Source organism: Microbacterium allomyrinae (genome assembly GCF_020682705.1).
Taxonomy (GTDB): domain Bacteria; phylum Actinomycetota; class Actinomycetes; order Actinomycetales; family Microbacteriaceae; genus Microbacterium; species Microbacterium allomyrinae.
Genome location: NZ_JAGTTN010000003.1, coordinates 228,277 through 453,620, shown reverse-complemented (window position 1 = coordinate 453,620; position 225,344 = coordinate 228,277). Strand labels below are relative to the sequence as shown.

Annotated in this window: 219 protein-coding genes, 3 tRNA genes, 2 pseudogenes and 1 riboswitch (2 of these 225 only partly in view); of the genes and pseudogenes, 134 read left to right on the top strand and 90 right to left on the bottom strand. The window is 68.3% G+C overall.

The genetic code is table 11. From position 1 onward, the window contains the following. The 3 genes and pseudogenes from KEC57_RS11895 to KEC57_RS11885 form a co-directional block, all read left to right on the top strand. Nucleotides 1–1,349 (top strand): annotated as a pseudogene (locus KEC57_RS11895) (sensor histidine kinase); its annotated part reaches 142 nt to the left of the window's first position; the annotation flags it as partial. After that, entirely contained in the window at nt 1,346–2,023 is a 678-nt protein-coding gene (locus KEC57_RS11890; protein ID WP_229384826.1) for a response regulator, read from the top strand. The pseudogene KEC57_RS11895 and the gene KEC57_RS11890, both read left to right, overlap by 4 nt. A 373-nt stretch (nt 2,024–2,396) precedes the next feature. Continuing rightward, on the top strand, nt 2,397–3,356 hold the full coding sequence (locus KEC57_RS11885) for a hypothetical protein (RefSeq protein ID WP_229384825.1): 960 nt from the start codon (nt 2,397–2,399) through the stop codon (nt 3,354–3,356). A gap of 139 nt (nt 3,357–3,495) precedes the next feature. Here KEC57_RS11885 and KEC57_RS11880 read toward each other — a convergent pair whose 3' ends face one another. Then, nucleotides 3,496–4,401 carry a TerC family protein gene (locus KEC57_RS11880; protein WP_229384824.1) on the bottom strand — a complete coding sequence of 302 codons (906 nt, stop codon included), beginning with the start codon at nt 4,399–4,401 and terminating at the stop codon, nt 3,496–3,498. 197 nt (nt 4,402–4,598) lie between these two features. Between KEC57_RS11880 and KEC57_RS11875 the strand changes: the two genes are divergently transcribed. Then, nucleotides 4,599–5,717 (top strand): fatty acid desaturase family protein, encoded by a 1,119-nt coding sequence (locus KEC57_RS11875; RefSeq protein WP_372457042.1) that lies wholly within the window; start codon nt 4,599–4,601, stop codon nt 5,715–5,717. 62 nt (nt 5,718–5,779) lie between these two features. Here the strand turns inward: KEC57_RS11875 and KEC57_RS11870 are convergent, their stop codons facing one another. Further along, the gene (locus KEC57_RS11870) at nt 5,780–6,760 is read right to left on the bottom strand and encodes an SRPBCC family protein (RefSeq protein WP_229384823.1); all 981 of its coding nucleotides are present in this window, start codon (nt 6,758–6,760) and stop codon (nt 5,780–5,782) included. Between the two features lies 1 nt (nt 6,761). Then, nucleotides 6,762–7,178 carry an ArsR/SmtB family transcription factor gene (locus tag KEC57_RS11865; RefSeq protein ID WP_229384822.1) on the bottom strand — a complete coding sequence of 139 codons (417 nt, stop codon included), beginning with the start codon at nt 7,176–7,178 and terminating at the stop codon, nt 6,762–6,764. A 146-nt stretch (nt 7,179–7,324) separates the two neighbouring features. On the opposite strand from KEC57_RS11865, the gene purL reads away from it, so the two are divergent. From purL to KEC57_RS11840, 5 genes are all read left to right on the top strand, one after another. Further along, nucleotides 7,325–9,658, top strand: a complete 2,334-nt coding sequence (purL, locus tag KEC57_RS11860) for a phosphoribosylformylglycinamidine synthase subunit PurL (protein ID WP_229384821.1) — start codon at nt 7,325–7,327, stop codon at nt 9,656–9,658. A 10-nt stretch (nt 9,659–9,668) separates the two neighbouring features. Continuing rightward, nucleotides 9,669–9,806: a hypothetical protein gene (locus KEC57_RS11855; protein ID WP_229384820.1), complete on the top strand. Its 138-nt coding sequence runs from the start codon at nt 9,669–9,671 to the stop codon at nt 9,804–9,806. A gap of 37 nt (nt 9,807–9,843) precedes the next feature. Beyond that, entirely contained in the window at nt 9,844–10,020 is a 177-nt protein-coding gene (locus tag KEC57_RS11850; RefSeq protein WP_229384819.1) for a hypothetical protein, read from the top strand. An 83-nt stretch (nt 10,021–10,103) separates the two neighbouring features. Beyond that, nucleotides 10,104–10,913: a hypothetical protein gene (locus tag KEC57_RS11845; protein ID WP_229384818.1), complete on the top strand. Its 810-nt coding sequence runs from the start codon at nt 10,104–10,106 to the stop codon at nt 10,911–10,913. Between the two features lie 40 nt (nt 10,914–10,953). Continuing rightward, nucleotides 10,954–11,982: a hypothetical protein gene (locus KEC57_RS11840; protein WP_229384817.1), complete on the top strand. Its 1,029-nt coding sequence runs from the start codon at nt 10,954–10,956 to the stop codon at nt 11,980–11,982. Between the two features lie 77 nt (nt 11,983–12,059). Here KEC57_RS11840 and KEC57_RS11835 read toward each other — a convergent pair whose 3' ends face one another. The 5 genes from KEC57_RS11835 to KEC57_RS11815 form a co-directional block, all read right to left on the bottom strand. Further along, nucleotides 12,060–13,130, bottom strand: a complete 1,071-nt coding sequence (locus KEC57_RS11835) for a 1-acyl-sn-glycerol-3-phosphate acyltransferase (protein WP_229384816.1) — start codon at nt 13,128–13,130, stop codon at nt 12,060–12,062. Continuing rightward, nucleotides 13,130–14,083 carry a patatin-like phospholipase family protein gene (locus KEC57_RS11830; RefSeq protein ID WP_229384815.1) on the bottom strand — a complete coding sequence of 318 codons (954 nt, stop codon included), beginning with the start codon at nt 14,081–14,083 and terminating at the stop codon, nt 13,130–13,132. The genes KEC57_RS11835 and KEC57_RS11830 overlap by 1 nt, the downstream gene beginning before the upstream one ends. 55 nt (nt 14,084–14,138) lie before the next feature. Beyond that, complete coding sequence (locus KEC57_RS11825; RefSeq protein WP_229384814.1) at nt 14,139–15,032, bottom strand: glycine betaine ABC transporter substrate-binding protein; 894 nt, start codon at nt 15,030–15,032, stop codon at nt 14,139–14,141. A 152-nt stretch (nt 15,033–15,184) separates the two neighbouring features. Next, entirely contained in the window at nt 15,185–16,099 is a 915-nt protein-coding gene (locus KEC57_RS11820; RefSeq protein WP_229384813.1) for an ABC transporter permease, read from the bottom strand. Further along, nucleotides 16,096–17,502 carry a quaternary amine ABC transporter ATP-binding protein gene (locus KEC57_RS11815; protein ID WP_229384812.1) on the bottom strand — a complete coding sequence of 469 codons (1,407 nt, stop codon included), beginning with the start codon at nt 17,500–17,502 and terminating at the stop codon, nt 16,096–16,098. Before KEC57_RS11815 ends, KEC57_RS11820 begins: the two co-directional genes overlap by 4 nt. 383 nt (nt 17,503–17,885) lie before the next feature. On the opposite strand from KEC57_RS11815, the gene KEC57_RS11810 reads away from it, so the two are divergent. Genes KEC57_RS11810 through KEC57_RS11800 form a run of 3 tightly spaced genes read left to right on the top strand, consistent with a single transcriptional unit; the run spans nt 17,886 to nt 19,899 of the window. Next, the gene (locus KEC57_RS11810; protein ID WP_229384811.1) at nt 17,886–18,278 is read left to right on the top strand and encodes a GntR family transcriptional regulator; all 393 of its coding nucleotides are present in this window, start codon (nt 17,886–17,888) and stop codon (nt 18,276–18,278) included. Continuing rightward, nucleotides 18,275–19,207 (top strand): ABC transporter ATP-binding protein, encoded by a 933-nt coding sequence (locus KEC57_RS11805; RefSeq protein WP_229384810.1) that lies wholly within the window; start codon nt 18,275–18,277, stop codon nt 19,205–19,207. The genes KEC57_RS11810 and KEC57_RS11805 overlap by 4 nt, the downstream gene beginning before the upstream one ends. Next, the gene (locus tag KEC57_RS11800; protein ID WP_229384809.1) at nt 19,204–19,899 is read left to right on the top strand and encodes a hypothetical protein; all 696 of its coding nucleotides are present in this window, start codon (nt 19,204–19,206) and stop codon (nt 19,897–19,899) included. Before KEC57_RS11805 ends, KEC57_RS11800 begins: the two co-directional genes overlap by 4 nt. Before the next feature lie 93 nt (nt 19,900–19,992). Here KEC57_RS11800 and KEC57_RS11795 read toward each other — a convergent pair whose 3' ends face one another. Further along, nucleotides 19,993–20,286, bottom strand: a complete 294-nt coding sequence (locus KEC57_RS11795) for a chorismate mutase (protein ID WP_229384808.1) — start codon at nt 20,284–20,286, stop codon at nt 19,993–19,995. A gap of 104 nt (nt 20,287–20,390) precedes the next feature. Here KEC57_RS11795 and KEC57_RS11790 point away from each other — a divergent pair, with 104 nt between their 5' ends. Continuing rightward, nucleotides 20,391–21,572 carry an AI-2E family transporter gene (locus tag KEC57_RS11790; RefSeq protein ID WP_229384807.1) on the top strand — a complete coding sequence of 394 codons (1,182 nt, stop codon included), beginning with the start codon at nt 20,391–20,393 and terminating at the stop codon, nt 21,570–21,572. A 27-nt stretch (nt 21,573–21,599) separates the two neighbouring features. Here the strand turns inward: KEC57_RS11790 and KEC57_RS11785 are convergent, their stop codons facing one another. After that, nucleotides 21,600–22,799 carry a lactonase family protein gene (locus KEC57_RS11785; RefSeq protein WP_229384806.1) on the bottom strand — a complete coding sequence of 400 codons (1,200 nt, stop codon included), beginning with the start codon at nt 22,797–22,799 and terminating at the stop codon, nt 21,600–21,602. A gap of 92 nt (nt 22,800–22,891) precedes the next feature. Next, the gene (locus KEC57_RS11780) at nt 22,892–24,178 is read right to left on the bottom strand and encodes an adenylosuccinate synthase (protein WP_229384805.1); all 1,287 of its coding nucleotides are present in this window, start codon (nt 24,176–24,178) and stop codon (nt 22,892–22,894) included. 77 nt (nt 24,179–24,255) lie between these two features. On the opposite strand from KEC57_RS11780, the gene KEC57_RS11775 reads away from it, so the two are divergent. From KEC57_RS11775 to KEC57_RS11750, 6 genes are all read left to right on the top strand, one after another. Continuing rightward, entirely contained in the window at nt 24,256–25,050 is a 795-nt protein-coding gene (locus tag KEC57_RS11775) for a Pr6Pr family membrane protein (protein ID WP_308187598.1), read from the top strand. A 127-nt stretch (nt 25,051–25,177) separates the two neighbouring features. Further along, nucleotides 25,178–26,620, top strand: a complete 1,443-nt coding sequence (gene argG / locus KEC57_RS11770; protein ID WP_229384804.1) for an argininosuccinate synthase — start codon at nt 25,178–25,180, stop codon at nt 26,618–26,620. A gap of 123 nt (nt 26,621–26,743) precedes the next feature. Continuing rightward, complete coding sequence (locus KEC57_RS11765) at nt 26,744–27,421, top strand: TetR/AcrR family transcriptional regulator (RefSeq protein WP_229384803.1); 678 nt, start codon at nt 26,744–26,746, stop codon at nt 27,419–27,421. Beyond that, on the top strand, nt 27,418–28,161 hold the full coding sequence (locus KEC57_RS11760) for a hypothetical protein (RefSeq protein ID WP_229384802.1): 744 nt from the start codon (nt 27,418–27,420) through the stop codon (nt 28,159–28,161). Before KEC57_RS11765 ends, KEC57_RS11760 begins: the two co-directional genes overlap by 4 nt. Then, nucleotides 28,158–30,011, top strand: coding sequence for a YhgE/Pip domain-containing protein (locus KEC57_RS11755; protein WP_229384801.1), 1,854 nt, complete (start codon nt 28,158–28,160; stop codon nt 30,009–30,011). Before KEC57_RS11760 ends, KEC57_RS11755 begins: the two co-directional genes overlap by 4 nt. 175 nt (nt 30,012–30,186) lie before the next feature. Then, a complete protein-coding gene (locus KEC57_RS11750) occupies nt 30,187–32,811 on the top strand; it encodes a penicillin acylase family protein (RefSeq protein ID WP_229384800.1) in 2,625 nt (874 codons plus the stop codon). Between the two features lie 672 nt (nt 32,812–33,483). On the opposite strand, the gene KEC57_RS11745 is transcribed toward KEC57_RS11750, so the two are convergent. The 7 genes from KEC57_RS11745 to KEC57_RS11715 all read right to left on the bottom strand — a co-directional run bounded on the left by KEC57_RS11745 (nt 33,484) and on the right by KEC57_RS11715 (nt 40,939). After that, nucleotides 33,484–34,416: a putative endonuclease domain-containing protein gene (locus tag KEC57_RS11745; protein WP_229384799.1), complete on the bottom strand. Its 933-nt coding sequence runs from the start codon at nt 34,414–34,416 to the stop codon at nt 33,484–33,486. 180 nt (nt 34,417–34,596) lie between these two features. Then, a complete protein-coding gene (gene mnhG, locus KEC57_RS11740; protein ID WP_229384798.1) occupies nt 34,597–35,016 on the bottom strand; it encodes a monovalent cation/H(+) antiporter subunit G in 420 nt (139 codons plus the stop codon). Next, nucleotides 35,013–35,282, bottom strand: a complete 270-nt coding sequence (locus KEC57_RS11735) for an MrpF/PhaF family protein (protein WP_229384797.1) — start codon at nt 35,280–35,282, stop codon at nt 35,013–35,015. Before KEC57_RS11735 ends, mnhG begins: the two co-directional genes overlap by 4 nt. Then, the gene (locus KEC57_RS11730; RefSeq protein WP_229384796.1) at nt 35,279–35,884 is read right to left on the bottom strand and encodes a Na+/H+ antiporter subunit E; all 606 of its coding nucleotides are present in this window, start codon (nt 35,882–35,884) and stop codon (nt 35,279–35,281) included. Before KEC57_RS11730 ends, KEC57_RS11735 begins: the two co-directional genes overlap by 4 nt. Further along, nucleotides 35,881–37,443, bottom strand: a complete 1,563-nt coding sequence (locus KEC57_RS11725; protein ID WP_229384795.1) for a Na+/H+ antiporter subunit D — start codon at nt 37,441–37,443, stop codon at nt 35,881–35,883. The genes KEC57_RS11730 and KEC57_RS11725 overlap by 4 nt, the downstream gene beginning before the upstream one ends. Then, nucleotides 37,440–37,994 carry a Na(+)/H(+) antiporter subunit C gene (locus tag KEC57_RS11720; protein ID WP_229384794.1) on the bottom strand — a complete coding sequence of 185 codons (555 nt, stop codon included), beginning with the start codon at nt 37,992–37,994 and terminating at the stop codon, nt 37,440–37,442. Before KEC57_RS11720 ends, KEC57_RS11725 begins: the two co-directional genes overlap by 4 nt. Then, on the bottom strand, nt 37,991–40,939 hold the full coding sequence (locus KEC57_RS11715) for a Na+/H+ antiporter subunit A (RefSeq protein WP_229384793.1): 2,949 nt from the start codon (nt 40,937–40,939) through the stop codon (nt 37,991–37,993). Before KEC57_RS11715 ends, KEC57_RS11720 begins: the two co-directional genes overlap by 4 nt. 124 nt (nt 40,940–41,063) lie before the next feature. Here KEC57_RS11715 and KEC57_RS11710 point away from each other — a divergent pair, with 124 nt between their 5' ends. Next, nucleotides 41,064–42,755 (top strand): hypothetical protein, encoded by a 1,692-nt coding sequence (locus KEC57_RS11710; protein ID WP_229384792.1) that lies wholly within the window; start codon nt 41,064–41,066, stop codon nt 42,753–42,755. Here KEC57_RS11710 and KEC57_RS11705 read toward each other — a convergent pair. Then, a complete protein-coding gene (locus tag KEC57_RS11705) occupies nt 42,752–43,825 on the bottom strand; it encodes a LacI family DNA-binding transcriptional regulator (RefSeq protein ID WP_229384791.1) in 1,074 nt (357 codons plus the stop codon). The two genes, KEC57_RS11710 and KEC57_RS11705, sit on opposite strands and share 4 nt — an antisense overlap. A gap of 63 nt (nt 43,826–43,888) precedes the next feature. On the opposite strand from KEC57_RS11705, the gene KEC57_RS11700 reads away from it, so the two are divergent. The 5 genes from KEC57_RS11700 (at nt 43,889) to KEC57_RS11680 (ending at nt 50,104) form a co-directional block, all read left to right on the top strand. Next, nucleotides 43,889–45,124, top strand: coding sequence for an MFS transporter (locus KEC57_RS11700; RefSeq protein WP_229384790.1), 1,236 nt, complete (start codon nt 43,889–43,891; stop codon nt 45,122–45,124). Nucleotides 45,125–45,170: 46 nt separating this feature from the next. Next, nucleotides 45,171–45,866, top strand: a complete 696-nt coding sequence (gene nucS, locus KEC57_RS11695; RefSeq protein WP_229384789.1) for an endonuclease NucS — start codon at nt 45,171–45,173, stop codon at nt 45,864–45,866. A 141-nt stretch (nt 45,867–46,007) separates the two neighbouring features. Continuing rightward, the gene (locus KEC57_RS11690) at nt 46,008–46,721 is read left to right on the top strand and encodes an HAD hydrolase-like protein (protein WP_229384788.1); all 714 of its coding nucleotides are present in this window, start codon (nt 46,008–46,010) and stop codon (nt 46,719–46,721) included. Then, nucleotides 46,714–47,985, top strand: a complete 1,272-nt coding sequence (locus KEC57_RS11685; protein ID WP_229384787.1) for a coiled-coil domain-containing protein — start codon at nt 46,714–46,716, stop codon at nt 47,983–47,985. Before KEC57_RS11690 ends, KEC57_RS11685 begins: the two co-directional genes overlap by 8 nt. A gap of 43 nt (nt 47,986–48,028) precedes the next feature. Next, nucleotides 48,029–50,104, top strand: a complete 2,076-nt coding sequence (locus tag KEC57_RS11680) for a bifunctional lysylphosphatidylglycerol flippase/synthetase MprF (protein ID WP_229384786.1) — start codon at nt 48,029–48,031, stop codon at nt 50,102–50,104. A gap of 201 nt (nt 50,105–50,305) precedes the next feature. On the opposite strand, the gene KEC57_RS11675 is transcribed toward KEC57_RS11680, so the two are convergent. After that, complete coding sequence (locus KEC57_RS11675) at nt 50,306–50,512, bottom strand: cold-shock protein (protein WP_229384785.1); 207 nt, start codon at nt 50,510–50,512, stop codon at nt 50,306–50,308. A 371-nt stretch (nt 50,513–50,883) separates the two neighbouring features. Here KEC57_RS11675 and KEC57_RS11670 point away from each other — a divergent pair, with 371 nt between their 5' ends. Together KEC57_RS11670 and KEC57_RS11665 are read left to right on the top strand one after the other, a co-directional pair. Next, a complete protein-coding gene (locus KEC57_RS11670) occupies nt 50,884–51,522 on the top strand; it encodes a GntR family transcriptional regulator (protein ID WP_229384784.1) in 639 nt (212 codons plus the stop codon). A gap of 39 nt (nt 51,523–51,561) precedes the next feature. Then, nucleotides 51,562–52,053 carry a GNAT family N-acetyltransferase gene (locus tag KEC57_RS11665; RefSeq protein ID WP_229384783.1) on the top strand — a complete coding sequence of 164 codons (492 nt, stop codon included), beginning with the start codon at nt 51,562–51,564 and terminating at the stop codon, nt 52,051–52,053. Nucleotides 52,054–52,098: 45 nt separating this feature from the next. On the opposite strand, the gene moeB is transcribed toward KEC57_RS11665, so the two are convergent. The 5 genes from moeB to KEC57_RS11640 all read right to left on the bottom strand — a co-directional run bounded on the left by moeB (nt 52,099) and on the right by KEC57_RS11640 (nt 55,795). Further along, nucleotides 52,099–53,271: a molybdopterin-synthase adenylyltransferase MoeB gene (moeB, locus tag KEC57_RS11660; protein WP_229384782.1), complete on the bottom strand. Its 1,173-nt coding sequence runs from the start codon at nt 53,269–53,271 to the stop codon at nt 52,099–52,101. Continuing rightward, a complete protein-coding gene (locus KEC57_RS11655; protein ID WP_229384781.1) occupies nt 53,268–54,041 on the bottom strand; it encodes a thiazole synthase in 774 nt (257 codons plus the stop codon). Before KEC57_RS11655 ends, moeB begins: the two co-directional genes overlap by 4 nt. A 2-nt stretch (nt 54,042–54,043) precedes the next feature. Next, on the bottom strand, nt 54,044–54,283 hold the full coding sequence (gene thiS / locus KEC57_RS11650; protein WP_229384780.1) for a sulfur carrier protein ThiS: 240 nt from the start codon (nt 54,281–54,283) through the stop codon (nt 54,044–54,046). After that, a complete protein-coding gene (gene thiO, locus KEC57_RS11645; protein WP_229384779.1) occupies nt 54,280–55,512 on the bottom strand; it encodes a glycine oxidase ThiO in 1,233 nt (410 codons plus the stop codon). The genes thiS and thiO overlap by 4 nt, the downstream gene beginning before the upstream one ends. Further along, nucleotides 55,510–55,618: riboswitch (TPP riboswitch) on the bottom strand. It overlaps the preceding gene by 3 nt. Before the next feature lie 93 nt (nt 55,619–55,711). Then, nucleotides 55,712–55,795 (bottom strand) — tRNA-Leu (locus KEC57_RS11640). Nucleotides 55,796–55,953: 158 nt separating this feature from the next. Between KEC57_RS11640 and KEC57_RS11635 the strand changes: the two genes are divergently transcribed. The 7 genes from KEC57_RS11635 to pknB all read left to right on the top strand — a co-directional run bounded on the left by KEC57_RS11635 (nt 55,954) and on the right by pknB (nt 64,877). Further along, nucleotides 55,954–56,697, top strand: a complete 744-nt coding sequence (locus KEC57_RS11635; protein ID WP_229384778.1) for an FHA domain-containing protein — start codon at nt 55,954–55,956, stop codon at nt 56,695–56,697. Next, nucleotides 56,694–57,266 (top strand): FHA domain-containing protein FhaB/FipA, encoded by a 573-nt coding sequence (locus tag KEC57_RS11630; protein ID WP_229384777.1) that lies wholly within the window; start codon nt 56,694–56,696, stop codon nt 57,264–57,266. Before KEC57_RS11635 ends, KEC57_RS11630 begins: the two co-directional genes overlap by 4 nt. Before the next feature lie 18 nt (nt 57,267–57,284). Then, nucleotides 57,285–58,523, top strand: a complete 1,239-nt coding sequence (locus KEC57_RS11625) for a PP2C family protein-serine/threonine phosphatase (RefSeq protein WP_229384776.1) — start codon at nt 57,285–57,287, stop codon at nt 58,521–58,523. Continuing rightward, nucleotides 58,520–59,935 carry an FtsW/RodA/SpoVE family cell cycle protein gene (locus KEC57_RS11620; protein WP_229384775.1) on the top strand — a complete coding sequence of 472 codons (1,416 nt, stop codon included), beginning with the start codon at nt 58,520–58,522 and terminating at the stop codon, nt 59,933–59,935. Before KEC57_RS11625 ends, KEC57_RS11620 begins: the two co-directional genes overlap by 4 nt. A gap of 2 nt (nt 59,936–59,937) precedes the next feature. Beyond that, nucleotides 59,938–61,395 (top strand): peptidoglycan D,D-transpeptidase FtsI family protein, encoded by a 1,458-nt coding sequence (locus tag KEC57_RS11615; RefSeq protein ID WP_229384774.1) that lies wholly within the window; start codon nt 59,938–59,940, stop codon nt 61,393–61,395. Then, complete coding sequence (locus tag KEC57_RS11610) at nt 61,392–63,104, top strand: serine/threonine protein kinase (protein ID WP_229384773.1); 1,713 nt, start codon at nt 61,392–61,394, stop codon at nt 63,102–63,104. The genes KEC57_RS11615 and KEC57_RS11610 overlap by 4 nt, the downstream gene beginning before the upstream one ends. A 78-nt stretch (nt 63,105–63,182) precedes the next feature. After that, the gene (gene pknB, locus KEC57_RS11605) at nt 63,183–64,877 is read left to right on the top strand and encodes a Stk1 family PASTA domain-containing Ser/Thr kinase (RefSeq protein WP_308187597.1); all 1,695 of its coding nucleotides are present in this window, start codon (nt 63,183–63,185) and stop codon (nt 64,875–64,877) included. Between the two features lie 8 nt (nt 64,878–64,885). Here pknB and KEC57_RS11600 read toward each other — a convergent pair whose 3' ends face one another. Genes KEC57_RS11600 through KEC57_RS11590 form a run of 3 tightly spaced genes read right to left on the bottom strand, consistent with a single transcriptional unit; the run spans nt 64,886 to nt 66,456 of the window. Then, nucleotides 64,886–65,515, bottom strand: a complete 630-nt coding sequence (locus KEC57_RS11600) for an anthranilate synthase component II (RefSeq protein ID WP_229384772.1) — start codon at nt 65,513–65,515, stop codon at nt 64,886–64,888. Between the two features lie 27 nt (nt 65,516–65,542). Next, nucleotides 65,543–65,698 (bottom strand): hypothetical protein, encoded by a 156-nt coding sequence (locus KEC57_RS11595; RefSeq protein WP_229384771.1) that lies wholly within the window; start codon nt 65,696–65,698, stop codon nt 65,543–65,545. Next, nucleotides 65,698–66,456, bottom strand: coding sequence for a class E sortase (locus KEC57_RS11590; RefSeq protein ID WP_229384770.1), 759 nt, complete (start codon nt 66,454–66,456; stop codon nt 65,698–65,700). The genes KEC57_RS11595 and KEC57_RS11590 overlap by 1 nt, the downstream gene beginning before the upstream one ends. A gap of 54 nt (nt 66,457–66,510) precedes the next feature. On the opposite strand from KEC57_RS11590, the gene KEC57_RS11585 reads away from it, so the two are divergent. Beyond that, nucleotides 66,511–66,750, top strand: a complete 240-nt coding sequence (locus tag KEC57_RS11585; protein WP_229384769.1) for a cell division protein CrgA — start codon at nt 66,511–66,513, stop codon at nt 66,748–66,750. A 177-nt stretch (nt 66,751–66,927) separates the two neighbouring features. On the opposite strand, the gene KEC57_RS11580 is transcribed toward KEC57_RS11585, so the two are convergent. Next, nucleotides 66,928–67,821, bottom strand: a complete 894-nt coding sequence (locus KEC57_RS11580; protein ID WP_229384768.1) for a rhomboid family intramembrane serine protease — start codon at nt 67,819–67,821, stop codon at nt 66,928–66,930. A 27-nt stretch (nt 67,822–67,848) separates the two neighbouring features. Further along, nucleotides 67,849–68,421, bottom strand: coding sequence for a peptidylprolyl isomerase (locus KEC57_RS11575; protein ID WP_229384767.1), 573 nt, complete (start codon nt 68,419–68,421; stop codon nt 67,849–67,851). Nucleotides 68,422–68,518: 97 nt separating this feature from the next. Between KEC57_RS11575 and KEC57_RS11570 the strand changes: the two genes are divergently transcribed. Both KEC57_RS11570 and KEC57_RS11565 read left to right on the top strand, forming a co-directional pair. Further along, a complete protein-coding gene (locus KEC57_RS11570; protein WP_229384766.1) occupies nt 68,519–69,049 on the top strand; it encodes a DNA helicase in 531 nt (176 codons plus the stop codon). After that, nucleotides 69,049–69,537, top strand: a complete 489-nt coding sequence (locus KEC57_RS11565) for an aminoacyl-tRNA deacylase (protein ID WP_229384765.1) — start codon at nt 69,049–69,051, stop codon at nt 69,535–69,537. Before KEC57_RS11570 ends, KEC57_RS11565 begins: the two co-directional genes overlap by 1 nt. Nucleotides 69,538–69,568: 31 nt before the next feature. On the opposite strand, the gene KEC57_RS11560 is transcribed toward KEC57_RS11565, so the two are convergent. The 3 genes from KEC57_RS11560 to KEC57_RS11550 form a co-directional block, all read right to left on the bottom strand. After that, complete coding sequence (locus tag KEC57_RS11560) at nt 69,569–69,994, bottom strand: NUDIX hydrolase (protein WP_229384764.1); 426 nt, start codon at nt 69,992–69,994, stop codon at nt 69,569–69,571. A gap of 82 nt (nt 69,995–70,076) precedes the next feature. Continuing rightward, nucleotides 70,077–70,149 (bottom strand) — tRNA-Ala (locus KEC57_RS11555). A 13-nt stretch (nt 70,150–70,162) separates the two neighbouring features. Then, nucleotides 70,163–70,236: transfer RNA gene (locus KEC57_RS11550), tRNA-Ile, on the bottom strand. A 152-nt stretch (nt 70,237–70,388) separates the two neighbouring features. Here KEC57_RS11550 and KEC57_RS11545 point away from each other — a divergent pair. Then, nucleotides 70,389–71,102, top strand: coding sequence for a VIT1/CCC1 transporter family protein (locus KEC57_RS11545; RefSeq protein ID WP_229384763.1), 714 nt, complete (start codon nt 70,389–70,391; stop codon nt 71,100–71,102). Between the two features lie 61 nt (nt 71,103–71,163). Here the strand turns inward: KEC57_RS11545 and KEC57_RS11540 are convergent, their stop codons facing one another. The 7 genes from KEC57_RS11540 to dnaA all read right to left on the bottom strand — a co-directional run bounded on the left by KEC57_RS11540 (nt 71,164) and on the right by dnaA (nt 81,308). Then, nucleotides 71,164–71,568 (bottom strand): DUF3566 domain-containing protein, encoded by a 405-nt coding sequence (locus KEC57_RS11540; RefSeq protein ID WP_229384762.1) that lies wholly within the window; start codon nt 71,566–71,568, stop codon nt 71,164–71,166. Next, the gene (gene gyrA, locus KEC57_RS11535) at nt 71,565–74,180 is read right to left on the bottom strand and encodes a DNA gyrase subunit A (protein ID WP_229384761.1); all 2,616 of its coding nucleotides are present in this window, start codon (nt 74,178–74,180) and stop codon (nt 71,565–71,567) included. Before gyrA ends, KEC57_RS11540 begins: the two co-directional genes overlap by 4 nt. Nucleotides 74,181–74,270: 90 nt before the next feature. After that, nucleotides 74,271–76,313, bottom strand: coding sequence for a DNA topoisomerase (ATP-hydrolyzing) subunit B (gyrB, locus tag KEC57_RS11530; RefSeq protein ID WP_229384760.1), 2,043 nt, complete (start codon nt 76,311–76,313; stop codon nt 74,271–74,273). 123 nt (nt 76,314–76,436) lie between these two features. Further along, the gene (locus KEC57_RS11525; protein WP_229384759.1) at nt 76,437–76,988 is read right to left on the bottom strand and encodes a DciA family protein; all 552 of its coding nucleotides are present in this window, start codon (nt 76,986–76,988) and stop codon (nt 76,437–76,439) included. Next, nucleotides 76,981–78,138 carry a DNA replication/repair protein RecF gene (gene recF, locus KEC57_RS11520; protein ID WP_229384758.1) on the bottom strand — a complete coding sequence of 386 codons (1,158 nt, stop codon included), beginning with the start codon at nt 78,136–78,138 and terminating at the stop codon, nt 76,981–76,983. Before recF ends, KEC57_RS11525 begins: the two co-directional genes overlap by 8 nt. Nucleotides 78,139–78,209: 71 nt before the next feature. Continuing rightward, nucleotides 78,210–79,361: a DNA polymerase III subunit beta gene (gene dnaN / locus KEC57_RS11515; protein WP_229384757.1), complete on the bottom strand. Its 1,152-nt coding sequence runs from the start codon at nt 79,359–79,361 to the stop codon at nt 78,210–78,212. 477 nt (nt 79,362–79,838) lie between these two features. Continuing rightward, on the bottom strand, nt 79,839–81,308 hold the full coding sequence (gene dnaA / locus KEC57_RS11510; RefSeq protein WP_229384756.1) for a chromosomal replication initiator protein DnaA: 1,470 nt from the start codon (nt 81,306–81,308) through the stop codon (nt 79,839–79,841). Between the two features lie 312 nt (nt 81,309–81,620). On the opposite strand from dnaA, the gene rpmH reads away from it, so the two are divergent. From rpmH to rsmG, 6 genes are read left to right on the top strand one after another with little or no spacing between them, the layout of a single operon-like run. Then, on the top strand, nt 81,621–81,758 hold the full coding sequence (gene rpmH, locus KEC57_RS11505; RefSeq protein WP_056223155.1) for a 50S ribosomal protein L34: 138 nt from the start codon (nt 81,621–81,623) through the stop codon (nt 81,756–81,758). A gap of 9 nt (nt 81,759–81,767) precedes the next feature. Continuing rightward, the gene (gene rnpA, locus KEC57_RS11500) at nt 81,768–82,103 is read left to right on the top strand and encodes a ribonuclease P protein component (protein ID WP_229384755.1); all 336 of its coding nucleotides are present in this window, start codon (nt 81,768–81,770) and stop codon (nt 82,101–82,103) included. Next, on the top strand, nt 82,100–82,456 hold the full coding sequence (gene yidD / locus KEC57_RS11495; protein WP_229384754.1) for a membrane protein insertion efficiency factor YidD: 357 nt from the start codon (nt 82,100–82,102) through the stop codon (nt 82,454–82,456). Before rnpA ends, yidD begins: the two co-directional genes overlap by 4 nt. Before the next feature lie 8 nt (nt 82,457–82,464). Beyond that, nucleotides 82,465–83,598 carry a membrane protein insertase YidC gene (gene yidC, locus KEC57_RS11490; RefSeq protein WP_229384753.1) on the top strand — a complete coding sequence of 378 codons (1,134 nt, stop codon included), beginning with the start codon at nt 82,465–82,467 and terminating at the stop codon, nt 83,596–83,598. A 44-nt stretch (nt 83,599–83,642) separates the two neighbouring features. Then, complete coding sequence (locus KEC57_RS11485; RefSeq protein ID WP_229384752.1) at nt 83,643–84,161, top strand: Jag family protein; 519 nt, start codon at nt 83,643–83,645, stop codon at nt 84,159–84,161. Between the two features lie 23 nt (nt 84,162–84,184). Continuing rightward, nucleotides 84,185–84,808: a 16S rRNA (guanine(527)-N(7))-methyltransferase RsmG gene (gene rsmG, locus KEC57_RS11480; protein ID WP_229384751.1), complete on the top strand. Its 624-nt coding sequence runs from the start codon at nt 84,185–84,187 to the stop codon at nt 84,806–84,808. Between the two features lie 814 nt (nt 84,809–85,622). Here rsmG and KEC57_RS19255 read toward each other — a convergent pair. Continuing rightward, a complete protein-coding gene (locus KEC57_RS19255) occupies nt 85,623–86,012 on the bottom strand; it encodes a hypothetical protein (protein WP_443677005.1) in 390 nt (129 codons plus the stop codon). Between the two features lie 234 nt (nt 86,013–86,246). Between KEC57_RS19255 and KEC57_RS11470 the strand changes: the two genes are divergently transcribed. Both KEC57_RS11470 and KEC57_RS11465 read left to right on the top strand, forming a co-directional pair. Continuing rightward, nucleotides 86,247–87,176, top strand: a complete 930-nt coding sequence (locus tag KEC57_RS11470) for a ParA family protein (protein ID WP_372457031.1) — start codon at nt 86,247–86,249, stop codon at nt 87,174–87,176. After that, on the top strand, nt 87,176–88,120 hold the full coding sequence (locus KEC57_RS11465; protein WP_229384749.1) for a ParB/RepB/Spo0J family partition protein: 945 nt from the start codon (nt 87,176–87,178) through the stop codon (nt 88,118–88,120). Before KEC57_RS11470 ends, KEC57_RS11465 begins: the two co-directional genes overlap by 1 nt. A 2,267-nt stretch (nt 88,121–90,387) precedes the next feature. Here KEC57_RS11465 and KEC57_RS11460 read toward each other — a convergent pair. Then, a pseudogene (locus KEC57_RS11460) lies at nt 90,388–91,673 on the bottom strand (RNA polymerase sigma factor). 57 nt (nt 91,674–91,730) lie between these two features. Here KEC57_RS11460 and KEC57_RS11455 point away from each other — a divergent pair. Further along, entirely contained in the window at nt 91,731–92,081 is a 351-nt protein-coding gene (locus KEC57_RS11455; RefSeq protein WP_229384748.1) for a tryptophan synthase subunit alpha, read from the top strand. Nucleotides 92,082–92,267: 186 nt separating this feature from the next. Here KEC57_RS11455 and KEC57_RS11450 read toward each other — a convergent pair whose 3' ends face one another. From KEC57_RS11450 to KEC57_RS11430, 5 genes are all read right to left on the bottom strand, one after another. Further along, nucleotides 92,268–92,699 (bottom strand): YciI family protein, encoded by a 432-nt coding sequence (locus tag KEC57_RS11450; protein WP_267492361.1) that lies wholly within the window; start codon nt 92,697–92,699, stop codon nt 92,268–92,270. 207 nt (nt 92,700–92,906) lie between these two features. Then, on the bottom strand, nt 92,907–93,230 hold the full coding sequence (gene trxA / locus KEC57_RS11445) for a thioredoxin (protein ID WP_229384747.1): 324 nt from the start codon (nt 93,228–93,230) through the stop codon (nt 92,907–92,909). Between the two features lie 118 nt (nt 93,231–93,348). Continuing rightward, on the bottom strand, nt 93,349–94,335 hold the full coding sequence (trxB, locus tag KEC57_RS11440) for a thioredoxin-disulfide reductase (protein WP_229384746.1): 987 nt from the start codon (nt 94,333–94,335) through the stop codon (nt 93,349–93,351). Between the two features lie 152 nt (nt 94,336–94,487). Then, the gene (gene murJ, locus KEC57_RS11435) at nt 94,488–96,107 is read right to left on the bottom strand and encodes a murein biosynthesis integral membrane protein MurJ (RefSeq protein ID WP_229384745.1); all 1,620 of its coding nucleotides are present in this window, start codon (nt 96,105–96,107) and stop codon (nt 94,488–94,490) included. Then, entirely contained in the window at nt 96,104–98,461 is a 2,358-nt protein-coding gene (locus KEC57_RS11430; protein ID WP_229384744.1) for a DUF6049 family protein, read from the bottom strand. The genes murJ and KEC57_RS11430 overlap by 4 nt, the downstream gene beginning before the upstream one ends. A gap of 132 nt (nt 98,462–98,593) precedes the next feature. On the opposite strand from KEC57_RS11430, the gene KEC57_RS11425 reads away from it, so the two are divergent. The 5 genes from KEC57_RS11425 to KEC57_RS11405 all read left to right on the top strand — a co-directional run bounded on the left by KEC57_RS11425 (nt 98,594) and on the right by KEC57_RS11405 (nt 105,418). Beyond that, nucleotides 98,594–100,114, top strand: coding sequence for a DUF7059 domain-containing protein (locus KEC57_RS11425; RefSeq protein WP_229384743.1), 1,521 nt, complete (start codon nt 98,594–98,596; stop codon nt 100,112–100,114). A 37-nt stretch (nt 100,115–100,151) separates the two neighbouring features. Beyond that, nucleotides 100,152–101,579, top strand: a complete 1,428-nt coding sequence (locus tag KEC57_RS11420) for a CCA tRNA nucleotidyltransferase (protein WP_229384742.1) — start codon at nt 100,152–100,154, stop codon at nt 101,577–101,579. 167 nt (nt 101,580–101,746) lie between these two features. Then, nucleotides 101,747–103,084: a helix-turn-helix domain-containing protein gene (locus KEC57_RS11415; RefSeq protein WP_229384741.1), complete on the top strand. Its 1,338-nt coding sequence runs from the start codon at nt 101,747–101,749 to the stop codon at nt 103,082–103,084. Nucleotides 103,085–103,264: 180 nt separating this feature from the next. After that, complete coding sequence (gene exaC / locus KEC57_RS11410; RefSeq protein ID WP_229384740.1) at nt 103,265–104,812, top strand: acetaldehyde dehydrogenase ExaC; 1,548 nt, start codon at nt 103,265–103,267, stop codon at nt 104,810–104,812. 210 nt (nt 104,813–105,022) lie between these two features. After that, on the top strand, nt 105,023–105,418 hold the full coding sequence (locus KEC57_RS11405) for a DUF779 domain-containing protein (RefSeq protein WP_229384739.1): 396 nt from the start codon (nt 105,023–105,025) through the stop codon (nt 105,416–105,418). Nucleotides 105,419–105,442: 24 nt separating this feature from the next. Here KEC57_RS11405 and KEC57_RS11400 read toward each other — a convergent pair whose 3' ends face one another. After that, the gene (locus KEC57_RS11400; protein WP_229384738.1) at nt 105,443–105,931 is read right to left on the bottom strand and encodes an FBP domain-containing protein; all 489 of its coding nucleotides are present in this window, start codon (nt 105,929–105,931) and stop codon (nt 105,443–105,445) included. Between the two features lie 253 nt (nt 105,932–106,184). On the opposite strand from KEC57_RS11400, the gene KEC57_RS11395 reads away from it, so the two are divergent. Further along, a complete protein-coding gene (locus KEC57_RS11395) occupies nt 106,185–106,835 on the top strand; it encodes a hypothetical protein (RefSeq protein WP_229384737.1) in 651 nt (216 codons plus the stop codon). An 11-nt stretch (nt 106,836–106,846) separates the two neighbouring features. Here KEC57_RS11395 and KEC57_RS11390 read toward each other — a convergent pair whose 3' ends face one another. Next, complete coding sequence (locus KEC57_RS11390) at nt 106,847–107,479, bottom strand: TetR/AcrR family transcriptional regulator (protein WP_229384736.1); 633 nt, start codon at nt 107,477–107,479, stop codon at nt 106,847–106,849. A gap of 85 nt (nt 107,480–107,564) precedes the next feature. Here KEC57_RS11390 and KEC57_RS11385 point away from each other — a divergent pair, with 85 nt between their 5' ends. The 5 genes from KEC57_RS11385 (at nt 107,565) to rplI (ending at nt 110,719) form a co-directional block, all read left to right on the top strand. After that, on the top strand, nt 107,565–108,866 hold the full coding sequence (locus KEC57_RS11385) for a glycosyltransferase (RefSeq protein WP_229384735.1): 1,302 nt from the start codon (nt 107,565–107,567) through the stop codon (nt 108,864–108,866). Between the two features lie 158 nt (nt 108,867–109,024). Next, nucleotides 109,025–109,393 carry a 30S ribosomal protein S6 gene (gene rpsF / locus KEC57_RS11380; protein WP_229384734.1) on the top strand — a complete coding sequence of 123 codons (369 nt, stop codon included), beginning with the start codon at nt 109,025–109,027 and terminating at the stop codon, nt 109,391–109,393. Nucleotides 109,394–109,398: 5 nt separating this feature from the next. Next, a complete protein-coding gene (locus tag KEC57_RS11375) occupies nt 109,399–109,932 on the top strand; it encodes a single-stranded DNA-binding protein (RefSeq protein ID WP_229384733.1) in 534 nt (177 codons plus the stop codon). A 68-nt stretch (nt 109,933–110,000) separates the two neighbouring features. Beyond that, the gene (gene rpsR / locus KEC57_RS11370) at nt 110,001–110,255 is read left to right on the top strand and encodes a 30S ribosomal protein S18 (protein WP_229384732.1); all 255 of its coding nucleotides are present in this window, start codon (nt 110,001–110,003) and stop codon (nt 110,253–110,255) included. Between the two features lie 11 nt (nt 110,256–110,266). Further along, a complete protein-coding gene (rplI, locus tag KEC57_RS11365; RefSeq protein WP_229384731.1) occupies nt 110,267–110,719 on the top strand; it encodes a 50S ribosomal protein L9 in 453 nt (150 codons plus the stop codon). A gap of 145 nt (nt 110,720–110,864) precedes the next feature. On the opposite strand, the gene KEC57_RS11360 is transcribed toward rplI, so the two are convergent. Both KEC57_RS11360 and KEC57_RS11355 read right to left on the bottom strand, forming a co-directional pair. Next, a complete protein-coding gene (locus KEC57_RS11360; RefSeq protein WP_229384730.1) occupies nt 110,865–112,199 on the bottom strand; it encodes a chaplin family protein in 1,335 nt (444 codons plus the stop codon). A 118-nt stretch (nt 112,200–112,317) separates the two neighbouring features. Then, complete coding sequence (locus KEC57_RS11355) at nt 112,318–113,307, bottom strand: hypothetical protein (RefSeq protein WP_229384729.1); 990 nt, start codon at nt 113,305–113,307, stop codon at nt 112,318–112,320. Nucleotides 113,308–113,900: 593 nt separating this feature from the next. Here KEC57_RS11355 and dnaB point away from each other — a divergent pair. Then, entirely contained in the window at nt 113,901–115,277 is a 1,377-nt protein-coding gene (gene dnaB / locus KEC57_RS11350; RefSeq protein WP_229384728.1) for a replicative DNA helicase, read from the top strand. A 287-nt stretch (nt 115,278–115,564) separates the two neighbouring features. Then, entirely contained in the window at nt 115,565–117,541 is a 1,977-nt protein-coding gene (locus KEC57_RS11345; RefSeq protein ID WP_229384727.1) for an amidase, read from the top strand. A 57-nt stretch (nt 117,542–117,598) separates the two neighbouring features. Here the strand turns inward: KEC57_RS11345 and KEC57_RS11340 are convergent, their stop codons facing one another. The 3 genes from KEC57_RS11340 to KEC57_RS11330 all read right to left on the bottom strand — a co-directional run bounded on the left by KEC57_RS11340 (nt 117,599) and on the right by KEC57_RS11330 (nt 120,479). After that, nucleotides 117,599–118,504, bottom strand: coding sequence for a helix-turn-helix domain-containing protein (locus tag KEC57_RS11340; RefSeq protein ID WP_229384726.1), 906 nt, complete (start codon nt 118,502–118,504; stop codon nt 117,599–117,601). A 162-nt stretch (nt 118,505–118,666) separates the two neighbouring features. Beyond that, nucleotides 118,667–119,236 carry a dihydrofolate reductase family protein gene (locus KEC57_RS11335; protein ID WP_229384725.1) on the bottom strand — a complete coding sequence of 190 codons (570 nt, stop codon included), beginning with the start codon at nt 119,234–119,236 and terminating at the stop codon, nt 118,667–118,669. A 376-nt stretch (nt 119,237–119,612) separates the two neighbouring features. Further along, the gene (locus KEC57_RS11330; protein ID WP_229384724.1) at nt 119,613–120,479 is read right to left on the bottom strand and encodes a helix-turn-helix domain-containing protein; all 867 of its coding nucleotides are present in this window, start codon (nt 120,477–120,479) and stop codon (nt 119,613–119,615) included. A gap of 179 nt (nt 120,480–120,658) precedes the next feature. On the opposite strand from KEC57_RS11330, the gene KEC57_RS11325 reads away from it, so the two are divergent. Then, nucleotides 120,659–121,678, top strand: coding sequence for a zinc-dependent alcohol dehydrogenase family protein (locus KEC57_RS11325; protein WP_229384723.1), 1,020 nt, complete (start codon nt 120,659–120,661; stop codon nt 121,676–121,678). Nucleotides 121,679–121,691: 13 nt separating this feature from the next. Here KEC57_RS11325 and KEC57_RS11320 read toward each other — a convergent pair whose 3' ends face one another. After that, the gene (locus tag KEC57_RS11320; protein ID WP_229384722.1) at nt 121,692–123,161 is read right to left on the bottom strand and encodes a DUF1254 domain-containing protein; all 1,470 of its coding nucleotides are present in this window, start codon (nt 123,159–123,161) and stop codon (nt 121,692–121,694) included. A 127-nt stretch (nt 123,162–123,288) separates the two neighbouring features. Between KEC57_RS11320 and KEC57_RS11315 the strand changes: the two genes are divergently transcribed. Then, nucleotides 123,289–124,536: an alpha/beta fold hydrolase gene (locus KEC57_RS11315; protein ID WP_229384721.1), complete on the top strand. Its 1,248-nt coding sequence runs from the start codon at nt 123,289–123,291 to the stop codon at nt 124,534–124,536. A 104-nt stretch (nt 124,537–124,640) separates the two neighbouring features. Here the strand turns inward: KEC57_RS11315 and KEC57_RS11310 are convergent, their stop codons facing one another. Both KEC57_RS11310 and KEC57_RS11305 read right to left on the bottom strand, forming a co-directional pair. Continuing rightward, the gene (locus tag KEC57_RS11310; protein WP_229384720.1) at nt 124,641–128,033 is read right to left on the bottom strand and encodes a glycoside hydrolase family 31 family protein; all 3,393 of its coding nucleotides are present in this window, start codon (nt 128,031–128,033) and stop codon (nt 124,641–124,643) included. 271 nt (nt 128,034–128,304) lie between these two features. Then, nucleotides 128,305–129,084 carry an IclR family transcriptional regulator gene (locus KEC57_RS11305; RefSeq protein ID WP_229384719.1) on the bottom strand — a complete coding sequence of 260 codons (780 nt, stop codon included), beginning with the start codon at nt 129,082–129,084 and terminating at the stop codon, nt 128,305–128,307. Nucleotides 129,085–129,249: 165 nt separating this feature from the next. Between KEC57_RS11305 and KEC57_RS11300 the strand changes: the two genes are divergently transcribed. The 5 genes from KEC57_RS11300 to tatA all read left to right on the top strand — a co-directional run bounded on the left by KEC57_RS11300 (nt 129,250) and on the right by tatA (nt 135,101). Further along, the gene (locus KEC57_RS11300; protein WP_229384718.1) at nt 129,250–130,194 is read left to right on the top strand and encodes a carbohydrate ABC transporter permease; all 945 of its coding nucleotides are present in this window, start codon (nt 129,250–129,252) and stop codon (nt 130,192–130,194) included. Nucleotides 130,195–130,196: 2 nt separating this feature from the next. Then, entirely contained in the window at nt 130,197–131,120 is a 924-nt protein-coding gene (locus KEC57_RS11295; protein WP_229384717.1) for a carbohydrate ABC transporter permease, read from the top strand. A 91-nt stretch (nt 131,121–131,211) separates the two neighbouring features. Further along, on the top strand, nt 131,212–132,516 hold the full coding sequence (locus KEC57_RS11290; protein WP_229384716.1) for an extracellular solute-binding protein: 1,305 nt from the start codon (nt 131,212–131,214) through the stop codon (nt 132,514–132,516). 46 nt (nt 132,517–132,562) lie between these two features. Further along, nucleotides 132,563–134,854 carry an FAD-dependent oxidoreductase gene (locus KEC57_RS11285; RefSeq protein WP_229384715.1) on the top strand — a complete coding sequence of 764 codons (2,292 nt, stop codon included), beginning with the start codon at nt 132,563–132,565 and terminating at the stop codon, nt 134,852–134,854. Nucleotides 134,855–134,876: 22 nt separating this feature from the next. Further along, nucleotides 134,877–135,101, top strand: a complete 225-nt coding sequence (gene tatA / locus KEC57_RS11280; RefSeq protein WP_229384714.1) for a twin-arginine translocase TatA/TatE family subunit — start codon at nt 134,877–134,879, stop codon at nt 135,099–135,101. Between the two features lie 18 nt (nt 135,102–135,119). On the opposite strand, the gene KEC57_RS11275 is transcribed toward tatA, so the two are convergent. The 4 genes from KEC57_RS11275 to KEC57_RS11265 form a co-directional block, all read right to left on the bottom strand. Next, on the bottom strand, nt 135,120–136,586 hold the full coding sequence (locus tag KEC57_RS11275) for an MFS transporter (protein WP_229384713.1): 1,467 nt from the start codon (nt 136,584–136,586) through the stop codon (nt 135,120–135,122). A 76-nt stretch (nt 136,587–136,662) separates the two neighbouring features. After that, nucleotides 136,663–136,812, bottom strand: coding sequence for a hypothetical protein (locus KEC57_RS11270; protein WP_229384712.1), 150 nt, complete (start codon nt 136,810–136,812; stop codon nt 136,663–136,665). A 48-nt stretch (nt 136,813–136,860) separates the two neighbouring features. Continuing rightward, the gene (locus KEC57_RS18945) at nt 136,861–136,983 is read right to left on the bottom strand and encodes a hypothetical protein (RefSeq protein WP_267492359.1); all 123 of its coding nucleotides are present in this window, start codon (nt 136,981–136,983) and stop codon (nt 136,861–136,863) included. 41 nt (nt 136,984–137,024) lie between these two features. Continuing rightward, complete coding sequence (locus KEC57_RS11265) at nt 137,025–137,588, bottom strand: TetR/AcrR family transcriptional regulator (protein WP_229384711.1); 564 nt, start codon at nt 137,586–137,588, stop codon at nt 137,025–137,027. A gap of 184 nt (nt 137,589–137,772) precedes the next feature. Between KEC57_RS11265 and KEC57_RS11260 the strand changes: the two genes are divergently transcribed. The 6 genes from KEC57_RS11260 to KEC57_RS11235 all read left to right on the top strand — a co-directional run bounded on the left by KEC57_RS11260 (nt 137,773) and on the right by KEC57_RS11235 (nt 145,573). Then, the gene (locus tag KEC57_RS11260; RefSeq protein ID WP_229384710.1) at nt 137,773–139,677 is read left to right on the top strand and encodes a glycoside hydrolase family 13 protein; all 1,905 of its coding nucleotides are present in this window, start codon (nt 137,773–137,775) and stop codon (nt 139,675–139,677) included. Nucleotide 139,678: 1 nt separating this feature from the next. Then, complete coding sequence (locus KEC57_RS11255) at nt 139,679–140,503, top strand: AAC(3) family N-acetyltransferase (RefSeq protein ID WP_229384709.1); 825 nt, start codon at nt 139,679–139,681, stop codon at nt 140,501–140,503. Between the two features lie 126 nt (nt 140,504–140,629). After that, nucleotides 140,630–141,880, top strand: coding sequence for a sugar ABC transporter substrate-binding protein (locus tag KEC57_RS11250; protein ID WP_229384708.1), 1,251 nt, complete (start codon nt 140,630–140,632; stop codon nt 141,878–141,880). An 86-nt stretch (nt 141,881–141,966) separates the two neighbouring features. Beyond that, nucleotides 141,967–143,589 (top strand): ABC transporter permease subunit, encoded by a 1,623-nt coding sequence (locus tag KEC57_RS11245; protein WP_229384707.1) that lies wholly within the window; start codon nt 141,967–141,969, stop codon nt 143,587–143,589. Then, nucleotides 143,589–144,527: a sugar ABC transporter permease gene (locus KEC57_RS11240; protein ID WP_229384706.1), complete on the top strand. Its 939-nt coding sequence runs from the start codon at nt 143,589–143,591 to the stop codon at nt 144,525–144,527. Before KEC57_RS11245 ends, KEC57_RS11240 begins: the two co-directional genes overlap by 1 nt. Nucleotides 144,528–144,559: 32 nt before the next feature. Next, nucleotides 144,560–145,573: a LacI family DNA-binding transcriptional regulator gene (locus KEC57_RS11235; RefSeq protein ID WP_229384705.1), complete on the top strand. Its 1,014-nt coding sequence runs from the start codon at nt 144,560–144,562 to the stop codon at nt 145,571–145,573. A gap of 68 nt (nt 145,574–145,641) precedes the next feature. Here KEC57_RS11235 and KEC57_RS11230 read toward each other — a convergent pair whose 3' ends face one another. Together KEC57_RS11230 and KEC57_RS11225 are read right to left on the bottom strand one after the other, a co-directional pair. Then, nucleotides 145,642–146,454, bottom strand: coding sequence for a shikimate 5-dehydrogenase (locus KEC57_RS11230; RefSeq protein ID WP_229384704.1), 813 nt, complete (start codon nt 146,452–146,454; stop codon nt 145,642–145,644). A 103-nt stretch (nt 146,455–146,557) separates the two neighbouring features. Then, nucleotides 146,558–147,244 (bottom strand): type 1 glutamine amidotransferase domain-containing protein, encoded by a 687-nt coding sequence (locus KEC57_RS11225; RefSeq protein ID WP_229384703.1) that lies wholly within the window; start codon nt 147,242–147,244, stop codon nt 146,558–146,560. A 129-nt stretch (nt 147,245–147,373) separates the two neighbouring features. Here KEC57_RS11225 and KEC57_RS11220 point away from each other — a divergent pair, with 129 nt between their 5' ends. The 3 genes from KEC57_RS11220 to KEC57_RS11210 are packed head-to-tail and all read left to right on the top strand — an operon-like array spanning nt 147,374 to nt 149,455. After that, nucleotides 147,374–148,270 carry a LysR family transcriptional regulator gene (locus KEC57_RS11220; protein ID WP_229384702.1) on the top strand — a complete coding sequence of 299 codons (897 nt, stop codon included), beginning with the start codon at nt 147,374–147,376 and terminating at the stop codon, nt 148,268–148,270. Between the two features lie 58 nt (nt 148,271–148,328). Then, nucleotides 148,329–149,156 carry an alpha/beta fold hydrolase gene (locus KEC57_RS11215; RefSeq protein WP_229384701.1) on the top strand — a complete coding sequence of 276 codons (828 nt, stop codon included), beginning with the start codon at nt 148,329–148,331 and terminating at the stop codon, nt 149,154–149,156. Then, nucleotides 149,153–149,455: an Rdx family protein gene (locus tag KEC57_RS11210; RefSeq protein WP_267492357.1), complete on the top strand. Its 303-nt coding sequence runs from the start codon at nt 149,153–149,155 to the stop codon at nt 149,453–149,455. The genes KEC57_RS11215 and KEC57_RS11210 overlap by 4 nt, the downstream gene beginning before the upstream one ends. A gap of 17 nt (nt 149,456–149,472) precedes the next feature. On the opposite strand, the gene KEC57_RS11205 is transcribed toward KEC57_RS11210, so the two are convergent. Both KEC57_RS11205 and adhP read right to left on the bottom strand, forming a co-directional pair. Beyond that, on the bottom strand, nt 149,473–149,910 hold the full coding sequence (locus tag KEC57_RS11205; RefSeq protein ID WP_229384699.1) for an iron chaperone: 438 nt from the start codon (nt 149,908–149,910) through the stop codon (nt 149,473–149,475). 164 nt (nt 149,911–150,074) lie between these two features. Next, on the bottom strand, nt 150,075–151,088 hold the full coding sequence (gene adhP, locus KEC57_RS11200; RefSeq protein WP_229384936.1) for an alcohol dehydrogenase AdhP: 1,014 nt from the start codon (nt 151,086–151,088) through the stop codon (nt 150,075–150,077). A 254-nt stretch (nt 151,089–151,342) separates the two neighbouring features. Between adhP and KEC57_RS11195 the strand changes: the two genes are divergently transcribed. The 3 genes from KEC57_RS11195 to KEC57_RS11185 all read left to right on the top strand — a co-directional run bounded on the left by KEC57_RS11195 (nt 151,343) and on the right by KEC57_RS11185 (nt 153,917). Continuing rightward, nucleotides 151,343–152,728 (top strand): pyridoxal phosphate-dependent decarboxylase family protein, encoded by a 1,386-nt coding sequence (locus tag KEC57_RS11195; protein ID WP_229384698.1) that lies wholly within the window; start codon nt 151,343–151,345, stop codon nt 152,726–152,728. 110 nt (nt 152,729–152,838) lie between these two features. Further along, on the top strand, nt 152,839–153,591 hold the full coding sequence (locus KEC57_RS11190) for an acyl-CoA synthetase (RefSeq protein ID WP_229384697.1): 753 nt from the start codon (nt 152,839–152,841) through the stop codon (nt 153,589–153,591). Beyond that, the gene (locus KEC57_RS11185; protein ID WP_229384696.1) at nt 153,588–153,917 is read left to right on the top strand and encodes an amino acid transporter; all 330 of its coding nucleotides are present in this window, start codon (nt 153,588–153,590) and stop codon (nt 153,915–153,917) included. The genes KEC57_RS11190 and KEC57_RS11185 overlap by 4 nt, the downstream gene beginning before the upstream one ends. Before the next feature lie 39 nt (nt 153,918–153,956). Here KEC57_RS11185 and purB read toward each other — a convergent pair whose 3' ends face one another. Continuing rightward, nucleotides 153,957–155,336 (bottom strand): adenylosuccinate lyase, encoded by a 1,380-nt coding sequence (gene purB / locus KEC57_RS11180; RefSeq protein ID WP_229384695.1) that lies wholly within the window; start codon nt 155,334–155,336, stop codon nt 153,957–153,959. Between the two features lie 46 nt (nt 155,337–155,382). After that, nucleotides 155,383–155,886 carry a low molecular weight protein-tyrosine-phosphatase gene (locus KEC57_RS11175; protein WP_229384694.1) on the bottom strand — a complete coding sequence of 168 codons (504 nt, stop codon included), beginning with the start codon at nt 155,884–155,886 and terminating at the stop codon, nt 155,383–155,385. 206 nt (nt 155,887–156,092) lie between these two features. Here KEC57_RS11175 and KEC57_RS11170 point away from each other — a divergent pair, with 206 nt between their 5' ends. From KEC57_RS11170 to KEC57_RS11135, 8 genes are all read left to right on the top strand, one after another. Further along, on the top strand, nt 156,093–158,756 hold the full coding sequence (locus tag KEC57_RS11170; RefSeq protein WP_229384693.1) for an ExeM/NucH family extracellular endonuclease: 2,664 nt from the start codon (nt 156,093–156,095) through the stop codon (nt 158,754–158,756). A 209-nt stretch (nt 158,757–158,965) separates the two neighbouring features. Further along, nucleotides 158,966–160,012, top strand: a complete 1,047-nt coding sequence (locus KEC57_RS11165) for a LacI family DNA-binding transcriptional regulator (protein ID WP_229384692.1) — start codon at nt 158,966–158,968, stop codon at nt 160,010–160,012. Beyond that, nucleotides 160,009–161,322 (top strand): ABC transporter substrate-binding protein, encoded by a 1,314-nt coding sequence (locus KEC57_RS11160; RefSeq protein ID WP_229384691.1) that lies wholly within the window; start codon nt 160,009–160,011, stop codon nt 161,320–161,322. The genes KEC57_RS11165 and KEC57_RS11160 overlap by 4 nt, the downstream gene beginning before the upstream one ends. 199 nt (nt 161,323–161,521) lie before the next feature. Continuing rightward, nucleotides 161,522–162,421 (top strand): carbohydrate ABC transporter permease, encoded by a 900-nt coding sequence (locus tag KEC57_RS11155; RefSeq protein WP_229384690.1) that lies wholly within the window; start codon nt 161,522–161,524, stop codon nt 162,419–162,421. Next, nucleotides 162,418–163,344: a carbohydrate ABC transporter permease gene (locus KEC57_RS11150; protein WP_229384689.1), complete on the top strand. Its 927-nt coding sequence runs from the start codon at nt 162,418–162,420 to the stop codon at nt 163,342–163,344. Before KEC57_RS11155 ends, KEC57_RS11150 begins: the two co-directional genes overlap by 4 nt. Continuing rightward, nucleotides 163,341–164,921 (top strand): alpha-amylase family glycosyl hydrolase, encoded by a 1,581-nt coding sequence (locus KEC57_RS11145; RefSeq protein ID WP_229384688.1) that lies wholly within the window; start codon nt 163,341–163,343, stop codon nt 164,919–164,921. Before KEC57_RS11150 ends, KEC57_RS11145 begins: the two co-directional genes overlap by 4 nt. Nucleotides 164,922–165,041: 120 nt before the next feature. Beyond that, entirely contained in the window at nt 165,042–165,350 is a 309-nt protein-coding gene (locus tag KEC57_RS11140; protein WP_229384687.1) for a hypothetical protein, read from the top strand. Beyond that, nucleotides 165,347–166,810, top strand: a complete 1,464-nt coding sequence (locus tag KEC57_RS11135; protein WP_229384686.1) for a hypothetical protein — start codon at nt 165,347–165,349, stop codon at nt 166,808–166,810. Before KEC57_RS11140 ends, KEC57_RS11135 begins: the two co-directional genes overlap by 4 nt. Here the strand turns inward: KEC57_RS11135 and KEC57_RS11130 are convergent. Next, entirely contained in the window at nt 166,782–167,174 is a 393-nt protein-coding gene (locus KEC57_RS11130; protein ID WP_229384685.1) for a phage holin family protein, read from the bottom strand. The genes KEC57_RS11135 and KEC57_RS11130 overlap by 29 nt on opposite strands. A gap of 82 nt (nt 167,175–167,256) precedes the next feature. On the opposite strand from KEC57_RS11130, the gene KEC57_RS11125 reads away from it, so the two are divergent. The 11 genes from KEC57_RS11125 (at nt 167,257) to KEC57_RS11075 (ending at nt 178,805) form a co-directional block, all read left to right on the top strand. Further along, the gene (locus tag KEC57_RS11125; protein WP_229384684.1) at nt 167,257–168,369 is read left to right on the top strand and encodes a histidinol-phosphate transaminase; all 1,113 of its coding nucleotides are present in this window, start codon (nt 167,257–167,259) and stop codon (nt 168,367–168,369) included. Nucleotides 168,370–168,394: 25 nt separating this feature from the next. Continuing rightward, a complete protein-coding gene (locus KEC57_RS11120; RefSeq protein WP_372457041.1) occupies nt 168,395–169,540 on the top strand; it encodes a thiamine pyrophosphate-dependent enzyme in 1,146 nt (381 codons plus the stop codon). A gap of 56 nt (nt 169,541–169,596) precedes the next feature. Then, nucleotides 169,597–170,562, top strand: coding sequence for an alpha-ketoacid dehydrogenase subunit beta (locus tag KEC57_RS11115; RefSeq protein WP_229384934.1), 966 nt, complete (start codon nt 169,597–169,599; stop codon nt 170,560–170,562). 114 nt (nt 170,563–170,676) lie between these two features. Continuing rightward, the gene (locus KEC57_RS11110) at nt 170,677–172,074 is read left to right on the top strand and encodes a dihydrolipoamide acetyltransferase family protein (RefSeq protein WP_229384683.1); all 1,398 of its coding nucleotides are present in this window, start codon (nt 170,677–170,679) and stop codon (nt 172,072–172,074) included. A 65-nt stretch (nt 172,075–172,139) separates the two neighbouring features. Next, the gene (locus KEC57_RS11105) at nt 172,140–173,144 is read left to right on the top strand and encodes a metal ABC transporter solute-binding protein, Zn/Mn family (protein ID WP_229384682.1); all 1,005 of its coding nucleotides are present in this window, start codon (nt 172,140–172,142) and stop codon (nt 173,142–173,144) included. Nucleotides 173,145–173,245: 101 nt separating this feature from the next. After that, nucleotides 173,246–174,034: a metal ABC transporter ATP-binding protein gene (locus KEC57_RS11100; RefSeq protein WP_229384933.1), complete on the top strand. Its 789-nt coding sequence runs from the start codon at nt 173,246–173,248 to the stop codon at nt 174,032–174,034. Then, complete coding sequence (locus KEC57_RS11095; protein WP_229384681.1) at nt 174,031–174,897, top strand: metal ABC transporter permease; 867 nt, start codon at nt 174,031–174,033, stop codon at nt 174,895–174,897. The genes KEC57_RS11100 and KEC57_RS11095 overlap by 4 nt, the downstream gene beginning before the upstream one ends. Before the next feature lie 128 nt (nt 174,898–175,025). After that, a complete protein-coding gene (locus KEC57_RS11090; protein ID WP_229384680.1) occupies nt 175,026–175,439 on the top strand; it encodes a Fur family transcriptional regulator in 414 nt (137 codons plus the stop codon). 79 nt (nt 175,440–175,518) lie between these two features. After that, nucleotides 175,519–176,523: a permease gene (locus KEC57_RS11085; protein WP_229384679.1), complete on the top strand. Its 1,005-nt coding sequence runs from the start codon at nt 175,519–175,521 to the stop codon at nt 176,521–176,523. Nucleotides 176,524–176,533: 10 nt separating this feature from the next. After that, on the top strand, nt 176,534–177,403 hold the full coding sequence (locus KEC57_RS11080) for a TIGR03943 family putative permease subunit (protein ID WP_229384678.1): 870 nt from the start codon (nt 176,534–176,536) through the stop codon (nt 177,401–177,403). Then, nucleotides 177,393–178,805, top strand: coding sequence for a hypothetical protein (locus tag KEC57_RS11075; RefSeq protein WP_229384677.1), 1,413 nt, complete (start codon nt 177,393–177,395; stop codon nt 178,803–178,805). The genes KEC57_RS11080 and KEC57_RS11075 overlap by 11 nt, the downstream gene beginning before the upstream one ends. Here the strand turns inward: KEC57_RS11075 and KEC57_RS11070 are convergent. Continuing rightward, on the bottom strand, nt 178,787–180,433 hold the full coding sequence (locus tag KEC57_RS11070) for an MFS transporter (RefSeq protein ID WP_229384676.1): 1,647 nt from the start codon (nt 180,431–180,433) through the stop codon (nt 178,787–178,789). The two genes, KEC57_RS11075 and KEC57_RS11070, sit on opposite strands and share 19 nt — an antisense overlap. 75 nt (nt 180,434–180,508) lie before the next feature. On the opposite strand from KEC57_RS11070, the gene KEC57_RS11065 reads away from it, so the two are divergent. The 5 genes from KEC57_RS11065 (at nt 180,509) to KEC57_RS11045 (ending at nt 183,817) form a co-directional block, all read left to right on the top strand. After that, entirely contained in the window at nt 180,509–181,249 is a 741-nt protein-coding gene (locus KEC57_RS11065; RefSeq protein ID WP_229384675.1) for a DNA-3-methyladenine glycosylase, read from the top strand. A gap of 152 nt (nt 181,250–181,401) precedes the next feature. After that, the gene (rpmB, locus tag KEC57_RS11060) at nt 181,402–181,638 is read left to right on the top strand and encodes a 50S ribosomal protein L28 (protein WP_229384674.1); all 237 of its coding nucleotides are present in this window, start codon (nt 181,402–181,404) and stop codon (nt 181,636–181,638) included. Further along, nucleotides 181,638–181,808 carry a 50S ribosomal protein L33 gene (rpmG, locus tag KEC57_RS11055; protein WP_005051772.1) on the top strand — a complete coding sequence of 57 codons (171 nt, stop codon included), beginning with the start codon at nt 181,638–181,640 and terminating at the stop codon, nt 181,806–181,808. Before rpmB ends, rpmG begins: the two co-directional genes overlap by 1 nt. A gap of 3 nt (nt 181,809–181,811) precedes the next feature. Continuing rightward, nucleotides 181,812–182,117, top strand: a complete 306-nt coding sequence (rpsN, locus tag KEC57_RS11050; RefSeq protein WP_229384673.1) for a 30S ribosomal protein S14 — start codon at nt 181,812–181,814, stop codon at nt 182,115–182,117. Nucleotides 182,118–182,365: 248 nt separating this feature from the next. After that, nucleotides 182,366–183,817, top strand: a complete 1,452-nt coding sequence (locus KEC57_RS11045) for an alpha/beta hydrolase fold domain-containing protein (RefSeq protein ID WP_229384672.1) — start codon at nt 182,366–182,368, stop codon at nt 183,815–183,817. A 270-nt stretch (nt 183,818–184,087) separates the two neighbouring features. Here the strand turns inward: KEC57_RS11045 and KEC57_RS11040 are convergent, their stop codons facing one another. Continuing rightward, nucleotides 184,088–184,918, bottom strand: a complete 831-nt coding sequence (locus KEC57_RS11040) for an alpha/beta hydrolase (RefSeq protein ID WP_229384671.1) — start codon at nt 184,916–184,918, stop codon at nt 184,088–184,090. A gap of 154 nt (nt 184,919–185,072) precedes the next feature. On the opposite strand from KEC57_RS11040, the gene KEC57_RS11035 reads away from it, so the two are divergent. From KEC57_RS11035 to KEC57_RS11025, 3 genes are all read left to right on the top strand, one after another. Then, complete coding sequence (locus KEC57_RS11035) at nt 185,073–185,681, top strand: TetR/AcrR family transcriptional regulator (RefSeq protein ID WP_229384670.1); 609 nt, start codon at nt 185,073–185,075, stop codon at nt 185,679–185,681. Between the two features lie 208 nt (nt 185,682–185,889). After that, nucleotides 185,890–186,177 (top strand): HU family DNA-binding protein, encoded by a 288-nt coding sequence (locus tag KEC57_RS11030; protein ID WP_229384669.1) that lies wholly within the window; start codon nt 185,890–185,892, stop codon nt 186,175–186,177. 230 nt (nt 186,178–186,407) lie between these two features. Beyond that, a complete protein-coding gene (locus KEC57_RS11025; RefSeq protein ID WP_229384932.1) occupies nt 186,408–188,351 on the top strand; it encodes a bifunctional copper resistance protein CopD/cytochrome c oxidase assembly protein in 1,944 nt (647 codons plus the stop codon). 4 nt (nt 188,352–188,355) lie between these two features. Here KEC57_RS11025 and KEC57_RS11020 read toward each other — a convergent pair whose 3' ends face one another. Further along, complete coding sequence (locus tag KEC57_RS11020) at nt 188,356–189,507, bottom strand: hypothetical protein (RefSeq protein ID WP_372457024.1); 1,152 nt, start codon at nt 189,505–189,507, stop codon at nt 188,356–188,358. Between the two features lie 141 nt (nt 189,508–189,648). On the opposite strand from KEC57_RS11020, the gene KEC57_RS11015 reads away from it, so the two are divergent. Next, nucleotides 189,649–191,040, top strand: a complete 1,392-nt coding sequence (locus KEC57_RS11015; protein WP_229384930.1) for an ATP-dependent DNA helicase — start codon at nt 189,649–189,651, stop codon at nt 191,038–191,040. 41 nt (nt 191,041–191,081) lie between these two features. Here the strand turns inward: KEC57_RS11015 and KEC57_RS11010 are convergent, their stop codons facing one another. Next, nucleotides 191,082–191,735, bottom strand: coding sequence for a biliverdin-producing heme oxygenase (locus KEC57_RS11010; RefSeq protein ID WP_229384668.1), 654 nt, complete (start codon nt 191,733–191,735; stop codon nt 191,082–191,084). 51 nt (nt 191,736–191,786) lie between these two features. Beyond that, nucleotides 191,787–192,113 carry a DUF2470 domain-containing protein gene (locus tag KEC57_RS11005; RefSeq protein WP_229384667.1) on the bottom strand — a complete coding sequence of 109 codons (327 nt, stop codon included), beginning with the start codon at nt 192,111–192,113 and terminating at the stop codon, nt 191,787–191,789. Between the two features lie 79 nt (nt 192,114–192,192). On the opposite strand from KEC57_RS11005, the gene KEC57_RS11000 reads away from it, so the two are divergent. From KEC57_RS11000 to KEC57_RS10990, 3 genes are all read left to right on the top strand, one after another. After that, nucleotides 192,193–193,461: a serine hydrolase domain-containing protein gene (locus KEC57_RS11000; protein ID WP_229384929.1), complete on the top strand. Its 1,269-nt coding sequence runs from the start codon at nt 192,193–192,195 to the stop codon at nt 193,459–193,461. Nucleotides 193,462–193,600: 139 nt separating this feature from the next. Then, nucleotides 193,601–194,479: an EamA family transporter gene (locus KEC57_RS10995; RefSeq protein WP_267492437.1), complete on the top strand. Its 879-nt coding sequence runs from the start codon at nt 193,601–193,603 to the stop codon at nt 194,477–194,479. A gap of 92 nt (nt 194,480–194,571) precedes the next feature. Next, nucleotides 194,572–195,555 carry a Gfo/Idh/MocA family protein gene (locus KEC57_RS10990; protein ID WP_229384665.1) on the top strand — a complete coding sequence of 328 codons (984 nt, stop codon included), beginning with the start codon at nt 194,572–194,574 and terminating at the stop codon, nt 195,553–195,555. Between the two features lie 115 nt (nt 195,556–195,670). Here the strand turns inward: KEC57_RS10990 and KEC57_RS10985 are convergent, their stop codons facing one another. Then, the gene (locus KEC57_RS10985) at nt 195,671–196,093 is read right to left on the bottom strand and encodes a VOC family protein (protein ID WP_229384664.1); all 423 of its coding nucleotides are present in this window, start codon (nt 196,091–196,093) and stop codon (nt 195,671–195,673) included. Nucleotides 196,094–196,199: 106 nt separating this feature from the next. On the opposite strand from KEC57_RS10985, the gene KEC57_RS10980 reads away from it, so the two are divergent. Together KEC57_RS10980 and KEC57_RS10975 are read left to right on the top strand one after the other, a co-directional pair. Then, nucleotides 196,200–197,201 (top strand): helix-turn-helix transcriptional regulator, encoded by a 1,002-nt coding sequence (locus tag KEC57_RS10980; RefSeq protein WP_229384663.1) that lies wholly within the window; start codon nt 196,200–196,202, stop codon nt 197,199–197,201. Then, the gene (locus KEC57_RS10975) at nt 197,198–197,770 is read left to right on the top strand and encodes a VanZ family protein (RefSeq protein WP_229384662.1); all 573 of its coding nucleotides are present in this window, start codon (nt 197,198–197,200) and stop codon (nt 197,768–197,770) included. The genes KEC57_RS10980 and KEC57_RS10975 overlap by 4 nt, the downstream gene beginning before the upstream one ends. 23 nt (nt 197,771–197,793) lie before the next feature. Here KEC57_RS10975 and KEC57_RS10970 read toward each other — a convergent pair whose 3' ends face one another. Further along, nucleotides 197,794–198,339, bottom strand: a complete 546-nt coding sequence (locus tag KEC57_RS10970; RefSeq protein ID WP_229384661.1) for a TetR/AcrR family transcriptional regulator — start codon at nt 198,337–198,339, stop codon at nt 197,794–197,796. A gap of 92 nt (nt 198,340–198,431) precedes the next feature. On the opposite strand from KEC57_RS10970, the gene KEC57_RS10965 reads away from it, so the two are divergent. Further along, nucleotides 198,432–199,367, top strand: coding sequence for an SDR family NAD(P)-dependent oxidoreductase (locus KEC57_RS10965; protein ID WP_229384660.1), 936 nt, complete (start codon nt 198,432–198,434; stop codon nt 199,365–199,367). A gap of 56 nt (nt 199,368–199,423) precedes the next feature. Here KEC57_RS10965 and KEC57_RS10960 read toward each other — a convergent pair whose 3' ends face one another. Both KEC57_RS10960 and KEC57_RS10955 read right to left on the bottom strand, forming a co-directional pair. Continuing rightward, entirely contained in the window at nt 199,424–201,205 is a 1,782-nt protein-coding gene (locus KEC57_RS10960) for a DUF4082 domain-containing protein (RefSeq protein WP_229384659.1), read from the bottom strand. Between the two features lie 319 nt (nt 201,206–201,524). Beyond that, nucleotides 201,525–201,695 (bottom strand): CsbD family protein, encoded by a 171-nt coding sequence (locus KEC57_RS10955; protein ID WP_229384658.1) that lies wholly within the window; start codon nt 201,693–201,695, stop codon nt 201,525–201,527. A 129-nt stretch (nt 201,696–201,824) separates the two neighbouring features. Between KEC57_RS10955 and arfB the strand changes: the two genes are divergently transcribed. Further along, a complete protein-coding gene (arfB, locus tag KEC57_RS10950) occupies nt 201,825–202,262 on the top strand; it encodes an alternative ribosome rescue aminoacyl-tRNA hydrolase ArfB (protein ID WP_229384657.1) in 438 nt (145 codons plus the stop codon). 76 nt (nt 202,263–202,338) lie between these two features. Next, complete coding sequence (locus KEC57_RS10945) at nt 202,339–203,193, top strand: PhzF family phenazine biosynthesis protein (RefSeq protein WP_229384656.1); 855 nt, start codon at nt 202,339–202,341, stop codon at nt 203,191–203,193. A 66-nt stretch (nt 203,194–203,259) separates the two neighbouring features. Here KEC57_RS10945 and KEC57_RS10940 read toward each other — a convergent pair whose 3' ends face one another. The 3 genes from KEC57_RS10940 to KEC57_RS10930 all read right to left on the bottom strand — a co-directional run bounded on the left by KEC57_RS10940 (nt 203,260) and on the right by KEC57_RS10930 (nt 205,086). Then, entirely contained in the window at nt 203,260–204,132 is an 873-nt protein-coding gene (locus KEC57_RS10940) for a hypothetical protein (protein WP_229384655.1), read from the bottom strand. Between the two features lie 109 nt (nt 204,133–204,241). Continuing rightward, nucleotides 204,242–204,724 carry a hypothetical protein gene (locus KEC57_RS10935; RefSeq protein ID WP_229384654.1) on the bottom strand — a complete coding sequence of 161 codons (483 nt, stop codon included), beginning with the start codon at nt 204,722–204,724 and terminating at the stop codon, nt 204,242–204,244. A 113-nt stretch (nt 204,725–204,837) separates the two neighbouring features. Next, the gene (locus tag KEC57_RS10930; RefSeq protein WP_229384653.1) at nt 204,838–205,086 is read right to left on the bottom strand and encodes a hypothetical protein; all 249 of its coding nucleotides are present in this window, start codon (nt 205,084–205,086) and stop codon (nt 204,838–204,840) included. A 674-nt stretch (nt 205,087–205,760) separates the two neighbouring features. On the opposite strand from KEC57_RS10930, the gene KEC57_RS10925 reads away from it, so the two are divergent. Continuing rightward, a complete protein-coding gene (locus KEC57_RS10925) occupies nt 205,761–205,934 on the top strand; it encodes a hypothetical protein (RefSeq protein ID WP_229384652.1) in 174 nt (57 codons plus the stop codon). Nucleotides 205,935–205,969: 35 nt separating this feature from the next. Here KEC57_RS10925 and KEC57_RS10920 read toward each other — a convergent pair whose 3' ends face one another. Beyond that, a complete protein-coding gene (locus KEC57_RS10920; protein ID WP_229384651.1) occupies nt 205,970–206,656 on the bottom strand; it encodes a hypothetical protein in 687 nt (228 codons plus the stop codon). 483 nt (nt 206,657–207,139) lie between these two features. Here KEC57_RS10920 and KEC57_RS10915 point away from each other — a divergent pair, with 483 nt between their 5' ends. The 5 genes from KEC57_RS10915 (at nt 207,140) to KEC57_RS10895 (ending at nt 209,840) form a co-directional block, all read left to right on the top strand. Next, nucleotides 207,140–207,793, top strand: coding sequence for a hypothetical protein (locus KEC57_RS10915; protein WP_229384650.1), 654 nt, complete (start codon nt 207,140–207,142; stop codon nt 207,791–207,793). A 19-nt stretch (nt 207,794–207,812) separates the two neighbouring features. Further along, nucleotides 207,813–208,304 (top strand): RNA polymerase sigma factor, encoded by a 492-nt coding sequence (locus KEC57_RS10910; RefSeq protein ID WP_229384649.1) that lies wholly within the window; start codon nt 207,813–207,815, stop codon nt 208,302–208,304. A gap of 296 nt (nt 208,305–208,600) precedes the next feature. Then, the gene (locus tag KEC57_RS10905; RefSeq protein WP_229384648.1) at nt 208,601–208,981 is read left to right on the top strand and encodes a hypothetical protein; all 381 of its coding nucleotides are present in this window, start codon (nt 208,601–208,603) and stop codon (nt 208,979–208,981) included. 80 nt (nt 208,982–209,061) lie between these two features. Continuing rightward, complete coding sequence (locus tag KEC57_RS10900; RefSeq protein ID WP_308187593.1) at nt 209,062–209,595, top strand: GNAT family N-acetyltransferase; 534 nt, start codon at nt 209,062–209,064, stop codon at nt 209,593–209,595. Between the two features lie 74 nt (nt 209,596–209,669). Next, entirely contained in the window at nt 209,670–209,840 is a 171-nt protein-coding gene (locus KEC57_RS10895; protein WP_229384647.1) for a hypothetical protein, read from the top strand. Nucleotides 209,841–209,861: 21 nt separating this feature from the next. On the opposite strand, the gene KEC57_RS10890 is transcribed toward KEC57_RS10895, so the two are convergent. Continuing rightward, on the bottom strand, nt 209,862–210,305 hold the full coding sequence (locus KEC57_RS10890) for an SRPBCC family protein (RefSeq protein ID WP_229384646.1): 444 nt from the start codon (nt 210,303–210,305) through the stop codon (nt 209,862–209,864). Nucleotides 210,306–210,462: 157 nt separating this feature from the next. Here KEC57_RS10890 and KEC57_RS10885 point away from each other — a divergent pair, with 157 nt between their 5' ends. The 4 genes from KEC57_RS10885 (at nt 210,463) to KEC57_RS10870 (ending at nt 213,530) form a co-directional block, all read left to right on the top strand. Next, complete coding sequence (locus KEC57_RS10885) at nt 210,463–210,828, top strand: spore germination protein GerW family protein (RefSeq protein WP_229384645.1); 366 nt, start codon at nt 210,463–210,465, stop codon at nt 210,826–210,828. Between the two features lie 191 nt (nt 210,829–211,019). Next, complete coding sequence (locus tag KEC57_RS10880) at nt 211,020–211,748, top strand: alpha/beta fold hydrolase (protein ID WP_229384644.1); 729 nt, start codon at nt 211,020–211,022, stop codon at nt 211,746–211,748. Nucleotides 211,749–211,856: 108 nt separating this feature from the next. Continuing rightward, the gene (locus KEC57_RS10875) at nt 211,857–212,456 is read left to right on the top strand and encodes a TM2 domain-containing protein (RefSeq protein WP_229384643.1); all 600 of its coding nucleotides are present in this window, start codon (nt 211,857–211,859) and stop codon (nt 212,454–212,456) included. Between the two features lie 465 nt (nt 212,457–212,921). Next, complete coding sequence (locus KEC57_RS10870; protein ID WP_229384642.1) at nt 212,922–213,530, top strand: hypothetical protein; 609 nt, start codon at nt 212,922–212,924, stop codon at nt 213,528–213,530. A gap of 51 nt (nt 213,531–213,581) precedes the next feature. Here KEC57_RS10870 and KEC57_RS10865 read toward each other — a convergent pair whose 3' ends face one another. Both KEC57_RS10865 and KEC57_RS10860 read right to left on the bottom strand, forming a co-directional pair. Continuing rightward, entirely contained in the window at nt 213,582–213,932 is a 351-nt protein-coding gene (locus tag KEC57_RS10865; RefSeq protein ID WP_229384641.1) for a hypothetical protein, read from the bottom strand. A gap of 272 nt (nt 213,933–214,204) precedes the next feature. Continuing rightward, nucleotides 214,205–215,005 (bottom strand): AAA family ATPase, encoded by an 801-nt coding sequence (locus tag KEC57_RS10860; protein ID WP_229384640.1) that lies wholly within the window; start codon nt 215,003–215,005, stop codon nt 214,205–214,207. Nucleotides 215,006–215,297: 292 nt separating this feature from the next. Here KEC57_RS10860 and KEC57_RS10855 point away from each other — a divergent pair, with 292 nt between their 5' ends. Beyond that, nucleotides 215,298–216,098, top strand: coding sequence for a hypothetical protein (locus tag KEC57_RS10855; RefSeq protein WP_191766582.1), 801 nt, complete (start codon nt 215,298–215,300; stop codon nt 216,096–216,098). A 43-nt stretch (nt 216,099–216,141) separates the two neighbouring features. Here KEC57_RS10855 and KEC57_RS10850 read toward each other — a convergent pair whose 3' ends face one another. Next, nucleotides 216,142–216,588 (bottom strand): GNAT family N-acetyltransferase, encoded by a 447-nt coding sequence (locus tag KEC57_RS10850; protein WP_229384639.1) that lies wholly within the window; start codon nt 216,586–216,588, stop codon nt 216,142–216,144. 197 nt (nt 216,589–216,785) lie between these two features. Between KEC57_RS10850 and KEC57_RS10845 the strand changes: the two genes are divergently transcribed. The 3 genes from KEC57_RS10845 to KEC57_RS10835 all read left to right on the top strand — a co-directional run bounded on the left by KEC57_RS10845 (nt 216,786) and on the right by KEC57_RS10835 (nt 218,542). Beyond that, a complete protein-coding gene (locus tag KEC57_RS10845; protein ID WP_229384638.1) occupies nt 216,786–217,439 on the top strand; it encodes a hypothetical protein in 654 nt (217 codons plus the stop codon). A gap of 303 nt (nt 217,440–217,742) precedes the next feature. After that, entirely contained in the window at nt 217,743–218,066 is a 324-nt protein-coding gene (locus KEC57_RS10840) for a transposase (RefSeq protein WP_229384637.1), read from the top strand. Between the two features lie 89 nt (nt 218,067–218,155). Continuing rightward, a complete protein-coding gene (locus KEC57_RS10835; protein ID WP_229384636.1) occupies nt 218,156–218,542 on the top strand; it encodes an IS3 family transposase in 387 nt (128 codons plus the stop codon). A gap of 1 nt (nt 218,543) precedes the next feature. Here KEC57_RS10835 and KEC57_RS19250 read toward each other — a convergent pair whose 3' ends face one another. The 3 genes from KEC57_RS19250 to KEC57_RS10820 all read right to left on the bottom strand — a co-directional run bounded on the left by KEC57_RS19250 (nt 218,544) and on the right by KEC57_RS10820 (nt 220,879). Then, a complete protein-coding gene (locus KEC57_RS19250) occupies nt 218,544–218,966 on the bottom strand; it encodes a hypothetical protein (protein WP_443677017.1) in 423 nt (140 codons plus the stop codon). Nucleotides 218,967–219,127: 161 nt separating this feature from the next. Next, on the bottom strand, nt 219,128–219,583 hold the full coding sequence (locus KEC57_RS10825) for a hypothetical protein (protein WP_229384635.1): 456 nt from the start codon (nt 219,581–219,583) through the stop codon (nt 219,128–219,130). A gap of 63 nt (nt 219,584–219,646) precedes the next feature. Further along, nucleotides 219,647–220,879, bottom strand: coding sequence for an exonuclease domain-containing protein (locus KEC57_RS10820; protein ID WP_229384634.1), 1,233 nt, complete (start codon nt 220,877–220,879; stop codon nt 219,647–219,649). A gap of 296 nt (nt 220,880–221,175) precedes the next feature. On the opposite strand from KEC57_RS10820, the gene KEC57_RS10815 reads away from it, so the two are divergent. Beyond that, nucleotides 221,176–221,748, top strand: a complete 573-nt coding sequence (locus KEC57_RS10815; protein WP_229384633.1) for a YdeI/OmpD-associated family protein — start codon at nt 221,176–221,178, stop codon at nt 221,746–221,748. A gap of 176 nt (nt 221,749–221,924) precedes the next feature. Here the strand turns inward: KEC57_RS10815 and budA are convergent, their stop codons facing one another. Next, the gene (gene budA, locus KEC57_RS10810; protein WP_229384632.1) at nt 221,925–222,662 is read right to left on the bottom strand and encodes an acetolactate decarboxylase; all 738 of its coding nucleotides are present in this window, start codon (nt 222,660–222,662) and stop codon (nt 221,925–221,927) included. A gap of 438 nt (nt 222,663–223,100) precedes the next feature. Here budA and KEC57_RS10805 point away from each other — a divergent pair, with 438 nt between their 5' ends. Both KEC57_RS10805 and KEC57_RS10800 read left to right on the top strand, forming a co-directional pair. Continuing rightward, on the top strand, nt 223,101–223,712 hold the full coding sequence (locus KEC57_RS10805; protein WP_229384631.1) for a hypothetical protein: 612 nt from the start codon (nt 223,101–223,103) through the stop codon (nt 223,710–223,712). A 189-nt stretch (nt 223,713–223,901) separates the two neighbouring features. Next, a complete protein-coding gene (locus KEC57_RS10800) occupies nt 223,902–224,360 on the top strand; it encodes a P-loop nucleotide/nucleoside kinase family protein (RefSeq protein WP_229384927.1) in 459 nt (152 codons plus the stop codon). 94 nt (nt 224,361–224,454) lie between these two features. On the opposite strand, the gene KEC57_RS10795 is transcribed toward KEC57_RS10800, so the two are convergent. Continuing rightward, nucleotides 224,455–225,063, bottom strand: a complete 609-nt coding sequence (locus KEC57_RS10795; protein ID WP_229384630.1) for an N-acetyltransferase — start codon at nt 225,061–225,063, stop codon at nt 224,455–224,457. A 40-nt stretch (nt 225,064–225,103) separates the two neighbouring features. On the opposite strand from KEC57_RS10795, the gene KEC57_RS10790 reads away from it, so the two are divergent. Both KEC57_RS10790 and KEC57_RS10785 read left to right on the top strand, forming a co-directional pair. Beyond that, complete coding sequence (locus KEC57_RS10790) at nt 225,104–225,244, top strand: hypothetical protein (RefSeq protein WP_229384629.1); 141 nt, start codon at nt 225,104–225,106, stop codon at nt 225,242–225,244. A gap of 38 nt (nt 225,245–225,282) precedes the next feature. After that, nucleotides 225,283–225,344 carry the start of a carbohydrate kinase family protein gene (locus KEC57_RS10785; RefSeq protein WP_372457023.1) on the top strand. It continues 820 nt past the right edge of the window, so only the first 62 of its 882 coding nucleotides appear in the window; the start codon lies at nt 225,283–225,285; the stop codon falls past the right edge of the window.

Genomic DNA, 225,344 nt, shown 5'->3' with positions numbered 1-225,344 from the left:
TGCTGTACTCGGTGCGCACCCCCGAGTCGATCACGTCCGAAGTGCTGGCCTTCCAGCTGCTGGTCGTGATCGTTGCGCTCATCGGCGGCATCTGGCCGGCCGTGTTCGCCGCGGTGCTCTCGGGCCTCACGCTCGACTACCTGTTCGTGGCGCCGCAGTTCCAGGTCGCGATCGCCGACCCCCTGCACCTCTGGGCGCTGTTCCTCTACGTCGTGATCGCGATGCTGGTGAGCTACATCGTCGATCAGGCGGCCCGGCGCGAGCGGGCCGCGTCGCGCGCCGCCGCCGAGGCGGAGCTGCTCACCGCTGTCGCCGGAAGCGTCCTACGCGGCGAGAGTGCGGCTCCCACCCTGGTCTCGAAGGCCCGCGAGGCGTTCGGCATGACCGGCGTGCGCCTGGTCGCCGCCGACGGCACGGTGCTCGCGACCGACGGCGAACCCGTCCCCGACGGGCGCGTGATCACGGTGCCGATCGGGCACGGCACCGCCCGCACACCGGTCGCGAATCTCGAATTGCACGGCGGGAATCTGGATGCCTCGGAGCGGCGCCTGCTGGAGGTCGTGGTCGCCCAGCTCGGAGCGGCGCTGGAGCGCTCCGAACTCGCCGAGAGCGCCCGCGCGGCCGATGTGCTCGCCGAGACGGATCGCGTCCGTGCCGCCCTGCTGTCGGCGGTGAGCCACGACCTGCGACGCCCTCTCGCTGCCGCAGTGGCCGCGGTCGGCGGTCTGCGCGCGGCCGGTGCGGGACTCTCGCCCGATGACACCGCCGAGCTGCTCGAGACCGCCGACGAGTCGCTGACGACGCTGTCGACGCTGGTCACCGACCTGCTCGATGTCAGCCGCGTGCAGGCCGGCGTCCTCGCGGTATCGCTGTCCCCCGTCGACGTCGCGGATGTCGTGCTGGCCGCAGTGGACGAGCTGGGCGCCGGCCCCGACGGCGTCGAGCTCGACCTCGACCCCGACCTCGGACCGATGCTCGCCGACGCCGTGCTGCTGCAGCGTGTCGTGGTCAACGTGCTCGCGAACGCCGTGCGCCACGCTCCCTCGGACTCGCGGGTCAGAGTGTCGGCGGCATCCGTCCGCGAGGCGATCCAGCTGCGCGTCATCGACCACGGTCCCGGAATCGCACCCGAGCGCCACGATGACATGTTCGCGCCGTTCCAGCGTCTCGGCGACACCGACAACGGCACGGGCCTGGGGCTCGGACTCGCCCTGTCGAAGGGATTCACCGAAGGCATGGGCGGCACCCTCACCCCCGAGACCACCCCCGGGGGCGGACTCACCATGGTCATCGCGCTGCCGCGGGCGGCGGCATCCGGCACTATCGCGCCGAAGGGCGACCCGTCGTGAAGGTGCTCATCGCCGACGACGATCCGCAGCTGGTGCGCGCCCTGCGCATCACCCTCGCCGCGCACGGATACGAGGTCATCGCGGCGCCCGACGGCGCCGCCGCCATCACTCTCGCGGCGAGCCGCCGCCCCGACATCGTGGTGCTCGATCTCGGGATGCCGCGGCTCGACGGCGTGCAGGTCATCCACGCACTCCGCGGCTGGACGAGTATCCCGATCATCGTCGTGTCTGGTCGCACCGGGTCCGCCGACAAGGTGGAGGCGCTGGATGCCGGAGCCGACGACTTCGTCACGAAGCCGTTCCAGATCGACGAGCTGCTCGCGCGACTTCGGGCGCTGTCGCGACGTGCGGTCTCGGCATCCGATGATCCCGTCGTGACCTTCGGCGACGTGACGGTCGACCTCGCGGCGACCTCGGTCACGCGAAGCGGCGAGCGCGTGCACCTGACGCCCACCGAGTGGCGCATCCTCGAGGCGCTCGTGCGCAATCCCGGGTCGCTCGTGACGCGCCAGGCACTGCTCAAGGACATCTGGGGCACGGAGCAGGTGACCGATACCGGGTACCTGCGGCTCTACCTCTCGCAGCTGCGCAAGAAGCTCGAGCGCGACCCGGCGCGCCCCGCGCACCTGCTCACCGAGGCCGGCATGGGCTACCGCCTCGTGCTCGGCGCCTGACACCCGGCTGCTGGCCCCTGGTGCCGGGCCGTTCTGCCGGCCCGGCCCCCGGCCCTGATGCGGGCCCCTGGTGCGGGCCCGTGGTGCGGGCCGGTGTGTGCCAGGCCCGTGCTCCGGCGCCCTATGCCTCCCTGCGAGTGCGGCAGTTCCTGCGAATGCTGCGTCGCTCGACGGTCGGATGCTTGTGCGGCGGAAGCTTGTGCGGGCGTGGTCGGATGCTTGTGCGGCACTTTCCTGCGAGCGCTGCGTCGCGCGACGGCGCACTCGCAGGAAACTGCCGCACGAGTCCTCCACAAGACCACCCCGGGTGGACCTGTCCACCGAGCGCCGAACCGGCCGCGAGTCTGCGCCATCGAGGCCGCAGGCTCGACCCATGTGGCTCCTCGATTCCCCGCTGACGACCGTGTTCCGCCGACGCGAGAACGACGGCGAACCCGTGAACGACCGGCGTCTGCGCGCGCGGATCACGCGCGGCGACATCACCCGCATCGCGCCTGGCGTCTACACCGACCGCCGCGAGTGGGAGCGGCTCACGCCGATGGCCCGCCATGCACAGCTCGTCTGGGAGTCCGGAGCGCGGGCGAGGTCCGAACAGGTCTACTCGCACTGGGCGGCGGCAGCGCTGCACGGCATCGACATCCTGGGGCGCTGGCCGGCGGCGATCGACCTGAGCATCGCGGATGCCTCGGGCGGGCGCTCGAGCGGAGGCATCCGCCGCCACACCCGCATCGACGACGTCGAGACCTGGTCGTGGGGCCGACACCGCGTGGCGACGCCGCTGCAGACCGCCGTCGACCTGGCGGCGGCGCTGCGCTTCGTCGAGGCGGTCGCGGTGGTGGATCAGGCTCTCTGGAACCGCCGCACGGGCGGAGCGCTCGTGGCGAGCGGCGCACTGGTCGAGGCTGCTCACTCCCGCACCGGCCGCGGAGCCGGGCGTGCCGTGCGGGCGGCTGATTTCGCATCCTCTCTGGCCGACAGCGTGCGCGAGTCGGAGAGCAGGGTGCTCATCTCGGCGATGGGCTTTCCGGCACCCGAGCTTCAGGCGCGCTTCGTCTTGAGCAACGGACGTGACGCGTTCACGGACTTCTTCTGGCGGGAGCATCGGCACATCGGCGAGTTCGACGGCGCCGGAAAGTACCGCGATCCCGCCCTGCGAAAGGGGCGCGCTCCCGAGCAGGTGCTGCTCGACGAGAAGGACCGAGAGGACGATCTGCGTCGTCAGGTGTCAGCCTTCTCCCGCTGGCGCGTGCCGGCGCTCAAGGCACCGCGGCAGCTCTATGACATCCTCCACGGCGCCGGCCTGCCGACTTCGATGCCGCGTCCCGGACGCTGAGCCGAGCATCCGTCAGCGCGGTCTGTGCGGGCTGTGCGGCAGTTTCCTGCGAGTGCGGCGTCGCGCGACGCCGCACTCGCAGGAAATTGGCGCACGTACCAGAAGCGACGACGAAGGGGACGGATGCTGCAGCCCGGGCTCAGCCGAGCCCGTGGCGCTCCTCGTCGGCGCCGGGCGCGGCATCCCCCGCCACGGGCTTGCTCGACAGGCCGACCGAGCCGCCGCTCGCCCCACCCGACAGCGCCGCGGCGACGGCCACCGACTCGTCGACGTCGGGGTACTGCGGGCGCAGCTGCACTGCCTGCTGACGGATGTTCTCGCGCTTGGCCTTGCGGGCGGCGTACGCGAGGTTCAGCGCCTCGACGATGATCGCGAACGCCATCGGCGCGTAGATGAGGGCCTTGTCGATGTGGACTCCGAAGCCCTCGGCGACGAGGAACACGCCGATGAGGAGGAGGAACGACAGTGCGAGCATCTTGACCGTCGGATGCTTGTTCACGAACGTGAAGATGAACCGCGACGCGAAGAGCATGATGCCGAACGACAGCACGACGACCGTGATGATGACGACCAGGTTCTCGGTCATGCCGACGGCGGTGATGACGGAATCGAGCGAGAACACGATGTCGAGCAGCAGGATCTGCGTGATCACCGAGGCGAAGGTCACCTGCGCGATCTTCTTGCCCGACCCGTGCTCCTCCTCGGCGCCCTCGAGCTTGTGGTGGATCTCGGTGACGGCCTTGTAGACGAGGAACAGACCGCCCGCGATGAGGATGAGGTCCTTCCACGAGAACCCGAAGCCCCACAGGACGAAGATGTCCTCCTTGAGCGTGATGATCCAACCCGCGAAAAGCACGAGCACCACACGGATGAGCATCGCGAGCGTGAGGCCGAGGTTGCGCGCCCTCGCCTGCTGCTCCTTCGGGAGCTTCGAGGCGAGGATCGAGATGAAGATCACGTTGTCGACCCCCAGCACCACTTCCAGCACGAACAGCGTCAGGAACACGGCGATCAGATCGGGCGTGAAGGCGAAGGAGAAGTCCACGAAGTCATCGTAGGCGGGGCGGCGGCCGGACCGGGGATCGGGAACTGCCGTACGGCGGCTGGCAGAGCCCTCCGAAAGCCCTGATCCATGCCGGCAGCGCCATATGGGCATGCGTAGTGTAGGCCGTAGCGATCGGCACCCGCCTGTGGCTCCGCGTCGGCCAGGCGGCCGGCATCCGACCCAGAGTAGGTGCGATCATCGCCACCGTCACCGCAGTCGCATCGCAGGCCCGCCTGGGCCCCATCCGCCAGACCTACGCGAGTGCCGAGACCTTCCCGCCGGTCGCCCGTGCGTACACCGAGGTGTCGCAGGTCGTTCGCGAGACCGGTCTGCTGCGCCGCGCGGAGTGGTTCTACGCCCTCGTCGGCGTCGCGATCCTCCTGGCGTTCGGCGGGGTGATCACCGGATTCATCCTGCTCGGCGACACCTGGTACCAGCTGCTCATGGCGGGCGCCCTGGGCATTCTGTTCACCCAGGTCGCGTTCCTCGCCCATGAGGCGGCCCACCGCCAGATCCTCGCCTCGGGGCCCGCGAACGACCGCCTCGGACGAATCCTCGCCGCCGGGATCGTAGGCATCAGCCTCTCCTGGTGGAATGCCAAGCACAACCGCCACCACGCGAACCCCAACCGCGTCGGCAAGGATCCCGACATCGAGGTCGACACGATCCGCTTCCTCGAAGAGGACGCCGCGAAGGTGAACCGCCTCGGCGCGCTGATCACCCGCAAGCAGGGCTGGCTGTTCTTCCCGCTGCTCACTCTCGAGGGACTCAACCTGCACTTCCAGGGGCTGAAGCACCTCCTCTCCCGCGACGACGAGGTCAAGGGCCGCTGGGTCGAGCTGAGCCTGATCGCGCTTCGGTTCGCGCTGTACCTCACGCCGATCTTCCTGCTGCTGCCGATCGGCATGGCCTTCGCGTTCATCGGTGTGCAGCTGGCCGTCTTCGGCGTGTACATGGGAGCCTCGTTCGCGCCGAACCACAAGGGCATGCCGATCATCGCGCCCGACGCGAAGCTCGACTTCTTCTCCAAGCAGGTGCGCACCTCGCGCAACATCCGTGGCGGCTGGTGGGCCACCGCGCTCATGGGCGGCCTGAACTACCAGGTCGAGCACCACCTGTTCCCGAGCATGGCCCGCCCGTACCTCTCGCAGGCGCGCAGCATCGTGATGGAGCAGTGCCGCACGCGCGGCGTGCCCTACACCGAGACCGGCCTGCTGCAGTCGTACGGCATCGTCATCGCCTACCTCAACCGGGTCGGCCTCGCCGCCCGCGACCCGTTCGACTGCCCGATGGTCAACAGGTTCCGCAGCGTCTGAATGCGTGAAGGGGGACGGATGCCGCCGGCATCCGTCCCCCTTTCTGCACGCGTCCCGGCCTCTCACACCGCGGCGAGCACACCCTCCAGGCGCGCATAGCTGGTCTCCATGCCCTCGGTCATGCCGGTGGCGAGGACCATGTCGCGCGTGTCCTTGTCGGGGTACTCGATCAGCAACGTGATGAGCGTCGCGCCGTCCTCTTCGTACAGGGTGAGGTCGTTGAGCGTGGACGGATACTCGGTGCCGGTCATGTGCTCGGTCGTGACGGCACGGCGCGGCGCCTCCGACAGCAGGGTCTCGCCCTCGAACCCGAATCCCTCGCCGTGCGCCGGGTCGGTGGGCTCCCACACATAGCGGTAGCGACCGCCGACGGCGGGGTCGACCTCGCAGACCGCCAGGCGCCAGCCGTCGGGGCCGAGCATCCATTTCTCGAGCAGCTCGGGCTCCTGGTGGGCGCGCCACACGAGGTCGATCGGTCCGTCGATGAGGCGGGTGATCCGCACGTGGGTGTCGTCGAGGATCTCGGTCTGGGTCCCCTTGCCGCCCGCGTATTCGCGCAGGCCCTGCAGCACCCGGTCGAGCTGGTTCATGGCCATCGTCGCGCCCTCCACCATGCCCATCCCGACGACCTGCTCGAGCGCCTCGGCGGAGGAGAAGTGCGTGACATTGCTCAGCTGGGAGCCGCCGGGGGCGGCGTCGAAGCTGAACACCATGCGCGACACCGGCAGATCGGCGTTCGGCGTGCCGTGTTCGTCCGCGAACGCGTCGAGAACCTCGAAGCCGGTGGGCGCCGTCACGGAGAGGAACTCCCACGACCCGTACGACTTCTCACCCTGCGGGCTGGTCATGTGGTAGATCGCGCGGCCGCCCGGCTCGAGGTCGAAGGTCGTGAACGTGGCAGGCCACCCGGGAGGGCCCCAGAATCGCTCCAACTGGCGCGGGTCGGTGAAGGCGTCCCACAGCCGCTCGACGGGTGCGGCGAACTCCGCCGTGAGCGTCATGGTGAGCGCTTCGGGATCGGTGGTGACATCGGTGACGGGCATCTCATACTCCTTCTGTGTCGGTGCTGTCGGGTCGTTCGGTTGTCGCGGGGGTGGTTCCGGATGCCTCGGCGGGGCCGGGTGCGGCCGGCTCGGCGAGCAGCGCGTCGAGCCGGTCGATGCGGGAGCGCCAGAGCTCCTCGTACCGCGCGAGCAGCGCGCGGGCCCGGGCGATCATCGCCGGGTCCGCTCGGACGAGTCGCTCGCGGCCTTCGGCGCGCTTGACGATGAGGTGCGCGGCCTCCAGGACCGCGACGTGCTTCTGCACGGCAGCGAACGACATGTCGTACTCGCGGGCCAGCGACGAGACGGACTGCTCGTGCTCGATCGTGCGGCGCAGGATGTCTCGCCGCGTCGCCGTGGCGAGCGCGTGGAACACGCGATCGATCTCGTCATCTGTGAGCCCAATTTCTACAACCATTTGGTTGTAGATTACGGATGCCGCGCCCCGATGTCAACCGTCTCGTCGACCTCGCCGGAGTCCCGTTCCGAGGCGCCCGACCGGAACCGATCGGGCCAAGTAGGATTGAGCGGTCCGGCATCCCTCGTTCTCTGGAGTTCAGCCGCGTGACCACCCCCGCTTCGCACAGCCTCGCCGACACCGTCTCGAACGCCGAGGCCACCCCTGAGAAGGAGCAGCCGTACGCGGCGCTCGGACTCAAGCCCGACGAGTACGACAAGATCCGCGAGATCCTCGGCCGCCGCCCCACCTCGGGCGAGCTGGCGATGTACTCGGTGATGTGGAGCGAGCACTGCTCCTACAAGTCGAGCAAGATCTACCTCCGCAAGTTCGGCGAGAAGGTCTCCGACGAGATGAAGACCCGCCTCATGGTGGGCATGGGCCAGAACGCCGGCGTCGTCGACATCGGCGAGGGCTGGGCGGTCACCTTCAAGGTCGAGTCGCACAACCACCCGAGCTACATCGAGCCGTTCCAGGGCGCCGCGACGGGCGTGGGCGGCATCGTCCGCGACATCATCTCGATGGGCGCACGCCCGGTCGCGATCATGGACCAGCTCCGCTTCGGCGCGATCGACCACCCCGACACCGCCCGCGTCGTGCACGGCGTGACGAGCGGCATCTCGTTCTACGGCAACTGCCTGGGCCTGCCCAACATCGGCGGCGAGACCGTGTTCGACTCGGTGTACCAGGGCAACCCGCTCGTCAATGCCCTCGCGGTCGGGGTCCTCCGCCACGAGGACCTCAAGCTCGCCAACGCGACCGGTGCCGGCAACAAGGTCGTGCTGTTCGGCGCGCGCACCGGCGGCGACGGCATCGGCGGGGCATCCATCCTCGCCTCCGACACGTTCGCCGACGGCGGCCCGACCAAGCGCCCCGCGGTGCAGGTCGGCGACCCGTTCGCCGAGAAGGTGCTCATCGAGTGCTGCCTGGAGCTCTACCAGGGCGAGCTCGTCGAGGCCATCCAGGACCTCGGTGCCGCCGGAATCTCGTGCGCGACATCCGAGCTCGCGGCCAACGGCGGCTCGGGCATGCGCGTCGACCTCGAGAACGTGCTGCTGCGCGACCCCACGCTCACGCCCGAAGAGATCCTGATGAGCGAGAGCCAGGAGCGCATGATGGCGATCGTGGCTCCCGAGAAGCTCGATGCCTTCCTCGCCGTGGTCGGCAAGTGGGATGTCGAGACGAGCGTCCTCGGCGAGGTCACCGGCGATGGGCGCCTCCAGATCTTCTGGCACGGCGAAGAGATCGTGAACGTCGACCCGTCGACGGTCGCGGTCGACGGCCCGGTCTATGAGCGCCCCGTGGCGTACCCGACCTGGATCGACGCTCTCCGCGAGGACTCGGCATCCGCTCTTCCCCGCGATCTCGACCCCGATACGCTCCGCCGCCAGTTCACGCAGCTGGTCGCGAGCCCGAACCTCGCCGACACGGCGTGGGTGACCAACCAGTACGACTACTACGTCATGGGCAACACGGCGCTGTCCTTCCCCGACGACGCCGGCATGATCCGCGTCGACGAGCACTCCGGCCTCGGTTTCGCGATCGCGACCGACTGCAACAGCCGCTACTGCCAGCTCGACCCGTACCAGGGTGCGAAGCTCGCCCTCGCCGAGGCGTACCGCAACGTCGCCGTCACGGGCGCGGTGCCGACCGCGGTCACCGACTGCCTCAACTTCGGCTCGCCCGAGAACCCCGAGGTCATGTGGCAGTTCTCGCAGGCCGTCGACGGCCTGTCGGACGGATGCCTCGAGCTGGGCGTGCCCGTCACGGGCGGCAATGTCTCGTTCTACAACCAGACCGGCGACCAGCCGATCTTCCCGACCCCCGTGGTCGGCGTTCTGGGCATCATCGACGACGTCGCGCACCGCATCCCGTCCGGCTGGCAGGATCCCGGCGAGAACATCTACCTGCTGGGTGTGACGTCGACCGAGCTGTCGGGCTCGCAGTGGGCGGGCACGATCCACGGCCACCTCGGCGGTCGCCCTCCGGCCGTCGACCTCGGCCAGGAGAAGAAGCTCGCCGACCTCATCCACGCCGGTTCCCAGCAGTCGCTCATCTCGTCGGCGCACGACCTCTCGTCCGGCGGTCTGGCGCAGTCCCTCGCCGAGTCGGTCATGCGCTTCGGCATCGGCGCGCGTGTGTGGCTGAACGAGATCCAGGAGCGCGACGGGGTGGATGCCGCCACCGCGCTGTTCTCGGAGTCCACCGGCCGCGTGATCGTCACGGTGCCGCGCGAAGACGATGTGAAGTTCCGCGGGCTCTGCGAAGGCCGCGGCTACCCGGTGCTGCGCATCGGCGTGACCGACTCCGCCGCCGACGGCGACGCCCCCGCACTCGAGGTGCAGGGCGTCTTCACGGTGCCGCTCGCCGAGCTGCGCGACCTGTCGACCTCGACGCTGCCCGCCGCGTTCGGCGCGACGGTGTCGGAACCCGCCGCCTAGGATTGCTCGTATGGCTGCCGAAGAGGACGAGTACAGCGGTTTCAACGACACCCGTCAGCGGCGTGTCAAGATCACCGCGTGGGTGACGATCGTCGCTCTCATCCTGGTCGGCGGCGGCGCCACCGTCTTCGCGCTCCTCTTCGGCTGACCGCGCCGGTGGGGTAGCCTCGCACCAGGAGGCTCTCATGAGCGAGAAGCGGTCGATCTGGATCCGGGTCAGGCGGTTCTTCCGCCCCGAGGTCGAGACCTACGAATCACGCCGGGCGCGTCCCGGCGAACCCGGAGAAGGCCCCGGAATCCCCGTGTACGAGGCCACCGATCGCCGCCGCGGCGGCGGGTCGATGGAGATCGGCGGCGTCTGACGCTCCCGCCCCTGGCACTTGCGCCCGCGGGTCGGGTCACCGAACCCCGAGCCGATTCGGCCGCACGCGGTTAGCATTGCAGGGTGGAGCCGATCCTGGTCGTGCTGACCGGCTGGTGGTGGATCGCTCCGGCAGCCGTCGGCGCCGGAGCGGCGACCTATGCCGGCCTGACGACCCGCACCCGCCGTGCCCGACGGCTCGAGCTCGACGCCGCCCGGCATGAGGAGTCCCTCGCCTACCGTGCACTCGTCGCCGCGAAGGCGCGGGTGCGCACCGCTCAGGCAGACGTGCTCTCGGCGAAGTCGCGCGGGGCCGCGGCCGCCGCGACGCCGGCGGCAGATGCCCGACGCGAACTGCAGGCCGCGAAGCAAGGGGAGAAGTCCGCGTCGCTGGAGCTGCGCGCGAGCCGTTCGCGTGTGAAGGCGGGGTACTCGCAGTACCGCGCCGCGGCATCCGGAACGCCGCTCCCGATCGACCGCCTCTCGGCCGTGCACGACGCCGTCAACGCCCGGTGGCTCTCGTACGAGACCGATGTCGACAAGGCGCTGGCCTTCCCGCAGATGACCGATACGCGCCATCCCGCGACTGTCGTCTTCCTGCGGGCGCAGCGCGAGGCGCTGGTGCGGCGACCGCTGCTCCGCGACCGCGTGACCCCCGAGCAGTTCGCCGAGTACCGCGTCGCGGTGCGCGCGCTCGAGACCGCTCTCCTCGACGCCGAACGGCAGGCCGGGGTGCACGGCGCTCCCGCGGGCTCGCCCGCCGTGGCGTCGACCGCGGCGACGATATCGGCGGCCGCCACGGCTCTGGCCGACCTCGCCGAACGGCTCCCCTCGCTGCTGTCGCGCGTCCAGTCGCCGCGCGAGAGCGAACCGCCGGCTGACAGGGCGCCCTGAGCCCCGCGCACGCCCGCCGCACCACCGTTACGATGGCAGGGTGCAGCCGATCTTCGAGTTCATCGGCAACTACTGGTGGCTCGCCTTCCCCCTCATCGGCGTGATGGGGGCGCTGGGCAGCGCCTGGGAGCGCAACGCCCGCGGCCGCCACAAGCGGCGCATCGAGATCATGCACGCCAAGGCCGAGCTCAAGGCCGCACAGGCGGCTGCCCGCGGCAAGGCGGTGCCGGCGGCATCGCTCCCTCCCATGACCGGGCCTCTGCCCACGACGCCCTCCCTTTCGCAGGGAGTGACGGATGCCGTCGCTACGGGCATGGCCGGATCGACGACGAACTCGGCCTCGCAGCGTGTGTCGCAGCTCGAGCGCCTCTTCGCCGCCCATGACGCCGTCACCGCGCGCTGGCTCGAGTACGAGCTCGATGTTGCGAAGATCATCGCGTTCCCCGCGATGAGCGATGGCCGTCAGCCCCTCACCGCGGGCTTCCTCAAGGCGAAGCGGATCGCCGACGGCCTGCGCCCGGCGTCGGCCAAGGCCCGCCTCTCGAAGGATCAGCTGACCGAGTACCGCAATGCGGTCGCCGACTTCGAGGTGGCGTTCGACGTCGCCGAGCGCGACGCGCGGCGCCTCAAGGACTCGAGCTTCACCGAGGGCGAGCGCAAGCGCCTCGACACCGCGAAGCAGCTGCTGACCGTCGCGATCGACCAGGCCGCGACGCCGGCCGAGCGCCAGCTCGCCTACCGCCGAGTGCGCGAAGAGCTCGACGGGCTCATCTCGATCTCCGACGAGGCGATCGAGGTGCTCGAGAACAAGGTGATGCTGGAGATCACGCCCGGCCCGCCTGCGTCCGGATCGGGGACGGCACCCTCGGCATCCGTGAATCCGACGCCGCCTGCGGCATCTGCACCCGCAGATTCGGCGCCCGCGGATCCCCTCACGATGCCCGCCGCACCGCAGCATCCCGGAACGACTCCGCCCCCGCCTCCCAAGAATGCGACGTGGCCCGTGCCCGCGCGCGGCACCGGCGACACCGCCCCCGGTCGCGTGGTGCACCCCAAGCCCCACCACTGAGTCGGTTCGCTCGCGCAGTCCCCGTGCTCTCGCGGCGGGAATCCGTTGCGGCGGCGGGGACCCCGCGTCTCGGCCTGTCAGCCGGCGGCGGCCCGGCCGCGCACGTCGATCCAGGAGTCGATGCGCGCGAACCAGTCGAACAGCCACGTCGCGCGGGCATCGAGGTCGTCGGGGATGTCTGCGCGCGGCACGCGCCAGGCCCGCATCGTGATGCCCTTGTCCATCGGCAGCTCCCGCCAGATGTCGCGCAGCGTGACGAGCCCGTCGAGGCCCGTGTGCGCGATGAACACGACGTCGGCGTCGGGAGCCGCGTCCAGCGCCGCGTGCATGCCGCCGGGCTGCGGTGCCATCACGTGTCGCAGCGCCTCTGCACGCTCAGCCATCGCCTCGCGTCCCGACTCGCGCAGGCGCCGGATGCGCGACTGCCGCCGGGAGGGGGTGACGTTGCCGCCCTCCGGGAAGATCACGAAGGCGTCATCGGGTCCGAGTCCCGTGGCGAGCTCCGCGAGCGCGTGCTCGACCGGTACCCCGCCTCCCACCCGCTTCGGTCCGAAGCCCGACGGCACGATGAAACGGGACGGGATCCGGTGCAGCAGGATGTCGATGGCCGGGTCCCACTGCAGGGTGTACTTGAGCACGATCCGCGGCCGGCGTCCGACCTCATTGAGCAGCGTGTGGATGAGGATGAACGAGTCTCCGGGGCCGCCGTGGCGACTCGCGACCACCAGCGGGACGCCGGGCGCGAAGACCTCGTCGAACGCCGCGCGTGACGCAGCGGCATCCGGGGCGTCCGAGCCCGTTGTCGTGATCGTGAGGCGCAGCACGCTGCCGAACACCCGGAACAGCAACCGCATCGCCCGCGCGCCCAGCCGATAGTGCGCCTCGACGAACCCGGGACGCCGGATCGCGTATCCGAAGCCGGAGGCGATCCACAGGGCGAACATCGCGATCACGAGCGCGGCATCCCACAGCAGGTACACCGTCACGAGCCACAGCACCCGCGGCAGCCGGAAGCGCCCGGGCACCAGCGATGTCAGCGCGAGCGCGATCAGCAGCCACAGGGGTGTGAGGGCGAGCATCACCAGCGCGGCGGCGATCATGAGCGGCGCGAGCAGGATGCGCCGCAGCCACGTCGGCGGCAGCCACATCAGGCGCCCCCGTGGGAGCGATCCGCGGGGGCCGCGGAACCGGCGGCATCGGTGGGCGCGGCGACCCCAGGCCGACCGCCCGGCGTCCCTTCGACCGGCACCTCGCCATCCGGGGTCGGCTCGAGCGCGACCGACGGGAGCCGGTCGAGGAAGTCGCGGCTCGCCTCGTATGCCGCGTCGATGCGCCGCCGGACTGTGTCCATGCGGCGGTACGACAGCAGCGAGTCGTCACCGTCGAGCGATCCGCCACTGGGCAGCACATGCAGCACGACGCCTTCGGGAAGGGTCTGGAGATCGCGCGCGAACCGGTGCCGTCGCGCCACCTCGAACGCCACGCGCGCCGTGTCGACCGCCGACCGCGGAGCGACCAGCGGCATCTCGACCCGCCCGACCTGGAGGACGAAGACGGTGTCGGCCCCGGCATCCACCGCCTGCTCGATCGGGATGGAGTTGACGATGCCGCCGTCGATGAAGTGCTCGTCGCCGATACGCGTGGGCGGAAGGAGGCCGGGAACCGACGCCGAGGCGAGGATCGCGTCGATGAGCGGACCCGACTCGAAGACGTGCTCGGCCGCGCGTTCGATGCACGCCGCGACGACGCGCAGCCGCACCGGCAGGTCTTCGAACCGCGTGTCGGCGCCGAGCGCGCGCTCGAGCAGGCTGCGCAGGGGACGCGGTGAGTTGAGGTGGGTCTTGGTCTTGACCAGGCGTGTGAACTGCGCGAACAGCGAGTCACCGTAGACGGCGTTGGCCTCGGGCGAGGTCCATGCGTCCATGAGGCGCTCGACGACGGCGGGGGTCGGGTCGCTCGCGACCAGCGCGCCGTTGATGGCGCCGATCGAGGTGCCCGTCACGACATCGGGACGGATGCCGGACTCGAGCAGCGCCCGCACCATGCCGATCTCGACGGCTCCACGCACACCGCCTCCGCCCAGGACGAACGCCACCGTCATGCCCACACCCTATTCCCGGGCGGATGCGGCGGCGCACGTCCTGCGCGGCGCAGGATCAGGAGGTCAGAGCGTCGACCCACTCCTGGTTGGCGGCGATCCAGTCGGCCACGACGGGCCCGAAGTCGTCGCCGTCGTACTCGCCGAACATCGCGTCCTCGAGCGAGTAGAGCTTGTCGTTGTCCATCTCGAACGCCGAGAGCCATGCGAACACCTCGGGGAAGTCCTGCTCGAACTGCTCCGACGAGGTGCCGTGGATGCTCTCGGCGTCGCCCAGCAGACCCTCGGGGTCTTCGAGGTCCTTGAGAGGGAACGCGTTGTACGCCCAGTGCGGGCGCCAGAGCGTCACGGCGACGTTCTCACCGGCATCCGTCTTGGACTTGAGCTCGGTGAGCATCGCGGGCGTCGACGAGACGACGAAGTCCATGTCCTCCAGGCCGTAGCCGGGGATCACGTCGTCCTGGGTGACGGTGACGAGGCCGGAGCCCGCCTCGATGCCGACCAGCGTGTCGTCGAACAGATCCGCGTTCTCGGCCAGCTCGCTGAGCGAGTCGATCGGGGCATCCTCGTTCACGGCGATCGTGAGCTTCGCCTCGTCGTTCCACGCACCGAGGTCGACGAGGTCGTCGCCGAAGCGCTCCAGGTACTGGGCGTGGGTGATCGGCAGCCAGGTGTCGAGGGTCAGGTCGTAGTCGCCGCGCGACAGCCCGGTGTACACGGCCGCCGGGTCGGCGTATTCGAGCTCGACCTCGTAGCCCTGCTCTTCGAGCACGGCCTTCCACAGCTCCGACGCGGCGATGCCCTCGTCCCAGCCGTTGAAGACGGCGATCGTGATCGGTCGGTCGGTCGAGCCGTCGCCGCCGGCCTCGGCTCCGCCGGCGCAGCCGGTCAGGGCGAGCGCCGCGACACCGGTGACCGCGAGGGATGTGAGCAGTTTCTTCTTCTTGGTCATCTCGTGCGTCCTCTCTTTCCGCGTGCTGTGCGCGGTTGGGTCGGTCACGGCACGCCGTTCGACGCGCCGCCTGCGAGTGATGGGCTCGCGAGGAGGGTGGAGGATGCCGGGGCCGCGGCCTCGAAGTGGGCGGCTCCGGCATCCGCAGGGGATCAGACCGCCGCGACCGGTGCGGTGCTGCGGTGTTCGGTCGTGCGGGTGGTGGCGCGGGCGATCCGGGCACGGGCACCGCCGTCGGCGGACCGCGTGGCGAGGGCCGACGTGAGCCGGTCGAGGATGATCGCGAGGATCACCACGGACACGCCCGCTTCGGCTCCGAGTGCGATGTCGATGCGCTGCAGGCTCTGCACCACGGCGCCGCCGAGACCGCCCGCGCCGACGAGGCCGGCGATGACGACCATCGACAGGCTCAGCATGATCACCTGGTTGACGCCTGCCATGATGCTGGGCATCGCGAGCGGCAGCTGGATCTGGCGGAGGATGCGGCCGGGCGTCGCGCCGAACGCGTGACCGGCTTCGACCACCTCGGCATCGACGCTGCGGATGCCGAGCTCGGTCAGCCGAACCCCGGGTGCGAGCGCGAACACGATGGTCGAGACGATGCCCGGGACCGGGCCGACGCTGAAGACGATCAGTGCCGGGATCAGGTACACGAATGCCGGCATCGTCTGCAGGAAGTCGAGCACCGGCCGCAGGACCGCCGAGACGCGGTCGTTGCGCGCGGCCCAGATGCCGAGCGGCACGCTGATCGCGATGGCGATGACGGCCGCAACCAGGACGAGGGCCAGCGTGTCCATCGCGTTCGCCCACTGGTCGACGCCGACGATGACGAGAAGTCCCACGGCGGTGCCGACAGCGAGCCAGGCCCCCTTCGCCCACCAGGCGAGGGCGGCGAACACGATGATGACCGCCCAGAAGGGCGGCGCGGTGAGCAGCCAGTCGAGGCCGTCGAAGGCGCCGCGGATCGCGGTGCTGATGGCGTCGAACAGCCAGCCGAACACGTCGATCACGAACTCGACGATGGATTCGACGACGGCGCCGAGGGGAATGCGGAACAGGTCGTTCATGCGCGGCCTCCGATCGTCGCCGTGCTCCGGGGTGCGGTCTCGGTGTCGGAGGCGTCCTTCGTCCGCGGATCGAAGGGCGCGGCATCCCGCCCGACGGTCGCGATCGTTCCAGTCGCACCGATCATTCCGGTCGCGCCGTGCACGACGGCCTCGAGCGTCTCGGCGATGACGCCGGGGGCGACCGTCGCGGTCGACTCGATGACGGGGTTCTCGCGGGTCGTGGTGGGCACGTTGCCGAGCGCTGCCAGCAGCGTCACGCGGGGGATCACTCCCACCAGCCGCTGGCGCTCATCCACGACGACGACGGGCAGCGGGCTCTCGACCGAGCGCTCCACGACGTCGGTGAGCGGGTCGTCGGGGTGCACGACGGTCTGCGCCGGCTGCACGATCGCGCGCAGGTCGGTGATGCCGTTCTTCACGGCGCGGATCACGGCACGATCGGTGACCATGCCCACGAGCGTGCGGCCTTCGAGCACCGCGACGGCACCGGCCTGCAGATCGCGCATCACGCGGAGCGCACCTCGGACGCCGGCGGTGATCGTGATGGTCGCGACAGCCGGCTCCATCACCGACGCCGCGGTGAGCACGCGTGCGCGGTCGACATCCTGCACGAACTGAGCGACGTAGTCGTTGGCCGGGTCGGTGAGGATCTCTTCCGGCGTGCCGGTCTGCACGATGCGTCCGTCGCGCATCACCGCGATGCGGTCGCCGAGGAACATCGCCTCGTTGAGGTCGTGCGTGATGAACACGATCGTGCGGCCGAGTTCGCGCTGCAGCTCGACGAGCTGTTCCTGCATCTCGCGGCGGATGAGCGGATCGAGCGCCGAGAAGGCCTCGTCCATCAGCAGGATGTCGGTGCCCGCCGTGAGGGCGCGGGCTAGTCCCACGCGCTGGCGCATGCCTCCCGACAGCTCATCGGGCATCGCGTCGGCACGGTCGCCGAGGCCCACCTTGGCGAGGATCTCGCGGGCGCGCTCCCGTCGCTCGTCGCGGGCGACGCCCTGGATCTCGAGCGCGTATGCGGCATTGTCGAGCACGGTGCGATGCGGCAGCAGCGCGAAGTGCTGGAACACCATCGACAGCGAGCGCTGTCGGATGCCGCGCAGAGCCTTCGCCGAGGCTCGCGTGACGCTCTGCCCCTGGACGAGCACCTCGCCGGCGGTCGGCGGGAGGAGTCCGTTGAGCATGCGGATGACGGTGGACTTGCCCGATCCGGACAGGCCCATGATGACGAAGATCTCGCCGGGCTGGACGGTGAAGCTCGCGTCGATCACCGCGGCGGTGCCGGCATCCGACACCTGTGCACGCGTCTGGCCGGCGCGCAGGCGCCGCACGGCGTCTCGGGGATTGCGTCCGAAGACTTTGAACAGGTTCTTCGCCTCGATGGCAGGCGGAATTGTCACGGTGTACCTCGGCAGCCCGGTGCAGGGGGCTGCATCGGTCACGCCCGGGTGGCGGCCACTCCCTCCCGCCGTTCCCGGCGGATGAGCTCGGCGGCGGATGTCGGATCCGCGCAAGGCCGCCGACCATACGTTCGCCGGTCTGACATCCCCCCGGATGTCACCGGCGACCGCGGACTGGTCGGTTGGTCCACGAAGGACCTCCCCCAACGTTTCATGCGCTCGCATGGGTCGCAAATTCGACAGGATGCGATCGGGTCGTTAACCCGCGCCCGCGATAACACGATCTCCGCGGCGAGGGGCCGGACCCACCCGCGGAACCCGTTGACACGGGTCGCGTTCTATGGTTACTTAGTCAAGTAACTAACCAACCAAGAGGAGCGGATGTGATCGAAGAAGGCAGGGCGCTGTTCCTCCAGATCGCCGAGAGCGTGGAGGACTCGATCATCGACGGATCCCTCGCCGAAGAGGCGCAGGCACCGTCGACGAACGAGCTCGCGGCCTTCTACCGAATCAACCCCGCCACCGCTGCGAAGGGAGTCGCGATGCTCGCCGACAAGGGCGTCCTCTACAAACGACGCGGCATCGGGATGTTCGTCTCCCCCGGTGCGCGCGACCTGCTCCTCGGCGAGCGCCGCACGGCGTTCGCCGACCGCTTCGTCGACCCCCTGCTAGTCGAGGCGCGAAAGCTCGGACTCGACGCCGACGATCTCGCCCTGCTCATCCGCGACCGCGCCACGGCGCAGCTCGCCACCACCACGGAAGGGAACGCACGATGACCGACTCGCCCACCGCGACCCCCGTCATCGAGGTGAAGAGCCTCACCAAGCGCTACCGCGACACCCTCGCGGTCGACGACGTGAGCTTCACCATCGAGAAGGACACGATCTACGGCCTGCTCGGACGCAACGGCGCCGGCAAGACCACCATCATGTCGATCCTCACGGCGCAGAACTTCGCCACCCAGGGCGACGTGCGCGTGTTCGGCATGGACCGGTACGAGAACGCCAGGGTGCTCTCACGGATGTGCTTCGTGCGAGAGAGTCAGAAGTACCCCGACGACGCCCTCCCCCGGCACGCGTTCGCCACGGCGCGGCTGTTCTTCCCGAACTGGGACGAGGATCTCGCTCAGCGGCTGATCGAGGACTTCCAGCTGCCGACGAAGACCCGCATCAAGAAGCTCTCGCGGGGCCAGCTCTCGGCCGTCGGCGTCATCATCGGCCTCGCCGCCCGCGCCGAGATCACGTTCTTCGACGAGCCGTACCTCGGCCTCGACGCCGTCGCCCGGCAGATCTTCTACGACCGGCTGCTCGAGGACTACACCGAGCACCCCCGCACCGTCATCCTCTCCAGCCACCTGATCGACGAGGTCTCGAACCTCATCGAGCGGGTGCTCGTGATCGACCGCGGCCGCATCGTGATGGACGAGGCGACCGATGCCGTCCGCGACCGTGCCGCGAACATCGTCGGCGACGCCTCCGCCGTCGACGCCTTCGTCGCCGGGCGCCAGGTGATCCACCGCGAAAGCCTCGGGAACGTGGCATCCGTCACCGTTCTCGGCGCCCTCAGCCTCGCCGACCGCGAGCGCCTCGCCGCCACCGGTCTCGACGTCGCGCCGGTGTCGCTGCAGCAGCTCATCGTGCGCACCACCCAGCACGCGGCGGAGATCCGCGAAACCGACGCAGCCGATGAAGGAGCAATGCGATGAACCGCACCGTCAACGTCGTGCGCATGCAGCTGATCAACAAGCAGACATTCGTCTGGGTGCCGCTGATCGTGCTCGGCGCGTCGTTCGCCATGTCGATCGCGATCTACGCGATCCTCCACTCCTCGGGACTGCCCGGTCCGTTCTACGGCGGCGGCTCGCAGGCGCCGCTGTGGGTGCTGTTGTTCGTGGGGATCTCCTCCCTCACGCTGACCTTCCCGTTCTCGCAGGCGATGAGCGTCACCCGTCGGGAGTTCTTCTTCGGCACGATGCTCGCCGCGGCGATGTGCGCCGTGCTGCTCGCCGCGGTCTTCGCCATCGGAGGCCTGGTCGAGGAGGCGACGAACGGCTGGGGCATCAACGGCTACTTCTTCGCACTCGACTGGGTCGTGTCCGCCGGCGCGCTCGGCGCCGCGTTCTTCTACTTCGTGATGGCGATGCTGATCTTCATGGTGGGGTTCTGGTCGGCGACCGTCTACAAGCGTTTCGGCGCGACGCTGCTGACCGTCACGTGGGTGGGGATCGGCGTGATCCTGCTGGCCGCGATCTGGGGGATCACGAGCCTCGACGCCTGGGTGGGCGTGATCACGGCGCTGGTCGAACAGGGCCCTGTCGGATTCGCCGCCTGGGGGCTGTTGGTGACCGTCGCGCTCGGCGGCGTCTCGTACCTCACCCTGCGCCGCGCGATCCCCTGACCGGCGCGCCGCTCACGAGAACGGATGCCCGGGCCCTGCGCCATCGCGCACGCCCGGGCATCCGTCGTGTCGGCGATGGGGATCGCGAGCAGGTCAGCGGCGGTCGGCGGCCTCGGTGTGGTGGCGGATCACTTCGGCGACGACGAAGTTGAACCACTTCTCGGCGAACGCGGGATCGAGGTCGGCCTGTTCGGCGAGGCTGCGCAGGCGCGCGACCTGCTGCTCCTCGCGGGATGGATCGGACGCGGGCATGCCGTGCTCGGCCTTCAGATGGCCGACCTGCTTGGTCGCCTTGAACCGCTCGGCGAGCATGTACATCAGCGCGGCGTCGATGTTGTCGATGCTGCTGCGCAGCCGGGCAAGCGTCGTCGTGGGATCCTCGGTCATGGCGTCCTCCTCGCCCCTCGACGATACCCGAGCGCGGGACACGCGACGGCTTTCACCCGCTGGGGGGGAGGGCGGCCGCCCGGTGGGGCCCTAGAGTGTGACCCATGACCGACGGCACCCCTGCATCCGCGCCGCTCGCTGCGGATCCCCACGCTGGAACGGATGCCGCCGTCGTGCCGGCAGACGCCACCACGACGACCACTTCGCCCGACGCCACCGAGCGCTCGCCCAAGTCCTTCTGGGCGCGCCTGGACAGTCCGTTCACCGTCGGGTTCCTCCTGACCCTGGGCGGCCTGGCGGCGGCTCTGCTCGGGATCGCGCTCTCGAACATCGCCACGGTGCTCATCTACATCGCACTCGCGATGTTCGCCGCCCTGGGCCTGGATCCCCTGCTGAAGTGGTTCGAGCGACACCACGTCTCGCGCACCTGGGCCATCGTCATCGTCTTCTTCATCTTCGCGGTCGTCGCGGTCGGCCTGCTGTGGCTGGTGGTGCCCACGCTGATCGAGCAGATCGGCGAGTTCATCACGAGCATCCCCTCGACGATCACCAATTTCGAGCAGTCGGACTTCTATCACTGGCTCGAGGGCTACTTCGGCGAGGGTCTGACGACCCTCGTGGACGAGATCCAGAAGTTCCTCACCAACCCGGCGAACATCGCCGCGATCTCCGGCGGGCTCCTCAAGGTCGGCGTCGGCATCGCGACCGCCGTCTCGGGCCTGTTGATCATCGTGGTGCTGACGCTCTACTTCGTCGCATCGCTGCCGTCGATCAAGGAGTCGCTCGTGCGCTTCGCCCCGGCTCGCAACCGGATCAAGGTGCACGCGATGACCGACGAGATCACGGACTCGATCGGCGCCTACCTCATGGGCATGGTCGTCCTGGCGTTCTTCAACTCCATCGTGGCCTTCCTTCTGCACCTGTTCCTCGGGCTGCCGTATCCGCTGCTGATGGGCGTGCTCGCCTTCTCGATCACGATCATCCCGCTCGTCGGACCCGTCCTGTACTGGATCACGGCCACCGTGCTCGCGCTGTTCACGAGCCCGGTAGCCGCGCTGATCTTCGGCATCGCGTACCTGATCTACATCCAGATCGAGGCGTACGTCATCACCCCTCGCGTGATGAGCAAGGCGATCTCGATCCCCGGTTCGCTCGTCGTGATCGGCGCCCTGATCGGTGGCACCCTGCTGGGCCTGCTCGGCGCGCTCATCGCCGTGCCGGTGACCGCATCGATCCTGCTCATCATCAAACAGGTCTTCATCCCGAAACAGGACGCCAAGCTGTAAACGTCGTCGCGCGGGGGCGCGACCGGGTCAGCGCACGGGAAGCAGGCAGGTGGGTGAGGGCGCCGCGGTACGGTGGCGCACCTTGCCGGGAACGCCCGTGCGCACGTCGAGCGTGAGCGAGGCGACCTCGTCCGACAGCTGGCCGGCGACGAGGAGGATGTCGCGCACCACGACGTGGTGCCGCGGCCAGTGCACTCCCGCGTCGACGAGCGCGACGGGCTGGACGACCTCGCCTGCTCCGCGCACGCGCAGCGTCGCAAGCGTGTTGCTGCCGCGCGCGGCCGCATAGAGGAATTCGCCGTCGCGCGACATGGCGAGCTCGGCGGCGGTGTCTCCGGGCATTGTGCCCACACCGAGGGGGCTTCCGCCCACGACATGCCACGAGCCGTCCACGGCCGCCGCGAGCACGAAGACCTCGCACGACAGCTCGGCGACGACGTACAGGTGCCCGCTCGGGTGCCAGACCATGTGACGCGGCCCGCTCCCCTTCGGGAGAACCACCTGCTGCAGGAGCCGCAGCCCGTCCGCTCCCGCGCGCCACAGACGGACGACATCGAGTCCCATGTCGGTCGTCGCGACAAGCCCGCCGGGGAGGAAGACGGCCTGATGAGCACGGGAAGGACGAGCGGATGCCGCGTCTCCCGCGTCACCCGTCGGACTGGCGGCCTCGGCGGCGTCGTGATCGGGCACGAGGTGCGCGTACTCCGCGCCCGCCGCGTCGCGAAGCGCCCGCGCCGCCGCCGCAAGATCCACCTGTCCGGACTCTCGGCCGAAGAGCACGGGGCCCGATTCCGCGGGATCCGGTCCGTACGGATCGGTGGCCGCTGCGGCGATGACGGGCGCCGAGGGACGGCCGGCGGCATCCAGCGTCATCCGCACGACGCGCCCGTCGCCCCAGCAGCTCGCGATCAACGACGCGCCATCGGGGGCGACCGCGATGTGGCAGGTCGCCGCACCCGCGGGAACCGCGGCGCCGAGCGGAGTGAAGGACGACTCGCCGGTGCGGCGGAACGCCTGCACCTCGCCGCGATTCTCGAGGGCGGCATAGACGACATCGAGCGACGGATGCGCGGTCAGCCACGACGGCGAGTCGGTCGCGGCGACCTCTCCCGCGAAGCCCAGCCCGCCACCCGCCGAGGCGTCGTCCGCACCGCCGGCCAGGAGCATCCCGATGCCGCTCGCGTGCCCGTCGCTATCGGCGGTGTACCCGCCCAGCCAGAACTTCATGTGCTTCCGTTCGCTGCGAGGCGTTTCGTCGCGCTTCGCACCGATCGGTACGCGGAACGAGCGGGACGGAACGTGTCAGGGTTTCGAGAGGGTCAGTCGACGAGGTCGTGACGCACGATGACCGCGTCGCGTGCCGCACCGACGCCGATCACGGAGATGCGGGTGCCGCTCATCCTCTCGAGCGCGAGCACGTACTCCTGCGCCTCGATGGGCAGCTCGTCGAATGTTCGGGCCCCCGAGATGTCGCGCTTCCAGCCCGGGAAGTACTCGAGGATGGGCACGGCGTGGTGGAAGTCGGACTGGTTGACCGGCACCTCGTCGAACCGCTCGCCGTCGACGTCGTACGCGACGCACACCGGGATCTGGTCGAGTCCCGAGAGGATGTCGAGCTTGGTCAGCACCAGGTCGGTCAAGCCGTTGATGCGCGTGGCGTATCGGGTGATCGGCGCGTCGTACCAGCCCACCCGGCGAGGCCGCCCGGTGGTCGTGCCGAACTCGAAGCCGCGCGAACGCAGGAAGTCACCGTTGTCGTCGAACAGCTCGGTCGGGAACGGGCCCGAGCCGACGCGGGTCGTGTAGGCCTTCACGATGCCGACGATGCGATCGAGGCGGTTGGGTCCCACTCCGGACCCCGTCGCCGCGCCGCCCGCGGTCGCCGACGACGACGTCACGAACGGGTAGGTGCCGTGGTCGACGTCGAGCATCGTGGCCTGGCCGCCCTCGAACACCACGACGTCGCCGGCATCCAGCGCGTCGTTCAGGAGCAGGCCGGTATCGGCCACCATGGGGGCCAGCCGCTCGGCGTACGAGAGCAGGTCCTCGACGATCTCGTCGACGGTGATCGCACGGCGGTTGAAGATCTTCACCAGCAGGTGGTTCTTCTGATCGAGCGCACCCTCGACCTTCTGGCGCAGGATGTTCTCGTCGAAGAGATCCTGCACACGGATGCCGACGCGGTTGATCTTGTCGGCGTAGGCCGGGCCGATCCCGCGGCCGGTCGTGCCGATCTGACGCTTGCCGAGGAACCGCTCGCTGACCTTGTCGAGCGTGCGGTGGTACTGCGTGATGATGTGCGCATTCGCGCTCACCCGCAGACGTGACGTGTCGACGCCGCGCGCGTGCAGCGCCTCGAGCTCGTAGAAGAGCACCTCGAGGTCGATGACGACGCCGTTGCCGATCACGGCATTCACGCCGGGCGACAGGATGCCCGACGGCAGCAGGTGCAGTGCGTACTTCTCGTCGCCGATGACGACGGTGTGGCCGGCGTTGTTGCCGCCGTTGAACTTGACCACCCAGTCGGTGCGGTCACCGAGCAGGTCTGTGGCCTTGCCCTTGCCCTCGTCTCCCCACTGGACTCCGACGATCACGATGCCTGGCATGGGCTACTCCCCCGTTATCGGACGGTTACACCCCATCCTATCGAGGCCCCGCGACGAACCGCCGATATGGTGTCCCCATGATGCGTTCCGCGGCATGGAGCAAGGGCTGGTCGGTCGCTCGTGCGGCCATGGCGATCGTGACGATCACGGCGATCGTCGCGCAATTGTCGAAGTCCGTCGGCACCGCCGCAGGGCTCGGCCGCGACGTCACGACCACGATCGTGAACTTCTTCAGCTTCTTCACGATCCTCGCCAACGCGTCGTCTGCGGTCGTGCTGCTGTGGGCCGTCATCTGGTTCTGGACGCGCGGGCGACAGGCGCTCTCCGCTGCCCCTCCCGCCGCCGCTCCGTCCGCCGTGTCCGGGCGCACGGGTCCCGCCGAGCCCCTGGGCCTCGCGGTGGCGCTCGCGAGCGTGAGCACCTACATGATCATCACGGGGATCGTCTACAACAGCCTGCTGCGCAACATCGAGCTTCCGCAGGGGAGCGAGCCGATCTGGTGGTCGAACGAGGTGCTGCACCTCATCGGACCACTGTTCCTGCTCGCCGACGTCTTCTTCGGGCCGCTGCGGCGCGCCCTGCCGTGGCGCTCGCTCTGGGCGATCGTGGCGTTCCCCATCCTGTGGGTCGCCTATACGATGCTGCGCGGGCCGCTGGTGACCAACCCCGTCAACGGCGAGCCGTTCTGGTACCCGTACCCGTTCCTCAACCCGAACAGCGCGGGCGGCTGGCCGTCGGTCCTGCTCTACGTCATCGGCATCGCGGTCGCGATCGTCGCGGTCGGCTCACTCGTGGTGTGGTGGGGGCGCCGTATCGGCACCTCGGGCTCGCTGGTCGCGGGGACGTCGGCGACGGTGTTGTCCGAGGCCTGACCGCCGGAGACGAACCGTCTCACGCAGGGCGGCAGACGGCGGCCCGCCGTGCCCCTCGCCGCGCTCACTTTCCGAGCGCCCGCCCGCCCGCCCGGGCGCGGCATCCGTCGTCAGTAGACTGAGGGGCATGTCGAAGGTCCTTCAGTCCCTGCCCGTCGGCGAGCGCGTCGGCATCGCCTTCTCAGGGGGCCTGGACACCTCCGTCGCCGTCGCGTGGATGCGCGACAAGGGCGCCATCCCCTGCACCTACACCGGCGATCTCGGCCAGCCCGATGAGGACGACATCGCGTCGATCCCCGACCGGGCGCTGAACTACGGCGCCGAGCTGTCGCGTCTGGTCGACTGCAAGCCGGCGCTCGTCGAGGAGGGCTTCGGTGCTCTCGCGTGCGGCGCGTTCCACATCCGCTCGGGCGGTCGCACCTACTTCAACACCACGCCGATCGGTCGCGCGGTCACCGGCACCCTTCTGGTGCGCGCCATGAAAGAGGACGGCGTCGACATCTGGGGCGACGGCTCCACCTACAAGGGCAACGACATCGAGCGGTTCTACCGCTACGGCCTGCTCGCCAACCCGGCCCTGCGCATCTACAAGCCGTGGCTCGACGCCGACTTCGTCACCGAGCTCGGCGGTCGCCAGGAGATGAGCGAGTGGCTCATCGCGCACGGCTTCCCGTACCGCGACTCGGCCGAGAAGGCGTATTCGACCGACGCCAACATCTGGGGCGCGACGCACGAGGCCAAGACGCTCGAGCACCTGAACGTGTCGCTCGAGACCGTCGAGCCGATCATGGGCGTGCGGTTCTGGGATCCGGCCGTCGAGATCGAGACCGAGGACGTCACCGTGACGTTCGACTCCGGCCGCCCGGTCGCGCTCAACGGCGTGGAGTTCTCCGACTCCGTCGCACTGGTCTTCGAGGCGAACCGCATCGGAGGCCGCCACGGCCTCGGCATGAGCGACCAGATCGAGAACCGCATCATCGAGGCGAAGTCGCGCGGCATCTACGAGGCGCCGGGCATGGCGCTCCTCTTCATCGCGTACGAGCGCCTGCTCAACAGCATCCTGAACGAAGACACGCTCGCCACGTACCACGAGCAGGGCCGACGTCTCGGCCGCCTCATGTACGAGGGCCGCTGGCTCGAGCCGCAGTCGCTCATGCTGCGCGAGTCGATCCAGAAGTGGGTGGGCTCGACGATCACCGGCTCCGTGACGCTGCGCCTGCGCCGCGGTGAGGACTACACGATCCTCGACACGACCGCCGCGCACATGTCGTACGGTCCCGAGAAGCTGTCGATGGAACGCGTCGGCGACGCCGCGTTCGGTCCCACCGACCGCATCGGCCAGCTCACCATGCGCAACCTCGATATCGCCGACTCGCGTGCGCGACTCGAGTACTACGCGGCCGCGGGCATCATCGGCGGTACGACCGGCGAGCTCGTCGGTCACCTCGAGCAGGGCGAGGCGGCCGAGATCACCGAGAACGCGACGGCGCTCACCGCTGCCGGCGAGCAGCTCGCCGAGGCGACGGATGCCGCGAACGAGGCGTCCGCGTTCGACTCCGGCACCGACTGACCCCGTCCACGTCGGGTCCGGGTTCGCCGCGTCTGAGTTCCTCGAAGCAACGGAACCTGGACCTCATCTTCGAGTCGTCGAGATAAGTTGCACAGCATTGTGCAAGTTCTCTAGTCTGGAGGCATGACCTCCACGATCGATGCCGTGCGCCGTCCGCGCCGAGACGCCCTCGAGAACCGCGCGGGCATCCTCGCGGCGGCGCACGTCGCGCTGGCGCACGACCCGCGTGCATCGGTCGACACGATCGCGCGCCAGGCAGGCCTCTCGCGCCGCGCCCTGTACGGCCACTTCGACGATCGCGACGCGCTGCTGCGCGAACTCGTCGCGCAGGGCACCGCGCGCTTCAACGCGATCGCGGCCCGCATCGATGACGCCGACCCCCGGCTCGCGCTCGCGCGCCTCGCCGCGGCACTGTGGACCGAGGCGTCCCACGTGCAGGTGCTCGCCGCTCTCGCCCTCGACGACGCGCACGTCGAGATGACGGCCGACGCCCTCGCGCCGCTGCGTCGCACCGTCATGCGCCTCGTGCGCGAGGGCCAAGATGCCGGTGTCCTGCGCACCGACGTCGCCGCGCCGACGCTCGCACGTCTCGTGGAAGAGACCGCACGCACCGTCATCACGCGCATGGACGCCTCGTCACCCGAGGCCCGCGGCCTCGCCGTGCGCGCGGTGCTCAGCATCGCGGGGCTCTCGTGGCGAGAGGCGGCCGCTCTGCTCCACGAGCATCCCGACGTGCTCGCGGCGCCCGACGGCGCACCGGCCGGCGACGCTGCCGCCGCCGAGACTGCGGCGAGCGCGTGAGGGTCGTCCTGGACGCGGTCGGCAAGGGGCGCCGCGACCGCGCACTGCCCCCGACCTCCACGGTCTTCGAGACGGGCCGCGTGACCCTCGCCTTCGCCGAGACGGAGCAGCGCCCCACCGTGCTCGGACTCATCGCCGCAGGCCGAATGCGCCCCGACACCGGTGGCGTGCTGATCGACGGGCGGACGGATGCCTCGGCCCTGCGTCGCCGCGTCGCCCTGGTCGACGCGCTCGACGTGTCGGAGCCCGAGCCGAATGTGACGCTCGCCGGCGTCGTCGCCGAAGAGCTCATGTTCGCGGGGCGCCGCTCCGACCCTCTGGCCGTTCGGCGCTGGCTCGAGGAGAACGCGCTCGCACCCCTGGCATCCCTCCCGATCGCGAACGTCGAGCCCGCCGATCGCGTGCGTGCCCTGTGCGAACTCGCCGTGCTGCGCAAGGGCGTCGAGGGCATCGTGCTCGTCTCACCCGACCGGCACGGCGGCGAGCCCGAGACCTGGTGGCACATCGCCCAGGGGTTCGCCGCGCGCGGGCTCGCGGTGCTCGTGATCGCCGGGCGGGCATCGCAGTCGGTGCTCGATCGCTCACCGGTCGATGGCGGGGATCAGGGTTCGCGGGCGCTCTCTCGCGCCGGTCGTGTTCCGCCGCTCCGCGCGGCCGGAGGCCTCAGCCGCTCGGCAGCCGCGCGTTCCGGCATCCGCCTGCGACGACTCACCGCACCCACGAAGGGGGCGCGCTCGTGAAGGTGCCGCAGATGATCATGGCGGAACTGCGCCGACTCACCTCGACGCGGATGTCGCTGATCGCGCTCATCGCGCTGATGGCGGTGCCGATCCTGTACGGCGGCGTCTACCTATGGGCGAACCGCGATCCTTACGCGCAGCTGACGGAGGTGCCCGCGGCCCTCGTCGTCGAGGACACCGGCGCTCAGCTCAACGGCACCGACCGCAATCTCGGCGACGAGATCGCGCAGGAGCTCATCGAGGACGGCTCGTTCGCCTGGCAGACCGCCACCGCCGACGAGGCGAACGCGGGGCTCGACGACGGCACGTACGATTTCGCGATCGAACTGCCCGCCGACTTCACGGCCGCCATCGCGTCGATCACGACGGGCGAACCGCGCACGGCCGACATCGTGCTGCACACGAGCGACGCCAACAACTACCTCGCCTCCACGATCGGCACGCAGGCGGTCGAGCGCATCCAGACGACGATCACCGAGAAGGTGGTGGCAGAGGCCGGTCTCACCATGCTCGACGCGCTCGACACCATCCGGATCCAATTGACGGATGCCGCCGCCGGCGCGACACAGCTGGTGGACGGTCTCGCGCAGGCCGGCGACGGCACCGCCCAGCTGACCGACGGCGCGGGCCAGCTCGCCGACGGCACGGCGCAGCTGCGCGACGGCGCCGCATCGCTCGCCACCGGCGCGCAGCAGGTGGCGGACGGAGCCGCCCAGGTCGCCGCAGGGACCGCGCAGCTCGACGCCACCGCGACGCGCATCGGCGCCGCGGCCTCGGCCGCCGCCGCCGCCGTGCCGCAGGCCCGCGCCGACATCGCCGAGAGCCTCGCCGGTGCCGGCCTCGATCAGGCGCAGATCGACGAGGTGCTCGCCGTGCTCGATCCCGTGGGCGAGCGCGTGGACACCGCGAACCAGCGCGTGCAGACGGCCGTGTCGGAGATCGATCGGCTCGACACGGGGGCGCAGCAGGTGGCCGCCGGCGCCGGCACGGTCGCGGCAGGTTCGGCCACTCTGGCCGCGGGCACCTCGACCGCTGCGGATGCCGCGGCCCAGCTCCGCGACGGCGCGGCCACCCTCGGCGGCGGCATCGCACAGCTCGAAGACGGTGCCACGCAACTGCGTGACGGACTCTCCGACGGTGCAGCGCAGCTGCCCGCGTTCGACGCCGACACGCGGGCGGCGCAGGCCGATACGCTCGCCGCTCCCGTCGAGATCGAACGATCCTCGCTCACGCAGGCTCAGAACTACGGCGCCGGCCTCGCCCCGTTCTTCGCCGCCCTCGCCGGGTGGATCGGCATCTACGCGCTCTTCCTCATCGTCAAGCCGGTGTCGCGTCGAGCGGTCACCGCGCTGCACTCGCCGATCCGCATCACTCTCGCCGGCTGGGCGACCCCCGCACTCCTGGGCGGGCTGCAGATGCTCGGGCTCTTCGGGGTGCTGGCCCTGGCACTCGGATTCCAGTTCGCGCACCCGCTGGCGACTCTCGGCATCCTGCTGCTGGCGAGCGCGACGTACGCGGCGATCGTGCTCGCCCTCAACGTCTGGTTCGGATCGGTCGGGCAGTTCCTCGGGCTCGTGCTCATGGTGCTGCAGCTGGTGACCGCCGGCGGCACGTTCCCCTGGCAGACGCTTCCCGCACCTCTGGCGACGCTGCACCACGTGCTGCCGATGGGATACGTCGTCGACGCCATGAGACAGGTCATGTACGGCGGCAACGCCGACCGGGTCTGGCTGGATCTCGCCGTACTGGCCGCATGGCTGGTGGGTGCCGGCGTCTTCGCCGCGATCGGGGTCACGCGCATGACCCACTTCCGCACGCTCCGCGACCTGCAGCCGAGCGTCATCGGCTAGCCGGGCGGAGCGGATGCCGCGGGGTGCGGCATCCGCTTCCGGAAAGCGAACGCGATTCGGCTCCGTGGGCGGCGCGGGTTACGATGCCGAAACGGTTTCGCGCGACCCGACGCGCGGCATCCGATCTCGCGGTGCCCGACACCGCGTCCCTCGTCGCCATACCGAAAGCCCTTCAATGTCGAAGCCCTCCACCGACCCCGTCAGCACCATCGACGACGCGCCCCGCCGTCGGTCGGTCGGTCGCACGATCGGCATCACGCTGTTCAGCATCGTCGCGGGCGTCGTCGTGCTCGCGCTGATCGCCGTCGGGTTCCTCGCGTACACCGTGCAGCGCTCGTTCCCTCAGCTGAGCGGCGAGGTCGTCGTCACCGGACTCGATGACGAGGTCATCGTCCAGCGCGACGGGCTCGGCATCCCGATCATCACCGCGGACTCCAGCCACGACCTGTTCTACGCGCAGGGCTACGTGCACGCCCAGGATCGCTTCTGGGAGATGGACTTCCGCCGCCACGTCACCAGCGGTCGCCTGTCGGAGCTGTTCGGCGAGTCGCAGCTGGCGACCGACAAGTTCCTCCGCGCGCTCGGATGGCGCCACATCGCCGAGCAGGAGGTAGAGGCGCTGGGCGAGGCCGAACGCGCGTACTACGAGGCCTACGCCGACGGCGTCAACGCCTACCTCGCCGACCACGACGGCGCCGACGCGTCGTTCGAGTACGCGGTGCTGGGCCTGCAGAACGCGGACTACGAGATCGAGCCATGGACCCCCGCCGACTCCGTCGCGTGGCTGAAGGCGATGGCCTGGGACCTCCGCTCCAACATCGAGGACGAGACCGAGCGCGCCGTGATCGCGTCCGACTTCACACAGGCCCAGATCGACGAGCTGTACCCGGCGTATCCGTTCGATCGCAACCCGGTCATCGTGCCGGAGATCTCGGCCATCCCCGCCGTCGGGACGGCTCCCGGCGACGAGACGGGCGATGAGTCGACGGTCTCGAACTCGTCGACCTCGTTGATCGAGTGGTCAGAGGTCGACGGCGTCATCGACGCCGTCAGCACCCTGGTCGGCGGAGCCGGCGAGGGCATCGGCTCGAACTCGTGGGTCGTCTCGGGCGACCTCACCGAGACCGGCATGCCGCTGCTGGCGAACGACCCGCACCTCGGCGCCTCGCTGCCCAGCGTCTGGCACCAGATCGGACTGCGGTGCGCGGCGGTCTCCGAGGAGTGCCCGTTCGACGTCGCCGGGTTCGGCTTCGCGGGCGTGCCCGGCGTGATCATCGGCCACAACGATCGCGTCGCGTGGGGGTTCACGAACCTCACCACCGATGTGACCGACCTGTACATCGAGAAGATCGAGGGCGACGAGTACTGGCGCGACGGCGCGCTCGTTCCGCTCGAGGAGCGCACCGAGACGTTCGAGGTCGCGGGCGGCGACGACGTCGAGCTCGTCGTCCGCTCCACGGTCAATGGCCCGATCGTGTCGGGCCTCACGGATGATTTCACGACGATCGCGGCCGACCCGTATGTGGGCGACACCCCTGCGATCGAGCAGCCCATCGCTGCGCCGACGGGCGAGTACGCGGTGAGCCTCGCCTGGACCGCGCTGAAACCCGGCACCACCGCGACCGCGATCTTCGCACTCAACGTCGCCCGGGATTTCGACGACTTCCGCGGCGCCGCGGCGCTGTTCGACGTCCCCGCGCAGAACCTCGTGTATGCCGACGTCGACGGCAACATCGGCTACCAGACGCCCGGCAAGCTGCCGATCCGCGGCGCGGGTGACGGCTCGATGCCGCAGCCGGGCTGGGACTCCGCCTATGCGTGGCAGGGGTTCATCCCGTTCGAGGAGCTGCCCGTCGTCTACAACCCCACCGAGGGGTTCATCATCACCGCCAACAACGCGATCGTCGGTGCCGACTACGCGCACTTCCTGACGCGCGACTGGGACTACGGATGGCGCGCCGCACGCATCCAGGAGCTGATCCAGCGCAAGATCGCGAACGGTCCCCTCACCGCCGACGACATGCGAGACATCCAGGCCGACAATGCCTCGTTCATCGGCATGCGCCTGACGACCGCCTACCTCGACGTGCAGACCGGCGACGACGAGACGGATGCCGCACTCGATCTGCTGCGCGAGTGGGACGCGCAGAATGCCACCGACTCGGCCGCGGCGGCGTACGCGAACGTGCTCTGGGACACGCTCGCGCAGAACATCTTCGTGGAGGGTCGCGAGAGCCCCGCACCGCTCAGCGATCAGGGGCGTCTGTTCCTCGTCGTGGACGGACTGCTCGACGACCCGGCATCTGCGTGGTGGACGAACGACGGCATCGGCATCGACGGCATGGACGAGATGCTCGAGCAGTCCGCGATCGAGGCGCGCGAGCGCCTGGTGGCCCTGCAGGGCGACAACGCCGCGCGCTGGAACTGGGGCGGCCTGCATGCGCTGCCGCTGGTGAGCGACACATTCGGCTCGTCGGGCATCGCACCGATCGAGTGGCTGTTCAACCGCGGCCCGTACCCCGTCGGCGGCGGCTCGTCGATGGTCAACGCGACCGGCTGGGACCTTGGCTCGAGCTTCGCCACCGTCACCGTGCCGTCGATGCGCATGGTGGTCGATCTCTCGGACTTCGACGCGTCGCGCTGGAACCACCTGACCGGCACCAGTGGCCACACGTTCCACCCGAACTACATCGACCAGACCCAGACGTGGCAGAACGCCGAAACCATCCCGTGGGCCTTTTCGCCCGAGGCCGTCTCCGCAACGACCACCGACACGCTGACGCTCGTCTCCGCCCCCTGACCCCCGGGGCCCCCGGCCCCGGGCCCCCGGGGGCAGCGGGGCCCCGCCCCCCCCGGGCCCGGGGGGCCGCTGCCGCCCTCCGACCCCTCCGACCCCTCGGACCCCCTGTCCCTCCGACCCCGCCGGCTCCGGCGGCTCCGGCTCCGCCGAGAGTGCACGAAGTGCCGCCGCAGTGCGATTCAAACCACCGTTTCTGCACTCTGGACCGGGCCGGGCCGGGCCGGGCCGGGCCGGGCAGGGCCGGGGCCGGGCCGGGCAAGGCCGGGGCCGGGGTCGCCCCCCCTTACCTCGACAACTCCACGGACTCCTCCGACTCCTCGGACCCATCCGACCTCCCCGACACCTCGACCCCTCCGACCCCGTCGCCGAGAGTGCACCAACTGCCATCTCAGCGCGACTCAAGGCGCCGTTTCTGCACTCTCGACCGGGCCGGGCCGAGGTAGCCCCCTACCCCGACAACTCCACGGACTCCTCCGACTCCTCGGACCCATCTGACCTCCCCGACCCCTCGACCCCTCCCGCCGCCGCCGCCGAAAGTGCACCAACTGCCGTCGCAGCGCGATTCAAGGCGCCATTTCTGCACTCTCGACCGGACCGGACCGGACCGGACCGGACCGGACCGGGCCGGGCCGGACCGGGCCGGGCCGGTCGAGGGCAGCGGCGGAGGCGGGGTCAGGCGCGGCGGAGCGCGCGGCGGACCCTGGCGCTCAGCGCTCGAATTCCCTCGGGGGTCGTGTCGAGGGCACCCAGCAGGATGACGCGATAGCCGGCATCCTCGAAAAGCTGCACGCGCTCCAGATCCTTCAGCCACGTCGCGCGATCGGTGCGGTGCACGTCGCCCAAGTACTCCAGGAGCACGCGCTCCTCGAGATACCCCAGATCGGGATGCCGGATCCCGACTGCCGTCCGTATCGGCGGCTGAACGAGGGGCTCGGCAAGTCCCTCGCGCACGAGGCCCAGTCGTACGAATGTCTCGGGCGGTGAGTCGACGGGTGCGCGCACACGCTCCCACGCCCACTGCAGTGCGACCGCACCGCGCCGCGAGGCGTGCCTGGCGACCGCGTCCTCCAAGTCGGCGCGGGTCGCGAGTGCCGGGTTTCGGCCATATCGGGTGCGCCGGCCCGAGACGAGGAAGTCGGCGATCGCGACGAGCCAATCGCGCGTCATCCGGCCACCGCGCGCGTCGGTCATGGTCGCGAGCAGCGTCCAGGTGTCCGCGGGTGTCGTCACCGGCAACCCGTGCGCGGCCACGGTCACGCGAAGATCACCGCTGCGGCGCCATCCCACCACACCCGCACGACGCACGGCCATGCGATCCGGGACGAGCACATGGAGCTCATCTGCCAGCCACGCCGGAAGCGGCATCCCCCATATCCGCGCCGCAGTCGCATGGCTGAAGGTGGCACCGGCGGGGAGTACGACGCGCAGCGCCGCACAGCGGTCGATGAGACCGCCGTCGATGCGTCCCGCCGATCCGATCACGCGGACTCCGTGGAACGGCCGTTCGAATGCCTTTCGGCGAAGCTGGCCGGCCGTGAACCCGACCCTGCGCCCGTCGGCGATCGTGAACGGGCTGCCATCCATCCACGGCGGAATCGTCTGCATCAGCGAATCATGACGTCTCGCCCGTCGCCCATTCCCCCCACCCGAGGTTTCCGGCACAACTCTTCGTCGCTGTCTCCCTGTGCAGGAACCCCCTCCTGCCCTCGAGAGTGCACGAATCACGCCTGAGCGGGTGTCAGGACCGCCGTTCGTGCACTCTCGACCGGGTTGAGCCCGGAAGGGTCAGCCGCCGGCGGCGGGAGGGGTTCGATGCGACTCGGCGAGCTCGTCGACGTAGAGCCCGTTCTCATCGATCGTGCCGTTGCGATACGCCTGCCGGCCGACCATGTGCGCCGACAACGGCGCGGTGGCCAGCTGGATCAGCACGACCGGCACGAGGAAGGCCACGACCGGCCACGACCGCAGCGACAGCGCGATCGCGAGACAGACGAGGATGAGCCCGAGCACCTGGGGCTTGGTGGCGGCGTGCAGACGGCTGGGCACATCGCGGAAGCGCAGCAGCCCGATCGCCGCGGTGAGGCACAGCAGCGCCCCGATCAGGATGAGGATCAGCGCGGCGACATCCAGCGCGCTCTCGAGCGGCGTCGCCGCCTCGGTCACCGGGGCGTCGACCACGGCGAGGAATCGGGTCACGAGATTCATCGCTCGACGTTGTCCCTTCTCGCCACGAACCGCGCGATCGAGATCGACCCGAACACGCCCACGGCGGCGATCATCAGCAGCACCGGAAGCGTGCGGGTGTGGTGGTTGATCGCCATCTCGGCGCCGAGCACGCACATCACCTCGGTGAGGAGCACATCGGATGCCACGGCCCGGTCCAGGATCGACGGCCCGATGACGATGCGCCAGAGCGTCAGCAGCGCCGCCACGGCGAAGACCAGGTAGATCACGAGCAGCAGGACGTTCATGTCAGACCCCCCGGACGCAGCGTCGCACGCCGGGAGCCGGCATCCGCCTTCATCGCGTGCAGTTGAGCGCGCGAACCCACGGCACGCACGATGCGCTCCTCCCAGTGCAGGACGCTCGCTCGCTGACGCACGACGTCCGCGTCGTTGCGCACGCCGATCACGTGCAGATACAGGATGCGCCGGTCGCGATCGGTGTCGACGATCAACGAACCGGGGATGAGGGATGCCGTCACCCCGGTGTGCGTCATGATCAGGTCGTCGTCGGTCACCAGCTGCACGGCGATGATCGCGGCCCCGGGCTGCCGCCGGAAGTCGAGCACCTGCCAGGCGACCGTGAGCGAGCCCTGCACGAGCGCCACGATGAACTCGAGGACGAAGACGAATCCCCACCAGAGGTTCACGCGACCCGACAGCTCGACCGGCGGAAGGCGGAACACTCGCGTGACCACGATCGCCGCGACCAGGCCGGTGAAGAACGCGAGCCACGTGAACTGGCCCCACAGCAGCATCCACAGCGCGATGAGCCACAGGAAGAAGGGGAGCTGGCGCCACAGCGCCGTCGCCGTGCGCTTGATCCGCCCCTGCGGGAGGTCGGGGCTCATTGCACGTCCTCCTCGAGCTGGGTGAGGGTCACGGGCTGCAGCAGCGCGTCGCCGATGCGGATGCACACGTCGTACAGCGGGCCGGCGAAGATCGTGAGGGCGACCGTGATCGCGACCATGCCCGCGGTCGAGGCGGTCATGATCTTCGGGATGACGCGGCGCTCGGTGTCGACTCCACCCGGCGAACCGCCGAGGTAGGAGATGCGCGCCTCGGTCTCGGCCGAGTCGTCCTCTTCGCGCCAGAACGCGAGGTTCCACGCGCGCATGAGCGCATAGAGCGTGAGCAGGCTCGTGACGATTCCGCCCACCATGAGCACCATCATGATCGGCGTGCCCACCTCGGCGGCGGCCTCGAACAGCGCGAACTTGCCGATGAAGCCGGAGAACGGCGGCAGTCCGCCCAGGTTGATCGCGGGGATGAAGTAGAGCACGGCGATCACCGGCGCCGCCTTCATCAGGCCTTTCACCCGCAGGATCGAGGTGCTGCCCGCGCGACGCTCGACCAGGCCCACCGCGAGGAACAGCGTGGTCTGCACCACGATGTGGTGGACCATGTAGTAGATCGTGGCGCCGATCGCCGCCGGGGTCGCGATCGCGAGGCCGAAGATCATGTAGCCGATATGGCTCACGAGGGTGAACGACAGGATGCGTTTGAGCTCGGCCTGCGCGACGGCGCCCAGGACGCCGACGATCATGGTCGCGAGGGCGACCCACATGAGCAGCTGGTTCACGTCGTTGTCGAGGAACAGCTCGGTCTCGGTGCGGATGATCGCGTAGACGCCGACCTTGGTCAGCAGGCCGGCGAAGACCGCCGTGACGGGCGCCGGCGCCGTCGGGTACGAGTCGGGGAGCCAGAACGACAGCGGGAAGACGGCCGCCTTGATGCTGAACGCCAGCAGCAGCGTGAGGTGCAGCACGAGCTGCGTGTCCTGCGGCAGTTCGCTCATGCGCTCGGAGATCTGCACCATGTTCACGGTGCCCAGAGCGGCGTAGATCATCGCGATCGCGGCGAGGAACAGGATGGATGAGACCAGCGAGACGACGATGTAGACCACGCCGGTGCGGATGCGCGACTCGGTGGATCCGAGAGTGATGAGCACGTACGACGCGACGAGGAGGATCTCGAAACCGACGTAGAGGTTGAACAGGTCGCCCGCGATGAACGCGTTGAAGATGCCCGCCGCGAGGATCAGGTACGACGGGTGGAAAATCGAGACCGGCGTGTCGTCGTCGCCGTCCTCGGCGCCCTGGCCGACCGAGAAGAGAAGGACCGCCAGCAGCACGATGCTCGACACGACCACGAGCAGGGCAGACAGACGATCGACGTAGAGCACGATGCCGAAGGGGATGGGCCAGCCGCCCACCGATACCGCGATCGGCTGGTCGCCCGCATCGACGACGACGAGCAGGATGGCCGAGATCGCGAGCACCGCTGTGAGGGTCACGACCGACACCACGACCTGAGTGCGTCGATGGCGACCGGCGATCAGGGCGATCGCCGCGCCGAGGAGGGGCAGCGTCACCAGGAGCGGGACGAGGGCGGGCGCGATCTGGCTCATGCGTCTTCCCCCTTCTCGCCCGGGCCGGGCGGATTCCGGGGTCGATCGACCGGGGCATCGTCGCGGAGTCCGGCGAAGTCACGGCTTCCGAGCACCGTGATGGGCGCGGTGTCGGTGCCGACGAAGTCGGTGGTCGCCTCGTCGTCCTCGTCCTCGATCTCGATCTCGTCGTCCATCGTCTCCTCGACGTCGGCGGTGCCCTCACGGACCGCGCGGTCGGCCTCGTCGTCCTCGACGGTGTCGGCCTGGCCGAGCTGCCACGAGCGGTAGATGAGGGCGAGCAGGAACGCCGAGACGGCGAACGTGATCACGATCGCCGTGAGCGTCAGGGCCTGCGGGAGCGGGTCGGACATCTCATCGGGGGATGCCGCGGCGCCGAAGAAGGGCGCGACCCCGGGTTCTCCCATCACGATGAGCAGGAGCAGGTTCGTCGCGTTGCCCAGCAGCAGGAAGCCGATCAGCACGCGCGTGAGGCTGCGCTCGAGCATCGCGTAGACACCGCATGCGAAGAGCACCGCCATGACGATGATGAGGACGAGGGAGACGCTCATGAGACCCCGACCTCTCCACGCAGATCGCCGGAGCGACCCATCTGCGCTTCGTGAGCCTGGCGGTCGACCTCGGCACCGAGGGAGCGCAGCACATCGAGCACCAGCCCGATGACCACGAGGTAGACGCCGACGTCGAAGAAGGTCGACGTGACGAACTCGACATGGCCGAGCACCGGCAGGTCGGCCTCGAAGAACATGCTGGTCAGAGGTGCACCACCGAAGAAGAGCGGCACGATCGCGCACGCGACGGCGATCGCCATGCCGGTGCCGAGGAGGCGGCCGGCATCGGCGGGAGCGGCGGCGCCGAGTTCGTAGCGTCCGCCCGCGACGTACCGCATGACCAGGGCCATGCCCGCGACGAGACCGCCGGCGAACCCGCCGCCGGGGAGGTTGTGGCCCGCGAACAGCAGGTACAGCGACACGATGATGATGGTGTGGAAGAGGATCCGCACGATCACTTCGAGCATGATCGACCGGTCCTCGGGGCGCACCCGCTGCCCGCCGACGAGCCACGCCATGCGGCCCCCGGCGGCACCACGGGGCTTGACGCCCTCGGCGGTCTCCACCAGCGGGCGCCGGGTGCGCGCGGCCGCGTCGGGGAGCGGTGCGATGAAGCTCGAGAGGGTGTCGGAGCGGTGCGTCACGAACACGAGGGATGCCACACCCGTCGCCGCGAGGATGAGCACCGACAGCTCGCCCATCGTGTCCCACCCGCGCAGGTCGACGAGGGCGACGTTCACCACGTTCTTGCCGTGGCCGATCTGGTAGGCGAGGTCGGCGAAGCGGTCGGAGATCGGATCGGCGGTGCGCGCGCTCGTGGCGACGATCGCCACCAGGGCCATCGTGACGCCTACCGCCGCCCCCAGCACGGCGCGCGCCACCGGCCACACCGACTCGTTGTGCTCGCCCAGCCGTGACGGGATGCGTCGCAGCACGAGTGCGAACGCGACGAGCGTCACCGTCTCGACGAGGATCTGGGTGAGCGCGAGGTCGGGAGCGCCGCTGGTGGCGAAGAGGAGCACCATGCCCAGGCCCGTCACCGACACCAGCACGACACCGGTGTAGCGCTTGCGCGCACGGATGGCGACGAGTCCGGCGGCGATCATGATGGGGGCGACCACGAGCTGCATCGGCGTCTGGAAGGGGTCGAGCTGGGCGCGTACGTCGTCGGTGGCGAGGAGCGCCGTCGCCTCGGCCGCGACGAAGACGACGAAGATCGTGCCGACGTAGACCGGCAGCGAGCCGCGCTGCGTGAAGCCCGTGACCACGACCGACAGCCGCGCGATCCCGCGGAGCGTGCCGTTGTAGGCGTCGGCCGCGGTGAACGGCAGGAACCGCTTCGCCGGACGCCAGGCGCGCGTCGCCCAGAACACGAGCACGCCTGTCGCGATGGAGGCGAGCGAGATCCACAGCGCCGGCTCGAACCCGTGCCAGAGAGCCAGGTGCGCCGTGTGCTCGGGGGCCGTCACGCCTGCCGACGCCACAGGCGCCTGGTCGGCATAGGGCGCGAATGCGGTGTCGAGCCACGGCGAGAAGATGCCCGCCACCACCGTGAGGCCGGCGAGCACCACGGGCGCCCCGAGGAACCCGATCGGCGGGTCGGGCCACTCCGTCGGAGGCAGGGCGTCGCCTGCGGCGTCCTTCTTGGTCCAGAAGGCACCCCACACGAAGCGGATGCCGTACGCCGCGGTGAGAACGGAGCCCAGGGCGATCCCGACGAGCGCCACGATCCCCCACGCCGCGCCGCCCGCGGCCTCGTGCAGGAGCGCCGTGAGCACGCCCTCCTTGGCGACGAAGCCGATCGTCGGGATGATCCCCACCATCGAGGCGACGGCGATGATCGAGAACGTGGCCATCACCGGGGCCTGCCGGCCGACGCCCGACAGCTCGGTGAGGTCGCGGGTCGACAGCTGCCGGTCGATCACGCCCACCACGAGGAACAGCGCCGACTTGAAGAGCGCGTGACTGAGCAGCAGTGCGAGGCCCGCGAGTGCGACATCCCTCGTGCCGTAGCCGAGCACGACGGTCAGCATGCCGAGCTGGCTCACCGTGCCGAACGCGAGCACGCGCTTGAGGTCGGTCTCGCGCAGTGCCTGGAAGCCGCCCAGGAGCATCGTGAACACGCCGAGGCCGACAACGATCGGACGCCACGTCGGCGCGATCGCGAACACCGGCGCCAGGCGGGCGATGAGGTAGATGCCGGCCTTCACCATTGCGGCGGCGTGCAGGTAGGCGCTGACGGGGGTGGGCGCGGCCATCGCACCGGGCAGCCAGAAGTGGAAGGGGAAGATCGCGGACTTGCTGAGCGCGCCGACCAGGATCATCACGAGTGCGGCATCGACGATCGCGCCGGTGGGCGCCTCGGCGAGGATCGTCGAGATGCTCGACGTGCCGGCGACGACGACGAGCAGCACGACGCCGATCAGCATCACCAGGCCGCCGAGCGATGTGACCAGCAGCGCCTGAAGCGCCGCGCGGCGACTCGCGGCGCGCTTGTTGTAATAGCCGATGAGCAGGTATGACAGGACGCTCGTGATCTCCCAGAACATCACAAGCACGACGAGGTCATCGGTCAGCACGAGTCCGTACATCGCACCGGCGAATGCCAGCAGCACCGCGGCGAACTGCCCCAGATTCTCCTTCTTGCCGCGGAAGTACCAGCGGCAGTAGATCATCACCAGGGCGCCGACGCCCGTGACCACGAGCGTCATCAGCCACGACAGGGTGTCCATGCGCATCGACAGCTCGATGCCCAGCGAGGGGATCCAGTCGTACGACTCGAACGGGTCGTCACCGGCGAGCACCTGCGGCGTCAGCGCGACGGCATAGGAGAAACCGGCGATCGGCAGGATGGCCGCGACATAGAACGCACGAGCTCCGAGGTGGGTGACGAGCCACGGGAGCAGCATCGGGACGACCGCGAACGCGCCAAGAATGAGGAGCATCCGAGGCCTCCTCGTGGTCGTCGGCCGGGGGCTCACGCGCGCGGCTCGGGCGATCAGGGTGTCGTGAACAGTCTACCCGCGGCGAGAGCCGACGGGGTCCGGTGCGGCGTGGCAGAGTGAGGCGATGGCCCTTCGACAGGCCCCGGGAGCGGGCGCGACGGTACCGCGCTGGGGGCGCGAGGCGCTCGGCGCGGCCGCCGCGATCGCGATCGGGATCGCCGTGGTCACGGCGGTCGCGGCATCCGCTCGCTCGGCGTTGCTGTTCAGCGACGGCGACTCGCTCGTGACGACCCTCGTCGTGCGATCCATCGCGGCCGGGCAGTCGCAGGAATGGGCGATGTCGTCGGTGCTGTTCCTGCCCGAGACGGTCGTGCTCGGCCTGCTCACGCTGCTCGGCCTCGGCGTGAACGCCACCCTCGCCGTCGCCGGCGTCGTCAACGTCGTCGCGCTGTACGGTGCGCTGCGGGTCGCGGCCGGAGCATTCCGCCGCACGCGGGCCCCGATCGCCGGGGCTCTGCTGGGCGTCGCGGGATTCGCGCTGCTCGCCGTCAGCGAGACGTCGCCCGATCGCGACGCGCTCGAGCTCGCATCGCTCCTCGTCACGACCACCTACTACAGCGCCACCGTCGTCGGCGTCGTGCTGGCTGTGGGCCTGGCACGGCGGGCCCTCGACGCCGGGCGGAGTCGGCGCGGCGAGCCGAGTGCGGGCGGTCAGCCCGACGACATTCCGGATGCCGCGGCCCCGGATTCTGCCGTGCCGGATTCTGGCGTCCCGCGGGGACTCCTGGCACTGCTCGGCGTGGTGGCGGCGGCATCCGTCGTCACCAATCCGCTGTTCGCCGCGTGGGCGACCATCCCGCTGGGGCTCGTGCTCGCGGTCGTGTGGCAGACGACGCGCAAGCGGATCGCCCTCTGGACCGTCGCCGCCCTCGTGGCCGGCACGGTCTTGGGTTTCGTCGCACGGGTGCCGCTCGCGCCTCTCATCGCGAACACCGGAGCCGGCTACGCCGATCCATCGCGATGGCCGGAGTCGGCTGCGTACTACGGGATGCTGCTCGCCGAGCGCTGGAGCGCACCGTGGGGCGCGGCATCCCTTCTCGCACTGCTCATGCTCTGGGGCTGGTGCGTCGCCGCGACGCTGCTGCTCGCTCGTCGTGGCGATCTCCCGGCGGCCGTGGTCGCCGCCTGCGGCTGGGCGATGCCGCTGCTCGTCGTGATCGGTGCGATCGCTCTCGGCACGAACGCCGCGCGCTACCTGCAGCCCGCCGCGTTCGCACCGATGCTCGGACTCGTCGTGCTGCCTGCGGTGCTTTCACGGTGGGCGGATGCCGGTGCGCGCGTTCTGGCCGTCGGGAGCGGTCGAGGCGAACCCGTGACCGCCGCGCGCGGGCGAGGCATCGCGGCGGTGGGCGTCGCGGCGGTGATCCTGCTCGCTGCGGGCGGGCTCGGCATTCCACGGATCGCGGCGGCGGCGACCGCACCGGACGCCGATCTCGACTGCGTGGTCGCCTGGACCGAGCAGTCGGGCCGCATCGGGGCGGGGCAGTTCTGGACCGTCCGCCTTCCGAAGACGCACCTGGCGGATCCGCGCGGGCTCGTGCAGATCGATCACGAACTGAACGGATACGCCTGGCTCGTCAACCGCGACGACTTCGCTGTCGGCGAGGTGTCGTTCCTCGTGCTCGACGACCAGTCGCCGCCGTTCTCGCTTCCGGACGGGACGAGGCTGGCGGATGCCGAGCTCATCCCCTGCGGCCGCTACACGATCGCGGACTTCGGCACCCGCGGGCTGTCCCTCGGACCGCAGCGCTCCTAGCTCCGGGGAAGGCCTCCAGCGACGTGCGCCGCGGCCGGTGCGGTCGTATTGCCTTCGCGGAACGTGCAGGTGAAGCGGATCGATGCCGCATCGCCGCCCTCGAGCATCGCCGCCACGGCACTGCCGGCGGCGCGCCCCTTCTCGGTCGCGGGCTGCACGAGCGTCGTCAGCTCGTACGGAGCGAGTCCGTCGACCACGATCCCGTCGAATCCGGTGACGCTGAGGTCTTCGGGCACGCGCAGCCCCGCCTCCTCGGCCGCGCGGATCACACCGGCTGCCAGCAGGTCGCTCTGCGCGATCACCGCGGTCGGCCGGCGCTCGGGGTCGGCGAGCACCGCGCGCCCGGCCGCGAACCCCTCGTCGATCGAACTCGCGCCGGCGGCGTAGGCGGCGGCATCGGGGAAGACGTCCATCGCGCCGGCGAGGCGCTCGCGGGTCACATCGACGAGGATCTCGGTGTCATCGCGCAGCCATCCGCCGTCCCATCCCGCACGGGCCGGCAGCGTCACGACGACGACGGCCCGGTGGCCGAGCGCGCGCACGTGGCTGGCGGCCTGGCGCTGCGCCTCGCGGTTGTCGAGATCGATGCGCGGCACGTCGTCTCCGGCATCGCCCTCGATGACCACGACAGGGATGCCGCGGGCCCGGACCGTATCGAGGGATTCGCGCAGCAGCCCGCTGCAGCCGATGAGCACCGCCGCGTCGAGGGGCGCCGACATGAGCGACGCGCCGCCGCCCGTCGGCTCGTGGTCGCGCAGCAGCAGCAGGCCTGCGCCGAGCGAGGCGACCCCGTCGGCGAGGCCGTCCATCATCAGGGTCTTGACCGGGTCGAGGAAGGCGGTGCCGAGGTGCTCCTCGAACACGACCCCGACGATTCCGGAACGGCCGCGGCGCAGCGACGCCGCCCGCGGGTCGGGCCCGGTGTAGCCGAGTGCGGCGGCGGCGTCGATCACGCGGCGCCGGGTGGCGTCCGACACCGGCGTCTTGCCGCTGAAGACCACGGATGCCGTCGACGGCGAGACTCCGGCCTCGCGGGCGACATCCGAGATGGTGGCTCGTCGCATGCTCATTTCGAGGACGATGCTACTCGGGTCCGCGGCAACCCATCGAATCGATTCGGTAATGTGGTCGGCATGGAAACCGCCCTCACCCGTTCGCAGTACGTGCGCTGGCGCACGGCAGTCTTCGCGATTTTCCTCGCGAGCGGCCTCAGCATCGCGACATGGGCGTCGCGCGTGCCCGCGATCAAGCTTGCGCTCGACGTCGACAACATCGAGATCGGGCTCATGCTGCTCGGCGCGGGCATCGCGTCGATCGTCGGCCTGTCGCTCGCGAATCTGGTGCTCGCGCGCTTCGGTGCACGACGGGGCATGCTCGTCGCGATGATCGTGTTCGCCGCCGGCGTCGCGATCATCGGCGTGGGCACCGACCTCGTGCACTCCTACATCGTCGTGGTGGCCGGCCTCGTGCTCTTCGGCCTGGGCAACGGCGCCGTCGACGTCATGATGAACGTCGAGGGCGCGGCGATCGAGAAGCAGTCGGGCAAGACGATCCTGCCGCTCTTCCATGCGTTCTTCAGCTTCGGCACCGTCATCGGCGCAGGCATCGGCGCGGCCGCCGCCGGATGGCACGTCGACGTCGTGTTCCACACCGCCGTGATGGCGGTCATCATCGTGCTCATCGCGTTCGCGTCCTTCGCGAACGTCCCTGCGCGGGAGCTGACCGGCGACACCGAGGCCGCCGCCGACAAGCCGCACTGGCGCGAGCGCCTGCACACCGCGATGGCGGCATGGCGCGAGCCGCGCACCTACGCGCTCGGCGTCATCATGCTCGGCATGGCCTTCGCCGAGGGTGGTGCCAACGACTGGCTCGCACTCGGCATGGTCGAGGGGCACGGCGCCGCCCCCGCCATCGGCGCGCTCGGACTCACGGTGTTCTCGGTGAGCATGACGATCGTGCGCATCTTCGGCGGTCCGCTGGTCGATCGGTTCGGTCGTGTCGCCACGCTCCGGGTGCTCTCGGTGCTCGCCGCAGGCGGCCTGCTGCTGTTCATCCTCGCCCCGAGCATCCCGCTCGTCTTCGTGGGCGCGGCACTGTGGGGAGCGGGTGTGTCGCTGGGCTTCCCGCTCGGCATGTCGGCCGCCGCGGATGATCCCGCGAAGGCTGCCGCGCGAGTGAGTGCCGCCGCCACGATCGGGTACATCTCGTTCCTCTGCGGGCCGCCCATCCTCGGGTTCATCAGCGAGCAGATCGGACTGCTGAACACCCTGTACATCCTCGTCGCGCTGGCCGTGGCATCCGGACTCGCGTCCCCGGCCGCGAAGCCGATCGCCGGATCGACCGTGGGCGCCGGCCACACGCACCACTGACGCGCATCCGGCGCCCCGGCGAGGGACGGCGGGCTAGGCTCGTCGGGTGCGTCTCGTCATCGCCCGCTGCTCCGTGGATTACACCGGGCGGCTCAATGCCCACCTGCCGCTGGCCACCCGGCTGCTGGTGCACAAGGGCGACGGTTCGCTGCTGGTGCACTCCGACGGAGGCTCGTACAAGCCGCTGAACTGGATGAGCCCGCCGTGCCGCCTCGACGTGGAGATTCCGGATGCCGAGTCCGCCGCCGCAGGAGTGCTCGAGCACTGGCGGGTCACCCATGCCAAGACCGGCGATGCGCTGCTGGTGCGCATCTACGAGGTGCTGCACGACACGTCCCACGAGCTCGGCATCGACCCGGGCCTGCAGAAGGACGGCGTCGAGGCCGACCTGCAGCGCCTGCTCGCGGAGCAGGTCGAGGTCATCGGCGACGGCCTGACCCTGGTGCGCCGCGAGTTCCCGACGGCGATCGGACCCGTCGACCTGCTGCTGCGCGATCCCGCCGGCGGCACGATCGCCGTCGAGGTGAAGCGTCGCGGCGACATCGACGGCGTCGAGCAGCTCACCCGCTACCTCGAGCTGCTCGGGCGCGACCCGCACCTCGCTCCCGTGACCGGCGTGTTCGCCGCGCAGGAGATCAAGCCGCAGGCGAAGGTGCTCGCCTCGGACCGCGGCATCCGCTGCGTCACCCTCGACTACGAGGGCATGAAGGGCATCCAGTCCGGCGCCCCGCGTCTGTTCTGACGTAGCCGCTGGCTTGGGCGCCACTTTCCTGTTGCGGCCCCACGGATCTGTAGCGCCACATCAAGAAAGTGCAGCCGCTGCGCTCGCGTACCCTTCGCGCAGCGCGCGGTCGCGATCCGCGCGGCCGCATAGGCTGGAAGCATGCCGACCCGATCCCCGTCCCCCTCGCCGTGGACCTGCGTTCTGTGGGACGTCGACGGCACGATCGTGGATGCCTCGGACGGCATCCTGCGTCGCCTGACGATCACTCTCGACCACTTCGGCAAGCGCCCGCCGACCCGCGCCGAGCTCGTGCACTGGATCGGGCCTCCGATGTACGAGTCCTTCCAGGTGAACGTCGGGATGACACCGGCCGAGGCGACCGAGGCCGTCGCGTTCTACCGGGTGCTGGGCAAGGCCGACGGCTACACGACGGGCGCACGCCTCTTCGACGGCGTGGCCGACCTGATCCGGGACATCGCGGCCGCCGGTGTGGCGCAGTCCACCGCGAGCTCGAAGCCCGAGGTGCAGGTCGTCGCGCTGATGGACCACTTCGACCTGTCGACCTCGCTCACCGCGATCGTCGGGGCGACCCCCGACGAGAAGACGCTGAGCGCGAAGTCCGACATCGTCGCCGAGGCTCTTCGCCGTCTCGAGGCCGCGGGCGTCGAGACGAGCCGTCCCGTCCTCATCGGCGACCGCCACCACGATGTCGAGGGCGGTGCCGCGCAGGGTGTGCCCGTGATCTTCGTGCGCTGGGGCTTCAGCTGGCCGCACGAGGCCGACGGCGCGCAGGCCGCGGTCGACGACGTCGCCCAGCTTCGCGCCCTGCTGCTGTTCGACCACCCCGGAGCGGGTGCCGGCGCCGATGCCTGAACTCGCGACCACGATCCTCGGCTGGGTGATCCCGCCGCTGGTCGTGTTCGCCGTCGCGGCGATCGCCGTGACGGTGGTCGTGTGGGGCGTCCGCCGCGCCCGGCGTTCGCCGAAGGCGCGGGCCGCCGCCGAGCAGGTGAGGGCGAAGGCCGGCGCCACCCTCGTTCGGCTCGACGACGAGGTCGACGAACTCGACCTCGAGGTGGGACTGTCGGGCGCCCTGTACGGCGGCGGCGCTCCGACGTCGCTGCGCCGCGCGCGGCTCACCGCCCAGCACGTGCGCGACAAGGCATTCGAGCAGTACCGCGCGATCAGCGCGCCCGGAGTCGCTCCCGTCGAGATCCGCCGCGTCGCGGTTCGCATCGACCGTGACGCCGCCGATGCCCTCGGCCGCATCGCGGCAGCCCGCGTCGAGCACGGCGCCTGGGTGCGCGCGAACGTGTCGGCGGCGAGTCAGGTCGATGCGGCACACGAACGGCTCGTACGACTGCGCGCATCGATGGGCGACCCCGCATCGCTGGTGGCCGAGCTGTCGTCGCGCTTCGCGGAGGACGAATGGCGGGATGCATCGCGCGCGGCCCACGCGGCACTGTCCGAGGCCGGTGAAGCCGAGCGCCTCATCGCCGCCGCGTCCGCCCGCGCCGCCGACCCCTCGCTGAGCGCACTGGCAGACCTCGCCGCCGCGGAGCGCGCCCTGCGCAAGGCCGAGGCCGACGCGCGGATCCTCGAGGAGACGCACCGCCTCATCCTCCAGGCGGCCCAGGCCGTGCCGGATGAGATCGCCGCTGCGCGGGGGGCGCTGCGCCAGGCATCGGTTACCCGCGAGCACCTCGAACCCGTCGACGCCGATCGCCTCGGTGAGGAGCTTCGCGCAATCGAGTCCGCATTGACGCAGATCGAGACGGATGCCGCGCGCCGGCCGACACGCGCCGTGGACGCCATCGCGCGCCTGCGTGGCCGGCTCGACCTGGCGCTCGGCGACGCGAGGACGGCCCAGCAGCGACTGCGGGGAGCCCGCACGGCGCTGCCGGGAACACTCGCGGCCGCTCGCGGCGCGATCGCGCAGGCAGAGGCATCCGTCGCCCACTCCCGCGCCGGCGCCGACGCGCGCTCGCGCCTGCTGTCGGCGCAGCGCGAGCTCGCGCAGTCGCGCCAGGCGCAGGATCCGGTCGCGGCGCTCGACTCCGCGCGCCGCGCGATCCGCGACGCCGAAGACGCGAAAGCCCTCGCCGACTTCGACGGGACCTCTTCTGACGGTCGTTGAGCCGGGCCGAGCGCCCGGTCGGCACCATCGCTAGGGTGATCGCATGAGCGAGGCCTCGACGAAAACGCCGAACCCCGTCTTCGCGGCCGTTCGGCGCATGCCCGCGACGCTCGGCATGGTTGCGCTGATCCTCGCGGCCGGGGTGATCTGGCAGGGGCTCTGGCGACCGTTCGAGAGCACCGAACTCTTCGACGTCGTCGCCTACGGGCTTCCCGCCTTCGCCGAGGGCCGATGGTGGACGCCCGTCACCGGGACCTTCTTCGTCAACCAGCCCTGGGTGTATGCCTTCACGATCCTCACGTTCTGCGGGATGGCGTATCTGGAGTTCCGCCGCGGCACGCGCGTCGCCCTGGCGTACTACTGGGTCGGCCAGCTCTTCGCGATCACCGCGACCGCTCTGGTGCTGCTCGTGCTCTCGCAGCTGCCGTGGGCGTGGGCCGCGACCCAGGCGGCGGCGCTCGACGTCGGCGCGTCCGGAGGCACGATGGCGTGCATCGCCGCCGCGGTCGGGCTCTTCCCGCAGCCGTGGCGTGTGCGCGGGTGGCTGGTGCTGCTGGGCTTCGTGTTCATCGCCATGCTCTTCTGGGGCACGCTCGCCGACCTCGAGCACCTCCTCGCCGTGCTGCTGATCCTGTTCGTCGATCGCTCACTGCGGGTGCAGCGCACGACGGTGCGCGAACAGCGCCTGATCGCCTTCATCGCGGTGCTCGTGCTCGGGGCGACGCAGATCGTCACCATCCTCGTGCCGACCGACGGGCCCTTCGGCCCGACCGAGCCCGCCTCCGGCGGCTTCATCGACTTCGCGATCGACACCGTCGTGATCCTCCTCATCGCGAACGGGCTGCGCCGCGGCCGGCGCTGGTCATGGGTGCTCGGGATCATCCTGGCCACGATCAACGTGCTGACGGCCGCGCTCGTGCTCCTGCTCATCGTCGTGACGAGCGAAGCGCAGGTCGAGGCCACCATCGACGGTGAGACCGAGCTCGCTCTCGCGAGCGGGTTCCTGTGGCTGCTCATGCTCGTCTACCTCGTCTGGGTCCGCCGCGCGTTCCGCGCGCGTCGCAAGTCCAAGATCGGCATCCAGCCGCCTCCGGGCGTCGACGACGTCAAGCAGCTGCTGCGCGCGGACGGCGGTGGCACGCTGTCGTGGATGACCACGTGGGACGGCAACAGCTACGCCCGCACCGCGCACGGGATCATCGCGTACCAGCGTCGCGCGGGCGTCGCGCTCGCGCTCGCGGACCCTCTCGGGCCTGCGCAGACGCGCGCGGCATCCGTCGAGGAGTTCATCAGCACGGCGGAGCACGCCGGGCTCGTACCGTGCTTCTTCAGCGCCGACGAGGCGACCCGTGCCGCGGTGCCGTCGACCTGGCGCAGCATCGTGGTCGCCGACGATACGATCGTCGACCTGCCCGGCCTGCAGTTCACCGGCAAGCAGTGGAACTCGGTGCGCTCATCGCTCAATCGCGCCGGCCGCGAGGAGATGACCTTCCGGATGTCGCATCTCAAGACCGAGACATGGGGCGTGCAACAGCAGCTGCGTGCCATCTCGGAGATGTGGGTGGGCGACAAGGGCCTGCCCGAGATGGGCTTCACTCTCGGCACCCTCGTCGAGGCGGAGGACCCCGAGGTGCGTCTGGCGCTGGCGATCTCGCCCGACGGCGATGTCGACGGCTTCCTGTCGTGGCTGCCGGTGTACGGCGGCGACGGAGCCGTCAAGGGATGGACGCTCGATCTCATGCGGCGGCGCGAAGGCGGCTTCGGGCCGGTGATGGAGTACCTCATCGGCTCGTCCGCGCGGCTGTTCTCAGAGGAGGGCGCGCAGATCATGTCGCTCTCGGGCGCACCGCTCGCCCACGACTACCCGCCGGATGCGGGCCTGATCGCGGCGCTCAGCGACAAACTGGCCGACGCCCTCGAACCCGTCTACGGATTCGGATCGCTGCACCGGTTCAAGCAGAAGTTCCACCCGCGCTACGAGACGATGTATCTGCTCTTCCGCGACGAGAGCGATCTGACCCGCATCGGCGGGGCGCTGACGCGAGCCTTCCTGCCCGATGCAACCCTCAGCCAGTTCGCCGGCGCGGGACTGGAGCTCGTCCGCGGCGCGAAGGACTGAATCCCGAAGGACTGCATCCCGGCAGAACCACGAGAGTCGATCCACGCCGGCCTCGCTCCGGACCGCCTCGTCCGGGAGCAGCGCTGCGGGCCTGACTGAGCCGCGGCACCCGTCCGTGTCCGTAGGGATGCCGCGGCCGCCGACCGCGAGACGCGGTCGAATCATTCAGGCGGTTCCGAGTGATGCCTCGGAACCGGAGGCTCAGATGGGCCGGATGTTCTCAGCCTGCAGCCCCTTGGGACCCTGCGCGATCTCGAACTCCACGCGCTGGTTCTCCTCGAGGGAGCGGTAGCCGCCCGACTGGATGGCGCTGTAGTGCGCGAAAACATCTGCGCCGCCCTCATCGGGAGCGATGAAGCCGAATCCCTTCTCCGAGTTGAACCACTTGACGGTACCCTGCGTGCTCATTACTTGCCGTTCTTTGGAGGTCTCGCCGCAACTGCGGCGAGTGAGTCCAAAATACTCATCCGGGTGTCTCAGGGCGAGAGTCGATTTCGGAAGGTGACAGAAATGTTGCACAGCCATCGGCGCACGCATCGTGTCGCTGAATCTCCCATCGCACGCCCGGGCTGAGCAGTGCTCTAAGCCCGGGCGTCGACGGATCCCCCCGGATAGGCCACGCCGAAGCGTGGGCATGCTCATCGTACCGATATATCGCCCTGACGGCGAGATCGGAACCGCCTCGTTTCGGACGCTCGCCGCAGCGCCGGAATGCCTGTTCCCCGCCGAATTCCGGCGGGCTGTGCCGGGGGTACCGGCGGCGTACACTTATCGCACTCATGACTGCCCCCTTCACTCCCCTCGAGCCGCGCGGTGCGGTACTCGGCGACGAGGTGTACTCGCGTCTGGGAGAGGCGATCCTCGACGGCCGCCTCCCGCCGGGGGAGCGTCTTCGTGATCAGGAGCTCGCGGAGTGGCTGGGCGTCTCGCGGACCCCGGTGCGCGAAGCCCTGCAGCGCCTCGAGCGTGCCGGTCTGGTCGACGTACTGCCCAACCGATACACGCGCGTCTCGCAGCCGAACCAGAAGGCCGAGGCCGACACCTTCGAGCTGGTCGCCTACAACATGGGCATCGCCGTGCGGATGACCGCGGCGCGGTGCAGCGACGAGGCCCTCGCGCAGGCGCTGACACGTCTCGACGACGTGATCGCGGCCTCGCGCGCCGACGACGCCCCGGCGATCGCACAGGCGAGTCATGGGTTCTTCGCCGAGGTGACGCGCGCGACCGGCAACGTGGCGCTCATCCAGTTCATCCGCGAGTACGAGATCGCGATCCGGCGCAACCTCGCCGGATGGCGTCCCTTCATCGAGTGCCCGCTCGGTCGCACGGCCGCCTATGAGTCCTTCCGCGAGGCGTTCGCCGAGCGCGACGGCAGCCGCGCCGAGAACGTGCTGCGCGGCATCCACGGCTTCGCCTGAGCCTTCTGTCGTGAGCACGGCCTCGGTAGCGTGGGGCTCGTGAACCACATCGAACTGCGCCCGCTCGACGAGGACGATCTGGATGCCGTCTTCGAGATGATGCGCGACCGCGACGCGATCACCATGGCCGCGTTCACCGCGGCAGACCCCGACGACCGGGGCGCGTTCGACGCGTGGATCGCGCGGCAGCGCAACTCACCCGACGTTCTCTGCCTCGTCGTGACCGAGAACGGCGGATTCGCCGGCACCGCCGCGGCCTTCACCATCGACGGCGACCGGGAGGTGAGCTATTGGATCGCCCGCCACGCCTGGGGTCGCGGCGTCGCGACCGAGGCGCTGCGCCACCTCATCTCACGCGAGCCCATCCGGCCGCTGTTCGCACGAGCGGCCGCGCACAACGCCGCATCCATCGCGGTGCTGACCAAGGTCGGCTTCACCGAGGTGTCCCGCGACATCGACTTCGCACCCGGACTCGGGCGAGAGGTGGAGGAGATCGTGTTCACCCTCGTGCCGGCACTCGACGGCTCATAGAAGAGGCGTGCGACAGGCGAGGCGGCAGGACGCGGGGATCCGGGCTCAACTCACCACGGACTCGGCGATCCATTGGTCGAAACCCCCGGTCAGGAGCCGGATATCGGCATGACCGGCCTCACGGAGGATCTCTGCGGCAGCGTGGGCGCGTGGCCCCGCCTTGCAGTACAGGACGACGGCGTGTTCCGGCGCAAGCGCCAAGCCGCCGCATCCGTCGCGCCGGAGCCGGCTGAGCGGCGCCGAACGCGAGCCGTCGATGCGCGCGCGCTCGTACTCGTCCGGCTCTCGGACGTCGACCAGATCGAAAGCCGCCCGGCCTGACGCACGTTCGCTGAGCAGCTCGCGCAGCTCCTCGGTGGTGATGGGCTCGCGGCCTCGGGCTGCGGCTTCCGTCACGACGCACCCCCCGTGCGCGGAATCCACGTGTGTGACCGGGCACCGCGCCGGATCGGGCAGGATTCTGAGCTCACGCCATGTGGCGGCGGCGAGATCGAAGATCGACAGCCGACCGAGAAGGGACCGGCCTGCTCCGACGATGAGTTTGATCGCCTCGGCCGCCATCATCGATCCGGCCACACCGCACAGCATCCCGAGTACTCCGGCCTCACCGCACGAGGGTGCCGACTCGGGCGGTGGCGCGTCGGGGTACAGGTCGCGATAGGTGGGCCCGTGCGTGCTCCAGAAGACGCTGACCTGGGCGCCGAATCGGAGGATCGAGCCCCACACGCAGGGCTTTGCAGTGACCTCGGCGGCGTCCGAGACGAGATATCGGGTGGCGAAGTTGTCCGCCCCGTCGACGATCAGGTCGTACTGCTGGAAGAGCGCCACCGCGTTGTCGCCCGACAGCCGCAGCGGATGCACCTCCACCCGGACAAGGGGATTGATGGCGTGGAGGGCGTCGCGGGCCGAGTCGACCTTGAGCCGTCCGACATCATCCATGCCGTGGATGACCTGGCGCTGAAGGTTGCTCGCCTCCACCCGATCGTCGTCGACGATCCCGATCGTGCCGACGCCCGCAGCGGCGAGGTAGAGGAGTACCGGAGAGCCGAGACCACCTGCCCCGATCACCAGCACGCGGGCGTTCTTCAGCCTCCGTTGGCCGACGATCCCCACCTCCGGCAGCAGGATGTTCCGGGAATAGCGCTCGGTCTCGTCCGGACGCAGCTCGGGTGCCGGGGCGACGAGCGGGTGCAGCGTGGATTGCGGCGTCACGTTCACAGATCGGGCCGTCCTTCCATCTCGGAAGACGCCTGCGCGCCCCTGCGCTTCGGGATGCGCCCCGACGAAGAGGCCAGGCGTCCTGCGATCACCGCGTGCCGGAACGCGGCAGCCATGCCGACCGGGTCCTGCGCCCGCGTGACCGCCGTCGCCAGCAGCACGGCGTCGCAGCCGAGCTCCATCGCCAGGGTCGCGTCCGAGGCCGTGCCGATTCCCGCGTCGAGGACGACCGGGACGCCGGCCCGTTGGACGATGAGCGAGATGTTGTGCGGATTGAGGATGCCCAGTCCCGTCCCGATCGGGGCGCCCAACGGCATCACCGCGGCGGCCCCGAGCTCTTCGAGGCGCAGGGCGAGGGCCGGATCGTCGTTCGTGTAGGCGAAGACCACGAATCCACGCCTCACGAGCTGCTCGGTGGCGAGCGCGAGTTCCGCGCCGTCCGGCAGGAGCGTCTCCTCGTCCGCGATGACTTCGAGCTTGATCCAGTTCGTCGACAACGCTTCTCGCGCCAGCTCGGCCGTGAGCACTGCTTCTCGCGCGGTGAGGCATCCTGCCGTGTTCGGAAGGAGCCGGATGCCCTCGTCCCGCAGGAGCGCGAACAGAGAGCCTTCCGCCGAGGCGTCGTGACGGCGCATCGCGACGGTGGTGAGCTGGGTGCCCGACGCGCGCAAGGCCGCCCCGAGCGTCGCGTGGCTCGGGGCGCCGCCGGTGCCCATGATCAGGCGCGAGGTGAAGTCCACGCCATCGATGCGGAGGGTGTCGGTGGTCATCGTCAGCCTCCCTGCGTCGCGCTGACGATTTCGACCGCATCGCCGTCGGCGAGTTCGTGGCCTCTCCAGCTGGGCCGCGGGATGACGACGGCGTTGACGGCGACGGCGATGCCGAGCGGCGCGTTGTGGGAGACGGCCCCGTCGGCGGCGATCCGAACGCCGAGGAATCCTTCGACAAGGTCGGCGACGGAGCGCTGCCGCCGAAGAATGTGAGGTTGCCCGTTCAGCGTGATGTCGGTCATCGGTGCGTCCTTTCCGCCGCGCGGTCGGCGACGTGCTTTCGTGTGAATCGATCGGGCCGGAACGCGTCCCAGCGTTCATCCGACCGACCTTCGATGAGGCCGAGGCAGATGTCCGCGGCGATCGGAGCGAGCAGTACGCCGTGGCGGAAGAACCCGGTCGCCACCACCAGCCCCGCAAGAGTGCCGCCGTCGCCTCGGCGCACTCTGCCGAGGAGGGGCGCGTTGTCCGGGGTGGCCGGCCGCGCCCGTGCGGTCGCCTCGATGAGGTGCAGCTCGCCGACGGCGGGGAGCACCTGCTGCGCGTCCCGGAGGAGGCTGTGGACGCCCCCGGCGGAGACCCCGTCCCCGCCGTCTTCCCGCTGAGTCGCGCCGATGACGAGAGTGCCGTCGGCGCGTGGCACGAGGTAGACGCTCTCCCCGTGAACCGCGCCGCGCACGGTCGTCCGCAGGAGCGGGCGGAGCCGGTCGGGAACTCGCAGTCGGAGGATGTCGCCGAACACCGGCCGCACGGGCAGATCGAGCGGTTCGGAGAACCCCTCGATGACCTTGGCACCGAGGCCGTTCGCCAGCACGACTTCTCCCGCGGTGATGGTCGTCCCGTCGGCCAGCACGACCCCGACGACGCCCGAGTCCGTGTTCGAGGGGTCGCCGCGAAGGAGCGCCACCGCGCGCTCGCGGATGACGGCGACGTCGCCTGCCCGGCGCCCTGCGCCCTCCAGTTCGTCGAGCAGCCTCGCCGCCAGGATCCGCGGGTCGACCTGATGATCTCCTCGAACGCGGTAGGCGGATGTGACCCGGGGGCCGAGCAGCGGTTCGCGAGCACGCGCCTCGCGGGTCGTCATCGGCTCGATCGCGAGCGCCGCCCGGCGATGTCCGGCGTACATGTCGGCGAGCATCTGCCTGTCGCCCTGGTCGACACCGACCCACAACGTCTCGTTCCGGACGTAACCGGTCGCCTCGTCGTGAGGCGAAAGCTCCCGCAGGAAGTCGGGATACCGCGCTGCCGAGGCGAGCATCAGCGGCAGGAGATCTTCCTCCTGCCGCTGGTACTCGCTCACGGGGGCGAGCATGCCCGCTGCGGCGAACGTCGCACCCTGTGCCGGCGCCGGATCGATCAGCCGAACGGACCGCCCGCTCCGCACGACCGTCCAGGCGATGCTCAGACCGATGATCCCGCCCCCCACGACGACGACGTCTGCGAGAGCGCGCGGTGAACGGGCGGATTCCATGACGGAACTCCTACTTCCTTCGCCGGCATTACCCGGACAGGTTCGAACGGTCACAGGCCGCGTCAGCCCGATCTCAGCCCTTGCGAGGGCACCCGTGTGGATATTCGAAGAATACACACCGGCGTTCGACGTCACGGAGAGGAAAAGAAGGAAGCCGGTCGGGCTTTCGCCTCCGACCGGCTTCCTTCTCGCATGTCTGTGCGCGAGGGGGGACTTGAACCCCCACGCCCTTGCGGGCACTGGCACCTGAAGCCAGCGCGTCTACCTATTCCGCCACTCGCGCGTGTCGCGGCATCCGAAGATCCAAACGCAACGCAACTTCCCGAGGATATCATGCACCACGACCGAGACCGAACTCGCCCGATCCAGCCGATGGTCCATGGTTGACCCAGAGTCTGCAACTAGCATGTACCAACCGGCACCCCCCGTCCGAGGAGCCCAGTGGGACTACTTGAGAGCTTCGAGAAAGGTCTCGAACGCGCTGTCAACAGCGCGTTCGCCAAGACCTTCCGCAGTGGCATCCAGCCCGTCGAGATCGCGTCTGCCCTCCGCAGCGAGCTCGACAAGAAGGCTGCGGTCGTCAGCCGCGACCGCATCCTGGCGCCCAACACCTTCACCGTGCGGCTCTCGCCGGCGGACTACGAGCGGATGTCGTCGATCGGCGACGCCCTGACGCACGAACTCGACACCCTGGTTCACGAGCACGCGAAGGCCCAGGGGTATTCGTTCGCCGGTGCCGTCTCGATCACGCTGCAGCGCGACGAGCAGGTGTCGACCGGGACGATCCGCGTCGATTCGTCGACGGCGCAGGGCGGCCGCGTGTCGTGGAGCGGCGTGGTCGACGTGGAAGGCCGGCGCATCCCGCTCACCCGGTCGCGGACCGTCATCGGCCGGGGGAGCGACGCCGACATCACGATCGCCGATGCCGGCACCAGCCGCAAGCACGTCGAGATCCTCTGGGACGGCGAGCGCGCGATGGTGCGAGACATGAACTCCACCAACGGAACTCTGCTGGACGGCCGCAAGGTCACCGAGGCCGCCCTCCCACCCGACTCGACGGTGCGGATCGGACGGACCGACATCGTCTTCCGCGTCGTTCCGCTCACGGTTCCCCCTAAGCCGCCGATGACCGCCGATGACGCGACCCGCGCGTTCGACGTGCGAGACAGGGGTCCGCTGGCATGAGCGCGCTCACCGAGCTGTTGCTGCGCATCGGATTCCTGGTGCTGCTGTGGGCCTTCGTCTTCGCGGTCGTGTACTCGCTGCGCGCCGACCTCTTCGGCGTGAAGGTGCGACGGATGCCCGAGCCCGCAGCGGCCGCAGCTCCCGTCGCCGCAGGCGGCACGGCGGTAGGAGCGGCCGCGACGAATGCCGGGGCAGGACGCGTCGGCGCGACCGCCCCGATCGCTCCCGCGGCCGCCTCTGCCCCGGCGTCTCCCGCGGGCGGACCCGCCACGACCGACAAGGTCTCGCGGATCGTCATCACGAGCGGGCCCAAGGCGGGGATCGATCTTCCGCTGGGCAATGAGCCGCTGACGATCGGGCGCTCGAGCGAATCCGCCCTCGTCATCCGCGACGACTACACCTCGAGCCACCACGCGCGCCTGGTGCTGTGGGGCGACCAGTGGATGATCCAGGACCTCGACTCGACGAACGGCACTTGGCACGACGGCGCACGGGTGTCCGCTCCCGTGCCGGTGAAGGTGGGAGCCCCGATCAAGGTCGGCGCGACGACCTTCGAGCTGCGGAAGTAGCGGGCGGACTCTCCACGCATGGTCTTCCAGGGCTCGAGCACCGCGATCTCGCACACCGGCAAGGTGCGCTCCAACAACCAGGACTCCGGCTATTCCGGCTCGAACCTGTTCGTCGTCGCCGACGGCATGGGCGGCCACGCCGGAGGAGATGTCGCGTCGAGCCTCGCGATCACCCGGCTGGAGCGCCTCGACCAGCCGTACGAGACGACGTCCGAGGCGGAGCTCGCGCTGCGGGATGCGATATCGGATGCCGCGGTCGAGCTGATCGACACGGTCCACGTCCGTCCGGAGCTGGCCGGCATGGGCACGACCGTCAGCGCGCTCATCATGGTCGACGACTACGCCGTCATCGCGCACATCGGCGACTCCCGCATCTATCTCTTCCGAGACGGCACGCTCACCCAGATCACCACCGACCACACCTTCGTGCAGCGTCTGGTGGACTCCGGACGCATCACCCCCGAAGAGGCCCGGTACCATCCCCGCCGGTCGGTGCTCATGCGAGTGCTCGGCGACATGGATCCCGACCCCGAGCTCGACACGTTCATCATGCCGACGCAGCCGGGCGACCGCTGGCTGCTGTGCTCGGACGGCCTGTCGGGCGTGGTCGACGACCCGCACACCTCGAAGGCGCTCGGCCTGGGGCTCGCTCCCGGCCGCACCGCTGACAACCTGCTCAAGCAGGCACTCGACGCCGGTGCCCCCGACAACGTCACGATCGTCATCGTCGACGTCGGCGGACAGCATCCGGTCTTCTCCGGCACTCCCACGATCGTCGGCTCCGCATCCAACCCTGTCGGTGTCGAGGTGCCGGCCGCCGCGCCCCGGCGCAGCAGCTGGCTGCACCCCAATCGCCAGGCGGCGAACGAGCCGACGCATTACGAGCCGGCCGCGGGATTTCTCGAGGAGCTCATCGAAGAGGACCGCCGACGGTCCCGACGTCGCCGGATCGGATGGATCACCGGGCTGGTGCTCGTGCTCGTCATCATCACGGGCGTGCTGTGGATCGGCTACCAGTGGACGCAGACGCGCTACTTCGTCGGAACCGATGAAGACACCGTCGTGATCTATCGCGGCGTGCAGCAGAGCATCGGCCCGATCTCTCTGTCGACGCCGTACGAAGACACCGAGATCCCGCTCACATCGCTCTCGGAGTTCGCGCGCTCCACCGTCGAGCAGACGATCTCGGCGAGTTCCCTCACAGACGCGCGCCGTATCGTCTCGAGCATCAGCGACACCGCGGAGGGAGGCGGATGAGCAACGCACCGACGAGCCCCATCGGCTCGGCCGCACCCACCGCCGACGGGGTCTCGACCGACACGTCGGTGGTGCGGGCCCTGCGCCGCATCCGCATGCCGCAGACGCAGCGCAACCGCGAGCTGGGCCTGCTGGTGTTCGCCTTCGCGATCAACGGGTCAGCCGTCGCCCTCGTGCAGCTGGGCGCGCTGGGCGCGATCGACTGGACTTTCCTGGTCTACTGCGGCGGCCTCACGGCCCTCGTCGTGGCACTGCACATCCTGTTGCGTCTGCGTGCGCGCGACGCCGACCCCTTCGTCGTTCCCATCGCGACACTGCTGACCGGCCTCGGGCTCGCGATGATCTACCGCCTCGACATCGCGCAGGACCGCCACGGCTGGGACGCCTTCTCCACCCGCCAGCTGGCGTGGGCGGCGATCGCGCTGGTCGCCGCCATCGCGGTGGTGCTGCTGCTGCGCAACTACCGCGTGCTGTTCCGGTACACGTACATCTTCGGCTTCGTGGGAATCATCCTGCTGATCCTGCCGATCATCCCGGGCCTGGGAACGGATGCCAACGCCGACGTGTGGGTGTCGCTCGGGTTCTTCTCCTTCCAGCCGGGCGAGCTCGCCAAGATCGCGCTCGCGATCTTCTTCGCCGGCTATCTGGTGCGCACGCGAGAGAGCCTGACCTCGACCGGCACCCGCTTCCTCGGACTGACGTGGCCGCGGGCGCGTGAACTCGGCCCGCTGCTGGTGATCTGGCTCATCTCGCTCGGCATCATCGTGCTCCAACGTGACCTGGGAACGGGCCTGCTCATCTTCGGCATGTTCGTCGCCATGCTCTACGTGGCCACGGGCAAGACGAGCTGGGTGCTCATCGGTGTGCTCCTGGCGACCGCCGGTGCGGCGCTCGCCTCGCAGGTGCTGCCCTACGTGCAGGGACGATTCCGCAACTGGCTGGACGCCTTCAACCCCGACCTGATGGGCGACAGCAGCTACCAGCTGGTGCAGGGCCTGTTCGGTCTCGCGCACGGCGGGCTGATCGGCACCGGCCTCGGCCAGGGGCGGCCGTACATCACGCCGGTGGCCGAGAGTGACTACATCCTCCCGGCCCTCGGCGAGGAGCTCGGACTTGTCGGCGTCTTCGCGATCCTGTGCCTGTACATGGTGTTCACGAGCCGGGGCATCCGCATCGGCCTGGCCGGCCAGGACGACTTCGGCAAGCTGCTCGCGACCGGGCTGTCGTTCACGATCGCGCTCCAGGTGTTCATCATGGTCGGCGGCGTCACGCGGCTCATCCCGCTCACCGGACTCACGACGCCGTTCCTCGCCGCGGGTGGATCGTCGCTCGTGGCGAACTGGATCATCGTCGCGCTGCTGCTGCGCATCTCGGATGCCGTCCGCAGCCGTCCCCGGGTGGTGATCGGGTAGGCATGACCAAAGAACTCAGACGCCTCAGCATCCTGATGCTGGTGATGTTTCTCGCACTGCTCGGCTCCACCAGCTGGATCCAGGTCATCCAGGCCGAGGAGCTCGCGCAGAATCCGCGCAACACCCGCTCGCTCTACGACTCGTACGAGGTTCAGCGCGGCTCGATCATCGCGAGCGGCGCCGCGATCGCGTCGTCGGTCGCCTCCGACGACGTCTTCAGCTGGCAGCGGGTGTACACGGATGCCGAAATGTGGGCGCCCGTGACCGGCTACATCAATCCCGCCCTGGGATCGGCGACCGGCATCGAGCAGGCCATGAACGGCGCGCTCAGCGGCACCGCGGGATCGCAATTCCTCTCCCGCATCGAGCGGATCTTCACCGGACAGCCGCCGCGCGGGTCGAACGTCGTGCTGTCGCTGGATGCCGACATCCAGCGTGCCGCGTTCGAAGCGCTGGGCGACCTGCAGGGCGGCGTCATCGCGATCGAGCCCTCCACCGGCCGCGTGCTCGCCATGGTGACGAGCCCGAGCTTCGACACGAACCTCCTCGCCTCGCACGCGACGAGTGAGGTGAACACGACGTACGACGCGCTGGTCGCCGATCCCGGCAAGCCGCTGTCCAACCGTGCGATCGGGGGCGACCTGAACCCGCCTGGCTCGACGTTCAAGCTCGTGGTGGCATCGGCGGCCCTGGCGTCGGGTGAGTACACCCCCCAGTCCGCGCTGCCGAACCCTGCCACCTACCAGCTCCCGCAGTCTTCGAGCGTGGTGCACAACGCCAGCGGCGGAGCCTGCGGTGCGGGCGAGACGGTGACGATCGCGGATGCCCTCCGGCTGAGCTGCAACATCCCGTTCGCCGAGCTGGCGGTCGAGCTGGGCGACACCGCCATCCGTGAAGAGGCCGAGAAGTACGGCTTCAACCTGTCGTTCGAGCTTCCGCTGATGTCGACGGCGTCGAGCTATCCGATGGCGCTGGACGACGCGCAGACCGCCCTCACCGGTTTCGGGCAGGGTCAGGTGACCGCGACGCCGCTGCAGATGGCGATGGTCTCGGCCGCAATCGCGAACGGAGGAATCGTGATGAACCCGCGAATGGTGGATCGCGTGATCGGACCGGATCTGTCGGTGCAGCAGACGTTCGACGACACCGAGTTCGGGCGGGCGATCGAGCAGGACATCGCCGATGAAATGGTCGCGATGATGGTCGCCAATGTCAGTGACGGTGCGGCGTCGGGTGCAAGAATAGACGGGATCGATGTGGCCGGTAAGACGGGTACCTCGGAGAACGGAACCGGCGATCCTTATACGCTGTGGTTCACGGGGTTCGCACCCGCCGAGAATCCGCAGGTGGCCGTGGCCGTCGTCGTCGAGGATGGCGGCGGGCAAGGACAATCGGGCAGCGGCAACACGATCGCCGCGCCTATCGCGAAGAAGGTCATGGAGGCGGTGCTGGGCAGATGAGACCGACGCAAGGTGTGACCTTCGGCGGCCGCTACGAGCTTGATTCGCGAATCGCGATCGGCGGCATGGGTGAGGTGTGGGAGGCGACCGATCACGTCATCGGACGAACGGTCGCCATCAAGATCCTCAAAGACGAATACATGGGAGACCCCGGCTTCCTCGAGCGCTTCCGCGCCGAGGCGCGGCACGCGGCTCTCGTGAACCACGAGGGCATCGCGAGCGTCTTCGACTACGGCGAGGAGAACGGCAGCGCGTTCCTCGTCATGGAACTCGTCCCCGGCGAGGCCCTCTCGACGATCCTCGAGCGCGACGGCTCTCTGTCGACCGACAAGACCCTCGACATCGTCGCGCAGACCTCTGCCGCACTGCAGGCGGCGCATGCCGCCGGCCTCGTGCACCGCGACATCAAGCCCGGCAATCTGCTCATCACGCCCGACGGGCGGGTGAAGATCACCGACTTCGGCATCGCGCGCATCGCCGACCAGGTGCCGCTCACGGCCACCGGCCAGGTCATGGGCACGGTGCAGTACCTGTCACCCGAGCAGGCGTCGGGTCACCCGGCGTCTCCGGCGACCGACACGTACTCGCTGGGCATCGTCGCGTACGAGTCCCTGGCGGGCAAGCGTCCCTTCACAGGCGAGTCGCAGGTCGCCATCGCGATGGCTCAGATCAACGAGCAGCCCCCGCCGCTCCCGGCGACCATCGCCGTCCCGGTGCAGAACCTCGTGATGGCGATGATCGCGAAGAAGCCCGACGACCGTCCCGCTTCGGCGGCGGCCGTCGCACGTGCGGCTACCGCCCTCCGCCGCGGAGACGTGGCCGCAGCAGCAGCGGCCGTTCCGGCGATCGCCGGCGCGGCGGCCGGTGCCGGCGACGCGACCCAGCTGCTCACCTCCGCCGGAGAGACGGGCGCGGCGACCCGCATCCTTCCGGCCCCCCTCGAGCCAGGCGCCGAAGAAGAGCCCGAGAAGAAGAAGCGCAGCCCGTGGACGTGGCCGCTGATCGCCCTCATCGCCCTGCTGGTGCTGGTGCTCGTCGGCACGATCTGGGCGGTGCTCGCGAACCAGGGCGACCCGACACCGGGTCCGTCGACGCCCTCGGCGACGACGACCACGACACCCACGCCCACGCCCACTCCCACCGAGGAGCGCGTCGACGTCGGAGCCCTGGGTCTCACCGGAATGACGTGCGACGAGGCCCGCGCGGTCCTCGACGAGAACGAGCTGGTCGCCAGCTGCGTCACCGGCAACGCCGCTCCGACCGCGGAGCAGCAGAACGTCGTCTACAGCGTCGATCCGACCGGTCGCGTCGAGACGGGCACGACGATCACGCTGACCGTCTACGGCTCGCAGGTCGCGATGGAGACTCCCGGGGCGCCGACGCTGGATGCCGCGACCGTCGAGCCCGGCAGCACCATCGGGGTCAGCTGGCCCGGGTACTCCTGCCCGGCGGGCGAGGGCTCGCCCAGCGCCTACAACCTGTCGACCTCGATCGGAACGTTCCCGAACGGCCAGTCGACGTCTGCGTTCGGCGCCGCGGACCGCTCATCTCAGATCGAGATCCCCGACAACGTCACCAGCGGCACCGTCATCGTCACCTACACCGTGACGTGCTCGGGCGGTCCGTCGGGCGAGCGCACGTCGGGCGCCTCGGGCGAGGCGACGGCGACGATCCAGGCCGCGGCACCCACTCCGTCACCCACACCGTGATGCGTCGGGCGGGTCACGCCGAAACGTGACCCGCCCGACCTCGGATAGTCTGGCTGATGTTCCACGCAGGGGGTGACCGTGACAGCTGAACCGCGCGTGCTTTCCGGACGCTACCGCGTCGACGAGCCCATCGGGCGCGGTGGTATGGCCAGCGTCTACCGCGGCTACGACCTCACACTGGGCCGCGAAGTCGCCATAAAGGTCCTCGATCGCGAGCTCGCCGACGACAACGCCTTCCGCACCCGGTTCCGCCTCGAGGCGCAGGCGGCGTCCCGCATGGCGCATCCCACGATCGTCCGCGTCTACGACGCGGGGGAAGATGCGCTGACCTCGCCCGACGGCACCATCCGTCCTGTTCCGTACATCGTGATGGAGCTCGTCAAGGGCCGGCTGCTGAAGGAGATCATCGCCGCGGGCCCGGTTCCGGTGACAGACACCGTCCGCTACGTCGACGGCATCCTCGAGGCGCTCGAGTACTCCCACCGCGCGGGTGTGGTGCATCGCGACATCAAGCCGGGCAACGTCATGGTGACCGATGCCGGTCAGGTCAAGGTGATGGACTTCGGCATCGCGCGCGCGGTGTCGGACAGCTCGTCCACCGTGGCCGAGACGACTCAGATCCTCGGAACTGCCGCATACTTCTCGCCCGAGCAGGCCAAGGGCGAACCGGTCGACGCACGGGCCGACGTCTACTCGACCGGCGTGGTGCTCTACGAGCTGCTCACCGGCCGTCAGCCGTTCCGGGGCGAGTCGCCGGTCGCCGTGGCGTACCAGCACGTGAGCGAGGCTCCGCTTCCGCCGTCCGAGGTCAACGAGACCGTGCCGCGCTCGCTCGATGCCGTGGCCCTGCGCGCTCTCGCCAAGGATCCCTTCCAGCGCTATCAAGATGCTGCGGGCTTCCGTGAGGCGCTCGACGCGACGATCGACGGCCGCTCACCCACCAAGCGTCAGGTCGGGGCACTGACCAGCGAGCTGTACGGTCCGAACCCGCGGCAGGCCGCCGAGACCGCCCGATCGCTGCGTCAGCTGAGCACCGACACCACGATGAAGCGCACGCAGTCCGGGCCACCGGTGGCGTGGATCTGGGCGGGCGTCGGACTGCTCGCGGTGCTGCTGATCTCCCTCCTGTTCTGGGTGCTGTCGATCCAGCCGCGCGACGAGCTGCCCGCGAACTCGCGCATCGTGCCGGACGTGACCGGAATGACCTATGAGCGCGCGAATGACACGCTCGCCGAGAACGACCTGCTCGCGATCCGCGTCGACGAGGAGAACCCCGACATCGCGGAGGGCAACGTCATCCGCACCGATCCCGGATCCGGGGCGTCGGTCGCCACGCAGCAGGAAGTCCGCGTCTACGTCTCGCTCGGCCAGCAGATGTCGACCGTCCCCACCCTCGTGGGGCTGGGGCAGGACGCGGCCACTGCCGCCCTCCAAGAGGCCGGCCTGTCACTCGGCGTGATCTCGCCGCGCAACGACCCGGACCTCGCGGGCGGCACCGTGATCTCGGCGGATCAGACCGCGGGCTCCAGCATCCCTTCGGGTACGACCGTCAATCTCGAGGTCGCGTCCGGACGGGTGACGATCGAGGACGTGCGCGGATACACGGTCGACGGAGCGACGAGTGCGCTCGAGAAGTTCGGCCTCACCGTCCTCACGCAAGAGGACCCCAACTGTGCCGCGACCGCTCCGCCGACGGTCACGGCGCAATCGCTCGCGCCCGGCGATGTGCCGGTTCACTCCGAGATCACTCTGACCTTCTGCTCCGGAACGTAGCGTCCCGATCAGCGGTGCGGGCTCAGCGCGGCGCCTCGGGCTGCGGCATCCGGATATCCCGTTCTCGTCAGCCAGTTGCCGAGCAGCAGGTAGCCGCCCTCGGTGAGCACGCTCTCGGGGTGGAACTGCACCCCTTCGATCGGCGCTGAGCGATGCGCGACGCCCATGATCACGCCGCTCGCGGTGCGGCTCGTGACCAGGAGCTCGGCGGGGATCGTCTCGGGAACGATCGCGAGGGAGTGATAGCGCGTCGCGGTGAACGGATCGGCGAGCCCCGCGTAGAGCGGTCCGCCGTCGTGATGCACCTGCGAGGTCATCCCGTGCATGAGCTCTGGGGCATGGTCGACGCGAGCGCCGAACGCCTCGCCGATCGCCTGATGGCCGAGACAGACGCCGAGAAGCGGGATGCCGCGCAGCGCGGCCGCGCGAACGACGCCGATCGACGCGCCGGCATCGACCGGGGCCCCGGGTCCGGGGGAGACGAGCACGCCTCTGCGTCCAGCGATCGCGGCGTGCGGGTCATCGATGGCATCGGCCTCGACGAGGTCGGTCTCGGCCCCCAGCTCATGCAGATAGCCGACGAGGGTGTGGACGAAGCTGTCGTGATTGTCCACCACGAGAATCGGGGCGGTGGTCATCGGCGCGCGATCGCTGGCCGGCACCATCTACTGAACGGTGACTTCCTGCGGGTTGACGAACTCGCTCACCCAGGGGAAGGCGTAGAAGAGCAGGCCGTAGAGAGCCGCCGCGACCAGCACCAGCAGGATGAGCACACGCACCCACCAGGGCCCGGGAAGGATCCGCCACAACGCCGCATACATCAGGTCACCGCCTCGAGGGATGCCGGTTCCCCGGCCGTGCGCGGAGTGTACGACTCGAACACCCCGTAGGCGACGATGCGCTCCGCCAGCGAGAACATCGGACTGCAGCTGGTCATCGTGATGTAGGCGGTGCCGGCGGGCACGTTCATCGCCTGCGGCACCGGAAGCAGCACCTCGACCTCGTCGGGAGTCACGTACTCGAGTGTGCGGAAGCGGTAGGTGTACCAGCCTTCCTGGGTCTCGATCACGATCGCATCGCCCACGTGGAGTTCGGCGATGCGGTTGAAGGGCTTGCCCCACGTCGTGCGATGCGCCGCGACGGCGAAGTTGCCGACCTCGCCGGGCATCTTCGTGCCGGGATAGTGGCCGATGCCGATCGGATCGAGGGTGCGAGCGCGTGATGTGCCCCCGGCCATGGGCACCGCATAGTCGGATCCGAACCGCGGGATGCGCATCAGGGCGAACGTCTCCGCGTCCGCCGGCTCGGCGAGAACCGGCGGTGGCGCGGTGACGGGTGCCGCAGGATCCGTGGGCTCGGCGGTCTCGGATGCGACCGGCGGTTCGTACGCCTCTGCCCATTCCTCCGACAGCTCGTGTCCGGTGGCGTTGCGCTCGGCGCCGTAGATCATGTCGCCGAGCCAGAGCTGCCACGCGACGTAGAGCAGCACGATGACGCCGGCAGTGATGAGCAGCTCGCCGAGCACGACGACGACCGAGGTCCGCCGTCGCGGGCGCCGGGTATCAACCGCTTCATCCACAGGGGGATTCTGCCACAGCACGGGTGTGGGGCGGCTGGCAGTTACACTGTTGCCATGGCACGACCCGGCAAAGACGACGACTCGCTCGTCGAGCGCGCAGAAGGCGAAGCTGCACCCAACCCGGTGTGGTTCAAGCCCATCATGATCGGACTCATGCTCATCGGGCTGATCTGGATCCTGGTCTTCTACTTGAGCGGCATGCAGTACCCGATTCCCGGCATCGACGCATGGAACCTCGTGATCGGTTTCGGAATCGCATTCGTCGGCTTCCTCATGACGACGCGCTGGCGTTAGCGAACCACCCATACGACAGTGAAAGCCCCGGGCGACCGGGGCTTTCGCATTTCCGGATGCCGCTGCCCGCGGCATCCGGAAGTTGTTAACAGACTTGTTAACAGGTGTGAATTACACCGGTGTGATTCATCCCCAGCCTGTGGATGAGCCTGTGGATAACTCTGGATGTCGGACCGCTTATCGTCCGATGACGAGTCCGGGAAGCAGCACCGGGACGAACAGCAGCGCGATCAGCACGGCGCCGACCGCGACGAGCAGCGCGATCTGCAGATTGCGCTGTCGAGCCGCGCGGGTGCGCGTGAAGATGAAGCCGATGACCAGACCGACCACGAGCCCGCCGACGTGCGCCTGCCACGACACGTTGAAACCGGGGATGAAGCCGATCACCAGGTTGATCGCGAGCACGATCCCGATCCCGGCGATGTTCGCACCGAGGTGCCGGCCGATGATGAGCAGGGCACCGAAGAGCCCGAAGATCGCGCCGGATGCCCCGACCACGGGCGTGCTGAACGAGAGCAGGGTCACGGCCACCGATCCGCCCAGCACGCTCAGCACGTACAGCGTCGCGAAGCGCCACCTGCCGAGCAGAGGTTCGAGGGTGCGGCCGATCATCCAGAGCGCGAGCATGTTGAGGCCGACATGCCAGAAGCTCGAGTGGACGAGGGCTCCCGTGAGCAGTCGCCACGGCTCGAAGGTTCCACTGAGACTCGGATACAGGTACGGCGCCCAGAACAGCAGCGCGTCCTCGACCGTGCCGCCGATTCCGGGTATCAGCTGCAGCAGGTACACGAACGCCGTGATCCCGATGATCGTGTAGGTGACGATCGGCTGACCGCCGGCCATCGTTACCGCCCGCGGCCGTGACCACCGTCGTTCCGCCTTGCGCTGCGCAGGCGACTGCGCCTTCTGCTGGTTCTGCAGGCATTCCGGGCAGATGACGCCGACCGCGCCCGGAGTCTGGCACTCCGGGCAGATCGTGCGCATGCACCGTTGGCAGAGCACGAAGCTCTGACGATCGGGATGCCGGTAGCAGAAGTTGTCGCTGTTGCGACGGAAGTCGTCGGTGGTCACGCGCCGGGGCTCAGATCGTCGAACGGATCAGACGGCGGCGATGTCGATCGACTCGATCACGACGGGCTCGACCGGGCGGTCGCCGGCCGCGGTCGGCACTGCGCCGATCTTGTCGACGACGGCCTTGGAGGCATCGTCGGCCACCTCGCCGAAGATCGTGTGCTTGCCCTGCAGCCACTCGGGGCCACGCCCGCCCTGACCGGGAACGGTGATGAAGAACTGCGATCCGTTGGTTCCCTCGGGCTGGCCGGTGATCGCGTTGCGGCGCAGGCCCGCGTTCGCCATGGCGAGCTTGTACGGCGCGGTGAAGGTCAGTTCGCCGCTGATCTCGTCGTTGAAGTTGTAGCCGGGACCGCCGGTGCCCTGCCCGAGCGGGTCGCCGCCCTGGATCATGAAGCCCGAGATGACGCGGTGGAAGATGACGTCCTTGTAGAGGGCTCCCTCGCCGGGCTTGCCGGTTGCCGGGTGCGTCCACTCGCCGGTGCCGTCGGACAGGCCGATGAAGTTCTGGACGGTGCGGGGGGCGTGATCGCCGAAGAGGTTGACGACGATGTCGCCGTGGTTGGTGTGGATGGTTGCGACTGCGGTGTGAAGCGGCATTCATACATTGAATCAGAGTTCCCTGCAACCCCACCCGTCCCGGCGCCCGTCTGGCAAGATGGGGAAGGACCGACATCCCCACGACAGGGAGGGCACCGTGAGCCTCAGCCGCAAGCGCAAGAAGGAACTCGAGAAGCTGCAGAAGCAGGCGAGCAGTCTGTGGGAAGCGCAGCAGGTGCTGGTCGGTGAGGCCGCCACCGTCGCTCGTGAAGCCGGACGACAGCTCGGAAAGTACGGACGTGAGCAGGTGGCACCGCAGGTGCAGGCCCGCTACGACCAGTACGCCGCACCGCACGTGGATCGAAGCCTGCGGGTGAGCCGCAAGGTCGTGAACGACACCATCATCCCCGCCGCAGGCGCGGTGGTCGGATCGGCGATGTCGGTGTGGGACGCCGCGAACGACTCACGCTCGCGCATCGGCGGCGGACGCTCGCTGTCGCTTCCCAGCTGGGCGAAGTCCGCTCCCGTGCCCGTGCCGGTCAAGAAGGGCATCGGCGCCGGCGGCGTGATCGCGATCATCCTCGGAGTGGCCGCCGCGCTCGGCGTGCTCTACGCCGCCTGGCAGACGCTCCGTGCCGACGACGAGCTCTGGGTGGCCGACGACCCGCTGCGCGCACCCGACGCGTGATGTCCGATTCCGTCCCGCTCGACGGGGTGGATCGGGTGACGACGGCAGCCGCTGCGCGCGGTCTCGACATCGAGATCAAAGAGCGGCCTGCCGCGAACAGCCTTGCCGAAGCGGCGGCGATCCTCGGGCTCCCGCCCGCGGGAATTGTCAAGACGCTGGTGGTCAAACGCAGCGACGACACGTTCCTGTTCGCACTGATCCCCGGCGACCGGGCGATCTCGTGGCCGAAGCTGCGCGCCGTCGTCGGGGTGAACAAGCTGCAGCTGCCCGACCCCGCCCGCGCCCTCGCAGCGACCGGCTACGAGCGCGGCACGATCGTTCCGATCGGCAGCACCACCGAGTGGCCGATCTACGCCGATGCCGAAATCGTGGGGCGTCGCATCGCCATGGGTGCGGGCGCCCACGGGTACAGCCTGTTCGTCGAGGCGGACGACCTCATCGCGGCATACGGCGCGACGGTCGCCGACATCTCGCAGCCGCTCGACTAGCGGCATCCGATCGACCGGCATCCGATCGACGTCAGACCAGCCCCGCCATCTCGAGCGCGATATCGACGAGCTTGACGCGCTGCAGCTTTCGTACCTCGCCCAGCGAGAACCACTCCGCGCGGTCGGTCGACCCGTCGACCTCGTTGCGCAGGCGCCCGCCGGTGATCCGCGCGCGGTAGACGATGCGGATGGTGTGCAGCGGTTCGGTGACTCCTGGTGTGAGCCGTCTTCCCGGTGGGATCACGCGCGAATGGATGCCGAGCAGGGCGTCGATCGCAACTTTGTAGCCGGTCTCCTCCCGAACCTCGCGGCGGGCCGCGCGCTCGGGCTCTTCGCCGGGCTCCAGTCCACCGCCGGGCATGGTCCACGCCGCGCGGCGGCCCTCGTTCCAGTGCGCCAGCAGGATGCGGTCGTCCTGATCGAGGATGACGGCGTACGCCGCGACGCGCAGGTCCATGCGCTTCACCCTACCGACCGAGAGGCACATGCACAGAACGGAGAAGCCGGCCCAGACGGCCGGCTTCGAGGGGTGGTGACTGTGGAGCCTAGGAGATTCGAACTCCTGACATCCTGCTTGCAAAGCAGGCGCTCTACCAACTGAGCTAAGGCCCCGGGGCTTTTACAGTGGGGCTACCAGGATTTGAACCTGGGACCTCTTCATTATCAGTGAAGCGCTCTAACCAACTGAGCTATAGCCCCGTTTCGGTGCGGAACTTGCGCTCCGCAACCTCCAAGACTTTACCGGACGATCGGCGTTTTCACGAATCGAAGGGTGAAGCATCCGTCGCCGTGTGGCGGGATCAACGCCGCGCCTGGGTCGCGGGTCGGGCGATGCTTGATTGACTGGGTGCGTGACGTCCCATCCGCACGCCGGTGAGCCGCACGCCGCCGGGCTCGGGCAGCGGCTCAACTGGCTGCGCGCCGGGGTGCTCGGCGCGAACGACGGCATCGTCTCGGTCGCCGCGCTCGTCGTCGGCGTTGCAGGCGTCACCACCGACACCGCTGCGCTGTTCACCGCCGGCATCGCAGGTCTCGTCGGCGGCGCGATCTCGATGGCGCTGGGCGAGTACGTGTCGGTGAGCAGCCAGCGCGATACGGAGCGTTCGCTCATCGCGAAGGAGCGGCGGGAACTGCGGGAACTGCCCGAGGCCGAGCTCGACGAACTGACCCAGCTGTACCGCGACCGCGGTCTCTCCGAGGCGACGGCACGACAGGTCGCCACGGAGCTGACCGCTCACGACGCTCTCTCCGCGCACCTCGAGATCGAGCTGCACATCGATCAGGACGACCTCGTGAACCCGTGGCACGCCGCCCTCTCATCGGCGGTCGCGTTCACCCTCGGGGCCTTGCTGCCGCTGCTCGCGATCCTGCTGCCTCCGCCTGAATGGCGAGTGCCGGTGACATTCGTCGCCGTCCTGATCGCCTTGGCTCTGACCGGGACCGTGGCCGCCCACCTGGGTGGCGCGCCGCGGGGGCGGTCGGCACTCCGTCTCGTCGTGGGCGGAGCGCTGGCCCTCGCCGCGACGTGGTTGATCGGCACCCTGCTGGGCACCACCGTCGTCTAGAAGAGCCGATCGCCGGCATCCGGAATCTGGTTCACGGATGCCGGCGATGCGACGGAGAAGATCAGTTCGAGGTGAAGCCGACCAGCAGACCGCCGGTGACCTTGACCGCGAGGTTGTAGATCCCGGCGATGACCGCGCCGAGCACCGTCACGACCACGAGGTTCAGGATCGCGACGACCGCCGAGAACGCGAGGACCTGCGGGAAGCTCACGAAGTCCGAGAGCAGGACGGTGCCATCCGAGAAGCTGCTGAAGAACTCATCGGCCTTCGTGATGAGGCCCGTGGTCTGCACGACCAGGAAGACCATCACGAACGCGACGACCGTGACGACGGCGATCGCGATCGCCGCGAGGAAGGACAGCTTCACTGCGGACCAGAAGTCCACGTATACCAGCCGGAGTCGGACCTGCTTGGCGCTGGTCTTGTGGCTGGACTTCTTGGCGAGCTTGTCGGCTACCGTGCTCATTCGTCGGGGCTCTCTTCGGGTGTCTCGGGAGAGGCGTCCGACCCTGCGGGGGTCTCAGGGGCCGGAACTTCGTCTTCTGCCTCGGCTTCTTCGGCCAGTCCACGCTCCCCGTTTCGGGCGATCGCGATGATCCGATCATCGCCCCCGGCACGGGCGAACACGACACCCATGGTGTCGCGTCCCTTGGCTGGTACCTCGGCCACGGCAGAGCGTACCACCTTGCCACTGGCAAGAACCACCAAGACCTCGTCGTCCTCGCCGACGATCAGACCGCCCGCGAGAACGCCTCGATCGTCGTTCAGACGGGCCACCTTGATGCCCAGTCCGCCGCGGTTCTGCACCCGGTACTGGTCGACGGCGGTGCGCTTCGCGTACCCGCCCTCGGTGACCACGAAGACGAATTCGTCGTCCTTCGCGACCGACGCCGACAACAGGCTGTCGCCCGGACGGAAGTCCATGCCCTTCACGCCCGACGTCGAGCGGCCCATCGGACGCAGTGCGCCGTCAGTCGCCGAGAAGCGCAGCGACATGCCGCGCCGACTGATGAGGAGGATGTCGTCGCCCTCGTCGACGAGGAGCGCGCTGACGAGCTCGTCCTCGGTGTCGACGTCGGATTCGTCGTCCTCGTCGCCGGCATGATCGCGCAGCTTGATCGCGATGATCCCGCCCTGGCGGTTCGTGTCGTACTCGGTCAGACGCGTCTTCTTGACGAGGCCGCTCCGCGTCGCGAGAACCAGATAGGTCGCCACGGCGTAATCACGGATGTCGAGGATCTGCGCGATCTCCTCGTCCGGCTGCAGCGCGAGCAGGTTCGCGACGTGCTGTCCCTTCGCATCACGGCCGGCCTCGGGCACCTCATACGCCTTCGAGCGGTAGACGCGGCCCTTGTTCGTGAAGAACAGGAGCCAGTGGTGCGTCGTGGTGACGAAGAAGTGCTCCACGACGTCGTCGGCGCGCAACTGCGCGCCCTTGACGCCCTTGCCGCCACGGTGCTGCGACCGGTAGTTGTCGCTGCGCGTGCGCTTGATGTAGCCGTCGCGTGTGACGGTGAGGACCATCTCCTCTTCGGGGATGAGGTCTTCCATCGACATGTCGCCGTCGAACCCGTGGAGGATGTGCGTGCGACGATCGTCGCCGAAGCGGTCGACGATCGCAGTGAGCTCTTCGGCGATGATCGTGCGCTGGCGCTCGGGGTCGGCGAGGATCGCCTGGAAGTCGGCGATCTGCAACTCGAGTTCGGTCGCCTCGTCGATGATCTTCTGACGCTCGAGGGCCGCGAGGCGGCGCAGCTGCATCTGCAGGATCGCATCGGCCTGGATGTCGTCGATGTCGAGGAGTGCCTTGAGGCCTGCGCGCGCGTCGTCGACCGTCGGCGAGCGGCGGATCAGCGCGATGACCTCGTCGAGTGCATCGAGCGCCTTGAGGTAGGCGCGCAGGATGTGCATGCGCTCCTCGGCCTTGCGCAAGCGATAACGGGTGCGCCGGACGATGACCTCGACCTGGTGCTCGACCCACAGCGAGATGAAGCCGTCGAGCGACAGCGTGCGCGGCACGTTGTCGACGATGGCCAGCATGTTGGCGCCGAAGTTCTCCTGCAGCTGGGTGTGCTTGTACAGATTGTTCAGCACGACCTTCGCGACGGCGTCGCGCTTGAGCACGACGACGAGTCGCTGCCCGGTGCGGTCGCTCGTCTCGTCGCGGATGTCGGCGATGCCGGTGATCTTCCCGTCACGCGCCAGATCGCTGATCTTGACCGACAGGTTGTCGGGGTTGACCTGGTACGGCAGTTCGGTGATGACGAGGCACGTGCGTCCCTCGATCTCTTCGATCGCGACGATGGCGCGCATGGTGATCGAGCCGCGCCCGGTGCGGTACGCCTCGCGGATGCCCTTGGTGCCGAGGATCTGCGCGCCGGTCGGGAAATCAGGGCCCGGGATGCGCTCGAGCAGCGCGTCGAGCAGCTCTTCACGCGAGGCATCCGGGTGCTCCAGCGCCCATAGCGCGCCGGACGCCACCTCGCGGAGGTTGTGCGGCGGGATGTTGGTAGCCATGCCGACGGCGATGCCGACGGAACCGTTGACGAGCAGGTTCGGGAACCGGGCCGGCAGGACCGACGGCTCCTGGGTCTGACCGTCGTAGTTGTCGTGGAAGTCGACGGTCTCCTCTTCGATGTCGCGCACCATCTCGAGCGCGAGCTGAGCCATCTTGGTCTCGGTGTAGCGCGGTGCGGCGGCACCCATATTGCCGGGCGAGCCGAAGTTGCCCTGTCCCTGTGCCAGCGGGTACCGCAGCGACCACGGCTGCACGAGCCGGACGAGGGCGTCGTAGATCGCGGTGTCACCGTGCGGGTGGTACTGACCCATCACCTCGCCGACGACGCGCGCGCACTTGGAGAACGACTTGTCGGGGCGGAAGCCGCCGTCGTACATGCCGTAGATCACGCGGCGGTGCACGGGCTTCAGGCCGTCCCGCACATCGGGCAGCGCGCGGCCGATGATGACCGCCATCGCATAGTCGAGGTAGCTGCGCTGCATTTCCAGCTGCAGATCGACCTGGTCGATGCGGCCATGCTCGTGCCCGGGGTTCGCGTCGGGGCGTTCTTCGTCTGTCATGTGCGTTCTTTCATTAATTCCGTTTCGTCTCGCTCCGCTCGCTCAACAACCGGTCGTTGAGCGATGAGCGCAGCGAGGAGACGAAACGCATCAGATGTCGAGGAAGCGGACGTCCTTGGCGTTGCGCTGGATGAACGTGCGACGGGACTCCACGTCCTCGCCCATCAGCACCGAGAAGATCTCATCCGCCGCGGCGGCATCGTCGATCGTGACCTGCTGAAGCGTGCGGGTGGTGTGATCCATCGTGGTCTCCCACAGCTCTTTGGCGTTCATCTCGCCCAGACCCTTGTAGCGCTGGATGCCGGAGTCCTTCGGCAGGCGCTTGCCCGCAGCGAGACCCTGCTCCATGAGGCCGTCGCGCTCCTTGTCGGAGTACACGTACTCGTGTGCGGAGTTCGACCACTTCAGGCGGTACAGCGGCGGCATCGCGAGGTACACGAATCCGGCTTCGATGAGGCCGCGCATGTAGCGGAAGAGCAGCGTGAGCAGCAGCGTCGTGATGTGCTGACCGTCGACGTCGGCATCGGCCATCAGCACGATCTTGTGATAGCGCGCCTTGTCGATGTCGAAGTCCTCGCCGATGCCCGTGCCGAAGGCCTGGATCATCGCCTGCACTTCTTTGTTGGCCAGGGCCTTGTCGAGGCGGGCGCGCTCGACGTTGAGGATCTTCCCGCGCAGCGCCAGGATCGCCTGCGTGTGCGGGTCGCGTCCCGACACCGCGGAACCACCGGCCGAGTCGCCCTCGACGAGGAAGATCTCGCTGATCGAAGGATCCTTGCTCGTGCAGTCCTTGAGCTTGTCGGGCATCGCGGCCGATTCGAACACGCTCTTGCGGCGTGCCGTCTCGCGGGCCTTGCGCGCCGCCATGCGTGCGGTCGCCGCGTCGATCGCCTTGCGGATGATGTTCTTGGCCTGTGCCGGGTTGCGGTCGAACCAGTCTCCGAGCTGGTCACCGACGACCTTCTGCACGAACGCCTTCGCTTCGGTGTTGCCGAGCTTCGTCTTCGTCTGACCCTCGAACTGCGGCTCGGACAGCTTGACCGAGATCACAGCGGTCAATCCCTCTCGCACGTCGTCCCCGGAGAGGTTCTCATCCTTCTCCTTGACAAGGTTGTTGGCTCGCGCGTACTTGTTGACCAGTGTGGTCAGTGCTGCGCGGAATCCCTCTTCGTGCGTTCCGCCCTCGTGCGTGTTGATGACGTTGGCATACGTGAACACGTTCTCGGTATAGCTCGTGGTCCACTGCATCGCGACCTCGGCCGAGATCTTGCGAACCGGGTCCTCGCTCTCGAAGGCGATGACCTCCTCGTTGACGTGCTCGGCCTTGCGCACCCTGTTGAGGTACTCGACGTAATCGACCAGACCGCGCTCGTAGAGGAAGCTGTCGTTCGGCTGCTGCAGTACGACGTCTCCTCCCGGCTCGGAGGTGTCCTCGTATGCGGAGTCGGGGCGCTCATCGCGCACGTCGATGCGCAGGCCCTTGTTCAGGAACGCCATCTGCTGGAATCGGGTGCGCAGGGTGTCGTAGTCGAAATGGGTCGTCTCGAAGATGGTGGGATCCGGCCAGAACGTTATCGTCGTGCCGGTCGCATCGCTCTCCTCAGCGCGCTCGAGGGGAGCCTGGGGAACACCGCCGTCACGGAACGACTGCCGCCAGACGTACCCCTGGCGGCTGACTTCTACTTCGAGGCGCGTCGACAGCGCGTTCACGACCGACGAGCCGACCCCGTGCAGACCACCCGAGACCGCGTAGCCGCCGCCGCCGAACTTTCCGCCGGCGTGCAGGACCGTCAGCACGACCTCGACCGTGGATTTGCCCTCGGTCTTGTGCATGTCGACCGGGATGCCGCGACCGTTGTCGATCACGCGCACGGCGCCGTCCGACATGATCGTCACATCGATCGTGTCGCAGTAGCCTGCCATGGCCTCGTCGACGGAGTTGTCGACGATCTCCTGGACCAGGTGGTGAAGACCACGAGGTCCGGTGGATCCGATGTACATGCCGGGGCGCTTGCGGACTGCTTCCAGGCCTTCGAGCACCTGGATCTCGTCTGCCCCGTATTCACCGGGGGTCTGAGCGGCGGTCCGCTTCTGGGGTTCCTCGGGAACGTTTTCGGGAATGTCGGACGTCATGTTAACGAGGGGCTCCAAATCCTGCGACGGGGGCCCTGACAGTCTATCTGTTTACGAGGCGATAACGCGCCGCACACGGCCCTGTGAAGCCATGAAACGCAGCCCGATACCTCCCGACGTGCCTCAGCCGTAGGTATCGCGCGGGCCACGCCCTGGAATCGTTCTGGGACCCCATTTCCAGGAGGGGACGTCCGGGCCCAAGAAGCGGATCGCGTCGACCCCGGCTTCGGGGAACCGGCGAACGATTTCCGAAAGGATGTGCGCGCGCATCAGCTGCAGCTGCTTCGCCCACGCCGTCGAGTCGGCCTGGACGGTGAGCGTACCCTCCGAGAACGCGACCGGCCGGGTGTGCTGCGCGGTGTCGGCTCCGGCGACCTCCGCCCATGCGGTCACCACGTCTTCACGAGCGAGCTGCGTGTCCCACCCGGCCTCGCGAGTGAGGTCGGCCAGAACGTCGGCGACTCCGCGCGGGTCGCGCCCGGCCGTGAACGGCAGACGCTCGTCTTCGGGATCGCGACGACGACGACGACGGAAAGAACGGGCCGACGGTTCGAGTCCGCGAAGGCGGAGATAAGTCGCGATTGTCTCGGGGATCCGGCTGGAATCCGAGGTTTCACCCTGGTCAGAAGCTGATTTCGGCGCGTGTCCGGGCACGTCGTCCCGTGGCTCAGGCATCCGTCGACTCCAGGATCTGGCCCGCCTCGACGCGGACGACGCGGGCGCGCAGCGCGGCCGGGACGTCCTCGCCCACAGCGGCGGTCACCACGACCTGCTCGTAGTCTCCGGCCAGCACCGCCAGGCGGGCGCGACGGTCGGCGTCGAGCTCGGCGAACACGTCATCAAGGATCAGCACCGGGTCACCGAGCCGCGAATCCGCCCGGAGCAGCTCGGCCGACGCGAGTCGAAGAGAGAGAGCGACCGACCACGACTCGCCATGGGAGGCGTACCCCTTCACCGGAAGGCCGCGCACGCGCAGAACGAGATCGTCCCGGTGCGGCCCGACGAGCGTCAGCCCCCGCTCGAGTTCGGACGTGCGCCGATCGGCCAGCGCCTGTCGGAAGAGGTCCGCGATCCGTGAGGTCGAGTCATCCGGAACCGGCGCATCGCCTCCCTCTTCCGGATCGGCGCCGCTGGCCGAGAGCGCCCACGCGATCTCGGGACGGTGATCGGCGCCGGCGATCGCGGTGTACGCCGCGATCAGGGGTGCGGCCAGATCCGTCGCGAGGGCGAGCCGGGCCTCGATCACCTGGGTGCCGAGGGCGACGAGCTTGTCATCCCACACATCGAGCGTCGATAGCGCGTCTCCGCGGATTCCGCGCGCTTTCGCGGATTTGAGCAGCGCCGTGCGCTGCTTCAGCACCCGGTCGTAGTCGCCCAGCACGCCCGACATGCGCGGGGCACGCTGCACCAGGAGCTGATCTGCGAATCGGCGACGCGCGGACGGGTCGCCGCGGACGATCTGAAGATCCTCCGGAGCGAACAGCACCACTTGCGCGTAGCGCGGGAGTTCGCTCGGCTTCACCGGGGAACCGTTGACCCTCGCCTTGTTGGATCCCTGGCGATTGACCTGAGCCTCGAGCAGCACGCGGCGCTCACCGTGCGCGAGACGTGCACGGATGATCGCGGCGTCGGCGCCGTCACGCACCATCGGCGCATCATTCGAGACTCGATGCGAGCCGAGCGTTGCGAAGAAGGCGATCGCCTCGGCCAGATTCGTCTTGCCCTGGCCGTTGCGCCCCACGAAGACGTTGGGGCCCGGAACGAGCGTCACCTCGGCGACCGCATAGTTGCGGAAGTCGACGAGACTCAGCTGCTCCACGATCACCGGTCAAGCCTAGTTCGCTGCCCCGACGCGCCCGCAGGCGCACGCACCGACGTGACGAGTGCGGCAGCGGATCAGCGCAGGAGCAGGTTGGGCTGCAGCAGGTAGCGGAACGACTCGGCACCGGCTTTGTCGACCGAGGTCTGCGGGGTGATCAGCACCGGGCTCAGCTTGTTGGCGTTGTCGCTGGAGGTGAACGTGATGCGCACGAACTCGCTCTTCACGGCGCCGAGAGACTCGAGCAGGTACTGCGGATTGAGTCCGAGCGTGACGTCTTCGCCCACCAGGATCGCGTCGACCGACTCGGTCGCACGGGCCTGCTCGGTTCCGGAGGCGTCCATCGAGACGCTGTCGGTGGTGAACGTGAACCGCAGCGGTGCGGACCGGTCGAGCACGAGCGACACACGGCGAACAGCCTCGGCGAGCTCAGCGGTGTTGACGACGGCGTGGTGCTCGGTCGCTTCGGGGAAAAGGCGGCGGACCGGTGGGAAGTTGCCCTTGATGAGCAGTGAGGTCACCGTCTTGTTGCCCGCGGTGAACGCGATGATCTCGCGATCGCCCGATCCTGAGAAGGCGATCGAGATATCGCCGCCGTGTGCGAAGGTCTTGCCGACCTCGGTCAGCGTGCGCGCCGGCACCAGTGCGGTCGTCGGTTCGACAGCGGCGGCCGACCCGCCGTCCCACGGGATCTCACGGAGTGCGACCCGGTAGCGGTCGGTGGCGACGAGGCTCAGCGCGGTGCCGGAGACCTCGAGCTGAACACCCGTCAGCACCGGGGTGACGTCGTCACGCGAGGCGGCGAAGGCGACCTGGGCGATCGCGGTCGCGAAGTCCTCGGAAGGAACCAGCCCGGAGTCACCCGTGACCTCGGGGATCGCGGGGTACTCCTGCACGGGCATGGACGCCAGAGTGAACCGCGCCGAACCGCAACTGAGGACGATGCCCGACTCTTCGTCGACCTCGATCTGGATCGGAGCATTCGGGAGCCTGCTCGCGATGTCGGACAACAGCCGTCCGTGGACGAGGATCGTGCCCGGCTCATCGACCGTGGCCTCGATCGTGGTGCGGGCCGAGGCTTCGTAGTCGAATGCGGCGAGCGAGAGGCCTTCGGCAGATGCCTCGATCAGAACACCGGCGAGGATCGGCTGAGGATTGCGCTGCGGCAGGAGTTTGACGACGAACGATACGGCTTCGCTGAACACATCGCGATTGACGTGGAACTTCACGAACGCTCCCTCTGCAGCGAGCCCACAGGCTGCGGGCTCGGGGTTCTCATGCTAGTGGCAGGTCTGACGAAATCCAGACCCACGGTGCCGCGGCATCCGTTCCACCGCCCCGTCCACAGCAAAGGTCATTGGATCCCTTCTCCCACTTAACTTCTTGTCATGGTGTTAACGGCTGTGGAAACTGTGGACAACTGTCGCGATCCCAAGCGGGACAGCGGAACCACACCCGTGTGACTTGTGGAAGGGCTGCGGATGGCTTGCAGGATGTCGGAAGACGCGCCCCGGACTTTCCCGATTCATCCACAGGCGGGCCCCGATCGCTCACAGGAGTTTCCGCAGGGTCGGAGAGTTATCCACAGGTTTTCCACACTGTGAAGAACCGGAATCTTGGCCCTGTGAACCGGGCGTGTCAAGGACTTCTTGCGGCATATGGCGCCGAGCGGCGCAGCCTGACGTCCTATGACGTGGAGCGGGTGGTCAGCGGCCGTTGCGACCGAGCTGTGCGGTGATCTCGGAGACCTGGTTGTAGATGGATCGCCGCTCTTTCATGAGCTCGCTGATCTTCTTGTAGGCGTACATCACGGTGGTGTGATCACGGTTGCCGAACAGCTGCCCGATCTTGGGCAGGGACAGGCTCGTTCGCTCGCGGCACAGGTACATCGCGATCTGGCGCGCCTGAGCCACCTGCTGCGATCGGCTCGAACCGTACAGGTCGTCGACCGTCAGCTTGAAGTAGGCGGCGGTGGCCGTGATGATGTCGGTCGGTGAGATGACATTGGCGTCGTCCTGATCGACGATGTCGCGCAGCACCGTCTGTGCGAGCGACATATCCAGCGTCGAGCGGTTCAGGCTGGCGAATGCCGAGACGCGGATGAGGGCGCCCTCGAGTTCGCGGATGTTGGACGACACCACCGTCGCGATGTACTCGAGCACCTCGTCGGGAATGTGCAGTCGCTCCGACTGCGCCTTCTTGCGGAGGATCGCGATGCGGGTCTCGAGGTCCGGTGCCTGGACGTCGGTGATCAGGCCCCACTCGAAGCGACTGCGCATGCGGTCCTCGAAGCCGGTGAGGTGCTTCGGGGGCACATCGCTCGTGATCACGACCTGCTTGTCGTGATCGTGCAGCTGGTTGAAGGTGTGGAAGAACGCCTCCTGCGTCTCAGCACGACCCTGCAGGAACTGGATGTCGTCGATGAGAAGGATGTCGACATCCCGGTACCGCGCCTGGAATGCCGATCCGCGGTTGTTCGCGATCGAGTTGATGAAGTCGTTCGTGAACTCCTCGCTCGAGACGTATCGAACCCGGATGCCGGCGTACAGGCTGAGCGCGTAGTCGCCGATGGCGTGGAGCAGATGCGTCTTGCCGAGGCCCGAATCGCCGTAGATGAACAGCGGGTTGTACGCCTTGGCCGGAGCCTCGGCGACGGCGACCGCGGCGGCATGCGCGAAGCGGTTGGACTGACCGATGACGAAATTGTCGAACGTGTACTTGGGGTTCAGACGGGTATCGCTGCGCGAGACGGTGGAGACGGGTTCCTTGGCCTCGTCGAGCGGCGCGCGTCCGATGGATGCCGCGGCCGACGTCGTCGGAAGGGACCCGGACTGCAGGGTGCCGTTCGAGATGCCGTTCGACTGCACCGGAAGAGGGGCGGTGAGGTGCGCGTCTGCCAGATCGGGGTTGACGACGACGCGGAACGTGGTGGCCGGGCTGTGGTCGACCTGTTCCACGCGAGCGAGGGCCTCCATGATCGGAGCCCGCATGCGCTTGGTGAACTGCGCGGCGGTGAGATCGTTGGGCACATCCAGATAGAGCGTGCCGCCCATGACGCCCTGCGCGACGGCGAGACTGAGGAATCCGTGCAGCTGCGGCGTGATCCGCTCGTCTTTCAGGAGCTCGTCGAGCACGGCCGACCAGACCGGGACATCTGGTATTTCGTGCGGTGACATGGCTCCCCCGGGTTGTTGATGACTCCACCGGATGCCGCGGAAACGCGGTGCCTGGCCTGTGGATAAGTGCCGGAGCCACGCTAGTCAGCAGGCGTCGCATGAGCAAACTCCACTGTAGGACCGGCCCGCGTGTCGGTGCCAGGTGCACGAGTGCCTCGCGGGCATAATGCCCGCGCGCGGATCCCGGTTTGAGTTCTGGGCCATATCGACGTAGCCTTAATCGGTTGACTTGTGCCTACACGGCCGTCCCCTTGTACACCCGTCCCCGGTCTCGAGCGTCCCGGTGACACCTGATCGGAAGTAGTCCCCAAAATGAGCAAGCGCACTTTCCAGCCGAACAACCGCCGCCGCGCCAAGAAGCACGGCTTCCGTGCCCGCATGCGCACGCGTGCCGGACGTTCGATTCTCGCGGCTCGTCGCCTCAAGGGGCGCACCGAGCTCTCGGCGTAAAACCGAGCGGTGCTGGCGAGGCCGAACCGACTCACCCGCGGAGCGGATTACAAGGCCGTCGTCCGTCGGGGTCGTCGGCGTGCCGGAACGCACACCGTGACCTATGTGAACCGCGTCGTGACCGATGGTCCGGCGCGGTTCGGCTTCATCGTCAGCCGCCAGGTCGGTGGCGCCGTCGTGCGCAACACCGTCCGTCGTCGCCTCAAGGCGCTGTGCGCCGAGTCACTTCCGACGCTGGAATCGGGCACTGACGTGGTGATCCGTGCGCTGCCGAGCGCGGCATCCGCCTCTTTCGACGATCTTCGCGCCGAAGTCTCGCGTGGTCTCGTGCGGAGGACCCCGTGAGCGTCCTTCCCGCGTATGCGCTCGGCGATGCCCGACTCGAGGCATCCGATCTCGTCCACACCGTGCCATTGCTTCCCCGCAACGCCCTCCTTGCACTGCTGCACGGATACCGCGCCACGATCTCGCATACTTACGGCGACGTCTGCAAGTACTACCCGTCGTGCTCCGCCTACGCCGTCGGCGCCGTGCAGCAGCACGGCGCCGTGAAAGGCGCTGCGCTCACCGCCGCGCGACTGGCCCGCTGTCACCCATGGGCCGTCGGGGGCGTCGATGACGTTCCGGCTCACGCGAACTTCCGGCACGCACTGACCCCTCACGGGTTCGTGGTGCCCGCCCCCACCGGAAAGGACTGATCCACCGCATGGATCTCTTGCTCGCCTCCACCCCCGCCGCGACGACGACGGGGGGTGGGTTCGACCTCTTCGGCACCATCCTGTGGCCGCTGAAGTGGCTGGTGGAACTCGTCCTCGTCGCCTGGCACTGGTTCTTCACCGCGATCGGGCTTCCTCCCGCTGACGGCATCACCTGGGTTCTCGCCATCATCGGTCTGGTCATCGTGGTGCGATCGGCGATGATTCCGCTCTTCGTGAAGCAGATCAAGAGCCAGCGTAAGATGATGGAAATCGCTCCTGAACTGCGAAAAGTTCAGGAGAAGTACCGCGGCAAGAAGGACCAGCTGTCACGCGAGGCCATGAGCCGCGAGACGATGGCGCTGTACAAGAAGCACGGCACCACGCCGGTCTCGAGCTGCTTGCCTCTGCTCGTCCAGATGCCCGTGTTCTTCGCACTGTTCAGTGTGCTCAACGACGTGACCAAGCACGCGACGGCCGGTATCGGCGGCGTGGGCCCGCTGAGTGCGGAACTCACGGAGCAGTTCTACAACGCGAAGCTGTTCGGCGTCGCTTCGCTTCACGAGACGCTGATCGACGCCGTCAACACGGGCAACACCACGGCGATCGTCATCCTCGTCATCCTCGTCGTGCTGATGATCGGCTCGCAGTTCTTCACGCAGCTGCAGATCATTTCGAAGAACCTCTCCCCCGAGGCCAAGACCGGCCAGGCGTACCAGATGCAGAAGATCATGCTCTACGTGCTGCCCTTCGCCTTCGTCTTCTCGGGTGTCTTCTTCCCGCTCGGTGTCGTCATCTACTGGTTCATGTCGAACCTCTGGACCATGGGTCAGCAGTTCCTCGTCATCCGTGAGATGCCGACCCCCGGCTCCGACGCGGCGAAGGCTCGCGAAGAGCGCCTCGCTCGCAAGGGCAAGGCGATCGACGCCTCGGGCAAGGTCATCCCCATGGAGAAGTACGAGGCTGAGCAGCAGCGTCTGTTCGAAGAGGCCGAGGCACAGCGTGCCGCGGCCCCCAAGCGTCAGCAGCCCGTCGGCAAGCAGCGGGCGAAGAAGCAGGGTCAGCAGAAGCCTCAGTCGCCCAAGTCCGCCGGCGGTTCGGGTGACGACGCACCGGCATCGCCCGGCAGTGGCGCGGCATCCTGATCACGCGGCTTTCAGCCCTTTCGTAGAGACGACCCGAGGACTTCATGACCACTTCGCCTGACATCGCTCCTGTCGATGCCGCCCCCGATCGTGTGCCCGCGACAGTTGCGCAGCTCGAAGAAGAGGGCGACATCGCCGCTGACTTCCTCGAGGGTCTGCTCGACATCGCTGACATCGACGGAGATCTCGATCTCGACGTGCGCTCGGGTCGTGCCTATGTGTCGGTCGAGGGTCCTGCGGACGGCTCGGTCTCACTCATCGCGCACCCCGACACCGTGCAGGCACTCCAGGAGCTGACCCGTATCGCCGTGCAGAGCCGTACGGGTCGGTTCTCTCGTCTGATTCTCGATGTGGGCGGGTCGCGCGACGCGCGGCAGCGCCAGCTCTCGATCCTTGTGGACCGTGCGATCGAGCGCCTCGAGGACGGTGCGACGCAGGCATCGCTGCCGGCCATGTCGAGCTACGAACGCAAGCTTGTTCACGACATCGTGTCGGAACGTGGTTTCGTGTCGGAGTCCTACGGCGATGGCGCCGATCGCCACACCGTCATCAGCCGCGGCTGATCACCGTTTCACGTGAAACATTCATGATCGAAATCGAGAACGAGCCCGCGGTCGCCGCACAGATCTTCGGCGACCGGATCGAGGTTGCCCGTCGCTTCGCTGAGGCACTGGGACGTCACGGTGAGGAGCGCGGTCTGATCGGCCCGCTCGAGCCTCCACGTCTGTGGTCTCGCCACATTCTGAACAGTGCGGTGATCGCTCCCCTCTTCTCGGGGCGCGTCGGCGACGTGGGATCAGGTGCAGGTCTTCCTGGACTGGTGCTTGCAATCGCGCGGCCTGATGTCGAGTGGGTTCTCATCGAGCCTATGGAACGACGCGTGGCCTGGCTCTCGGAGCAGGCTGATTCGCTCGGTCTCGATAACGTCGAGGTGGTGCGGGCGCGAGCCGAGGACTGGAAGTTCGGGGCGACCCTCGATGCGGTGACCGCTCGAGCAGTGAGTGCGCTGCGCACGCTCGTCCCTCTCACCGCTCCCCTGGTCCGAAGTGGTGGTGAGCTGATCCTGCTCAAGGGCACCAGCGCGACCAACGAGATCGAGGCGGCCGAGAAGCAGCTTCGCAAATTCAAGGTGACAAACGCTCGCGTCGAAATTGTCGGTGAAGGTCTCCTGGAAGAGCCCTCCCGGGTCATACGCGCCACCGTGCGCTGATACGTCGCGTCAGCGTCGTCGACGGCCCGTCCTGCCGACCGAGTAGCGCGCCGGCGCGTATCGAGATCACAACGACCGTTTCACGTGAAACATGCACCGTCGATTCAGTAGACGTTCGTTTCGATGCGGGTCTGTTCTCGCCTACTCGACGGGTGTGAGGCGTCGCTGTACCTGCAGTCCTCAGCGATCGAGTAGCGCGCCAATGCGTGTCGAGTTCAGTCACATACGCGTCGTTTCACGTGAAACATGCACCGTTGATTCTGTTGACGTCGTCTCGACGGTGCTCTGTCCTCGCCTATTCGACGGGCACGTCCTGGCGTCGAGCGCGCGACGTGCCGTCCTCGGCCATCGAGTAGCGCGCCCGCGCGTATCGAGATCACGCTGACCGTTTCACGTGAAACATGCACCGTCGAATCTGTTGACGTTCGTCATGACACGGCTCGTTCCGCGCCTACGCGACGGGCGTGAGGCGTCGCTCTGCCTGCAGTCTGAGCGATCGAGTAGTGCGCCAGCGCGTATCGAGATCAGCCGCAGGCCGTTTCGCGTGGAGGTGCATGTCGATTCTGTTCACGTTCGTCTCGATACGGCTCTTTCCTCGCCTACTCGACGGGCACGTCTAGCGTCCGAACGCGTGCCGTGCGGTCCTCGTCTATCGAGTAGCGCGCCCGCGCGCATCGAGATCATTCGCCAGCCGCAGGACTTCAGGTGGATGAGCGTGGCTCGGGAAGACCGATCGTTTTACCCCCGACTCCTCCCCTGCCCATAGATGCGTTCAAGCATCCACAGACCGCTGGGATCCAGAATGTCTCACCGTTCATGCATCAGAAGATGAAGGATGCCGTTCATGTGCATTCTTGAATGCTCCGATCGTTCCCTCTACGTCGGCAGTACCCGCGAGCTGGAACGCCGTCTGGCGCAGCACAACGACGGGCAGGGCGCGGCGTACACGCGAACCCGCCTTCCTGTGCGGCTGCTCCACTTCGAACAGTTCGATGGAGTCGCCGATGCCTATCGGCGGGAGAAGCAGGTTCAGGGGTGGGGCCGAGCGAAGCGGCTGGCACTCGTGAAGGAACAGTTGGAACGACTGCCCGGTCTCGGTAGGAAGGACGTCAGTATCTAGCCGGTTCATGTTCTCGGTGATCGAGTTCTCGGGCAATCCGCCACTCGGTGGACTACCCATGCGGTATTGGACGACCCCGGCCATCGACCAGAGAGTATCGATGACCACGCACGGGTTTGGTGCTCCTGGCCCGACGAGTCAGTAGCGCGGAGGGGAATCGAGCTCCGGTCGACCACAGATTGTTTCACGTGAAACGTAAGAACTGGAGTGTCCGATGATCGTTTGACCTGAAACCCCGCCCCGCCGGGGTTGGTGACGGTGGGGCGGGATAGAGTGGAGGACGTTGTAGATCGGCTCGCGAAAGAGAGAGTGTTTCACGTGAAACAGCCCGACGAGACCGAAGCTTCGGCGTCCTTCTCGTTGGAAGACACCCCTCTCGCCCGAGAGATCGCGGATCTCTCCGCGCGACGCAAGGCTCTAGAAGCCACCGACGTAGTACTTTCCGGACGCACGCGAGTCTTCACCGTCTCGAATCAGAAAGGTGGCGTCGGGAAGACGACCACCGCCGTGAATATCGCCGCGGCGTTCGCGGATCTCGGGGCCCGAGTGCTCGTGATTGATCTGGATCCTCAAGGAAATGCCTCGACCGCGCTTGGCGTACCGCATTCGGCCGAGACGCCGAGTGTGTACGACGTGCTGATCGACGAGTTTCCACTCGCTGACATCATCCAGACCAGTCCTGAGTCCCCGAATCTCCTCTGTGCTCCGAGCACAATCCACCTGGCCGGCGCTGAGATCGAACTCGTGTCGCAGGTGGCCCGTGAACACCGCCTTCGCACAGCTCTCGACGAATACCTCGCCAATGTGCAGGATCACATCGACTTCGTGATCGTCGACTGCCCGCCGTCGCTCGGTCTGCTCACGATCAACGCTTTCACCGCAGCTACCGAATTGCTTATCCCCATCCAGTGCGAGTATTACGCGCTCGAAGGTCTCAGCCAACTTTTGGGCACGGTCCGCATGATCCAGAAACATCTGAATCCCAGGCTGTCGCTCTCGACCATCCTGCTCACCATGTATGACGGTCGCACGCGCCTTGCGCAGCAGGTGGCTGACGAAGTGCGAGAGCACTTCCCGCAGGAAGTCCTTCAGACGCTCATTCCACGTTCCGTTCGCGTGTCGGAGGCACCGAGTTTCGGACAGACGGTTATCGCGTACGATGGCCAGTCTGCCGGTGCGATCGCATACCGCGAAGCCGCAGTCGAGATCATCCGGCGCGATAGCGCCCTGAACGAAGGGCGCGCCTGATGGCGAAGCGCACAGGCCTCGGACGAGGTATCGGGGCACTCATCCCCACGAGCGAAGCCGTGGAGGATCGACCGTCAGACGTCTTCTTTCCCCGTCCCACGATCGTGGAAGAGCGCGAGGAGGACCTGATTGAGGTCCCGGGAGCCCGCCTCGCACACATCGATCCCCACGCGATCGTTCCGAACCCTCGTCAGCCGCGAACGCATTTCGACACGGAGCACTTCGCTGAGCTCGTGCATAGCGTCCGGGAGTTCGGGGTTCTCCAGCCTGTCGTCGTCCGAACGAACGACGACGGTGAGTACGAGCTCATCATGGGCGAGCGTCGCACGCGCGCCGCACGGGAGGCGGGACTCACATCGATCCCCGCGGTCGTACGCGATACGGCAGACGAACACCTCCTCCGCGATGCCCTGCTCGAGAACCTTCACCGGTCGGAACTCAATCCGCTCGAGGAAGCGTCGGCTTACCAGCAGCTCCTTGAGGACTTCGGTATCACGCAGGAAGAGCTCGCGACGCGTATCGGTCGCTCACGGCCACAGATCAGCAATACGATCCGCCTGCTCAAACTCCCTGTTCCCGTGCAGCAGCGCGTTGCAGCCGGCGTACTCAGCGCGGGCCATGCTCGGGCAATCCTCTCGCTCGAGGACCCGACGGCGATGCAGCGCTTCGCTGACAAGATCGTGAACGAGGACCTGTCGGTCCGGGCAGCTGAGGCTGCCGCGAAGCTTCCGGATGCAGCGCCGGAGCGAGCGACCAAGCCCCAGGCCGGCGCGCGTAGAGCACATCTCGATGAGGTTGCCGAAAGGCTCGGAGACCGTCTCAATACCCGCGTGCGAATTTCACTCAGCGCGCGTAAGGGTCAGATCAGTATAGATTTCGCGAGTATTCAGGATCTGAACCGGATTCTCGATGAGATCGGCGAGACCGGCTACGGCGCGGCCTGAGTCCGTCTCATGAGGCCATAGGCGCGATGTGCCACTCGGACATCAGCCCGTCTAACGAAGATTTCATATTCTCGATTCCTCGGCCTGCGGATGTTTCACGCGAAACAGTTGCTTCCCGGCTGAGGATCTCGATAGGCGCTGGCGTGCTCCGCGATCGGCTGGGGACGGCGATCTCGCCCGGCGGGTGAGGCTTGCGATGTATCCAGACGATTCGGTGTTTGGTGACCCGGGACTACCTGGGCTGGGCAGCGCCATATGGGAACCGGCTGCGGGGATGGACACAACCCCTCAGTCGATGGTGCCTGCATCATTCTGGCCCTAAAGGAGGGGCGAGTCGGTGAGGGGCAGGCAGTTCCTTCCCGGCGGATCCCAAGTGATTCCCTGGCTCCCAGGGCGGGATCTCGATACGCGCTGGCGCGCTACTCGATCGGCGGGGGGGGGGGGGCAGATTGGCGGCCTTCTCGCCCGTCGGGTCGCTTGAGGTACGAGCCGCGTCGAGACGATACGTCGGTCGGTGAGGTGAGTGTGGGGTATCGGGTGTTTCACGTGAAACGGCGATCGTGAAGTGGGCTATCGAAACGAGGCCGGCGCGCGACTGATCGGCGGGGTGTGACGGCGTCCTCGCCCGTCGAATAGGGGCGGTGCAAGCCGCATCGAGACGACAGGGTGGTCGTCTCAGTGGGTGCGGCGCTTCGGGCTGTTTCACGCGAAACGGTGACCGTGGGGTGGGTTGTCGAAACGCGGGCCGCCGCGACTGATCGGGGAGGGCGTCCTCGCCTGTCGAATAGCGGCGGTGCAAGCCGCATCGAGATGACAGCGCGGTCCGCGGGGTGAGTCGGGTTCGGGATGTTTCACGTGGAACGGTGACCGTGGGGTGGGTTGTCGAAACGCGAGCCGCCGCGACTGATCGGGGAGGGCGTCCTCGCCTGTCGAATGGTGGCGGTGCAAGCCGCATCGAGATGACAGGGCGGTCCGCGGGGTGAGTGTCGGGTTCGGGATGTTTCACGTGGAACGGTGACCGTGGGGGTGGGTTATCGAAACGCGCGCCGGCGCGCTCCGCGATCGTCGGGCGGCGGCGTGAGGACAGTGGCGCGCCTCAAGTGGGTGGATATGACCCGCTATCGAGACGACACGGCCGTCGGCGGAGTCCGCGGTAGGGACCGTGGAGGTTTCATAGAAGCAGCGGCGGACAGTCGGATCTCGATGCGCAGGCGCGCTGCTCGATCGGCGGGGTGGCAGGTTGGCGGCATTCGCGGCCGTCGAGTCGCTTTAGGGTGAGCCGCATCGAGACGACACGGCGGTCGGCGGAGTGAGTGTGGGGTTCGGGATGTTTCACGTGAAACTGTGACCGTCGGGCGGGATCGCGGAACGCGCGCCGGCGCGCTACTCGATCGTCGAGGCGACAGTGTGGTGGCATTCTCGCTCCACATAGCGCACGAGCCTGTGAGGGGCAGTTCCTTCCGGCGAATGCCAAGTAAGTCAGGGGTTCCCGAGGCGGATCTCGATACGCGCTGGCGCGCTACTGCATCGAGACGGCACGGCGATCGGTGGAGGGTTGGGCCTGACGTTCGCGTGTGGTTCCCGCGTAACGGGGGCCACGGGGCGGATCTCGATACGCGCTGGCGCGCTACTCGATCGGCGGGGTTGCAGGCGGGCGGCGTTTTCGCTCGTCGAGTAGGTGAGTGTGCGCTGCATCGAGACGGCACGGCGGTCGGTGGAGGGTTGGCCCTGACGTTCGCGTGTGGTTCCCGCGTAACGGGGGCCACGGGGCGGATCTCGATGCGCGCCGGCGCGCTACTCGATCGGCGGTGTTGCGAGGTGACATCGACGCTCGTTGAGTGGCTGAGGTATGAGCCGTGTCGAGGGACATGGCATGGCGTTCTGCGAGTGAAGGTCGAGTTGTTTCACGTGAAACGGCGGGGATCCGCCGCGATCTCGATACGCGCTGCGCGCTGCTCGATCGGCGGGGTTGGGAGGGTGGCGGCGTTCTCGCCGTGAGTGGATGAGCACGAGCCGTATCGAGAAGGCACGGCGGTCGGAGGGGTCGGCGGCAGGGATCGCAGATGTTTCACGTGAAACAGCGTCGGCCGAGTGGATCTCGACGCCCGGGCGGCACTCCGCGATCAGCGAGGCGGGCAATGACGTTCGCAATCGTCGGGAACGACATCCCGCACCTTTCCAGTTCCAGAAGTGACTGAGGCGTCGACGCCTCAGTCAGCCGTGGTCGTCCGAGTTCACTCGATCGGTGACGGGGCCATCTTCCGTGGCTATGCAGTGCGGGCAGACAGGCTGGCCGCGCGACGACGGAGGAGTGTGGCCTCCGCGTCGTTGCCGGGCAGGTCCGCAGCTTCAAGGAAGGCAGTGGCTGCAGCATCCGACTCCCCCACCCTTTCCAGCAGCTCTGCTCGCACCGCGTGGAACGGTCGGAAACCCGAAAGCTCGGGCGCGAGTTCGTCGACCACGGCGAGAGCAACGACGGGCCCATCGACCATCGACACCGCGACGGCGCGATTCAGCTTGACGACTGCGGACGGCGCCAGCATCGTGAGCGCGTCGTAGAGCCGCAGTATCCGTACCCAGTCGGTCTCGCGGAACGAGGGAGCGACCGCGTGGCATTCGGCGATGGCTGCCTGCACACCGTAGTAGCCGAGGCTGCGGGATGAGGCATCCGCTCTCTGCCGTGCGGCTCTTCCACGTGAGATCGCCGAGCGGTCCCAACGATGTCTGTCCTGCTCCTCGAGCGTGAGCGGGAGTCCGTCGACGCCGACGCGGGCAGCGAAGCGCGACGACTGGAACTCCATGAGGGCGATCAAGGAGTCGATCTCTGCCTCACCGGGCATGAGCGATGTCAACTGTCGCCCGAGTCGCACAGCTTCGCGCGCGACGTCGATCCTCAGCGCTGCGGCGCCGATCCCGGCCGAGTACCCCTCAGTGAAGAGCAGGTAGATCACCTGAAGCACGCTGGCAAGGCGAGCGGGCCGTTCGGAACGGTCGGGAACTTCGAATCGCACATCGGCTGCGGCCAGTGCCCGCTTCGCGCGGACGATTCGCTGCTGCACGGTCGGAACCGACATCAAGAGTATGCGCGCGATCTGTTCGGTAGTGAGGCCGGCCACGGTTCGGAGAGTGAGCGCGAGCCTGGCCTGCGCCGGAAGGACAGGGTGACACGCGACGAACACGAGCCGCAGCACATCGTCGTCGATGCGGTCAGGGTCACCCAACCCGGGGACAGGATCACCGACCTCGGCGTCTCGGACGTCCATCGCGAGGAGTGGCTCACGTTGAGTAAACCGCTCTCGGCGACGCCAGCCATCGATGGCTGGCGTTTGGCGACCGCCATCAGCCACGCACCCGGATTGCCGGGGATGCCGCTGCCAGGCCAGGTCGCGAGTGCCTCGACCAGTGCCTCCTGGGCGAGATCCTCCGCCCAGGCGAAATCACCGGTCTGGCGAGTGAGGGCGGCGACGATCCGTGCGGATTCGTCACGCCAGACGGCCTCGACTGCCCGCCGCGCATGTTCCGCGGCGGGGTCATTCTCCTGCGCGACGGCCATGTCGATAGCGTACGGCGTGACGCGGAGCACACACCCGGATCCGCACCGTACCCTTGAATGGTGGCGAAAGAAGACCAGACCCCACGGCGACGCGCGAGCTTGGAGCTGCTCCGCGCGGAGGCGGCCGATGAACTATCGGTCGTCGTCACCGAGCGGCTGCGGGCGGGTGAGGATCCGTGGGACTTCATGGAGGACCTCCCCAGCGTCGACGAGCTCGTCGTCTTCATGCTTCGTGCCGAGAACATCGCCGCGAACGGAGGATCGCGACCGAACGAGTCGCGCCACTATCGTGTGTTGCGTCAGATCGCCATCGAGTACCCGCCGTTGACGCGGGCGGTCTGGAAGCTGCTGGGCGACGCGAACACGCACCGCCGCTGGGATGCGACGGTGCGTGTCGATGCGTCTTGAGCCGCTAGCCTGATCGGCCGTCTGGCAGACCGGGCCGCCCCTGAGAGAGCGGTCCGACTGATGCCGGAGAAGTCGGCTGAGCAGGGTCCCGACAGGCGCCCTTAGCCGTCTGAGACCCCAGGAGCCGACGGACACCCAAGTGCGCGCCGGAACCCTTCAGCGGCTGAGACCCGCGGACGAGCGGCGTCACGAGTTCGCGGCGCGCCACTCCTGTTCCTTGGCGATCCACTCGTTGTCGGCGTCCAGTCCGAGGTCAGCGACCTCTTGCACACGGCGCACCTCGAGGGCGACGCCGGGACCGAGGGGGCACTTGCGCGCCCAGTGCTCCGCCTCTTCGCGGCTGGAGACCTCGAGGATCCAGAAGCCGGTGAACACCTCACGCGCCTCCGCGAACGGGCCGTCGGTCACGACAGGCGGTGTCGTCGAGAAGTCGACCCGGAAGCCCTCCTCGGCATCCGAGAGGCCCTCCCCCGAGAGGAGCACGCCGGCCTTCTGGAGTTCCTCGTTGTAGGCGCCCATCAATGCGACGATCTCGTCCATGTCGAGTGTCTCAGCGGCGAGTGCCGCAGCTTCGGGGCTCACCTGCATGATCATCATGTAGCGCACGTCGTGCTCCATCTCTCTGTGCGAGCTGCCGCTCGGAACGGCCGTTCGGCCCGCTCACTTCGTACGTCGAACGGACGACGCTCAGATCGACATCCTCGCGCAGAATCTGTCGAAAGAGAATGGATGCCTGGAGCGGCATAAATAGCAAAAGCCCCGGTGATCAGGTATTCATCGCTGGGATGAAATAGTGATCGCCGAGGCTTATGCCTGCGAGGGCGACTACGCGAGGTACGCGGCGAGATCCTGCTCGAGTGCGAACTTGGGCTTGGCGCCGATGATGGTCGTCTTGACCTCTCCGCCATGGAAGACCTTCATCGCCGGAATCGACGTGATCTGGTACTTCATCGCGAGATCGGGGTTCTCGTCGACGTTGAGCTTGAGAACCGTGATCTTGTCGGGGTGCTCAGTCTGAATCTGGTCGAGAACCGGCGCGACCATACGGCACGGTCCACACCACTCGGCCCAGAAGTCCACCAGAACGGGGCCGTCGGCCTGGAGCACGTCCTGCTCGAACGTGGCGGAGGTGGTCGCCTTCGCGGTCATGTCATCGTCTCCTTAGTGAGAAAAGGTCGTCTTCGTGTGGAACAGCCGCGCGGCGCGGATTGTTCCGAGGGTGCGTGTTGCCGGTTCGCCCGCTGAGACTACTCGACGAGGGAGAGCGTCAGACCGCGGTGACCTCGGGCAGGCCCGCGATCTGGTCGCCGGCGGCATCCGGAGCGCCTGCCTCCCCCAGCGCGGCGAGATAGTGCTCGACGTCCAGGGCCGCCACCGTGCCGCTGCCGGCTGCCGTGACGGCCTGGCGATACGTGGGATCGATGACATCGCCCGCGGCAAAAACCCCGGGGACCGAGGTGCGCGACGAACGCCCGTCGACCCACACGGTGCCTTCTGCGGTGAGATCGAGCTTCTGGTGGACGAGGTGCGTACGGGGGTCGTTGCCGATCGCGACGAAGACGCCGTCGAGCGCAAGCTCGCGGCGCGAACCGTCGACGGTGTTCTCGAGCACGACACCGCTGACCGCCTCGTCGCCGACGATGTCGACGACATCGCTGTTCCAGACGAACTCGATCTTGTCGTTCTTGAACGCGCGCTCCTGCATGATCTTCGACGCGCGCAGCTCATCGCGGCGGTGGATCACATAGACCTTCGACGCGAACTTGGTGAGGAAGGTCGCTTCCTCCATCGCGGAGTCGCCACCGCCGACGACGGCGATCACACGCTCGCGGAAGAAGAAGCCGTCGCAGGTCGCGCAGTACGAGACGCCGCGGCCCGACAGACGCGCCTCGCCCTCGATACCGATCTTGCGGGGCGCGGACCCGGTCGCGAACACGAGGGACTCCGCCTCGTGCGTACCGCCGCTGCCGAGCGTGATCTTCTTCGTGGGGCCGTCGATGTCGAGCGAGACGACATCGTCGTAGAGCACCTCGGCGCCGAAGCGCTCGGCCTGCTCCTGCATCTTCGCCATCAGGTCGGGACCCATGATGCCCTCGGGGAAGCCGGGGAAGTTCTCGACATCCGTGGTGTTCATGAGCTCACCGCCGGCCTCTACCGAACTCGCGACGACGAGCGGGTTGAGGTTCGCGCGTGCCGCGTAGATCGCCGCCGTGTAACCCGCGGGACCCGATCCGATGATGATGACCTGACGCACGTGCGCACCTTTCGTCTTCGAGGCCGGAAGGCCCCGGATGCCTCAACACATGGTAACCGCGAGGCATTCCAGCGGCCGTCTCGGTGACGGCGCGCTCAGCGGATCCGCAGCGGCCGGGCGCCGCGATCGCCGGGCGCCGCAGCGGAGGGAAGTCAGCGCTTGCCCGGAAGGAATCGGCGCACGAGACCCGTCGCCGTGGAGAGCTCGGGGGCGCGTAGAAGCGCGAGGAACGCGACATAGACGACGAGCACGACCCCGCCGATGATCGCGGCGCCCAGTGCGCCGAGCCACTTGTCTGCGACCGTCCAGCCCGAGGATCCGCCCAGGAGCAGGAATGTCAGCCATCCGGCGAGACCGGCAGGGATCGCCGCGAGCGCGAAACGGCCGAGCGCCAGCGTCCATGATCCGATCTGCAGACCACCGAGGCGGCGCTGCAGCAGCCATGTGGCGATGATGACCTGCACGAGGCTCGCGAAGGACTGGCCGAGTGCGACGGCCGCAGCGAGCTGGCCGAGCGCAATCACGCCGCCCTGAACGGCAGCGCCCGCGGCCAGTGCGGTCCCGACGACCAGCGCGCACTGCAGCAGCGTGAAGAAGAACGGGGTGCGGGTGTCGTCGTAGGCATAGAACGTGCGCTGGATGACGAACAGCACGGCGAGGGGGATGAGGCCGACGAGGAAGCACAGCAGCACGGATGCCGCGGTGACGGCGTCTTCGGCGGAGTTGGTGAAGATGCGCGACGCGGGAACGGCGGCGGCCGCGACGGCGGCGGTGGCGACGACGATGAACAACCCGAGCGTGCGGATGCTGCGCCCGACATCGCCGCGCACCTCGTCATCGCGGCCGGCATGGGCATGCTCGCTGAGCTGCGTGAAGTAGGGCGTCCCGATCGACAGCACGATGATGGAGTACGGGAGCATGAAGATCAGCCAGGCGTTGGCCATCACGGTGACGGATGCGCCGTCGCCGGACGCACCCGCGACGATGTTCGCCTGCACGAGTCCGGCGAGCTGCCCCGCGACGACCATGAGGAAGGTCCATCCCGCGAGCCGTCCGATGTGACGGAGGCCCACGCCCCGCCAACGGAAGTCCGGGCGGAGCCGGACGCCCGTGCGCTTCCAGAAGAACAGCAGCAGCACCGCTTGCACGACGATGCCGAGCGTGGCGGTTCCGCCGAGCACGGCGATCATCGTGGCATCCCACTGATCGACGCGGGTCAGATCCGAGCCGAACAAGGCGATGAAGACGCCGAACCCCACGATGGAAACCACGTTGTTGACGATCGGCGCCCAGGTGTATGGACCGAAGACGCGTCGTGCGTTGAGCGTCTCACCGACGAGCGCGTACAGACCGTAGAAGAACAGCTGCGGCAGGCACCAGTACGCGAAAGCGATGGACAACGCCAGCTGCTCGGGAGTGAACCGCGAACCGTAGAGCTGCACCAGCCACGGCGCGGCCACCATGGCGATGGCCGTTGTGATCAGCAGGATCACCGTGCCGAGCGTGAACAGCTTCGAGATGAATGCGCGTCCGCCGTCCGGATCGGCACTCGCCTTCACGATCTGGGGCACGATCACGGCGGTGAGGATGCCCGTGGAGATGATCGCGTAGATGTTGTTGGGCAGCTGGTTGGCGATCGTGAACGCGTCCGCCGCGCGACTGCTCACTGAGCCGATCGCGGCGACGAGGACGATCGTGCGGATCAGCCCGGTCAGCCGGGACGCGATCGTCCCCGCCCCGATGAGCACGCTGGCGCGACCGATGCCGCTCACCGCTGCTCCTCCGCATCGGGCAGAGCGCCGGGATGCTCGGCGTCGGTCGCAGTGGGCTCGGATCCGTCGGAGTCGGCCGCATCGACGGCGGTTTTGCCCTCGTCAGATGACGCGGAGTCGACTGCGCCCGCGCCGGCTGGACCGACGCCCGCTTTCGCGCCGGTTGCGCCCGTCTCGGCACCGCCCGTGTCCCCGACACCGACGTCCGCGGCACCCTCTCCGTCGTCGGCCGAGGCTGCAGCATCCGTCGGCCTGCCCCTCCGACGCATCCGCAATACCGTGCGCGCGACGCCGACGATCAGCAGAGCACCGACGACCACGGAGAGGGCGGCGATGCCGAACGCCTCCCATTCGGCGCGGACGTTCACATCGACGGACTCGGGTGCGCCGACTGCCACGAACGCCGGACTGCGCAGCTGCAGGGCGAGCGTCACCTCTCCGCTGCCGACGCGAGCCTGCACCGGAACATCGACACGCGTGTTGCTGGACGGCGTCGCGACGATAGGAGTCTCGCGCTGCACGTCGAGACGAAGATCGTCGGGGGTCGTGTAGAGCACCAGGTTGACCGGATAGTCGAGGTCGTTGCGCACCCAGAAGCGCAGCGACGCGCTGGATCCGTACAGATTCAGCGCGCTCGTCGGCAGCAGCGACACGGAATCGAGTGTCTCGGCCGTCGTGACCCGGTGGTCTGCGAGGGCGGTGGCCCAGTCGGCGTGCCCGATCCACGACACTCCGAGCAGCTGAAGCAACTCCGCGCGCTCGGGGCCGGTGAGCAGGGAAGCGTCATCGAGGATCGTCGCGAACCGTGCCACCTCGGATTCGTCGGCAACCAGATCGGATGCCGCGGCCACCCGCTCGGGAGCGGCGGCGGCATCCTGCACCTCGACCGGGAGGGCGGGACTCGCCGCGAGGCCGCCGAGAGTCCGCGGGGAGACGTTCGGTGCCGTCGTCGCAGTGGTGATCGCAGTGCCGAGGCCGACACGAGACCGTTCGGCACTGCGTCCGAGCGAGACCAGGACGGGGCCGTCCGCCTCGGCGGTCGCGAACGCGAGATATGCGGTCGCCGCGGTGAGCGGTGCACCGCGCAGCGAGGACTTCTCTCGCAGCGATGCCTCGTAGAGAGCGTCCGAGGCATCGGTGTCGTACACGAGCACGTCGGCGTCACCGGCGAGCCCGCGCGCGGCGACGGTGCTGCCGTCCGCACCCCCGGCGGTCGAGGTCGACGGGATGACGGTGATCGCGTCGCGCCCGTCGACCACGATCTCACCGAGCTGAGCGACGACATCAGGACCCGCTGTGCCGCCTGCCGGCCAGTAGACGCCGTCGCGGGTGCTGGGACCGATGGAGAGCAGTTCGCTCGTCGTGGGCGTGTTCGAGGGTGCCGCTGCTCCGGCCGTCGCTCCCTCGGTGGCCGTCGGCGACGGGGTGGGTGAGGGGAAGTCGGAGGGGTTCATGTACGCGGTGAGCGATCCCGGCGACAGCGGACGGGGCACACCGGCCTCGAGCTGCGCGGTCACATCCGCATCGCCGAACTGCAGCGCGAAACGCGAGTTGGGGAGAGCCTCGAGGCGTTCCAGCCACGCGAGGGCGGTGGCGGGCGCCGTCGTGCCGAGAACGCGTATCGCGGCGGGGATCGCGGGATCGACCGCGAGGATCGCCGCCGTGCCGTCGACGCCGTCGAGCTGGCTGGTCAGGGCACCGGAGGGAGCGGTGAGTTCGGAGAGCTCGTCAGCGGTGAGCAATCCCTCGGCGATCGGCTCGGCGGTGATCGGCACGAGCACTCCGATCCCGACCTCGCCGGCGCCGTCGGACGGCACGATCATCGCGCTCGTCGAGGTCACGACTCCGGTACCGGTCGAATACGACGCGGCCAGCGGATAGACACCCGGTGCGCGGCCCGCCAGCGCCGGATCCTCAGCGGCGAGCCCGATCCCCGTGGTCTCTTCCGCGCCAGGAGCGACGGGGTCGAGGACGACGGTGCCGACCGGATCGAGCGCCGCACCTGCGGTCGCGCCGTCCAGCCATTCGGTGAGCGCCTGGCGATCGCGCAGCGGTGTCGAGCCGAGCGACAGCGTGATCTCGGCGGGAGCGGTCGCGGCATCCGTCGCGTTCTGAAGCGTGACCGACACGGTCAGCGGGTCGCCCGCGCGCACCACGCCGTTCGACACCGGGGCGAGCGTGAAGACGGTCGTGCCGGCGGCGATCGAGGCGGTCGGGGTGGGCTCGGGAGTGGGCGCAGCGCTCGCGACTCCCGGCACGAGAAGGGTCCCGACGATCGCGAGGGCGCCGAAGACGGCCGCGGCGAGGCGCGGTGCGCGGCGCCGGGCGGGGGTTCCCGGTGGGGTCACGGTCATCTTGTGAGGGTTCGCTCCTGTGCGATGTCCTGACCGCACGATCGAAGGAGATTCTACGGTCCGTGCCTCCGAGCCCCCCGAACGCCAGGCCGCGCGCGGGCGAGCCGGTGCTGCGCAGGGTTGAATGGTGCCGTGCTTCCCGATCCGGATCCGGCCCTGTGCCGCGCCCTCGCCGCCGACCTCCGCGATGCCGGCTTCACCGCCGAGACGCTCCGCAGCGCGTGGGGGGACGCGGCCGACGACGCCATCGCGCGCGGACTGCGCTCGCCCGCCGATCGTGCGCTCGGAGAGCGTGACGACGCGCTCGCGGTGCTCGGCAGACTTCTCGTGCTCGGGATGCCGCAGCCCGCGGCATCCGTGGATCGCGCGCTCGTGCGCACGGGCGGCGACGGCCTCTCGCGGCTGGGACTCGCCGTCGTGTCCGCCGCCTCCGTCCGGCCTCAGGCCGTGGTGCGGCCGCAGTCGTTCACCGACGAATCGGGCGCCGGCCAGTGGTGGATCGCGAGCGACCTCGACGAGGCTGCCCTCGGCGGAACCCTGCCCGAGGACCACGTGCTCGGCGTCGGCGGGGCGTCGCTCACGCTCGCGGGTCTGCAGCTGCCCACTCCGGCGCACCGCGCGCTCGATGTCGGCGTCGGATGCGGCATCCAGGCGCTCCGGGCGCGCGCGCACGTCGACACCGTCGTCGCAACCGACATCTCGGAGCGGGCGCTCGCCTTCACCCGCCTGAACGCCCTGCTCAACGACGTCGACGGGATCGAGGTGCGCCTGGGGAGCCTGTTCGCACCGGTCGCGGGTGAGCAGTTCGACCGGATCGTGTCGAACCCGCCGTTCGTGATCACGCCGCGCGTCGCGGATGTGCCGGCCTACGAGTACCGCGACGGCGGCATGGTCGGCGACGACGTCGTGGCGGCGTTCGTCACGGGCGTCGGCGAGCACCTCGCGCCGGGAGGCGTGGCACAGCTGCTCGGCAACTGGGAGACCCGTGACGGCATCGCCGGCCTGGAGCGCGTGCGCACCTGGGTCGAGGCATCGCCCGTGCCGCTGGACGCGTGGGTGGTCGAGCGCGAGAGCCTCGATCCCCTGTCCTACGCCGAGCTGTGGGTGCGCGACGGCGGAACGCAGGCCGGGACGGCGGGATTCTCACGGCTCGTCGACGCCTGGCTCGACGACTTCACCGCGCGTGCCGTGACCGAGGTCGGATTCGGGTACCTGCTGCTGCGCCGTCCGGTCGGGGGAGCACCCACGCTCGCGCGCTTCGAGAGGCTTCACAACGCGCTCGTCGGCGACAGCCTCGGCACGCATCTGGCGGGTGCCCTCGCCGCCCACGACACGCTCGCGACGCTCGACGACGCCGCCCTCGCGGCATCCGTCGTCATCGTCGCCCCCGACGTCACCGAAGCCCGCCATCACCTGCCCGGCAGTGAGGACCCGACCGTGATCGAGCTGCGTCAGGGCGGTGGATTCGGTCGGTCGCTCGCCGTCGACCCGGGACTTGCGGCACTCGTCGGGGCGTGCGACGGAGACCTGCCGCTCGGTGTGCTGATCGACGCGATCGCCCAGCTCCTCGAGGTCGACGCGAGCGCCCTGCGGGCGGATCTCCTTCCCCGTGTGCGGGAGCTGGCCTTCACGGGCTTCCTGCGCTTCGCATGACCGCGAGCCCGCGGTCGTCCTCGGTAGGCTGAAACCCATGCTCAACATGGCCGAGGGCATCGCGCGCCTCGGCGCGCTTGCCGAGTCCCCCGTCGTCGACATCCTGGCGCGCGCGTTCGCCGATGCCGGCTTCGACCTCGCGATCGTCGGCGGCCCGGTCCGCGATGCGCTGCTGGGACGCGTGACGAACGACCTCGACTTCACGACCGATGCCCGACCCGACGACATCCTGCGGATCGTCAAGCCCATCTCGACCGCTCAGTGGGATATCGGCCGGGCATTCGGCACGATCGGCGCGAAGGTCCGCGGAGAACAGGTCGAGATCACGACGTACCGTGCCGACAGCTACGACGGGGTGACCCGCAAACCGACCGTCGAGTTCGGCGACACGATCGAGGGCGACCTCGTGCGCCGCGATCTCACGGTGAACTCGATGGCGATGCGCGTGCCCGGCCGCACTCTCGTCGACCCGACCGGCGGGGTCGAAGACCTCGTGCGCGGCGTGCTGCGCACCCCGGCGGATCCCCGGGTGAGCTTCGGAGACGACCCGCTGCGCATGCTCCGCGCCGCACGCTTCTCGTCGCAGCTCGCGTTCGACGTCGATCCGGCGACGGTCGCAGCCATGACCGATCTGCGGGTGACCCTGTCGATCGTGAGCCCCGAGCGCATCCAGGGCGAGCTCGTCAAGCTGCTTGCGACGGATGACCCGGTGCGCGGCATCCGTCTGCTGGTCGAGACGGGGCTGATGGACGAGTTCCTTCCCGAGATCTCGGCGCTGCAGCTCGAGGTCGACGAGCACCACCACCACAAGGACGTCTACGAGCATTCGCTCACCGTGCTGCGTCAGGCGATAGATCTGGAGAAGATCCGCAATCCGGATGCCGCGCCCGACGTGGCTCTGCGGCTCGCGGCGCTGCTGCACGACATCGGCAAGCCGGCGACGCGGCGACTGGAGCCGGGCGGTGGGGTCACGTTCTATCACCACGACATCAAGGGCGCGCGGCTTGCACGCAAGCGACTGCAGGCGCTGCGGTTCGACTCCGACACGACGAACACCGTCGCGCGGCTGATCGAGCTGCACCTGCGCTTCTTCGGGTACTCCGAGGGCGCGTGGACCGACTCGGCGGTGCGCCGGTACGTGCGAGATGCCGAGGCCGAGCTCGAACGCCTCCACATTCTCACGCGGGCCGACGTGACCACCCGCAACGCGAAGAAGGCCGGCCGGCTCGCGCGCGCCTACGACGACATCGAGCGGCGCATCGCCGAGCTCGCCGAGCAGGAGCAGCTCGACGCCATGCGTCCAGAGCTCGACGGCAACCGCATTCAGGAGGTGCTGGGCATCGCACCGGGCCGTGAGGTCGGCGAGGCCTACCGGTTCCTTCTCGAGCTGCGTCTCGACGAGGGCATCGTCGGTGCGGATGCCGCGGAGCAGCGCCTGCGCGAGTGGTGGGCCGCGCGCGCCTGAACCTGCGTTTCATCTCGCGCCCGGGTCGTTCCGTGTCCCGCTTTCCGTGACTCATGTCACGATGTCGTTCGCTCCGGGACCCGCAAGCGACCGAAATCGGGACATGCTCAGGCGAACCACCCGCCCGTACACTGGAGGCACGCTCCTCGACGCGGATCGGAGCCGCTGTGTCCTCACCCTGGTCGCCGCGACGTGAACTGTCTCCCGAGACGTCGCGTCTGCTGATCGAGCGCGCCCACGAGGAGCTCGTCGCCGGAAACGACGCCGACGCACGGCTGCGCGACGTGCGGGCACTCGTGCGCGACTCGTGGCGGCGCTCGCTCGACAGCTTCGTCGGGGCCGACGCGCTGCCGCCGCTGGACCTCACGGCCGAAGAGCTCGAGGCGTACCGCCGTGCACATCCGCTGTCGGCCGTGATCGACATGGTGCGGGGACTGCTGCTGCCGGGTGACGCATCCGAGTCGGGAGTCGCCGTTGCGGTCGGCGATGCCGCGGGGCGGCTGCTGTGGGTCGAAGGTGATCGTCGCGTGCGCACGCTCACCGGCGACATGGGGTTCGTCGAGGGAGCCAACTGGTCCGAAGATGCGGTGGGCACCTCCGCTCCCGGCACCGCGATCGCCCTGGACCGTTCGGTGCAGATCCACGGCGCCGAGCACTTCAACCGGCTCGTGCAGCCCTGGTCGTGCACGGCGGCGCCGGTGCACGACCCCGAGACGCGCCGCATCGTCGGCGTCATCGACGTGACCGGAGGGCTCGAGGCGATCACCCCGCAGGCGCAGCTGCTGGTGGATGCCACGGCCCGCGCGATCGAGGGCGAGCTGCTGGTCGCCCGGCTTCGAGCGCGGGCCGAGCCGGCACGCCCGGTGAAGCGCACGCCCGCGCGCCGGGTCGAGCCCACGCGTGCGACGCTGCGCGTGCTCGGACGCGACAGGGCGCTGCTCGAGGTGACCGGTGAGGGGATCGAGACGGTTTCGGAGCTGGGCCCGCGGCACGCCGAACTGCTGCTCATGCTGGCGCTTCATCGTCAGGGGCTCTCGGCAGAACGACTGGGCGAGCTCGTCTACGGTGAGGGCGAGGCATCCCCGTCCGTCACGCTTCGCGCCGAGATGGTGCGCCTGCGCAAGGTGCTCGAGCGTGCCGCGCCCGCACTCGTGCCCGAATCCCGGCCGTACCGGCTCGGCATCGACGTCGAGACCGACGCGCATCAGGTGCTGTCGCTCCTGGATCGCGGCGCGCATCGCGTGGCATTGGCGGCGTACCGCGGTGACGTGCTCCCCGACTCCACGGCACCGGGCGTCGAGGAGTTCCGCGACACCGTCCGCACGGCGCTGCGAGAGGCGCTGATGGCAGAGGCGTCGGTCGACGTGCTGCTCGCGTTCGCAGACACGGATGCCGCCGCCGACGACGCCGACCTGCTCCGGCTCTGCCTGTCGATGCTGCCCCCCCGCTCGCCCAAGCGCGCGGGCCTGGTGGCCCGCATCGAGCGCCTCGAATCCGACGCCTGACGCACCCTCTTCGTCACCAGCTCGGTCGAGAGTGCAGGAACTGCCATCCAGGTCGTGGCGTGAACGTCGTTCGTGCACTCTCGATCGTCTGCTCGGCGCACGCAACGTTGTGCAACGTATGCCGGCCTACCTTCGACCCAACGCGACGACGACCGTCGCGAAGCGTCGAAGGAGACCACCATGACCATCGTCGAAGAGGGCGTCTCGAGCGTCTATGCGGCCCCCGGGCAGCGCGGATCGATCGCCGACTATCGTCCCCGCTACGGCCACTACATCGGCGGCGAGTTCGTCGAACCGATCAGGGGCCAGTACTTCGAGAACATCAGCCCGGTCAACGGCAAGCCGTTCACCGAGGTCGGCCGCGGCACCGTCGAAGACATCGATCGTGCAGTGGATGTCGCGTGGCAGGCGTTCGCCACGTGGGGCAAGACCAGCCCCACCGAGCGCAGCAACGTGCTGCTGAAGATCGCGGATCGCATCGAGGCGAACCTCGAGGCGATCGCCGTCGCCGAGACGTGGGAGAACGGCAAGCCCGTTCGTGAGACGCTCGCCGCCGACATCCCGCTCGCGCTCGATCACTTCCGCTACTTCGCCGGGGTGCTGCGCGCCCAGGAGGGCGGCATCTCGCAGCTCGACGAAGACACGGTGGCGTACCACTTCCACGAGCCGCTCGGCGTCGTCGGCCAGATCATCCCCTGGAACTTCCCGATCCTCATGGCGGTGTGGAAGCTCGCGCCGGCGCTCGCGGCCGGCAACTGCATCGTGCTGAAGCCTGCCGAGCAGACCCCCGCATCGATCCTGTTCCTGATCGACATCATCGGCGACCTCATCCCGCCGGGAGTGCTGAACATCGTCAACGGCTTCGGCATCGAGGCGGGCGCGCCGCTCGCGCAGCACAAGAAGATCCGCAAGGTGGCGTTCACGGGTGAGACCACGACGGGCCGTCTGATCATGCAGTACGCGTCGCAGAATCTGATCCCGGTGACGCTGGAACTCGGAGGCAAGAGCCCGAACGTCTTCTTCGAGGACGTCGCCCGGGCCGACGACTCCTTTTACGACAAGGCGCTCGAGGGGTTCTCGTTCTTCGCCCTCAACAACGGCGAGGTCTGCACGTGCCCGTCGCGCGCGCTCATCCAGCGGTCTATCTACGACCGGTTCCTCGGCGACGGCCTCCAGCGTGTCAAGGCGATCAAGCAGGGCAACCCGCTCGACCCCGAGACCATGATCGGCGCACAGGCGTCGAACGATCAGCTCGAGAAGATCCTGAGTTACATCGACATCGGAAAACAGGGCGGAGCGAAGCTGCTCGTCGGCGGCGAGCGTGCCGATCTCGGGGGCGATCTCACCGACGGCTACTACATGCAGCCCACGATCTTCGAGGGCACGAACGACATGCGCATCTTCCAGGAGGAGATCTTCGGGCCGGTGCTCTCGGTCACGTCGTTCGACGACTTCGACGATGCGATCTCGATCGCCAACGACACGCTCTACGGCCTCGGCGCCGGGGTCTGGAGCCGTGACATGAACACCGCGTACCGCGCGGGCCGGGCGATCGAAGCGGGTCGCGTCTGGACGAACACGTACCACCAGTACCCGGCGCACGCCGCTTTCGGCGGGTACAAGCAGTCCGGCATCGGCCGCGAGAACCACCTCAAGATGCTCGACCACTACCAGCAGACGAAGAATCTGCTCGTGTCGTATGCCGAAGGAGCAATGGGCTTCTTCTGAACCGGTCCCTGAGCTCGTCGAAGGGCCCCCTGCCGCGCGTCCCCGGGGGGCGGGCGCGGCGGCACCCGACCCGGTCGGAGCGGTCCCCCAGCCGCTCCGACCGGGTCACTCCATGTCCCACACTCCGCCCTTCATGTTCCGGTTCCGGTTGTTCCGGCAACCCCTAACGACCGAAATCGGGACATGTTCCAGAGAACTGAGGAAGACGCGATGGATCTGATCGATGTACACCAGCGCGTGGCGGTGACGGATGCCGCGGCATCCCTCCTGCGACAGCTCACGCTGCAGCATGGTCCGCTGATGTTCCACCAGTCGGGCGGCTGCTGCGACGGCAGTGCACCCATGTGCTACCCGATCGGGATGTTCCTGACCGGCCCGTCGGACGTGCACCTGGGCGCGCTCGATGCCGGGTTGGACGACGCGATCGAGGTCTTCATCTCGGAGGCGCAGTTCGAGTACTGGAAGTACACGCATCTCACAATCGACGTCGTGCCCGGCCGCGGAGCCGGGTTCAGTGTCGAGGGGCCGACCGGGAAGCGGTTCATCATTCGCTCGCGCATGCTCACGGACGCCGAGCTGGAGCACTTCGGCCTCGGGCCCGCGTGACCCGGCAGACCCGCGCGCTCTCGATCAGCGGCTGTCGCGCAGGTCGCGCGCGAAACCCTCCGCGTGGGCGCGCAGCGCCTCGATCCGGCGCTGCCGTGCGGCCTCCACATCGAATCCGAGGTAGGCGGGCGGCAACGGACGACGCACGTTGACCGAGCACTCGAAGCCTTCGCAGACGAGCGTTCCGACGGTGTTCCCGTTGCGTCCGGCCTGGCCGGCGCGCCTCGCGCTGAAGAACACGACATCGTTCGGAAGCGTCACGTCTTCGCACCACGCGCACTGCGCCCGCGCGCGGACGCGCTGTTCGGTCTGGCGGAGCAGAATGCCGACCGGGGCGCCGTCGACGGGAACGACGATGAAGCCGGCCAGCGGCTGCTTGGGATCGCGCCACCCGAGGTAGTCGAGGCGGTCCCAGTCGGCAGCGGCGAGGTCGGGCAGAGAGATGGCGCTGCGCTCGCGCAGCGAGACGTTGACGAAGGACGCGCGAAGGTCCTTCTCGGTGATGGCGTGCATGGTTCCTGCTTCACGTGGAATCGCCGAGGCGGCGATGGAGGATGCCGCGAACCGGCGGTCCGCGGAGAGTCGGCTGCGTCGCTCGTGACTTCAGGCCGGCGACACGCGCGGCTACCTCCGCTCGGCGCGGGTGGCGCCGATGACCCCCTCACGCCCGACGGGCGTCGCGGTCCTCAGAATCTGCACGCTCGCAAGCCTATGTCGATCGGGTCCTTACGGGGGCGGCGGGTGACGCGTCGCTAGAGTCGGCTCCATGAGCGTGCCGCTTCTTCACCGCGTCCACCGAGCGGAACGTGCGGCTCTTCTCGTCGAAGGCGGTCTCACTGCGGTTCAGCCCTACGTTGCTCTCAGCGACCTCGAGGATCTGAGGGCGACACCGAGCGTTCTGCGTTCCCGTCACCCCGTCACGGTGCGCCCATTGACGGCGCGCACTGCGCGTAGGGCCATGGTGCAGCATTGTCCGTCACTCGGGTCGACGTTCCTCTGGTGCCACGTCGACAACGATCGCTATCGTGCCCACTACCTGCGATTCCTCCAGCAGCATCATGGCTGGACGGGCACCTCCATCCCCCGCTCATGGCATGTCGATCACGTCTTCAACCGAGCGCGCGCCCGCCGGCTGCAGCTCCCGTGGATTCGGATGATGCTCCTGCCGGCGCCCGTGAACACATCGCACGGCGCCGGCTATGAGAAGGGACGCACCGGCAACGGGATCGGGCGGGTAGGCAGACAGCGCAAGGTCGACGAGGTCACGCTGATGAAGATCTGCGGGCGCTTCAGTCCCAAGAAGCACGCTCCGCTGCCGCAGTCGTTCGCCTCCTACGCCGCCTTCATCGAGCGTCGTCACCATCTGCCGGCGGGTTCGGTGGAGCAGAACGTCCGCGACCTCATGCGGCTGACCTGATCAGCAGGCCGTCAGGGCTGAAGTTCGGTGAGTACGGCAGCGCGCACCCAGGCGGTGTACCGCTCGGGTGTCCAGCCCGACTGCGCGACGAGCTGCTGGTAGCTCTCGGGCGAGAGCAGGAATGACAGCGCGGCACCCGTCGAGTCGAGATCGGTCCCCTGCCCGGCGTAGCCGCGGGCCACGAGCTCCTCGACGAGACGGCGGTAGTCGGCGGCACGCCGGGCGAGGATCGTCTGCAAGGCGGTGTCGACGACGGGATCGGATGCCGCCGCGCCGAGCACGACGGTCCACAGTGCGTGTCCGCGGGCGTTCGCGAGAGTGATCTGACCGATCACGGCGTCCAAGAACACGTCGTCGGGTAGCTCGAGCACCCCCGCTCCCACCTCGGTGTCGGTGAGGGACTCTTTGGCCTCCGAGCCCGAGAACGTCACCTCGAACGCCGACAGCAGCAGTTCGGCCTTCGGCGCCGTCGTCTTGACCGTCTCCGCCGAGACTCCGGCCTCGCGGGCGATCGCGGCGAGCGTCGTGGCCTGATACCCGAGAGCAGAGAAGAGCCGAGCGGATGCCTCCACGATCCGCCGACGCGTCTGCTGCGCCTGCATGGTGCGCAGTTCCGACCGGTACGCGCGCGGACCGTCGGCCACATCCGATGTATCAGCGATGATTGACTTGCCTCTCTAGGTGATGAATACTCCAGCAGTACATCAAATCCTATCGAAAGAACTCCTCATGTCGAGCTACCTCATCACCTGCACCCCGGCGCACGGCCATGTCATGCCGCTGCTCCAGATCGCCCGCCACCTGGTATCGCGGGGTGACACCGTGCGCTTTCTGACCAGCACGCGCTACGCCGATCGCGTCCGCGCATCCGGCGCCCAATTCCTTGCGCTGCCCGACGACGCGGACGTCGATCTCGACGACGCAGACGCCGCCTTTCCGGAACGCGTCGGACTGACCGGGCCCGCGGCGCTGCGCTTCGACATCGGCAATCTGTTCGTGCGACCGGCGCCAGCTCAGCTCGCCGCCGTCCGCGCCGAACTCGCAGTCGGTGAGGTGGACGCCGTGCTCACCGAGCCGCTCTTCCTCGGCGCTGCGCTCCTGCAGCGCCTGCCGAGAGAGGATCGTCCGCCCGTCGTGGCCCTGGGCATCTTCCCGCTCGGCGCGAAGAGCCGTGATGCCGCGCCGTTCGGTCTGGGTGTGACGCCGCTGCCGGGATGGATCGGGCGGGTGCGCAACGCCGCACTGACGGTCATCGCAGAGAAAGCCGTCTTCGGAGGCGTTCAGCGGGAAGCCGACGCGATGAGCCTCCGTGAGACGGGTGTCCCCCTGGGCGGCTTCGTGCTCGACTGGCCGAGCCGAGCCGACGCCCTCGTCCAGTTCACCGTCGAAGGCTTCGAGTACCCGCGATCCGATCTGCCTGCGACGGTGCACTTCGCCGGCCCGCTCGCCGCACCGGGCTCGGACCTCGCGGTGCCCGAGTGGTGGGCGCAACTCGACGGATCACGTCCGGTCGTGCACGTCACTCAGGGCACGATCGCCAACACCGACTTCGACCAGCTCGTGCTTCCCACGATCGCCGGGCTCGCGGCATCCGATGTGCTCGTCGTCGTCTCGACCGGCGGCAGATCACGCGATGCGCTGCCGGCGCAGCTGCCCGACAATGTGCGCGTCGCCGAGTACCTTCCCTACGACCGGCTGCTTCCGCTCGTCGACGTGATGGTGACCAATGGCGGGTACGGCGGGGTGCAGCAGGCGCTGGGTCACGGTGTGCCCCTGGTCGCGGCGGGACAGACCGAAGACAAGGTCGAGGTGTGCGCCCGTATCGGGTGGTCGGGCGCCGGACTGAACCTCAAGACGAATCGGCCCACGGCGGAGCAGATCGCACGGTCCGTCGGACGGGTGCTGGATGCGCCGTCCTTCCGTGAGCGGGCACGTGCGCTCGCCGCAGAGCTGTCGTCGGCCCGAGGCATGGACGGCCTCGATCGGGTGCTCGGGTCGCTGATCGAATCCCCGGTGGTCGCCGGGAAATGAGCGGTTGCGGGACCGATTCGGCCCCTGCGGCGGCATCCGGTACCATAGGAGGGTTGTCCACATGCGCCCCTGTGCGCGAGCAGTCGGATGACATGCACCACACCCTCCTGCTGCCGGGAAATGCCCGTCAGCCGTTCTAGTCCGAAGGAGGTGGGTTAGTGACGCACCAGTACGAACTCATGGTTATCCTGAGCCCCGAGATCGACGAGCGCCTTGTCGCCCCGAACCTCGACAAGTTCCTGAAGGTCATCACCAACGATGGTGGCTCGATCGACAACGTCGACATCTGGGGCAAGCGCCGTCTCGCTTACGAGATCCAGAAGAAGACCGAAGGCATCTACGCCGTCGTCAACTTCACGGCAACCGCTGAGACCACGCAGGAGCTCGATCGCCAGCTCAACCTGAGCGAGCAGATCATGCGCACCAAGGTCCTGCGTGCCGAGGAAGCGATCGCGATGATCGCGTCCGAGAAGCAGCGTGCCGACGAGCGCGCCGCCCGCAAGAGCGCCAAGGCTGCGAAGGCGTAAGGGACATGGCCGGCGAGACGATCATCACCGTGGTGGGCAACCTCACGGCTGACCCCGAGCTGCGTTACACGCAGAACGGTCTCCCCGTCGCGAACTTCACCATCGCGTCGACGCCGCGCACCCTCGACCGCGCGACCAACGAGTGGAAGGACGGCGAAGCGCTGTTCCTCCGCGCGTCCGTGTGGCGCGAGTTCGCCGAGCACGTGGCCGGCTCGCTGACGAAGGGCTCCCGCGTCATCGCGACCGGTCGCCTCAAGCAGCGCAGCTACCAGGATCGCGAAGGCCAGAACCGCGTCTCGATCGAGCTCGAGGTCGACGAGATCGGCCCCTCGCTGCGATACGCGACCGCACAGGTCACCCGCGCAGCGGGCGGCTCCGGCGGTGGCGGAGGCAACTTCGGCGGCGGTCAGTCTTCCCGTCCGGCGCAGGTCGCCGAAGAGCCGTGGGCGACCCCCGGCTCGCCGAACACCACCGGCGGTGCCGGTGGTGGCGACGCATGGGCGGCTCCGGGCGCCTACGGCGACGACACACCGTTCTGATCGATCTCAGAAGCAGATTCCGGATGCCTCGCGATGAGGCATCCGATCATCACACGTAAGGAAACACCATGGCTGGAAAGGCAACCGGCGATCGCCGGAAGCCGCGGAAGGGCGCGAAGAACGCGGCCCCCGCGAAGGCGATCCGTGTCGGTCTCATCGACTACAAGGACGTCGCGACTCTTCGCAAGTTCGTCTCGGAGCGTGGCAAGATCCGCGCCCGTCGTATCACTGGTGTCTCGGTGCAGGAGCAGCGTCTGATCGCCAAGGCGATCAAGAACGCGCGCGAAATGGCTCTCCTGCCCTACGCCGGCGCTGGCCGCTAAGGAGCACCCTCATGGCAAAGCTCATTCTCACGAACGAGGTCTCCGGGCTCGGTAGCGCCGGTGACGTGGTCGAGGTCAAGAGCGGGTTCGCCCGCAACTACCTCATCCCCCAGGGGTTCGCAGTTGCGTGGACCCGCGGTGGCGAGAAGCAGGTGGCGTCGATTCGCGCCGCCCGTGACGCCCGCGCGATCCACGTCCACGAAGAGGCAGTCGCCCTCAAGGACGCTCTGGAGTCCAACAAGGTCAAGCTCGCCGTCAAGGCCGGAGCCGAGGGTCGTCTCTTCGGTTCCGTGAAGACGGGCGATGTCGCCGACGCGGTCAAGGCCGCGGGTCTCGGTGACCTCGACAAGCGCAAGATCCAGATCACCTCCCCGATCAAGTCGGTGGGCGAGCACGAGGCGACCGTTCGCCTCCGCGACGACCTCACCGCCGTGATCACCCTGCAGGTGGTCGCCGCCAAGTAAGGCAGCGAATACGGATGCCGCGGACCTTCGGGTCCGCGGCATCCGTCGTTTCTGCGTGTCGATCCGGTCCAGGCAAAAGGCGGAGCGGCACGAGCCAGGTGACGGGGCGAGAGGGTCGCTGGTGCGACCCTCTCGCCCCGACGGCTCACGCGGAGCGTCGCCGCGACACACGCGCGATGGCGCCGGCTGCCAGGAGTGCTACTCCCATCAGCAGCGCGGCCAGCGCGCCCGTTCCTCCTGTCGTGGCGAGCTCGGTGGCGGCACCGGCCGTGGCCGCCGAGCCTGTGATCCCGTCGCTCCCGGTTGACCCGTTGTCACCGGGGTTGGCCGGGTCAGTGGGGCCGGTGGGATCCGTCGGATCGGTGGGATCGGTCGGATCGGTGGGATCGGTCGGATCGGTGGGATCGGTGGGATCGGTCGGATCGGTCGGGTCCGTAGGGACCGGACCCTGCGTGGTGCTGTCCCCGATCACCGACACCGCGTTGCCCCCGACCGTGATCGGCAGCACGATCGGTGCCAGGATCTGAGTCCCGCCGAGCAGCGAGCCGAGTCCACCGGTGGTGCCGACCCCTCCAGCCGAGCCAGTAGCCGGAGACGCAGTCGCGGCTGTCGAGCTGCTGTCGCCGATGACGGAGATGGCGTTGCCGGTCGCGGTGATGGGTGCGGTGATCGGGGCGAGCACCTGGGTGCCGCCGAGGATCGCGTCCGTGCCGTCGGTTGTGCCGTGGGCGCCGTTCGCCGAGCCCGCCGCTGGCGTCGCGGTCGCGGCATCCGTGGTCGTGCTGTCGCCGATGACGGAGACGGCGTTGCCGGTCGCGGTGATGGGTGCGGTGATCGGGGCGACGACCTGCGTGCCCCCGAGGAGCGAGTCCTCACCGTCGGTCCAGGCGTCGGTCCCGGTGCCGGCGTCCGTTCCGCCACCGGCGGAGGGTGCGGCGGTCGAGCCCTCGCTCGAGCTGTCGCCGATGACCGAGACCGCATTGCCGACGATCGTCACCGGAGCGGTGACCGAAGCCATCCCCTGCGTGCCCGCGAGCACCCCGTCTGAACCGGACGTCTCGGCTGTGGCCGCGGAAGCGCTGGGTGGCGCTGGCGGGACGCTGGAGGCATCCGTCGACGAACTGTCGCCGAGCACCGAGACCGCATTGCCCGCCACGGTGATGGGGATGTCGACCGAGACCAGGGCCTGGGTTCCCGACCCGACGCCGTCGGCCCCGCTGGTCGACGCCGCGGCTGGTGCCGCGGCAGGAGCGGGTGCCGAAGTGGGCGCCGAGGACTGCTGGCTCGACGAGTCGCCGAGCACCGAGAGCGACGTGCCGGTGATCGAGATGGGAAGGTCGACGTCGATGACGGCCTGGTTGCCCGAGAGCAGTCCGTCCTCACCCGTCGTCTCGGCCGCGGTGGCGACCGTCGCACCGAGCAGCGTGATGCCGCCGGCGAGGAGCGTGCCCAGCAGGGCGCGCTTGTAGAAGGTACGCATGGTGTTCTCCTTGAAGAGTTGATCGGATCGCAGCGCGAGAAGCGCTGCTCAGCGCGGGAATGCGCGCTGATGCGATGCCGCCCGGTGCTCGTGTGATGAGCGGGCGGGGGAGATCCGATCAGTCGGGGGAGACGTCGGTGGGGCCGACAGGCGCCGCCGGCGCGTGCTCGTCCTCGGGTCCCGCTCGGTGCACCCAGGCACGGTGTGCAGCAAGTGGATCGAGGGCGACGAGCGCCCAGGCGCCGGGACCCGCACCAGCGGATCCGGTAGACGACGTGGGAAGACAGAGTCCCCCCGCAGAACCGAAGGCGCCGCCCGCCGCTGCGGGAGCGAAGGCATCGGCAGAAGCAGTGATCGCCTTCAGGGCGGCAGAGTACGGAGCGAGCGCAGCGAAACGGAGGGATGCCGCTGTCCAACCGGCCAGGGCATCGGCTGCGAGACCGGGAATGTTCGTCGACAGGGCCGCGGCGGCCGTGACGGCGGTGCCGGTTTCGTCCCACGGGCCCGGAATCGCGGGCAGCACCGGAGCGCCGGGAAGGCGGGGACCCTCGGCGACGGGGGGCCGGCCGATACTCGAGCCGGCGTCGTCGACGACCCCGGCCACCGCGCCGAGCGTCTCATCGACGGTACCGGCGAGATCGTCGACTGCGTCGTCGAGGCCTACGGCGGACACCACTCCGCCGACCACGGGCATCTGGGTCGCGAGGTCCACGACCGGGGCAGTGACGGCTCCTACGATTCCGCTCGAGGCGACTTCGGCGACCGGCGCGGTGACCGCGCTGACGGCGGTCGAGGTCGTCTGCACGACTTCACGGACAGGCGCCTGAACCGGCTCGGGGGCGACGGTGACGACCGAGTCGACCACGTCGGCAACCCCGGTGGTGACCGTCGTGGCTGTGCTGGTCACGGCGCCCGTGACGGCTGAAGCCGTGCGGTCGACGAGCGTGGCGGCGGCTCCCAGCAGCCCCTTTTCGTCGGCGTCGTCTGCGTGAGCGTTGCCGGCGCCGAGGCCGAACAGCATGACGAGGACGATCCAGGCGAACGCGGTCGCGACCCCGATCAGGGCCAGCCGCATGATCCTCGGCAGCTGCGACGTTGCGGTCTCCACATTCACCTCCACGACGAACAGAGCCCACACATTCCGAGCGGAATGAGCGTGAGGGTGCCTGGGTCTCAGAGGCTACCGCCTCGGCCGAGGACGTGTCCAGAGGGGTCGCGACCCGGTCGGCAGGGGCGTCAGAACCCGCGCAGAGAGCGTCAGAATTGTGCACAGGTACCCCCAAGCACACGAAACCTTCAAGCCTGACTTCAACCACATCTCTCTCCACAGGGTGTGGAACAACAAACCCCAGGTAGAAGCGTTGTTTCCCACCGGTGGCGGAGGCAAAGGCCATAGTTGTCCACAGTGGTTGTTCACAGGTACGTCGGCGTTTCTCGCACTCTGTCCACAGAGTTATCCACAAGCACTGTTGCGACTGTCGGAGGGCATCCTTAGCGTTGGGTTCGGCTCACACGACCACGCGCGCCATGCCTCTTCGGCATGGCGGGGCGGCGGTCGGATCGCACCAGAAGGTGCGTCAACACGCGGGATGCCGAGGCGCCCCGCGTTCCGATCGTGCACGCGTCGGCGAGCCGGTCCCGATCCGCTGCGAGAGCGCGGACGATGAAACTGAACCGAGAGATGTGGAGGGCGTGCCGCGTATGTCGATTGCCGACATCTCCGAAGAACGCATGGGGGGTCCCCGTGAGTTCGAACGCACTCCCCCGCATGACCTGCTGGCCGAGCAGAGCGCCCTCGGCGGCATGCTCCTGTCGAAGGATGCCGTCGCCGACGTCATCGAGACGCTCCGCGGGGCCGACTTCTACATCCCGAAGCACGAGCTGATCTTCGAGGCCATCCTCACGCTCTACTCGCACGGCGAGCCGACCGATGTGGTCGCCGTCACCGACGAGCTCATCAAGACGGGCGAGTTGCAGCGCGCAGGCGGTGCCGACTACCTGCACACGCTGACGTCGATCGTGCCGACCGCGGCGAACGCCGGCTACTACGCCTCGATCGTGTCGGAGCGGGCGTTGCTGCGACGGCTCGTCGACGCCGGCACGCGCATCGTGCAGATGGGCTACTCGGGCCAGGGCGAAGCGCTCGACCTCGTCAACAACGCCCAGGCCGAGATCTACTCCGTGACGGGTGCCGAAGCGGCTGAGGACTATGTGCCCCTCACGATCGCTGTGGATGCCGCGGTCGAAGAGATCGAGGCGGCCCGCGGCCGTGACGGCCAGATGACCGGCATCCCCAGTGGCTTCTCGGGGCTCGACCAGCTCACCAACGGCCTTCACCCCGGTCAGATGATCATCATCGCGGCCCGACCCGCGATGGGTAAGTCGACTCTCGCGCTCGACTTCGCCCGCTCGGCCGCGATCAAGCACGACATGCCGACCATCTTCTTCTCGCTCGAAATGGGGCGGAGCGAGATCGCAATGCGCCTCATGAGCGCAGAGGGCTCGATCCCGCTGCAGTCGATGCGCAAGGGCTCGCTCGACTCACGCGACTGGACGACGATCGCCGCGACGCGTGGTCGCATCAACGATGCACCGCTGTACATCGACGACAGCCCCAACATGACGCTCGTCGAGATTCGAGCGAAGTGCCGCCGGCTCAAGCAGAAGGTCGGGCTGAAGATGGTCGTCATCGACTACCTGCAGCTGATGACCTCGGGCAAGCGTGTCGAGTCGCGCCAGCAAGAGGTGTCGGAGTTCTCACGAGCCCTCAAGCTGCTCGCCAAAGAGCTCCAGTGCCCGGTCGTCGCACTGTCGCAGCTGAACCGTGGTGCCGAGCAGCGCGCCGACAAGAAGCCCGCCCTGTCGGACCTGCGTGAGTCGGGCTCGATCGAGCAGGACGCCGACATGGTGGTGCTGCTGCACCGTGAAGCCGCCTACGAAAAGGACAGCCCACGCGCCGGCGAGGCCGACCTCATCGTCGCCAAGCACCGCAACGGCCCGACCGACACGATCACCGTGGCGTTCCAGGGGCACTTCTCCAGGTTCACCGACATGGCCGCGGGCGGCGACTTCCAGTAGTAGTTCTGCCACGCTGTTCCGGGCGTCGGCCGGTATCGCAGGGCGCCCGCACCCGACCCGAACTCATCGCGAGACCGGCGAGAAGGACGACTCGCGACTCCTCTGCGGGACGGGGACGACGCCGGGTCGTGGCCCACGCGAAGGCGTTCGTCGGCGTCCGTCGCGCTCCGGCCAGATCGGGCGATTCGCGGTAACAGCGGCGTCACAGACGTTCCGAACCGCCTGTTTAGCGTGAGAGCGGCTCCGCCAGGAGCGATTTCACAGCCAGAACGGAACGAGTTCGATACATGCATCAATCTCACGCATCCGCATCCGCATCCGCGTTCGCCCGCCGCACCGTCACCGTCACCGCCGGAGTCTGTCTCGCGCTCGGCGCCTTCGCCTTCGTCGCGCCGAGCGCGTCTGCCACGAGTGATTCCGACGCTGCCTCGACCGCTGCCGCGACCGGTCTCTCGGGGCTCACAATCGCGCAAATCGGCGAGCTGCTCGATGCCGGTACCGTCACCTCGGCCGAGCTCGTGACGGCGTACCTCGACCGCATCGCTGCCTACGATGACGCCTACGCCGACGAACCGGGCCTGCACGCCGTCATCGCACTCAACCCGGATGCTGCCGCGGTCGCCGCCGAACGAGACGCCGAACGTGCGGCGGGAGAGATCCGAGGTCCGCTGCACGGCGTGCCGATCGTCGTGAAGGACCTCGTCGATCTCGAGGGCATGGCGACCACGAACGGCGCGATCGCGTTCGCCGACTACCTGCCCGACACCGACTCGACGGTCGTCGCGCGCCTCGAAGCCGCAGGAGCGGTGATCATCGCGAAGACCAACCTGTCTGAATTCGCGTGGAGCGGCGACGACTCCGAGAGTGGCATCCGTGGCGATGTGCGAAACCCCTACGACCAGACCCGCACTTCCAGCGGCTCGTCGGGAGGAACTGCGGCCGCGGTCGCCGCGGGCTTCGCTGCGGCGGGCATCGGCTCGGACACCTACGGGTCGATCCGCACGCCCTCCGCACACCAGTCGCTCGTCGGCGTGCGACCGACGCACGGACTGGTGAGCCTTGCGGGCGTGACGCCGCAGGTCGGCCCGCTGGACACCGTCGGCCCCATGACCGTCAGCGTCGCGGATGCCGCGATCATGCTCGATGCGATCGCGGGCGCGGACACCGCCGATGCATACACGTCGAGCGCCCCCGTCGCGGGAACGACGGAGTACTTCGCTGCGCTGTCGGACACGGCACTCGACGGTGCGACGGTGCTCAATATGACGGCGACACGATTCCGCGGCGGCAGCGTGGCGTCCGAGCTGACCCCGGCGCGCGACGAGGTGCTCTCGATCTACGACGCGGCCGTCGAGGAACTTCGCGCACAGGGCGCCACGGTGATCGATGTCGAACTCACTTCGGAGCAACTCAGCACGCTCGGCGGGCGCGGCTGGTACGGCATGGCCGGGTACCTCGATGAGTACTGGGTCGATGCCGAGGCGACATGGCCCGCCGGGCTCGCCGAGCTCACCGAGCCGTCCGACGCGCTGACCGTGTCGGACTATCTCGCCGACGATCGCGAGATCGAGTCGATCAGGGGCGATGCCGCGTGGCTGCTGACGACGACGCCGCTCGACCCGACCACGCTCGCGAATGACGAGACGCGCGGCGCGAGCGCCCTCCTCGCCTGGACGAACCTCTTCGCCGAGTACGGCGCAGTCGCCGCCATCTACCCGACGGACTCCCTGCCCGCGACGACACTGCCGCTGTCGGAGGGGTATTACAACGCCCGCAACGCCGGATGGGCTTCAGGAGTCGGCGCACCCGCCGTGACCGTGCCGACCGGCTACACCGCCAGCGGGATGCCCGTGGGGATGGAGTTCATGGGCCTGCCCTTCGATGATGCCGAGCTGCTGTCGTTCGCGTATGACTACGAGCAGGCGTCACAGGTGCGGGTCGCGCCGGAGTCGACGCCGGCGCTCGCGAGCGAACTCGCGCTGTTCGCTGTCGATGAGGAGCCGAGCGCAACGCCGACGCCGACCCCGACACCGACCGCCACATCGACGACCCCGGATCCGACGAGTTCGACGGGTGGATCCGCGCACCCATCCGCGTCCGCGACGCCGTCTGCGACGGGCGCAGCCGCGGCAACGAAATCCCTCGCGTCGACCGGTGCCGACGTCGACGCACGGCCCGTGATCGGTCTCGCTGCCGGACTCGTGCTCGTGGGCGGTGCGACGGTGGCGATCATCGCGCGCCGCCGCAGCCGCGACGCGAGCTGAGCCGCGCACGCTGAGCCGCACACGCTGAGCGAGGGGTGAGGTCCACTCGCCCCTCGCTCAGTCCTCGTACGTGGCGAACTCGACGGCGGACCCGAATGAGGGCCTGACGAGCGGTCCCGCGGGAGGCGAGTCGGTGCCGTCAGCGGGGGAGAACAACTCGCGCGGACTGATGCCGAGACCCCGACGAAACGCGGCTGCGAACGCCGAAGGCGTGCTGTACCCGCATTCGATCGCCACCATCCACACGGGAACGTCATCGGCGAGAAGAGGAAGCGCAGTGCGGATGCACGCCAGTGCCCGCCAGCGGCCGATCGACTCGCCCGTCTCCTCCCGGAAGCGACGAGTGAGCGTGCGCTTGGACAGGCCGAGGCGCGCCGCGTCCTCCGTCAGCGAGTGGGCGCGCAGAGGATCCGCGGCGATGCTTCGCGCCAAACGTGCAAGCCGGAGATCGCGAGGAATCCGCAGGTCGAGCCGAGAACGAGACGTTGGCAGCACCAGGTCGATGACGGTGCGCTGCAGGCGCAGCCTGCTCGAGCGTGCCATGCCGTTGTCGCGCCCCCACTCGAGCAGCGCCCGCTGAGGACGCGGCATCAGTGTCGCCGTCGTCGACGCCCACGGCACCCGCACGAGCCGGGCGTCGAAGGCCGTGACGTTCGCGACGTCATGCGGACGCAGAAAGACATCGTGGGGTTGGTCCGCGGGCACCCATACCGCTCGCCCCGGCCGCACATGCCACACGTCGTGCGCCGCCTCGACCGCGAAGGGCGCATGCTCTGCCCAGTAGAGGCGATGCTCAGGATAGAGGCGGGCGGTGATCGCCGGGTCGATTCGCTTCGTCGTGAGCAAGTACCTCGCAGGAACGAGTTGCCCGGTATGCGGTTCCGGCACGATCGTCGGCGCGAAGTCGTCGGCGTACCGCGGAATCTTCCACTCGAAGGCCTCCGCCTCCCCCAGCACCTCCATTCCTGAATCGTATGCGTGCACCCCGCGACGCGGATCCATCCAGAGGAGTGTCGTCGCACTGCGGCACCGGCCTGGATTCAGGCACGGGCGAAGAGGACCTGTTCCGGGTCGGCTGCTGCCTCTCGCCACCGCCGTGACCGTGTGCGGGAACCTGCAGTCACGTCACGCCGTTCTTCTGGTCGGCCGGTATCGCATGGCTACCGCACCCGACCGGAACTCGTGGCGGTCCACGAGGTCGAGCTGGATGCGCTCGCGCAGACCCGCGAGCAACGTCGGCCCGTGTCCTGCGAGGACGGGCTGCACGAGGAACTCGTACTCGTCGATCAGTCCCAGATCTGCCAGCGCCAGGGGGAGCGTCACTCCGCCCACCCACAGGCCCTCGCCCGGCTCCTGTTTGAGACGCTCAACCGCCGGACCCAGGTCGCCGCGCACCAGTTCGGCATTCCAATCGACCCCGCTGAGCGTGCTCGACACGACGTGCTTCTTCGCCCGGTCGATGGTGTCGGCGAACGGGATCTCCCACTCATCCATCCAGTCGGGCCACGTGCCCCCGGCCGGCCTGCGCCATGCGGACTCCATCATCTCGTATGTCACCCGGCCGAACAGGAGGGCATCGGCTCGTGCCATCTCGGCGGTCCAGTAGCGCATCGACTCCTCGTCCGGCGGGAGTCCTGCCTCGTGATGGCAGCAACCGTCGAGCGTGACATTGATCGAATATCGAAGTGGTCTCATCCCACTGCTCTCCTTCGAGGATCGGCGTTCTCGCTGCCTGGGACTTCGTCGCGTCCGCGAACCACGTCGGTCGCTGGATGCCGACCACCCTAGCGATCCGGCGAAACATCGTGTTCTGTCGGGTTCGTCGCTCGCCGCGGACGGCCTGCCATCGGCCGATGCGCTGACACGATGGAGTCATGACGACGGAGACGTTGGAACAGTGGTTGCGGGCCCAACCCTCTCTGCAGGGATCGCCGCCATCGCTCGATGCCGTCGCGTTGTCCGCGGATCCGATCGACCTCTTCGTCTCGACGAACGGTAGCGGAGCAGCGCGGGTCGGCGACGTGGCGCAGGTTCGATGCGGCACCTTCCAGGAAGGTCGCAGGATCGCCGATCACCGCGCGGCGCTGAGGTCTGCTCCCCACGAAGCGAGCAGGCGCAGGCGATCCGCCGACGGCGAGCCGGGTTCGGCGCTGTAGATCAGGAGCACCTGGCCGGGGTCCGCCGTGATCGCGAGTTCCTCGTAGACGAGAGTCAGATCACCCACGACCGGGTGGCGGAATCGCTTCGTACCGGTGCCGTGGGTGCGGACGTTGTGCGCGGCCCAGAGCGTGCGGAATACGTCGCTGCGCGTGGAGAGCTCCCCGACGAGGTCCTGGATGCCCTTGTCGTGCGGGTCGCGGCCCGCCTCGGCGCGGATGACGGCGACGCACATGTCGGCGAAGGCATCCCAGTCGGGGTAGAAGTCGTGCGCCGCGGGGTCGAGGAACTGGAAGCGCGCGAAGTTGGGAGTGCGACCGCCGTCGCCGATGAGGGGTGAATAGAACGCGCGCCCGAGGTCATTGAACGCGAGCAGGTTCTGCCGTTGATCGCGCACCACGGCCACAGCGTCGGTCATCGACGCCAGCGCCCACTGCAGGCTGGGACGCGCAGCGCCCGGCGCGCTGGCACGACGGCGGTGGCGGCCGGATGACGGGATGCCGTCTGCCGCGCGCGCCAGGTCGAGAAGGTGGGCGTGTTCCGCATCGGTGAGCTGCAGGGCGCGGGAGATCGCGTCGAGGACGGCGGCGGATGCCCCCGCGATGGTGCCCCGCTCGAGCTTCGAGTAATACTCCACGCTGACACCTGCCAGCAGAGCGACCTCGGAGCGTCGCAGCCCGGCGACCCGCCGATTCGGTCCGGCGGAGATGCCGGCCGCGTCGAGCGTGAGGCGCGCTCGCCGAGTCATGAGGAACTCGCGGACCTCTGCTCGATTGTCCATACCGCCAGGGTAGGTCGCGACCCGCGCACGAGGGGTCCTCTGCTGGTACACCCCTCGTCAGGGACTCCCTGCCCGGCGCGCGAACGCGAAGACTGGATGCATTCCGCAGCGGCTCCGAGCCACGCCGGCCGACGGCGACGGAACTCCCCTCCACCGAGACCCCCGAAGGAGAACCCACCATGCGTGGAGTCATCATGTACGCCCCGGGCGATGTCCGGGTAGAAGACCGCGAGCACCCGACCATTCTCGAACCGACCGACGCGATCATCCGCGTCAGCGCTTCGTGCATCTGCGGCTCCGACCTGTGGCCGTACCGCGGGGCCGAGCCGGTCGACCACAACCCGATGGGACACGAGTACGTCGGTGTCGTCACCGAGATCGGGCACGACGTGGAGACAGTGAAGGTCGGCGACTTCGTCGTGGGATCGTTCTTCGCCTCCGACAACACGTGCGAGATCTGCCAGGCCGGCTACCAGTCGCGCTGCGTGCACGCCGAGCTGATGGGCACCATCGGCACCCAGGCGGAGTTCGCCCGCATCCCCCTCGCCGACGGCACTCTCGTCGCCACTCCCGGTCAGCCGGATGCCGACCTGATCCCGTCGCTGCTGGCCGCGTCCGATGTGCTGGGCACCGGCTGGTTCGCCGCCGTCGCCGCCGAAGCGGGCCCGGGCAAGACGGTGGCGGTCGTCGGCGACGGTGCGGTGGGTCTGCTCGGAATCCTCGCCGCACGAGAGCTCGGCGCAGAGCGGATCATCGCGATGTCGCGGCACGCCGATCGTCAGGCCCTCGCCCGCGAGTTCGGAGCGACCGACATCGTCGAGGAGCGCGGCGAAGAAGGAGTGGAGAGGATCAAGGAGCTCACCGATGGGATGGGCGCGCACAGCGTGATCGAGGCGGTCGGCACGCAGGAGTCGATGATGCAGGCCATCCGCGCCACCCGCCCGGGTGGTCACGTCGGCTATGTCGGGGTCTCCCACGACGTCTCGCTCGACGGGCTCGAGCTCTTCTTCTCGGGCATCCACCTGCACGGCGGTCCCGCTCCGGTGCGGCGATTCCTGCCCGAGCTGATCCAGCTGATCTGGGATCGCAAGATCGACCCCGGCCAGGTGTTCGACCTCACCCTGCCCCTCGAGGATGCCGCCGAGGGCTACAAGGCGATGGATGAACGACGCGCCACCAAAGTCCTGCTCACGCTCTGATCCGCTCGGGCGGTCAGTCCTTCTCGCGCACGAACTCGGGCAGCCGCCACGTCATGTCGAACCACGGCTCGAGCGGGCCGTAGAGCCGAAGCAGCGGCCACCACGACTTGCCCGGGAGGGTGGGGATCCAGTTGGACTCCTTGCCCTCCGGGGCGGTCGGGCCGAACCACAGCACGTGCGAGCCATCGTCTTCGATCTGAAGATCGCCCTCGAGGCTCGACAGTGCCGGGTAGGCCGTGGACTGCAGCAGCGACCGGGTCTGCGTGTCGTAGATGTCGATCGACCAGAAGTTCTTGGCCGGCGGATCTGCGGGGATGCGCAACGAGTAGGTCTCGGCCCCGTCGAGCAGGGCGCCATCCGCATCCTCCGCCGTATAGATGTACGCCGAGCCGGCGCCGACCTGCGCGTGCGCCATCGCCGGGGTGATCACCGTCGCCGCGTAGTGGAAGAGCGTGCGCGCGTCGAGGTTGCGGGCGCCGTCGCTCAGGAACTCGTAGTTGCCCCCGACGAAGCCCTCCTTCCACGAGGACCCCTCCCAGCGGAGGGACTCGGGGTCCCGCGCCGCGTAGAGCGTGGCGCGTGCCATTGCTGCACCGGTACGTGCCGCCTGATCGAGGATGCCGCGTAGGCGCTCGTCGGGTGCGAACGGTTTCGCATGCGTGATGCCGAGCGAGCGCAACGTGCCCGCCCGCTCCGGGTCGAGTGCGCCGACCGGCTCCTCGGCGACGAGCTCGGCGATCTCCTCGAAGAACGAGAAGTCGTTGGCGTGGATGGTGTTGAAGACCTGGTCGGCGATGTTTACGAAGGTGTTCTCCGGCGGGGCGGCGGCGTCGCTCAGCCGGTAGATGCGGGACTGCTTGATGGCAGGCACGCCGCCCAGGGCCCGGATCACGACGAAGTTCGTGAACGTCGAGCTCTCGTACGTGTGGTACCCGTCGGGCCGCTCGCCCTTGTAGCCCGGCGGGAGGAAGAGGTACTTTCCACCGGCACCCTTGTCGGGGCCTGCGATACCCATGTCGGCGACGTAGCGGAACCAGAAGTCGTCGACGACACCGAGCGCCTGCGGGGGCGCCTCGATGACGGTCGGCCCCCAGGCCTTCAAGTCGAGGAACGCCACTCCATACGTGGTCTCGGTGTTCGGCGTGAGCCAGAGGGCGCCGGAGTTGCACCTCGGATCGGTGTAGGCGATCTTGTCGGGCGAGTCGACGCCGGCGACACGCAGGCCCTTGCGCATGGCGACCAGCGATGCTCCCGGAACGGCATTCAAGAACGCCGTGATGCCGCGCACCAGGTCGAGGCCGTCGAAGATCGACTGCACGGATTCGGGCTTGGGTACGCCGTCGAAGAACTCGAACTCGCCGAACGGCGTCGACAGCAGGTCCGGGGTCGAGAGATGGTTCACTTCCTCTGCGAGCTGCTCCGCCGTCAGTCCTGGACCCTTGGATCCTTCGATCGCCATATTCATCCCCTTGTTGATAGGCACTCTCGCGAGTCTGTCAGCGCGGGCAACGCGGTGGCATCACCCCGACGGTGTGATCTGCGGATGTCTGCAGGGCCGGCTTGTCGAGAGGCCGCTGACGCCGTCGCACGCCTGGAATAGGCTCGTGGCCATGTCTGTGACGAGGCGCCGCATGCAGGATCTCACCGTCGAAGACCACACGCTCACCGTGCCGCTCGCCTGGGCGAACCCGGGCGATGGCCGCACCATCGACATCCACGCCTCCGTCGTGAGCCGCGCGGGCGGCGAGACGCTGCCGCTCCTGGTGTTCCTGCAGGGCGGGCCTGGGCATGAAGCGCCCCGCCCGTTCCATTCGCCGGCGTCGCCGTCGTGGCTGGACGAAGCGCTCGAGCACTACCGGGTCGTCCTGATCGACCAGCGCGGCACGGGGCGTTCGACTCCCATCGGCGACCGCGATCTCGAACGCGGTACCGACGCGCTCGTCGAGTACATCACTCACCTCCGGGCCGACGCGATCGTGCGCGACTGCGAGGCCCTGCGCGAGCATCTGAGCGTCGAGCGGTGGAGCGTGCTCGGGCAGTCCTTCGGCGGGTTCACGACCCTCGCCTACCTCTCCACGGATGCCGCATCGCTCGACCACGTGTTCATCACGGGCGGACTGAGCGCGGTCGGACGGCATCCGGATGACGTGTACGCCCTCACGTACGACAAGATGCGTACCGAGTCCGCCCGCTACTACCGGCGGTTCCCCGCGCACCGGGATGCGATGCGTCGCGTCGCCGACCTCGCCGCCCACGGGCGCATCGTCCTGCCGGACGGGGAGGTGGCATCGGTCTCGCGCGCTCGATCGCTCGGGTCGCTGCTCGGATTGAATGACGGATGGCAGACGCTCTGGGCCCTGCTCGAGCTCGACCCGCTGTCCAATGCATTCCGCCACGACCTGGCGGCGGCCATGCCCTACGGCGCGCGCAACCCGCTGTACTACGCCTTCCACGAGTCGAGCTACGCCGACGGCGATGCGACACGATGGTCGGCGGAGCGCGTCGAGCCTGCCGACTTCGCGGCCGACCCGACGCTGCTCACCGGCGAGCACGTGCGCCGAGAATGGCTTGACACCGTGCCCGGGTTCCAGCCGTGGCGCGACGTGACGCTGGCGCTCGCCGAGTTCGAGTGGCCCCACCTGTATGACGCAGCGGCGATCGAGGCGTCCGGAGCGCGAGGTGCCGCCGCCGTCTACGCCAACGACGTCTTCGTGCCATATGAGTTCTCGATGCAGACCGCGGCACTGCTGCCTGGCGTGACCCCCTGGATCACCAGCGAGCACGAGCACAACGGCCTACGCGTCGGCGGCGTGCTGCCGCGACTCATCGATATCGCCCACGGACGCAGCGTGCGCTGAGGCGCGCAGCGGGGCACCCGCTCTCCACGCCCGCCGACGTGGAAGAACGGATGCCGCGTGAAGCGGCATCCGCTCTTCTGGAAACGCTCGACTCGACGAGACAGCTACTCCTTCACAGTCACCTTGAGAGGAGCGCTCGCGGTGGTACCGGCCGCATTGCTGAACTCGACGATGTACGTGCGTGCTCCCGGGCTCCGGCCGGAGACCACGACGACGGCCTGCTGCGCCGCGGGAGTCTTCGCCTCGAGCGCGCCGGAGGCGATGATCGCACCGTCTTCGCGCAGCGCCCAGGACGTGGCATTGGTTCCCCACCAGAGGTTTGCGGTCACCGCGTAGGTGCCGTCGCCGTCGCGATTGTCGTGCGAGAGCACCGGGACCGCGGGCTTCGCGTCGCGGACCGTGACCGTGAGAGGGGCGGTAGCTGTGGTGCCCTTCGAATTGATCAGCTCGGCCGTGTAGACGTATTCGCCGTCGTGGCGGCCGGAGATCGGCACGGTCACCGACTGCGGCGCCGGTCCCGCAGCAGTCAGATCCTGGGTGTGGATCAGGATGCCGTTCTCGTAGAACTTGATCCGCGATGCGTTCGCGCCCCACCACAGGTTCATGCGCAGTTCGAACTCACCGTCGTGCAGCCCATGCGCCCAGCCGCTCGTGCTCGAGAGGACGCCCACTCCGGGTGCCTTCAGCTCGTCGTCGGCGGGCAGGGGCGGCTCCACGTCGGCGTCGGCGAGGACGTAGTCGACGCCGGGCTCGATCCCGAAGACGACGGCCCCGGTCGTCTCGTCCACGGTGAATGAGACGTCTGCCCCGGATTCATCGCGGACGACCAGTTCGTCTTTCGCCCACACGGTGTTCCTCGCCGAGATCGTGCTCTTCGTCTCGCCGTCGGACGCGGTGTAGACGAAGTCCTCGCCCGAGGCCACCGGGTGCACGCTCGCCTGGAGGGCCTCTCCTTCTCCGGTTCGCGTCACCAGGATGCCGGCTCCGCCGACGAAGGCGGGGATCTTGCCGAACGGCTGCGGGTACGCCTCGAGCGTCGTCGGGCCGACGAACCGCTCGCCGGTCTCGATGTCCTGCCATTGACCCGCCGGAAGGTAGACGTCGCGCGACATGGCGGTCTCCGTGTCACTGCCGTAGAGCGGAGCCACCAGCAGCGACGAGCCCAGCATCCATTCGTACTGCTTGGCCGCGTACGACACGAGATCGTACGTGGCGGCGTCGCTCGGGAACGCGATCGGCAGCGGTGTCGCCGTCGCTGGGTACCCGGACTCCCACGACGAGATCGCCGCCGAGTAGATGTACGGCTGGAAAGTGCCGTGCCACTGCGCGGCCTTGAGGGTGGCGGCGACGAGCTCCGGATCGTTCATGCGCCAGGGCTCGTTGCCGAACGACATGGACGGCGACATCGCGGCCATCATCGCGTTTCGTGCCAGGAACTTCTGCTTGGCGGTGTTGGTCTCCAGGTCCGTGATGATGCGGCCGCCCACGATGTCGGGATAGAAGTTCGGCTGACCGCTCGCGGCGTACGCGAGCCCGTTGACCACCGTCCGGTCGCGGTCCGCTCCGCCGTGGTTGTAGTCGGTGTCGTTCAGGCGCAGGATCGAGCCGCCGACGGAGAATGCGGAATTGCGCACCATCGTCAGTGCGCCGCTCGCGTCGAGCGCCTCGTTGATCGGATTCACCAGGGCGTTGTTCACGTAGCCGTTCGCGGTGCCATTGAACATATGGTCCTCCTTGTAGCCATCGACACCCCACTCCGCGCTCCGCTCTGCGAACCAGGCGACCGCTTCCGCGTCGTCGGGGTCGATGAGGTACATCGCGGTGTTCGGGAACGACACCGGAGTGAAGACCTTGGGCGTGCCGTCGGCATCCAGGATGAAGTAGCCGCGATCGATGCCGATCTGAGTGCCGTCGCCGTCGAGGGCGGGGTCGTACGCGCCTCCGTCGGAGGGCAGGGCGCGGAATGACTGCCGTGCTCCGAGGATCAGGGCGACGCCGTTGTCCTGGAAGAACTGCTTGTAGGCATCGGGTTGCGGATACTTGGATCCCCAGAGCCCGAAGCTGGAGGTGGTGCCCTGGGCGCTGCCACTGCCGTACGGCCAGAATCCCGACCCGGTCACGGCCCACTCGAGTGGGTATCCCTTCTCCAGGTACTGAGTGACGGAGTTCGTGATCGTCGCCTGATTCGTGTTGTAGCCGAGCGCGCCGTACGACTCGTACCCGACCCCGAAGAAGGTGTAGTCCGGTTTCGCGTCGAGGTACCCGGCGCCGCGGCGGACCTCGGCGTAGCGTGCGTAGATCGTCGCGGGATCGCCGAAGAAGTAGTGCAGCTCGGGCATGGATGCGCCGTCCACGCCGAGCAGCGTCGCGGCCGCGTCGACCTGGATCGCGAGCCGCTCGTCCGACAGATCGACTTGACCGAAGCCGCGGTTGGGGAAGATCGTGAAGTTCGAGACGAACCGCTGGTTGGTCGTTCCCGAACCCAGCTGCGCGTAGTAGTCGAGATTCTTCACGCCGTAAGCGTTCAGATTCGAGCGGTGTCCGGCAAGGTCACCCAGTCCATATGCCGGGTTCAGGCCGCCCGCGACCTGAGCCCGGATCTTGCCGTGCACCCCGTCATCGGCGCTCACCGCGAGATTCACAGAGTCGGCTGACGGAACGACGGTGGCCGTCGCGGTGCGCCCGTCGGAGAACGTCACCGTGAACGTCACGGCGTGCTGATCCGCCGAGGCGAGTGTCGCCGAGACCGCATCGCACATCTCTGCGTCGTCTCCGGCGAGCTGCAGGCCTGCTGTCGGATGCGCGGCCGCCGCGACCGCGCCCGCCGACTCCAGGGCGTAGCGGAATCCCGTGCGGTCGACGGACATGGCCCAGTCGGATGCCTCGATCCGCGTCGTCGTTCCCGCCTGCGTGAGCGTGTATCCGGGAAAGACCTGCGCCGGCGCATCCAGGGCAGGGGCTGCTGACGCGATCACGCCGCATTCCCCGTCCGGCTCGCCGCCGCCTTCGGTGCGGGGCGTCAGACGGACCGCATTCGCGCGAGTGATGACGTTCTTCGTCGGATCGGTCACCGCGTCTCCTGCGGTCGCGGTCACCGTCATGCTGAAAGCCTGGTCCGTGTCGAGGAACGCGCTTCCGATCGTGCGCCAGGCGTTGCCGGCACTGGCCTGATTCACGACCGTCGGGGTGTCGGGGCCGCTCGTCCAGTTGTATTCCGCCGGCGCGTTGTCGACGCTCGCCGCGTAGTAGACGGCGATGTCGTAGGTCGCGGCCGCCGGCGCGGTCGCGGTCCAGGTCGCGGTGGCGCCCGGCTCACGGCTGAACCGCTCGGGCGTGCCGGAGTAACCGGACGCGCGCGCGGTCGCCCACGTGCCGGTCTCGCTGTACTGTCCCGCGGATGCGGGGGTGACGACCACCGGCTCGACGGCTGCGGCGGGCAGTGCGACGAGGGCGAGTGGGATGGCGAGTGCAGCGCCCGCGAGGGCGGCGACCACCATTCGTGTTCGGGATCTGACCGATGCGGCAGTGCGTGACAAGGTGATGTCTCCTTTGACAGTGCGAACGGCACAGCGGCAGCCAGGAAGCGCGACGCTGATGATTTCGCACGGACATTACCATTGGATGCACATGTACTGCCACTCAATGGTGAAAGCACACCATCCAGTGGGAAGCGCGATCGACGGATGGCGGCGCGAAATTTCGGGGGAGGCCGTCGCGGGCATCATCCGGCGACGAGGCTGTACCTCGAGCGGTAGAGAGCGACCGCGGTCAGTGCGGGACGGCCGAGATCAGGCCGAGGGCGACGCTGATCCGATCGGCGACCTCGATGAGGTCCTCGCGGACCTCGTCGAGGTCCACTCCTCGGATCAGACTGAGCCGGCCGGAGATCGAGATCGCGGCGGCGACGTCGCCCACTGCCGTGCGGATCGGTGCGGCGATGCAGAAGCGGCCGAGTGCCAGTTCCTGGTCTTCGGTGCTCGTGCCGAGGATGGCGATCTGGGCGAGTTCGGCGGTCAGCTGCTCGTGAGTCGTGATGGTGTTCGCCGTGTAGCGAGGGAGCGGGTCTTCGCCGAGGATCGCATGACGCTCGTCTTCGGTCATGTCGATCAGCAGGCACTTTCCGAGTGCCGATGCGTGCAGCGGCTGGCGGAAGCCCACCATCGTGTGGGACTTGGGCGCCTTGGCCCCCTCGAAGTGACAGAGGTAGATGAGGCTCGATCCGTCACGCACGCCGACGTTCACGCTGAGACCGATGCGCTGTGCGAGCTCCTGCGCCGCCGCGCGCGATTCGCGATGCAGCGGATTCTGATTGAGGCCGTGGCTCGCGAGCGCCAGTATCGCGGCGCCGATCCCATACGACTGCGTGTCAGCGATCTTCGAGACGTAGCCGAGTTCCTCGAGCGAGCTGAGCAGGCGCGCGACCGTCGAGGCGCCGAGGCCCGTCGCCCGCACGATGTCCGAAGCGCGGAGCGGGCCGGTCTTCGATTCAGCCAGTGCGGTGAGCACCGATGCCGCGCGTCCGATGCTCTGTTGTACCTCGACGGTCATTCCAGCTCCTCTGGTGCACTCCGGCTACCGGTGAGCGAGCAGCCGGTCTCACGATACCGCAGGGCATGGCCCATCAAGCGAGAAGTGTTTGCCACTGAGTGGTAATTGATGTGCATTAGGTGGTATCTTCCTGAAAACACCCGACAACGACGTTGTGAGTCCCCAATGACGCTTTACGCATCGCCCGACGCGCCGCCGAAGGACGCGGCCGCCTCGAGAGACGGGCACGCGAAGCCCGGCCGTCTCTCCGAGACCCGCTTCCTCATTCTGCTGCTGCTGCCGGGAGCCGCACTGCTGATCGGCGTCGTGCTGTATCCCCTGCTGCGATCGCTCGCCTCGGCATTCTTCGAGGAGAGCCTGCTGTACCCCGGCATGACCTGGGTGGGCTTCGACAACATCATCGCCGTTCTGCAGGACGACTTCGCCGCGCTGCTGTCGCAGACGCTCATCTTCACCGTCGGTGCGACGGTCTTCCCGTTCGTGATCGGTCTCGCGCTCGCGCTCGCGCTGAACGAGCGCTTCCGTGGGCAGAAGATCCTGCGGGGCGCGTTCCTCATCCCGTGGTTGATCCCGAGCGTCGTCGTGTCTTTCCTATGGATGTGGATCTTCGACGCGAACTACGGTGTGCTCAACGGTCTGCTGATGCAGTTGGGTCTCATCGACGCCCCGTTCGCCTGGCTGTTCCACACGGATACCGCTCGCGGGGCGCTCATCGTCGCGAAGACGTGGAACTCGTTCCCCTGGATCATGGTCATGCTGCTCGCCGCGCTGCAGAGCGTGCCGGAAGAGCTGCACGAGGCGGCGGCGATGGACGGTGCCGGACCCGTCCGTCGCTTCTTCACGGTGACCTGGCCCCACATCCGGGGGGTGGCAGGCCTTGTCGTCCTCCTCGAGTTCATCTGGAACTTCCAGCACTTCGACACGATCTTCGTGCTCACCGGGGGCGGTCCCGCGGGCACCACGCAGACCTTCGCCACGGAGGTCTACGACACCGCGTTCAAGGGCTATGACCTGGGTCACGCGGGTGCGCTCGGCCTGCTGTGGATGGCCCTCCTCATGATCCTCGTCGTCGTCTACGTGCGCTTCTCCGAGCGCGGAGAGAAGAAGTGAGCATGAACGGAACGCTCTCCCCCGAACCGACGATCGACCTCGCGAACACCGAGGACGCGGTCGCGTCGGTGCTCTCGAGCGAGCCCCGCGCACGTCGTGGGCGGCGGCGTCGACCGCGGTTCGCACTCTGGATCTCGCTCGTCGTGATCGGACTGTTCACGTTCCTGCCGATCTACTGGCTCGCCGTCACCTCGGTCACGCCCGACGGCGAGGTCTTCTCCTTCCCGCCGCGCTTGTTCCCCACGGAGATCACCTTCGAGCACTACATCTCGGTGTTCGCCGATCCCGCGATCTTCGAGTACCTCCGCAACAGCATCATCGTCTCGGTCATCACCGCCGTGCTCTCGGTCGTCGTGTCGATGTACATGGCGTATGCGTTCTCGAAGTTCCGCTTCCGCGGGCGGACATCCCTCATGTACTTCGTGCTGTCGAGTCAGATGTTCCCGCAGGCGCTGCTGCTGGTCACGCTCTACGTGGTGTTCGCCCAGTTCGGCCTGCTCAACACATATCAGGCGCTCATCATCTCGTTCACCACATTCACGCTGCCGCTGTGCGTGTGGATGCTGAAGGGCTTCTTCGACACGCTGCCAGACGATCTGATCGAGGCGGCGAAGATCGACGGCGCGGGCCACTGGCGCACGCTGCACTCCGTCATCCTTCCGCTGGCGGCCCCGGGCCTGGTCGCCGCCGGACTCTTCGCCTTCGTGCGCGGGTGGAACGACTTCATGTTCGCCCTCACCCTCGCCGGTCCGGAGAAGCAGACGCTGCCACCGGGCCTCGTCAACACCTTCATCGGAGAGACGGCCACCGCATGGCCCGAGCTCATGGCCGCCTCGCTGCTCGTCTCCATCCCCGTCTGCGTCGCGTTCATCCTGCTGCAGCGGTACCTCGTGGGCGGGATCACCGCCGGCGCCGTCAAGGGCTGACGCTCGGTCCGCATCGGCGATCGCCTTCGCCTTCTTCCCCCTGTTCCAGACCCCGCCGCATCATCCCGCAGCACAGATCAAAGGAGAACCCATGACTGCACAGCTCACGCGCCGCGACATCTTCCGCTATTCCGCGGTCGGTCTCGGCAGTCTTGCGCTCGCCGGCATCGCCGCCGGGTGCGCTCCTGGAGGCGCCGGCACGACAGCGCCGTCGGCATCGAGCGGCCCCGTCAAAGCGACGAACTTCGACTTCGTGTCGTGGGGCATGTCGGAAGAGGCCACGAAGCCTGCGCTCGGAGCATCCGTGAACGCCTTCGCGAAGAAGGATGGGATCACGATCGAGACGCCCAGCTACCCCTTCAACGACTACCTCAACCAGCTCACCCTGCAGGTGCGAGGTGGGCAGTTCGCCGGCGCGGCGCAGCTCGATGTGGCGTGGCTGTCGAGCCTCGCGGCGCTCGGAAAGCTCACCGATCTCGGAGCCAAGGCCGAAGGGCGCGGGTACACCGATGCCGCCCTGGTGGCCGGACAGTTCGACGGCGCGCAGCTGGGCCTGCCGTGGACGATCGCCGCCATCGGCCCGATCACCAACACCGAGCTGTTCGAGAAGGCCGGGGTGAGCAATGCGCCGGCGACCATCGAGGAGTTCGAGGAGTCGCTGCGTGCGGTCAAGGGTCTCGGCGGCGGGGTCATTCCCTATGCCGCGTCGACGAAGACGGCGCAGCTGAAGGACATCATCGTGTGGATGCAGACCTTCGGTTCGCCGATCGTCGAGGACGGCAAGGTCACCATCGGTGATGCCGAGTCGATCGCCGCCGTCACCTGGTACAAGAAGCTGTTCGACGAGGGCCTGATCGCCGCCGACATCGACCGGGCGGCCGCGCGCGCGCTGTTCGGCCAGGGCCGCACCGCGATCTATGACGATGCGCCCGCCGGGCGTGCGGGAGTTCTCAAGTCCGCCTCGGATCCCGACCTCGCCGCGAAGATGTCGCCCGTCGCGCGACCAGTGCTGAAGGCGGGCGACACCTCACAGGAACTCCTGTGGGGCCACCTGGTCGTCGTCGTGGACGGCGAGGGCGCAGGCACCGCCGCCGATTTCGCACAATGGCTCACGAGCGATCCGGCGCAGCAGATCAGCTACTTCACGGCGCTGGGGCTGCCTCCGACGACGACCGAGGCGCTGGAGTCGTCGGCTGTCACGGGCAACACGTTCGTCAACGACTTCACGACGCGGATCACGAAGGACGCGAAGGCGAGCCCGCTCTGGCAGTACGTGCAGTACGCGCAGATGGAGACGGCCATCGCGGAGCAGGTGCAGGCGGTGCTCGTCGGGTCGGCCGCGCCGAAGGCCGCGATGAAGGCCGCGGGCGAACAGGTCCAGGCGCTCATCGGCTGAGACGTCGCCCGCTCGCCCGCACTCCAGACCCGCATCGAAGGAAGACATGTATCACCGCTCCGTTCACTCCGACCTCACCGTGGTCGGAGGAGGTCTCGCCGGCGTTTCCGCCGCCATCAGCGCCGCCCGTCTGGGCAAGCGCGTGGCGCTCGTGAACAACCGGCCCGTGCTGGGCGGAAACTCGTCTTCCGAGATCCGGGTCTGGGTGTGCGGCGCGACCTCGCACGGCATACAGCGATTCGCGCGCGAGTCAGGGGTGATCGGCGAGCTCTACGTCGAGAATCAGTACCGCAATCCGGAGGGCAATCCCATCCACTGGGATGAGGTCGTGCTCGACGCTGTGCGGGCTGAACCCAACATCTCGCTGCACCTCAACACCGACGTGCGTTCCGTCGGGACCGCCGACGCCGACGGCGACCGCACCGTCTCATCCGTCACCGGATGGACGATGGGCTCAGAGATAGAGACGGTCTTCACGAGTCCCCTGTTCGTGGATGCCTCGGGGGACGGTCTGATCGGATTCCTCGCGGGCGCGGACTTCCGCCTCGGCCGCGAGGCGCGGCATGAGTACGACGAGCCCTGGGCGCCGGAAGTGGCCGATATGGAGTTCCTCGGTTCGACGATCCTCTTCTACACCAAGGATCTCGGCCGCCCGGTGGAGTACATCGCACCGGATTCGGCGAAGGACATCACCACGACGCCGATTCCTGAATCGCGAATCATTCGCTCCGGCGACAACGGCGCCCACTACTGGTGGATCGAATGGGGCGGCGAGCTCGACATCGTCCACGACAACGACCGGATCCGCGATGAGCTGAGGTCAGTGATCTTCGGCATCTGGGATTACATCAAGAACTCGGGCAAGTTCGACGCGGAAACCCTCGACCTCGAGTGGGTCGGTGCGCTTCCGGGAAAGCGTGAGTACCGCAGATTCCTCGGCGATCACGTCCTGAGCCAGCGTGACATTCTCGAGCAACGGGTGTTCCCGGATGCTGTCGCCTACGGCGGCTGGTCGATCGACCTCCATCCCGTCGAGGGCATGTACGGCACCACCGCCGGAGCGCATCAGCGCTACTCGGACGGCCTATACGGCATCCCGTTCCGCAGCCTCTACTCGCGCAACGTCGCGAACCTCCTGTTCGCAGGGCGCGATATCTCCGCCACGCACGTCGCATTCGGATCCACCCGTGTGATGGCGACCTGCGCCACCACGGGTGAGGCGGTCGGCACCGCGGCATCGCTCGCGATCGACCTCGGCGTGCGCCCCCGGGAACTCGCGACCGAGCACGCCGACGCGCTGCAGCAGCTCCTGCTGAGGCAGGACGCCTCGATCTTCGGCGTCGCGAATCACGACCCGCTCGACCTCGCGCCGCACGCGAAGGTCACCGCCTCGAGCACCCTCGACACCCTCGACCCGGCGGCGGGCTGGCCGCTCGCCGAGGAGCGCCGTCATCGCCTCGACTCCGACCTGGGAATCGTGGTCCCCGTCGATCCGGTGCTCGACTCGGTATCGGTCTTGATCACCACGAGCATCGACACCGAGCTGGCGGTCTCGCTGTGGACCACCGGACAGCTGCAGAACGCCGTGCCCGTGCGGCACGAGCGGAGCACGACAGTGTCCCTGTCTGCGTCGGAGGAACCCGTGTGGGTCACCATTCCGCTGGAGTGGCGACCGGAGCGCGCCGAGAACGTGGTGGTCGTTCTCGAAGCGAACCCTGCGATCTCGGTGGAACTCGTTCGCGGCGTGGCTCCGGGAGTGCTCGCGCTGCCGCATTCACCTCAGGACGATGGCGACGTGAACGTCGCGGTCAGCGAAGACGAGGCGCTCGTGAGCTGGCCCGCCATCCCGCTCCGCGGCTGGGGGCCGAGGATGCGCGTCGAGCCCTCGACGGACGCCTTCGCCCCAGCGAAGGCGGTGGGCGGCTACCAGCGACCGTTCGGGGGGCCGCAGCTGTGGGTCTCGAGCGCCGTGGGCGACGCCGACGAGTGGCTGCAGCTCGAGTGGACGGAGCCGAAGTCCGTGCGCGCCATCCGTCTCGTGTTCGATGACGACGTCGACGTCGAGCTGAACACGCTGCATCACCACCGCACCCCTGACCGCGTCTTTCCCGAACTCGTCCGTGACTACACGGTCGAGGGGCGCGCCGACGGAGAGTGGATGCAGCTCGCACACGTCTCGGGGAATCGTCGGCGGCAGCGGGTTCATCACCTCGACGAGCCCGCGTGCGTCGACGCCCTGCGCCTCGTGGTCCATGCGACCAACGGCGACCCGCACGCGCGCGTGGTGAGCATCCGCGCCTACGCGCACGACTCGCCTGTACCTGTACCCGGAGTCTGACGCATTCGAAGGAGAATCACGCGTGTTCGCGAACCTCAACGGATGGCACCTGCTGATCCTGCTCGCGGTGGTCGTGTTGCTCTTCGGCGCAGCGAAGCTGCCGAATCTGGCCAAGAGTGTCGGTCAGTCCGCCCGCATCCTCAAAGGCGAGATGAAGGCGATGAAGTCGGCGGACCCTGTGGAGTCCATGCCTGTCAGCAGCTCGCCGCGCCCCACGGGCATCGGTGTCGAATCGACGCAAGTCTGACCCTCTCCGAGGAGGGGGTCAGACCTGTGGTTCCGGAAGGTCCGCCGGGTCAGGGCGTCCTCGCCCGACCATTCCAGCGATCACGCTCGCGAGGACGGCGACCGCGGCTGTTCCGAGGAAGAGCCACGAGAACCCGCTGGTAAGGGCCTCCGGCGCGGCGACGCCCTCGGCGAGTAGCGCGTCGGTGCGCATGGCGGCGACGGTGGCGAGCACGGCGAGTCCGATCGCGCCGCCGATCTGCTGACTGGTGTTCACCAGGCCACCGGCGAGTCCCGCCTCGCCGCCTTCGACGTCGTCGACGGCGAGCTGGGTGGTCGTGACGAATGCACCGCCCAGGCCGATCCCGATGAGCAGCGTCGGGCCGAGCAGCTGGGTGACGAAGGTCGCGTCGGCGGGTGCGAGTGCCAGCCAGACGAGCCCCGCGGCCAGAACGAGGAGCGAACCTACGAGGGTCGCCCTGACCCCGATGCGTCCCACGACCGACGGGACGACGCCCGCGACGATAACGAGGGCTCCGGCGAGCGGAAGCTGCGTGAGCCCGGTGGTCAGCGCGTCGTACCCGAGAACGGTCTGCATGAAGACGGAGAGCGCGAAGAAGAGGGCGACCATCGCGACGCCGACGAGAAGCATGACGACGTTGCCGACCGTCAGGTTGCGGTTGCGGAACACGCTCAACGGCACGAGCGGATTGGAGACACGGCGCTCGATCGCGACGAACGCGAGGCCGAGGACGACGGCCGCCGCGGCGAGCCCGAGCGTCAGCGGATGCAGGAAGCCGACCTGCTCGACGGCGCTGAGTGCGCCGACCGCCGCGACGAGCGCGGCCGTGATCGTGATCGCGCCGGGAACGTCGATGCGCGATCGCGTGAGGCTGGTGTCTCGCGTGATGAGGAACGGGATGGCGGCGAGCACTCCCAGCCCGATCGGCACATTCACGAAGAACACCGACTGCCACCCGAGTGTCGCAGTCAGGACGCCTCCCAGGAGTACGCCGGCCGCGGATCCGATTCCGGCGACGCCGCCCCAGACGCCGAGCGCCTTGGCGCGTTCTCTTGTCTCCGGAAAGAGCTGAGTGAGAAGCGCGAGCGCCGCGGGCGCGAGGAGGGCGGCGGATGCGCCTTGGAGGACGCGGGAGGCGAGCAGCATCTCGCTGGTGAACGACAGGCCTGCGAGTGCGGAGGCGGCGACGAAACCAGCGGTTCCGACGAGGAAGATGCGGCGATGCCCGAACCGATCGGCGAGTCGGCCGCCGAACAGCAGCAGGCCGCCGAATGCGAGGACGTACGCCGTGATGACCCATGCCAGGGCGGCGGTGTCCATGCCCAGCTGCGTGCCGAGCACCGGGAGGGCGATATTGACGATGGATGCGTCGAGCACGACGAGGAACTGAGCGAGCGCGAGCACGCTCAGCGCGAGCCAGCGGCGCGTGCTGCGCGGCGTGGGGGCAGGGGCGAGAGTGCGTGTGGGGATCGTCGAGGTGGTCATGGTGATCGTCCTTTCGTGGGGGTGATCTGGGTGGAGCGGGACGACCAGGTGGTCGGCCGTCCCGCTCGGGGGCGGGTCAGTTCCAGAGGCTGAGCATGGCGACGACGGCGAGGGTGAGGATGCCGAAGGCGGCCCACCAGGCAGCCTTCTCGCCCGACATGGCTCGCGGTGCGGCCGGTGTCGATTCAGGAGCCGTGGTCGGCGTGGGAGTGATCGAGTCGTTCATGAGGCTTCCGTTCCGGGTAGGGAGTGTGTGTGCGGTCGATCCGCGTGCTCAGCGCCACTGGCTGAACATCGCGACGGCGATCAGCGCGATGGGGGCGAGGGCGACCCAGCGCATGGTGATCTCGTTCTTCATGACTCCTCCTTTCCTTCGTGGGAGTGAGTACTCACTCACTCTTGTGGACATGAGAAAGGACCCGCCGCGAGGGCGGTGATCTAGTCGGGGTGGCGTACCCCGTGCGAGAGGATGCGGGCCCACTCCGCGGGGACCTCATCGATCCGCGCGGCCACGAGCAGATGGCACAGCTGGCCATACGCCATGAACCGCTGCACGTCGTCATCCGAGCCGCCCGAACGCTGCTTGGCGAAATTCGTCACTTTGGCCAGGCCCGCCCGCAGTGCATCGCCGAGCTCGGCGATGTCGGCGACGGACTGCGCGTGCACCTGCAGCTTCAACAGCGTCCGGTCTCGGATGAGCTCGGCGTAGGCATCCCCCATCGACTCGAGTACCGCGGTGGACGTCTGTTCCACCGCCGAGTCCGCGCCCTGAGCGAGGGCATTCACGATCTCGTCGAAGCACGTCTCCAGAGCGGCGACGAAGAGGGCCTCTTTGCGCGGAAAGAGCTTGAACACATACGCGGGCGAGATCTTCGCTTCGCGGGCGATCTCGGCGACGGTGGTGCCGTGGTAGCCGCCGCGTGCGAATTCCGCGAGGGCGGCGGTTGCGACGACGGGTCGGCGCACATCAGCGGTAGAGAGGATCGAGCTTCTGGTCGGCATAGGAGTGACTGTACACTCACTAGAGTGAGTCGTCAATCACTCACTCCCGCAGGTTGGTGTTTCGAGATCGCGCAGCCCGAAAGATCCTGCAAGAGTTTTCAACTCTTGCAGGATCTTGCTATCTTCGATGCATCGCGAATGGGCCCATCGGTGCGCGCCCGGATCGCTCCGAACGAAAGCGGGAATGATGCACGAGCTCCACACCCAGCCCCACCACGACGGATCCGCACGATATGCGCCCGTCCGGCCGACGCGTATCGGCGACCGCTACGCGGTGCGCGTGCGGGTTCCGGCGGCGTTCGGCGACGTCGCGTCGATGTCGGTGCGGGTCGTGTCGGATGGCGAACCGTGTTTCCACGCGATGGCGACGTCGGCCGCGCAGCCCGACGGGGGCGTCGAGTGGTGGGAGGGCGCCTTTGCGGTGCCGAACCCGATCTCGAAGTACCGGTTCCTGCTGAACATGGCCGATGGCTCGGCGCGGTGGCTGTCGGCCGACGGCGTGGATCGCCTGGAGCCGCTCGATGCGCACGACTTCCGGGTCACGATCCACCCTTCGCCGCCGGAGTGGGCCTCCGCCCAGGTGATGTACCAGATCTTCCCGGACCGCTTCGCGCGCTCCGAGGCCGCTGCGCGCCGCACTCGGCCCGCCTGGTCGAGGGCCGCCGAGTGGTCGGAACAGGTGATCTCGAAAGGCCCCGACACGCAGCGGCAGGTGTTCGGCGGCGATCTCGACGGCATCGTCGATCGCCTGGACCATCTGGAACGCATCGGGGCGACGCTGATCTACCTCACTCCGTTCTTTCCCGCCGAGTCGAACCATCGCTACGACGCGTCGAGCTTCGATCGCGTCGACCCCCTCCTCGGCGGCGACGACGCGCTGATCCGGCTGGTCGAAGCGGCTCACGCGCGCGGCATCCGGGTCATCGGCGACCTGACGACGAACCACACCGGCGCCGCCCACGAGTGGTTCGCCGCCGCATACGGCGATCCCGAGGCGGCCGAGGCAGACTTCTACTACTGGGAGAACGACGAGCAGACGGAGTACGTGGCCTGGTACGGGGTGCCGTCGCTGCCCAAGCTCAACTGGAACTCCGAGGCGCTGCGTCGTCGGTTCATCGACGGCGACGAGAGCGTCGTGGCGAAGTGGCTGCGTCCCCCGTTCAACCTCGACGGATGGCGCGTCGACGTCGCGAATATGACGGGCCGGCTCGGCGCCGACGATCTCAACCGCGAAGTGCAGACGGCGGTGCGCCGCACCCTGGAGCAGGCGTCGTCGGGCGGGGTGTTGTATGCCGAATCGACGAACGACGCCGCCGCCGACTTCGACGGCGAAGGCTGGCAGGCGCCGATGAGCTACTCGGCGTTCACGCGCCCGCTCTGGCACTGGCTGCGGAGTCCCCGCGAGCGGCCTCTCCATCACTTCGGCATACCTTTCGCCACCGAGCCGCGCTACTCCGCCGCCGACGTCGTGGCGAGCTACCGGCGGTTCACCGCGCCGTATCCGTGGGCCGTGCGTGAGTTGGCGATGAACGCGATCGACACCCACGACACGCCTCGGTTCGCGCATCAGGCCGACGATCACGCGCAGATCGTCGCGGCGGGGCTGTCGATGACCCTGCCGGGCACGCCGGTCGTGTTCGCCGGCGACGAGTTCGGGCTGCGGGGCGAGAACGGCGAGGACTCGCGCACGCCTCTGCCCTGGGGGGAGGAGCCCCGATTGGCGGATGCCTACGGCCGCCTTTCGCGATTGCGACGCGAATCGCGCGCGCTGCAGCGCGGCGGCCTGCGCTGGCTGTACGCGGATGACGAGTGCCTCGTGTTCGTGAGAGAGCTCGAGGATGAGGCCTGTCTCGTCTTCGCGTCGCGCGCGGCGGCGGTGGCGCGCGTGCCGCTCACCGCCGTGGGCGCCGTCGCGTCGCAGGAAGTCGATTTCGGGATGGTCGGCGTCGAGAGCGACGAGGACGGCATCCGCCTCACCTCGTCGGGCCCCTCCCTCTCGGTCTGGCTGCTTCACACGTCGGCGGCGAGTGGCGGCGATCCGGGAGTCGCGAAAGTCGCCGCGGGTGATCTGGTGGCCGGAGTGCGGTGACGTGAAACCTCTTGCAGTCGGTGATGCCCGGGCGGCGCCATCCGTCGTCACCGAGAGCGATCTTCAGGAGGGCCTGCGTGCCCTCGGCATCGACGACGGGAGCCTGGTTCTCGTCCACGCATCGCTGTCGGCTTTCGGAGTGATTCCGGGCGGTGAGCAGACCCTGATCCGCGCGTTGAGGTCGGCGGTGGGAGTCGAGGGAACCCTCGTGATGCCGTCGCAGAGTTGGCAGCTGTGCGATCCGGACTTCCTCGACGACCCGGCCCTCGACCCTGCGGAGCGCGCGGCGGTGCGAGAGGCGCTGCCCGTCTACGACGAACTGCTGACGCCGACCCGGTCGATGGGGCGCGTCGCCGAGCTCTTCCGGCTGCAGCCGGGCACCCGGCGCAGCCCGCACCCTCATCGGTCTTTCGCGGCCGCCGGCCCGCTGAGCCGCGAGATCACGCGGGTGCACGAGCCCGGCTCCCCGTTCGGCGAGTCGTCGCCACTGGCACGGCTCTACGACGCCGATGCGTTCGTGCTGCTGCTCGGAGTCGGCTTCGACAAGTGCACCAGCCTGCACCTGGCGGAGGAGCGTGCTGCCCAGGGGCATCCGCGGAAGATGGTCCGAAATGGCGCCCCGACAGGGGTCGCAGGCGCGCGGGAGTGGGTCTCCTGGGAGGAGCCGGTCGTCGACGACAGCGATTTCGCCGCGATCGGCACCGCGTTCGAGGGCGCCGGCCACGTGCGGGCGCTCACCGTGGGCGACGCGCAGTGCCGGGCGCTGTCGATGGTGGAGTTCGTCGACTTCGCGGTGGAGAATCTGAAGGATCGTCGCTCTCACTGAAAGAGCTTGCAAGACTCGCAAGAATCTGCCACGATGCTCACACCCGCAAAGATGCTCGTCTGCTTTCACTCGGTTGCAAGCGCTTGCTTCGATGCGGCCCGACAATCACAGAGAAAGGCAGCACCAATGAGGGTGAATCGAGGAATCGCGACGGGGCTCGTCGCGGGCGGTGTGGTTCTGGCCACAGCACTGGCGGGATGCTCGGGCACGACGGCCGAGGACACCGCATCGGAGTCCGCGACGCTCACGGTCTGGGTCGACGCGAATCGCGTCGATGAGATGGCTGACATCGCCGCCGAGTTCGAGGCCGACAAGGGCATCTCCGTGGAGCTCGTCGAGAAGGAGTACGGCGACACGATGCGGGAGGACTTCATCCAGCAGGTCCCGTCCGGCGAGGGTCCTGATGTGATCGTCGGCGGTCACGACTGGCTCGGCCAGTTCGTGCAGAACGGTGTGGTGGCACCGCTCGAACTCGGCGACACCGCCGGAGACTTCTCGGAGGTGTCGATCCGGGCGATGAGCTACGAGGGCGTCACCTACGGGCTGCCGGTCTCGCTCGAGAACATCGCGCTCGTGCGCAACACCGCGCTCGCAGACTCCACGCCCGCGGGGTGGGAGGAGTTGATCGCCGCCGGTGAGGCGATCGTCGCCACCGGCGCGGCGCAATACCCCGTCATCGTTCCCTCCGATCCCGTCGCCTCCGACCCGTACCACCTGTACCCGCTGCAGACCTCGTATGGAGCGCCGCTGTTCGGCATCAACGACGACGGCAGCTACAACCCCGACGATCTGCTGATCGGCAGCGAGGGTGGCAACGAGTTCGCGGCCAAGCTCGTCGAGTGGGGCGAGCGTGGTGTGATCAACACGAGCATCACGGGCGACATCGCGCGTGACGAGTTCGCGGCCGGAAAGTCGCCGTTCATGCTCTCGGGCCCGTGGAACCTTCCCGCATTCCAGGAGGCCGGCATCGAGTACGCCATCGAGGCGATCCCGCAGGCCGGCCCCGAAGCGCCGACGCCGTTCGTCGGCGTGCAGGGCTTCTTCGTCAGCTCGCAGAGCGAGAACGCACTCGCCGCGAACGAGTTCGTGGTCAACTACATCGGCAGCGAAGAGGCGCAGCTCGCCCTCTACGAGGCGGGTGGCCGGCCCCCGGCACTCCTGTCCGCATTCGAGATCGCCGCGGCGGAGAACCCCGATGTGGGCGCCTTCGGCGCAGTGGGCCTGACCGGTGTGCCCATGCCCGCGATCCCCGAGATGGGCGCCGTCTGGGACAACTGGGGCTCGACCCAGTCGGCCCTCGTGAACGGCACCGCGGGCGATCCCACCGAGGCATGGCAGGCGATGGCCGGCCGCATCCAGACCGCCATCGACGGCTGACCCACACAGACCGGGGCCGGGGACGCGACGCCTCTCGCGGCCCCGGCCTCACTCCCGTCCCCGCGCACAGCAATACAGGAGCACCCATGCACACCACGATCGAGCGGAAACCCGAGCCCGACTCATCGACGACGGCGACCGCACCCACCGAGAAGCCGCCACGTCGCGTGTCGGGCCCCGCGTCTGTCCGGGTCGTCCTCGTGAAGGTGGTGGGGCTCGGCCTGCTCGACGCGCTCGTGCTCTACGCCGTCTTCGTGCTGGCGCTGCACGGCGACGCGATCCTCGCGGTCGCCGTGACCGTCGCCGCCATCCTCGTGAACTGGGTGTACCTGCGTCGCGGATGGCTGCCGGCCAAGTATCTGATCCCGGGCACGATCTTCCTGGTCGTCTTCCAGATGTACGCGATCGTCTACAGCGGGTACATCGCGTTCACCAACTACGGCGACGGGCATATCGGCAGCAAGGACGCGGCGATCGAGGTCCTCATCGACAAGTCGCTCACGCGCGTGCCGGAGTCCCCTGCCTACGGCATGGTCGTCGTCGAACGCCTCGGTCAGCTCGCGTTCCTGGTGACGGGGCCGGACGGCGAGGCGGCGATCGGCGGCGACGAGCGACCCCTCGAGGCGGCGCCGGATGCCGAGTTCGAGGCCGGCAAGGCGGTCGCGCTGGACGGCTACACCACGCTCGGATTCTCGGAGATGATCGCCGACCAGGAGACCATCGCCGCGATGAGCGTGCCCCTCACCGCCGATCCCAACGACGGCGCCCTGCGCACGCCCGACGGGTCGCAGGCGTTCGTGTACTCCGCCACGATGCAGTACGACCCCGAGGCCGATGCCTTCATCGACACCGCCACGGGGACCCGCTACGAGGACACCGGCGAGGGCGCCTTCATCGCCCCCAACGGCGACGAGCTCATGCCGGGGTGGAAGATCGACGTCGGGTTCGAGAACTTCGTCCGCGCGTTCACGGAGGACTCGATCCGCGAACCGCTGGTCGCGGTCGTCCTGTGGACTCTCGTGTTCGCGGGCTTCACCGTCGCCGCGACTTTCGCGGCAGGCGTCTTCCTCGCGCTCATCCTCGACGACTGGCGGCTGCGATTCCGGCGCACCTTCCGCGTGCTGGTGATCCTGCCGTACGCGTTCCCCGTGTTCCTGTCGGCGATCATCTGGAGCGGGATGCTGAACCCGCAGTTCGGCTTCATCAACCAGGTGCTGCTCGGCGGCGCCCAGATCCCCTGGCTGACCGACCCCGTTCTCGCGAAGGTCAGCATCCTCATGGTCAGTCTGTGGCTGGGCTACCCGTACATGTTCCTGGTGGCGACCGGTGCGCTGCAGTCGATCCCGCATGAACTGGTCGAGGCGGCACGCGTCGACGGCGCCGGACCGTGGGCGGTGTTCCGGCGGATCAAGCTGCCGCTGCTCATGGTGTCGATGGCGCCGCTTCTGATCGCCTCGTTCGCCTTCAACTTCAACAACTTCAATCTGATCTACATGCTGACCGGCGGCGGCCCCCAGGACATCAACACCGATCTGAACGTGGGAGCAACCGACATCCTGATCACGCTCGTCTACAAGGTGGCGTTCGGTGAGACGGGTGGCCGCGACTTCGGTCTCGCGAGCGCGTTCTCGATCATCATCTTCGTCCTGGTGGCGATCATCTCGCTCGTCAGCTTCCGACAGACCAAGGCATTGGAGGAGCTGAACTGATGCTCACCGACACCCGCCCCGACGCGCCCGCTCCCGGTGAGCCCGGCGTGGCGCGTCCTCTCGCACGACGGATCGTCGAGCCCTCGCAGCGCCGTCGCGTGCGGCTCGGCCTCGCGGCCAGGTACGCCGTCGCGATCGTGGTGTCGCTGATCGCGATCTTCCCGATCCTCTACATCGTCTCGGCGTCCCTGAATCCGAACGGCAGCCTCGTCGGGTCCAACGCGCTGTTCAGCGACGTCGACCTGGGCAACTACGTGGAGCTCTTCTCGAATCCTGCGCAGCCGTTCGCCTCCTGGTTCGTGAACACGCTTTTCATCGGGCTGGTCACCGCCGCCGGCACCGTACTGCTCGGCGGCCTCGCGGCCTACTCGTTCTCGAGGATGCGCTTCTCGGGGCGGCGTCTCGGGCTGATCGCGATCCTGCTGGTGCAGATGTTCCCGCAGCTGCTCGCGGTGGTGGCGATCTTCCTGCTCATGAAGGGGATCGGCGACATCTTCCCTGCCCTCGGGCTCAACACGCACATCGGGCTGATCATGGTCTACCTCGGCGGCGCGCTCGGCGTGAACACCTACCTCATGTACGGATTCTTCAACACGGTTCCGGCGTCGATCGACGAGGCCGCGAAGCTCGACGGAGCGGGGCACGCACGGATCTTCTTCACGATCATCCTGCGGCTGTCCGCTCCGGTGCTGGCCGTCGTCGCCCTGCTGTCGTTCATCGCGACGATCAACGAGTTCGTGGTCGCGAGCGTGCTTCTCACCGATCCGGCGAAGAAGACCCTGGCTGTGGGCCTCTACCAGTTCGTCGCACAGGAGACCTCGTCGAACTGGCCGGTGTTCGCGGCGGGTGCCGTGCTCGCCGCACTCCCGGTGGTCGTGCTGTTCTTCGTGCTGCAGAAGTACATCGTGAGCGGATTGACGGCCGGATCCGTGAAATAGCCGTGCGGGCCGCCGGTGCTAGCCTTGCCGCCATGGGTGCGACTCTCGCCGACATCGCCGCACACGCGCGGGTCAGCGAGGCGACCGTCAGCCGCGTGCTGAACGATCGGCCCGGTGTCGCGCAGAGCAAGCGCCAGGCGGTGCTCACGGCCCTGGACCTGTTGGGATACGAACGGCCGACGCGACTGCGGCGGCGTTCGGGCAAGCCCGTCGGCGTGATCCTCCCCGAGCTGATCAACCCGGTGTTCCCGGCCTTCGCCCAGGCCCTCGGCCCGAACTTCGCACGCCGGGGATTCTCCCCGCTCATCGGCGCGCAGAGCGAGGGCGGCCTCGACGAGGACGAATACATCGACATCTTCATCGAGGCGGGGGTGTCGGGAATCCTCTTCGTGTCGGGCCGTCACTCCGATGCGACCTTTTCCACGAAGCGGTACCGGGAACTGCGCGAGCTCGGCCTTCCGCTCGCGTTCGTGAACGGCTTCCGGGCAGATGTCGACGCTCCGTTCTTCTCGATCGACGATTCGAGCGCGATGGCGCTCGCCGTGCGGCACCTGGCGTCGATGGGTCATCGTCGGGTCGGGCTCGCCAACGGCCCGGACTCGTCGGTGTCGGCGCAGCGCCGGGCGAAGGGCTTCCGCGATGCCGTGCGCGAGACCCTCGGCGCCGATGCCGAAGCCCCGATCGAGGCGTCGCTCTACTCCGATGACGGCGGGCAGGGCTCGGCGCGGACGCTGATCGCCCGCGGGTGCACGGGGATCGTCTGCGCCAGCGATCTGATCGCGGTCGGCGTCCTCGACGAGGCGCGTCGGCAGGGACTGAAGGTTCCCGCCGACCTGTCGGTCGTCGGCATGGACGACTCGCCCATCGCGCGCCACTCCTGGCCGCCGCTCACCACCGTCCGCCAGCCCGTCTCGGCGATGAGCATCGCGATCGCCGATGCGTTCGTCGGCGAGATGAACCACGTTCCCGCCTCTCGCACCGAGTACCTGTTCCAGCCCGAGCTGGTCGTCCGCGAGTCGACCGGCGCCGTCGGCCCTTCGGCCTGACCACGCGAGAGACGAGAACGCCGGATGCCGCGGCATCCGGCGCCGCGCAACTCAGCGCGGCCGCGTGCTCACTGTCGTGAGAACGCCGATGCCCGCTCGACCTGGTCGCGAGTCGGGGTGACACCGGTGTACCGCTCGAACTGGCGCGCGGCCTGCAGTGCGATCACATCGGCGCCCGTGATGACCGGGATGCCGCGGAGCTGGGCTGCCCGGATCAGCGGAGTGTCGGCGGGGTAGGCGACGACGTCGAAGACGGTTCGCGCGGCGTCGACATGAGCCTCGCTGAAGGACAGGGTCTCGGCATCCGCCCCCGCCATCCCGAGCGGAGTGACGTTGACGATCACGGCGTGGCCGGGGGCAGGATCCTCGGTGACGGCACGGTAGCCGTACTTCGACGCGATCGCCTCGCCGGCCTCGGCGTTACGGGCGAGCACCGTGACGTCGTCGAACCCGGCGCCCCGGAACGCGGCGACCACGGCCTTGGCCATGCCGCCCGAACCGCGCACGAGCACCGACAGGGCCGGGTCGACGTGATGCCGCTCGAGCAGCTCGGCGACCGCCTCGTAGTCGGTGTTGGAGGCGATGAGCCTGCCGCCGTCGTTGACGATCGTGTTGATCGACTCGATCGCGGCGGCCGAGGGCTCGATCTCATCGACGAGCGGGATGACGGCCTCTTTGAACGGCATCGATACCGAGCAGCCACGGATGCCGAGCGCACGGACCCCGGTGATCGCTCCTTCGATGTCGTCGGTCGTGAACGCCTTGTAGACGTAGTTCAGGCCGAGTTCGTCATAGAGGAAGTTGTGGAACCTCGTCCCGATGTTGGACGGGCGGGCGGCCAGCGAGATGCACAGGAGCATGTCCTTGTTCAGAATCGGCACAGCTCCCATTGTGCCGCGCTCAGGATGCCCCGCGAACCGGACGCCGTGGGCCCGGTCACCTCGCCGGCGCGCGCGGATAGGCACGAGGTGACCGGACTCCGCGTCACCGCTCCGCGAGCTCCTGCACGAGACGCGCCGCCGTCGCGAGGCTCGACTGGGGATTCTGCCCGCTGATGAGCGTCCCGTCGGCGACCACCGTGCTGCTCCAGGGCTCTCCTGGCTCGACGACCACGCCGAGTCCGCGCAGGCTCGATTCCACCAGGTACGGCGACGACTCGCCGAGTCCGCCTTGGCGCTCCTCGTCGTCGGTGAACACCGCGATCCGACGGCCTGCGAACGCGAACGTGCCGTCGGGCCGCACCGCGCTCAGCAGTCCGGCGGGGCCGTGGCAGAGCACTCCCACGACCGCGTCGCGATCGGCCGCGTCGACGAGCAGCCTGCCGAGGTCGGCATCGTGCGCGAGGTCGACCATCGGACCGTGACCGCCGGGCAGCACGATCGCGTCGTACTCCCCCGCGCGGATGTCGGCCAGCACGCGCGGACGGGCGAGCTCGTCGTCGAGCGACGCCAGATAGACGCGCCAGTCCGCGGACGCCTCGCCCTCGAGGCTGCCCGGGTCGGCCGTGGGCCGGACGCCGTTCGGGGTCGAGATGTCGACCCGGTGTCCGGCTGTGGTGAGCCCGCGGTGCAGCTCGACCAGCTCCTCCACCCAGAACCCGGTCGCGTGCGCGCTCCCGTCGGCGAGCGTGATGCTGTCCGCCCCTGTCACGACCATCAGAACCTGTGCCATCGCCTCGTCCTCTCGTTGCCGCGGTTCGCTCGAACCGCTGACGAAGCAAACCGGGCATCCATCGAAGACATTTCATAAGATCGGTGCAGCACATAAATTTCTTGATAGTCGCCGAACGGGGGAGATCGGATGCAGGAGCTTGATCTGCTGCGGACGTTCCTCGAGGTGCATCGCTCCGGTTCGATCACGGCCGCCGCGCGCGCCCTCGGAGTCAGCCAGCCGTCGGTGAGCGAGCGAGTGGCGCGTCTCGAGGGCGAACTGGGAACGACGCTCTTCGTGCGATCGACGCGCGGGGCGACCGCGACAGCAGACGGCGACCGGCTCGCCGCACGCATCGCCGACCCCGTGGATCGCCTGCGCGAGGTGTGGATGCATCCGGGGGACGGGCCGATCGAGACGGTGCGCGTCGGTGGCGCCGGCGACGTGATCGCGAGCCGCGTCATCCCCGCCCTCGCCTCGCTGCCCGCGCAGGGCGTCCGCCTCGAATTCACCCTCGGGCTCGCCGGCGACCTTCTGACGCGGCTGGTCGGCGGAGAGCTCGACCTGGTGGTGTCCTCGGTGCGCACACCGGGTCGCGGCATCCGGTATCGCGGACTCGTCGACGAGGAGTTCGTGCTCGTGGGAGCACCGTCGCTCGCCCGCACGATCGACGACGACCGTCTGCTCGAAGACGGCGCGGCCGCGCTCCTGCACCTGCCGCTGGTGGCGTACGACGCTGACCTCTCGATCATCCGTCGCTACTGGCGCAGTCAGTTCGGCCACCGTCCGGCCAACGAGCTCGCGATGATCGTCCCCGATCTGCGCGGCATCCTCGCCGCCGTGATCGCGGGCGCGGGTATCTCGGCGCTGCCGAGATACCTCGCCGAGCCCGCCATCGGCAGCGGCTCGGTCGTCGTGCTGCACAGACCCGACGAGGCGCCGATCAACACGCTCCATCTCGCGATCCCGGACGCGCCGCCGGGGCCGGCGACGGCACGTGTGATCGACGTGCTCACCGAGCGCGCCAGGCAGTGGGACGTGTTCTGACGCGTGCCGCTCGGCGCCCGCGCGCGACGGCCGTCCGGGCGAGGAGCAGAATGTGTGCATGGATGCCGCACCGCTCGTCCGCACCGAGATGCCCTCGCCGAGCTTCATCATGTCGCAGGAGGGGTACCAGATCGCCACGTATTCCTGGGGCGACCGCGATGCCGAACCCGTCCTCTGCGTGCACGGCTTCGCGTCGAGCTGTCGTGACAACTGGGTCGAGACCGGATGGGTGCGCGACCTCACGCGGGCCGGCTACCGCGTGATCGGCGTCGACCAGCGCGGCCACGGGGCCAGTGACAAGCCGCGCGACAAGCGCGCGTATTCGATGGGCGCGTTCGTGTCGGATCTGCTCACGGTGCTCGACACCTACCTGATCGACGACGTGCGCTACGTCGGCTACTCGCTCGGCGCGCGGGTCGGATGGCAGTTCGCCGTCGATGCACCTGAGCACGTGTCGCGCGCGGTGCTCGGCGGCATCCCCGACGGCCGCCCGCTGGCGCGACTTCAGATCGAGCAGGCGCGCGCGTATGCCGAAGAGGGAATACCGGTGGAGGATCCCGTCACCCGCAACTACGTGACGCTCGCCGAACGCGTCCCCACCAACGACCTGCTCGCCCTGGTGGCGCTTGCCGAGGGCATGCGCCTCGGCGATGCCGACCCCGACCCCGATCGACCGCCGGGGCAGCCGATCCTCTTCGCGACCGGATCCGAGGACGCGATCCTGGAGCGGTCGAAGAAGCTCGCGGCCTGCGCGCCGCGTGGCACGTTCCAGGAGATCCCCGACCGGCACCACTTCAACACCCCGGGCTCCCGGGTCTTCCGGCAGAGCGCGCTCGGGTTCCTGCCCGGCGGCGACGGCGACGCCGACGCGGCGGGCCCGCGATGACGCACCGTATCCGTGTCGTCTACTGCACGCAGTGCGCTTGGATGCTCCGAGCGGCATGGATCGCTCAAGAGCTGCTGACGACCTTCCAGGACGAACTCATGGGAGGCGGAGCCACACTCGAGCCGGGCACCGGGGGGATCTTCGAGGTCTACGCCGACGACGAGCGCGTGTGGTCGCGCAAGGACGACGGCGGCTTTCCCGACATCGTCGAGCTCAAGCGATTGGTGCGCGACCGCATCGCGCCGGATCGCGTCCTCGGTCATGCCGATCGTGCGGCGGCGCGGCGGCTCGAAGGGTAACGGCGCGTCCTGCGTGCTCAGGCCACCGCGGCCTTCACGAGCGCGGTGATCTTCGCCTCGACCTCGGGGGTCCAGTGGCGCACGGCGAAGCCGATCGGCCAGAGGTCGCCGTCGTCGAGGCGGGCGCGATCCTCGAACCCGATCGTCGCGTAGCGAGCCTTGAACTTCTCGGCAGGCTGGAGGAACACCACGACCTTGCCATCGCCGTTCGCATAGGCGGGCATGCCGTAGTACGTCTTGGGCGTCAGGCCGGGCGCGACCTCGGTGACGACCTTGTGCAGGCCCTCGGCGAGCGGCTTGTCGTCGGCGCCGAGTTTTGCGATGGCGTCGAGCACCTGCGTGGTGCCCGCCTCGCGGTTCTTGCCCGCCTTCGCCTGGTCGCGCAGCTCCTTCGCTCGCTCCTTGACCGCGTCGCGCTCTTCCTTCGACAGTCCGTCGGATGTCTTCTCGGCCATGACTCTCTCCTCACGCTCGTGGGTGCCTGCGCAACCCGTCGGCCTCACGCTACGCGGAGCATCCGGCGCTGCGCTTCTCCATTCCTGCCCTCTTCGTCCGCGAGTGTGGAGGGCACGACGAAGGGGCGAGGCATCGGCCCCGCCCCTCGTCTGCATGGGCGCGATCAGTCGAACTGCATCACGATGCGGCCGTCGATCTTGCCGCGCTCCATCCGCTCGAAGATGTCGTTGATGTCGTCGATCGACTCGACCGTGACGGTGGGATGGATCTCCCCGCGCGCGTAGAAGTCGAGCGCCTCGATCATGTCCTGGCGCGTGCCTACGATCGAGCCTCGGATCGTGATGGCGCGCAGCACGATATCGAAGATGTCGGCGGGGAAGTCTCCCGGGGGCAGGCCGTTGAACACGATCGTCGCGCCTCGGCGGGCGACGCCGAGCGCCTGACCGAAGGCCTTCGGGTGCACGGCGGTCACGAGCACCCCGTGCGCGCCGCCCGTCTGCTCCTGGATGACCGCCGCGGGATCCTGCGTCGCGGCGTTGACGGTGATCTCGGCGCCGTGCGATCGGGCGAGCGCGAGCTTCGCGTCGTCGATGTCGACGGCGGCGACCCGCAGACCCATGGCCCGGGCGTACTGCACCGCGATGTGCCCGAGCCCGCCGATACCCGAGATCACGACCCATTCGCCGGGGCGCGCCTCTGTCATCTTCAGGCCCTTGTAGACGGTGACGCCGGCGCAGAGGACGGGCGCGACTTCGACCGGGTCGGATCCCTCGGGGATGCGGGCGGCGAAACGCTCGTCGACGAGCATGTACTCGCCGAAGCTGCCGTCGACCGAATAGCCGCCGTTCTGCTGCTCGGGGCACAGGGTCTCCCAGCCGGTGCGGCAGAACTCGCACGTGCCGCACGCGCTCCACAGCCACGCGTTGCCCACCAGGTCTCCGATGGCGAGCGACGTCACGCCATCGCCCAGGGCCACGACCTCGCCGAAGCCCTCGTGACCGGGAATGAGGTTCGCCTTGGGCGCGACGGGCCAGTCGCCGCGCGCGGCATGCAGGTCGGTGTGACAGACGCCGGTCGTGTGCACCTTCACGAGCGCCTGACCCGGCCCGGGCGTCGGAATCGGCACGTCGCGTATGGCGAGGGGCTGATCGGGCGCCGTCACGACGGCGGCGCGCATGGTTCCCGTGGGCACGGTTCCTGTACGCGCCGTGCCGTGGGCGCTGTCCAGGGAGTCGGTAAGAATCGTCATCGATATCACTTCCTGACGGACGGACGTCTTCCGTCCTCTGCCTCCGACGCTACGTACGGGTACGTTGCACGACGTTGCACCGCCCTCGGGCGTGATCATCCCCTCCCACTCGCCGGCGTCGAAGGGGATGATGGTGTCGCGTCCTGCCGGCGAGCGGGAGACCCGATCCGACCGGAGGCAGCATGACCGCGACATCCCGTCCCGCCCAGATGCACGCGATCTCGGACGAGACCCGCCGCACTGTCGACGACGTGCTCGACTATGCACGCCGCCGGGCGCTCTACCAGGACGTCCCGCTCGACAAGCCGATGACTCCGCGCGAGCTGGAGCGGCTGGCGTCGGGATCGATCACGACGGACGGCATCGGCTCCCGCCGCGCGATCGCGCTGTTCGAGAACGTGCTCGCGCCGGCCTGCGTGTCGACCGATCATCCGGGATACCTCTCCTTCATCCCCTCGGCCCCCAGCAAGGCGTCGCTGGCCTTCGATGTCGTGGTGTCGGCATCCGCCATCTACGCCGGCTCGTGGATGGAGGGCGCCGGCGCCGTCTTCGCCGAGAACGAGGTGCTGAGCTGGCTCGCGGACGAGTTCGGGATGCCGCGGGGCGCCGGGGGCGTGTTCGTGCAGGGCGGCACGATCGGCAACCTGTCGGCGCTCGTGACGGCACGGGATGCCGCACGCCGGCGCAATCGCGAGGCGGGGCGACCCGACCCGGCGCGCTGGGTCGTCGTGTGCAGCGCCGAGGCGCACTCGTCGATCGCGTCGGCGGCCGCAGTGATGGACGTCGACATCGCCACGGCGGCGCCCGACGCCGAAGGCAGGCTGCACGGCGACGCCGTGGCGCGGGTGCTCGACGAACGCGGCGATGCGGTGTTCGCGGTGGTGGCCACCGGCGGCACCACGAATTTCGGGATCGTCGACGACATCGCCGGCGTTGCGGCCGCCACGAGACCCCGCGGTATCTGGCTGCACGTCGACGGCGCCTACGGGCTCGCCGCGATGCTCGTCGAGAGCATGCGCCCCGCGTTCGCGGGGGTCGAGCACGCCGACTCGGTGATCGTCGACCCGCACAAATGGCTCTTCGCGCCCTTCGACGCCTGCGCGCTCATCTACCGCGAGCCCTCGCTCGCGCTCTCGGCCCACACGCAGAAGGCCGAGTACCTCGACACCCTCACCGACAGGCCGGACTGGAACCCGTCCGATCTGGCGGTGCAGCTCACCCGCCGCGCCCGCGGCCTGCCGCTGTGGTTCTCGCTCGCGACCCACGGCACCGAGCAGTACCGGGCCACGATCGCCCAGGGAATCGACCTGGCACGCCGCGTGGCCGACGAAATCACGGTGCGCGACGGGCTCACGCTCGTGCGCGAGCCCCAGCTCTCGGTCGTGGTGTTCCGCCGGGAAGGCTGGACTCTCGCCGAGTACGAGGAATGGTCGACGCGCCTCCTGGAGGAGCAGCGTGCATTCGTCGTCCCCAGTTCCCACGCCGGCGAGCCCGTGCTGCGGTTCGCGATCATCTCGCCGCTCACGACGTTCGAACTGCTCTCCGACATCCTCGACACCCTGCGCTGAGGGATCCCGACCGGACGCTGTGCGCAGGACCGGATGCCGCACCCGACGACGCACGTAGACTGGACGCATCCCTCATCTCCGTAGGGATCCTCCCGCTCCGCAGGAACACCGTGACCTCAGCTTCTTCCGTCCGCACGTTCGAGGTGCGCCACGTGCAGATCGTGCGCGCCGCCTTCGCGGCGCTCGCGGCCGTCATGATCACGTTCACCTCCGACCACTCCGCGGCCGTCGGCATGGCCGTCTTCAGCGGCTTCGCGATCGCGACCGGCCTCGTGCTGCTCCTCTCGGTGTGGCTGGTCTATCCGGCGGGCCGGCGATGGCCGGCTGCCGCAGTCGGCGCTGTCACCCTCGTCGCAGGCATGGTCGGCGGGCTCATGCCGTTGCGCACCGTCATCGGCTTCTTCGTCGTCGTGATCGCGTGGGCGGTCCTCAGCGGGGTGCTCGAGGCACTCGCCGGGTGGCAGGGGCTCCGCGCCCGCACCGTGCGGCGCGAGATCGTTCCGGGCATCGCCGATGCCCGGCCCGCAGCCCCGGTCGGTCCCCGCTCCGAGAGCCGTGACGCCGTCGTCGTCGGAGCCGTGACGCTCCTCCTCGCACTGGCGCTGCTCTTCGTCCAGCCCGCGTACGCCCTCGACTACACGATCGAGGAAGCCCACCAGACGTTCACGCTCACCGGCGTCACCATCGGCGTCGGGATCTTCGGCGGCTACGCCGCGATCGTCGCCGTCTACCTCGCCATCGCCGGCTTCTCGCCGCGCGCACCCCTGCCCGTCACGACCGAGTCGCCGGACGGCGCACTCGCGGCCCCTCGGGCAGACGCGGCGCTCCGGATCGATCCGGCCGATCAGAAGGACCCCGCGTGAGCGACGACCGCCCCACCCGCCGCGATCTCATGAAGCCCGTGCAGCTGCTCGGGATGGCGTTCGGCGCGGCCCTGTTCGCAGGCATCGTGACGCTCGTGTCGATGGGCTTCTTCCAGCAGCGCACCGCCGAAGAGGCGCAGGCCGCCGTCGTGCTCGCGCTCATCATCGCCGGCGTGAGCTTCATCGCCGTTCTCGTGATCGTGTCGCTGCTGCTGCTCGCGGTAGACCCGGCCCAGATCACGAAGCAGGTCGACAAGCCGGTGCTGCTACCCGAAGAGGGCGACGAGAAGCCGGATGCCGCCGCACCCGGTGACCCCAAGGCCTGAGGCCCTCGGCTCCACCGGGAGCTTCCGCGCCCGCTGAGATCAGAGCTCGTCGACCAGCTGTGAAGCGAGGCCGTCGTACGTCGCCGGGGTGAGGGCCAGCAGGCGCTCCTTCGCGGCATCGCCGATGTCGAGTCCGCGAACGAACTCGGCGAGCTCGGCCGCACCGACGCGGCGGCCCCGGGTCAGGTCCTTCAGCAGCGCGTACGGGTCGGAGATCGACGAGCGACCTGCGGCGATCTCGGCGCGCACGACGGTCTGGATCGCCTCGGCGAGCACTTCCCAGTTCACGTCGAGGTCGGCCAGCAGCACGTCGTCGGCGAGCGAGATCTCGCCCAGGCCCCGCTGCAGGTTGTCGAGCGCGAGCAGCGAGTGCCCCAGAGCGACGCCGATGTTGCGCTGCGTCGTGGAGTCCGTGAGGTCGCGCTGCATGCGACTCGTGACGAGCGTCTGCGAGAGGGTGCCGAGCAGCCCGCCCGAGATCTCGAGATTGGCCTCGGCGTTCTCGAAGCGGATCGGGTTGATCTTGTGCGGCATCGTCGACGACCCGGTCGCGCCCGCGACGGGGATCTGCGTGAAGTAGCCGATCGAGATGTAGGTCCAGATGTCGGTCGCGAGGTTGTGCAGGATGCCGCCGGCATGGCGGATCCGGTCGTACAGCTCGACCTGCCAGTCGTGCGACTCGATCTGGGTGGTCAGGATGTTGAAATCGAGGCCGAGTCCCTCGATGAAGTCGCGCGACAGCGCCGGCCAGTCGACATCCGGCTCTGCGGCCAGGTGCGCCGACCACGTGCCGGTCGCCCCCGAGAACTTGGCGAGGTACTCGCCCCCGTCGATCTGGCGGGCGACGCGGTCGAGACGCCATGCGAAGACCGCGAGCTCCTTGCCCATCGTCGAGGGGGTGGCGGGCTGGCCGTGCGTGCGCGACAGCATGGCGGCATCCCGATGCGCCACCGCGAGGTCGGCGAGCGTCGCCGTGACGGCACGCAGCTTCGGCAGCCAGACGCGCTGGACCGCGCGCTGGACGGTGAGCGCGTAGGAGGTGGAGTTGATGTCCTCGCTGGTGCACGCGAAGTGGGTCAGCTCGGCGATGGCATCGAGCCCGAGCGTGCTGAGGCGGTCGCGCACCAGATACTCGACGGCCTTGACGTCGTGACGGGTGACGGCCTCCTTCTCGGCGAGCCAGTCGATCTCGGCCTGCCCGAACTCGAGGTACAGGGCGCGCAGCCGAGCCTTGTCGTCGTCCGAGAGCGGCGACGAGCCGAACAGCGACCGGTCGGTGAGGGCGATCAGCCATTCCACCTCGACCTCGACGCGGGCGCGGTTGAGCCCGGCCTCGGAGAGATAGTCGGCGAGCCCCGTGACGGCGGCGCGGTAGCGGCCGTCGAGGGGGCTGAGAGGCTGAGGGGGAAGAGAGGTCACAGGGGCTCCGATCGGAACTCTTCGAACGCGAAGTGCGACGCCGGCGTCACGCCGGGCGGATCGCGGGTTCGAGCTGCCGGAAGAGCGCCCGGCTCGCACTCTCGATCATACCGAGCACCTCGTCGAACATTCCGGGCCCGGCATAGTACGGGTCGGGCACATCGAGGGTATGGGCCGTCGCATCGAACGACAGCAGCAGCGCGATCTTGTCGGCGTCGGCCTCGGAACGGGCCCAGCCGTGGAGGATCCGCTCGTGACTGCGGTCGAGCGCGATCACCAGGTCGCTGTGGGCGAAGTCGGCATGGGTGAACTGCCGGGCCCGATGCCTGGTGCCGTCGTACCCGGCTCGCTCCAGCGCATCGATCGTGCGCTGGTCGGCGCGTTCCCCGACGTGCCAGTCCCCTGTTCCCGCACTCGACGAGGCGACGCGGGGACCCAGGCCCGCGGCATCCGCGAATCCACGGAAGACGACGTCGGCCATCGGGGACCGGCAGATGTTCCCGGTGCAGACGAACACGACGCGGAAGGGCTCCACGGCGCTCGCGGTCATACCGACCATTCTCGCGCGTCATCGCCCACGCCCAAAACGGAAGGCGGTGCGGGCGCGTCGTCGATGCCGCACGGAACGTTAAGGATCTCTCCTTTTCGAAGTCTTCCGCGACGGATGCCGCTCCCCTAGCTTGTGACTCACGACGTCGGCTCACGACGCCGTCGTCGCTTCCTGATCACGCGCGCAATTCGCCCTGTGGAGGTTCTGTGTCCCATCTGCCCCGTCGTCTCGTCGCCGCATCGGCGGCGTTCGCGCTCGTTGCCGCGGGGGTGGTGGCATTCGCCGCACCTGCATCCGCGGCATCCGGCGACCTCCTGCTCAGCGAATACATCGAAGGCTCGTCGTTCAACAAGGCGATCGAGATCTACAACCCGAGCACGGCGCCGGTCGACCTGGCGGCCGCGGGCTACAAGATCGATCAGTACTCGAACGGTGCGACCAACGCGAACCCCACGGTCGCCCTCACGGGAACGATCGCACCCGACGACGTGTTCGTCGTGGCCCACGCGTCGGCCGATCCCGCGATCCTGGCGGTGGCCGACCTGACGACCTCGGTCGGCCTGTTCAACGGCGATGACGCCGTCGCGCTGGTCAAGGGCACGGCGGTGGTCGACGTCATCGGACAGATCGGCGTCGACCCCGGCGCCGAGTGGGGCACAGCGCTCGCATCCACCGCTGACAACACGCTCCGCCGCGCAGCCGCGACGTGCGTGGGCGATGCCGTCGGCACCGACGCATTCGACCCGGCAAGCGGCTGGGTGGGCTTCGCGAACGGCACGTTCGACGGGCTCGGTGCACACGACGCGGACTGCGCGCTCGAACCGGGCACCGACCCCGACCCCGACCCCGATCCGGTCGCGGACTGCGACCTGGATGCGGTGACGATCGGCTCGGTGCAGGGCCCGGGATCCTCCTCGCCGGTGGCCGGCGAGAAGGTGCTGGTCGAGGGCGTCGTCGTCGGAGACTTCCAGCAGGCCGGTGGCTACGACGGGTACTACGTGCAGGATGCCGGCGACGGCGACTCGGCGACCTCGGACGGCGTCTTCGTCTACGCCCCGGGCGGTGCCGCGGTCCAGGTCGGCGACGCGGTGAGTGTGGTCGGCGAGGCCGGGGAGCGGTTCGGGCTGACCGAGATCGTCGCCGCGGGCATCGAGATCTGCGCGTCGGCGGTCGATCTGCCCGCCCCGGTCCCGCTCACCCTGCCTGCGACGCCCGAGCAGCGCGAGGCGCTCGAGGGGATGTCCGTGACCCTGCCGCAGCAGTTGACGATCGGCGAGACGTTCGAGTTCGGCCGTTTCGGCACGATCACGCTCACGGTCGGTCGCCAGCACCAGCCGACCGGACTGTATGACGCCGGATCGGCGGAGGCGGTCGCGCTCGCCGCGCAGAACGTGGCCGAGAGCATCACGGTCGACGACGGTCGCGGCTCGCAGAACCCCGACCCCGCCATTCACCCGAACGGCGACGTCTTCACGCTCGCGAACACGTTTCGAAGCGGCGATCTCGTGACGAACACGACCGGAATCCTGGACTACCGCTTCGACACGTGGGGCATCCAGCCCACCGAGGGCGCCGACTTCGCCGTCGGCAACCCGCGGACGGCTGCGCCCGAGGTCGGCGGCGAGCTGAAGGTGGCGAGCTTCAATGTGCTCAACTACTTCACGACCCTGACCGGCCCCGATGCGCGCGGTGCGAACGACGCCGCCGAGTTCGAGCGACAGGAGGCGAAGATCGTCACCGCGCTCGCCGAGATCGACGCCGACGTGTTCGGCCTGATCGAGATCGAGAACAACGGCACGGCGGTCGCGACCCTGACCGCCGCGCTCAACGAGCGTCTCGGCGGCGACGGCGACGTCTACCGCTACATCGACACCGGGGTGATCGGCACCGACGTGATCACCACGGCGCTGATCTACAAGCCGGCCTCGGTGACTCCCGCGGGGGCGTTCCAGCTCATGGAGCAGGAGGACGACGCCCGCTGGCTCGACGACTTCAACCGTCCCGCGCTGACGCAGACGTTCGCCGACGCTGCCGGCGCCGAGGTCACGGTGGTCGTCAACCACTTGAAGTCGAAGGGCTCGGACTGCAACGCCGTCAACGACCCGATCGACCCGAACGGGCAGGGCAACTGCAACGGCGTGCGCACGCAGGCTGCGGCGGCGCTCGCGGACTGGCTCGCCACCGATCCGACGGGTGAGGGCGCGGGCCGCGAGCTGATCATGGGCGACCTGAACTCGTACGCGCAGGAGGACCCCATCCAGGTGCTCACCGGCGCAGGCTTCACCGATCTGCTCGCGCAGTTCCAGGGAGCGGATGCCTACTCCTACGTGTTCGACGGGCAGCTGGGCTACCTCGACTACGCGCTCGCCGGCGGCGACGTGCTCGATGAGGTGGCCGAAGCCGCCGTGTGGAACGTCAACGCCGATGAGCCGAGTCTCATCGACTACGACATGTCGTTCAAAGCCCCGGCGCAGGACGCTCTGTACGCGGAGGACGCCTACCGCTCGAGCGACCACGATCCGGTGATCGTGGGCCTGAACCTCACCCCTCCCGACACCCTCGCCCCGACCATCGAGGCCACCGCGCTGCCGTCGTTCATCCTGGTGCCGAACAACAAGGACCGCGCGGTGCGGATGCACATCGACGCCGAGGACGAGAGCGGCGACGTCTCGGTCGCCCTGACCGACGTCACGGTGGCCGGCAGCACGAAGGCGGCGTGGGAGCAGACCGGCGACCGCACATTCACGGTCAAGGCGGTGAACGGCGCGCGCTACACGTTCACGTGGACGGCGACGGATGCCGCGGGCAATACCGCGACCGACACGGCAGTGGTCGTCGTCGGCGTGAGGGGCCTGCTCGGGCTCTTCTGACGCGGCGCGGCTCCTCTCCTGGCGGCCCCTCCTCTCGTTCGTCACCGAACGCGGGGAGGGGCCGCTGATCTGCGCTCGCGGCGTTTAGTAAACGTTTGCGCGGTCTGCGCGGAACTATCTATCGTCAGTCTGTGCGGTCCGCAAACGATTGCGTGATTCTCACCGGCGAGCACTCGCTCAGACAGCACCGACCACCCGATGGAGGGCAGATGACGACGATTCGAGATGTCGCCAAGGTCGCCGGGGTTTCACCCGCCACCGTCTCGCGCGTCGTCAACGGTCTCGCCGGCTACTCGGCCGAGACGCGCCGCCGAGTGGACGACGCGATCCGCGAGCTCAGCTACGAACCGGACACTCTCGCGCGCGGGCTCAAGACGAAGCAGGGCGCCGTCATCGGTGTGCTGGCTCCCGTCGTCTCCGACGCCCTGGCCTCCGAGATCATGAGCGGCGTCGAGTCGGCCGCCCGTCAGCGCGGCTACTCGGTGATGCTGGGCAGGACGGGACCGAACTCCGCCTACGCGGCCAGCTACCTCCGCACCTTCCGAACCTACCGCGCAGCCGGCGTCATCCTGATCTCCGCCGCCGTCACGGCCGACATGCGCCGCGCACTCGGCTCGGGCATCCCCGTGATGTCCGTCGCCATCCGAGACGGTGCGCAATTTCCGAGTCTGGCGATCGATGACGAGGCCGCCGCGTATGACGGCACCCGCCGCCTCATCACTCTCGGCCACCGCCGCATCGGCCTCCTCGCCGGCGACCCCGCATCGACGCTCGTCAACACCGTGCGCAAGCGCGGCTACCTCCGTGCCATGACCGAGGCGAGGCTCGATCCTCTGATCGAGCATGGCAACTCGCTGTACGACTCCGCACCGCCCGCCCTCGGTCGGCTTCTCGCGAGAGACGCCGGACTGACGGCCGTTTTCGCACTGAGCGATGAGATGGCGGCCGCCGTCGTCAACGAACTGCAGCGCAAAGGGCGGATCGTGCCTGACGAGATCTCGGTGCTCGGCTTCGACAACACGCGAACGTCGACCCATGTCTATCCGGCGCTCAGCACGATTGCGCAGCCGCTGGAGCGGATGGGTCAGCTCGCCGTGGAGAGGCTGCTCGCCGCGGAAGACGGCCCGGCCGGAGCCCTCGGCCCTCGCATTCTCGCGCACCGACTGATCGAGCGCGGTTCGACGTCCGCCCCCGCAGACCGCACGACCCCATCCCGCACGACGAGCACTACCCACCCCACCAAGGAGAATTCATGATGCAACGACGCCTCTATCGCCGTCCCCTTCTCGCCCTCGCATTCGTCGCAACCGCGGCGATCAGCCTCTCGGCCTGCGCGAGCACGACCGCGACGCCCGCCGCGACGGCCACGAGCGACGAACTCGAGGGCCGCGGCCCGATCCAGTACGTGAGCAGCCCGGATGGCTCGGGCGCGGCACAGGCCACGATCGACGCCTGGAACGCCGAGCACCCCGATGAGCAGGTCACCTGGGTCGAACTTCCGCTGGATGCCGACCAGCAGCGTCAGCAGATGGTGCAGAACGCCCAGGTCGAGGGGTCCGCCTACACGGTGCTGAACCTCGATGTCGTCTGGACGTCGGAGTTCGCCGCGAACCGCTGGATCACGGCGTTGCCCGAAGACGCGATCGCACTGGACGAGATGATTCCGGCGACGGTGGATGCCGCGACCTACCGCGACACGGTCTATGCCGCCCCGTACTACACCGACGGAGCACTCCTCTACTCGCGTACCGACTTGCTGGCCGCCGCCGGAATCACGAATCCTCCTGAGACCTGGGCCGAGATGGAAGCGGCCTGCGACGCGGTGCTTGCTCTGCCGGAGGCTGCCGGCATGTCGTGCTACGCCGGGCAGTTCGACAAGAACGAGGGCCTCACCGTCAACTTCAGCGAGGCCGTGAGCTCGGCGGGAGGCTCGCTCTTCAACGCCGACGGCGAGCCGACGGTCGACACGCAGGAGGCGCGCGTCGCACTCGACTTCCTGGTCGACGGCTTCGCCACCGGCATGATCCCGGAAGAGGCGATCACTTTCCAGGAGGAGCAGGGTCGCGAGGCATTCCAGTCGGGAAGGCTGGTCTTCCTCCGCAACTGGCCGTACATCTACAAAGCGCTCGCGGCCGAAGACGGCTCCAGCAGTGTGCAGGGAAAATTCGGCGTGAGCGCCATTCCCGGCCTCGACGAGCTGGGCGTATCCACCCTCGGTGGGCGCAACATCGCCATCTCGAGCTTCGCCGAGAACAAGGCGACGGCACTCGACTTCATCACGTTCTTCACCTCCCAGGAGCAGCAGCGCGAGCGGCTCGCGCTCAGCTCGCGCGCGCCCGTTTTCGCCGAGTTCTACGAAGACGACGCGATCGTGGCCAAATACGCGTACCTGCCGACCCTGCTGACCGCGCTCGAGCGGGCGCAGCCGCGCCCCAAGGTGGTCCAGTACGGGGCGACGACCGCGGCGATCCAGGACGACATCTACGCGGCGTTGACAGGGGTCAAGAGCCCGGAGGAAGCGCTGGAGAACCTGCAGTCGCAGCTCACCACGATCACCGCCGACTGAACCGCTGCACGTGGGCGGCCGTCGACCGTGACGGCCGCCCACGTCCACGACCCTAGGAACCTCCGAGATGTCACCATCATCGATCGCCCCCGCGCCCCCGCGCACGCCTCCCCTCTCTCCGCACCGGCTTCCACGCCGTGTCGCTCGTGGGCCGAGAGAAGGTGCAAGGGCGGCGCTTCTCCTCTCGCCGACGTTCATCGTGCTCGCCCTCGTGATCGCCTATCCGTTGATCTCAGCGGTGTATCAGTCACTGTTCAGCGCCCAGGCGGGACTCGACGCCGATGGGTTCGTCGTGGAGGGCGAGACCTTCGTCGGACTCGGAAACTACCTGAGCATCTTCGCGGGCTCCGACTCCGCCCGCTTCTACAACGCCTTCTGGAATACGACCTTCTTCACGGTCGTCTCCGTCGGCCTCGAGACCGTCATCGGTGTCGGATTCGCCGTCGCCATGAACCGCGCGTTCCGGGGCCGCGGCTTCCTCCGCGCGGCGATCCTGATCCCGTGGGCTATCCCCACGGCGGTGTCCGCTCTGCTGTGGCGATGGATCTTCCAGTCGAACGGCGTCGCGAACGCGCTGCTCAACCAGCAGGTCCTCTGGACGGCCGAGGGCCTGCAAGCCCAGATCGCCGTGATCATCGCCGAGGTCTGGAAGACCGCCCCGTTCATCGGATTGCTCGTGCTCGCCGGAATGCAGCTCATTCCCGAAGAGGTGTATGAGGCGGCGAAACTGGACGGCGCGAACGCCTGGAAGCAGTTCTTCTCGATCACGCTCCCCCTCGTGAAGCCGGCGCTCCTGGTCGCAGTGCTCTTCCGCCTGCTCGATGCCCTCCGCATGTTCGACCTGCCGTTCGTGCTGATCGGCCCGCGCAAGAGCTCCGTCGAAACGCTGTCGATCCTCGCCTGGGACGAGTCGAACCAGCTCCAATACGGCATGGCCTCGGCGTTCGCGATCATCCTGCTCGTCTACGTGGCGCTGATCGCATTCGTGTTCGTCCGCCTGCTCGGTGCCGATGTGTTCGGCGACGCGGACAAGCGGACCGAGAAGCTCGCTCGCAGGGCCCGCGCAGGCGGCGCCGCACCAAAGGAGTCTGTTCGATGACCGCCATCGCGGAAAGAGGCGCTCTCGCCCCGCACGAAGACACTCGGCGCGAACGCGGCCGGCGCGACACGCAGCGACGACGACCGGCCCAGCGCCCCAGCGCCATCATGCTGGCGGCGACACGCTGGATCGGCATCGCGATCGTGGCGGTGTACTGCCTCGCACCGTTCTTCTGGATGATCGTCTCGAGCCTGCGCACGACGAACGACATCTTCGAGACGACGCCGCTGCCGACCACCTGGTCCATCGAGAGCTACGTCCAGGTGTTCGACTCGTCGAACAACTTCGGGCAGGCGCTGCTGAACAGCCTCATCGTGGCGGGGATCACAACGATCTTCGCTCTCGTGTTCGGCATCTTCGCCGCCTATGCGATCGCCAGGCTGAACTTCCCCTTCAAGTCCGCCATCCTCGCCGTCGTCATCGCGACATCGATGTTCCCCGGCATCGCCGTGGTCGTTCCGCTCCTGCGGCTGTTCACCGATATCGGCTGGATCAACACCTACCAGGCGATGATCGTGCCCAGTCTCTCCTTCGCCATTCCCCTCGCCGTGTGGAACTTGACGACCTTCATGAAGCAGCTCCCGCACGATCTCGAGCAGGCGGCGATGATCGACGGATGCACGAAGTGGCAGGCCTTCACGAAGATCCTGCTGCCGCTCGCGGCGCCGGGAGTCTTCACGACCGCGATCCTCACCTTCATCCATAGCTGGAACGAGTTCATCATCGCGCTCTCCATGGCCAACGACCCCGCGATCCAGACGGCGACCGTCGCCATCTCGAAGTTCACCGGCGCCAGTGATTTCCAGGCGCCGTTCGGCGCGCAGATGGCTGCGGGCGTGGTCGTCACGATTCCGCTCATGATCATGGTGCTCCTCTTCCAACGCCGTATCGTCGACGGCCTCACCTCGGGGGCGACGAAGTGAGCGACTGGTGGGAGACGGCCGTCATCTACGAGGTCTATCCGCGGTCGTTCGCCGACTCGAACGGGGACGGCGTGGGGGACCTGCGCGGAATCATCGAGAAGATTCCCTATATCGACTCGCTCGGCGTCGAGGGGATCTGGCTGACGCCGTTCCAGCGATCACCGCAGGTCGATCAGGGCTACGACATCAGCGACTACTGCGATGTCGATCCGTTGTTCGGAACGATCGCCGACTTCGACGAACTCCTCGAAGCGGCCCACGCGCGGGGGCTGAAAGTGCTCGTCGACATCGTGCCGAACCACACCTCGATCGAGAATCCGCTGTTCGAGGCCGCTGTGGCCGCCGGGCCGGGCTCGCCGGAGCGAGCGATGTTCCACTTCCGGCCCGGGCGGGGGGGCTCCGACGAGGACCCGCCCAACAACTGGGTCAGTGTGTTCGGGGGTCCCGCTTGGCACCGCGTCGACGCCCAGTCGTCGGAAGACGCCGACTGGTACCTGCACCTGTTCTCACCCGGTCAACCGGACTGGAACTGGGAGAATCCGGCCGTGGCGGACTACTTCGACGGCGTCATCCGGTTCTGGTTCGACCGCGGCGTCGACGGCATCCGCATCGACGTCGCCCATGGCCTCTTCAAGGCGGAGGGCCTGCCCGACTCTGTTTCGGTGCCGATCGTGATCGACGGCCTGCGCTCGAACCCGCTGGCCATGAACCAGGTCGCCGTGCATGACGTGTACCGGGTGTGGCGTGCGGTGGCCGAGGAATACTCTCCGCCCCGGCTGCTGCTGGGTGAGGTGAACCTCGAGCCGGAACTCGCGGCGCTCTACACGCGTCCCGATGAACTCCACCAGACCTTCGCGTTCGCCTTCGCGCGCCTCGGCTGGGAGCCGGCGGAGTGGTGTTCGGTCGGGAACCGGCTCGAGGCGGTGCGCCGCCGCGTCGGCGCGGCCCCGAGCTGGGCGCTCGAGAACCACGACATCGTGCGCACCGTGACCCGCTTCGGCGGGGGCGGGCGTGGCCGTGAGCGAGCGCGGGCCGCCATCGTCGCGCTGCTCGGTCTGCCCGGGGCGGTCTACGTCTATCAGGGGCAGGAACTAGGGCTGCCCGAGATCGACGTACCCGTCGAGGAGCGCGCCGACCCGATGTGGACGCACGGCGGGGTGAGTCGGGACGGGGCGCGCATCCCGCTCCCGTGGATCGACTTCGTGGCCGACAACCACGGCTTCTCTCCCGCGGGCGCGGAACGCCCCTGGCTGCCGATTCCTCCCGGCTGGGGAGAATTCGCGGTGTCGCGGCAATCCGCGGACGCAGCATCCACGCTCGCGCTCTTCCGTCGCGCGGCACAGGTCCGCCGCGAACTCGTTTCATCGGGTGCATTCAGCCCCGATGAAGGTGCGGTGTGGAGCTTCGACGACGGGACGGGGCTCCTCCTGGTCCGCCGTGATGAAGGCGTCTGCGTCGCGATCGCCATGGGCGACGCTGCCGCCCGGCTGCCGGACGGCACGGTGCTGTTCTCCTCCGCGCCGCTCGAGGAGGGCCTACTGCCTCCCGACACGACAGCCTGGATCGCCGTGCGGTGAGGCAGTGCCGCGGGCTCTTCTGAGCGCGCGCACTCCTCCCCAGGACGCCCTTCTCCGGGTTCGTGCACAGAACGCGGAGAGGGAGCTCTGGTCGGCGGTGCGGCGGATGAGCATGGACGGGTGTTCGACCCGACCCCCACCACATCCCCTGCCCAGGAGCTCGCCATCGTCGCGCGCGAGCTCGCCGTCATCGGCGACCGCATCGCAGATGCCGTGACCAACGCGCGCGGGCTGTCCGCCGCGACCGACTGGCAGGCCAAGGCCGCAACCGCCTATCACGAGAAGGCCGATGCCTGGGCGGGCGCCGTCTCGAGCCTGCTGTGCCTCGCCGAGACGGCGCGCCTCGACGCCGCACGAGCCCGCGACCGCGTCGCGCTGCAGGAGGCCGCACCGGATCTTCAGCTCTTCGCACCGGCGGCGCGGCGATGAGCTCCGACGGACCCGGCCTCGACGACGGACGACCGAAGGTCGACCTCGACCCGGACTGGAGCCTGATCGGCCGGCTTCCCGAGGTCTGGCCGCGCACCGATTCGGGGCTCGAGATCCGAGGCGGTGGGGCCGTCTCGGTCGACACCGAGACGCTGCGGCACACCGCCGGCCGCTTCGTCCAGGCGAAGATCGACCTGGACTCGATCGGTGAGCGGCTCGGTTCGCTGAACAACATGCTGTGGTGGATCGGCGACCGCGCCTGGGAGGCGAAGACGAGCGCGCAGACGCTCTGGACGCACCTGCTCGAGGTGCGGCGTGAGGCGGAGCGGATCACGTTCGCGCTGCAGGAGGCGGCGGCCGTGTACGAGCTGGTCGAGCTCGACGTCGAGCGCCGCGCGGCCACTTTCGCGGGCGACGTCGCGAAGACGGCCGTCCTCGACGCGCAGATGGACTCGCTGCGCGAGACCTATCCCGATGCGTGGTCGAAGGCGCTGGGCGCCGAGTGGGATCGCGCCGTGATGTGGCCGTCCGAACTGGTGCGGCAGGCCACCGAGACAGGGGTCGCGATCGGCGGTGAGTTCGGCGACCCCGCGGCGACCGTCGTCGGCGCGGGCGCGGGTCTGTTCACGCTCGGCACCGCCGCCGGATTGGGGATCGCCGGTTCGGGTCGCCTCGCGCGCGACGCGAAGCTCACTGGGGCGCCAGGCCCCGTGACACTCACCGCGGTGCCGCCGGCTCCGACGTCGGGTGCGCCGGCAAGCCTTGCCGGCGCGACTCAGCGGATCCCCGGGGCAGGTGAATCCCGCGTACGCGTCGAGCGCTACGCGATGCCCGATGGCACTCGACAGTTCGCGGTCTACATCGCGGGCATGCAGACCGCGGCGATCGGCGGCGACGACCCGTGGGACAACAAGTCCAACATCGAGCTGTACACCGGGCAGCGGTCGGAGTCGTACGCCGCCACCGAGCGTGCACTCGTCGACGCCGGGGCGCGGCCCGGCGACCCCTTGTACATATTCGGCTATTCGCAGGGGGCGATGATCGGCGCGCACCTGGCGCTCGAGAGCGAGTACGACACCCGCACGCTGGTCTCGATCGGGTCACCCGTCTCGGCCGAGGTCGGCGCGGGCACCCTGAGTGTGACGCTCCGGCACACCGACGACCCTGTCGCCGCGCTCGCGGGTGGCGGCCATGTCGCCGCGGTCGGCGCGCCGGGCAGCATCGTGGTCGAACGCGTCGCCGACACCGCGACCGGAGTGGACGACATCGCCGTTCCCGGACACCAGATGGCGGCGTACGCCGAGACGGCGGCACTCGTGGACGCGTCGCCGGACCCCCGCGTCGACGAGCTGCGCGGCGTCTTCGACCAACTCGCGAGTGCTGAATCGGTCGAGGTGACGGAGTACTCCGCGAGGCGGACGGACGGAGTCGTCAGTCCTTCGGGCGGGGGCGCAGGATGATCCCGAACACCCAGTTGATCAACGAGATGATGATCGCGGCGACCAGTCCCCACCAGAAGTCCTCGACACGCAGGCCCCAGTTCCACCAGTGCGTGAGCCACGCGGTCAGCCACAGCAGGAACGCGTTGATGAGAAGGCCGATGAGCCCGAGCGTCAGGATGTACAGCGGGAACGCGAGCACCTTGATGACGGTGCCGATGATGGTGTTCACCAGTGCGAAGATCACCGCGACGAGCAGCAGCGTCAGCACCAGCTGCAGCGTCTCGCCCGGTGGGAATGCGATGACCGAGACCTGCAGAGCGGGAATGAGCGTCACGACCCAGATCGCGAACGCATTGACGACGACTCGGATGAGGAAGCGCATAGTGCGTCAGTCTGGCACGCGGTCCCGACGGCTGGGAAGCTGCGCGGGGCGCGGCATCCGTCCCGCTCGTAGACTCGTGAGCGTGACCGACGCACCCGAGATCCCCGTCCGCGTGCGCCCCGAGGTCGCCGCGCTGCCCCCGTACAAGCAGGGCAAGCAGGCCGGCGCCGAGGCGTTCAAGCTGTCCAGCAACGAGAACCCCTTCGATCCCCTTCCCGGAGTGCTCGAACGCGTGCGGGCCGCGACGGCCCTCAACAGATACCCCGATGCCTCGGCCGCCCGCCTCCGCGAACGCCTCGCCGAGCGGTTCGGAGTCACCGCAGACGCCGTGCACATCGGCGCCGGGAGCGTCTCGATCCTGGCGCAGCTCGTGCAGGCGACCTCCGGCCCGGGCGACGAGGTGATCTTCGCGTGGCGCTCCTTCGAGGCATACCCGTGGCTGGCGACGCTCGCGGGTGCGACCGCCGTGCTCGTGCCGCTCACCGACGACGCGCGGCACGACCTGCCCGCCATGGCAGCCGCGGTCACCGACCGCACCCGCGCGATCATCGTGTGCAGCCCCAACAATCCGACCGGACCGGTGGTCACCCAGCCCGAGTTCGATGCCTTCATCGCGCGGGTTCCGGCCGACGTCCTGGTCATCCTCGACGAGGCGTACGCCGAATTCGTCACCGCCGCCGATGCGGTCGACGGCCTGCGCACCCTCGGCGGCACCGGGCACGCGAACGTCGTGGTGCTGCGGACCTTCTCCAAGGCGTACGGACTGGCCGGACTCCGCGTCGGCTACGCCGTCGGCCACCCGCGGATCCTCGATGCCGCGCGCAGCACCGCGATCCCGCTGTCGGTGACCGCGCTCGCCGAGGAGGCGGCGCTGGCGAGCCTCGACGTCGAGGACGAGCTGATCGCGCATGTCGGTGTGATCTCCGAGCGCCGGGACCGGCTCGCCGCCGCTCTGCGCGATGCAGGCTGGCGCGTACCCGATGCTCAGGGCAACTTCGTGTGGCTGCCCGCCGGTGATGAGACGCTCGCACTGGCGGAGGCGTTCGACGCGGCCGGTCTGATCGTCCGCCCGTTCGCCGGCGACGGCATCCGCATCTCGGTCGGAGAAGAAGAATCTGTCGAGAAGGTCCTACGGATTGCAGAATCCGTTGTGAGGGGCCTCCCAGAGGGCCATTCCGGCCGAGGGCTAGCGTAGAACGGTGACCCTGCCTGAAGACTCGGTGACGCCCGGCAACGCGGCTCTCTCCGAAGACCCCGCACTCGTCCGCATCCTCGACGCGGACGGCACTCTCGCGCCGACTCCCGCAGCCGAGCCCTACCTCGCGCTCATCGACGGACTCGCCGATGCCGACCTCGAGGGCTTCTATCGCGACATGGCCGTGATCCGCGCGTTCGACGTGCAGGCCACCAACCTGCAGCGTCAGGGCCAGCTCGCCCTGTGGCCGCCGAGCTACGGGCAGGAGGCCGCTCAGGTCGGGTCCATCCGCGCGGCGCGCACGCAGGACCACGTGTTCCCCTCGTATCGCGAGCACGTCGTGACCAAGATCCGCGGCGTCGACCCGATCGACATCATCCGGCTCATGCGCGGGCTCACGCACGGCGGCTGGAACCCGTTCGATCCGAAGAACGGCAACACCCACATCTATACGCTCGTGCTCGGCGCCCAGACGCTGCACGCGACCGGCCTCGGCATGGGACTCGTCTTCGACGGGCGCTGCGGCACGGGCGACCCGGAGCGCGACGAGGCGGTCATCGTCTACTACGGCGACGGCGCATCGAGCCAGGGCGACGTTCACGAGGCGATGGTGTTCGCCGCGAGCTACGCCACCCCCGAGGTCTTCTTCCTGCAGAACAATCAGTGGGCCATCTCGGTGCCGGTCGCGACCCAGTCCCGGTCGCCGCTGTACCAGCGCGGCGCCGGTTACGGCATGCCGAGCATCCCCGTGGACGGCAACGACGTGCTCGCCAGCTGGGCGGTCACCCGGACTGCTCTCGACGAGGCCCGGGCGGGCAAGGGCCCCCGTGCGATCGAGGCGCTGACGTATCGGCTCGGCGCGCACACCACGAGCGACGACCCCACCAAGTACCGCACATCGGTCGAAGAGGAGTCGTGGCTTCGTCGCGACCCGATCGCCCGCATGAAGACGTACCTCCTCGGCCGTGGCGCGTCCGACGCGTTCTTCGCAGACGTGGATGCCGAATCCGAGGCGCTCGCCGACGACATCCGCGTCCGCACCAACGCGCTCGGCGGCCTCGAGCGCGACACGATCTTCTCGCACGTCTACTCGGAGCCGCATCCGCTCATGCAGGAGCAGCAGCGGTGGCTGAGCGACTACGAGGCAACGTTCGAAGGAGGCGCATCGTGACCGTGCTCCGACAGGACCAGCAGCCGGGGGTCGAGGCGCCCCCTGCGGTGACCACCATGCCGCTCAGCCGCGCCATCAACGCGGGCATGCGCGCGGCACTGGCCGGTAGCGACCGCGTCCTGCTCATGGGTGAGGACATCGGCAAGCTCGGCGGCGTATTCCGCGTCACCGAGGGCCTGCAGGCCGAATTCGGCGAACGTCGCGTGCTCGATACGCCGCTCGCCGAGTCGGGGCTCGTGGGCACCGCGATCGGCCTGGCGATGGCGGGCTTCCGGCCGGTCGTCGAGATCCAGTTCGACGGCTTCGTCTTTCCCGGGTTCGACCAGATCACCTCGCAGCTCGCGAAGATGACGAACCGTCACGAGGGCGCGCTGCAGATGCCCGTGGTCATCCGGATCCCGTACGGCGGGCACATCGGAGCGATCGAGCACCACCAGGAGAGCCCCGAAGCGTATTTCACCCACACGCCGGGCCTGCGGGTCGTGAGCCCTTCCACGGCGAACGACGGGTACTGGATGATCCAGGATGCGATCGCCTCGCCCGACCCGGTCATCTTCCTCGAGCCGAAGGCAAAGTACTGGCAGAAGGGCGAAGTCGACACGTCGGCGCGCGCCCTGCCGCTGCATACGTCACGCGTGGTGCGCCGCGGTACCGACGTCACGCTCGTCGGACACGGCGCCATGGTGACGACACTGCTTCAGGCGGCCGCGCTCGCCGAGTCCGAGGGGACCAGCTGCGAGGTCATCGACCTGCGATCGCTGTCGCCCATCGACTACGGTCCGATCCTCGATTCCGTGCGCCGCACCGGGCGCATGGTCTACGCACAAGAGGCCCCCGGCTTCACGTCGCTCGGTTCCGAGGTCTCGGCCACCGTCATGGAGCGAGCGTTCTACGCCCTCGAGGCGCCGGTTCTGCGGGTATCGGGCTTCGATGCCCCCTTCCCGCCGGCCAAGCTCGAGGGTGTCTTCCTGCCCGACGCCGACCGCATCCTCGAGGCCGTCGATCGGTCCCTCGCCTACTGATGACCACGCCCTCCCCACGAGAGAACGACTGATGGACGAGAGCCGGGGATCCTCCCTCCCTCTCGGCGACCGGCTGTACTCTCGCGATCAGGTGGCGGCTCGAAAGGACCCAGCATGAGCACCCAGACCTTTGTTCTGCCCGACGTCGGCGAGGGTCTCACCGAGGCCGAGATCGTTGCGTGGCACGTCGCACCGGGCGACACCGTGGCCGTGAACGACGTGCTCGTCGAGATCGAGACCGCCAAGTCGCTGGTCGAGCTTCCCTCGCCGTTCGCGGGCACCGTCGGCGAGCTCCTCGTCGGCGAAGGCACGACGGTGAACGTCGGCGCTCCGATCATCACGATCGCATCGAAGGCGGATGCCGCGGGGCCGGCGACGGTCGGCCAGTCGGAGCACGGCGCCCCTGCCGATTCCTCCGCTTCGGAGGGCGAGGGTGCGGTGCTGGTGGGCTACGGCACCGGCGGTCAGGTGCAGTCACGGCGGCGCACCCCCACCGTGACGGCGGGCGAGCGGGTCGCGGCATCCGTCGGCGTCGCCGCCAAGCCCCCGATCCGCAAGCTCGCCCGCGATCTCGGAGTGGATCTCGCCGCCGTCGCGCCCAGCGGGCCGGCCGGCGAGGTCACCCGCGACGACGTGGTGAAGCACGCCTCGCAGGCGAGCGTCTTCCGCAACATCGAGACGCCCGAGTGGGGCGATGTGCGCGAAGAGACGATCCCGGTCGCCGCTCCCGCATCGGCGGGTCCGGCCGCGCCCTCGCGCTCAGTCGGGGCGGGGACCTTCACGCCGGTGAATCCCGCGCCCGATGCAGAAGGCCGTGAAGAGACGATCGCCGTCAAGGGCGTGCGCAAGGCCGTCGCGAGCGGCATGGTGCGCAGCGCCTACACCGCACCGCACGTGTCGGTATGGACCGACGTCGATGCGTCCCGCACGATGGAACTCGTCAAGCGGCTGAAGACCTCTCCCGACTTCGCCGACATCAAGGTCTCGCCGTTGCTGATCATGGCTCGCGCCGTCATCTGGGCGGCACGCCGCACGCCGATGGTGAACGCCGCGTGGGTCGATGCCGAGACCGGCGCCGAGATTCGCGTGCGCCGCTACGTGAACCTAGGCATCGCGGCGGCGACGCCGCGCGGACTCCTCGTGCCCAACATCAAGGACGCGCAGGATCTCTCGATGCGCGAACTCGCCCGTGCCCTCGAGCGGCTGACGGTCGCCGCCCGAGAGGGCAAGACGACCCCCGCCGATCAGCAGCACGGAACCATCACGATCACGAACATCGGCGTGTTCGGGATGGACGCCGGCACTCCGATCATCAATCCCGGTGAGGCCGGCATCGTCGCGCTCGGCACGATCCGGCAGAAGCCGTGGGTCGTCGACGGCGAGGTGCGACCCCGCTGGGTGACGACGGTCGCGGGCTCGTTCGATCATCGCGTGATCGACGGAGACGGCATGTCGCGATTCATCGCCGATGTCGCTTCGATCCTCGAGGAACCCGCGCTCCTGCTCGATTGAACGCCCGGCATCGGAGGCGCTCGGGTGATTTGAGAACGATTCTCAATAACGTTAGAGTCGAGAACATGAGTTCGACACGACGCACGACGACCCTGCTCGCCCTCGCCGCGGCATCCGCTCTGGCACTCTCGGGCTGCGCCACCGCAGCGGGCACCGAGACCGGGGCCGACGGGCGTCTGACGGTCGTCGCGTCGACGAACGTCTATGGGCAGATCGCCGAGCAGATCGGCGGCGACCTGGTGGAGGTCACCTCGATCGTCTCGAGCGACTCGCAGGACCCCCACTCGTTCGAGCCCAGCGCCCGCGATCAGCTCGCCGTCTCGAACGCCGATCTCATCATCGAGAACGGCGGCGGGTACGACGCATTCATCGACGCGCTCATCGAGTCCAGCGGCAGCAGTGCGCCCGTCGTGACGGCGGTCGAGCACTCCCACGACTGGCCCGACAACGACGGCCATGACGAAGAGACGGCGGATGCCGCGGACGACGCGGCAGAGACCGAGGACGACGCCGAGCACGACGAGCACGACCACGAGCACGTCGAGGGCTTCAACGAGCACGTCTGGTACGACCCGCACACCGTCGCGCACGTCGCCGCCGCGATCGCGGAGGAACTCGGCGAGCTCAGCCCCGATGACGCGGCGACCTTCACCGCCAACGCGGAGGCATTCTCTGCCGAGATCGAGGGACTCGAGGCCTCGCTCGCCGATATCGCGGCCGCGCACGGCGGCGAGCAGGTCTTCGTCACCGAGCCGGTACCGGTGTACCTGATCCGCGAGGCCGGTCTCGAGAACGTCACGCCCGAGGCCTTCAGCGAGGCCGTCGAGGAAGGGCAGGACGTCGCACCCGCGACGCTGCTCGAATCCCTTCGGCTGCTCGAATCCGGCGACGTCCGCACCGTCATCACGAACACGCAGACCGGCGGCGCCGAGACGACGCAGATCATCGACACGGCCGAACAGGGCGGGATCCCCGTGATCGCGTTTTCAGAAACGCTCCCCGAGGGCCAGACTTACATCTCGTGGATGCAGGCGAACATCGAGGCGCTGAGCGCGGCGCTGGACGAGTGAGCGCCGCACCCTCCGACGCCGGCGCGGCCGGGACCGCGCGCCCCGCGGCTCCGGGTGACGCGCCGGCGGCGCCGGGAGGGGGCTCGGCTCCCGTTCTCACGATCAGGGATGCCGCGCTCCGGCGCGGCGAACGGGAGCTGTGGTCGGGGCTGAACCTCGACGTGCATGCCGGCGAGCTGATCGCCGTGCTCGGCCCGAGCGGTTCGGGCAAGACGACGCTGCTGCGCGCGATCCTCGGGCTCGAACCGCTCTCGAGCGGCACGATCGCGGTGAGCGGCCACGACGTGCATGGCCGGGGCAACCGCACCATCGGCTACATTCCGCAGGCACGGCCGCTGCCGCGCGACACCTCACTGCGCGGCCGCGACCTCGTCACCCTGGGCGTGGACGGGCACCGCTTCGGGCTGCCCTTCCCCCGCCGCGGTGACCGTGCCCGCGTCGATGCGCTGATCGACGCCGTCGGTGCACGCGACTTCGCGGACCGGCCGGTGGGCGAGCTCTCGGGCGGCGAGCAGCAGCGGCTGCGCGCAGGACAGGCCCTCGCGGACGATCCCCGGCTGCTGCTCTGCGACGAGCCGCTCACCAGCCTCGACCTCGCCAACCAGCAGGCCGTCATCGGCCTCATCGACCGGCACCGCCGCGACAAGGACGCCGCCGTCCTGCTCGTCACCCACGACATCAACCCGGTGCTGGGCAAGGTCGATCGCATCCTGTACATCGCGAACGGGCGCTTCACCCTCGGCACGCCCTCCGAGGTGCTCAACTCCCGCGTGCTCACCGACCTGTACGGAGCCCACGTGTTCGTGCTGCGGGCGGGCGATCGCCTGGTGGTGGTCGGCGCGCCCGACGCCGAGGCATCCCATCACCACCACGACGAGGACCACGCATGAACTGGGACGACGTCGCCGACGCGATGTTCGGCGGTCTGCCGTACTACGGCGACATCCTCGCGCTCGTGTCGAACTCGGTGTGGGCCGGCGCCGTGCTGGGCCTCGTCGGGGGACTCATCGGCGTCTTCGTGATCCAGCGCGACATGGCGTTCGCCGTGCACGGCATCAGCGAGCTGTCGTTCGCGGGTGCCGCCGCAGCGCTGTTGATCGGCGTGGACGTCGTCACGGGATCGATCGTCGGATCGCTCGTCGCCGCCGCGATCATCGGCTGGCTCGGCGCGCGGGCACGCGACCGCAACTCGATCATCGGCGTGCTCATGCCGTTCGGTCTCGGCCTGGGCATCCTCTTCCTCTCGCTGTACGACGGCCGCAGCGCCAATCGGTTCAGCCTGCTCACCGGGCAGATCGTGTCGGTGCAGTCGGGGCAGCTCGGCTGGCTCATCGGCATCGGCGCCGTAGTGCTGCTGGGTCTGCTGCTCATCTGGCGCCCGTTGCGGTTCGACTCGCTCGACCCGCAGTCCGCGGCGGCACGCGGCGTGCCCACGACCGTGGTGTCGCTCGGATTCATGCTGCTGCTCGGTCTCATCGTCGCCGTCGCGGTGCACATCATCGGCGCGCTGCTGGTGATGGCGCTCCTGGTCACGCCGGCCGCCGCAGCGGTGCGCGTCGCGTCGGGACCGCTGTCGGTGCCGCTGCTGTCGGCTCTGTTCGGCTTCGTGTCTGCCGTGGGCGGCATCCTGCTCGCGATCATGGGTACCCTCCCCGTGAGCCCGTACATCACGACGATCTCGTTCGTCATCTACCTGGTGTGCCGCGGCATCGGCGCACGGCGGGGGCGGGTGACCCGTGCCCACGCGGCGTGACGGCGGCCATGAGCGCCGAGAGTGCGCGTGTTGCGGTTTCGGATGCGCGTGGACAGCCGTTCGTGCACTTTCGGCGAGCGGATGCCGCGCCCGGGCGACCCTCAGGGCCCGCCGGTAGACTTCCGGCCATGGTCCAGCGCAATACGTGGCAGCGCGAACGCGTGCGCGAAGCGCTCTCGGATGCCCGTGGATTCGTGAGCGCGCAGTCGCTGCACGCCACCCTCCGCGACGAGAACACCGGCATCGGTCTGGCGACCGTGTACCGCGCGCTCGCCGGGCTCGCCGCCCAGGGCGACGCCGATTCGCTGCAGAGCCCCGAGGGCGAGGCGCTCTATCGCGCCTGCACGAGCACGGGCCACCACCACCACCTGATCTGCCGCTCCTGCGGGCTGACGGTCGAGATCGAGGCGACCGACGTCGAGCAGTGGGCCAAGCGCACCGCCGAGCGACACGGGTTCCGCGACGCCGAGCACATCGTCGACATCTTCGGGCTCTGCGCGTCGTGTGCGAAGACCCGGGACGAAGAGCGTGACGCGGACTGATCCCGCCCATCGGCAGACGCAGGGACCGGGAACGGCTCCGGCGTCCCGCCGCCGCTCGACGGGCCATGGCCACGGCGCGATGACGCCGGGCGTCCCGTCTTCCCAGGCCCGCGCGCTCGTCTGGGTCGGCATCGGGGTCGTGATCGTCGCCGGTCTCTTCGTCGTCGACTGGCTCGCACCGCAGCTGTTCCCGGCATCCCTGCCCACCCGCGCGCAAGATGGGCTCACGCTTGCGATCAGCGTGCTCATCGAGTCGTTGCCGTTCGTCGCGCTCGGCGTGGTGCTGTCGATCGTCGTGCAGGTGTGGGTGCCGCCGGGTGTCATAGAACGATGGATGCCGCGCCGCGCGTGGGCGCGTCGCGCGGTGCTGTCGCTGCTCGGCATGATCGTTCCGGTCTGCGAGTGCGGCAACGTGCCGTTCGCGCGAGGCCTGCTGATGCGCGGATTCTCGGTGCCCGAGACGCTCACCTTCCTCATTGCGGCGCCCATCGTCAACCCGATCGTGATCATCACGACGCACCAGGCGTTCGGCTGGAGCGACGGCATCCTGATCGCCCGCATCGTCGGCGGCTATCTGATCGCGAACCTGATCGGATGGCTGTACAGCCGGCACCCCGACCCGGATGCCCTGCTCACCGATCGCTTCCGCGAGACCTGCGACCTCGTCGTGCACGAGCCGGGCGGCAAGTGGCGGCGCACGCTGGCGCAGTTCGTCGTCGAGCTGCGCGCGGTCATGCCCGCCCTCGTCATCGGCTCGGCCCTCGCCGGGGCTGTGCAGGTGCTCATCCCCCGCGAGGCGCTCGTGGCGATCGGGTCGAATCCGGCGCTGTCGATCGTCGCGATGATGGCGCTCGCGATGGTCGTCTCGATCTGCTCCAACGTCGACGCGTTCTTCGCGCTGTCCTTCGCCTCGACCTTCACCCCCGGCTCCATCGTCGCGTTCCTGCTGGTCGGGCCGCTCGTCGACGTCAAGATGCTCGCGCTCATGCGCACCACATTCACGTGGCGCACGCTCGGCGGCATCGTCGTGGTGGTCGTGCTCTCGGCGTTCGCGATCGGGACGGTGGTGAACCTCCTTGCGTAGGGCCGAGTGGGTGGGCACGCGGTGGCTGGGCGTCGGGCTCGCCGCGATCCTCGCGGTGGTCACGATCTCGCTGGCCGTCACGGGGCGCATCAGCCTGTACATCAATCCGGATTCGACGTGGTTCGCGGTGTCGATGGCGGTGCTCATCCTCGTCGGAGCCGTCGCATCGTTCGCGCTGCCGCTCGGTGCCGAGGCAGACCACGGACACGACCACGGTGACGCCGCCGCCGGGCCCGAGGAGTCGGATGCCGAGCATCAACTCCTCACACCCGCTCCACCGTCGCGGCGGCCGGCCCAGAATGCGCGAACGGCCGGCGATTCCGAGGAGCCGGCGCCGAACGAGGCCGGGCGCTCCGAGGCGCACGATCACGTGCGGCACCCCGCCGCGGTCGTCGCCACCGTGCTCGGCGGGGCGGCGGCATCCGGCGTCGTGGTGCTCACGCTGGTGCTGCCGCCGGCCTCGCTCTCCGCCGAACTGGCGATGTCGCGCGACGTCGGGGCGACCCCGCTCTTCGGCGGAGCCGACACCATCCAGCTCGCCGCGACCGGAGACACGGCGTCGTTCGGGGTCGGCGAATGGGCGACCGCGTTCGCCACCGCGACGAACCCCGACGCGTTCGACGGCGACGCGGTCGAGCTGACAGGCTTCGTGACACCGGGCGAGGACGGCGACTTCGACCTCACCCGCCTCGTGATCACGCACTGCGTGATCGACGCCCAGCCCGCGAGCGTGCCGGTGATCGGCGCCGCGCCCCCGCCTGAGACGGGTCAGTGGGTGACCGTCACGGGCACGGTGCGCTCGACATCCGACGGGCGGCTCGAGATCGACGCGGCATCGATCGAAGAGATCCCCGAGCCAGAGGATCCGTATGAGTACTGAGCCGGGCACGCGTCGCGCGCTCGCCCGGCACCGCCGCGGCCGCGCGTTCGTGCTGTCGTTCCTCGCGATCGTCGGCGTGCTCGCGGCCGTCGGCCTCGCGGGCGCCGCCGCCGGCGTCGCGCAGGGGCCTCGGGTGACGGATGTCTCGGTCGATCCGGCGGCGGCGGTCGCGGCATCCGGCTCCCGCCTCATCGTCACCACCTCGCAGTCGCTCGCCGAGGTCGACGCCTCGCACATCACGGTCACCCCGGCCACGCCGTTCCAGGTCGACACGGCGGGCCGGAGCATCGGAATCCGCTTCACGCTGCCGCTGTGGGACGACACCGCGTACACCGTCCGGATCGACGATGTCGCCTCGCTCGGCGGTGGCCCGACCTCGACGATCACCGAGACGTTCCAGACTCCCGCCGCGGAGGTCTTCCTGCTGCAGCGCGGCCGCGCGGACGGCGACCTGATCTACCGCACCGACCTCGCCGGCCAGAACGCGGTGCCCGTGTTCACGCACGCGCATATCGAGGACTTCCGCGCGACCTCGGCCCATCTCGTGGTGTCGGTGCGCACCGACGACGACCAGGCGGGGCTGATCGTGACCGACCTCGACGGCGAGAACGCCCAGGAGCTGCCGCTGCCCGGCGACGGCTTCGTCTCGACGCTGCAGAGCGCGGACCGCGGCGAGCTGGTCGGGTACACCTTCTCGGACGCGGCGCTGACCGCCGACTCCGGCCGCGAGAGCCGGCTCTATACGGCATCGCTCAAGGATCCCGACGCCGACCCGGTGGAGGTCGCCGTCGAGGGTGCCGACCCGCGCGTGGCCGAGTGGCGGTTCGTGCCCGATACCGACAGCATCCTGCTGCTCTCCTTCGACGGATCGCTGCTGCTGACCGCCTCCGACGGCGTGGGCGCGACCGCCCTGGGTGCAGCCATGAAGATCGACGGCATCGCGCGGGGATCGGCCGAAGCGGTGGTCGATCGCCTCGAAGAGACGTCGGTCATCGACCTCACCGATGCGAGCGAGCAGCCCCTCGTCGCGCCCGACATCGATCTCGGTAGGGCGAGCTCGGTGACGCCCCTGCCCGACGGCTCGACGGTCCGCACCGCCGCAGTGCTCGAGGACGGGCTGCCGACGGGGCGGACGTCGGTGGCGTCGGTGGCGGCGGACGGCACGACGCGCATCCTCACCGAGATCGCCGACACGGATGCCGTGCTGCAGGTCTGTGTGTCGCCCAGTGCCCGCTACGTCGCGGTGCTCGTTGCGCCCGATGCCGTGTCGAATCCCTACGACTTGTACCAGCAGCCCCTGCCCCAGCGGCCCGAGACCCGGATCCTCGAGATCGCGGACGGCACCCCCGTGGTCGCGCTCAACGGCTCGGCGATCTCGTGGTGTCAGGTGCCGTCGGGCTGATCCTCCGGGCCGGACGCGTCGTTCTTGCCCCCCGCCACCGGCACCGGGATCGTGGCGGGCAGACCCCGCGCCAGCACGATCGCGATCAGCGTGAGCGCGAAGACGAGGAACAGCGCCTGCCGGAGCGCTCCGAGCTGCTCGTCCGCATAGAGGGTGGCGATCTCGTCGGCGGCGTCGGGGGCGACCCCCGCATCGAGGAGCGCCGTCTCGGCCTGAGCGCGCGAGATGATCGGCGCGCCGACCGAGGTCGCCTCGGCGACCTGCTGCTTGACGTCGTCGGGAATCGCCTCACTGGACTGGACGGCGGTGCTGAAGCCGGACGTGAGCAGGAGGATGAACATCGATCCGACGATCGCCGTGCCGAACGATGAGCCGAGGTTCTGGAACGTTCCCTGCAGTCCGCCGACCTCGGAGGTGTCGTCCTTCGACACCGCCGACATGTTGACGTTGCCGAGCTGGGAGGCGAGCAGGCCGAACCCGGCCCCGACCACGAACATCCCGATCGCGAAGATCCAGTCGCTGAGATCGGGCTGCACGGCGACGAACACGAGCAGCAGGCCGATGCCGAGCGTGAATTGTCCGATGCGCGCGACGTTGCGCGCCGAGCGCACGGTCGACAGGCGGGAGCCGACGACCGACAGGAGGATCAGTCCGAGCGACAGTGGCAGGATCTTCAGTCCGGTCTGCAGTGCGTCGTAGCCGAGGATCGTCTGCAGATACACCGGCACCACGAAGAACAGCGCCGCGATCGCGAAGTACTGCGCCATGAACATCGTGAGTCCACTGCGCAGCGCCGGGATGCGCAGCATGCTCACCTTCAGCAGCGGCACGCGGCCGGCGTCCTCGAGCTGCTGCTGGCGGCGGACGAACCACCACAGCACCACGAAGGCCAGCAGGATCAGGTACGCCACCGGCGAGATGCCGAAGGGGGCGATGGTGGTGCCGCCGATCTCGGGTGGATTCAGCGGTACGAGCCAGCCCCAGGTCTTGCTCTGCAGCACGCCGAACACGAGGATCGCCATCCCGCTCGCCGACAGCACGACGCTCAGCAGGTCGATGCGGAGCGTCTTGTCGCCGGGCAGGTCCTTGATGCGTCCCGAGACGATGAGTACGAGTGCCATCACGACCGCTTCGCCGACGAACACGTAGCGCCACGACGCATACGTCGTCATCAGCCCGCCGATGAGCGGCCCGGCGGCCGCGGCGAATCCGGTGATCGCACCGAGCGCCGAGAATGCGATGACGCGGTCGCGCCCCGTGTAGTTGATGGCCGCGAGGGCGGCGATCGCCGGAATGACGAGCACCGCACCGAGTCCTTCGACGAGGGACCAGCCGAACAGCAGGATCGTGAGATTCGGAGCGAGCGCGGTCGTGAGCGAGCCGATTCCGTAGACGACCGACCCGATCCGGAAGGCCCTGCTGCGCCCCCACTTGTCGCCGAGCTTGCCACCGGTCAGCATGAATGCCGCCATGGTCAGCGCGTAGAACGTGATGGCGGCCTGCATGCCCGAGATGTCGGTGCCGAGGTCGGCGGCCACCGTCGAGATCGAGACGTTCATCACAGTGCTGTCCAGCACCATCACGAACTGCGAGACCCCGAGAATGATCAGGACGAACCAGCGCTTCATGAGCGAAGGTTAGCGCTCGCGCGCGGGCGCGCCATCGCCCTCTCGGGGTGACGCGCCGGTGCGTAGACTCCCGGCATGTCCGGACCCCTCTTCGCGCGTGCGCGCCGGAGCGATCTCGCCGGGCTCCCCGCCGACGTCGCACCCCGCCTGCTCGGGGCGATTCTGACCACGGTGGTCGGCGGCGATACGGTCGCGGTGCGGCTCACCGAGGTCGAGGCGTACCACGGGCGCGGCACCGGGCCCATGGCCGATCCCGGGTCGCACGCCCGCATGGGCCCGACGGCGCGCAACGCCACCATGTGGGGCGAGCCGGGCCATCTCTACGTGTACTTGAGCCACGGCATCCATTCGTGCGTCAACGTCGTGTGCGGTCCGGAAGGTGTCGCCGGCGGTGTGCTGCTGCGGGCGGGCGAGATCGTGAGCGGGACGGATGCCGCGGCCCGGCGCCGACCGGCGGCCCGCGCGATGCGCGACCTCGCGCGCGGGCCGGGCAGGCTCGGCGATGCAGTGGGGCTGCGGCATCCGCTTCACGACGGCATCGACGCGGTCACGGGCGCCCCGTGGCACGGTGCGGTCGCCCGACTCGAGCTGCGCGTCGATCCGCTGCCGGACGTGGCCGCGGGTCCGCGTGTCGGCGTCGCGGGAGTCGCCGGAACCGCGGCCTTCCCGTGGCGCTTCTGGATCCCGGGCGACCCGACGGTATCGGCCTTCCGCTGGGGGCGCGGAGCGCAGACCGCAGCGCAGACCGCAGCGCAGACCGCAGCGCAGACCCCGCCGGTCGAGGAGAGGAACGAGCGTATCGAGCCCCCGTGCTAGACTGACTCTTTGTCTGCGCGCACTCCAGCACGCAGTTCGCCCCCTTCCTCAACTCACAGCCGGTTCATTCCGGTCGATGAGCTTGTCGAGGGGGACAGACAAGGGATCTTGGGTGGGGCCGTCCGGCCTCACGGTACTAAGGAGACATCACTATGGCAGCAGTGTGCCAGGTGACTGGAGCAGTTCCCGGCTTCGGTCACGCAATCTCGCACTCGCACCGCCGGACGAAGCGCCGCTTCGACCCGAACGTGCAGAAGAAGACCTACTTCGTTCCGTCGCTGGGTCGCAGCATCAAGCTGAACGTCTCGGCCAAGGGCATCAAGGTCATTGACGTTCGTGGCATCGAGTCCGTCGTCAAGGACCTCCTCGCGAAGGGTGTGAAGCTCTAATGGCGAAGAAGGCTCAGGACGTACGTCCGATCATCAAGCTGCGTTCGACCGCCGGCACGGGGTACACCTACGTGACGCGCAAGAACCGTCGCAACAACCCCGACCGCATCGTGCTCAAGAAGTACGACCCGGTCATCCGCAAGCACGTCGAATTCCGAGAGGAGCGCTGATCCATGGCTAAGAAGAGCAAGATCGCGCGCAACGAGCAGCGCAAGGTGGTCGTCGACCGCTACGCCGCCAAGCGCGCCGAGCTGAAGAAGGCGCTCGTGTCGCCGACGTCGACCGACGAGGAGCGCGAAGCCGCTCGCCTCGGTCTGCAGAAGCTGCCCCGCAACGCATCGCCCGTGCGCGTCCGCTCGCGCGACGTCATCGACGGCCGCCCCCGCGGTGTCCTCACGAAGTTCGGCATCTCGCGTGTCCGCTTCCGTGACATGGCACACCGTGGCGAGCTGCCCGGCGTGACCAAGTCGAGCTGGTAAGCACCACACAGCACTGAAGGGCCCGGAGTTCCTCGGAACTCCGGGCCCTTCGCCGTTCCCGGCGCACCTCGGCTGCCCGTCGCGCGGCCTGCCCACCTGTTCGCCGAGCGGATGCTGCACTTTCCTGCGAGTGCGGCGTCGCGCGACGCCGCACTCGCAGGAAAGTGCAGCACTCGATTCGCGATACGCGATACGCGATACGCGCGGGCGTGCTCCGTAAACTCGAAGAGCGAATCGGGGGTGATCGGATGCCGTTGGACCCGTTCTTCGAGGAGCGCCTGCGGGTGCACCGAAAGTACTTGTTCGACCAGGCGTTGGGCACGGCGCGTTCGAGAGTGAGATCGCTCTGGCCGTTCGGGCAGAGCACCGCCCCCGCCGCGGGACCGGCCGCGGGACGGGACCCGTCCCCGAACGCCTCGTCTGCGAAGGACAGATCCGCGAAGGCCTCGTCCGCGAAGGACCGGTCTGCGAAGGCCTCGTCGGCGAAGGACCGGTCTGCGAAGGCCTCGTCGGCGAAGGCCTCGTCGGCGGAGGACCCGTCGGCGAAGGCCTCGTCGGCGGAGGACCCGTCGGCGAAGGCCTCGTCCGCGAAGGACCCGTCGGCGAAGGACCGATCGGCGAAGGACCGGTCCGCGAAGGACCCGTCCGCGAAGGACCGATCGGCGAAGGACCGGTCCGCGAAGGCCTCGTCCGCGAAGGACTCGTCGGCGAAGGACCCGTCGGCGAAGGACCCGTCGGCGAAGGACCGATCCGCGAACGACCCGTCGGCGAAGGACCCGTCCTCCACGCGCCCAGGCCCGCACGCCCGCGCGCGGGCCCGGCATCGGCGCGCCGCGCTCGCGTGGGACCGCACGGAGCTGCGCGCTGTCGGCACGCCGGGGCCCGACATCCGCGTCGCCGAGCATCGGGTGGCCGTGCCCGGGCATCCCGCCGTCCGCGTTCGGGTCTATCACCCGGCCGACGCGGGCGCCGAGCCCGTGCCCGCGGTGCTCGCGTTCTTCGGAGGCGCGTTCCGCATCGGCGGGATCGACTACCCGACTACGGATGCCGCCTACCGCAGCCGCGCGGTCGACGCCGGCGTCGCGATCGTCGCGGTCGACTACGCCCTGGCGCCCGAGCACCGCTATCCGGTCCAGGTGGAGCAGGGGTACGCCGCACTGCAGTGGCTTTTCGCCGAGGCCGAGGGTCTCGGAATCGACGCCGACCGGATCGGCGTGCTCGGCACCTCGGCCGGCGGGAACCTCGCCGCTGCGCTCACTCTGGCCAACCGGGATCGTGCACGGTATCCCCTGCGGCTGCAGGTGCTCGAGGTTCCGGTGGTCGACCTCACGGGCGCGAACCTCGATCTGCGGGCGACACGGGCCCTCGGCATCCCACGATTCCTCGCGCTGCGGGAGCTGCGCTCGGTCGCGAGCACGTACCTGGCCGATCGTACCGATGCCCGCCAGCCGTACGCCTCGCCGCTGCGCGCCGCATCGCACGCGGATCTTCCTCCCGCCGTGATCCTCACGGCCGAGTACGACCCGTTGCGGGGCGACGGCGACGCCTACGGCGCGGCGCTCCGCGCGGCCGGGGTCGATGCGAGTGTGGTGCGCTACCAGGGTGTGACGCACGACACCTGGATCTTCCGGGGCGCCCTCCCAGCGGCCCGCCGTTGGCATGACGACGTCGTGTCTGCGCTCCGGCGGCTCCACTCCTGACGAGTCCCGGTCCTCCGTCGGCAGAACTCCACGCATCTCACGACAGCAACGCGGTATGCCGGTCCCCGACGGCGGGGAGCGGGAGAACCGTGGAGTTCTGCACCGGATGCCGAACCGCGCGGCGAAGGCCCGGGGCTCCTGCGAGCCCCGGGCCTTCTTCATCCCACCGCGGAGACGGGCCGAGACACCACTCGACCGTCGAGACGCCAGGCGTGGCCTGGCACCTCGACGGCGGAGTGGTTCCTCGCCGGCGTGCGGCGGGGTCTCCGGCTACTTCGCTGCCTCGACCACCGCGTGAGCGGTCGCCCACTCGAGCGCGTAGTCGGCGATCTCTTCCCAGCCGTCCTGGCTGACCAGGCGGTGGGTGCGACCCGGGTAGGTCTTGTAGTCCACGACGGCGGGGCTGCCCGACTTCTGGTACTTCTTCACGATGGCCTCGCCGATCGCCGGCGGCACGACGTGGTCGATCTCACCGGTGATGATGAGGAGCGGGGCGCGGTCTGTGCGGGTGTAGTCGACGTGTGTGACGCCGCCCTTCTCGTTGAGAACCGACAGCACGCCCTCGAAGAAGACCCGGTTGTAGGAGTTCACGGCGAACTCCTCCCAGAGCTTGTCGGACTCCTCGCGGGGGAGGTCGTTGCCGAAGGTGAAGTGGAAGTGCCGCTTCGACAGCGGCTTGGCGCCGTTCTTGCCGAAGGGGTTGGCGAGGATCGGCGTGCCGGTCCAGAGGGTCGACAGCGGGAGGGCCGTGACGCCGGCGGTCTGTCCGGGGGCGACGCCGACGTAGGCGACGCCGAGGCCGCGGTCGGCGAGCATCTGGGTGAGGACTCCCCCGAAGGAGTGGCCGATGATGATCGGCTTCTCGGGAAGCTCGCGGATGATCCGCTCGTAGTTGTCGGCGATCTGCGTGAGGCCGATCCCCTTCAGCGCTTCGGGATTGTTGCGGATGTCCTCGACGGTGCGGTCATCGATTCCGGGCCAGCCCGGGACGATGACCTGGTGGCCGGCGGCGCGGAAGCGCTCGGCCCAGGTGTCCCAGCTCTTGGGGGTCATCCAGAGGCCGTGGATGAGGACGATGGGGGTCTTGGTCGTGGTGTTCATTTCATTCTCCTGTGGGTGTCGCGGTGGGTGTCGGTGGATCTGTTCAGGTTCCGGGCCCTGGTGTTCCCGGTTGATGTAATCTGATAGTAGACCGAACGTTCTATCTACACAAGAGTATTCCCGAGAAATCTCAAAATTCTTCGAAGGTGGGACGATGGACACGGAAGGACAGCTCATGACGACGAAGACGGATGCTGCGGCATCACGCCTCTCCCCCGCTCGGCAGCGACTGCTCGAGGCGGCGACCGACCTCTTCTACAACGAAGGCATCCACTCGGTGGGCGTCGACCGCATCATCGATGCGGCAGGCGTCACGCGGGCGACGATGTACAAGCAGTTCGAGGGCAAGGAAGGCCTCGTGCTCGCCTATCTGCGCGGTGAGGATGAGGGCCTGCGCACCCTGTTCGCGCAGGCCGCGCAGGCGTCGGACGATCCCGATGTGCTGCTGGACCTCGTGGTCGCGGGTATCGAGCAGGACATCCGCGATCGCCACACGCGCGGCTGCCCCTTCATCAACGCCGCCGCGGAGTACCCCGACCAGGGCCCCGTCCGCGAGCTCATCGCCGACCATCGCGAGTGGTTCCGCGCCACCCTCGAGCACCTCGCGACCGCGGCGGGTCTCACCGAGCCGGATGAGGTCGCCGCGTCGCTCGTGCTGCTGCGCGACGCCGCTCTGGTGGGCGGATACCTCGACGGTCAGGACCGCGTGGCGCCCGCATTCGCGCGTACCGCGCGCGGCGTCATCGCCTCGCATCGCGGTTGAGCTGACCGCGAAATCCCGTCACATTCGTCACATTCGTCACTTCTGACCCACGACACGCCGCCTTTGCGGCGGGAAATCCGCGGAAATACGCGGATCTGTCGGCGGTGTCAGGTACATTCGAGGCGGTCGATCCGACCAGCCGGAGGACGCCAGTCGTCCGGTCCGAGTTAGCAGGACGGCGATCCGTCGTCTTTGGAGGACAAACCAAATGGCCGACAAGTCCATCACCAAGACCGAGCTCGTCGCGAGCATCGCGAGCGCGACCGGCCAGAGCCAGGCCGCTGTGTCGGGCGTGCTCGACTCCCTCTTCTCCACCGTCTCCGAGGCGGTCGCCAAGGGCAGCAAGGTCGCCATCCCCGGCTGGATCTCGTTCGAGCAGGTCGCCACGTCCGCTCGCACGGGCCGCAACCCCCAGACCGGCGAAGAGATCAAGATCCCCGCCGGCAAGCGCGTCAAGGTCACCGCGGGTTCGAAGCTGAAGGCCGCAGTCAAGTAAGTACCGTCGCGTCTGACGACGAGACTTTTCAGAGGGGGGATGCCGCGACTCGCGGCATCCCCCCTCTTCGTCGTTCCGCCCCGCGCGGAGTGCGCGGACGAAGTTCGAGGCCCTCTCGCCCGACGTAGGCTGGAGGAGTGATCCCCACGTCCCCTCCCCGCGTCGCCGACGCGCCGCGCGGAGCATCTGGGCGAGAGTACTCCGCCCGCGCGCTGCGGGCTACGGGGCCTGTGATCCTCGTCGTGGCCGCGCTCGCGGTGCTGGTGTGGGCGCTCGCCTTCGGCGGCGGTGCCGCCCCGCTCGCGATCGGCGACCCCGGACCCATCGCCCGCTGGGGCCTTCCGATCGCGAAGCTGTTCGTCAATCTCTCTGCGGCCGGCATGGTCGGCGCCCTCGTCACCGCGCTGTTCACCCTTCGCGCGGGCGACCGTGACTTCGACGTCGCCCTCGACACCGCATCGATCTCGGCGGCCGTCTTCACCCTGGCCGCCGCCGCCACGGGCTTTCTGACCTTCATCGACGCGTTCAACCCGGCGATCGACGCGGGACCTCAGTTCGGCGCGCAGCTGGGCCGGTTCCTGGTCGAGACCGAGGTGGGCCGCACCTGGCTCATCACCACGGTGGTCGGCGCCGCGCTCACGGTGCTCACCTTCGCCGTGCGGTCCTGGACCGCGACCTTCTTCGTCGCACTGCTGGCCACCGCGTCGCTCGTGCCCATGGGCACGCAGGGCCACTCCGGCGAAGAGGCCTTCCACCACGAGGCGATGACGGCACTCATCCTCCACATCATCGCCGCCGCCGTCTGGCTGGGCGGCCTGCTGCTGATGGTGATCGTCAGGCCGCTGCAGACGCGCGAGCAGCTCGCGGTGACGCTCGCGCGATATTCGAGCATCGCGCTCGCCGCCTTCGTCGTGGTCGCCGTCTCGGGCACGGTGCGCGCGGCGATCGGCCTGCAGGACTGGTCGGCGCTGCAGTCGTCGTACGGCGTGATCCTCATCGTGAAGGTCGTCGCCCTCATCGCACTGGGTGTGCTCGGTGCGTGGTATCGCACGCGCCTGATCGGCCGCCTGCGCGACCATGAGGCATCCCGCCCCTTCTGGACGCTGATCGCGTTCGAACTCGCGCTCATGGGCGTCGCCAGCGGCGCCGCGGCCGCGCTCGCCCGAACGCCCCCTCCCAACTCGGCGCTGCCGGCGTTCGAGCTGACACCGGCGGAGCGCCTCACCGGCGCGCCCCTTCCGCCCGAGCTCACGCTCGAACGCTGGATGACCGCGTGGAACATCGACCTGCTGTGGGCGATCGTCGCCGGCTTCGCGGTCTTCTTCTACGTCGCCGGGGTGTGGCGGCTGCGCCGCCGCGGCGACGCCTGGCCGATCTATCGCACGATCATGTGGATCGTGGGCTGGATGCTGCTCGTCTGGGTCACCGGCGGCGTGATCAACGTCTACCAGGACTACCTGTTCAGCATGCACATGGTCGGCCACATGCTGCTGACGATGGCGATCCCGCTGCTTCTCGTCGCCGGCGCGCCGGTCACGCTCGCGGCCCGCGCCATCCGCAAGCGTGACGACGGCACACGCGGCGGACGCGAATGGATCCTCTGGGCCGTGCACTCGCCCGTCTCGCGCGTGCTCACCAACCCCTTCGTCGCGGCGGGCCTGTTCATCGGCTCGCTGTGGGTCTTCTACTACACCGACCTGTTCCGCTGGTCGCTGTACGACCACCTCGGGCACGAGTGGATGACCGCGCACTTCCTCATCACCGGGTACCTTTTCGTGCTGACACTGATCGGCATCGATCCGGTTCCCTATCGGCTGCCCTATCCCGGGCGTCTTCTGCTGCTCATCGGCATCATGGCGATGCACGCGTTCTTCGGCATCGCGATCATGATGCAGGAGGGCCTCATGGTCGCCGAGTGGTTCGGTTCGATGGGCCGCACGTGGGGCGTGACGCCGCTCGAGGACCAGTACACCGGCGGCGGCATCGCGTGGTCGATCGGCGAGATCCCGACGCTGATCCTCGCGATCACCGTCGCGATCCAGTGGAGCCGCACCGACGCCCGCGAGACCAAGCGTCGAGACCGGCACGCCGATCGCACCGGCGATGCCGAGCTCGAGGCCTACAACGAGCGCCTGGCTGCCCTCGCCGAGCAGGACGCCCGCGCCGGCGGCTGACAGCTCAGGTCGTGTCGGGACCGGTGACGAGGATCGATGCCTTGCCGTCGGGAAGGATCGTGATGGTGCCCTTCACGATGAACGGGACATCCTCGCTCACGGCGCGCACCCGGCCGTCGAAGAGAGAGCGGATGTCGACCTCGATGTGAGCGACGGCTTCGGCGGCCAGGATCCCCCAGCCCGCTCCGTCGGGTGCGACCGCGATGGTCGGCTGCTGAACGATCGACCACTTCGGCACCGAGGCGATGCGGTCCTGGACGACGTAGCCGAACGGGCACGCGGTCGGCTGCAGCACCTCTTGCGTCGCGCACGCGGTGAGGAACTTCTCGACCTCCTGCTGGACGACTCGCACGAACTCGTCGGTCGCCTCGGCCTGCACCTCGATGGGGATGGTGTGGAACGGGCTGTCCGACAGCACCGCGACACCCGGGGTGCCCGCGATCGGCGTGTCGACCGAGACGGAGTAGAGGCCGGGTGAGAAGACCAGCAGCGGTACGGGCGCCAGCGGATCGGCATCTACTCCGTCGACGGACACCTGTCGCTTGTCGACGGTGAATCCGTTGACGTCGAACGACATCGAACCCTCGACCGTGAGGTTCATCACGGCGAGCGGGCTCGTCGCGAAGCGCCAGGTCGGTGCGAGGCCGATCGCGCCGTCGCGCTCGACATCGAAGGTCGTGGTGCCGTCGTACCCGCGGGCGTCGTATGCGACGGTGACGCGCGTGATATCGCCGTCCACTTCTTCCGACACCACGCGCACGTCGGTGAGCGGCGCGAGGGCGGCGCTGCGCAGCAGCGCCTCGGACGCGGTCGCGGGGAGCCCAGCCGCCTCGAGCTGGGCGGAGCTGACCGTGACGCCCGGCAGCATCAGCGCGTCCGCCGCATTGCCGTCGGCGAGGAGCCCGAGGTAGCGCTCGACGAACGCGGTCGGGCTGTAGAACTCGCGCTGGATCACTCCGGTCGCGGCGGCCGCGGCGGCGATGAGCAACGCTCCCACCACGCCCAGCAGGGTGAGGTCCACGACGAGTCCGGCGCGTCGCCGCGGCCTGCGCGGTGGCTGGATGAGCGTGGCTGTGGTGGGCTGCGCGGGGGTCGCCGGACCGTTCGGAGGCGCTGTCGCGCGCCCGTGCTCCGTGTCCACAGCCCCCTGATCCACCCGCCCAGTCTAGGAAGAGCCGCCCGAGAGCCCCCTGTGGATGCGTAACCTGTGCAATACGACGACATCGCCCAGGTGTCCACCGATCGCGGCGCGGGCGACCGGGCGGCGGCATCCGCTCGTTAACATGAAGCAGTGACCATGCCACCTCCGTCTGCCGCGCCCGCGCTGTCGGCCGAGCAAGAGGCGCTGTTCCGGCTCATCGAAGACACGCGTGAGCACGTGTTCGTCACCGGGCGCGCGGGAACGGGCAAGTCGACTCTCCTGCAGCATCTCGCGTGGAACACGGAGAAGCAGATCGCGGTGTGCGCGCCCACGGGGGTCGCGGCGCTCAACGTCGACGGGCAGACGATCCATTCGCTGTTCAAGCTTCCGATCGGCCTGATCGGCGCGTCCGACGAAGCCCAGTCCGATGCGACGCGCAAACTGCTCAACGCGATCGACACCCTCGTGATCGACGAGATCTCGATGGTCAACGCCGACCTCATGGATGCCATGGACCGCGCCCTGCGGCAGGCCCGCGGCCGGCGCTCCGAGCCGTTCGGCGGCACGCAGATCGTGATGTTCGGCGACCCGTACCAGCTGGCCCCGGTGCCGCCCCGCGGCGACGAGATGCGCTACGTCCGCGACCACTACCGCTCGTTCTGGTTCTTCGACGCGAAGGTGTGGGTCGGCGAGGCCGCGAGCGACGGCATCCTCGACGTGGGCTCGTACGGAGCCGAGCTCAACATCCGCGAGCTCGTCGACATCCACCGTCAAGCCGACCCCGCCTTCAAAGCGATGCTCAATGCGGTCCGGTACGGACGCGTGACCGCCGACATCGCCCAGATCCTCAATGACACGGGTGCGCGCACCCCTCCCGACCCCGCCGACGGCGAGCATCCGATCATCACCCTCGCGACGCGCAACGACATCGTCAACAACATCAACCGTCGCCACCTCGACGAGCTGGTCGGCCGCGAGCAGACCGCGCACGCCGAGATCACCGGCGATTTCGGGCGGGGAGAAGCCGGGTACCCGGCCGATTCCGAGCTCAAGCTCAAGGTCGGCGCACAGGTGATGTTCCTGCGCAACGACACTCAGGGCTTCGGCGAGCCCCCTCGCTGGGTGAACGGCACGATCGGCACGGTAACGCGGATCGCCGGCGAGAGCGTGCGTGTCGAGGTCGACGGCGAGGAGTTCGACGTGGAGCCTGCGGTCTGGGAGAAGTACCGCTATTCGTACAACGCGGGATCCAAGAAGCTGACGCGCGACATCGTCGCGGAGTTCACTCAGTTTCCGCTGCGTCTCGCGTGGGCCGTCACGATCCACAAGTCGCAGGGCAAGACCTACGACCGCGCCGTCATCGACCTCGGCTCGGGTGCCTTCGCGCCCGGTCAGACCTACGTCGCGCTGTCACGGCTGACCTCGCTCGACGGGCTGTACCTGTCGCGGCCGCTCCGGCCGAGCGACATCCGTGTCGATCCCGACGTGCAGCGGTTCATGGCCGGCGTGCGGGCTGCGTCATCCACCCCGACGCTCCCGAAGGGGTAGGTTCCCCGCATCGGTCCCGTCGGCAGGTGCCGTGAACAGCGTCAGGCGACCTGGGAGGCCTTCGCGGTCGCGAGGTCGTCGAAAAGCTCGGTGTTGAAGCGGTAGGCGAGGAGGACCTCGTCGATCACGCGCTCCTGCTCTGCGGCATCCCACGGAGCAGCGTCGAGCTGGTCGCGGTAGACGTCCTTGAACGCCTTCGGGTCGGCGATGTCGTCGAAGAGGTAGAACCCGATGCCATTGGTCTCGAAGCCGAACCGGCGCGCCATGAGACGCCCGATGAACTGGCCGCCCGACAGGTCGCCGAGGTAGCGCGTGTAGTGGTGCGCGACGAAGCCGCCCGCCCACGTGGCGCCGACCTCGTTGATGCGGTCGACGTACCGCTGCGTCGTGGGCAGTGGCTCGATGAGGTCGCGCCAGTCGGGACCCAGCAGGAACTCGAGGTCCGCCTCGAGTGCCGGGATACGCGTCAGCTTGTCGCTGATGAACACCGCGGCCACCGGGTCGTTGCGCATCTGGCCCGCGGTGCGCTCGAGCGCCTCGTAGATGAACCAGTGCTGGGCGACGAGTGCGATGTAGTCCTCGCGCGTGCCCTCCCCCTTCATGAGGTCGGCCATGAAGCCGGCGTGCTCGCTCGAGGAGTGGGCGCGGCTGGAGCGCTCGCGCAAGGCCGTGGAGAACGTGATCGGGTCGCTCATGTGGCCATTGTAGGAGATTTAGGCTCGCCTAACCTACGAGGTTTCGAAGGATCACGCGTGAGGGCGTGGTTCGACTCCCAGACGCCGGCACGCCTCGTCGTACAGGGCGACCACTTCGCGTCGCACCTCGGGGCGTTCCGAGATGGGCCCGCCCGGCCAGGGGGCCACGATCGTCGCGGTCGCACCGTCGCTGAGCGTCGCCGTCCAGCGCCCGCCGTCGCCGTCGAAGCCGTCCATCCGCGCATCCACGATGTCGGCGGCGTCGACCCCGGACTCGGCGGCGAATGCGCGCGAGATCAGGAGGTTGTCGTCGCCGTGGTCGCCGTTCATGTGGCCGAGCACGCCGGCGAGCACGGCGTCGTCGAAAAGATGCGTCATCCCTCCACCCTACGGATCGCCGCGCGGCGGACACGACCCGGGTGTGTTTGAATTCAATGCACATCATCGGGGGGTGAGAATGCGGACCCGCTCCAATCGACACCGCGCCATCGCGGCCATCACGGGTGTCGTCCTGTCTGCGCTCGTCCTCGCCGGTTGCGCGCTGGACCAGCACGTCGACGTCGACACGCCCCCGCAGGCGGATGTCGCGCTGCCCGACGAGACGGTGCAGCAGCTGCAGGATGCCGTCACCCACGCCATGGGGACGAGCGGGTCATCCGGCGCGATCGTGGGCGTGTGGGCACCCTGGAGCGGCAGCTGGGTCGCGGGCCTCGGCACCCAGCGCCCCGACGGCGGCGGCGATGTGACCGCCGACATGCGCTTCCCGGCGGGCAAGATCACGCGTGCGATGACGTGCGACGTCCTGTACGAGGTCGCCGCGTCCGGCACGGTGAAGCTGAGCGACAGCGTCTCGCAGTACGTCGCGGGTGTGCCCGATCTCTCGGACGTCACCCTCGAACAGCTCTGCGACGGCACCTCGGGGATCGGCTCCTTCGCATCTCAGCTCTACGCGGTGTGGCTCGCGAACCCGACCCGCACCTGGGACCCGCGGTATCTCGCCAGCTTCGGCCTCGGCCAGCCTCGCGGCGGCGCACCGGGCGCGGCGTACCGCGACTCCGACGCCGGGTACGTGCTGCTGGGCCTGGCCCTCGAACGCGCCACGGGGCAGAGCGCCGCTGATCTCTACGCAGACCACATCGTCGATCCGCTCGACCTCGCGGCGACCGCCCTGGGTGACGCCGACGGCGGAGCCCTGCTCGCGGGCGGTCAGTCGATGCCGACCGCCGAGGGCCCGGTGGACTGCGCGCAGCCTCGCGACCTCACCGACACGTCGACGAGCATCGGGTTCACGGATGCGGGGGTGATCACCGACATCGACGACCTGGGACGCTATGTCCAGGCGATGGCGTCGGGGGCGCTCGTCGCGGACGAGGACCGCTTCGCCGACCCTCTCCCGGCCACCGGTGACGCGCCGTCCTGGTACACCGCTGCGGGCGGAGCCCTGCAGGCCGGTTCGCTCATCGGCCAGTTCGGCAAGGTTCCGGGCTACATCACCGCGGCGTTCTCCGACCCGGCCACCGGCCTCACCGTCGCGGTCGTGCTCAACAACTCCGCCGTCGATGCGAACGTCGGCGCCTACCTCGCGTGGGAGTTGGCCGCGATCGCGTCGAAGGCTCCGGCGACCGACGGGCAGACGGCGCCCGAGGCGGGGCTCCCGTGGACCGCCGAGCAGTACCACGAGGCCATCGCCGCGGCTGCCGTGTGCACCCCGCCGGCACCCGAGTGACGCTCGGGGCGCAGACCACCTCGGCACGCAGCGCCGTGACGGTGCTCGTGGGACCGCGGCTCTCCGGGCCCCGGACCGCGGGACGGCTGTCAGGTGGGGCGAGGACGTGCACGGCGGGAACCGCGGAGCCCCGGTGACTCTGGCGGCGCCGCGCGGCGGTACCACTCCCGCGATCCTGCTGGTGATCGCGGGCCTCGCCTGCCAGGAGGTCGGCGCATCGCTCGCGGTGCTGCTGTTCCCCACGGTCGGTCCGCTCGGCATGGTGATGCTGCGGCTGGTCTTCTCGGCCGTGGTGCTGCTGCTGATCGCCCGCCCGAGCCTCCGTGGCCACTCGCGTCCTAACTGGACGGCTGTCGCCCTCTTCGGGCTCGTGCTGGCCGGCATGAACGCGCTCTTCTACCTCGCGCTCGAGCGGCTGCCGCTCGGTGTGACCGTGACGATCGAGGTGCTGGGCCCGCTCGTGCTGTCGATCGTGGCGAGCCGTCGCGCGTCGGCGTGGCTGTGGGCCCTGCTCGCCCTCGCCGGAGTGGTGGCGCTCGGTGGCGGCGGATGGGACCGCCTCGACCCGGTCGGAGTGCTCTTCGCCCTGGGCGCGGCGGCGAGCTGGGCGTTCTACATCCTCGCGTCGGCCCGTGTGGGCCGGGCCTTTCCGAAGCTGGACGGGCTGGCGCTCGCGATGGCGATCGGCGCGATCATCTCGCTCCCCTTCGGAATCGCGGATGCCGGTGCCGCCCTTCTGCGCATCGAGATCGTAGCGCTCGGCGCGGCCGTGGCGGTGCTGTCGTCGACGATCCCCTATGCGTTCGAGCTGGTCGCGCTGCGGCGGCTTCCGGCGGCCGTATTCGCGATCCTGATGAGCCTCGCCCCCGCTACCGCCGCGTTGGCGGGGTTCGTATTCCTGGGCCAGCATATGTCGTGGCTCGAGATCGGCGGCATCGCCCTCGTCATCGCCGCGAGCATCGGCGCGGTGCGCTCGTCGACCCGCGCAGCGCGGGAGACCGCGGAGCCGATCGCCTGATCCGCAGGTGTGGCGCGGCGGTGCGGGATCGTGATGCCGCCCCGACGTTCATGCGGGTGCCGACCGCGGGGGCGGCGGGTAGCCTCGGGGCCATGGCACTCACGAGATGGGCCGTGCTCGGCCCGGGAGCGATCAGCCGGGACTTCGTGACGGGGCTGCGGGCGTCGTCCCAGGGCGTGCTGCACGCGGTGGGCAGTTCGTCGCCCGAACGGGCGGCGGCGTTCGCGGCAGAGCACGGCGCCGCGATGTCGGGCTCGTACGACGAGGTGCTCGCGCGAGACGACGTGGATGCCGTGTACATCGGCACGGTGCACACCACGCACGCCGACCTCGCCATCCGTGCGCTCGAAGCGGGCAAGGCCGTGCTGTGCGAGAAGCCCGCGAGTCCGGACGCGGCCGACGTCGAGCGGATCCTGGCGGTGGCCGAGCGGGAGGGCCGCGTGTTCGTCGAGGCGTTCAAGAACCGCTTCGGACCATTCGCCGAGGCACTGCGGTCCGTGCTGGCGGACGGCGCACTCGGCGCACCCGAGCGGGTCGAGGCATCCTTCGGCTTCGCCGCCGGCGCGCACGACGGCAGACTGTTCGATCCGGCGCTCGCCGGGGGAGCGATCCTCGATGTCGGCTGCTATCCGCTGTCGTTGGCGGTCGACGTGGCAGTGGCGGGGGCAGAGCCGCGGCCCGGCGCGATCGCCCTGCGCACGGCATCCGGAACCCTCGTCGATGGCGTCGACGGTCACGCGACGGGGGAGTTCGACGTCGGCGGGCTCGTGGCCGCACTGGAGACATCCATCGTGCGGGATCTGCCGCGGTCGGCGCTGATCCGGTGCACCGACGGGATGATCGAGCTGCCCGACGCCTGGGGTGACCGCGCCGCGAGCGCGACGACCCTCACGCTGCACGAGTCCGGTGGACGCCGCGTGATCGAGGTGCCGTCGATCCAGCCGATGGCCGCCGAGGCTGATGCCGTCTCGCTGGCGCTCGCCGAGGGGCGCCTGGAAGCGCCCGAGATGCCCTGGGCCGACACGCGGTTGATCGCGGCGGGCCTCACGGCATGGCGGGCGGCAGTGCTCGGATAGACGGCGCTGCGTGGCCGGAATGCCGGTCGCGGAAACCGCGTGGAAGAGCGCTCGGGTGTGGCGCGAGCGCCGACCGCCAGACGCCGTCGACGCTCGCCCCACGATCGCTGTCGACTCAGACCGCGGCGTAGGCGGCCGCGATATCGAGCACCCACGTCACACCGAAGCGGTCGGTGAGCTGGCCGTAGAGCGGTGCCCACGGCGAGGGCTCGAGCGGCTGGCGCACGGTGGCGCCATCGGAGAGCTTCGTCCAGAGGCCGGTGAGTTCAGCTGCGTCCGTTCCGCGCACGGAGACGAAGAAGGGATCGCGGCCCTGTTCCCACGGGAGGTGCGGGTAGACGTCGTACGCCATGATCCGGAAGCCGTTCGCGGCCGCAACCTGACCCCACACGACGTGATCGGCCGTGTCGGGATCGGCGTTGCCCATGTCGGCGTAGCTGATCGTGGTCAGTTCGCCGCCGAACACGGTCTGGTAGAACTCGAGCGCCTCGCGGGCGGTGCCGCGGAAGTTGAGGTGGGTGGTGGTCTGGATCGTCATGACGGGACTCCTGTCGAATGCGCGGTCCGCCCGGCGGCGGGTGCGGTCTCGACACTCTCGGAAGAAGCGGCCAGCCAGTGTCCGCTATAGACGAGAGGATGTCCTCGTGCTCAAGACGTCGTCCCGCGTGCTGACTCTGCTGTCGCTGCTGCAGACCCGGCGCGACTGGGCCGGGGGAGTGCTCGCCGAGCGGCTGGAGGTGAGCCCGCGCACCGTCCGCCGCGACGTGGATCGGCTGCGCAAACTCGGATACCGCATCAGGGCCATCAAGGGTCCGGAGGGCGGCTACCGCCTCGAGGCGGGCAGCGAACTCCCGCCGCTCCTGTTCGACGACGACCAGGCCGTCGCGATCACCATCGCCCTGCATGCGGCCGCGCTGTCTTCGGCGGGCATCGAAGACGCGGCCGAGCGTGCGCTGGCATCCATCCGCCACGTCCTGCCGGAGCGACTTCGCACGCGGCTGGACGCCGTCGATTTCACCGCCGCGGTCGAATCCGCTGTCCCGGTCGATCCCAGCGCGCTGGCGCAGATCTCCGCCGCCGTCCGCGCCCGCGAAGAGCTGCGGTTCGACTACACACGAGTGGGCGCGCAGAAAGACGACAGAGCGGATGCCGCGCCCCGGCGCATCCAGCCGCATCACCTCGTCGCGATGAACGGACGCTGGTACCTGATCGGATGGAGCGACGAGCACGCCGACTGGCGCGTGTACCGCGTGGACCGGATGTCGCTCCGGTCCCATCGCGGCCAGGCGTTCACGCCACGGTCGGTGCCCGGCGGCGACCCGCAGGAGTTTCTCCGCGCTCGGTTCCGCGGCGCGGTTTCGGCGGACACGTGGCCGTGTCGGGGCAAGGTGCTGATGCACGCTGCCGCCGAGCGGGTCACACCCTTCGTCACCGACGGGATCGTCGACGCGGTGAATTGCGACACGTGCACGCTCGAGACCGGCGCGTGGTCGTGGGGCGCGCTCGCCGCGCGCGTCATGCGGTTCGAGGTGGATGTCGAGGTTCTCGATCCGCCCGAGCTCGCCGATGCTTTCCGTGCCCTTGCCGCGAGGGCGGCACGCGCGTCAGGCGGTTCCACAGAGTCCCGCGAGAGAGTTCTCGGATGACCGACGCGAACCATCCGACGTCCCGAGCAGGCCGGCGTGTTCTGGTCACCCTTTTCGTGGTCTATCTCGTGCTGCTGGCATGGATCGTGCTGTGGAAGCTCGAAGTGCCGTGGATCGGCGACGCAGCGGTTCGCTCGCGCCCGATCAAGCTGGTTCCGTTCGTCGCAAGCGGCGATGCGGGCGCCAGTGCACCGATCGAAGTCGTCATCAACCTCCTGCTCTTCGTGCCGTTCGGCGTCTACCTCGGCCTGCTCGCCCCCTCGTGGGCGTGGTGGAAGGCCGGGGGAGTGCTCGTCGGAGCGAGTCTGGTTCTCGAAGTCACACAGCATCTGCTGTCGACGGGCAGTTTCGACACGACCGACCTCATCGTCAATACGGCCGGAGGGCTGGTCGGACTCGGACTGCTCACCCTGGTGCGTCGGCGACTCGGCGGCAGGACCACGGTCGTGATGGCGAGGTTCTCCGTCATCACCACGGTGCTCGCTGTTCTCGCGGTCGGCATCTTCGTCGCCTCCCCGATGCACTACGGCCCGCAGCGCGACGTCGTGGTCTCCACTCCTGCGGCGTGACCAGCGCGGTCCCGCCTCACCGCTCACATCGTGGAGGGTCGGATGCCTGTCAGGAGAATGTCGAGGAACAGCTGACGATCGGTCGGTTCGCCGACGCGTACGGCGTGCTCGATGCCGCACACCAGGTGCTCGAGTTGCGTGATCGACAGGTCTGCCCGCACGAGCCCCGCACCGCGTGCGCGCTGGAGTAGGCCGTCGAACGCGGCGAAGATCTCGGACTTGATCGCCCGCACCGACTCCTCCTCGTCGGCGGGCGAGAGGAGCACGGCCTGCAGACCGCCATCCTGCAGCTGCAGGGTCAACGCGCTGTCGAGGAACTCGACGAAGGCGGTCTCGGTGTCTGCCTCTCGTGTCGCCGCCTGCGCGATGGACAGCATCCGCTCGAGGGTGTCGATCGACAGCGCCTCGACCAGTGCATGCACGGTGGGAAAGTGCCGATAGACCGTGCCGACGCCGAGGCCGGCATCGCGGGCGACGTCGTTCAGCCGGAGAGAACGCGCATCGTGGGCGCGAGCGGCTTCGAGTATTCGGGTCCGGCTGCGCACCGCATCCGCGCGTGTCTGTCGCATAGAGCCGATGGTACAGCTAAGTGGATGAGTAATCCGAATATGCTAGGTTAAACGGATTACTCATCCACTTACCAGATTGGGAGCGAACCGCTATGGAATGGAACCCCGCACACCTTCCGGATCAGACCGGGCGCACGATCGTGGTCACGGGCGCGACAGCCGGCATCGGCTACTTCGCGGCGGAGCAGCTGGCGGGAGCGGGAGCCCACGTCGTGCTCGCGTCCCGCTCCGAGGCGAAGCTTCGCGCTTCCGAGGCAGCCATTCGGCGGGAGGTCGCGGGCGCGGCAGTGCAGAGTGTGGTGATCGATCTGGCATCTCTCGACTCGGTGTCTCGAGCCGCGGATGAACTGCGGTCGCTTCCCGGTGTCGATGCCGTGCTCCTCAACGGCGGAGCGATGACGTCGGGCCGGGGTGCCATGACACGCGATGGGCTCCCACTTCTGCTCGGAACCCACGTGGTCGCCAACGTGCGCCTGCTTGCCGAGCTTCTGCCCGCCCTCGTCGACACCGGCACGCGACGGGGAACGCCGACTCGGGTGGTGCATACTTCCACCGGGTTCGTGAAGCAGTTCCGGATGCGTGTCGACGACATCCGAGATACACCCCCGACGGCGATCGCGGCCTACACGAAGGCGAAGACGATCACCGAGGTGTTCGCTTTCGAACTGGATCGGCGATTGCGAGCAAGCCGTCAGCCGGTCGCCTCGCTCGTGGTCCGGCCCGGGGTAGGCGTGGACGCGAAGACACCCGAGCGAAGCGGTGTTCGCGACGCCTCGACGCCGTACCAGCGCAATCCGTACACACCGTGGGCGCAGGGCAAAGACACCGCCGCGTGGTCAGCGGTGCGCGCCCTGACCGATCCCGCAGCCCGGGGAGGCGAGTACTACGCTCCGGCCGGCAGACTCCGTGGTCTGCCCGTCCGCGTCGAACCGCTCGCTCGCACGCAAGCGCCCTCCGCCGAAGCCGCGGCCGACGTGTGGGACCAGCTCGAAGAGCTCGCCGGCGCGCGCGTGCCGCTGCTCGTGTAGGTGGTCACCGCGCTCGCGGCGGTTGCCGCGGTGCTCGCGGTTCAGATCGCGGTGCGTCAGTCCCAGATCGATGCGAGACGCGCGGCGGTCGGCATCGGCGCGAGGCGGTCGATGTCGGCGAGCGTGAGGGCGCCGAGAGTGCTGAATCCGCGGCCGCCCGCGGCGCTCATCGACTCCACGACCTGAGTGAACGAGTAGGACGCGGAGATCGAGCCCGCGACGATCGCGTCGGCGACGCTGACGTTCGACCAGGTGCCGTGCAGCAGGTTCGCCAGGGTGATCGGGTCGCCGCCGGCGTACACGGGGTAGCGGAGCTGGCCGGTGGCGCCGCCGAAGAACGCGGAGTGCGTGATCGCGCCGGCGCCGTTGCCTCCGGCCATGATGCCCTGGTCGGACGACTGGAAGAGCACCGAGTCCTCGATGGTGACATCGGTGATGGTGCCGGTTCCCGACGTCGTCACGAACTGCAACGTGTCGACGTGACTGCTCGATCCGTTCGGCTTGTACTGCGGTGCGCCGTAGAAGCCGGCGAAGCGCACGCCCTCGACGTTGTATCCGCCCGCAGACTTCACTTCGACGCGGTCGTACGTTGCTCCGGTGAATGCCTCGGGTCCCGCCACGATCTCGACGATCTCCACGTCGCGCACCCCGTTGTCGCCGTTCGCGGTGACGAGCAGTCGCGGCACCTCGGAGTATCCGATGGCGAACGACTCGGTGTTGCGGATCATCACCGGCTGCGCCGACAGGTCGATGCCGACGATCGACACGCCCTTCACTCCCACGAACGCGATGCCCGTTCCGGCCGCGATCTTCACCGTGCCGACGCCGCCGCAGGCGGTGACGAGGATGCGGGATGCCCGCGCGGCGTTGCCGACGTTCTGGAGCACGCCCTTCGCGCTGGATGTCGCGCCGCTGCCGCCGGTGATCGTGCCCGGGGCGACGCAGATCACGACGGGGTCGGCCGAGCCGGAATTCGCGACGATCGCCGAGGAGATCGCGGTCCACGTCGCAGCGACGTTCACCACCCGGGCGGCATCTGCGCGCGGGGTGTTCGCCGGCCAGTGCGTTCCGTCGGGCCCGTAGACCGCTGTTTCGGTCTCCGGATCAGCCGCCGGCTGCTCGGGAGCAACGGTGGCGGTGGGGGTCGGTGTCGGAGTAGGTGTCGGCGTCGCGCTCGGCGTGGGTGTCGCCGCGGGCGCGGAGGTCGCCACGGGCACGGGAGTCGGGGCGGCGGCGTCGCTCGTGAAGACGGCGTCGACGAGGAAGCTGTAGGCCTCACCGGTCGAGGGGAACGCACTGGCCGAGGTGTAGCGGTACACGCCGGCGTTCGCCGGGGTGGAGAGGCCGGCGGTCGTTCGGGCCGTGGTGAACACGTTCTCGGTCGCGGGGAATCGCGAGTTGGAATCGTAGACGCTGACGGTATAGGTGCGTCCGGCCTCGAGGCGGACGTTCACCGGCACGGTGCGCCAGCCGACCGGTGCCGACGGGTTGACCGCGACGCGCGTGAGGAGGGTGCCCGTCGATGACCACACCGAGGCACTCGTCACGCCGGAGTTGGTCGCGTTCTGGTAGAACTGCACGCCCGAAAGCGTGCCCGACGTCGTCGGCGAGAACTGCAGCCCCACCTCGATCTTCTTCGTCTCCGGTGCGGTGAGGATCTGCGGGGTCGCCGTGTCGGAGATGACGCCGACAGGAGTGGCTGCGTGAGCCACGTCCGCGGCGGCGAAGGATGCTCCGACGGCTGCGGCGACCGCGAAGGCCGCCAGAACGGAAATCAGGCGCTTACGGCGTGAGCGTCGCAACCCGATCGGGGCGACGAGGAGGTCGTCGAGTGCCATTGCGGATTCTCCTTCTGTTCACCCCAAGCCTCATTGACGAGCCCTCTCCCAGCGGCTTAGCGGCGTACTCCCCAGCGCCCCTTCTCGACATGTTAGGGGCAGGGTGATGTCGACCGAGTTTCCACCTGGCATCGGTTCTGCGAAAATCCGGCGATCAGACCCATGGCGCGGCCCATGGATTGCGCCGTTGTCGCACAGAAAAAGCTCCGTCACGCACCGCGAGGCGCGTGACGGAGCAGTTGCAGGATCGGATGTCGCGTGAGACCCGTTTCGGGCCCTGATCCTCGCGCGACTTTGGGGAATCTGTGGGGACTACGGCCTACTTGAAGGCGTCCTTGACCTTCTCGCCGGCCTGCTTGAGGTCGGCTCCGGCCTGGTCGGCCTTGCCTTCGGCTTCGAGGCGCTCGTCATCGGTCGCTTTGCCGACCGTCTCCTTCGCCTTGCCACCCACATCCTGTGCGGTGTTCTTGATCTTGTCGTCAAGCCCCATGGCATCCTCCTCGCTGGTCGCGTCGGCACCGTGTCGACGACTTCGCACACGACGTTAGGCGGCCTGCCCGCGATGACAAGGGGGGTTGACGAGGAAGATGCGCCTCGCTAACGGGAGGATGATGGATCCATGCCCGCCGCCCACCGTCCCGGTCTTCCGGTCGGCTCGGGAATCACGATCCCCGAGTCCGAGCTGACGTGGCGGTTCTCGCGGTCCTCCGGCCCCGGCGGGCAGGGCGTGAACACGGCCGACTCCCGCGTGGAACTCGTCTGGGATGCCGCAAGCTCGGCCGCACTGTCGCCGCTGCAGCGTGAGCGACTGCTCGAGCGTCTGAGCGGTCGCCTCGTCGACGGGGTGCTGACGATCACCGCATCCGAGAATCGTGCACAGATACGCAACAGGGATGCCGCGCGCGCACGGCTCGCCGCTCTCGTGACGGCCGCCATCCAGCCGCCGGCGCCCTCGCGACGCCCGACGCGTCCGAGTCGGGGTTCGAAGGAGCGGCGCCTGAAGGCGAAGAAGCAGCGCACCGACGTCAAGCGGCTGCGTCGGCCACCCCATGACTGACCCACTCGACGGGCTGCGGGACGGAATCGGGCATCAGCATGTCGTCGCGGCACCGCGTCCGGCCTACGCTGTGCGCATGACCGCACCTGAGGTTCTCCGGTACACCGCGTTCAGTTCCCGGAGCGACGGGGGCAACCCCGCCGGCGTCGTCTTGGACGCGCGCGGGCTCGACGATGCCGCGATGCAGTCGATCGCCTCCGAGATCGACTTCTCCGAGACAGCGTTCGTGACGGGGGAGACGAGCGACGGCGCGCTGGCCGTCCGCTACTTCTCACCCATCGCCGAGGTCCCGTTCTGCGGGCACGCAACCGTGGCGACTGCCGTCGCGCTCGCCGACCGCGGTCGATCGGATGCCGGCGACACCATCCGTTTCGCGACGGCCGCGGGCCCTGTCGCCATCGCGCTGTCGCGCGATGGCGAGGGCATACGCGCGGCGTTCACGAGCATCCCGCCGTCCGTCACCGAGCTTCGCGCCGCCGACCTCGCGGCGATCCTCCGTCTCCTGGACCTCGAACCGGCGGCGCTGGATCCCGAGTTGCCCCCACGCATGGCACACGCGGGCAACCCGCATCCCATCGTGGCGATCGCCGCCCGTGACGTGTTCGACGCGTTCCGGTTCAGCCCGGATGCCGCCCGCACGCTCATGGACGATCGCGGCTGGCCCGCCACGATCACGGTCATACATCGCGCAGCACCGGATCGGTTCATCGCGCGCAACCTCTTTCCCGTCGGCCGGATCACCGAGGATCCCGCGACCGGCTCCGCTGCAGCCGCCCTCGGCGCCTACCTGCGTGAGCTCGAGGTCGTGCCCGTCCCCGGCCGGATCATGATCGAACAGGGCGCCCATGTGGGCCGGCCGGGACTGCTGACCGTCGACATTCCCGCGTCCGGCGGCATCGTCGTCTCCGGCCACGCCGTGCCGCTGGAATGAGCGACGCGCGGCGTTCAGAGTGCATCAGCACTGCACGGCGGATGCCGCCTCGTCGGGGGCTCCGGGTCAGTACCGGTCCACGACGATCGATCCGAGCACGGCGTACAGCTCTTCAATGCTCTGCCGCGAGGAGTCGGGCCGGAACGACGCGTCGATGATGAGCGGCCCCAGGTCGAAATCGACCTGGTAGATGATGTCCGTCTGTCCTGCGACATGGTTGTCGTTCGGTCGATCTCCCGCATTGCGGCCCGGCCATGCCACGTAGACGCCGTCGTCGCAGGATGCGAGGTCGAGATCCGGGGGTACGGTCAGCTCCAGCCGGAGCGTGATCGTTCCGTGGTCCTCAGAAGGATCATCGACGATCACCGAACGTGCCTCTGTCGCCTCGCGGCCTTGCTGCGCGGACAGCCCGATCCGCGGATAGCTCAAGAGGATGAGGTCGCCCCCCTCGGAATGGGTGTGGTCTGCGAGGTCGATCGGACTGAGATCCGTGGTTCGCCGGCAAGGATCGGAATAGACGCCGGCGGGCGTCCAGAAGCTGATCGCAACCTCACCCGGCTGGCCGAGATCCTTGCCGATGTACACGCCGCCCGTCTGCCACCCGGACGGGACGGTGTACTCGATGGTCTCGAAGTCGGACGCGCCCGGGTTCGGGTTCTTCAGCACGAGCGTCGTGCCGTCTTGGACGGGCTGCGATTCGGGGCCGTCGAAGGCAGGGACGAGGAAGGGCGGACCAGGATCGGGCGGCCCCTCGACCATCTCAGAAGGCCATACCACCGCACCGGACGGCTCTGCGAGCGGCGTGCCGGTCGGCACGTCGGGCTCAGGCGTCACCGAGCACGCCGCAACGCTGGCGCCGACGAACAGGATCAGGCCCAGAACGGCGGAGAGTTTCGGCGCGCCCCGTACGCCGGCCGGGCGATCCGAAGATGCCTCCATGGGCGCATTGTCCACCTGCGTGAGACCCGCGGCAAGGGCTCGCCGTGGCCGTATCGAGCGGTCGGAGATCTTCCCCGAGTGGTGGCATGCCGCGCACTCGGGCTGGATTTCACGCGATCCGGTCGACAGAGATCACGGACTCAGGGAAGTCCTTCGACAGGACCGCCAGGCCGACCTCCTCCATCCACCGTGCGGATTGGCCGTACAGGTAGGCGCTCGAACGCGTCTCACGCAGCATCCATGACTGGACGGCGCCGTGGCCGCGCAGAAGATCGTGGATGCGATCCAGGGATTGGATGAAGCCGATATGGGCCGCCACGCCCTGGTACGTCGCGTCGATCGGCAAACCCGGAGAAAGGCGAATCGCGACACCCTCTGCGGTTCCGAACTCGTGGCGCTCGCCTTTGAGAATCGCGTAGCTGCCGCGCGGCGCGAAGTAGTCGGACGCGAGTACTCGCGTGAGGTGAGGAAGGACCTCTGTGGCATCTCCCGTCACATCGATGCTGATGTCGCTGCGGATGATCTCAGCCAGCTCATCGACGAGCGATCCTTCGTGGATGACACGAGAACCCGGAGCGAGACGCCTGAGCACTACGGAGATGGGTTGGGTGAAGCAGTGACCACGGTGGAGAGGCTGCATCGCGGCATTAATGCACAGGTCTATACGGGTGCGCGGCGCTCGCCGAAGGAAGAGGGGTCTCGGCATCAGTTCATGAGGCTGATCACAGCGCCGATGACGAGACCGGTGGCGATTATCGACAACGCGATTCCGCCCAGGCGGCACAGCCAGAGGTAGTAGTCCCGCGGCATCGCAAGCAGGCGTGAGTGTCGAGTGAGGCTTTCGTTCTGTGTCCACATGACGTCGGCGATCGAAGAGGCCTTGAGCGCGAACACGATTCCGAACACCGCAGCGACGACGCCGAAAGCGACGGTGAGCGCGGGCGAGGACGACACAAGTTGAAGATACGCGGTTCGCGAGCTCGGGGAGGGGCGTAGACGAGCACTTATGCGCTCGCTTCGCGCGCCGCCCGCGCAGGGATCCCCCGCGGACCTCGTTACGACAGTTACTGGAGCTGTTGATGACGATCCGGCGATCGATTCTGGAATCGTTGGCTTCATTCCCGAGCCAGGTGCGCAGGAAGAACCGTCTACACGATCGCGAAACCCGCGGATGGCGTTGCGGTCAGAGCCGAAGTCGCGGCCCAGACCGAATCCGCCGTCTGCCCCCCGCTCCCGGACGGCGGGATGTACGGAGCGCCCGGACAGGGCTAGCGGCACGGCATGGAGAATGCCCGGTTGGCTCGCCCACCAGGCCCAACACGCCCACGCCCGGTTTGTGATCCCCATTCGACCACATCGCAGTTTTCCCCCACCCCGACGGCCGCCCCCACGCCGGACGTCGAAACTGTCGCGGACACAGGACCCTGCGAAGACGCGGTTCCGGCCTACCCGGGGAGCAGATGCGACGGAAGTCGAGCAGCTCGGCGGGGCAACACTGCCGGTGCCGTTCGACCGCGGTCCGATGCCGCACGCAGCCGGCGAGACAATCGTCAACGACGATGGCGTGCCCGTCGCGTACGAGGTGGCCGACAACGACACGATCTTGGTGGTCGCCCGCTCGATTCTGCGTGGGCGAAGTGTGGCTCTACTGGACCAACTATGTCCGGCGAGACGGCGACGCGCTTTACGTCGGTGACACCCTCAACCTCGACGCACACACCATCCTGAGTGTTGGTGACCAGAACGGTGTGGTGCACGACAACTCATTGCCCGAGGGCTTTGTCATCCCGCCACAGCGTTGAGTGATTCGCCAGCTATCTGGCGCTCAAGGGCGGCGTCATCCGTCTTCGCGAGTCTCATTGAAGTAAGTGACCGTGGTAGTCACGACGAGAAGTTCACCGACGGCTTCCTGCTGGTCTCCGAGCTTCTCGGAGAGTGCGCCGTCATCTTCGCCGATGGTCTCGTTCCTATGCCACAGCGGAAGCACGTCGATGTCCACCGACTCGGCGGGCATCACATAGGCAGATACGCGGACGTGGTGCCCGTCAATGACCACGAATCCGTCAGCTGTCGGAGGGACCTCGCTGATGTTGATCCCCGGGGACGCCTGCGCCTCAGCGATCCCTGTGAACACTGGCTGGATCTCGGTCATAGCGCGGAACGCCGCCGCATCCTCGCTCAACCCGGTCGCCTCATCAAGCCGGTAAACAGTGCGACGAACCGCAGCGCACGAGTATCCCTCGATATGGAACTCGTCGAAAGTCTGATCACTGGTATTCGACCCGCACGCGTCAACGTTTCGCTCGGCAACCGCCGTCCAGCCGCTCAACGCCGGGATTTCCACACTCGCGAGCGTGCTCATCCCTGCACCACGGGCTTCCTCGGCGCCCTCGAGCTCATCGGAAGAGGGTGCGCTGCTGCACGCGGTCAAGAAGCCGCCGAGAGCAACCACAAGCACGGCCGAAACCATCAAGTGACCACGGCGGACAGCCCATCCGGCCAGGGCATTGTCTTGTGTCCTCACGAACGCGAGAGTACCTGGCCCATCACCCGAACCAGGGGGAGAATCCTGTGTATCGACCCATGTGCGTTGCCACCACGCTCGGTGAGATAGACGCTCAGGGATCGCTCCCCGCGGCAGCCGACGTTATATAACGTCCCGAAGTCGCTCGCAGCTGATCGATTCCCGTCCGAGCGCATAGTGAACTGCGGCGACATCGACGCGCCATGCCGAAGATGCGTGCCAAGACCCCGAAAGTTCCGAAGCCGATCCGATCAGTTCGGCCCGAGCTGGGCGACATGCCTGAGCGGACAGCGGACACCCGCTGGGTTTCGCGCCTGTCTTCCATCCGAGGCAGCATCGAGGAATACTGCACCCCTCAATTTCGTCTCTCCGCCAGTCACCCACCGCTAGAAGAAGGAGGTACCGAAATGTTCGTTCGATGGGTCTTGGACGAATGCGGGTGGTCCGGACATGTAGAGGCAAGGATGCTTCGGAGGAGGAGTCATGGTGGACCACCAAGAGCGGGATGACGGGACGCTGGACCAGTTGCTGGGGGCAGCCGCTCCGTCCCGAACGATAGTGACGCCGGCGATCGAAGACGAACTGGCGCGGATGACCGTGGCGGCGAAAGACGAGGGCAGATCCGCGGATCGCCCGCGTCGGGCCAAGCGCACGGCAGCAGTCGGTGTGATCCTGGCGGTTCTTCTTGGTGGTGCGGGTGCGGCGACGGCGGCGACGATCGGCGAGTGGCCATGGTGGGCCGAGAAGCCGGACGGCAAGTACTTTTACACGGCGCCGTCGGGAGAAGCGTGCGAGGTGCGGATCGGCAAATTCGAGTCGTCCGATCCCGCGGTGGAAGCCATCATGCGCGACGTCCAGGGCTGGGAGGTAGCTCTCGACGACGGAGCGATCGCGGCCGCGTTCGAGGCCGAGAAGGAGACGCACAGGCAATTCGAGGCAGATATGCGGGCTCAAGGCAACGAACCGTACGTGCAATCCGAAGCGGTTTTGTACGAACTGGCCATCTACCGCGTCATTCAGGAATACGCCGATGACAAGCTGGCCGCGCAGGGCGTGGATCTGCGAGAGGTCTCGAACGGCCCTCTCGAACTGGGCTGGTCGGGCGAGATCAAGTGTGCGGAAGCCACCGGTGAGTAGGCGCACACGGGAGGATGCCGTGGTTGCGGTAATCTCATTGTCGTCCACCGACTTGTTGGCGTTTTTCGAGTACCGGGTGGGCCGCGACGACGCTCCCGATCTACTGGCGGAGACGATGACAACCGCCTGGAGGCGCGCATCCGCGCTTCCCGCCGAACCGGTACAGGCGCGGATGTGGTTGTTCGGGATCGCGAAGTTCGTCCTCGCAAACTCGGAGCGCAGCGGGAGACGTCGACTGAGACTTGCCAGCAAACTAAGGGACCTCACACGGAGTACCGCCGGCACCGCTTCCGCTGCCGACGAAGGGATCGAGGTCCGAGATGCACTCCGTCGCCTCAGCCCAGACCACGCGGAACTCCTCCGCCTCGTCCACTGGGATGGACTCACCATCGCCGAAGCCGCCCAGGTGTGTGGCATCCCGGACTCCACCGCGCGAAGCAGATACGGCGCCGCGAAACGCCAGCTTCGTGCGATCCTCGATTCCTGCCCCACCCGGCAAGCTGGGGAATGAGGTAATGCTCGCGACGAGCGAGCGGCTGCGGTGCCGGGCCTGTCCCCTACTGTGTCGATCGATGTCACATCACTTTCATCCCCGAATTGCGCGAGACGTACCCGACGGAATCGCGCTGCAATTCTTGTCCACGTAGCTCTTCGGTTCACGTTCATCGGGCGGAGCCCAGCCTGGCAAGACCGACCGCCTAACCCTCACCCATCAAGGAGGCAACCGGAGTGACACCACGACACGGGACCTGACCTCGGTCCACGGAACAGGCGTGGTCTGGGGCAGATCCGTTCTACCTTCGAGTCATGAGCACTTCACTGCAAGCTCGGCGCCGGGTTGGGATACGACTATCGCCTATCCTCGTCATTGGGATTGCAACTGTCCTGGATCTCGCAATTGTGTGGCTTGTCGCTGTGCCGATCGGTCCCGAGGCCTGCGCGCTCTCGCTACCAGGTCCGCGCAACTGCGTCATGGCCGATCGCGTTCAGGCCGCCGGCCTGCCTACGCTCGCAATCATCATTGCTGCTGCAATATCGATCGCTCTCGTCCTCGTCTCGCCCAAGCGCGCTCGACCGATCGCGATCTGCGCGGTCATCCTTCTTCTCCTGTTGACGGCCGCGTCATACGTCGTCGCTGGCTGGATCCCGGCTCTTGCATGGTCGTGGAGGTCCGGCATCGAGTTGTGAGCAGCGACGTAGGACTCGTGCCCGCAAAGGATGCTCTACCGGCCGAGCGAGGTGGTCCGACGAGACCGTATGTTCGCCGCATGCTCCCTGCGTACTCGCGACCACCGCTCCGTGACGGCGACCGCGAGCTCACGTGGGCGAGACTTGAAACCATGCACGTGGAGCGCGTCTCGGCCGCAGATCTCGATGAGGTGCGTTCGTTCCTTCGCGATGCCGATCTGACCCTCGCGGGCCTGGACGACCCTGCCGTGCGGCTATGGATCGAGCGAGGGGTTCGCGGCGAGATCGTCGGCACCACCGGGTTCGAACTGAGCGAGGATGGCTGCCACGCCCTCATCCGGAGTGTGGCGGTCGAGGTGAGCCACCGCGTCAGCGGGGCCGGCTCGAAGCTCGCCGCCCACGCCATGCAAGAGGCGCGTGCCGCCGGCGCCACTCGCGCGTGGCTGTTCTCCCGCCGTTCCGGCCCGTTCTGGCAGAAGCTCGGGTTCACGGCCGCCGATCGAGATGAGCTTGCGGCGGCGCTGCCGCAGAGTCATCAGGTGAGACTCTTCGTGCAGTCCGGGCAACTCGAACGCGAGGTCGCGTGGTCTCAGCCCCTCCGGTCGGCCCCCTGAGCCGCTGGCTGCACTAGCCGCGCTCGCGGCCGTGTCGGCATACGCTGGGAGTGCTGTCGACCGAAGGATCCGCCGTGTCTGCCCACAACGAGCACTCCTCTGAGAAGCACATTCCCGCGCCCGATGAGCCGAGCATCCCAGAGCTCGAGGTCGACGAGACCATCGCTCCGCGCCCCGAGGAAGAGATCGCCGACGTCTTACGGACGAAACCGGACGTCGCAGATCACAGTCACCATCCCGATTGACTGGGCTGGCGCGAGGCGGTATCAGCCCAGGGTCTCTCGAAGGTGCGCGTTGCGCTTCGCGATGAGTCGGCGCAGGTAGGGAACGAGCACGATCCGCTCGGCCAGTGAGCCGAAGATCGGCGACGCGAGCGTGATGGTGTCGATCATGCGCGAGCCCGTCGGATGCTCCTCGAAACGGTGCTCGTGACGGAACGACTTGAAGGGGCCGCGCACCTGTTCGTCGATGAACAGCACAGGCCGATCGAGGGTCGTGATCTTCGACGTCATGGTGAACCAGATGCCGAAGTGCCGCGCCCGCCAGGTCACCGTCTCTCCCAGCCCGATGCGGCCCGTCGTGACTCCGGCGACCGCGCGCTCGTCCGACTGCGCCATCGAGGCGACGTGCGCGTCGATGTCGAGCGAGAGGTCGAAGAGCGCCGCAGCCGACAAGGGCGTTTCGGTGACGAGAGTGAAGGTGGAGGCCACGGCTCCATCCTCACCCCATCGGTGGACGAATCCGCCCGTTGCGTCCAGCCCCCTCTGGTGGCCTCCCGCGGCGCTCTCTATCTTGGGTCTCGTCGGCGGGCGTTGAACAAGCATCCGTGAAGCTCGCCATTCACACGTGAGCGGAAGGTTTCGGCTGATGGAGACACCGATCGAGAGCATGACGGCATCCGTGCCGTCATGGGGCGCGAAGATGGCGTTCGGAGAGAGCGTCACGCTGGACGGGCGGGAGATCGTTCCCGCCGCATTGGTCATGTTCGGCTTCGGCGGCGGCGGGGGTTCCGGCAAATGGCCGCAGCGCGGGACCGCTCCGGAGGGTGAAGGCGAGGGGAGCGGTGGCGGTGGCGGCGGCTATGTTCTGCCCATCGGCGCGTATGTGAGCGGTCCGAACGGGCCCAAGTTCCTGCCGAACCCGGTGGCCCTCATCATCGTGGCCGTGCAGCTCGTGTCCGCTGCGGGCTGGGCACTGGCGCGGATCCTCACCGCGGCAAGGTGGGGTCGCTGAGCAGTCCGCCTGCGCCGATTCCCGTTAGCGCACACATACTCGGGTCGTTCCATGACGTCCAATGTGCACCAAGCCCTGGTGGCGCGGCCTTTTCGCCCCTATCGTGACCATTGCGTCGGGCATCTGGGCGCATCCTCATCTGCCGGAAGCGCCGCCCGTGCCGCGGCGGCGCCGTGTGATTGGAAGCCGCAATGCCAGAGAGCACTCCCACCATCGTCTTCGTGCACGGGGCCTGGGCCGACTCCTCGAGTTGGAACGCCGTCATCCCCACGCTTCAGTCCGAGGGATTCACGGTGTTCGCTCCGCCCAACGAACTCCGCGGGCTCACGAGCGACCCGGCATACGTCGCCTCGTTCCTCGCGCAGCGCACATCCGGTCGTGTTGTGCTCGTCGGCCACTCCTATGGCGGGGCGGTCATCACGAACGCGGGACTGTCAGGCGATGTTCGTGCTCTGGTCTACGTGGACGCGTTCATCCCCGACGAGGGGGAGACGGTCCTCGGGATCCTCGAGGGCTCCGGATCGGCGCTCGCCGTGGCCGATCCGACGACGGTGCTCGACCTGGCGGGGTACCCGGGAGCGCCGGAGGGCGCAGCGGATGCCTGGCTCAAGCCCGACGTCGTCCACACCTCGTTCGCACAGGACCTGCCGGAAAGCGACCGGTGGCTCATCGCGGCCACCCAGCGTCCGGCATCCATCGTCGCGAACGTCACGCCCTCAGGCCCCGCGGCGTGGAAGTCGATCCCCAGCTGGGCGGTGCTCGGCACCGAAGACAAGGTCATCCCGATCGAGACGAAGCGCCGGATGGCAGCGCGGGCAGGCTCCACCGTGACCGAGGTCGAGGCCTCGCACGTCTCGATGATCTCGCACCCCGAGGTCACGCTCGATGCGATCCGCGCGGCGGTGGCCGCGGTGAGCTGACTCGGATCGGCTGCCTGCCTGATGGGGGTCGCCGAGCGCGATCAGTGGCTCGTCAGGCGCTAGGTTGAGCGCACGGGATTCTGGGTGGCCCGTGAGACGAGGACGACGATGACGAACATTCCCCCGATGCCACCGGCAGGCTGGTACGACGTGCCGGCGGGTGGCAAACGCTTCTGGAATGGGCGCGAGTGGTCGACGGACGTCATCGGTGCGCCCAGTACGCAGGCTGAGTACGCAGCGCTCGATCCCTATCTGCCCGCACCGCGCACGGAAGTGATCGCGGCGACGGTGCCGCAAGTCGCCATCCGACCAGTTTCACCGCAGTTTCAGCCCGCCGGCTGGTATCCCGGGCCCACCGGCGCGCTGCAATGGTGGGACGGCCGGCAGTGGGGGCCGTTCGCCCCGCCAACCGCCGCCATTGCGCGCCCTGCGAAAGAGGTCGGTGTCGCATACCTCTTCCTGCTTCTTCTCGGTGGTTTCGCGGCGCAGCGGTTCTACCTCGGTTTGATCGGCTCCGCGATTCTCTTCAACGTGCTGTGGTGGGGAGGCTGGATCCTCGCTGGGCTTGTCGTCGGAATTCCGATGTTGGTCGCTGCGACGATTTGGTGGTTTGTGGACCTGTTCCTGCTGCCCTCGCTTGTCCGCAACGCGAATGCCCGAGCGTTGATACCGGCTCCGGCGCCGCTCCCGCCGATCCGCCGACTCTAAGGAGCTCGAAGCGTTCTGGACGATCCCAGCTGCGACCGTCAGCGATACCGCCAATTGGTTGAGGGAGCATCCGACTGCGGACCTCGTGACGACGTCGGTCGCGCCTGTGTCCGACGATCCGGCGATCGATTCCGCGATCGTCGCTACATTCCCACCCCGGACTCTCAGGAGGGAATCGTCTACACGATCGTCAAGACCACGGATGGCGTCGCGGTGAGAGCCGAGGTCGCGGCTCTTACCGACTCCGCCGTCTGCCCGGCCCTCCCTGATGGCGGTACATGGGGTCCGCCGGGGCAGGGCTAGCGCCTCGCGAGGGGCACTGACCCGCGCCCAGCTTCCGCAGATCTCACGACTGGCCCGTCGCTCGAGCAGTCGTCACACTCACTTGCCGGACGCCTGGTCGACATCGAGGAGCAGCAGCGCACGACGGCCTCCCCGTGGCCTCCCGTCGCTACGGTGGTGAGCATGGTCGACAGGAGGTTTGGGCTCGCGGAGGAGGGGTGGAGCGCCTCCGCGCGAGACTTCGTGCCCGAGGCGCATCGCGAGCTCCCGATGCTGCGCGTGTACCTGCCGTTCCTCGGCTCCGACGGCGAGATCGTGCGCTGGTCGCAGTACGTCGATGTCGAGGAGCACTCCGCATCGCTCAATTGGTTCGAAGCGACGGATCGGATCGCCGAACGAGATCCCGCCGTTCGCGAACTGGTCTCATGCATGGGTGAGTTGGACGCGTCGACAGCGGACGCACTGCGCGAGGCGATCGGCGATCTGTCGCTCCGATGCCTCCGCTGGGTCGGTAACGGCGAGGTACCGCTGCCCGACTCGCCTACGCGCATGTTCGGGGAGGACTACTTCGAGGCCGACCTGGTTGCGGACGACGTGAAGGATGGACGTCGTGTGCCCGAATTCGCGTGGGATGCCGACGGGCGGCTGGCGTGGGGCGGCCGCCTCTACCCGGACTCACTGATCGTGGCTGCCGAACTGCCCATCTTCCGGCAATTGCGCAACGACCCGCGCCTGGACTCTGTTTCCGTCAGGGTAGACCGCGACGTCCTGCCTGGCAGCGTCGGGGACTAGTCAGGGGCGCCGCAACCCATCCCGCCCTTCGGGCTCCTCAGCAGCTGGAGCTCATCCGCCCGTCCAACTCTCGACGACGAAGACGTACCCTGCTGCGGTGCACGCGGCAGCGAGCGGCGCCGCGTTGTTCCACGCGTCACCGCCGATGAGTGGTGGGGCTATCGTTCCCAATGGGATGGCTGGCGCGGCCGCCTTGGAAGCTGCGATTCCGTCGCTCACGGCGCCTTCACCGCTGGTGGGGACACGATCCAACACCCGTGTGGCGAGGCGCAACCATCCGTCGTACTCCTGCTGACTCATTCGTCCGCTGCTCAGACCCATGTGCGCGTTCTGCAGGATGGTCGAGACGTCATCGAATGCTGCGCACGATTCCTGGTCGGTGACCTTCGTCGGGGCGGACATCGGCGTTGAGGAGGGGGTGGGGGGTTTGGTCGCCACAGATTCTGCTGCGGCGCCAGCGCATCCGGACAGGATGAGAACGGCACCAACCGCCGCCACGCCTATTGCGATTCGTCGCATGCGATCCAACTCTCTCTCAAGGCAAGTAGAACCCTTGGGGCTGCAGGAACGCCAATCTCATCACGCACACGTGGTCGACGCCTCGTCAGCCATGCTTCGAAAGATCCTGTGGAGTTGATCACTGAGTGGCGGGGATTTGTGATCGTTCTGTGTCGCTAGTTGCCGATGACGAGGATGCTTGCGGCGGCTTCTATGACGTCGTCTGTGATGGTTTCAAGATCGTTGATCTTGAGGACGCGGTTGATCTGCGGGAAGAGGCGCTCCAGTAGCCGGAAGTTGCCCCGGGTGATGCGTTCGATCGCCGCGATGGCTTGAGCGTCGGTGAAGTCGTCTGGGTCAAGCGTTCGGCCGAGGTGTTTCCAGTGTCTTTGGAGGACGAAGAGTAGTTCGTCGCGCCCGAGCGCACGGTAGTGGTGGGAGAAGCCGAGGCGGCTGTAGAGCTGGGGATAGTGGCGGAACCGTTGGTCGATGCCGGGCATGCCGATCAGGATGAGGGCGAGGTGTGTGCGGTCGTGGCGGTCGCGGAGCATCTCGAGCGCTACGGGGGTGAGCCGTTCGGCTTCGTCGATGATGAGGAGTTCCACGTACACGGGGCCGCCCCCGATGTGTGGTCCGTGAATCTTGCCGGTCGCCAACTGGTGTTCCCAGACGCAGATGTCGACTTTGCTGTGCCAGTGATCGATATCCCGCATCATCTCCTTGGGGCGTGGTAGGACCTCTGGGGTGTAGAAGACGGTGCGAGATCGGTTGGCGAGGGCGTAGTGGTGGGCATCACCATCGCCGCGCGGGCCCCATCGGGTGATGTCATGCCGGGGTGACTCATGCGAAACGCCGGCGGCTTCTGATCCTGGCGCAGCGCTGGGCCCAGCCCGGAGCTGCCTTGACTGCGCCACCGATGGTGTTTCGTATGACGGTCCGCCACCGCTACAGTCGACGACGCCAAGTGGATTCGTCATTGGCTTAGCGTCTGTGCCGATCGAGGCGATGCCGAATGAGAAATCTATCCGCCTCCAGCGCGGTGTCATAGATGTTCGGCGGTTGCCAGCACGCGGATGGATCCCTAGGTTGGTCGGGAGCGAATCACACTGCGGTGACTCGCCAAATCACAACTGAATGGCTCTGTCACGGATGTCGTGCAACCACGAACCTGCCGTCCATCGTGACCTGAAAGGCCATCGCGTACATGCCCACGAGTCCTGTCTCTTTGCGCCACAATTTCGCTGCCAGCAAGACGCAGGCGGTGTGGCGATGAGCTCTCCAGAACGGTTCAATTCACTTACCAACCGGCTCATAGCCAACGTTCGAGCGCGGGAAGGCCTCGCCGGGCTGGTGCTCCTTGGGTCTGCCTCCGAAGGCGGCGAGCATCGGCGCGATGAGTGGTCGGATCACGACTTTTTCGCGATCATCGAGGAGGGGCGAGGCTCAGAGCTCCGAGCAGCGTTGGACTGGCTTCCCGACAGTGAGAACGTCGTACTTAGCGCCCGCGAGGGCGGTATCGGATTCGTGGCCGTCTACGGTGATGGGCATGTATTCGAGTTCGCACTCGCTGAGGCGTCCGAACTGGTGGGGGTCGTTGTAGGCGACGCCACCGTCGTCGCGGACAACGACTCCGGAGTGACAGCGAAGTTGGTCGCGGCCGGGCAAGCAGACGCGACCGCGGGCGACACATCCGACCCGGAGAACGACGCAAGACTCTTCCTCGTCAAAATCCTGATTGGGATGGGGAGGATCAACCGCGGGGAAGTCCTCAACGGTGGGCAGTTCATTCGCACCTGGGCGGTGAACCATTTGCTCCGCGCGATCCGCGCGCGCTTTCCCGGTGAGGCTCCCGACGCACGTGACAAGATCGACCCGACCAGGAGATTCGAGAAGGACTACCCAGCGTGGGCTTCCGAGATCACCCTCGCCCTGAACGCTCCCGCCGACGAGGCCGCGCGCAACGTGTTCACTTTGGCGCGGCGCATTCTCGAGCCCGACTGGGACGGATTCCCGACCCTGGCAGCAGAAGCCATCGCGCGCAGACTCGGTTGGCGAACAGTCCCGACCTAAAGGTTGTCGGTCGGCCATTGTCCGCAAGCTGGTCCTTCATCGACTACACCTTCAGCGTGCCCACGGTCTCTCCGAACAACTCACCGGTCTTCTCGAACCCGACTCGCAGGTAGAACCGTTCGGGCCCGTCTTCGGCGGGGTCCCACAGGACGGTGATCTTCTCGTATCCGCGCCGACGGGCCTCTTCGCGAACTTGCTCGACGGCGAACCTGCCGACACCGCGTCCCTTCGCCGCTTCGACGACGTTCAGCCTCCAGATGCCGCCGCGGAACTCTTCGATCTCATTGTCCGGATCCCAATTGGCCATCACGAACCCGACCACCTCGTCGCCATCCAGGACAACTCGTGGCCACGCGGTGGGAGTCACGTACGCCTCGGCGATCGAGAAGACGACGGGTGCCACGTACGCCTTCTCGCCCACCGGGGGCGGGATGGCGATCGCGCCCAGGAGGTTGTCGCTGTCGAGTTCAACCAATCGGAAGTCGCTCATGTCCGCACGCTATCGGCGGTCGGGGACATCCGTAGCTCGAAACTCACCACGCGCCTTCGGCGTCTGAGTCGCGGAAGTCACTCCGAAGCACGACCGCGTCGCTCGGACAGGTCGGAGCGTCCCGCTCGCATGCCGGTCCCTGAGCGCACGTACACCGGCTCCCGTATGTGCCGGGGCTCGGCCCCTACAGTTGACGTGTGCCATCTGATGACCGCGACCAGGTGGCGAAGCGCAAGATTCGGAAGTTCCTGAATCGCTCGGCCGCCGGTCTGGGACAACCGATCATCGACCTGCGTGACGCCGCGACCGGACAGATGACGATGCAACTGGTGTGGGCGACGGACGATCGGGGCCGGCCGACCCACGTCATAGATCTCGAGCAGCCGACGCTCGACCGAGCGACGATGAACAGTGTGATCGTTGACTGCCGGGTCTTTTTCCTTGCGCAGGAGGATTGCTTCCTCCCCGGTGTGGTGTCGGCGCTACGGTCACTACTGACGCCGGAGCAGTCACGCGATCGGCGGCCACTTGTTCAGCACGTCGGGCAGATCGTGAACAGCCGAGGCCTCACGATGCCCGAGGGTCGAGCCCCCATGTACTCGGGCCGTTTGGAGTCGGACAACGGGCTCGGCCCGAATCGGCTCCTCGGAACCGACCAAGTCACTATGGACTACATCTACGGAGTGGCACTTCACGAGGACGATGAGCGTCGTGCGCGTCTCGAAAACGTGGACGAGGAGTCGATTCCCCTCGCTGTAATTCTGCAGCTCGACTCGCTTCTGCACGTCATCCACAATGTCCGCCGACAGGTGGTCCACGACCTAGAGAGTGGCTACTTCAGACTCGATTAATCACCGACTGATCGGTCACGCCTGCGCAAGACTCCGCGCCACGACCGCCGATACTGCCCGCAACCCGCTGGGCCAGTGCGATGCACACCGATGGCCGACCCGAGCAGCGGCGTGGCCGTCCCCGCGGCTGTCTGAATTCCCGTAAGACCCGCCCGATTCGGATTCGCGTTGACCGGCGTCTTGCGGATCGGGGGCTGTGTCAGATGGGGATCGGCAAACGCGACACTCCCGCGGCGCCGCATAGGCCGTATCTGAGTCACCCCGGCATGTCCGGAGAGCAGATTCCTTGGAAGGATCTGTCTCATGGGACGTCCCAGCAAATACCCGCGCGAGCTTCGTGAGCGCGCTGTCCGCATGGTCGCCGAGGTGCGGCCCGACTATCCGAGCGAGTATGCGGCGATGACGGCGGTCGCGCAGATGCTCGGGATCGGTTCTCCCGAGACGATCCGCACATGGATCCGCCGCAATCAGGTCGAGGCGGGCGACCGGCCCGGCGTCACGACGGACGCGCAGGCGGAGATCAAGCGGCTGAAGCGTGAGAACGCCGAGCTGCGGCGTGCGAACGAGATCTTGAAGGCGGCTTCGGCTTTCTTCGCGGCCGAACTCGACCGGCCACACCTGCGATAGTCGCGTTCATCGAAGCGCACAAGGACCGCACCGATGGTGGGCTCCGATGGGGTGTCGAGTCGATCTGCGTCGTGCTCACCCAGCACGACGTGAGGATCGCCCCATCGACCTACTACGACGCGAGGGGGCGCGGCCCGTCGCCCCGCGAGGTGTCGGATGAGCGGTGGAAGCCGATCATCCTCGCGACCTGGCAGGCGCAGCGGAAGGTGCTCGGCGCCCGCAAGCTCTGGCTGCGGCTTCGCCGTGACGGGCACGACATCGCCCGCTGCACGGTCGAACGGCTCATGCGAGACCTCGGCATCGCCGGCGTCGTCCGCGGGAAACGGAAGCGACCGGTCGATGCGGATCCGCGGGAGACCAGGCCGGCTGACCTCGTCGACCGGCACTTCGCCCGGTTCCGCACGAACCAGCTCTGGGTCGCCGACTTCACGTATGTCTGGACGTCTTGGATTCCAGCAGTCGTCGCAACGGTCTGATCTACGTGGTGTTCAGTAAAGCAGTCATTCGCTCGGCCGGGGTGTCCCAGTCGAGGGCCTTTCGGGGTCTGCCGTTGAGTTCGTCGGCCTCACCCATCACACCGATGCGGGCTCGGTCTACACGTCGATCGCGTTCACCGACCGGCTCGTCGACGAGGGCATCGACCCCTCCGTCGGCAGCGTCGGCGACGCGTACGACAACTCGCTCGCGGAGTCGCAGATCGGCCTCTACAAATCGGAACTCATCCACCACGAAGGCCCCTGGCGCGACGTCGAACAGGTCGAGGTCGCGACCGCGAGCTGGGTGCAGTGGTTCAACACCGAGCGCACCCACGGCTCGATCGACGACCTCACACCCATCGAGGCCGAACAGCTCGACTACGCTCTCACCGAACCCCTCGAAAGAGCGGGCTGAAACCAGCAAAACGCTCTCCGGACATGCCGGGGTGACTCAGAATGACATCACCGAGGCCCCAGGTCACTGTCACGACCCCGTTGGCTTCTTCGACAAGCACGGATGTCACATAGCGGGGCGTTGGCTGAGTCATGGCATGAAAATGGCGTCCTCGGCCGACATTCACTCGGCTAGAGACTGCCGAACATGAGTCGGTAGCGGCGAACGAACTGCATCGTGTGGTGGGTCTTCTTGATGTAGTGCTGCGTGAGTTCCTCAAGTTCCTCGTCGTAGTCCAAGTCCTCCTCGTCGCAGATCTCATGAAGGTCCTCGAGTTCGACTCGGAAGTCCTCAAGCATTCCTTCGTGGACTTCCTCTTCGGTGTATCCGCGCCAGTCCCACACGTCAATGGCGATCTGGCGGTCGCGGATCCGATGACACATCACGCAGAGCGGGTCGTAGTCCGCCGGATCCGGTGAGTAGCGAACCATTCCGGAACTACCGCGCAGAGTTCCTTCGAGTTCTACGGGCGATGTGTTCCGATATGCCCAGTGCGCTGCCGGGTCGCCGCAGTTCAGGCACGAATGCGTTGATGCCGGACCGCGGACACGACGGATGTTGTGGTGGGCCTGCTCGTAGGTGACCAAGACGATTTCTCCGTAGGACCGCGTCGCCACGTCGCAGGACCGCTGACTGAGCTCGCGGAGCTCCTAGTTCCAGCCTCGGTCCTCTTGCGATGGGAGCGGCACCACGATTCCTGACCGGTCCCACGCGCGCCGCGCGCCGCGCTTGAGACGCTCGTTGCAGTGCACACCGCACACATGCCGTTCGCGGTGGATCCAGTGTGCCTTCGCGGACACAGGCGTTCCGCACCACACGCAAAGCTCACCGCCGGTAGCGGGGCTGGCGGGGTGCGCGAGGGCGGCTCTATACCAGGCCCAGAAGTCACCGCCAACGGGACCAATACCGGCCTGCGCGACTATCCAATCGGGAACCTTGGTCCGACCGCCGCTCGCGGAAATCTTCGCCCGCAGCTCTTCTTCCCCGATCGACATTCGCGTGACGAATGCTTCCTCGGTGAGGACCTCGAGCCGCTGCCCATTCTCGATCTGGGTGAACGCCTTCGCAAGCTTCGAGGTGAACGCGGCTCCGGGGCGGAAGGTTCGGTCATCGAAGTCGCCGGTGACGAGGATCGTGGTTGTGCGCGTGACGCCGTCCTGCCAGGTGCCGCCTTGCTCGACGACGAACTCGCGAGCCCGGTTGCGCACCATCAGCTTCAACGCCCCGGTGAAGCACACCACCTCACCGGCGAAGCCCGTGCCGACAATTGCGTCGCCCTCTGCAGTGAGAGCGGCGAACAGCTGGTCGTCATGTTCCGTCCAAGTCATCGTGGATGGAACGGCAAGCCTTTCCGTCAACTCGTCGATTGAGCTTGCGTATGCGGCCGCGGCCAGAGCAAGCAACACAAGCGCGGAAGCGCGCGCGTCAGCCAACGGGTCGTGGTGATCGAACGCCGGCACATCAAGATGCGCGGCGACCCACGGCAACGAATAGGAAGGCAGATGAAGGGCCGCGCGCGCAAGGCGCAACGTGCACACGACATCTAGTGTGGGCCAGTCAATGTCATACGCGCCGCACGTATTCAGTAGGACGGACGTATCGAACGCCGCGTTGTGTCCGACAACTACATCGTCACCGATGAACTCCCGCAGCCGCGGGTACAGCTCGGGCCATTGGGGTGCCTGCGCGACGTGGCTCGAGGTGATTCCATGCACTCGCACGTTTCCAGGTTCGAACTCGTCATGATCTTCTGGAGGTCGAATCAGCGACTGAAACTCCTCGACGATCTGCCCATCGCGCACTCGCACCGCACCCACGGCGCACGCCGAGGACTGCGAGCGATTCGCAGTCTCGAAATCGAGCGCGACAAAGTCCAGCCCCATCACATACCCCCAGGTACTCGGTGCCAATCAACCTATGCGCGCCCGCGTCGCATGACTGTGTGACTCGCCGCACAGAATGCGCCGAACGCTAGGCCGAGAGACGTGGCCGACCGATCCCTCTGAAGGCAATGCGCTGGGGGACGGTGCGTGCTTCCTCGACCTCCAGACGGGCCGCTCCGGCAGGGTGCGGTCGAGTCGATCGGCGCACGCGGTCAGAGTGGGGATGGGCGGATGCTGTCGCGCACCGTGGAGCGCGCAATAGTCGCCGAGACGGGGACGAGAGCTATCCTGCCGCCATGGTCGACCGTGCGAACAAGCCTGAACTGCATTTGGACACCGTCGCGGACTGGGAAAGCTGGCTCGACTCGGACCCCGACCCGAGCGGGATCCGACTGCGACTGCGGAAGATCGCCACGACCCGACCCGGGATGACGTACACCGAGGCGCTCGATGTCGCGCTGTGCTTCGGGTGGATCGATGGGCAAAAGCAGTCCCTCGACGCCGACTACTTCCTGCAGACCTTCACGCCCCGACGACCGCGGAGTATCTGGTCGAAGACCAACATCGGCCACGTGACACGGCTGCTCGAGCAAGGCCGCATGCGCCCCCAGGGCCAGCTCGAGATCGACCGCGCGAAAGCCGACGGACGATGGGACCGTGCGTATCGGCAGCGCGACGGCGACCTCCCCGAAGAGCTGCAGGAGGCTTTGAACGCGGACCCGAAGATCGCGGAAGCGTTCGCGTCCCAGTCAGCGCAGAACCGATTCGCGATGGCCTTCCGCGTCGCAAGCCTGAAGCGCCCCGCGTCGCGGGCAGCACGCGTCGCCGAGTACGTCGAGATGCTGAAACGGGGCGAAACCCTCCACTGACGACCAGCTGCCGACCTCAGCCGGGGACGCGGCGCTGCACGGCGAAGATCCGCGTGCGGGCATAGACACGGTCAGGGACGGCCGCCACGTAAGGCGCGGGCGGATCCTCAACCGTGCTACGCGCGGAGGCGGCGCCTCTATCGTGCGATCGACCGTTTCTGGCGTTCCAGGAACCGCTAAGAACCGACGGTTGCCCCGCCCTCGACCGCAACGATGCGATGGTCGTCGTTGTGCGTTAGTTCGGTGTCGAGAAAACGGCTGTCCGTCGGCAAGCGCAGATCGAAGCGCGAATAAGATGCGATCTGCAAGCTGGCGCTTTCCACCGTGACATCCAGAACGTGACCGCCGACGCTTCGATCCTCGGCGAGGAAATGCAGGTGCAGCCCGGCGACGGTGATGCCCTGATAGATCGCAGGCGCCCAGAATCCGACGAGTGTGCCTCGCACATCGACGAGATCCGTTTCGACCTGTTGATTGACGACCTCGGCGAGCGGACGGAACGGGTGCTCTTGGCGCTGCGTCACTCGAACGCGCGCCGACCGCAGCACACCGTCGACTCGCACAGCGTGGAAGAGATTGCGGCTGACCAGCGTCCGCTCTACGTGATCCGTCAAAGCCGCCAGTCCGAGCCCGGTGATTGGTTCGGGTGTCGCCGAGGGGAACCGGCAGACGACGACGAAGGGGAGGATCCCGTTATCAGTCATCCGTGCCGGCAATTCGTCGACAGTACATTCGAAGACCTCACCCTCATCGATGATCACCTCGCCGCCAAGACTCTCGCAACACCCGATGCCGAAGTCGCCGATCTCCTTCGCGGTCTTCACCGGCATTCCCGAGTCGTAAGTACCCGCGAGTAGCGCGTCCAAAACCGCGAACTGGGTCACCGCAGCATCTATGAATTGTCGGTCTGTCACGCCGTGAGGCTACCGCGACCAGAACGAGATCTGTCTGACCAAACTGCACGCCGCTTTATGCGGGATCCTTGGGTTCTTGCGGTGGTTGCAACACCTCGTGGGATCGTGTGCTGTGACGACGTATTCACTTCGTATTCGACCTGACTTGCTCCAGGTGTTCTGGGCGGGGATGCAAGCGGACGATTTCCTGACTTGACGCGGTTCTCCCGCTCGGCGTCGACAGGAGAAGGGCGCCCGCGCCGATGCGGTGTCAGGAAGTACGTGGTTAATCGCCCATCCGTGACGAGCCACAGGCCGCTGACGTCTGCGAAGGCGTGGTCGCGCGGGTCATTCACCGAGCCTAAGCCGCCTGTGTGGACAAGCCGAGTCCAGTGCCCTAGTTTCTGCGCGCTTGACCGCCCATCAGCCTGCTCTCAGAAAGCCGGTGAGACTGAGAGCATGACATCCCTCGACGTGGGAAGCGCCGAGGACGCGCGCCGCTTCCGCTTGGGCGCGCAAACCAACGCATTTGTCGCGTCGGGGGTTGTCCTGTTGATCTGCTTGGCGGTCGTGGTCCTCTACGCAGTACTGGCATCGGCCTCGACGTTCGTGTTGATCGGCGACATCACCGGGTTTCAGGTCGCCTATTTCTCAGGTGTGGTTGGTCTCGTGGCTCTTGCCGCGTTCGTGTTGTTCGCACCGGCGCCCCGCTGGTGGCCGTATCTCGCGGTACCCGTCACCGCCGTGGGAGGGGCGTTGGCGATTCTGCTCGCGGTGGTCGGGGGGCAGTTCGCCGCTGACACGAAGGTGACATCGCTCGTCGCTGAGGGCTGCGCGACCGGATACATCGCGATCGAGCCGTCGGGCGGGGGCGGAAGCTTCATCGGGCTGCGGGATGGTTGGCGTGTCGTCAGCGTGCAGCAGTTCGCGGGCGATGACTTCAGTCGCCCTTTCGCCGCGGGAGACTACGTTGCGCGCAACAAGGATGGCGAGATAGCTGTTTGGCGTGACGGCGATCCAGCGAGCCCGGCATTCACCCTTCCTCAGCTGCCGAGCCACGTCTGCCAGTAGAGACCCGCTCAGCGCCCGAGACTCGGTCCTCAATGGGGCCAACGATCCAGCCACCGACCGCCGGTCGAGCACGATGTGATGCAGCCCGGCGACGAACGCCGCCTCCGCACCGGAACGCGCAGCGGTCTCGACACGCGGTGGCGGCCCCCACCCGAAGCTAGTGTCGGAGCGGTGAGCAGAGTCATCCTGATGTGCGGGCCCGCCGGGGCGGGCAAGTCGACCGTCGCCAGGCGGCTTGAAGCAGAGGGGATGACTCGCCTTTCGTTCGACCAAGAAGCCTGGCGGCGCGGCATCCAGACGATGCCCATCCCGGCCGAGCTGCACGAAGAGATCGAGCAGGATCTACGCGCTCGCCTTCTCACGCTCGTTGCCGACGGCGCAGACGTGGTGCTCGACTTCTCCTTCTGGTCGAAACGTGCCCGTCTTGCGTACCGAGACCTGCTGCGTCCGCTCGGCGTCGTGCCCGAGACGATCTACCTCGCGACACCGCGAGCGGTCGCGCTCGAGCGGATGCAGGCGCGTGGCCATGAGCACGGAGACGACTACGCGCTCCCCGCAGACGTCGCGGCCGAGTACTTCGACCACTTCGAACCGCCGACCGCCGATGAAGGGCCCCTGACCATCCTCGGTGCTGCCCCGTCGCCGTAGCCGGTGCTCGACTGCTCGACCAACGCCGCAGGCCGAGCGGATCTCGCGGCGTTTCGTCGCTCGCTCCCGTGCGCAGCCGGCGTCAGCCGCGGGTCTATGGGATCGTCTTGCGCATCACGGTCTTGCTCTTGCCGATGTGGCGCTCGAACGTGAATCCTGCCTTCTCGAACATGGCCCTCGTGCCGTTGTGGAGAAACGACGACGACGTCCGCTTGCCTGGGACGAGCTCATTGGGGAAAGAGACCACCTCGCCTCCGCCGGCCTGCGCGATCAGCTCGAGTGCGCCATCCAGCGCCTCCCGAGCCACTCCCGAACGCCGGTGGTCGCGATCGACGAAGAAGCACGTGATGCGCCATGGCGCGGGCTTCGTCTCGCCGGCGTCGTACTGCTTGCGGTGATAGATGTTCGGCAGCTCGATCGGAGTGCCGTACTCGCACCACGCGATCGCGTCGTCGCCGTCGAATACGAGTGCGGCATGCGCGACGCCCTCGGCCACGAGTCGCTCCTTGAACGTCGGCCCGTGGTACTCGCTCTTGACGGTCTGCTCGGTGTCACCGTGGAAATAGTGGCAGTAGCACCCACCCCAGACCCCGTTGTGCTTCTGCGCGAGGGCCAGCCACGCCGGGAAGGTCTCGGGAGTGAGCGGTTTGATCACGTGCGCAGTGGCCCCGCCTGGCCCCGTGGGAGCATCCTCACTGGCCATGGCAGACTCCTCGCATCGCGGTGCTGCCAGTCTGCGACGGATGCCGACTCCCGACAAGGGCGCCATGGCGAGGTGCGGGTGCTTCGGAGGGGAGAATCTGCTGATCATCGAACTCGATCAGGTCGGCGAATCAGCGGCGCTCTTCGTCTCGTCCCCGGATCTGGGGCCGCGCGAGGAGTGACGGAGTTTGCGGAGGCTGCGTCCGCGCCCTGATTGACTATGCGGGTGACCCAACCTTCGCGCCCCGCCGTGGTCGTCTGCGGCCCCGCCTCGTGGAACCA

What these genes read in the sequence shown, in the direction of transcription:
- KEC57_RS11820 (WP_229384813.1), bottom strand. Translation starts at nt 16,099, where the DNA reads ATGAACGACCTGTTCCGCATTCCCCTCGGCGCCGTCGTCGAATCCATC.
- KEC57_RS11315 (WP_229384721.1), top strand. Translation starts at nt 123,289, where the DNA reads ATGTCTGTGACGAGGCGCCGCATGCAGGATCTCACCGTCGAAGACCAC.
- KEC57_RS11205 (WP_229384699.1), bottom strand. Translation starts at nt 149,910, where the DNA reads ATGGCCGAGAAGACATCCGACGGACTGTCGAAGGAAGAGCGCGACGCG.
- KEC57_RS10900 (WP_308187593.1), top strand. Translation starts at nt 209,062, where the DNA reads ATGCTCCCTGCGTACTCGCGACCACCGCTCCGTGACGGCGACCGCGAG.
- KEC57_RS11215 (WP_229384701.1), top strand. Translation starts at nt 148,329, where the DNA reads ATGGATGCCGCACCGCTCGTCCGCACCGAGATGCCCTCGCCGAGCTTC.
- KEC57_RS11085 (WP_229384679.1), top strand. Translation starts at nt 175,519, where the DNA reads ATGACGCCGGGCGTCCCGTCTTCCCAGGCCCGCGCGCTCGTCTGGGTC.
- arfB (WP_229384657.1), top strand. Translation starts at nt 201,825, where the DNA reads ATGCCCGCCGCCCACCGTCCCGGTCTTCCGGTCGGCTCGGGAATCACG.
- KEC57_RS11260 (WP_229384710.1), top strand. Translation starts at nt 137,773, where the DNA reads ATGATGCACGAGCTCCACACCCAGCCCCACCACGACGGATCCGCACGA.
- KEC57_RS19255 (WP_443677005.1), bottom strand. Translation starts at nt 86,012, where the DNA reads ATGGCCGGGGTCGTCCAATACCGCATGGGTAGTCCACCGAGTGGCGGA.
- KEC57_RS11600 (WP_229384772.1), bottom strand. Translation starts at nt 65,515, where the DNA reads ATGACCACCGCCCCGATTCTCGTGGTGGACAATCACGACAGCTTCGTC.
- KEC57_RS11010 (WP_229384668.1), bottom strand. Translation starts at nt 191,735, where the DNA reads ATGAGCGACCCGATCACGTTCTCCACGGCCTTGCGCGAGCGCTCCAGC.
- KEC57_RS11075 (WP_229384677.1), top strand. Translation starts at nt 177,393, where the DNA reads ATGAGTACTGAGCCGGGCACGCGTCGCGCGCTCGCCCGGCACCGCCGC.
- KEC57_RS11235 (WP_229384705.1), top strand. Translation starts at nt 144,560, where the DNA reads ATGGGTGCGACTCTCGCCGACATCGCCGCACACGCGCGGGTCAGCGAG.
- KEC57_RS10815 (WP_229384633.1), top strand. Translation starts at nt 221,176, where the DNA reads ATGGTCGACCGTGCGAACAAGCCTGAACTGCATTTGGACACCGTCGCG.
- KEC57_RS11160 (WP_229384691.1), top strand. Translation starts at nt 160,009, where the DNA reads ATGATGCAACGACGCCTCTATCGCCGTCCCCTTCTCGCCCTCGCATTC.
- KEC57_RS10905 (WP_229384648.1), top strand. Translation starts at nt 208,601, where the DNA reads ATGAGCACTTCACTGCAAGCTCGGCGCCGGGTTGGGATACGACTATCG.
- KEC57_RS11450 (WP_267492361.1), bottom strand. Translation starts at nt 92,699, where the DNA reads ATGGAGCACGACGTGCGCTACATGATGATCATGCAGGTGAGCCCCGAA.
- KEC57_RS10860 (WP_229384640.1), bottom strand. Translation starts at nt 215,005, where the DNA reads ATGACGAATCCACTTGGCGTCGTCGACTGTAGCGGTGGCGGACCGTCA.
- KEC57_RS10800 (WP_229384927.1), top strand. Translation starts at nt 223,902, where the DNA reads ATGTGCGGGCCCGCCGGGGCGGGCAAGTCGACCGTCGCCAGGCGGCTT.
- KEC57_RS11800 (WP_229384809.1), top strand. Translation starts at nt 19,204, where the DNA reads ATGAACCGCACCGTCAACGTCGTGCGCATGCAGCTGATCAACAAGCAG.
- KEC57_RS11565 (WP_229384765.1), top strand. Translation starts at nt 69,049, where the DNA reads ATGTCCGATTCCGTCCCGCTCGACGGGGTGGATCGGGTGACGACGGCA.
- KEC57_RS10850 (WP_229384639.1), bottom strand. Translation starts at nt 216,588, where the DNA reads ATGAGCGACTTCCGATTGGTTGAACTCGACAGCGACAACCTCCTGGGC.
- KEC57_RS10840 (WP_229384637.1), top strand. Translation starts at nt 217,743, where the DNA reads ATGGGACGTCCCAGCAAATACCCGCGCGAGCTTCGTGAGCGCGCTGTC.
- KEC57_RS11070 (WP_229384676.1), bottom strand. Translation starts at nt 180,433, where the DNA reads ATGAAGCGCTGGTTCGTCCTGATCATTCTCGGGGTCTCGCAGTTCGTG.
- KEC57_RS11850 (WP_229384819.1), top strand. Translation starts at nt 9,844, where the DNA reads ATGAGCGAGAAGCGGTCGATCTGGATCCGGGTCAGGCGGTTCTTCCGC.
- KEC57_RS11465 (WP_229384749.1), top strand. Translation starts at nt 87,176, where the DNA reads ATGGCGAAGCGCACAGGCCTCGGACGAGGTATCGGGGCACTCATCCCC.
- KEC57_RS11240 (WP_229384706.1), top strand. Translation starts at nt 143,589, where the DNA reads ATGCTCACCGACACCCGCCCCGACGCGCCCGCTCCCGGTGAGCCCGGC.
- KEC57_RS10875 (WP_229384643.1), top strand. Translation starts at nt 211,857, where the DNA reads ATGACGAACATTCCCCCGATGCCACCGGCAGGCTGGTACGACGTGCCG.
- KEC57_RS11785 (WP_229384806.1), bottom strand. Translation starts at nt 22,799, where the DNA reads ATGAAGTTCTGGCTGGGCGGGTACACCGCCGATAGCGACGGGCACGCG.
- KEC57_RS11745 (WP_229384799.1), bottom strand. Translation starts at nt 34,416, where the DNA reads ATGCAGACGATTCCGCCGTGGATGGATGGCAGCCCGTTCACGATCGCC.
- KEC57_RS11750 (WP_229384800.1), top strand. Translation starts at nt 30,187, where the DNA reads ATGTCGAAGCCCTCCACCGACCCCGTCAGCACCATCGACGACGCGCCC.
- KEC57_RS10960 (WP_229384659.1), bottom strand. Translation starts at nt 201,205, where the DNA reads ATGGCACTCGACGACCTCCTCGTCGCCCCGATCGGGTTGCGACGCTCA.
- rpmH (WP_056223155.1), top strand. Translation starts at nt 81,621, where the DNA reads ATGAGCAAGCGCACTTTCCAGCCGAACAACCGCCGCCGCGCCAAGAAG.
- KEC57_RS11680 (WP_229384786.1), top strand. Translation starts at nt 48,029, where the DNA reads ATGAGCGAGGCCTCGACGAAAACGCCGAACCCCGTCTTCGCGGCCGTT.
- thiS (WP_229384780.1), bottom strand. Translation starts at nt 54,283, where the DNA reads ATGACCGACATCACGCTGAACGGGCAACCTCACATTCTTCGGCGGCAG.
- KEC57_RS11270 (WP_229384712.1), bottom strand. Translation starts at nt 136,812, where the DNA reads ATGAACGACTCGATCACTCCCACGCCGACCACGGCTCCTGAATCGACA.
- rpsR (WP_229384732.1), top strand. Translation starts at nt 110,001, where the DNA reads ATGGCTGGAAAGGCAACCGGCGATCGCCGGAAGCCGCGGAAGGGCGCG.
- KEC57_RS11730 (WP_229384796.1), bottom strand. Translation starts at nt 35,884, where the DNA reads ATGAGCCCCGACCTCCCGCAGGGGCGGATCAAGCGCACGGCGACGGCG.
- KEC57_RS11210 (WP_267492357.1), top strand. Translation starts at nt 149,153, where the DNA reads ATGACGCACCGTATCCGTGTCGTCTACTGCACGCAGTGCGCTTGGATG.
- KEC57_RS11405 (WP_229384739.1), top strand. Translation starts at nt 105,023, where the DNA reads ATGGATCTGATCGATGTACACCAGCGCGTGGCGGTGACGGATGCCGCG.
- KEC57_RS10790 (WP_229384629.1), top strand. Translation starts at nt 225,104, where the DNA reads ATGCCGACTCCCGACAAGGGCGCCATGGCGAGGTGCGGGTGCTTCGGA.
- KEC57_RS11090 (WP_229384680.1), top strand. Translation starts at nt 175,026, where the DNA reads ATGGTCCAGCGCAATACGTGGCAGCGCGAACGCGTGCGCGAAGCGCTC.
- KEC57_RS10805 (WP_229384631.1), top strand. Translation starts at nt 223,101, where the DNA reads ATGACATCCCTCGACGTGGGAAGCGCCGAGGACGCGCGCCGCTTCCGC.
- KEC57_RS11835 (WP_229384816.1), bottom strand. Translation starts at nt 13,130, where the DNA reads ATGTGGCTGCCGCCGACGTGGCTGCGGCGCATCCTGCTCGCGCCGCTC.
- KEC57_RS11150 (WP_229384689.1), top strand. Translation starts at nt 162,418, where the DNA reads ATGACCGCCATCGCGGAAAGAGGCGCTCTCGCCCCGCACGAAGACACT.
- dnaB (WP_229384728.1), top strand. Translation starts at nt 113,901, where the DNA reads ATGTCGATTGCCGACATCTCCGAAGAACGCATGGGGGGTCCCCGTGAG.
- KEC57_RS10820 (WP_229384634.1), bottom strand. Translation starts at nt 220,879, where the DNA reads ATGGGGCTGGACTTTGTCGCGCTCGATTTCGAGACTGCGAATCGCTCG.
- dnaA (WP_229384756.1), bottom strand. Translation starts at nt 81,308, where the DNA reads ATGTCACCGCACGAAATACCAGATGTCCCGGTCTGGTCGGCCGTGCTC.
- KEC57_RS10955 (WP_229384658.1), bottom strand. Translation starts at nt 201,695, where the DNA reads ATGGGGCTTGACGACAAGATCAAGAACACCGCACAGGATGTGGGTGGC.
- argG (WP_229384804.1), top strand. Translation starts at nt 25,178, where the DNA reads ATGTCGAAGGTCCTTCAGTCCCTGCCCGTCGGCGAGCGCGTCGGCATC.
- KEC57_RS11825 (WP_229384814.1), bottom strand. Translation starts at nt 15,032, where the DNA reads ATGACCAAGAAGAAGAAACTGCTCACATCCCTCGCGGTCACCGGTGTC.
- KEC57_RS11525 (WP_229384759.1), bottom strand. Translation starts at nt 76,988, where the DNA reads ATGCCTGAGCCACGGGACGACGTGCCCGGACACGCGCCGAAATCAGCT.
- KEC57_RS11105 (WP_229384682.1), top strand. Translation starts at nt 172,140, where the DNA reads ATGAGTTCGACACGACGCACGACGACCCTGCTCGCCCTCGCCGCGGCA.
- KEC57_RS11485 (WP_229384752.1), top strand. Translation starts at nt 83,643, where the DNA reads ATGACCACTTCGCCTGACATCGCTCCTGTCGATGCCGCCCCCGATCGT.
- KEC57_RS11805 (WP_229384810.1), top strand. Translation starts at nt 18,275, where the DNA reads ATGACCGACTCGCCCACCGCGACCCCCGTCATCGAGGTGAAGAGCCTC.
- KEC57_RS11065 (WP_229384675.1), top strand. Translation starts at nt 180,509, where the DNA reads ATGTCCGGACCCCTCTTCGCGCGTGCGCGCCGGAGCGATCTCGCCGGG.
- KEC57_RS11040 (WP_229384671.1), bottom strand. Translation starts at nt 184,918, where the DNA reads ATGAACACCACGACCAAGACCCCCATCGTCCTCATCCACGGCCTCTGG.
- KEC57_RS11595 (WP_229384771.1), bottom strand. Translation starts at nt 65,698, where the DNA reads ATGTATGCGGCGTTGTGGCGGATCCTTCCCGGGCCCTGGTGGGTGCGT.
- KEC57_RS10985 (WP_229384664.1), bottom strand. Translation starts at nt 196,093, where the DNA reads ATGACGATCCAGACCACCACCCACCTCAACTTCCGCGGCACCGCCCGC.
- KEC57_RS11165 (WP_229384692.1), top strand. Translation starts at nt 158,966, where the DNA reads ATGACGACGATTCGAGATGTCGCCAAGGTCGCCGGGGTTTCACCCGCC.
- KEC57_RS11015 (WP_229384930.1), top strand. Translation starts at nt 189,649, where the DNA reads ATGCCACCTCCGTCTGCCGCGCCCGCGCTGTCGGCCGAGCAAGAGGCG.
- KEC57_RS10915 (WP_229384650.1), top strand. Translation starts at nt 207,140, where the DNA reads ATGGTGGACCACCAAGAGCGGGATGACGGGACGCTGGACCAGTTGCTG.
- KEC57_RS11885 (WP_229384825.1), top strand. Translation starts at nt 2,397, where the DNA reads ATGTGGCTCCTCGATTCCCCGCTGACGACCGTGTTCCGCCGACGCGAG.
- KEC57_RS11225 (WP_229384703.1), bottom strand. Translation starts at nt 147,244, where the DNA reads ATGGCACAGGTTCTGATGGTCGTGACAGGGGCGGACAGCATCACGCTC.
- yidC (WP_229384753.1), top strand. Translation starts at nt 82,465, where the DNA reads ATGGATCTCTTGCTCGCCTCCACCCCCGCCGCGACGACGACGGGGGGT.
- KEC57_RS11250 (WP_229384708.1), top strand. Translation starts at nt 140,630, where the DNA reads ATGAGGGTGAATCGAGGAATCGCGACGGGGCTCGTCGCGGGCGGTGTG.
- KEC57_RS11540 (WP_229384762.1), bottom strand. Translation starts at nt 71,568, where the DNA reads ATGAGCACGGTAGCCGACAAGCTCGCCAAGAAGTCCAGCCACAAGACC.
- KEC57_RS11625 (WP_229384776.1), top strand. Translation starts at nt 57,285, where the DNA reads ATGGTCTTCCAGGGCTCGAGCACCGCGATCTCGCACACCGGCAAGGTG.
- KEC57_RS11300 (WP_229384718.1), top strand. Translation starts at nt 129,250, where the DNA reads ATGACGCTTTACGCATCGCCCGACGCGCCGCCGAAGGACGCGGCCGCC.
- KEC57_RS11330 (WP_229384724.1), bottom strand. Translation starts at nt 120,479, where the DNA reads ATGGACAATCGAGCAGAGGTCCGCGAGTTCCTCATGACTCGGCGAGCG.
- KEC57_RS11830 (WP_229384815.1), bottom strand. Translation starts at nt 14,083, where the DNA reads ATGACGGTGGCGTTCGTCCTGGGCGGAGGCGGTGTGCGTGGAGCCGTC.
- KEC57_RS11035 (WP_229384670.1), top strand. Translation starts at nt 185,073, where the DNA reads ATGGACACGGAAGGACAGCTCATGACGACGAAGACGGATGCTGCGGCA.
- KEC57_RS11655 (WP_229384781.1), bottom strand. Translation starts at nt 54,041, where the DNA reads ATGACCACCGACACCCTCCGCATCGATGGCGTGGACTTCACCTCGCGC.
- KEC57_RS10870 (WP_229384642.1), top strand. Translation starts at nt 212,922, where the DNA reads ATGGTCGACAGGAGGTTTGGGCTCGCGGAGGAGGGGTGGAGCGCCTCC.
- rpmB (WP_229384674.1), top strand. Translation starts at nt 181,402, where the DNA reads ATGGCAGCAGTGTGCCAGGTGACTGGAGCAGTTCCCGGCTTCGGTCAC.
- KEC57_RS10880 (WP_229384644.1), top strand. Translation starts at nt 211,020, where the DNA reads ATGCCAGAGAGCACTCCCACCATCGTCTTCGTGCACGGGGCCTGGGCC.
- KEC57_RS11615 (WP_229384774.1), top strand. Translation starts at nt 59,938, where the DNA reads ATGACCAAAGAACTCAGACGCCTCAGCATCCTGATGCTGGTGATGTTT.
- KEC57_RS11345 (WP_229384727.1), top strand. Translation starts at nt 115,565, where the DNA reads ATGCATCAATCTCACGCATCCGCATCCGCATCCGCGTTCGCCCGCCGC.
- KEC57_RS11310 (WP_229384720.1), bottom strand. Translation starts at nt 128,033, where the DNA reads ATGGTGGTCGCCGCCCTCGCGGGCGCTGCACTCGCCATCCCACTCGCC.
- KEC57_RS11135 (WP_229384686.1), top strand. Translation starts at nt 165,347, where the DNA reads ATGAGCTCCGACGGACCCGGCCTCGACGACGGACGACCGAAGGTCGAC.
- rplI (WP_229384731.1), top strand. Translation starts at nt 110,267, where the DNA reads ATGGCAAAGCTCATTCTCACGAACGAGGTCTCCGGGCTCGGTAGCGCC.
- KEC57_RS11620 (WP_229384775.1), top strand. Translation starts at nt 58,520, where the DNA reads ATGAGCAACGCACCGACGAGCCCCATCGGCTCGGCCGCACCCACCGCC.
- KEC57_RS11855 (WP_229384820.1), top strand. Translation starts at nt 9,669, where the DNA reads ATGGCTGCCGAAGAGGACGAGTACAGCGGTTTCAACGACACCCGTCAG.
- KEC57_RS11710 (WP_229384792.1), top strand. Translation starts at nt 41,064, where the DNA reads ATGGCCCTTCGACAGGCCCCGGGAGCGGGCGCGACGGTACCGCGCTGG.
- mnhG (WP_229384798.1), bottom strand. Translation starts at nt 35,016, where the DNA reads ATGAATCTCGTGACCCGATTCCTCGCCGTGGTCGACGCCCCGGTGACC.
- rpmG (WP_005051772.1), top strand. Translation starts at nt 181,638, where the DNA reads ATGGCGAAGAAGGCTCAGGACGTACGTCCGATCATCAAGCTGCGTTCG.
- KEC57_RS11870 (WP_229384823.1), bottom strand. Translation starts at nt 6,760, where the DNA reads ATGCCCGTCACCGATGTCACCACCGATCCCGAAGCGCTCACCATGACG.
- KEC57_RS11585 (WP_229384769.1), top strand. Translation starts at nt 66,511, where the DNA reads ATGGCACGACCCGGCAAAGACGACGACTCGCTCGTCGAGCGCGCAGAA.
- KEC57_RS11420 (WP_229384742.1), top strand. Translation starts at nt 100,152, where the DNA reads ATGCTCAACATGGCCGAGGGCATCGCGCGCCTCGGCGCGCTTGCCGAG.
- KEC57_RS10865 (WP_229384641.1), bottom strand. Translation starts at nt 213,932, where the DNA reads ATGTCCGCCCCGACGAAGGTCACCGACCAGGAATCGTGCGCAGCATTC.
- KEC57_RS11775 (WP_308187598.1), top strand. Translation starts at nt 24,256, where the DNA reads ATGATGCGTTCCGCGGCATGGAGCAAGGGCTGGTCGGTCGCTCGTGCG.
- KEC57_RS11765 (WP_229384803.1), top strand. Translation starts at nt 26,744, where the DNA reads ATGACCTCCACGATCGATGCCGTGCGCCGTCCGCGCCGAGACGCCCTC.
- KEC57_RS10965 (WP_229384660.1), top strand. Translation starts at nt 198,432, where the DNA reads ATGGAATGGAACCCCGCACACCTTCCGGATCAGACCGGGCGCACGATC.
- adhP (WP_229384936.1), bottom strand. Translation starts at nt 151,088, where the DNA reads ATGCGCGCCGCCGTCGTGACGGCGCCCGATCAGCCCCTCGCCATACGC.
- KEC57_RS11610 (WP_229384773.1), top strand. Translation starts at nt 61,392, where the DNA reads ATGAGACCGACGCAAGGTGTGACCTTCGGCGGCCGCTACGAGCTTGAT.
- KEC57_RS11115 (WP_229384934.1), top strand. Translation starts at nt 169,597, where the DNA reads ATGCCGCTCAGCCGCGCCATCAACGCGGGCATGCGCGCGGCACTGGCC.
- KEC57_RS11360 (WP_229384730.1), bottom strand. Translation starts at nt 112,199, where the DNA reads ATGCGTACCTTCTACAAGCGCGCCCTGCTGGGCACGCTCCTCGCCGGC.
- KEC57_RS10855 (WP_191766582.1), top strand. Translation starts at nt 215,298, where the DNA reads ATGAGCTCTCCAGAACGGTTCAATTCACTTACCAACCGGCTCATAGCC.
- KEC57_RS11455 (WP_229384748.1), top strand. Translation starts at nt 91,731, where the DNA reads ATGGTGGCGAAAGAAGACCAGACCCCACGGCGACGCGCGAGCTTGGAG.
- KEC57_RS11195 (WP_229384698.1), top strand. Translation starts at nt 151,343, where the DNA reads ATGACCGCGACATCCCGTCCCGCCCAGATGCACGCGATCTCGGACGAG.
- KEC57_RS11220 (WP_229384702.1), top strand. Translation starts at nt 147,374, where the DNA reads ATGCAGGAGCTTGATCTGCTGCGGACGTTCCTCGAGGTGCATCGCTCC.
- gyrB (WP_229384760.1), bottom strand. Translation starts at nt 76,313, where the DNA reads ATGACGTCCGACATTCCCGAAAACGTTCCCGAGGAACCCCAGAAGCGG.
- KEC57_RS11630 (WP_229384777.1), top strand. Translation starts at nt 56,694, where the DNA reads ATGAGCGCGCTCACCGAGCTGTTGCTGCGCATCGGATTCCTGGTGCTG.
- KEC57_RS11285 (WP_229384715.1), top strand. Translation starts at nt 132,563, where the DNA reads ATGTATCACCGCTCCGTTCACTCCGACCTCACCGTGGTCGGAGGAGGT.
- KEC57_RS11335 (WP_229384725.1), bottom strand. Translation starts at nt 119,236, where the DNA reads ATGAGACCACTTCGATATTCGATCAATGTCACGCTCGACGGTTGCTGC.
- KEC57_RS11290 (WP_229384716.1), top strand. Translation starts at nt 131,212, where the DNA reads ATGACTGCACAGCTCACGCGCCGCGACATCTTCCGCTATTCCGCGGTC.
- KEC57_RS11005 (WP_229384667.1), bottom strand. Translation starts at nt 192,113, where the DNA reads ATGACGCATCTTTTCGACGACGCCGTGCTCGCCGGCGTGCTCGGCCAC.
- KEC57_RS10885 (WP_229384645.1), top strand. Translation starts at nt 210,463, where the DNA reads ATGGAGACACCGATCGAGAGCATGACGGCATCCGTGCCGTCATGGGGC.
- thiO (WP_229384779.1), bottom strand. Translation starts at nt 55,512, where the DNA reads ATGGAATCCGCCCGTTCACCGCGCGCTCTCGCAGACGTCGTCGTCGTG.
- KEC57_RS11430 (WP_229384744.1), bottom strand. Translation starts at nt 98,461, where the DNA reads ATGACCGTGACCCCACCGGGAACCCCCGCCCGGCGCCGCGCACCGCGC.
- KEC57_RS11790 (WP_229384807.1), top strand. Translation starts at nt 20,391, where the DNA reads ATGACCGACGGCACCCCTGCATCCGCGCCGCTCGCTGCGGATCCCCAC.
- KEC57_RS11575 (WP_229384767.1), bottom strand. Translation starts at nt 68,421, where the DNA reads ATGCCGCTTCACACCGCAGTCGCAACCATCCACACCAACCACGGCGAC.
- exaC (WP_229384740.1), top strand. Translation starts at nt 103,265, where the DNA reads ATGACCATCGTCGAAGAGGGCGTCTCGAGCGTCTATGCGGCCCCCGGG.
- KEC57_RS11720 (WP_229384794.1), bottom strand. Translation starts at nt 37,994, where the DNA reads ATGAGCGTCTCCCTCGTCCTCATCATCGTCATGGCGGTGCTCTTCGCA.
- KEC57_RS11865 (WP_229384822.1), bottom strand. Translation starts at nt 7,178, where the DNA reads ATGGTTGTAGAAATTGGGCTCACAGATGACGAGATCGATCGCGTGTTC.
- KEC57_RS10940 (WP_229384655.1), bottom strand. Translation starts at nt 204,132, where the DNA reads ATGGAGGCATCTTCGGATCGCCCGGCCGGCGTACGGGGCGCGCCGAAA.
- KEC57_RS11045 (WP_229384672.1), top strand. Translation starts at nt 182,366, where the DNA reads ATGCCGTTGGACCCGTTCTTCGAGGAGCGCCTGCGGGTGCACCGAAAG.
- KEC57_RS11265 (WP_229384711.1), bottom strand. Translation starts at nt 137,588, where the DNA reads ATGCCGACCAGAAGCTCGATCCTCTCTACCGCTGATGTGCGCCGACCC.
- KEC57_RS10970 (WP_229384661.1), bottom strand. Translation starts at nt 198,339, where the DNA reads ATGCGACAGACACGCGCGGATGCGGTGCGCAGCCGGACCCGAATACTC.
- KEC57_RS11340 (WP_229384726.1), bottom strand. Translation starts at nt 118,504, where the DNA reads ATGGAGGTGCTGGGGGAGGCGGAGGCCTTCGAGTGGAAGATTCCGCGG.
- KEC57_RS11685 (WP_229384787.1), top strand. Translation starts at nt 46,714, where the DNA reads ATGCCTGAACTCGCGACCACGATCCTCGGCTGGGTGATCCCGCCGCTG.
- KEC57_RS10795 (WP_229384630.1), bottom strand. Translation starts at nt 225,063, where the DNA reads ATGGCCAGTGAGGATGCTCCCACGGGGCCAGGCGGGGCCACTGCGCAC.
- KEC57_RS10990 (WP_229384665.1), top strand. Translation starts at nt 194,572, where the DNA reads ATGGCACTCACGAGATGGGCCGTGCTCGGCCCGGGAGCGATCAGCCGG.
- KEC57_RS11670 (WP_229384784.1), top strand. Translation starts at nt 50,884, where the DNA reads ATGACTGCCCCCTTCACTCCCCTCGAGCCGCGCGGTGCGGTACTCGGC.
- KEC57_RS10945 (WP_229384656.1), top strand. Translation starts at nt 202,339, where the DNA reads ATGACCGCACCTGAGGTTCTCCGGTACACCGCGTTCAGTTCCCGGAGC.
- KEC57_RS11375 (WP_229384733.1), top strand. Translation starts at nt 109,399, where the DNA reads ATGGCCGGCGAGACGATCATCACCGTGGTGGGCAACCTCACGGCTGAC.
- KEC57_RS11000 (WP_229384929.1), top strand. Translation starts at nt 192,193, where the DNA reads ATGCGGACCCGCTCCAATCGACACCGCGCCATCGCGGCCATCACGGGT.
- KEC57_RS11385 (WP_229384735.1), top strand. Translation starts at nt 107,565, where the DNA reads ATGTCGAGCTACCTCATCACCTGCACCCCGGCGCACGGCCATGTCATG.
- KEC57_RS11735 (WP_229384797.1), bottom strand. Translation starts at nt 35,282, where the DNA reads ATGAACGTCCTGCTGCTCGTGATCTACCTGGTCTTCGCCGTGGCGGCG.
- KEC57_RS11780 (WP_229384805.1), bottom strand. Translation starts at nt 24,178, where the DNA reads ATGCCAGGCATCGTGATCGTCGGAGTCCAGTGGGGAGACGAGGGCAAG.
- KEC57_RS11325 (WP_229384723.1), top strand. Translation starts at nt 120,659, where the DNA reads ATGCGTGGAGTCATCATGTACGCCCCGGGCGATGTCCGGGTAGAAGAC.
- KEC57_RS11725 (WP_229384795.1), bottom strand. Translation starts at nt 37,443, where the DNA reads ATGAGCCAGATCGCGCCCGCCCTCGTCCCGCTCCTGGTGACGCTGCCC.
- KEC57_RS11675 (WP_229384785.1), bottom strand. Translation starts at nt 50,512, where the DNA reads ATGAGCACGCAGGGTACCGTCAAGTGGTTCAACTCGGAGAAGGGATTC.
- KEC57_RS11795 (WP_229384808.1), bottom strand. Translation starts at nt 20,286, where the DNA reads ATGACCGAGGATCCCACGACGACGCTTGCCCGGCTGCGCAGCAGCATC.
- KEC57_RS11030 (WP_229384669.1), top strand. Translation starts at nt 185,890, where the DNA reads ATGGCCGACAAGTCCATCACCAAGACCGAGCTCGTCGCGAGCATCGCG.
- KEC57_RS11095 (WP_229384681.1), top strand. Translation starts at nt 174,031, where the DNA reads ATGAACTGGGACGACGTCGCCGACGCGATGTTCGGCGGTCTGCCGTAC.
- KEC57_RS11700 (WP_229384790.1), top strand. Translation starts at nt 43,889, where the DNA reads ATGGAAACCGCCCTCACCCGTTCGCAGTACGTGCGCTGGCGCACGGCA.
- gyrA (WP_229384761.1), bottom strand. Translation starts at nt 74,180, where the DNA reads ATGACAGACGAAGAACGCCCCGACGCGAACCCCGGGCACGAGCATGGC.
- rsmG (WP_229384751.1), top strand. Translation starts at nt 84,185, where the DNA reads ATGATCGAAATCGAGAACGAGCCCGCGGTCGCCGCACAGATCTTCGGC.
- rpsN (WP_229384673.1), top strand. Translation starts at nt 181,812, where the DNA reads ATGGCTAAGAAGAGCAAGATCGCGCGCAACGAGCAGCGCAAGGTGGTC.
- KEC57_RS11130 (WP_229384685.1), bottom strand. Translation starts at nt 167,174, where the DNA reads ATGCGCTTCCTCATCCGAGTCGTCGTCAATGCGTTCGCGATCTGGGTC.
- KEC57_RS11295 (WP_229384717.1), top strand. Translation starts at nt 130,197, where the DNA reads ATGAACGGAACGCTCTCCCCCGAACCGACGATCGACCTCGCGAACACC.
- KEC57_RS11705 (WP_229384791.1), bottom strand. Translation starts at nt 43,825, where the DNA reads ATGAGCATGCGACGAGCCACCATCTCGGATGTCGCCCGCGAGGCCGGA.
- KEC57_RS11560 (WP_229384764.1), bottom strand. Translation starts at nt 69,994, where the DNA reads ATGGACCTGCGCGTCGCGGCGTACGCCGTCATCCTCGATCAGGACGAC.
- KEC57_RS11395 (WP_229384737.1), top strand. Translation starts at nt 106,185, where the DNA reads ATGAGCGTGCCGCTTCTTCACCGCGTCCACCGAGCGGAACGTGCGGCT.
- KEC57_RS11400 (WP_229384738.1), bottom strand. Translation starts at nt 105,931, where the DNA reads ATGCACGCCATCACCGAGAAGGACCTTCGCGCGTCCTTCGTCAACGTC.
- trxA (WP_229384747.1), bottom strand. Translation starts at nt 93,230, where the DNA reads ATGACCGCGAAGGCGACCACCTCCGCCACGTTCGAGCAGGACGTGCTC.
- KEC57_RS11275 (WP_229384713.1), bottom strand. Translation starts at nt 136,586, where the DNA reads ATGACCACCTCGACGATCCCCACACGCACTCTCGCCCCTGCCCCCACG.
- KEC57_RS11715 (WP_229384793.1), bottom strand. Translation starts at nt 40,939, where the DNA reads ATGCTCCTCATTCTTGGCGCGTTCGCGGTCGTCCCGATGCTGCTCCCG.
- KEC57_RS10975 (WP_229384662.1), top strand. Translation starts at nt 197,198, where the DNA reads ATGACCGACGCGAACCATCCGACGTCCCGAGCAGGCCGGCGTGTTCTG.
- KEC57_RS11175 (WP_229384694.1), bottom strand. Translation starts at nt 155,886, where the DNA reads ATGACCGCGAGCGCCGTGGAGCCCTTCCGCGTCGTGTTCGTCTGCACC.
- KEC57_RS11110 (WP_229384683.1), top strand. Translation starts at nt 170,677, where the DNA reads ATGAGCACCCAGACCTTTGTTCTGCCCGACGTCGGCGAGGGTCTCACC.
- KEC57_RS11245 (WP_229384707.1), top strand. Translation starts at nt 141,967, where the DNA reads ATGCACACCACGATCGAGCGGAAACCCGAGCCCGACTCATCGACGACG.
- KEC57_RS11305 (WP_229384719.1), bottom strand. Translation starts at nt 129,084, where the DNA reads ATGACCGTCGAGGTACAACAGAGCATCGGACGCGCGGCATCGGTGCTC.
- KEC57_RS11690 (WP_229384788.1), top strand. Translation starts at nt 46,008, where the DNA reads ATGCCGACCCGATCCCCGTCCCCCTCGCCGTGGACCTGCGTTCTGTGG.